The organism is Rossellomorea vietnamensis, from assembly GCF_001305855.1.
GTDB lineage: Bacteria > Bacillota > Bacilli > Bacillales > Bacillaceae_B > Rossellomorea > Rossellomorea vietnamensis_A.
On record NZ_LIXZ01000002.1, the window covers coordinates 115344 to 326379 of the forward strand.

228 protein-coding genes, 2 tRNA genes, 2 pseudogenes, 1 riboswitch and 2 other annotated features (1 of these 235 running past the window's edge) are annotated in these 211036 nt (G+C 43.1%); of the genes and pseudogenes, 33 read left to right on the plus strand and 199 right to left on the minus strand.

Going from position 1 to position 211036, the window contains the following annotated elements; all coding sequences use genetic code 11:
• The 4 genes in view from AM506_RS03605 to hemA are tightly spaced (at most 17 nt apart) and all read right to left on the minus strand, a layout consistent with a single transcriptional unit that may run on beyond the window.
• On the minus strand, nt 1-327 hold the start of the coding sequence (locus tag AM506_RS03605) for a uroporphyrinogen-III synthase (RefSeq protein WP_060670915.1). It extends 456 nt beyond the left edge of the window; 327 of the gene's 783 nt are visible here — the first part of the coding sequence; its start codon is at nt 325-327; its stop codon lies off the left edge, out of view.
• Nucleotides 327-1259 (minus strand): hydroxymethylbilane synthase, encoded by a 933-nt coding sequence (hemC, locus tag AM506_RS03610; protein ID WP_060670917.1) that lies wholly within the window; start codon nt 1257-1259, stop codon nt 327-329. Before hemC ends, AM506_RS03605 begins: the two co-directional genes overlap by 1 nt.
• Nucleotides 1260-1276: 17 nt before the next feature.
• On the minus strand, nt 1277-2110 hold the full coding sequence (gene ccsA / locus AM506_RS03615; RefSeq protein ID WP_060670925.1) for a cytochrome c biogenesis protein: 834 nt from the start codon (nt 2108-2110) through the stop codon (nt 1277-1279).
• 15 nt (nt 2111-2125) lie between these two features.
• Complete coding sequence (gene hemA, locus AM506_RS03620) at nt 2126-3478, minus strand: glutamyl-tRNA reductase (protein ID WP_060670927.1); 1353 nt, start codon at nt 3476-3478, stop codon at nt 2126-2128.
• A 399-nt stretch (nt 3479-3877) separates the two neighbouring features.
• Here hemA and AM506_RS03625 point away from each other — a divergent pair, with 399 nt between their 5' ends.
• Entirely contained in the window at nt 3878-4363 is a 486-nt protein-coding gene (locus tag AM506_RS03625; protein ID WP_060670929.1) for a LiaI-LiaF-like domain-containing protein, read from the plus strand.
• Between the two features lie 54 nt (nt 4364-4417).
• Here AM506_RS03625 and AM506_RS03630 read toward each other — a convergent pair whose 3' ends face one another.
• The 24 genes from AM506_RS03630 to AM506_RS03745 all read right to left on the minus strand — a co-directional run bounded on the left by AM506_RS03630 (nt 4418) and on the right by AM506_RS03745 (nt 28593).
• Entirely contained in the window at nt 4418-5140 is a 723-nt protein-coding gene (locus tag AM506_RS03630) for an amino acid ABC transporter ATP-binding protein (RefSeq protein ID WP_200908412.1), read from the minus strand.
• A 33-nt stretch (nt 5141-5173) separates the two neighbouring features.
• Nucleotides 5174-5821, minus strand: a complete 648-nt coding sequence (locus AM506_RS03635) for an amino acid ABC transporter permease (RefSeq protein ID WP_034757145.1) — start codon at nt 5819-5821, stop codon at nt 5174-5176.
• An 84-nt stretch (nt 5822-5905) separates the two neighbouring features.
• Nucleotides 5906-6688: a transporter substrate-binding domain-containing protein gene (locus tag AM506_RS03640; protein WP_060670933.1), complete on the minus strand. Its 783-nt coding sequence runs from the start codon at nt 6686-6688 to the stop codon at nt 5906-5908.
• A gap of 318 nt (nt 6689-7006) precedes the next feature.
• A complete protein-coding gene (gene yihA / locus AM506_RS03645; protein ID WP_060670935.1) occupies nt 7007-7591 on the minus strand; it encodes a ribosome biogenesis GTP-binding protein YihA/YsxC in 585 nt (194 codons plus the stop codon).
• The gene (gene lon / locus AM506_RS03650) at nt 7588-9891 is read right to left on the minus strand and encodes an endopeptidase La (protein ID WP_440480338.1); all 2304 of its coding nucleotides are present in this window, start codon (nt 9889-9891) and stop codon (nt 7588-7590) included. Before lon ends, yihA begins: the two co-directional genes overlap by 4 nt.
• A 192-nt stretch (nt 9892-10083) precedes the next feature.
• Nucleotides 10084-11736, minus strand: a complete 1653-nt coding sequence (gene lonB / locus AM506_RS03655) for an ATP-dependent protease LonB (RefSeq protein ID WP_060670939.1) — start codon at nt 11734-11736, stop codon at nt 10084-10086.
• 347 nt (nt 11737-12083) lie between these two features.
• Nucleotides 12084-12785: a diphthine--ammonia ligase gene (locus tag AM506_RS03660; protein WP_060670941.1), complete on the minus strand. Its 702-nt coding sequence runs from the start codon at nt 12783-12785 to the stop codon at nt 12084-12086.
• Nucleotides 12786-12863: 78 nt separating this feature from the next.
• Nucleotides 12864-14135: an ATP-dependent protease ATP-binding subunit ClpX gene (gene clpX, locus AM506_RS03665; protein ID WP_060670944.1), complete on the minus strand. Its 1272-nt coding sequence runs from the start codon at nt 14133-14135 to the stop codon at nt 12864-12866.
• 557 nt (nt 14136-14692) lie between these two features.
• Nucleotides 14693-15979 carry a trigger factor gene (gene tig / locus AM506_RS03670; protein WP_060670946.1) on the minus strand — a complete coding sequence of 429 codons (1287 nt, stop codon included), beginning with the start codon at nt 15977-15979 and terminating at the stop codon, nt 14693-14695.
• A 160-nt stretch (nt 15980-16139) separates the two neighbouring features.
• Nucleotides 16140-17144, minus strand: a complete 1005-nt coding sequence (locus tag AM506_RS03675; protein ID WP_060670948.1) for a tetratricopeptide repeat protein — start codon at nt 17142-17144, stop codon at nt 16140-16142.
• A 108-nt stretch (nt 17145-17252) separates the two neighbouring features.
• A tRNA-Arg gene (locus tag AM506_RS03680) sits at nt 17253-17329 on the minus strand.
• A gap of 128 nt (nt 17330-17457) precedes the next feature.
• Nucleotides 17458-17534: transfer RNA gene (locus AM506_RS03685), tRNA-Arg, on the minus strand.
• A 164-nt stretch (nt 17535-17698) separates the two neighbouring features.
• Nucleotides 17699-18208, minus strand: a complete 510-nt coding sequence (locus AM506_RS03690) for a metallophosphoesterase (RefSeq protein WP_060670950.1) — start codon at nt 18206-18208, stop codon at nt 17699-17701.
• 13 nt (nt 18209-18221) lie between these two features.
• Nucleotides 18222-18818: an XTP/dITP diphosphatase gene (locus AM506_RS03695; protein WP_060670953.1), complete on the minus strand. Its 597-nt coding sequence runs from the start codon at nt 18816-18818 to the stop codon at nt 18222-18224.
• Nucleotides 18819-18834: 16 nt separating this feature from the next.
• Nucleotides 18835-19572, minus strand: a complete 738-nt coding sequence (gene rph / locus AM506_RS03700; RefSeq protein ID WP_060670955.1) for a ribonuclease PH — start codon at nt 19570-19572, stop codon at nt 18835-18837.
• A 122-nt stretch (nt 19573-19694) separates the two neighbouring features.
• On the minus strand, nt 19695-20771 hold the full coding sequence (locus AM506_RS03705; protein WP_060670957.1) for a GerMN domain-containing protein: 1077 nt from the start codon (nt 20769-20771) through the stop codon (nt 19695-19697).
• A 118-nt stretch (nt 20772-20889) separates the two neighbouring features.
• Entirely contained in the window at nt 20890-21690 is an 801-nt protein-coding gene (gene racE / locus AM506_RS03710) for a glutamate racemase (protein ID WP_060670959.1), read from the minus strand.
• A 9-nt stretch (nt 21691-21699) separates the two neighbouring features.
• Entirely contained in the window at nt 21700-22158 is a 459-nt protein-coding gene (locus AM506_RS03715) for a MarR family winged helix-turn-helix transcriptional regulator (protein ID WP_060670961.1), read from the minus strand.
• 267 nt (nt 22159-22425) lie between these two features.
• A complete protein-coding gene (locus AM506_RS03720) occupies nt 22426-22650 on the minus strand; it encodes a helix-turn-helix domain-containing protein (protein WP_032087424.1) in 225 nt (74 codons plus the stop codon).
• A 145-nt stretch (nt 22651-22795) separates the two neighbouring features.
• Complete coding sequence (locus AM506_RS03725) at nt 22796-23266, minus strand: acyl-CoA thioesterase (protein WP_060670963.1); 471 nt, start codon at nt 23264-23266, stop codon at nt 22796-22798.
• 136 nt (nt 23267-23402) lie between these two features.
• Entirely contained in the window at nt 23403-24989 is a 1587-nt protein-coding gene (locus tag AM506_RS03730; protein ID WP_060670965.1) for a bifunctional metallophosphatase/5'-nucleotidase, read from the minus strand.
• A 393-nt stretch (nt 24990-25382) separates the two neighbouring features.
• Nucleotides 25383-26150: a succinate dehydrogenase iron-sulfur subunit gene (sdhB, locus tag AM506_RS03735; RefSeq protein WP_060671328.1), complete on the minus strand. Its 768-nt coding sequence runs from the start codon at nt 26148-26150 to the stop codon at nt 25383-25385.
• A complete protein-coding gene (gene sdhA, locus AM506_RS03740) occupies nt 26150-27913 on the minus strand; it encodes a succinate dehydrogenase flavoprotein subunit (RefSeq protein ID WP_060670967.1) in 1764 nt (587 codons plus the stop codon). Before sdhA ends, sdhB begins: the two co-directional genes overlap by 1 nt.
• A 71-nt stretch (nt 27914-27984) precedes the next feature.
• On the minus strand, nt 27985-28593 hold the full coding sequence (locus tag AM506_RS03745; RefSeq protein ID WP_060670969.1) for a succinate dehydrogenase cytochrome b558 subunit: 609 nt from the start codon (nt 28591-28593) through the stop codon (nt 27985-27987).
• 408 nt (nt 28594-29001) lie between these two features.
• On the opposite strand from AM506_RS03745, the gene AM506_RS03750 reads away from it, so the two are divergent.
• Nucleotides 29002-29382 (plus strand): YslB family protein, encoded by a 381-nt coding sequence (locus AM506_RS03750; protein ID WP_082386234.1) that lies wholly within the window; start codon nt 29002-29004, stop codon nt 29380-29382.
• A 63-nt stretch (nt 29383-29445) separates the two neighbouring features.
• Here AM506_RS03750 and AM506_RS03755 read toward each other — a convergent pair whose 3' ends face one another.
• The 21 genes from AM506_RS03755 to zapA all read right to left on the minus strand — a co-directional run bounded on the left by AM506_RS03755 (nt 29446) and on the right by zapA (nt 53496).
• Nucleotides 29446-30684 (minus strand): aspartate kinase, encoded by a 1239-nt coding sequence (locus AM506_RS03755; RefSeq protein ID WP_060671330.1) that lies wholly within the window; start codon nt 30682-30684, stop codon nt 29446-29448.
• Nucleotides 30685-30871: 187 nt separating this feature from the next.
• Nucleotides 30872-31050, minus strand: a riboswitch (Lysine riboswitch).
• Nucleotides 31051-31150: 100 nt separating this feature from the next.
• Complete coding sequence (gene uvrC, locus AM506_RS03760) at nt 31151-32920, minus strand: excinuclease ABC subunit UvrC (RefSeq protein ID WP_060670973.1); 1770 nt, start codon at nt 32918-32920, stop codon at nt 31151-31153.
• Entirely contained in the window at nt 32917-34374 is a 1458-nt protein-coding gene (locus tag AM506_RS03765) for a hypothetical protein (protein ID WP_060670975.1), read from the minus strand. Before AM506_RS03765 ends, uvrC begins: the two co-directional genes overlap by 4 nt.
• Before the next feature lie 157 nt (nt 34375-34531).
• A complete protein-coding gene (locus AM506_RS03770; RefSeq protein WP_060670978.1) occupies nt 34532-35452 on the minus strand; it encodes an FTR1 family iron permease in 921 nt (306 codons plus the stop codon).
• 43 nt (nt 35453-35495) lie between these two features.
• Nucleotides 35496-36245: a hypothetical protein gene (locus AM506_RS03775; RefSeq protein ID WP_060670980.1), complete on the minus strand. Its 750-nt coding sequence runs from the start codon at nt 36243-36245 to the stop codon at nt 35496-35498.
• A 119-nt stretch (nt 36246-36364) separates the two neighbouring features.
• A complete protein-coding gene (locus tag AM506_RS03780) occupies nt 36365-37132 on the minus strand; it encodes a glycosyltransferase family 2 protein (protein WP_060670982.1) in 768 nt (255 codons plus the stop codon).
• Nucleotides 37125-38585 (minus strand): alkaline phosphatase family protein, encoded by a 1461-nt coding sequence (locus tag AM506_RS03785; protein ID WP_060671331.1) that lies wholly within the window; start codon nt 38583-38585, stop codon nt 37125-37127. The genes AM506_RS03780 and AM506_RS03785 overlap by 8 nt, the downstream gene beginning before the upstream one ends.
• A 6-nt stretch (nt 38586-38591) precedes the next feature.
• Entirely contained in the window at nt 38592-39524 is a 933-nt protein-coding gene (locus AM506_RS03790) for a lysylphosphatidylglycerol synthase transmembrane domain-containing protein (protein WP_060670984.1), read from the minus strand.
• Nucleotides 39505-40458 (minus strand): NAD-dependent epimerase/dehydratase family protein, encoded by a 954-nt coding sequence (locus AM506_RS03795; protein ID WP_060670986.1) that lies wholly within the window; start codon nt 40456-40458, stop codon nt 39505-39507. Before AM506_RS03795 ends, AM506_RS03790 begins: the two co-directional genes overlap by 20 nt.
• A gap of 160 nt (nt 40459-40618) precedes the next feature.
• Complete coding sequence (locus AM506_RS03800) at nt 40619-41806, minus strand: hypothetical protein (RefSeq protein ID WP_060670988.1); 1188 nt, start codon at nt 41804-41806, stop codon at nt 40619-40621.
• A gap of 185 nt (nt 41807-41991) precedes the next feature.
• The gene (trxA, locus tag AM506_RS03805) at nt 41992-42306 is read right to left on the minus strand and encodes a thioredoxin (RefSeq protein WP_034757073.1); all 315 of its coding nucleotides are present in this window, start codon (nt 42304-42306) and stop codon (nt 41992-41994) included.
• 213 nt (nt 42307-42519) lie between these two features.
• Nucleotides 42520-43500 (minus strand): electron transfer flavoprotein subunit alpha/FixB family protein, encoded by a 981-nt coding sequence (locus AM506_RS03810; protein WP_060670990.1) that lies wholly within the window; start codon nt 43498-43500, stop codon nt 42520-42522.
• Between the two features lie 43 nt (nt 43501-43543).
• The gene (locus tag AM506_RS03815; RefSeq protein WP_034757067.1) at nt 43544-44317 is read right to left on the minus strand and encodes an electron transfer flavoprotein subunit beta/FixA family protein; all 774 of its coding nucleotides are present in this window, start codon (nt 44315-44317) and stop codon (nt 43544-43546) included.
• A 133-nt stretch (nt 44318-44450) separates the two neighbouring features.
• The gene (locus tag AM506_RS03820) at nt 44451-45221 is read right to left on the minus strand and encodes an enoyl-CoA hydratase (protein ID WP_060670992.1); all 771 of its coding nucleotides are present in this window, start codon (nt 45219-45221) and stop codon (nt 44451-44453) included.
• Between the two features lie 21 nt (nt 45222-45242).
• Complete coding sequence (locus AM506_RS03825; RefSeq protein ID WP_060670994.1) at nt 45243-45830, minus strand: TetR/AcrR family transcriptional regulator; 588 nt, start codon at nt 45828-45830, stop codon at nt 45243-45245.
• A gap of 135 nt (nt 45831-45965) precedes the next feature.
• Complete coding sequence (locus AM506_RS03830; protein ID WP_060670996.1) at nt 45966-47663, minus strand: AMP-binding protein; 1698 nt, start codon at nt 47661-47663, stop codon at nt 45966-45968.
• A gap of 330 nt (nt 47664-47993) precedes the next feature.
• Nucleotides 47994-48401: a DUF350 domain-containing protein gene (locus AM506_RS03835; protein WP_060670998.1), complete on the minus strand. Its 408-nt coding sequence runs from the start codon at nt 48399-48401 to the stop codon at nt 47994-47996.
• Between the two features lie 21 nt (nt 48402-48422).
• The gene (locus tag AM506_RS03840) at nt 48423-50777 is read right to left on the minus strand and encodes an endonuclease MutS2 (RefSeq protein WP_060671000.1); all 2355 of its coding nucleotides are present in this window, start codon (nt 50775-50777) and stop codon (nt 48423-48425) included.
• A gap of 20 nt (nt 50778-50797) precedes the next feature.
• Nucleotides 50798-52507, minus strand: a complete 1710-nt coding sequence (gene polX / locus AM506_RS03845) for a DNA polymerase/3'-5' exonuclease PolX (protein ID WP_082386223.1) — start codon at nt 52505-52507, stop codon at nt 50798-50800.
• A 182-nt stretch (nt 52508-52689) separates the two neighbouring features.
• Nucleotides 52690-53229, minus strand: coding sequence for a CvpA family protein (locus AM506_RS03850; RefSeq protein WP_034757049.1), 540 nt, complete (start codon nt 53227-53229; stop codon nt 52690-52692).
• 6 nt (nt 53230-53235) lie between these two features.
• Entirely contained in the window at nt 53236-53496 is a 261-nt protein-coding gene (zapA, locus tag AM506_RS03855) for a cell division protein ZapA (RefSeq protein WP_060671002.1), read from the minus strand.
• Between the two features lie 132 nt (nt 53497-53628).
• On the opposite strand from zapA, the gene rnhC reads away from it, so the two are divergent.
• Entirely contained in the window at nt 53629-54552 is a 924-nt protein-coding gene (rnhC, locus tag AM506_RS03860) for a ribonuclease HIII (protein WP_060671004.1), read from the plus strand.
• A 116-nt stretch (nt 54553-54668) separates the two neighbouring features.
• Here rnhC and pheT read toward each other — a convergent pair whose 3' ends face one another.
• The 3 genes from pheT to AM506_RS03875 all read right to left on the minus strand — a co-directional run bounded on the left by pheT (nt 54669) and on the right by AM506_RS03875 (nt 59311).
• Nucleotides 54669-57083 carry a phenylalanine--tRNA ligase subunit beta gene (gene pheT, locus AM506_RS03865; protein WP_060671005.1) on the minus strand — a complete coding sequence of 805 codons (2415 nt, stop codon included), beginning with the start codon at nt 57081-57083 and terminating at the stop codon, nt 54669-54671.
• A 27-nt stretch (nt 57084-57110) separates the two neighbouring features.
• Nucleotides 57111-58148, minus strand: coding sequence for a phenylalanine--tRNA ligase subunit alpha (pheS, locus tag AM506_RS03870; protein ID WP_034757039.1), 1038 nt, complete (start codon nt 58146-58148; stop codon nt 57111-57113).
• A gap of 401 nt (nt 58149-58549) precedes the next feature.
• Nucleotides 58550-59311, minus strand: coding sequence for a TrmH family RNA methyltransferase (locus AM506_RS03875; protein WP_060671007.1), 762 nt, complete (start codon nt 59309-59311; stop codon nt 58550-58552).
• Between the two features lie 124 nt (nt 59312-59435).
• Here AM506_RS03875 and sspI point away from each other — a divergent pair, with 124 nt between their 5' ends.
• Nucleotides 59436-59657, plus strand: coding sequence for a small acid-soluble spore protein SspI (gene sspI / locus AM506_RS03880; protein ID WP_060671009.1), 222 nt, complete (start codon nt 59436-59438; stop codon nt 59655-59657).
• A 124-nt stretch (nt 59658-59781) separates the two neighbouring features.
• Nucleotides 59782-60324 (plus strand): isochorismatase family cysteine hydrolase, encoded by a 543-nt coding sequence (locus AM506_RS03885; RefSeq protein ID WP_060671011.1) that lies wholly within the window; start codon nt 59782-59784, stop codon nt 60322-60324.
• Between the two features lie 51 nt (nt 60325-60375).
• Here AM506_RS03885 and AM506_RS03890 read toward each other — a convergent pair whose 3' ends face one another.
• Nucleotides 60376-61461 (minus strand): M42 family metallopeptidase, encoded by a 1086-nt coding sequence (locus tag AM506_RS03890; protein WP_060671013.1) that lies wholly within the window; start codon nt 61459-61461, stop codon nt 60376-60378.
• A gap of 92 nt (nt 61462-61553) precedes the next feature.
• Nucleotides 61554-62042: a dUTP diphosphatase gene (locus tag AM506_RS03895; RefSeq protein WP_060671015.1), complete on the minus strand. Its 489-nt coding sequence runs from the start codon at nt 62040-62042 to the stop codon at nt 61554-61556.
• A 146-nt stretch (nt 62043-62188) separates the two neighbouring features.
• Here AM506_RS03895 and AM506_RS03900 point away from each other — a divergent pair, with 146 nt between their 5' ends.
• On the plus strand, nt 62189-62587 hold the full coding sequence (locus tag AM506_RS03900; RefSeq protein WP_060671017.1) for a hypothetical protein: 399 nt from the start codon (nt 62189-62191) through the stop codon (nt 62585-62587).
• 22 nt (nt 62588-62609) lie between these two features.
• Here the strand turns inward: AM506_RS03900 and AM506_RS03905 are convergent, their stop codons facing one another.
• The 26 genes from AM506_RS03905 to AM506_RS04035 all read right to left on the minus strand — a co-directional run bounded on the left by AM506_RS03905 (nt 62610) and on the right by AM506_RS04035 (nt 89311).
• Entirely contained in the window at nt 62610-63179 is a 570-nt protein-coding gene (locus AM506_RS03905; protein WP_060671019.1) for a TVP38/TMEM64 family protein, read from the minus strand.
• Nucleotides 63180-63276: 97 nt separating this feature from the next.
• A complete protein-coding gene (locus AM506_RS03910; RefSeq protein WP_060671021.1) occupies nt 63277-63555 on the minus strand; it encodes a DUF1294 domain-containing protein in 279 nt (92 codons plus the stop codon).
• A 90-nt stretch (nt 63556-63645) separates the two neighbouring features.
• Entirely contained in the window at nt 63646-64005 is a 360-nt protein-coding gene (rplT, locus tag AM506_RS03915; protein WP_034757014.1) for a 50S ribosomal protein L20, read from the minus strand.
• Between the two features lie 28 nt (nt 64006-64033).
• A complete protein-coding gene (rpmI, locus tag AM506_RS03920; RefSeq protein ID WP_032087387.1) occupies nt 64034-64234 on the minus strand; it encodes a 50S ribosomal protein L35 in 201 nt (66 codons plus the stop codon).
• A 24-nt stretch (nt 64235-64258) separates the two neighbouring features.
• The gene (gene infC / locus AM506_RS03925) at nt 64259-64762 is read right to left on the minus strand and encodes a translation initiation factor IF-3 (protein WP_060671022.1); all 504 of its coding nucleotides are present in this window, start codon (nt 64760-64762) and stop codon (nt 64259-64261) included.
• Between the two features lie 91 nt (nt 64763-64853).
• Nucleotides 64854-64993, minus strand: a sequence feature (ribosomal protein L20 leader region).
• 205 nt (nt 64994-65198) lie between these two features.
• Nucleotides 65199-67130: a threonine--tRNA ligase gene (gene thrS / locus AM506_RS03930; RefSeq protein ID WP_060671024.1), complete on the minus strand. Its 1932-nt coding sequence runs from the start codon at nt 67128-67130 to the stop codon at nt 65199-65201.
• Nucleotides 67131-67493: 363 nt separating this feature from the next.
• The gene (locus tag AM506_RS03935; protein ID WP_060671032.1) at nt 67494-68360 is read right to left on the minus strand and encodes a putative sporulation protein YtxC; all 867 of its coding nucleotides are present in this window, start codon (nt 68358-68360) and stop codon (nt 67494-67496) included.
• A 137-nt stretch (nt 68361-68497) separates the two neighbouring features.
• Nucleotides 68498-69430, minus strand: a complete 933-nt coding sequence (dnaI, locus tag AM506_RS03940; protein WP_060671034.1) for a primosomal protein DnaI — start codon at nt 69428-69430, stop codon at nt 68498-68500.
• 12 nt (nt 69431-69442) lie between these two features.
• Entirely contained in the window at nt 69443-70831 is a 1389-nt protein-coding gene (locus AM506_RS03945) for a replication initiation and membrane attachment family protein (protein ID WP_327205515.1), read from the minus strand.
• A 67-nt stretch (nt 70832-70898) separates the two neighbouring features.
• Nucleotides 70899-71354, minus strand: a complete 456-nt coding sequence (nrdR, locus tag AM506_RS03950; RefSeq protein ID WP_034757001.1) for a transcriptional regulator NrdR — start codon at nt 71352-71354, stop codon at nt 70899-70901.
• 82 nt (nt 71355-71436) lie between these two features.
• The gene (locus AM506_RS03955; protein ID WP_060671036.1) at nt 71437-71817 is read right to left on the minus strand and encodes a hypothetical protein; all 381 of its coding nucleotides are present in this window, start codon (nt 71815-71817) and stop codon (nt 71437-71439) included.
• A 134-nt stretch (nt 71818-71951) separates the two neighbouring features.
• Nucleotides 71952-72332, minus strand: a complete 381-nt coding sequence (speD, locus tag AM506_RS03960) for an adenosylmethionine decarboxylase (protein ID WP_034756998.1) — start codon at nt 72330-72332, stop codon at nt 71952-71954.
• 582 nt (nt 72333-72914) lie between these two features.
• Nucleotides 72915-73943: a glyceraldehyde-3-phosphate dehydrogenase gene (locus AM506_RS03965; RefSeq protein WP_060671038.1), complete on the minus strand. Its 1029-nt coding sequence runs from the start codon at nt 73941-73943 to the stop codon at nt 72915-72917.
• Nucleotides 73944-74389: 446 nt separating this feature from the next.
• Nucleotides 74390-74995, minus strand: coding sequence for a dephospho-CoA kinase (gene coaE, locus AM506_RS03975; protein WP_060671042.1), 606 nt, complete (start codon nt 74993-74995; stop codon nt 74390-74392).
• Between the two features lie 30 nt (nt 74996-75025).
• The gene (gene ytaF, locus AM506_RS03980) at nt 75026-75658 is read right to left on the minus strand and encodes a sporulation membrane protein YtaF (RefSeq protein ID WP_060671043.1); all 633 of its coding nucleotides are present in this window, start codon (nt 75656-75658) and stop codon (nt 75026-75028) included.
• Between the two features lie 68 nt (nt 75659-75726).
• Complete coding sequence (gene mutM / locus AM506_RS03985; RefSeq protein ID WP_060671045.1) at nt 75727-76551, minus strand: DNA-formamidopyrimidine glycosylase; 825 nt, start codon at nt 76549-76551, stop codon at nt 75727-75729.
• A gap of 24 nt (nt 76552-76575) precedes the next feature.
• The gene (gene polA, locus AM506_RS03990; protein ID WP_060671048.1) at nt 76576-79206 is read right to left on the minus strand and encodes a DNA polymerase I; all 2631 of its coding nucleotides are present in this window, start codon (nt 79204-79206) and stop codon (nt 76576-76578) included.
• A gap of 156 nt (nt 79207-79362) precedes the next feature.
• Complete coding sequence (gene hflC / locus AM506_RS03995; protein ID WP_060671051.1) at nt 79363-80298, minus strand: protease modulator HflC; 936 nt, start codon at nt 80296-80298, stop codon at nt 79363-79365.
• Nucleotides 80291-81253, minus strand: a complete 963-nt coding sequence (gene hflK / locus AM506_RS04000) for an FtsH protease activity modulator HflK (protein ID WP_060671053.1) — start codon at nt 81251-81253, stop codon at nt 80291-80293. Before hflK ends, hflC begins: the two co-directional genes overlap by 8 nt.
• Nucleotides 81254-81525: 272 nt before the next feature.
• Entirely contained in the window at nt 81526-83325 is a 1800-nt protein-coding gene (pnpS, locus tag AM506_RS04005) for a two-component system histidine kinase PnpS (protein WP_060671055.1), read from the minus strand.
• Nucleotides 83322-84038 (minus strand): response regulator transcription factor, encoded by a 717-nt coding sequence (locus tag AM506_RS04010; RefSeq protein ID WP_060671057.1) that lies wholly within the window; start codon nt 84036-84038, stop codon nt 83322-83324. Before AM506_RS04010 ends, pnpS begins: the two co-directional genes overlap by 4 nt.
• A gap of 222 nt (nt 84039-84260) precedes the next feature.
• Entirely contained in the window at nt 84261-84737 is a 477-nt protein-coding gene (locus tag AM506_RS04015; RefSeq protein WP_060671058.1) for a MaoC family dehydratase, read from the minus strand.
• Nucleotides 84738-85016: 279 nt separating this feature from the next.
• The gene (mdh, locus tag AM506_RS04020) at nt 85017-85955 is read right to left on the minus strand and encodes a malate dehydrogenase (protein WP_060671060.1); all 939 of its coding nucleotides are present in this window, start codon (nt 85953-85955) and stop codon (nt 85017-85019) included.
• Nucleotides 85956-86033: 78 nt separating this feature from the next.
• A complete protein-coding gene (icd, locus tag AM506_RS04025) occupies nt 86034-87308 on the minus strand; it encodes an NADP-dependent isocitrate dehydrogenase (protein ID WP_060671062.1) in 1275 nt (424 codons plus the stop codon).
• 116 nt (nt 87309-87424) lie between these two features.
• Nucleotides 87425-88543, minus strand: a complete 1119-nt coding sequence (gene citZ, locus AM506_RS04030; protein ID WP_060671064.1) for a citrate synthase — start codon at nt 88541-88543, stop codon at nt 87425-87427.
• A 324-nt stretch (nt 88544-88867) separates the two neighbouring features.
• The gene (locus AM506_RS04035; protein ID WP_060671335.1) at nt 88868-89311 is read right to left on the minus strand and encodes a DUF441 domain-containing protein; all 444 of its coding nucleotides are present in this window, start codon (nt 89309-89311) and stop codon (nt 88868-88870) included.
• A gap of 173 nt (nt 89312-89484) precedes the next feature.
• Between AM506_RS04035 and ytvI the strand changes: the two genes are divergently transcribed.
• On the plus strand, nt 89485-90591 hold the full coding sequence (gene ytvI / locus AM506_RS04040) for a sporulation integral membrane protein YtvI (protein ID WP_060671066.1): 1107 nt from the start codon (nt 89485-89487) through the stop codon (nt 90589-90591).
• Between the two features lie 40 nt (nt 90592-90631).
• On the opposite strand, the gene AM506_RS04045 is transcribed toward ytvI, so the two are convergent.
• From AM506_RS04045 to dnaE, 8 genes are all read right to left on the minus strand, one after another.
• Entirely contained in the window at nt 90632-91018 is a 387-nt protein-coding gene (locus AM506_RS04045) for an FxsA family protein (protein ID WP_060671068.1), read from the minus strand.
• Nucleotides 91019-91194: 176 nt separating this feature from the next.
• Entirely contained in the window at nt 91195-92955 is a 1761-nt protein-coding gene (pyk, locus tag AM506_RS04050; RefSeq protein WP_060671070.1) for a pyruvate kinase, read from the minus strand.
• A gap of 30 nt (nt 92956-92985) precedes the next feature.
• Nucleotides 92986-93945, minus strand: a complete 960-nt coding sequence (gene pfkA, locus AM506_RS04055) for a 6-phosphofructokinase (protein ID WP_060671072.1) — start codon at nt 93943-93945, stop codon at nt 92986-92988.
• A 342-nt stretch (nt 93946-94287) separates the two neighbouring features.
• The gene (gene accA, locus AM506_RS04060; protein WP_060671074.1) at nt 94288-95268 is read right to left on the minus strand and encodes an acetyl-CoA carboxylase carboxyl transferase subunit alpha; all 981 of its coding nucleotides are present in this window, start codon (nt 95266-95268) and stop codon (nt 94288-94290) included.
• Nucleotides 95262-96137 (minus strand): acetyl-CoA carboxylase, carboxyltransferase subunit beta, encoded by an 876-nt coding sequence (accD, locus tag AM506_RS04065; RefSeq protein WP_060671076.1) that lies wholly within the window; start codon nt 96135-96137, stop codon nt 95262-95264. The genes accA and accD overlap by 7 nt, the downstream gene beginning before the upstream one ends.
• 134 nt (nt 96138-96271) lie before the next feature.
• Complete coding sequence (locus AM506_RS23255; RefSeq protein ID WP_268788373.1) at nt 96272-96928, minus strand: FadR/GntR family transcriptional regulator; 657 nt, start codon at nt 96926-96928, stop codon at nt 96272-96274.
• Nucleotides 96928-98166: an NAD(P)-dependent malic enzyme gene (locus tag AM506_RS04075; protein ID WP_060671078.1), complete on the minus strand. Its 1239-nt coding sequence runs from the start codon at nt 98164-98166 to the stop codon at nt 96928-96930. The genes AM506_RS23255 and AM506_RS04075 overlap by 1 nt, the downstream gene beginning before the upstream one ends.
• A gap of 163 nt (nt 98167-98329) precedes the next feature.
• Nucleotides 98330-101680, minus strand: coding sequence for a DNA polymerase III subunit alpha (gene dnaE, locus AM506_RS04080; RefSeq protein ID WP_060671080.1), 3351 nt, complete (start codon nt 101678-101680; stop codon nt 98330-98332).
• Between the two features lie 137 nt (nt 101681-101817).
• Here dnaE and AM506_RS04085 point away from each other — a divergent pair, with 137 nt between their 5' ends.
• The 4 genes from AM506_RS04085 (at nt 101818) to AM506_RS04100 (ending at nt 104622) form a co-directional block, all read left to right on the plus strand.
• On the plus strand, nt 101818-102153 hold the full coding sequence (locus AM506_RS04085) for a YtrH family sporulation protein (RefSeq protein ID WP_034756917.1): 336 nt from the start codon (nt 101818-101820) through the stop codon (nt 102151-102153).
• Nucleotides 102150-102656, plus strand: a complete 507-nt coding sequence (gene ytrI / locus AM506_RS04090) for a sporulation membrane protein YtrI (protein WP_060671082.1) — start codon at nt 102150-102152, stop codon at nt 102654-102656. Before AM506_RS04085 ends, ytrI begins: the two co-directional genes overlap by 4 nt.
• A 389-nt stretch (nt 102657-103045) precedes the next feature.
• Entirely contained in the window at nt 103046-103609 is a 564-nt protein-coding gene (locus tag AM506_RS04095; protein ID WP_060671084.1) for a sigma-70 family RNA polymerase sigma factor, read from the plus strand.
• Nucleotides 103606-104622: a DUF4179 domain-containing protein gene (locus AM506_RS04100; RefSeq protein ID WP_060671086.1), complete on the plus strand. Its 1017-nt coding sequence runs from the start codon at nt 103606-103608 to the stop codon at nt 104620-104622. Before AM506_RS04095 ends, AM506_RS04100 begins: the two co-directional genes overlap by 4 nt.
• Before the next feature lie 47 nt (nt 104623-104669).
• Here AM506_RS04100 and AM506_RS04105 read toward each other — a convergent pair whose 3' ends face one another.
• From AM506_RS04105 to AM506_RS04155, 11 genes are all read right to left on the minus strand, one after another.
• Nucleotides 104670-105521: an alpha/beta fold hydrolase gene (locus tag AM506_RS04105; RefSeq protein WP_060671088.1), complete on the minus strand. Its 852-nt coding sequence runs from the start codon at nt 105519-105521 to the stop codon at nt 104670-104672.
• A 2-nt stretch (nt 105522-105523) separates the two neighbouring features.
• A complete protein-coding gene (locus tag AM506_RS04110; RefSeq protein ID WP_235576034.1) occupies nt 105524-105958 on the minus strand; it encodes a GNAT family N-acetyltransferase in 435 nt (144 codons plus the stop codon).
• Entirely contained in the window at nt 105937-106350 is a 414-nt protein-coding gene (locus AM506_RS04115) for a GNAT family N-acetyltransferase (protein WP_160316844.1), read from the minus strand. Before AM506_RS04115 ends, AM506_RS04110 begins: the two co-directional genes overlap by 22 nt.
• A 50-nt stretch (nt 106351-106400) precedes the next feature.
• Entirely contained in the window at nt 106401-107267 is an 867-nt protein-coding gene (locus AM506_RS04120; protein ID WP_060671092.1) for a phosphotransferase family protein, read from the minus strand.
• Between the two features lie 11 nt (nt 107268-107278).
• Nucleotides 107279-108127: an alpha/beta fold hydrolase gene (locus tag AM506_RS04125; protein WP_060671094.1), complete on the minus strand. Its 849-nt coding sequence runs from the start codon at nt 108125-108127 to the stop codon at nt 107279-107281.
• Nucleotides 108128-108184: 57 nt separating this feature from the next.
• Nucleotides 108185-109399 (minus strand): MFS transporter, encoded by a 1215-nt coding sequence (locus AM506_RS04130; protein WP_060671096.1) that lies wholly within the window; start codon nt 109397-109399, stop codon nt 108185-108187.
• Between the two features lie 246 nt (nt 109400-109645).
• Nucleotides 109646-110278, minus strand: a complete 633-nt coding sequence (locus tag AM506_RS04135) for a DUF7010 family protein (RefSeq protein WP_060671098.1) — start codon at nt 110276-110278, stop codon at nt 109646-109648.
• Nucleotides 110279-110329: 51 nt separating this feature from the next.
• A complete protein-coding gene (locus AM506_RS04140; RefSeq protein WP_060671100.1) occupies nt 110330-111358 on the minus strand; it encodes a DUF4362 domain-containing protein in 1029 nt (342 codons plus the stop codon).
• A gap of 83 nt (nt 111359-111441) precedes the next feature.
• Nucleotides 111442-111861 carry a hypothetical protein gene (locus tag AM506_RS04145; protein WP_060671102.1) on the minus strand — a complete coding sequence of 140 codons (420 nt, stop codon included), beginning with the start codon at nt 111859-111861 and terminating at the stop codon, nt 111442-111444.
• 12 nt (nt 111862-111873) lie between these two features.
• Nucleotides 111874-112695: a lipid II flippase Amj family protein gene (locus AM506_RS04150; RefSeq protein ID WP_060671104.1), complete on the minus strand. Its 822-nt coding sequence runs from the start codon at nt 112693-112695 to the stop codon at nt 111874-111876.
• Nucleotides 112696-112900: 205 nt separating this feature from the next.
• Nucleotides 112901-114109: an MFS transporter gene (locus AM506_RS04155; protein ID WP_060671106.1), complete on the minus strand. Its 1209-nt coding sequence runs from the start codon at nt 114107-114109 to the stop codon at nt 112901-112903.
• A gap of 379 nt (nt 114110-114488) precedes the next feature.
• Here AM506_RS04155 and AM506_RS04160 point away from each other — a divergent pair, with 379 nt between their 5' ends.
• Nucleotides 114489-115454: a quinone oxidoreductase family protein gene (locus AM506_RS04160; RefSeq protein WP_060671108.1), complete on the plus strand. Its 966-nt coding sequence runs from the start codon at nt 114489-114491 to the stop codon at nt 115452-115454.
• Between the two features lie 42 nt (nt 115455-115496).
• Here AM506_RS04160 and AM506_RS04165 read toward each other — a convergent pair whose 3' ends face one another.
• Nucleotides 115497-115949: a GNAT family N-acetyltransferase gene (locus AM506_RS04165; RefSeq protein WP_060671109.1), complete on the minus strand. Its 453-nt coding sequence runs from the start codon at nt 115947-115949 to the stop codon at nt 115497-115499.
• Nucleotides 115950-116633: 684 nt separating this feature from the next.
• On the opposite strand from AM506_RS04165, the gene AM506_RS04175 reads away from it, so the two are divergent.
• On the plus strand, nt 116634-117128 hold the full coding sequence (locus tag AM506_RS04175; RefSeq protein ID WP_060671113.1) for a hypothetical protein: 495 nt from the start codon (nt 116634-116636) through the stop codon (nt 117126-117128).
• Nucleotides 117129-117209: 81 nt separating this feature from the next.
• On the opposite strand, the gene AM506_RS04180 is transcribed toward AM506_RS04175, so the two are convergent.
• From AM506_RS04180 to AM506_RS04260, 17 genes are all read right to left on the minus strand, one after another.
• Nucleotides 117210-117617: a hypothetical protein gene (locus tag AM506_RS04180; RefSeq protein ID WP_060671115.1), complete on the minus strand. Its 408-nt coding sequence runs from the start codon at nt 117615-117617 to the stop codon at nt 117210-117212.
• On the minus strand, nt 117614-117823 hold the full coding sequence (locus AM506_RS04185; RefSeq protein ID WP_060671117.1) for a hypothetical protein: 210 nt from the start codon (nt 117821-117823) through the stop codon (nt 117614-117616). Before AM506_RS04185 ends, AM506_RS04180 begins: the two co-directional genes overlap by 4 nt.
• Before the next feature lie 49 nt (nt 117824-117872).
• On the minus strand, nt 117873-118385 hold the full coding sequence (locus AM506_RS04190; protein ID WP_060671118.1) for a hypothetical protein: 513 nt from the start codon (nt 118383-118385) through the stop codon (nt 117873-117875).
• The gene (locus AM506_RS04195; protein WP_060671120.1) at nt 118369-118914 is read right to left on the minus strand and encodes a GNAT family N-acetyltransferase; all 546 of its coding nucleotides are present in this window, start codon (nt 118912-118914) and stop codon (nt 118369-118371) included. The genes AM506_RS04190 and AM506_RS04195 overlap by 17 nt, the downstream gene beginning before the upstream one ends.
• A 14-nt stretch (nt 118915-118928) precedes the next feature.
• The gene (locus AM506_RS04200) at nt 118929-119690 is read right to left on the minus strand and encodes a hypothetical protein (protein ID WP_060671122.1); all 762 of its coding nucleotides are present in this window, start codon (nt 119688-119690) and stop codon (nt 118929-118931) included.
• Nucleotides 119687-120142: an NUDIX hydrolase gene (locus AM506_RS04205; protein ID WP_060671124.1), complete on the minus strand. Its 456-nt coding sequence runs from the start codon at nt 120140-120142 to the stop codon at nt 119687-119689. Before AM506_RS04205 ends, AM506_RS04200 begins: the two co-directional genes overlap by 4 nt.
• A 46-nt stretch (nt 120143-120188) precedes the next feature.
• The gene (locus AM506_RS04210) at nt 120189-120368 is read right to left on the minus strand and encodes a hypothetical protein (protein ID WP_152968524.1); all 180 of its coding nucleotides are present in this window, start codon (nt 120366-120368) and stop codon (nt 120189-120191) included.
• A 16-nt stretch (nt 120369-120384) separates the two neighbouring features.
• Nucleotides 120385-120759, minus strand: a complete 375-nt coding sequence (locus tag AM506_RS04215; RefSeq protein ID WP_060671128.1) for a membrane lipoprotein lipid attachment site-containing protein — start codon at nt 120757-120759, stop codon at nt 120385-120387.
• Nucleotides 120760-120771: 12 nt separating this feature from the next.
• A complete protein-coding gene (locus AM506_RS04220; RefSeq protein WP_060671130.1) occupies nt 120772-121389 on the minus strand; it encodes a histidine phosphatase family protein in 618 nt (205 codons plus the stop codon).
• A 30-nt stretch (nt 121390-121419) separates the two neighbouring features.
• Nucleotides 121420-122190: a Cof-type HAD-IIB family hydrolase gene (locus tag AM506_RS04225; protein ID WP_060671132.1), complete on the minus strand. Its 771-nt coding sequence runs from the start codon at nt 122188-122190 to the stop codon at nt 121420-121422.
• Nucleotides 122191-122314: 124 nt separating this feature from the next.
• On the minus strand, nt 122315-123160 hold the full coding sequence (locus AM506_RS04230) for a DinB family protein (protein ID WP_060671134.1): 846 nt from the start codon (nt 123158-123160) through the stop codon (nt 122315-122317).
• Between the two features lie 29 nt (nt 123161-123189).
• Nucleotides 123190-123540 carry a nuclear transport factor 2 family protein gene (locus tag AM506_RS04235; RefSeq protein WP_060671136.1) on the minus strand — a complete coding sequence of 117 codons (351 nt, stop codon included), beginning with the start codon at nt 123538-123540 and terminating at the stop codon, nt 123190-123192.
• Nucleotides 123533-124303 (minus strand): HAD family hydrolase, encoded by a 771-nt coding sequence (locus AM506_RS04240; RefSeq protein WP_235576035.1) that lies wholly within the window; start codon nt 124301-124303, stop codon nt 123533-123535. The genes AM506_RS04235 and AM506_RS04240 overlap by 8 nt, the downstream gene beginning before the upstream one ends.
• Before the next feature lie 12 nt (nt 124304-124315).
• Nucleotides 124316-124861 carry a GNAT family N-acetyltransferase gene (locus AM506_RS04245; RefSeq protein ID WP_060671342.1) on the minus strand — a complete coding sequence of 182 codons (546 nt, stop codon included), beginning with the start codon at nt 124859-124861 and terminating at the stop codon, nt 124316-124318.
• 79 nt (nt 124862-124940) lie between these two features.
• A complete protein-coding gene (locus tag AM506_RS04250) occupies nt 124941-125726 on the minus strand; it encodes an ABC transporter permease (protein WP_060671138.1) in 786 nt (261 codons plus the stop codon).
• Between the two features lie 4 nt (nt 125727-125730).
• Nucleotides 125731-126543, minus strand: a complete 813-nt coding sequence (locus AM506_RS04255) for an ABC transporter permease (RefSeq protein WP_060671140.1) — start codon at nt 126541-126543, stop codon at nt 125731-125733.
• Between the two features lie 3 nt (nt 126544-126546).
• Nucleotides 126547-127521, minus strand: coding sequence for an ABC transporter ATP-binding protein (locus tag AM506_RS04260; RefSeq protein ID WP_060671142.1), 975 nt, complete (start codon nt 127519-127521; stop codon nt 126547-126549).
• Between the two features lie 177 nt (nt 127522-127698).
• Here AM506_RS04260 and AM506_RS04265 point away from each other — a divergent pair, with 177 nt between their 5' ends.
• Complete coding sequence (locus tag AM506_RS04265) at nt 127699-128436, plus strand: MerR family transcriptional regulator (protein ID WP_060671144.1); 738 nt, start codon at nt 127699-127701, stop codon at nt 128434-128436.
• Nucleotides 128437-128572: 136 nt separating this feature from the next.
• Here the strand turns inward: AM506_RS04265 and AM506_RS04270 are convergent, their stop codons facing one another.
• The 7 genes and pseudogenes from AM506_RS04270 to AM506_RS04300 form a co-directional block, all read right to left on the minus strand.
• Nucleotides 128573-128911, minus strand: coding sequence for a DUF3147 family protein (locus tag AM506_RS04270; RefSeq protein WP_060671146.1), 339 nt, complete (start codon nt 128909-128911; stop codon nt 128573-128575).
• Nucleotides 128902-129318 carry a MarR family winged helix-turn-helix transcriptional regulator gene (locus AM506_RS04275; protein WP_060671148.1) on the minus strand — a complete coding sequence of 139 codons (417 nt, stop codon included), beginning with the start codon at nt 129316-129318 and terminating at the stop codon, nt 128902-128904. Before AM506_RS04275 ends, AM506_RS04270 begins: the two co-directional genes overlap by 10 nt.
• 134 nt (nt 129319-129452) lie before the next feature.
• Nucleotides 129453-129923: pseudogene (locus AM506_RS04280) on the minus strand (DinB family protein).
• A gap of 114 nt (nt 129924-130037) precedes the next feature.
• Complete coding sequence (locus tag AM506_RS04285; RefSeq protein ID WP_060671150.1) at nt 130038-131285, minus strand: MFS transporter; 1248 nt, start codon at nt 131283-131285, stop codon at nt 130038-130040.
• Entirely contained in the window at nt 131282-131731 is a 450-nt protein-coding gene (locus AM506_RS04290; RefSeq protein WP_060671152.1) for an ArsR/SmtB family transcription factor, read from the minus strand. Before AM506_RS04290 ends, AM506_RS04285 begins: the two co-directional genes overlap by 4 nt.
• 151 nt (nt 131732-131882) lie before the next feature.
• Nucleotides 131883-133403, minus strand: coding sequence for a hypothetical protein (locus tag AM506_RS04295; protein WP_060671154.1), 1521 nt, complete (start codon nt 133401-133403; stop codon nt 131883-131885).
• A complete protein-coding gene (locus AM506_RS04300; RefSeq protein WP_235576036.1) occupies nt 133396-133908 on the minus strand; it encodes a sigma-70 family RNA polymerase sigma factor in 513 nt (170 codons plus the stop codon). The genes AM506_RS04295 and AM506_RS04300 overlap by 8 nt, the downstream gene beginning before the upstream one ends.
• A 222-nt stretch (nt 133909-134130) precedes the next feature.
• On the opposite strand from AM506_RS04300, the gene AM506_RS04305 reads away from it, so the two are divergent.
• The 3 genes from AM506_RS04305 (at nt 134131) to AM506_RS04315 (ending at nt 137617) form a co-directional block, all read left to right on the plus strand.
• Nucleotides 134131-135357 carry a PD40 domain-containing protein gene (locus AM506_RS04305; protein WP_060671156.1) on the plus strand — a complete coding sequence of 409 codons (1227 nt, stop codon included), beginning with the start codon at nt 134131-134133 and terminating at the stop codon, nt 135355-135357.
• Between the two features lie 363 nt (nt 135358-135720).
• On the plus strand, nt 135721-136524 hold the full coding sequence (locus AM506_RS04310) for an alpha/beta fold hydrolase (protein ID WP_060671158.1): 804 nt from the start codon (nt 135721-135723) through the stop codon (nt 136522-136524).
• A gap of 160 nt (nt 136525-136684) precedes the next feature.
• A complete protein-coding gene (locus AM506_RS04315; protein WP_060671160.1) occupies nt 136685-137617 on the plus strand; it encodes an alcohol dehydrogenase catalytic domain-containing protein in 933 nt (310 codons plus the stop codon).
• 174 nt (nt 137618-137791) lie between these two features.
• On the opposite strand, the gene gpmA is transcribed toward AM506_RS04315, so the two are convergent.
• Complete coding sequence (gene gpmA / locus AM506_RS04320) at nt 137792-138559, minus strand: 2,3-diphosphoglycerate-dependent phosphoglycerate mutase (protein ID WP_060671162.1); 768 nt, start codon at nt 138557-138559, stop codon at nt 137792-137794.
• Between the two features lie 115 nt (nt 138560-138674).
• On the opposite strand from gpmA, the gene AM506_RS04325 reads away from it, so the two are divergent.
• Entirely contained in the window at nt 138675-140375 is a 1701-nt protein-coding gene (locus tag AM506_RS04325; RefSeq protein ID WP_060671164.1) for a pyruvate oxidase, read from the plus strand.
• A gap of 40 nt (nt 140376-140415) precedes the next feature.
• On the opposite strand, the gene AM506_RS04330 is transcribed toward AM506_RS04325, so the two are convergent.
• The 8 genes from AM506_RS04330 to AM506_RS23260 all read right to left on the minus strand — a co-directional run bounded on the left by AM506_RS04330 (nt 140416) and on the right by AM506_RS23260 (nt 144666).
• Nucleotides 140416-141036, minus strand: coding sequence for a hypothetical protein (locus AM506_RS04330; protein ID WP_060671166.1), 621 nt, complete (start codon nt 141034-141036; stop codon nt 140416-140418).
• A gap of 176 nt (nt 141037-141212) precedes the next feature.
• Nucleotides 141213-142049 (minus strand): permease prefix domain 1-containing protein, encoded by an 837-nt coding sequence (locus AM506_RS04335; RefSeq protein WP_060671168.1) that lies wholly within the window; start codon nt 142047-142049, stop codon nt 141213-141215.
• Nucleotides 142036-142386 carry a PadR family transcriptional regulator gene (locus AM506_RS04340; RefSeq protein WP_060671169.1) on the minus strand — a complete coding sequence of 117 codons (351 nt, stop codon included), beginning with the start codon at nt 142384-142386 and terminating at the stop codon, nt 142036-142038. Before AM506_RS04340 ends, AM506_RS04335 begins: the two co-directional genes overlap by 14 nt.
• A gap of 263 nt (nt 142387-142649) precedes the next feature.
• Nucleotides 142650-143111 (minus strand): DUF402 domain-containing protein, encoded by a 462-nt coding sequence (locus AM506_RS04345; RefSeq protein WP_235576037.1) that lies wholly within the window; start codon nt 143109-143111, stop codon nt 142650-142652.
• A 17-nt stretch (nt 143112-143128) separates the two neighbouring features.
• Nucleotides 143129-143527, minus strand: coding sequence for a VOC family protein (locus AM506_RS04350; RefSeq protein WP_060671171.1), 399 nt, complete (start codon nt 143525-143527; stop codon nt 143129-143131).
• A gap of 78 nt (nt 143528-143605) precedes the next feature.
• Complete coding sequence (locus AM506_RS04355) at nt 143606-143821, minus strand: hypothetical protein (protein ID WP_060671173.1); 216 nt, start codon at nt 143819-143821, stop codon at nt 143606-143608.
• A 47-nt stretch (nt 143822-143868) separates the two neighbouring features.
• The gene (locus AM506_RS04360; protein ID WP_060671175.1) at nt 143869-144528 is read right to left on the minus strand and encodes a hypothetical protein; all 660 of its coding nucleotides are present in this window, start codon (nt 144526-144528) and stop codon (nt 143869-143871) included.
• Between the two features lie 15 nt (nt 144529-144543).
• A complete protein-coding gene (locus AM506_RS23260) occupies nt 144544-144666 on the minus strand; it encodes a hypothetical protein (RefSeq protein WP_268788374.1) in 123 nt (40 codons plus the stop codon).
• 364 nt (nt 144667-145030) lie between these two features.
• On the opposite strand from AM506_RS23260, the gene AM506_RS04365 reads away from it, so the two are divergent.
• Complete coding sequence (locus tag AM506_RS04365; RefSeq protein ID WP_060671178.1) at nt 145031-148063, plus strand: efflux RND transporter permease subunit; 3033 nt, start codon at nt 145031-145033, stop codon at nt 148061-148063.
• 213 nt (nt 148064-148276) lie between these two features.
• On the opposite strand, the gene AM506_RS04370 is transcribed toward AM506_RS04365, so the two are convergent.
• A complete protein-coding gene (locus tag AM506_RS04370; protein WP_060671180.1) occupies nt 148277-148702 on the minus strand; it encodes a VOC family protein in 426 nt (141 codons plus the stop codon).
• A gap of 234 nt (nt 148703-148936) precedes the next feature.
• Between AM506_RS04370 and mraY the strand changes: the two genes are divergently transcribed.
• Nucleotides 148937-149887, plus strand: a complete 951-nt coding sequence (gene mraY / locus AM506_RS04375) for a phospho-N-acetylmuramoyl-pentapeptide-transferase (protein WP_060671182.1) — start codon at nt 148937-148939, stop codon at nt 149885-149887.
• A 67-nt stretch (nt 149888-149954) separates the two neighbouring features.
• On the opposite strand, the gene AM506_RS04380 is transcribed toward mraY, so the two are convergent.
• Nucleotides 149955-150794, minus strand: a complete 840-nt coding sequence (locus AM506_RS04380) for an alpha/beta fold hydrolase (RefSeq protein ID WP_235576038.1) — start codon at nt 150792-150794, stop codon at nt 149955-149957.
• A 341-nt stretch (nt 150795-151135) separates the two neighbouring features.
• Nucleotides 151136-151528 carry a DUF1259 domain-containing protein gene (locus AM506_RS04385; protein ID WP_060671184.1) on the minus strand — a complete coding sequence of 131 codons (393 nt, stop codon included), beginning with the start codon at nt 151526-151528 and terminating at the stop codon, nt 151136-151138.
• 200 nt (nt 151529-151728) lie between these two features.
• On the opposite strand from AM506_RS04385, the gene AM506_RS04390 reads away from it, so the two are divergent.
• Nucleotides 151729-152085, plus strand: a complete 357-nt coding sequence (locus AM506_RS04390; RefSeq protein WP_060671185.1) for a VOC family protein — start codon at nt 151729-151731, stop codon at nt 152083-152085.
• 25 nt (nt 152086-152110) lie between these two features.
• On the opposite strand, the gene AM506_RS04395 is transcribed toward AM506_RS04390, so the two are convergent.
• Nucleotides 152111-153007, minus strand: a complete 897-nt coding sequence (locus AM506_RS04395) for a LysR family transcriptional regulator (RefSeq protein ID WP_060671187.1) — start codon at nt 153005-153007, stop codon at nt 152111-152113.
• 117 nt (nt 153008-153124) lie between these two features.
• On the opposite strand from AM506_RS04395, the gene AM506_RS04400 reads away from it, so the two are divergent.
• Entirely contained in the window at nt 153125-153760 is a 636-nt protein-coding gene (locus tag AM506_RS04400) for a class I SAM-dependent methyltransferase (protein ID WP_060671189.1), read from the plus strand.
• A 98-nt stretch (nt 153761-153858) separates the two neighbouring features.
• On the opposite strand, the gene AM506_RS04405 is transcribed toward AM506_RS04400, so the two are convergent.
• From AM506_RS04405 to AM506_RS04460, 12 genes are all read right to left on the minus strand, one after another.
• On the minus strand, nt 153859-155751 hold the full coding sequence (locus tag AM506_RS04405) for a S9 family peptidase (RefSeq protein ID WP_060671191.1): 1893 nt from the start codon (nt 155749-155751) through the stop codon (nt 153859-153861).
• 26 nt (nt 155752-155777) lie between these two features.
• Entirely contained in the window at nt 155778-157001 is a 1224-nt protein-coding gene (locus tag AM506_RS04410) for a GNAT family N-acetyltransferase (protein ID WP_060671193.1), read from the minus strand.
• 40 nt (nt 157002-157041) lie between these two features.
• Nucleotides 157042-157512 carry a GNAT family N-acetyltransferase gene (locus AM506_RS04415; protein WP_235576039.1) on the minus strand — a complete coding sequence of 157 codons (471 nt, stop codon included), beginning with the start codon at nt 157510-157512 and terminating at the stop codon, nt 157042-157044.
• A 47-nt stretch (nt 157513-157559) separates the two neighbouring features.
• The gene (locus AM506_RS04420; RefSeq protein ID WP_060671197.1) at nt 157560-157823 is read right to left on the minus strand and encodes a hypothetical protein; all 264 of its coding nucleotides are present in this window, start codon (nt 157821-157823) and stop codon (nt 157560-157562) included.
• A 75-nt stretch (nt 157824-157898) separates the two neighbouring features.
• Nucleotides 157899-158198: a TIGR04104 family putative zinc finger protein gene (locus AM506_RS04425; RefSeq protein WP_060671199.1), complete on the minus strand. Its 300-nt coding sequence runs from the start codon at nt 158196-158198 to the stop codon at nt 157899-157901.
• Between the two features lie 83 nt (nt 158199-158281).
• Nucleotides 158282-158626 (minus strand): hypothetical protein, encoded by a 345-nt coding sequence (locus AM506_RS04430; RefSeq protein WP_060671201.1) that lies wholly within the window; start codon nt 158624-158626, stop codon nt 158282-158284.
• Nucleotides 158627-158900: 274 nt separating this feature from the next.
• Nucleotides 158901-159362, minus strand: coding sequence for a hypothetical protein (locus AM506_RS04435; RefSeq protein ID WP_060671204.1), 462 nt, complete (start codon nt 159360-159362; stop codon nt 158901-158903).
• A gap of 49 nt (nt 159363-159411) precedes the next feature.
• A complete protein-coding gene (locus tag AM506_RS04440; RefSeq protein ID WP_060671206.1) occupies nt 159412-159942 on the minus strand; it encodes a DinB family protein in 531 nt (176 codons plus the stop codon).
• 5 nt (nt 159943-159947) lie between these two features.
• Nucleotides 159948-160712, minus strand: a complete 765-nt coding sequence (locus AM506_RS04445; RefSeq protein WP_200908408.1) for a GNAT family N-acetyltransferase — start codon at nt 160710-160712, stop codon at nt 159948-159950.
• A 196-nt stretch (nt 160713-160908) separates the two neighbouring features.
• Entirely contained in the window at nt 160909-161196 is a 288-nt protein-coding gene (locus AM506_RS04450; RefSeq protein WP_440480337.1) for a hypothetical protein, read from the minus strand.
• Nucleotides 161197-161208: 12 nt separating this feature from the next.
• A complete protein-coding gene (locus AM506_RS04455; RefSeq protein WP_082386228.1) occupies nt 161209-162063 on the minus strand; it encodes a DUF2785 domain-containing protein in 855 nt (284 codons plus the stop codon).
• Nucleotides 162064-162364: 301 nt separating this feature from the next.
• A complete protein-coding gene (locus tag AM506_RS04460) occupies nt 162365-162976 on the minus strand; it encodes a CGNR zinc finger domain-containing protein (RefSeq protein WP_060671208.1) in 612 nt (203 codons plus the stop codon).
• Nucleotides 162977-163096: 120 nt separating this feature from the next.
• On the opposite strand from AM506_RS04460, the gene AM506_RS04465 reads away from it, so the two are divergent.
• The 3 genes from AM506_RS04465 to AM506_RS04475 all read left to right on the plus strand — a co-directional run bounded on the left by AM506_RS04465 (nt 163097) and on the right by AM506_RS04475 (nt 165847).
• Nucleotides 163097-163570 (plus strand): hypothetical protein, encoded by a 474-nt coding sequence (locus AM506_RS04465; RefSeq protein ID WP_060671210.1) that lies wholly within the window; start codon nt 163097-163099, stop codon nt 163568-163570.
• Between the two features lie 375 nt (nt 163571-163945).
• Nucleotides 163946-164368 (plus strand): VOC family protein, encoded by a 423-nt coding sequence (locus tag AM506_RS04470; protein ID WP_060671211.1) that lies wholly within the window; start codon nt 163946-163948, stop codon nt 164366-164368.
• Nucleotides 164369-164977: 609 nt separating this feature from the next.
• A complete protein-coding gene (locus tag AM506_RS04475; RefSeq protein ID WP_060671213.1) occupies nt 164978-165847 on the plus strand; it encodes a DMT family transporter in 870 nt (289 codons plus the stop codon).
• A gap of 164 nt (nt 165848-166011) precedes the next feature.
• Here AM506_RS04475 and AM506_RS04480 read toward each other — a convergent pair whose 3' ends face one another.
• The gene (locus tag AM506_RS04480; protein ID WP_060671215.1) at nt 166012-166551 is read right to left on the minus strand and encodes a GNAT family N-acetyltransferase; all 540 of its coding nucleotides are present in this window, start codon (nt 166549-166551) and stop codon (nt 166012-166014) included.
• Nucleotides 166552-166756: 205 nt separating this feature from the next.
• Between AM506_RS04480 and AM506_RS04485 the strand changes: the two genes are divergently transcribed.
• Nucleotides 166757-167119 carry a hypothetical protein gene (locus tag AM506_RS04485; protein WP_060671217.1) on the plus strand — a complete coding sequence of 121 codons (363 nt, stop codon included), beginning with the start codon at nt 166757-166759 and terminating at the stop codon, nt 167117-167119.
• Between the two features lie 67 nt (nt 167120-167186).
• Here the strand turns inward: AM506_RS04485 and fosB are convergent, their stop codons facing one another.
• From fosB to AM506_RS04560, 15 genes are all read right to left on the minus strand, one after another.
• The gene (gene fosB / locus AM506_RS04490; RefSeq protein ID WP_060671219.1) at nt 167187-167639 is read right to left on the minus strand and encodes a metallothiol transferase FosB; all 453 of its coding nucleotides are present in this window, start codon (nt 167637-167639) and stop codon (nt 167187-167189) included.
• A 204-nt stretch (nt 167640-167843) separates the two neighbouring features.
• The gene (locus AM506_RS04495; protein ID WP_060671221.1) at nt 167844-168329 is read right to left on the minus strand and encodes a GNAT family N-acetyltransferase; all 486 of its coding nucleotides are present in this window, start codon (nt 168327-168329) and stop codon (nt 167844-167846) included.
• Nucleotides 168330-168386: 57 nt separating this feature from the next.
• Entirely contained in the window at nt 168387-169106 is a 720-nt protein-coding gene (locus AM506_RS04500) for an alpha/beta fold hydrolase (protein WP_060671223.1), read from the minus strand.
• Nucleotides 169107-169165: 59 nt separating this feature from the next.
• Nucleotides 169166-169984, minus strand: coding sequence for an SDR family NAD(P)-dependent oxidoreductase (locus tag AM506_RS04505; protein WP_060671225.1), 819 nt, complete (start codon nt 169982-169984; stop codon nt 169166-169168).
• 134 nt (nt 169985-170118) lie between these two features.
• Nucleotides 170119-170892, minus strand: a complete 774-nt coding sequence (locus AM506_RS04510) for a carbon-nitrogen hydrolase family protein (protein ID WP_060671227.1) — start codon at nt 170890-170892, stop codon at nt 170119-170121.
• Nucleotides 170893-171020: 128 nt separating this feature from the next.
• Nucleotides 171021-171506: an NUDIX hydrolase gene (locus tag AM506_RS04515; protein ID WP_060671229.1), complete on the minus strand. Its 486-nt coding sequence runs from the start codon at nt 171504-171506 to the stop codon at nt 171021-171023.
• Between the two features lie 85 nt (nt 171507-171591).
• The gene (locus tag AM506_RS04520; RefSeq protein ID WP_060671230.1) at nt 171592-172089 is read right to left on the minus strand and encodes a hypothetical protein; all 498 of its coding nucleotides are present in this window, start codon (nt 172087-172089) and stop codon (nt 171592-171594) included.
• A gap of 48 nt (nt 172090-172137) precedes the next feature.
• Nucleotides 172138-172614, minus strand: a complete 477-nt coding sequence (locus AM506_RS04525) for a DUF4367 domain-containing protein (RefSeq protein ID WP_060671232.1) — start codon at nt 172612-172614, stop codon at nt 172138-172140.
• Nucleotides 172615-172966: 352 nt separating this feature from the next.
• Complete coding sequence (locus AM506_RS04530; RefSeq protein ID WP_060671235.1) at nt 172967-173533, minus strand: DUF2812 domain-containing protein; 567 nt, start codon at nt 173531-173533, stop codon at nt 172967-172969.
• A complete protein-coding gene (locus AM506_RS04535; protein WP_060671236.1) occupies nt 173520-173837 on the minus strand; it encodes a PadR family transcriptional regulator in 318 nt (105 codons plus the stop codon). Before AM506_RS04535 ends, AM506_RS04530 begins: the two co-directional genes overlap by 14 nt.
• Before the next feature lie 140 nt (nt 173838-173977).
• A complete protein-coding gene (locus tag AM506_RS04540; RefSeq protein WP_060671351.1) occupies nt 173978-174349 on the minus strand; it encodes a VOC family protein in 372 nt (123 codons plus the stop codon).
• Nucleotides 174350-174442: 93 nt separating this feature from the next.
• Nucleotides 174443-174643 carry a hypothetical protein gene (locus AM506_RS04545; RefSeq protein ID WP_060671238.1) on the minus strand — a complete coding sequence of 67 codons (201 nt, stop codon included), beginning with the start codon at nt 174641-174643 and terminating at the stop codon, nt 174443-174445.
• 14 nt (nt 174644-174657) lie between these two features.
• Nucleotides 174658-175002, minus strand: a complete 345-nt coding sequence (locus AM506_RS04550; RefSeq protein ID WP_060671240.1) for a hypothetical protein — start codon at nt 175000-175002, stop codon at nt 174658-174660.
• A 54-nt stretch (nt 175003-175056) separates the two neighbouring features.
• Nucleotides 175057-175257, minus strand: coding sequence for a hypothetical protein (locus tag AM506_RS04555; protein WP_060671242.1), 201 nt, complete (start codon nt 175255-175257; stop codon nt 175057-175059).
• Between the two features lie 13 nt (nt 175258-175270).
• The gene (locus tag AM506_RS04560; protein ID WP_060671244.1) at nt 175271-176161 is read right to left on the minus strand and encodes a hypothetical protein; all 891 of its coding nucleotides are present in this window, start codon (nt 176159-176161) and stop codon (nt 175271-175273) included.
• Between the two features lie 295 nt (nt 176162-176456).
• Here AM506_RS04560 and AM506_RS04565 point away from each other — a divergent pair, with 295 nt between their 5' ends.
• Nucleotides 176457-177095 (plus strand): stage II sporulation protein M, encoded by a 639-nt coding sequence (locus tag AM506_RS04565; protein WP_060671246.1) that lies wholly within the window; start codon nt 176457-176459, stop codon nt 177093-177095.
• Nucleotides 177096-177285: 190 nt separating this feature from the next.
• Here the strand turns inward: AM506_RS04565 and AM506_RS04570 are convergent, their stop codons facing one another.
• The 5 genes from AM506_RS04570 to AM506_RS04590 form a co-directional block, all read right to left on the minus strand.
• On the minus strand, nt 177286-177852 hold the full coding sequence (locus AM506_RS04570) for a hypothetical protein (protein ID WP_060671248.1): 567 nt from the start codon (nt 177850-177852) through the stop codon (nt 177286-177288).
• Between the two features lie 15 nt (nt 177853-177867).
• The gene (locus AM506_RS04575) at nt 177868-178305 is read right to left on the minus strand and encodes a VOC family protein (RefSeq protein WP_060671250.1); all 438 of its coding nucleotides are present in this window, start codon (nt 178303-178305) and stop codon (nt 177868-177870) included.
• A 218-nt stretch (nt 178306-178523) separates the two neighbouring features.
• Entirely contained in the window at nt 178524-178889 is a 366-nt protein-coding gene (locus tag AM506_RS04580) for a RidA family protein (protein ID WP_060671251.1), read from the minus strand.
• Between the two features lie 151 nt (nt 178890-179040).
• Nucleotides 179041-179535 carry an AAA family ATPase gene (locus AM506_RS04585; RefSeq protein WP_060671253.1) on the minus strand — a complete coding sequence of 165 codons (495 nt, stop codon included), beginning with the start codon at nt 179533-179535 and terminating at the stop codon, nt 179041-179043.
• A gap of 62 nt (nt 179536-179597) precedes the next feature.
• On the minus strand, nt 179598-179975 hold the full coding sequence (locus AM506_RS04590) for a hypothetical protein (protein ID WP_060671256.1): 378 nt from the start codon (nt 179973-179975) through the stop codon (nt 179598-179600).
• 310 nt (nt 179976-180285) lie between these two features.
• Between AM506_RS04590 and AM506_RS04595 the strand changes: the two genes are divergently transcribed.
• Nucleotides 180286-180855, plus strand: coding sequence for a dienelactone hydrolase family protein (locus AM506_RS04595; protein ID WP_060671258.1), 570 nt, complete (start codon nt 180286-180288; stop codon nt 180853-180855).
• Nucleotides 180856-180949: 94 nt separating this feature from the next.
• Here AM506_RS04595 and AM506_RS04600 read toward each other — a convergent pair whose 3' ends face one another.
• The 11 genes from AM506_RS04600 to AM506_RS04645 all read right to left on the minus strand — a co-directional run bounded on the left by AM506_RS04600 (nt 180950) and on the right by AM506_RS04645 (nt 188289).
• Complete coding sequence (locus AM506_RS04600) at nt 180950-181237, minus strand: hypothetical protein (protein WP_060671260.1); 288 nt, start codon at nt 181235-181237, stop codon at nt 180950-180952.
• Nucleotides 181238-181355: 118 nt separating this feature from the next.
• Nucleotides 181356-181562: a hypothetical protein gene (locus AM506_RS04605; RefSeq protein WP_060671262.1), complete on the minus strand. Its 207-nt coding sequence runs from the start codon at nt 181560-181562 to the stop codon at nt 181356-181358.
• A 167-nt stretch (nt 181563-181729) separates the two neighbouring features.
• The gene (locus AM506_RS04610) at nt 181730-182197 is read right to left on the minus strand and encodes a GNAT family N-acetyltransferase (RefSeq protein WP_060671264.1); all 468 of its coding nucleotides are present in this window, start codon (nt 182195-182197) and stop codon (nt 181730-181732) included.
• Nucleotides 182198-182269: 72 nt separating this feature from the next.
• Nucleotides 182270-182794: a cysteine hydrolase family protein gene (locus AM506_RS04615; RefSeq protein WP_060671266.1), complete on the minus strand. Its 525-nt coding sequence runs from the start codon at nt 182792-182794 to the stop codon at nt 182270-182272.
• Nucleotides 182795-183142: 348 nt separating this feature from the next.
• A complete protein-coding gene (locus AM506_RS04620; protein ID WP_060671268.1) occupies nt 183143-183571 on the minus strand; it encodes a hypothetical protein in 429 nt (142 codons plus the stop codon).
• A gap of 40 nt (nt 183572-183611) precedes the next feature.
• The gene (locus tag AM506_RS04625) at nt 183612-184376 is read right to left on the minus strand and encodes a serine hydrolase (protein ID WP_060671352.1); all 765 of its coding nucleotides are present in this window, start codon (nt 184374-184376) and stop codon (nt 183612-183614) included.
• A gap of 397 nt (nt 184377-184773) precedes the next feature.
• Nucleotides 184774-184899, minus strand: a complete 126-nt coding sequence (locus tag AM506_RS23265) for a hypothetical protein (protein ID WP_268788376.1) — start codon at nt 184897-184899, stop codon at nt 184774-184776.
• A 141-nt stretch (nt 184900-185040) separates the two neighbouring features.
• On the minus strand, nt 185041-185229 hold the full coding sequence (locus AM506_RS04630) for a hypothetical protein (protein WP_060671270.1): 189 nt from the start codon (nt 185227-185229) through the stop codon (nt 185041-185043).
• Between the two features lie 43 nt (nt 185230-185272).
• Complete coding sequence (locus AM506_RS04635) at nt 185273-185737, minus strand: NUDIX hydrolase (RefSeq protein WP_060671272.1); 465 nt, start codon at nt 185735-185737, stop codon at nt 185273-185275.
• A gap of 121 nt (nt 185738-185858) precedes the next feature.
• Nucleotides 185859-187583 (minus strand): sensor histidine kinase, encoded by a 1725-nt coding sequence (locus AM506_RS04640; RefSeq protein ID WP_060671274.1) that lies wholly within the window; start codon nt 187581-187583, stop codon nt 185859-185861.
• Nucleotides 187570-188289, minus strand: coding sequence for a response regulator transcription factor (locus AM506_RS04645; protein WP_060671276.1), 720 nt, complete (start codon nt 188287-188289; stop codon nt 187570-187572). Before AM506_RS04645 ends, AM506_RS04640 begins: the two co-directional genes overlap by 14 nt.
• A 168-nt stretch (nt 188290-188457) precedes the next feature.
• On the opposite strand from AM506_RS04645, the gene AM506_RS04650 reads away from it, so the two are divergent.
• Together AM506_RS04650 and AM506_RS04655 are read left to right on the plus strand one after the other, a co-directional pair.
• Nucleotides 188458-189144: an ABC transporter permease subunit gene (locus AM506_RS04650; protein WP_060671278.1), complete on the plus strand. Its 687-nt coding sequence runs from the start codon at nt 188458-188460 to the stop codon at nt 189142-189144.
• Entirely contained in the window at nt 189144-190070 is a 927-nt protein-coding gene (locus AM506_RS04655; RefSeq protein WP_060671280.1) for an ABC transporter ATP-binding protein, read from the plus strand. Before AM506_RS04650 ends, AM506_RS04655 begins: the two co-directional genes overlap by 1 nt.
• Before the next feature lie 127 nt (nt 190071-190197).
• Here AM506_RS04655 and AM506_RS22005 read toward each other — a convergent pair whose 3' ends face one another.
• The 4 genes from AM506_RS22005 to bla form a co-directional block, all read right to left on the minus strand.
• Complete coding sequence (locus AM506_RS22005; protein ID WP_200908409.1) at nt 190198-190359, minus strand: hypothetical protein; 162 nt, start codon at nt 190357-190359, stop codon at nt 190198-190200.
• A gap of 127 nt (nt 190360-190486) precedes the next feature.
• Nucleotides 190487-191293 (minus strand): aldo/keto reductase, encoded by an 807-nt coding sequence (locus AM506_RS04660; protein ID WP_060671282.1) that lies wholly within the window; start codon nt 191291-191293, stop codon nt 190487-190489.
• Between the two features lie 175 nt (nt 191294-191468).
• Nucleotides 191469-193049 (minus strand): bifunctional metallophosphatase/5'-nucleotidase, encoded by a 1581-nt coding sequence (locus tag AM506_RS04665; protein WP_060671284.1) that lies wholly within the window; start codon nt 193047-193049, stop codon nt 191469-191471.
• A 472-nt stretch (nt 193050-193521) separates the two neighbouring features.
• Complete coding sequence (bla, locus tag AM506_RS04670; RefSeq protein ID WP_082386230.1) at nt 193522-194445, minus strand: class A beta-lactamase; 924 nt, start codon at nt 194443-194445, stop codon at nt 193522-193524.
• Nucleotides 194446-194523: 78 nt separating this feature from the next.
• Between bla and AM506_RS04675 the strand changes: the two genes are divergently transcribed.
• Together AM506_RS04675 and AM506_RS04680 are read left to right on the plus strand one after the other, a co-directional pair.
• Complete coding sequence (locus AM506_RS04675) at nt 194524-195366, plus strand: sialate O-acetylesterase (RefSeq protein WP_060671288.1); 843 nt, start codon at nt 194524-194526, stop codon at nt 195364-195366.
• Nucleotides 195363-195902, plus strand: coding sequence for a PadR family transcriptional regulator (locus tag AM506_RS04680; RefSeq protein WP_060671290.1), 540 nt, complete (start codon nt 195363-195365; stop codon nt 195900-195902). The genes AM506_RS04675 and AM506_RS04680 overlap by 4 nt, the downstream gene beginning before the upstream one ends.
• A gap of 81 nt (nt 195903-195983) precedes the next feature.
• On the opposite strand, the gene AM506_RS04685 is transcribed toward AM506_RS04680, so the two are convergent.
• The 12 genes and pseudogenes from AM506_RS04685 to AM506_RS04740 all read right to left on the minus strand — a co-directional run bounded on the left by AM506_RS04685 (nt 195984) and on the right by AM506_RS04740 (nt 208499).
• Nucleotides 195984-196796, minus strand: a complete 813-nt coding sequence (locus AM506_RS04685; RefSeq protein WP_060671292.1) for a protein phosphatase 2C domain-containing protein — start codon at nt 196794-196796, stop codon at nt 195984-195986.
• Entirely contained in the window at nt 196797-197186 is a 390-nt protein-coding gene (locus tag AM506_RS04690; protein ID WP_082386239.1) for an HIT family protein, read from the minus strand. It abuts the gene before it with no gap.
• 116 nt (nt 197187-197302) lie between these two features.
• Nucleotides 197303-197521 (minus strand) — a binding site (T-box leader).
• Nucleotides 197522-198283: 762 nt separating this feature from the next.
• Nucleotides 198284-198541, minus strand: coding sequence for a hypothetical protein (locus AM506_RS04700; protein ID WP_060671296.1), 258 nt, complete (start codon nt 198539-198541; stop codon nt 198284-198286).
• Nucleotides 198542-198761: 220 nt separating this feature from the next.
• On the minus strand, nt 198762-199559 hold the full coding sequence (locus AM506_RS04705) for an aminoglycoside phosphotransferase family protein (protein WP_060671298.1): 798 nt from the start codon (nt 199557-199559) through the stop codon (nt 198762-198764).
• Between the two features lie 492 nt (nt 199560-200051).
• A pseudogene (locus AM506_RS04710) lies at nt 200052-200324 on the minus strand (ATP-binding protein); the annotation flags it as partial.
• A 428-nt stretch (nt 200325-200752) separates the two neighbouring features.
• The gene (locus AM506_RS23070; protein ID WP_235576040.1) at nt 200753-201025 is read right to left on the minus strand and encodes a nucleoside 2-deoxyribosyltransferase; all 273 of its coding nucleotides are present in this window, start codon (nt 201023-201025) and stop codon (nt 200753-200755) included.
• A complete protein-coding gene (locus AM506_RS23075; RefSeq protein WP_235576041.1) occupies nt 201007-201213 on the minus strand; it encodes a hypothetical protein in 207 nt (68 codons plus the stop codon). The genes AM506_RS23070 and AM506_RS23075 overlap by 19 nt, the downstream gene beginning before the upstream one ends.
• A 147-nt stretch (nt 201214-201360) precedes the next feature.
• Nucleotides 201361-202932 carry a SagB family peptide dehydrogenase gene (locus tag AM506_RS04720; protein ID WP_060671302.1) on the minus strand — a complete coding sequence of 524 codons (1572 nt, stop codon included), beginning with the start codon at nt 202930-202932 and terminating at the stop codon, nt 201361-201363.
• 20 nt (nt 202933-202952) lie between these two features.
• Nucleotides 202953-204899, minus strand: coding sequence for a TOMM precursor leader peptide-binding protein (locus AM506_RS04725; protein ID WP_060671304.1), 1947 nt, complete (start codon nt 204897-204899; stop codon nt 202953-202955).
• Complete coding sequence (locus tag AM506_RS04730) at nt 204899-206803, minus strand: putative thiazole-containing bacteriocin maturation protein (RefSeq protein ID WP_060671306.1); 1905 nt, start codon at nt 206801-206803, stop codon at nt 204899-204901. The genes AM506_RS04725 and AM506_RS04730 overlap by 1 nt, the downstream gene beginning before the upstream one ends.
• Before the next feature lie 143 nt (nt 206804-206946).
• The gene (locus AM506_RS22010) at nt 206947-207219 is read right to left on the minus strand and encodes a heterocycloanthracin/sonorensin family bacteriocin (RefSeq protein WP_082386231.1); all 273 of its coding nucleotides are present in this window, start codon (nt 207217-207219) and stop codon (nt 206947-206949) included.
• 338 nt (nt 207220-207557) lie between these two features.
• Complete coding sequence (locus tag AM506_RS04740; RefSeq protein ID WP_060671310.1) at nt 207558-208499, minus strand: DHH family phosphoesterase; 942 nt, start codon at nt 208497-208499, stop codon at nt 207558-207560.
• Between the two features lie 93 nt (nt 208500-208592).
• Between AM506_RS04740 and AM506_RS04745 the strand changes: the two genes are divergently transcribed.
• Nucleotides 208593-208898, plus strand: coding sequence for a YtpI family protein (locus AM506_RS04745; RefSeq protein WP_060671312.1), 306 nt, complete (start codon nt 208593-208595; stop codon nt 208896-208898).
• A gap of 40 nt (nt 208899-208938) precedes the next feature.
• On the opposite strand, the gene AM506_RS04750 is transcribed toward AM506_RS04745, so the two are convergent.
• Nucleotides 208939-210258, minus strand: a complete 1320-nt coding sequence (locus tag AM506_RS04750) for a DRTGG domain-containing protein (RefSeq protein ID WP_060671314.1) — start codon at nt 210256-210258, stop codon at nt 208939-208941.
• Nucleotides 210259-210366: 108 nt separating this feature from the next.
• Nucleotides 210367-210609, minus strand: a complete 243-nt coding sequence (locus tag AM506_RS04755) for a hypothetical protein (RefSeq protein WP_060671316.1) — start codon at nt 210607-210609, stop codon at nt 210367-210369.
• Nucleotides 210610-211036: the final 427 nt, after the last annotated feature.

A 211036-nucleotide genomic window follows, 5' to 3' on the forward strand; every position in this document is an offset into this window, starting at 1 on the left:
TATTCCGTATTTTTGGCAGTACTGCTCCGTCTTGGTCCCGACGGCAGCAAATTTGCCGGTATAAGAGGGTAAAGGGATCCCCCGTCTTTCTAATGCTTCCAGGAAGAACTTCACCCCATTTTTACTGGTGAAAATAATCCATTTGTATGTATGCAGGGTAGAATGAAGCGAAACCTCCAACGGATCTATGTGGGGGTGAAAATGAAGGAGCGGTACCAAAATAGGCACCCCTCCCTCGTCTTCAATGAGGGACCCGGTTTCACTGGATCCCTCATTGCCACGAGTAATCAAAACCTTTACTTGTTCTAAAGGCCTCTTACCCTTCATTATTGATTCAGCTCCTCTTTCACCTGATCAATCAAGGCTTTTGCACCTTGCTTCGTTAAACTTTCAGCCACTTTTTCTCCAACTTCTTTCGGATCTTGACCCGTCATGTATTCTTTGTAGATCGTATGACCGTCCGGAGAAGCGACAAGTCCGGTCAATGCAACATCACCATTGTCTTTCAGCTCGGCAAATCCCGCTATCGGCACTTGACAGCCACCTTCCATTTTATGTAGAAAAGCTCGTTCAGCCGTTACGGTAATTGTCGTTTCTTCACACGCGAATTTCTCAAGCAGTTCGAGAACTTCATCGTCATCATTTCTGCACTCGATTGAAAGGGCACCTTGACCGACTGCCGGCAAGCAAAGGTCCGGATCAAGAAATTCCGTGACGACATCCGACGTCCATCCCATGCGTGATAGTCCCGCCGCTGCCAGGATAATGGCATCGTAATCTTCATTTTGAAGTTTAGAGAGACGGGTATCGATATTGCCGCGGATCCATTTGATTTCAAGATCGGGTCTCACAGACAGGATCTGGGCACCTCTCCTGAGACTGCTCGTTCCGACGATCGCTCCACCAGGGAGGTCTTTGAGGGCAACATGATTCTTACTGATAAACGCGTCACGGTGATCCTCACGAACCGGGATGCTTCCGATCGTCAGTCCTTCCGGTAAAACCGCCGGCATATCTTTCATACTGTGAACGGCCATGTCGATTTCTTTATCCAGCATCGCCTGCTCGATTTCTTTTACAAATAAGCCTTTACCGCCCACTTTGGATAAGGTTACATCCAGGATCTGATCCCCTTTCGTCACAATCTCCTTCACTTCAAAATCGTAAGAAGGGTCGAGGGACTTCAACTGATCGATCACCCAATTGGTTTGGGTAAGGGCTAATTTACTTCGTCTTGAACCAACAATGATTTTTCTCATAATGACCTCCTGAAAACTTATGAATACCAGAAATGAAATGAAGACAGCCGACTAGCTAAGAAAAAGTTGATTAATATAATCAAGAAGGCTGCAACATTAAGAAACGCTAATGATTTACCAAAGACATTCTTTTTAATGCGAAGGTATAGATAACTGCTGTATAAAATCAATAGAATGAAAGATCCTATTATCTTTGGATCATACCATAGAAATTCCGGAAGCTTGATATATGCCCACTGCAGCCCTAAGATAAGGCTCAACAGAAGCATCGCTACCCCGATGGAATTAGAGATATAGGATATCTTCTCAAGCTTGGACAAATCACTGATCCTCCATAATCTCTGCCCCCATTTTTTCTCCTTCAATAATTTAAACTGGAGGAGATAGAGAAGGGAAAACACAAAGGAAAGACTGAAGGCCCCGTATGAGAGGATGGCCATCGTAATGTGAATCAGCAACAGTTCGGATACCATCTGCTCCGCCATCGCCTGGGACTCCACCTGAACGGGCGCAAATGTATGGATCGCCATGATGATGAATCCGAGTACATTTGTAAAGAAGACAGTGAAATCCACCCTCAGCAATCGGTTGATGATCAGGGACAGGGTGATGAGGACCCAGGCATAAAAATAAAGTCCCTCAAAGATGGTGAGGACCGGAAACCTGCCTGTATTCATCATGTATAGAAATAAAAAGATTGTTTGAAGGACCCAAACAATCGCAAGTAACCAGAAGGCAAACAGGTTCGCCTTCCGGTTTTTGTTTAAGAAATCTATAAAATAAAAGAGAATACTAATAGCATACAGAACAATCATAAGTTCGTGCAGCCTGGTCATCGTTTGTTCAAACATCGACATTAACCTCACTTATGCTTGAAAAGAGGGTTGTGGTGTAAAGCTATGATCGCTCTCAGTCTTTTCGTTGGCTGCTTTCACTTGTTTCTGCTCTAACACTTGTTGTTCAATGTTAAAAATGTTGATGAATAGATCCAATTTATCTTCTGCATCCGGAAGACCGGCAAATTCCTTCGCCTGGAGGATCGGATCTTTTAATAGCTGGTTGATGATGCTCTTCGTGTGTTTATTGAGTACCTTGCGTTCCCTGTCTGACAGGTCAGGCATTTTCCTTTCGATGCTTTCCATCGTATCTGCCTGTATGGCAAGTGCTTTCTGTCTGAGAGCGGAGATGACAGGTACCACACCGAGCATGTTCAACCATTCTTTAAACGCAACGATTTCTGCTTCGATCATGATCTCGATTTGTTCAGCCGCTTTTTTGCGTTCGGCCAGATTCGCCTGGACGATGCCTTCCAAATCATCGATGTCATAAAGGAATACACTCTCGAGCTGCCCGATCGCCGGATCTAAATCCCTCGGTACGGCTATGTCCACCATGAATAGGGGACGGCCCTTCCTCATGCCTTCCACATGGGACATCATTTCTTTCGTGATGACAAAATCCTTTGCTCCGGTTGAACTGATCATGATATCCGCTTCTACAAGGGCGCATTGAAGCTCCTGCATCGTTTTCGCATTGCCGCTGAAACGCTCTGCAAGGGTTTGGGCTTTCTCATATGTGCGGTTGATCACGGTCACTTTGGTGGCTCCGCTGCCATGGAGATTCTTGATGGCAAGTTCCCCCATTTTCCCGGCCCCAAGAATGAGGACATGCTTACCTTCCAGGCTGCCGAATACCTTTTTAGCCAATTCAACGGCCGCATAGCTGACTGATACCGCATTGGAACCAATCTCTGTTTCCGAGTGGCCCTTTTTGGCAACGGTCACCGCCTGCTTAAACAGGTGATTAAATACGGTACCCGTCGCTCCCGACTCCTGGGCATTCAGGAAGCTTGAACGGATTTGACCAAGGATCTGGGTTTCCCCGAGTACCATTGAGTTCAATCCACAGGCAACCTTAAACAGGTGTTCGACCGCTCCTTCTTGTTCATAAATGAACAGATATGGCGTGAACTCCTCTTTATCTATATCAAACCATTGAGATAAAAAATCTTTAATATAATAACGACCTGTATGAAGCTGATCCACTACCGCATAGACTTCCGTTCTATTACATGTAGAAACAATCACATTCTCAAGGATGCTTTTCTTTTCCTTTAATGTTTTCATTGCTGAAGGAAGATCAGTTTCGTTGAAAGATAAACGCTCACGAATCTCTACAGGGGCCGTTTTATAATTTAAACCAACGACTATTGTATACATGCTATGCACTACACCCCCAAGTAAAATCAATACTGTTATTATAACATGTCCAAATAAGTCCTCAGGCCCTAAAATGTGAACAGAAAATGAAACCTATGCTACATTTAAGGGGTAGAACCTAATGCTTCTTCCGGGACTTGCTAAACATTCATTTCATCATTACATTTAAGTAGAAGAAGGAAAATAAGCTTGAAAGCATTTTCAATTCTTCGTAAATCTTTTAAATTTCGACATTTCCCTACTAATGTAGGGTACCAAAACAAGCCTAAAGAATCAAGTAATGGAAAGGTTTCTCACTATTCAACGGGACATAGGGATTTATTTTTCATATTATGTGTCATTTTCCCTTAAAAAATAGAATTTAAAACCGTCATTTTACTAATATTCAGGAGGAAGAGTATGAAACAGCAGCGGATATTCCCCGGAATCATCTTAATTGGCTTTGGAGCTTACTTTTATTTACAGCAGGCAAACATCGTATTATTTCAGGAATTTTTCACGTGGCCCACTTTGCTTATCATTGTCGGACTGGCTTTTCTCGGTCAGGGATACGGAGGTAAGGATTATGAAGCCATCCTCCCCGGTACGATCCTTGTTGGATTCGGCTTACATTTCCACGTGGTCAATAAACTGGATATTTGGCCGGATCATATGGGAACTTTCATTCTCATCATTGCACTCGGTTTCCTGCTCAGATACCAGAAGACACGTACCGGATTATTTCAAGGAGTGCTTTTTTTGACACTCTCTATCCTTCTTCTATTCTCGGATAAAGTGGTGCGATGGTCCGGTTTCATCGAAGGAAGTGTGGGAAGCGCTTGGGAATTCTGGCCCATCGTCATTATCGGGATCGGTGTCTATTTATTATTTGTAAGAAAAAAGTAAGCCAAACGCGAAAAAGCCCGGAATGGCATCCGGGCTTTTTCATGTTTATTAATATTAAAGAACCGAGTCCAAAAATTCTTTCGTCCTCTGCTCTTTTGGAGAATGGAACAATTCCTGTGGGGGCCCCACTTCGACGATGCGGCCATCATGCATATAGACGACCCAATCGGCCACTTCACGGGCAAATCCCATTTCATGGGTCACGACGACCATCGTCATTCCTTCTAAAGCAAGCTCCTTCATGGTAGCGAGTACTTCACCGACCAATTCAGGATCCAGTGCTGAAGTTGGCTCATCGAACAGCATGATATCCGGTTTCATGGCAAGGGCCCTGGCGATGGCGACACGCTGCTTCTGTCCCCCGGAAAGCTTGGAGGGATAGACATCTTCTTTATCCCCAAGCCCGACCTTCTTTAACAGCGCTTTGGCATCCTTCCTTGCATCCGCCTTAGAGACACCCTTTACGTACACCGGTGCCTCCATCACATTTTCCAATACGGTTTTGTGGGGGAAGAGATAGAAATGCTGGAAGACCATTCCCACCTTTTGACGGATCTTATTCAAATCATGGGTATCTTGATTGACTTCCTCCCCTTCGATGACGACCTTCCCGTTATCTTTCAGTTCGAGGAAGTTTAAGCAGCGAAGCAATGTACTCTTCCCTGATCCACTGGCTCCAATGAGGCAAACCACGTCACTTTCCCTTACGTTGATATCAATGTCCTTTAATACATGTAAATCACCAAAGGATTTATTTAATTTTTCTACTTTAATCATTTCCTGACTCACACTCATCCCTCCCACTTATTCTTAATCACTGATAGACATTCGTTTCTCGATTACATTGACGATCGTTGAGAATAGTAATACGAGAACCAGGTAATAGATCGCTACAACGAGCAGATACGTCATATAATCAAAGTTATTCGAACCGAGTGTCGTCGCCACGCTGAACAATTCAAACATCCCGATGAAGGAAGCAAGGGATGAATCCTTCAATGCAATGATGAATTGATTCCCAAGGGGTGGCAGGGCACGCCTGAATGCCTGTGGAAGGATGATCCTTCTCATGGACAGGCCAAGTGACATTCCAAGGGAACGCCCCGCTTCCATTTGCCCTTTGTCGATGGATTGAATGGCCCCGCGGAAGATCTCTGCGATATACGCTCCATTATGGAATGCAAGACCCATGACGACAGACCAGAAGCCTGAAATATTCAATGAAGTCAATCCGAAGTAGAAAATGAAGATTTGAACGATTAATGGTGTACCCCTTACAACGAAAATGTATAAATCCGCAATCAGGGACAAAGGTTTGATCCCTGAAATCTTAAGGAAAGCGAAAAACAAACCGATCACAATCGCAATCAGGACAGATACAAAGGTTAATTGGAATGTCAGCAACATCCCTTTAAGAAAAACATCATATGTACCGGCAAAGGTTTCTAAAAAGTGCATGGACTTCCCTCCGTTCAATTTATTTCCCATTAAGACAAAAAGCGAATGCGCATAGAAGCACATTCGCTCTGTGTCATGCTGCTCTTACTCTTTCTCAGGATCTGATGTAATGTCTGTTTTGAAATATTTTTCACTGATTTTCTTTAAAGTACCGTCTTCTCTTAATGTTTCAAGAGCTTTATTGACTTCTTTCAATAGTTTTTCATTATCTTTACTCACGGCGATCGCCTGCTCACTGCGGCCGATCAGTTCACGCGCTTCAATGTCGAGACCAGAAGCGATCGCTTCTTTACCAGTGATGAAGTCTGTGATGACGGCATCATGTTTCCCTTTATTTAACGCTTCGAGTGCGACAACGTCACTATCATACGCCTGAATTTTATCCGTTACTTCCTTTGCTGTATCTGAGTACGTGGACCCTTTGGATACGGCAATTTCCTTGTCCTTTAAATCATCCAGGGTTTCAACATCACTGTCTTTGCGGACGAAAATCTGTGGTCCTGAATAATAATAAGGAGTTGAGAAGTCCACTTCCTTCAAACGGTCCTCCGTGATCGTATGACTGGCAACCGCCGCGTCGAAACGTCCGGATTTAACCCCTTCTACAATTCCTGCAAATTTAAATTTCTTCTGTTCGGGTTCAAGACCCATTTCTTTCGCTACGGCTTCTGCCACTTCAATATCGAAACCTGACATGGTTCCATCATTATTCGTCACACTGAAAGGCTTGAATTCACCTGAAGCTGCATAAACGAATTTGCCTTCCTCCACTAACTTCGCACCACTCTTTGTTGTGGCTTTGTCTCCGCAAGCGGATAGAAGAAGTGCAGCAAGTACTAAAATGACTAGGCTTTTCCAATTCTTCACTGTCTAGAGTCCCCCTTATGTAGCTTGTAATATTTTTAATCTTTCATAATTTTATCAACAAAAGAGAAAATTCTCAAAATTCAAATATAGCTTCCACGGCTTATAATTATCCATTTTAGTGGATGAAACCGATTCAGCTTGGTTTCAGATACATATGCGTCCCTATCCTTTCATTTCCTTTCATATGCTTTGACCATATAGGCCAATAAACCTTATACGGACTTCGGTAGACCTTCTTTAATACTACTTTTTAGCTATAAGTTCTGTAGTCAAAAAAAAGAACCGATCTCCATATATGGAAATCGGTTCTTTATAAGATTATTTATAATACGACCTGATGGCGTCCCAGGCTTTGTCTTTTCCAAGGCCTGTTTCGGAAGAGAACATGATAAGGTCGTCTTCGCTGTCCATGTTCAGGGTTTCTCTTGTGACTTTCAGGTGCTTCTGCCATTTGCCTTTGGGGATCTTGTCCGCTTTGGTGGCAATGACGATACACGGCAGGCCGTGATGCTTTAGGAAATCATACATCATGACATCATCGTTGGTAGGGGCATGACGCAGGTCCACGATCAGGATGACCGCCCTTAGCTGCTCCCGGGAAGTGATGTAGGTTTCGATCATCTTTCCCCATGCTTCCCGCTCTGTCTTGGATACTTTGGCAAAACCGTAACCGGGAACATCTACATAATAGAGGGTCTCTTCTATTTTATAAAAATTCAGCGTCTGGGTTTTTCCAGGCTTGGATGAAATCCTCGCCATGCTCTTCCTGCCGATCATTTTATTGATGAATGATGATTTTCCTACGTTCGAGCGTCCGGCTAAGGCAAACTCAGGAAGGATGTCGCCAGGATATTGTTCAGGCCTGACTGCACTGATGACTAGCTCAACTTGATTTACTTTCACTTCTTTTCACCTACTAATGCTTTCTCTAAGACTTCATCGATGTGGGAGACAAGGATGAACGTTAATTCTTCCCTTACACTTTCAGGAATATCATCTATATCCTTTTCATTATCTTTCGGAAGGATAATCGTTTTAATTCCGGCACGATGAGCGCTTAATGTTTTTTCTTTCACTCCGCCGATCGGAAGGACTCTTCCTCTCAGGGTCATTTCACCTGTCATCCCGACTTCACGGTTCACGTATTTCCCTGTCAGGGCTGATACGAGTGCCGTCGTGATCGTGATTCCGGCAGAAGGACCGTCTTTCGGGACTGCTCCTTCGGGAACGTGGATGTGAATATCATGTTTCTCGTGGAAATTCTCATCAATTCCAAGCACCCCTGCCTTTGAACGGACGTAGCTGAAGGCTGTCTGAGCAGACTCCTTCATGACATCTCCCAGTTTCCCGGTCAGTACAAGCTTCCCTTTACCAGGGGCGAGGGATACTTCAATTTGAAGGGTGTCTCCGCCGACCGTCGTATAGGCAAGACCAGTTGATACACCGATTTGATTTTCGATTTCTGCCTGGCCGTAACGGAATTTCTTCTTCCCTAGGAACTCTTCTATATTGCTTGAAGTGATCACGACTCGCTTCTTATCCCCCGAAACGATGATCTTCGCCGTTTTTCTGCAGAGAGCTGCCAGCTGACGCTCCAGGCTCCTCACACCGGCTTCCCTTGTATAATAGCGGACGATATCAACGATTGCCTCATCTCTCACTTGAAGCTTCGATTTGGATAAACCGTGATCTTTGATCTGCTTGTCCAGTAAATGATGCTTCGCGATGTTTAACTTTTCAAGTTCCGTGTAACCGGCAATCGTAATGATTTCCATCCTGTCCCGGAGTGGTCCCGGAATGGTTGAAAGGTCATTTGCCGTTGCAATGAACATCACTTTTGATAAGTCGTATGTCTCTTCAATATAGTGATCACTGAAGTTTGAATTTTGTTCGGGATCGAGTACCTCAAGCATCGCAGAAGAAGGATCTCCCCTGAAATCACTTGACATTTTATCGATTTCATCGAGAAGGAACACAGGGTTGATCGTACCTGCCTTTTTCATTCCCCGGATGATTCTGCCCGGCATGGCTCCTACATAGGTACGTCTGTGCCCCCTGATTTCGGATTCGTCCCGGACGCCTCCAAGGGAGATGCGGACAAAATTCCGTCCCAGAGATTCAGCAACTGAACGGGCCAAGCTCGTTTTCCCGACTCCTGGAGGTCCGGCGAGACACAGGATCGGTCCTTTCAGTGATTGAGTCAATTGTTGAACGGCAAGATATTCGAGCACTCTTTCCTTAACTTTTTCAAGACCATAATGATCCCGGTTTAAAATCTGTTCAGAACGCTTGATGTCCAATTGATCTTCTGTTTCCGTGGACCATGGCAATGAAACAAGCCACTCGATGTAATTACGGATCACAGAGCTTTCAGCAGAACTTGAAGGCACCTTCTCATAGCGTGCAAGCTCCTTTAATGCCGTAAGTTCCACTTCTTCAGGCATATTGGCCTGTTCGATTTTAGCCGTTAAATCTTCAATTTCGCCCGTTTTACCTTCTTTGTCACCCAACTCTTTCTGAATGGCTTTCATTTGCTCACGAAGATAATACTCTTTCTGGGTTCTTTCCATCGAACGTTTGACACGCTGCCCGATTTTTTTCTCTAGGCTGAGCACTTCTTTTTCATTGTTAATCGTTTCGATCACCATTTGAAGCCGCTTCTTAATGTCGAGTGTTTCCAGGACGTTCTGCTTTTCCTTCATTTTCAGGGGCAGATGGGATGCCACGATATCCGCAAGCCTTCCCGGTTCTTCAATATCCGATACGGTTGAATACGTTTCGGCTGAAACTTTCTTTGATAGCTTTATGTATTGTTCGAAATAGTTCAATAACGTCCTCATCAACGCGTCTGTTTCCGATTCCTTACCTTCATCATCATGGAATTCCTTCACACTTACTTCATAGAAATCCTTTTGCCCGGTGAATGAAGTAATCGACGCACGGTTCATTCCCTCGACCAGCACCCTGATGGTCCCGTTAGGCAGTTTGAGCATCTGCTTGACCTTTGTCAGAGTCCCCATCTCGTAGAAATCTTCCTGTGTTGGCTCATCTATATTCATATCTCTTTGAGTCGTTAAGAAAATTAAATGATCATCCATCATGGCTTTTTCTAAAGCCTGAACGGAGCGCTCACGTCCAACATCTAAATGCAAGACCATTGTTGGATACACAAGTAAGCCTCTCAATGGAAGGAGGGGAACCATTAAATTATTTTGTTTTGCCACATATAACACCTCCGAATTTTGCTCTTGAGTCTTTGTACAATTCTAACTTATTTACTAGGTAGTGTCTATTAAATAGGTATTTACAACTTTATTCGATAAAGCTCTCCCTTATTCCATTTTCCATCTATTCAAAAACAAACCGATTCGGATAGACCCGAATCGGTCAACAGTCTATACACTTTTCTTATTTTGTTCAGTAACGCCCTGGGGAACCTGGTCCTTCATCAAGGCGAGGTCAAGCACTTCCTTAAGCTGTTTGACCGGAACCACTTCGATTCCTTCAATCTCTCTTAACATTGCCTGTTGGTTGTCGTACGGAATGATGGCCATGGTAGCACCGGCGAGCTTCGCACCTTTCACTTTAGGATACACCCCGCCGACAGGCTTAACGGATCCATGAATACTGATTTCCCCTGTGACAGCAATCGTATGCTTGATGGGTATCCGGTAAATGGCCGAGTAAATCCCAAGCGCCATGGCAATCCCTGCAGAAGGTCCGTCGACCGGCACTCCGCCTGGAAAATTCACATGTATATCATACTGATCGGCAGGCACCCCCATGGAACGAAGAACGGTGATCACATTTTCGATCGAGCCTTTCGCCATGCTTTTCCTCCTGATGGATTTACTCCGGTCCCCGATGCTTTCTTCTTCTACGATTCCCGTCACATTGATGGTGCCTTTATCCGTTGCGGGAAGGACATTTACTTCAATCTCAAGTAAAGAACCGGTATTTGGCCCTGTCACGGCTAACCCATTGACGAGACCGATTGTTGCCTCTTCATTGATTTTCTTCTGATAGCGCGGGGACAGCTGACTGGATTGAATGATCCATTCGAGCTCATGATCATAAATTTCTTTTCTATTCTCTGTAATGGCGACCCCTGCTGCAATCTGGACCATATTCACTGCTTCACGGCCGTTACGGGCATAAGATGCAAGTGTTTCGAGCCCTTTGTCACTGATCGTCATTTCTACTTTCTCTACGGCTCCTTCCGCTACCTTTTTCACTTCATCATGCTCAAGCTCCCTGAAAAAGACTTCCATGCATCTGGAGCGGATCGCCGGAGGGAGTTCATTCGGTGTACGGGTCGTGGCACCGATCAAGCGGAAATCAGCCGGAAGTCCGTTTTTGAAAATATCATGTATATGCGTGGGAATTTGATGATTTTCTTCATTGTAATAGGCGCTTTCAAGGAATACTCTGCGGTCTTCTAACACTTTTAATAGCTTATTCAATTGAATGGGATGCAATTCCCCGATTTCATCAATGAACAATACGCCTCCATGGGCATTCGTCACAGCACCTTGCTTTGGTTGCGGGATCCCGGCCTGTCCCATGGCTCCTGCCCCTTGATAAATGGGGTCATGGACGGAACCAATCAGCGGATCGGCAATTCCCCGTTCATCGAATCGTGCCGTTGTGGCATCCAATTCAACAAAAACAGCAGAAGATCTGAATGGGGATTTCATATTTTTCTTTGCTTCTTCCAGGACAAGACGGGCTGCTGCCGTTTTTCCGACACCGGGCGGTCCATAAATGATGACATGCTGGGGATTCGGGCTGCATATCGCTGCTTTTAATGCTTTAATTCCATCTTCCTGCCCGACAATATCTTCAAAGCTTGAGGGTCTTACTTTTTCGGCAAGGGGTTCGGTTAATGAAATGGATCTCATCTTTCGGAGTTCTTCCATCTCTTTTTTTGATTCACGGTCAATGGAAACTTTTTGCGTTCGCTGGTTTTTTAACAGGTTCCAGAAGTACAATCCAATGATGATTCCGAAGAATAATTGGATGAATAAAGCGATGCTCGTAAAGCTCATTCGTCTCCCTCCAAGTAGATACAAGTTGTTATCGGTTAGTATCTCCTTGACCTTGTGGGAATAAACAAAAAAATTCGGTGAGTGGATGGTTCAGAAAGGGATAAAAAAATGGATAATGCTTCTAATCCTATATACCTAGGGTGTGCTGGTTGATTTCCGCTGCAGGTGCTCGCTTTCCGCGGGGCGTGAGTTGAGCCTCCTCGGGCAATGCCCTGCGGGGTCTCAACTTTCACGCGTTTCCCGCTGGAGTCGAGCACCTTCCGCTCTAATCAACACAATGGATTTAATTTATTTTTTTTGCTGTTACACTTATATGTATATCCCCACTGTTCTTAAGGTCCACTAATTCAATCCATTTCACCTTTCTTCTCTAATAATTGACAATCCTCTATATCCAAAGACCAGAGTCCTGAGTTTAAGACCACTCCTGATTTCACTAGATGAATTTTTTGGGAGAAGATGGGACCGTCCAGGACGAAGGTGTGGTATTCGCCTGCTTCTCCCATGACGCAGCAGCCTTTTATATGATGGATATCCTTATAAAATTCCCAGTCGAGCATTTTGCTGGCCCAGGATGGATCGAATACTTTGGCGGATGCCCTGCATATGACGGCAGAGAATCCAAGTGTGATGAATTCTTTCAGTAATTGACTGCTTTCCCCCTCCGATATCCACACGGGGAAAGAGGGTTTCAAACCTGCTTTCGTTGCCACTTCTTCATTCCACTTTCGATCTTCTTCTGCATATAAGCTTCCAAAGACTATTTCTTCTACCCCTTTCTCCTCGTTTAACTTCATTAATTCTTGAATGAGGGCTTGTTCATAATCATCTCCGGAATTCACCATTACCAGGGGAATATCCAATGCTTTTGCTTGCTGTTTCACGATTTCCAACCGCAGACCGTGTGCATGATTCCGTTCATATTTTTCAGAAACCATGGAAACCAGGCACACTACTTCTTTTTCGTTTTTTAAAGTACGATACAAAGCCAGACACCCGTCTTTCCCGCCACTCCAGCTAATGGCCACTTTGGTTTTCTTCCTGTCCAATTGTCCCCTCCCCCTTCTGTATCTTCAGTCGTAAAAAAGCCAAGAATGAATGATCATTCTTGGCTTTACGTTAAGCTATTAAGCTGATGTCTTTTCTTCGTTTGGATCGATCATCGTGCCATCCTCAAGCATTAAATGAGGAGCTGCATCTTCAAGGATCGTCTCTTTCGTAATGATACATTTTTTAATATCATCACGGGAAGGAAGATCGAACATCACATCGAGCATCATGGTTTCGATGATGGAACGTAATCCACGTGCACCTGTTTTACGCTCAATCGCTTTTTTAGAGATTTCAAGCAGGGCATCTTCTGTGAACTCAAGCTCGACCTCATCCAATTCAAGCATTTTTTGGTATTGTTTTACCAATGCGTTTTTAGGTTTAGTCAGGATTTCAACCAGTGCTTCTTCATCAAGAGGCTCAAGGCTTGAAATCACTGGTAAACGACCGATGAATTCCGGAATCAATCCGAACTTCAACAAGTCTTCAGGAAGAACTTTAGAAAGTAGCGACTTATCTTCTTTCACTTCAGCGTTTTTAGGATCAGAACCAAATCCGATTATCTTTTGACCTAAACGGCGTTTGATGATTTGTTCAATACCGTCGAATGCTCCACCACAAATGAATAGGACATTGGACGTATCGATTTGAATGAATTCCTGATGAGGATGTTTGCGTCCGCCTTGTGGTGGAACGCTTGCTACCGTACCTTCAAGAATTTTCAAGAGGGCTTGTTGTACCCCTTCACCTGAAACATCTCTTGTGATGGACGGATTTTCGGATTTTCTTGCCACTTTATCGATTTCATCGATGTAGATGATTCCTTTTTCAGCTTTTTCTACATCGTAGTCAGCTGCCTGGATCAGTTTCAGTAGGATATTCTCTACGTCTTCCCCAACGTAACCGGCTTCTGTTAAAGAAGTCGCGTCGGCGATGGCGAAAGGAACGTTAAGAATACGTGCCAGTGTTTGGGCAAGGAGGGTTTTCCCGCTACCAGTCGGTCCAATCATGGCGATATTACTCTTAGACAGTTCAACGTCATCGACTTTACTGCTGGAGTTGATACGCTTGTAGTGGTTGTAGACGGCTACGGCAAGTGATTTCTTCGCCTGATCCTGCCCGATGACGTACTCGTCCAGGATTTCCCGGATTTCGCGTGGTTTCGGTACGTCTTTAAATTCCACTTCTTCTTCTGTCCCCAGCTCTTCTTCTACGATTTCTGTGCAAAGCTCGATGCACTCGTCACAAATATACACACCTGGTCCAGCGACTAGTTTACGAACTTGGTCTTGTGTTTTTCCGCAAAAAGAACATTTTAGCTGCCCTTTTTCATCATTAAATTTAAACAATGATTTTCACCCCTTCGTTAAAACTTCATAAAATCGTGCCTGTTTCATCAAACGAACGATTCCTTACATCCCTATTACCTAAAGTTATGTACTGCATTTTATCATATTATATGTTCGTAAAGAAATTGATACGATTCTTAAGAATCATCTTATTATGTATCGTGCATTTTAGCAAATCTTTTACATTGCCAATGTTTATTTTGTCCAATTGAAGTAAGGAAATGTAAGGAATCTTATTATGTATGTTCATGGTGAAAAAGTAATGCAACCCCGCTTCATAAGCTTTTTCCAAAAATAGTGGTTCTTATTCTTGTTTGATGGAAAAGTTTCTTATTAGATAGAGTATAGTATTTTGGCTCATTTTGCCACAGAAACAAAAAACGCCTGGAGCAAACTCGTTTGCCCATTCGTTTTTTGTTTCTGTGGCAACTTTTCAGCAAAGCTTGAAAAGCGTGTGAAACGTTCGTTTCACACGAATGAGCCAAAATACGGTGTAATATGACCGTTCATTGTACAAAACAAGGCACGAATGATTCGCGCCTTGTTTGCTATTTTTATTATGCTACAGTTTTGCTGTTTTCAACAAGGAATTCTACTGCTTTACGTACTTTAAGGTCAGCTTTAAGTGTGTCAAGGCCGCCTAGTGCTTGTTTGATGTTATCAGCAGTCATATTGTATTGTTCAGCCATTTTGTTTACTTCTTCTTCTGCTTCTTCATCGGTTACTTCAAGGTTTTCCGCTGCAGCGATTGCTTCAAGTGTTAAGTTTGTGCGAACGCGTTTGCCGGCATCCTCTGTCATTTGACCGCGAAGATCTTCTTCTGATTGACCAGAGAATTGGAAGTAAAGATCAAGGTTCATACCTTGCATTTGCAGGCGTTGTTCGAACTCTTGCATCATACGGTCTACTTCAGCTTTAACCATTACTTCCGGAATTTCAACTTCAGCATTATCAGAAGCTTTATTTACAAGAGTTTCACGAACTGCTGTTTCAGCTTCGTTCTTTTTAGACTCTTGAAGGCGTTTTTCGATTTTTTCTTTTAGTTCAGCAAGCGTTTCTACTTCTTCGTCTGCGTCTTTTGCGAACTCATCATCAAGTGCAGGAAGTTCTTTCGCTTTGATTTCGTGAACTTTCACTTTGAAGGTAGCAGGCTTACCAGCTAATTCTGCTGCATGGTATTCCTCAGGGAAGTTTACTTCTACTTCTTTCTCTTCTCCTGATGTAACACCGACTAATTGTTCTTCAAAGCCTGGGATGAATTGACCAGAACCTAATTCAAGTGAGTAGTTCTCAGCCTGGCCGCCTTCGAATGCTTCACCGTCAACGAATCCTTCGAAATCCATTGTCACTGTGTCGCCTTCTTCAGCTTTTCCATCTTCTTTGACAGCAAGCTCAGCTTGTTTCTCTTGAAGTGAAGTAAGTTCCGCTTCAACATCTTCAGCTGTGACTTCTGTTTCCATTTTTTCTACTTCAAGACCTTTGTAGTCGCCAAGCTTCACTTCTGGTTTCACTTGTACTTTAGCAGTGAAGATAAGATCTTTGCCTTTTTCCATTTGCTCAACATCGATTTCAGGACGGTCGATCGGATCGATTCCTGTTTCTTCGATTGCTTTCGCATACGCTTCAGGTAAGATGAAATCTAATGCATCCTGGTAAAGTGATTCTACACCAAAACGTTTTTCGAACATTCCACGAGGCATTTTCCCTTTACGGAATCCTGGTACGTTCACTTGTTTCACAACTTTTTTGAATGCTGCGTCTAAACCTTCGTTTACTTTTGCAGCTTCTACTTCAATTGTTAGTACTCCTTGGTTTCCTTCTTGCTTTTCCCATTTTGCAGACATACTGTTCCCTCCAACAATCTATAGTTGATCTTAAATTTTTTACGCATAGTAGTAGATAGTCCCGTGTGAATCTAGCACTATCATCGTAAATATATGAAAAACTTTTACATTACAACCATTACATTATAACATACAGCCACTGTCTTTCAACAGAGAGGGGTTAAATATTCGGAGAGGAAATTTCCTCTAGTTCCTCAAGTCTTGATAGAATCCCTTTAGCTTGAATCGTATCAACCCGTCCTTTTAACTCTTCCTCAAGGATCGCATCGGCAAACATACCTGCTGTGTAGTAGGCATATACGGCCGCGATTTCTTCCGGATCTTCTTCCAGTGTAAACGGATAGAGAAGAAAGGCATGACGTTTCAGTAATTCCTGGGCATGCTGAAATAGAGTAGGATTCGTTTGGGCCAGGAGATCATCCAGGGCATGCGTTACCCCGGTGAAGAAATCCGACTCAAAAACGTCTTCCAACGCTCCAGGATAAACCCGCTCTTCCATTCCTAACTTCACCACAACTACTTCTTTATCCATTCCATGCTCTTTTAAAACATTTAAAATCATCGTTTGTAAAAATGGATGGGCTTCAGGATCCTGTAAAACCCCTTGCAGCTCTCCTATATAAGGCTGAATATTGCGATGAACGAGCTGAGCCGTGATGAGCGTCTGTTCCTCGAGGCTTTTCCCTGTCAGGATCGACGTTTGATCTTCATGCTGCTCTTCTTTCTCAGGGACTGCCGCTTTCCCGTTCACTACTTTTTCACTGAAATGGAGAAGCTTCCTGAAGTGTTCTTCCTTTTCAAAGGGTACTTCCCTTTCATCAAAAAGGGCATTGATTGTATCGATCACTTCACCGTGCTTGTGAAGCTGTATAAGAATCATTAAGTACATATCAACGACCTCGAAATAGTCACCGATTCCTTCGAGGAGCATCTCTTTGCATATGGATCCGGCCTGATCGTATTGCTTGCTTTCATATAGTGATAATACGAGTGCCGTATTGATGTCCGGATTATCCGGTTCCAATTCATGGGCCTGTGCAAGGAGCTGGGAAGATTCATGGGCTTCCCCTTTTTCCAAAGCCTGCACTCCTTTTTCCAAGAGCCGATCCTTCAATCCTGGAAACTGTACGATCTTTCCTTTACCTTCTTGGTTTCCCTTATTCATAAAACGTACCTGCCTATACTGTTTAGTTGGTATTAGTTTAGCACGATATCATTTGGATAACAAAAAAAGCCTGCCTGATCCAGGCAAGCTTTGCGTATGTAGGGTTTATGGCGTCCCAGAAGAGATTCGAACTCCCGACCTACAGTTTAGGAAACTGTTGCTCTATCCTGCTGAGCTACTGGGACACATTGAATAAGATGACTCAAAAACTATCGCACCATGTATCGGATAAAAAAAGAGATACCCCACAGTTCCCTGTGTCAGTACCCCTTATTAGTCAAAACCCTGATATCAAGGCTCGTATGTAATGATTTGGCGTCCCAGGAGAGATTCGAACTCCCGACCGACGCCTTAGAAGGGCGTTGCTCTATCCAGCTGAGCTACTGGGACGTGTTTTTTTCGTTATTTGTTTTTCAAGGACAATATTTATTATATTCACATAGCATAAATAAGTCAACAGGTTTTCAAAAAAACTTTCATTTTATTTTTCACCTTTGCTTTTTATACCTCAAATTATGATGGGAACCCGTAAGCGACGGGTTCCCACACTGTCATTACAATTTAAATGTTTGAGTCAATTCATCCAGCACAACATGATCGTGGGTCAGGAATGTGAATGTTATGTCTTGATCTTCAGTTTCTACTAATGCGTAGGTACGTTCACTTCTCCCCCGTGGCAGCAGGATGCTTCCGGGATTCAGGAATAATGTGCCGTTGATCATTTCTGCCGCCAGAGTGTGCGAATGACCAAAGAACACAAACTGCGCCCCTACCTCTTCTGCTCTGTATCGGAGTTTCATCAATGACATCTTGATTCCATAATGATGCCCGTGAGTTACCATGATGGTTTGCCCGTCTACCTTCTCTACCAAATCGTCAGGCAATCGTGCATCCATGTCACAGTTACCCCGGACAATCAGATAAGATGACAATGCAGGATCATCTGCACTCAACTCCGAGTCACCACAGTGGATCATGGCGTCTACACTGGACTTGTACTTCTCTGATAGATCCAGCAATTCATCTTTGGATCCATGACTGTCACTTACAACTAATAATTTCATTCAGATTCACCCTTTAAACTAAGTCTGAAATCACATTTCCGAGCTTTTTTAGTGCGTTCCCGCGATGACTGATCTGACTCTTTTCATCTTGTGTTAATTCGGCCATGGTCTTCCCAAGGGAAGGCACGAAGAAAATCGGGTCGTAGCCAAACCCATTCGTCCCCCTCTTATCCCGCAGGATCATCCCTTCACACGTTCCTGTCACCGTTTTCGTTTCCATGTCAGGACCGGCAATGGCCAATACACAGTAAAAACGGGCCGTTCTGTCTGCTTCTTCCACTGACTCAAGCTCACCCAATGCCTTCTCCATGTTCGCTTCATCGCTCTTTTCTTCCCCGGCATAGCGGGCCGAATAGACGCCTGGACGACCTTCCAGGGCATCGATGGAGAGTCCCGAATCGTCAGCAATCACTAGTTCCCCTAATTCTTTGGCTACGGTTTCCGCTTTTAAAATCGCATTCTCTTCAAAGGTTTCGCCTGTTTCTTCCACATCCTCAATATGAGGAAGGTCTAGTAATGTTTGTACCTCATACCCGTATGGTGCAAACATATGTTGGAATTCTTTTGCTTTTCCTCTGTTCTTTGTGGCTATGATCACTCGTTTTGTCATCGGCTCTCTCATCCCTTTATTGAAATCTTTTTACGATATCACCTAATGATTGCTGCTGGATTTGGAATAATTCGCGAATCCCAACTTGTCCAAGCTTCAATAATTGATGTAATTGATCCATTGTAAATGTCGCTTCTTCACCGGTTCCCTGAAGCTCTACAAATTCACCCTCACCCGTCATGATGATGTTCATATCCACCAATGCGCTGCTGTCTTCAATATAATTCAAATCAAGGACCGCTCCGTGTTCTTCTACAATCCCGACACTTGTCGCAGCAAGAAAGCTCTTGAGTGGGAATGAAGAAATCTTTTTACTATCCTGAAGCTTTGCGAGGGCGATTGCCATGGCAACGAATGCCCCTGTGATGGAAGCCGTCCTTGTCCCGCCATCAGCTTGAATGACATCACAATCGATCCAGATCGTGCGCTCTCCCAAAGCATCCAAGTCAACGACCGCTCTCAGGGCACGTCCAATCAAACGTTGAATTTCCATCGTTCTGCCGGATATTTTCCCCTTGGACGATTCACGGATATTTCTCGTTTCAGTCGCTCTCGGAAGCATGGAATATTCCGCCGTGATCCACCCTTTTCCACTGTTTCTCATAAATGGCGGAACCCGCTCCTCGATGCTGGCATTACAAATGACCTTCGTTTCACCAACCGTTATCAATACTGAACCTTCCGGATGCTTGACGTAACCTGTCTCGATTTCAATATGACGCAGTTGATCCTTTTCTCTACCGTCTGTTCTCATATAATTCCCTCCTGTTTGTTCGTACGTTATGTAAAAAGTGGCTTAATCAAAAATAGAAGAGGCGGCAATCTGCCAACCTCTTTTCAAGTGTTTCTATTCATAGTATATCAAAAAAACGTGATTTAAAAACTAATTGCGTTCACATTTTCTGGTCTTGTCACAGGTTCAGTCACCGTTTTCCCGTCTTTTGAGACGGTGGTCGCTTCACCATTTACGAGTACGGAGACCCCTTTGATCCCTTTTTGCTCTGTTAAAGAAAGGACGAGAGAATTCAGCATATGCTCAGAAACCATCTTTTCTTCCAGGCTTCCATACACCGCTTCATTGAAGTTCAGTGTGACGGTTCCATCCTCAAGCTTCGGATCATCCAACAGCTTCGCCCCCGTAAAGTCGCTTGCCAGGGAAGAAGAATAACCCGGTCCTTCGATCAACTCATTCACCACTGCCTTGACTTCATCTACGGACTTGGAACTGACGCGTTTTGTGACAGGAACATAATAGGTTTTATCATCTGATTGCGATACATAATACACCGTAAGCGGTTTTGTGCTCGTCGGATCCACAACGCCTGAAGTATCCACATTGATCCCGACTTTTCTTGTTAATCCATTTTCGTCGATCGGCGTACCGTTCACCGGCATCTCCGTCAGAGGATATCCGTTGACACGAAGTTCGACTTTTTCAACCGAATCAAACTGGGTCAAGGTCCATGTCACGGACTGCAGGATTTTCTGTTCATCTTCAGGCTGATAGTTATTGAATTCCGGAGAAAAATCGGCAATCGCCTTTCCGTCTTTAATATCAACCGTCACTTGCGTATCTGCCGGCAATACTGCCCTGAATCCGTTCGGCAGGATGTTTTCTACCGGACCATTCTTCACCAGGTATTCAATTGCCTGTTTGGCCACGCTTTCCTGATTTGGAAGAGGGATGGACTGGGATACGACGTAGCCGTTTTTATCAATTAAATACAATTCCGTCATGACGGTTTCAGCACCTGCTTCTTCTTTGCTCACCTTTTTCTCTGAATCCTCACCCTTAGCTGTATCGACTTTCTCCCCTTCTTTTAAGTAGGATAAGTCTTGAGGAGGATCGATCTTCTCCTTGTCATCACCGAAACTGAGTAATCCACAACCGGAAAGATATACAGAAGAAGCTAAAACCGTTACAGCAATTGACACCTTCGCTTTTTTTGCCATTGGGAAACCTCCTAAAAGACAGTTTGTACTAACATATATACGAGCCCCTTCCGAAAAATAGACCGAAACTTTTTACAAGAAGGACAACAATATAAAAAAACCACCCGACTACAAGATCCTACTCTTGTAATCGGATGGTTTCTGCTTTTACTTCCCCGAGGTTCAGCCAATCGGAGGCGATCTCAGAAAAAATCGCCGAAGAACCCGTATTGAAAAAGCGGTGTTCCGGCTGAAGGACTCCCCTGTACAGGAGGTTGTAATAATCAAGGATCGTACTGACTTCCCGGGCGGTTTCGTCCCCGGAGCTTATGACACTGATCTCCGGGCCCATATACGCCTGAATCTTCGGCTGCAGCAATGGGTAATGGGTACAACCCAGGATCAACGTATCGATTCCGGTCTCTTTAAGGGGATGAAGTGTCTCTCTTACAATATCAGTCGCCATGGAACTGTCGTACTCCCCACTTTCCACTAACGGAACAAACTTCGGGCAGGCGAGTGACGTGACGTCCAGGCTTCCGTGCAGGGAGTGAAGGGCATCTACATAGGCGCCGCTATTGATCGTCCCCACGGTTCCAAGGACACCGATTCTCTTATTATGGGTATGCTTGATCGCAGCACGGGCTCCAGGATGAATGACCCCTATCACCGGGATATCCAGGTGTGTCTGAATTTCATCCAGTACTACCGCAGTGGCTGTATTGCAGGCAATGATCAGCATTTTAATATCATATTGCATGAGATATTGAGTCATTTCCCACGTGAACGCTTTTACTTCTTGAGCTGATCTGGGTCCGTAGGGACAACGGGCTGTATCACCTAAATAATAGATGGTCTCTTTCGGCAGCTGACGCATCACTTCTCTCGCGACGGTGAGCCCCCCTACCCCAGAATCAATGATGCCGATAGGTTGAATCACATTATTCCCTCATTCTGGTTTGATTTCTTGATGAAGTTTTGCTAAATGATCTTTTAATAATAACACTTCCTGAAAAGAGAAATCCGTTAAGGCACTCTGTAAATAATTCTGCCTTTTCTTGATCACTTCTTCAATAATTCTTTCGCCCTCTTTTAACATATGAATGCGCACGACTCGACGATCATTCTCATCCTTGACCCGCTCGACCAATTGGTTTTTTTCCATACGATCAACAAGATCCGTCGTCGTACTGCATGCAAGGTACATTTTATTCGAAAGATCTCCAATTGTCATATCCCCATACTCGAATAACCATTGCAGCGCGATGAACTGTGGAGGCGTGATCGTATACTGACTTAATATCTCTCTTCCCTTTTGCTTAATGATCGATGATATGTATCGCAGGTCTTTCTCGATATCTGCCACAACTTGTATATCTTCAATGGATTGCTCTTTAGAATTCGTCATTATTTCTCTCCTTTTACATTCAGAAACCGGACATTTACTCCTTATGAAAAACCGGAACGCTTAAGCCTTCCCGTTTTAGCTTCTTATATCCATTATTGGTCAAGCCTATATTCCCCTTACTAGCATTTTCGCCTTTTTCGCGGAAAAATTCAAGACAAGTTCTCAAAAGGGAACAGAACTAAAAGAGACTGACTCTCATTCAAACATTAATAGGCATCATGTTTAGAAACCCGTTAATTGTTCTGCATCAGAATCAGTCCCTTACATTTAAAGCTTGAGTTCCCCCATGCGAAGAAGCTCTACAACAGCTTGAGATCGCCCCTTCACTCCAAGCTTTTGCATGGCGTTGGAAATATGATTTCGAACTGTTTTCTCGCTAATAAATAGATCACTAGCAATTTCTTTAGTTGTTTTGTCTTGAACCAACAGTTCGAATACTTCTTTTTCTCTTTTGGTGAGCAACGGTTTGTGTGTAAAATCATTGTCCTTCAATTATGGTAACCCTCCTTGCCTTCGCCAGCTTTAAACCGCGGGGATGGGTATTGTTGGTCGTCAAAATATCATATGTGAAGGTACGGTTTAGAGTGACATAGAGAAGGAAGTTAAGTGAAAAATAGGCAGCGGTTTCTTTCACAACCTAAACCGGGCTCTGGACCACCTTATTGCTATGGAGCTTTTCCTTCATTTCTTCCGTCCAAGGGACACCTTTTCCAGTTTCCTTCGAAATTTGTACCATGGTTCCTCTGCCCGTAAAGCAAACCTGTTCTTCTTCATTCAGACCCATGTAATGTAAATCCACTGAAGAGCGACCAACACGATCTGCCATCACATATACCTTCAACGTTTCGTCGAAGAATACTTGTTTTACAAAATCACATTGCAAATCTGCCACGACAGGAATCGTATCGTGCTCCGGTTTAACCCAGTTCTGCATAAATCCAATGTGTTTTAAATATTCGATCCTGGCTTCTTCAAAATACGTAAATGGAACGGTGTTATTCATATGTCCAAACATATCAGTCTCAGAAAACCGGACCTTTATATGGATAGAAAATGTAAATTCTTTTTGCCATGTTTCTATATCTTTAATGTATGTAAAATGTTTCAAATTGGCTCCTCCTTTTAGTAAACAGTATTGAAAACGAAAAATGAATGATCATTCATTTTATTATACCCTTTTTCTGAAAAATATGAAACCTATAATCAAAAAAGGAGCCGGCAAGAAAAAAACGGCTCCTCCCTTCCTATTCTTTTCGTTCCAGAATCCTTCCTTCCACTTGCGGGGAAACGGGGGAATGGGTGGTGAGATACTCACTCATCACTTCATATAAATTGAGGTGCAGCTCGGATATCCTGCCCTTTTCCTTCGCTTGTTTCAATACGGAATAACCATCCCCTCCACCTGCAAGGAATGCGTTGACGGCCACCCGGTACATCTTGGAACGGTCAAGAGAAGCCCCTTGTATTTCCACTTCCATTATTCTGTCACCAATAGGCTTAGAGGGATCAAAGTGAAATGTCATGCCCGATACTTGAAGGAACTTACCTGCTTCCCCGTCCAGATCCGACACACTACGTTCCAATGCGAGAAGGATCTCCTCCCCTGTCAGATTCAAGGTGACAAGGGTATTCCCAAAGGGCAGCACCTCCAACACTTCCCCCATGGTAATGTTCCCTGCCCCGATGGAACTCCTGATGCCTCCACCATTTTGAAATGCAATATCAGTCGGGGCATATTGATTTGCTTTTTCCAGCATGGCATCTGTAATAAGGTTGCCTAGATTAGTCTCTTTTGTCCGAACGTCCCGACGATTTCCATTCAATGAAATGTTGGTTGCACCAACATTCATTTCCTTTACCTTTTCAATGGGCTTGCGCAATTGCTCCAATCTCTTTTCTGCTAAAAGGTCAGGAAGATACACGTCATTCCCTTTTTGATCTTTGGCCAACACATTCAGCAGCTCACCATCCCACTCAGTCAATATGCCTCTTTCGGTAAATACAGCCGTTAATTTGCCAAGTGACTTCCCATACTCATCTGCCTGTACGATCAGAGTCGGTTCTGATTTCAAATGGTACACGAGCGGGGTTTCCAGTCTTGTATGGGAATGGCCGCCGACTATGATGTCGATTCCTTTCACTTTTTGAGCCAGCACTTTGTCTTGTCGCACTCCCAGATGAGACAGCAGGATGATGTGGTTCACGCCCCGCTCTTGAAGTTTTGCAACCTCCTCAACCGCTTTCTTTTCGGCATCCCGAAAGACTATTTCCTTATCTGGAGCAGAAAGAAAAGCCGTATCCTCAGTTGTGAGTCCGATGATTCCAACCTTGACTCCCTTGACTGTTAAAATGATGGAAGGGTAGATATTTCCACTTTGTGGATGTTCCGGAATCCAGCTTTGCATTAAAGGAGCAAGAGATGGATCAAGACGGACATCCACATTGCCGCTCACCACTGGAAAGGAAAGTACCCTAATAAAGTTCGCAAGCACCTCACTCCCCTTATCAAATTCATGATTACCCAACGTCATGGCGTCATAGCCAATCTCATTCATGAATTCAGCATCGGCCTGTCCAAGATACTCATTAAAAAACAACGTACCCGAAAACACATCCCCCGCATCCAGCAAAAGAGCTTCCCCATCCTTTTTAAATTCTTCTTTAATCGCAGTGTGTAAATACGGAACGGTCTCCAAATGGGAATGAACATCATTCGTATGCAGAAGCGTCAGACGCAAAGGTTCCACCTTCTCCTTTGCCTCAGCTTCTTCCAAAACAATGACGGGCAGTGTAAATAATAAAATCACTATAATAAATCCAGTCCACTTCAACCTCATCACTCCAGTTTCTTATAGAACCATATATGAGTCTACTATGTACAAAAGCCTATTTTTTTATGAAACTGACCTTGTAAGCTTTGTTGTTTTAAATGAAAGTGCTGGTTGATTTTCACTATGTATAAGTCACTTGAACCCTTACAAACAGAAAAGATGAAGAAGCACAGAGTGGATTGAAGCGGAAGGCATTTGACTCCTGCGGGAAATAGAGGAAAGGTCGAGACCCCGCAGGGCAACGCCCGAGGAGGCTCGACTTCCTCCCCGAGGAAAGCAAATGCTTGGAGCGAAAAGGAACGGTCTATTATTCAAACGACCTTTCATCAAATAGACCTTTTGTGGAAAACAAAAAGCACTCCCCCGAAGGAAAGTGCTTTTCATTAGAAAGTATCAATCAACCATATGGTCGCTTCCGAAGAAGTTCTTGAACATCTGGAACGTGGTTTCACGGTTTAGTGCCGCAATCGAAGTTGTCAAAGGAATTCCTTTTGGACAAGATTGAACACAGTTTTGTGAGTTCCCACAGTTGGCAAGTCCACCGTCGCCCATGATTGACTCTAGGCGCTCATCCTGATTCATGGCACCAGTTGGATGCGCATTGAACAAGCGTACTTGAGATAATGGTGCCGGCCCGATGAAGTCAGACTTACTGTTTACGTTCGGACATGCTTCCAGACATACACCACATGTCATACATTTCGATAATTCATATGCCCACTGACGTTTTTTCTCAGGCATACGCGGTCCAGGACCGAGGTCATATGTTCCATCAATCGGGATCCATGCTTTCACTTTTTTCAAGCTGTCAAACATGCGGCTGCGGTCTACCTGCAGGTCACGGACAACCGGGAAAGTTCGCATAGGCTCAAGACGGATCGGCTGTTCCAATTGATCGACCAAAGCTGTACAAGACTGTCTCGGTTTTCCGTTGATCACCATAGAACATGCTCCACACACTTCTTCCAGACAATTCATATCCCAGTTGATCGGAGTGGTGTGTTCCCCTTTTGCATTGACCGGATTACGACGGATTTCCATCAAGGCGGAAATGACGTTCATATTCGGTCTGTAATCAAGTTCGAACTCTTCTTGGAAAGGGGCAGTTTCCGGACTTTCTTGACGAGTAATGATAAAACGGACTTTTTTATTTTCACTCATCATTTACTTCCCCCTTTACTCTTAGAATAGTCACGCTTACGCGGTGCAATCAGTGATGTATCTACATCTTCGTAATGGAATTCAGGAGTGTTCGTCGCGGCATAGTATTTTGCCATCGTCGTTTTCAGGAATTCCTCATCGTTACGATCCGGGAAGTCAGGTTTGTAATGGGCTCCGCGGCTCTCGTTACGATTTAATGCACCGATTGTTATGACGCGGGCAAGCTGCAGCATATTCCACAATTGACGTGTGAATGTCGCCCCTTGGTTGCTCCATTTAGCCGTGTCATTGATATTGATATTTTGGTAACGTTCCATCAGTTCCTGAATCTTTTCATCCGTTTGTTGAAGCTTGTCATTATGACGTACAACCGTTACGTTATCCGTCATCCATTCCCCAAGCTCCTTATGGATGACATAAGCATTCTCAGTACCATTCAGGGACATGATGTTGTTCCATTTTTCTTCTTCCTGTTTCACATAGCGGTCGAATAGTGAAGTTGGGACAGATTCTACTGTTTTCTCAAGTCCTTCAATATATTTAATCGCATTAGGACCCGCAACCATACCGCCGTAGATAGCGGATAGTAATGAGTTAGCCCCTAAGCGGTTACCACCGTGCTGAGAATAATCACATTCCCCTGCAGCGAATAAACCAGGAATATTCGTCATTTGATCATAATCGACCCATAGTCCACCCATTGAATAGTGAACGGCAGGGAAGATTTTCATTGGTACTTTACGCGGGTCATCTCCCATGAACTTCTCATAGATTTCAATGATTCCGCCAAGCTTGATATCAAGCTCTTTTGAATCTTTATGAGATAGATCGAGGTAAACCATGTTCTCGCCATTGATACCAAGCTTTTGGTTTACGCACACATCAAAGATTTCACGTGTTGCGATATCACGGGGTACAAGGTTACCGTATGCAGGATACTTCTCCTCAAGGAAGTACCATGGCTTACCGTCTTTATACGTCCAGACACGTCCACCTTCACCACGTGCCGACTCACTCATAAGACGAAGCTTATCGTCACCAGGAATGGCTGTCGGGTGGATTTGGATGAACTCACCATTTGCATAATAAGCGCCTTGTTGATAAACAATCGATGCGGCAGAACCTGTATTGATGACAGAGTTCGTAGATTTACCGAAGATGATCCCCGGTCCACCTGATGCCATGATCACGGCGTCTGCTGCAAATGATTTGATTTCCATCGTTTGAAGGTTCTGGGCAACGATCCCTCTTGCCACACCTTCATCGTCAATGACGACTCCAAGGAATTCCCAGCCTTCGAACTTGCTTACTAACCCAGCCACTTCATGACGGCGTACCTGCTCGTCCAAAGCGTATAATAGCTGCTGACCAGTGGTCGCACCAGCGAAAGCGGTTCTGTGATGCTGCGTCCCACCGAAGCGACGGAAATCCAGTAACCCTTCAGGTGTACGATTAAACATGACACCCATACGATCCAGTAAGTGAATGATCCCGGGTGCTGCTTCTGTCATTGCTTTAACAGGCGGTTGATTCGCTAAGAAATCCCCACCATATACCGTATCATCGAAATGTTCCCAAGGAGAATCCCCTTCTCCCTTTGTATTAACGGCTCCGTTAATTCCACCCTGTGCGCATACCGAGTGAGAACGCTTAACGGGTACCAGTGAGAATAAATCGACTTGCGTTCCTTTTTCTGCTGCTTTAATTGTGGCCATCAGGCCGGCTAAACCGCCACCGACAACGATGATTTTACCTTTACTCATCGTGACTCACTCCTTTTCCTACCATACTTCGAGTGCACTTGCTTATCTATCAGACTCGTATATTTTTCTGCTTATACGAAGGCAAAGATTGCACGCATACCGACAATCGATAACGCGACAAAAATCCCGATCGTAACATATGTAGCAATTAATTGAGAACGAGGTGTAACCGTAAGTCCCCAGCTAACGCAGAATGACCATAACCCATTTGCAAAGTGGAAAATCGTTGAAAGAACACCTAGCACGTAAAATCCTAACATAAACGGATTGGATAAAATGTTCTCCATCATCTGGAAGTTCACTTCAGCTCCGAACGCCGCAGCGACTCTTGTTTCCCAAATATGCCATGTAACGAATATAAATGTGATCACTCCGGAAACGCGTTGAAGTAAAAACATCCAGTTACGGAAATAACCAAACCTGCTTGCATTATTCTTGGAAGTGAATGCAATGTAAATTCCGTAAATTGCATGGAAATACAATGGAAGGAAGATGATAAAGATTTCAAGGAAATAACGGAAAGGAAGACTTTCCATAAAATGTGCCGCCTGGTTAAATGATTCTTCCCCACCAGTGGCAAAATGGTTCACGACTAAATGTTGTGTTAAAAATAATCCAACTGGAATAACACCTAGCAATGAATGAAGCCTGCGATAATTAAATTCTCGATTTCCAGCCATGATTTACCCCCCTTAATGATAAAATATGAATTCGTTTTCTAATGTCTTTCACGGATGATTAGACAACGATACATATTTTATATTGTAACAATAATGTGACATGTTCATTTTACTCCCAAGGAGTGGAAGCGTCAAGAAAACGTATACATAAATTCGACAATATCGCAAAAATATTTTCAATAGATCAACAACGGAAAACATGAGGTTTTGCCCGGTTAAATGTTCGAAAATTCTAATAAATAATCAATAAATATTATAGCACCAAAATATCCCAAGGTCATTTTTTCAAGGTATGGGATGATAATTACCTCTTTCATGTATATAATAGTTTTATAGAAAGAGGGGATTTACTTGGAACAGAAAAGAGAAGAAACACATCAGCCGTCCGTTCCAATCTTCGGATACGAAATGTTACGCGACATCTTGATTCCAGACATACTAGGGAAGCACACCCCCGATATCCTATACTGGGGAGGAAAGCAGCTCGCGAGGAAATTCCCCCTTCAGTCAATGGAAGAAATATCTTCCTTTTTCAATGAAGCAGGATGGGGCACCCTTACACTTCTGGAACAAAAGAGAAATGAGATGACATTTGAATTGAACGGACCTGTGATCGAACGGCGTCTGTCTCTGAAAACAGATGTGAACTTCAAACTGGAAACGGGCTTTATTGCCGAACAAGTTCAGCTTCAAAGAAAATGTGTGGCAGAAGCTGCTGACGAATTACATAAACGGAGTCAATCGGTCAAAGTGGTTGTAAGATGGGACGACAAAGACCGGATTGAGTAGTCAAGCTCCAAGTAAAGGATTGCCCTGAATATTTTAGGGCAAACCTTTACTATGTTGTTGATCCTACAGGGTGATTTCTTCCATCTTCACTGCATCCAGGTGAAAGGCCGTATGTAAGACCCCTGCTGCCTTTTGCATATTCTCCCCATCCACTACTGTAGACACTTTAATTTCAGAAGTGCTGACCATTTTCACCACAATATCATTTTGAGCCAGTACTTCAAACATTTCCGCAGCCACACCCGGGTTTGAAATCATACCCGAGCCGACGATGGAGACTTTCGCAAGCCCGCTCTCATGCTCGACATGGGTGAAATTCAACCATTCTTTATTTCGTTCAAGAACTGCGAGGGTTTCATCGAGATCGTGTTCCTTGATCGAGAAAGATAGATTGGTCGTATTCTGATCCGTCTGGGTCTGAATGATGATATCAACGTTCAAATGATTCTCCGCCAACGTAGTGAACACAGATGATAGGCCCGTTAAAGCATTTCCCAGTCCAAATACAGTGACGCGTGTAATTTCATTCTCAAAGGCTACTCCTCTTACAATTAAGTTTTGTTCCATGCTTGCTTCCTCCTCAATATACGTTCCTTCCACTCTTTCAATGCTGGATCTGACTTCTAAAGGAATTTGATAATTCTTGGCAAACTCCACCGCCCTTGGATGCAGGACCCCGGCCCCGAGGTTAGCAAGTTCAAGCATTTCATCGTAGGAAATCGACGGTAACTTCCTTGCTCCTTTTATATAGCGGGGGTCTGTCGTGTAAACCCCGTCTACGTCTGTATAGATGTCACAGCGTTCCGCTTTCAGGGCGGCTGCAATCGCAACAGCCGTCGTATCTGACCCTCCGCGGCCGAGTGTGGTGATTTCCCCCGAATTTGTCATGCCCTGGAATCCCGCCACGATGACCACTCTTCCCTCCTGAAGGTGAGCCGCCATTTTATCGGTATGAATATTAGTGATCCTTGCATTGCTATGGACAGATTCCGTTTCGATGCCTGCCTGCCAGCCCGTGAATGAAATGGCATCATGCCCCGATTGGATAAGGGCCATTGTCAGGAGTGAAATGGTCACCTGTTCCCCGGTTGAGAGCAGCATATCCATTTCTCTTTTGCTCGGTTGAGACGTGATCTCCCTTGCAAGACCAACCAGTGTATCCGTCGTTTTCCCCATGGCCGATACGACGACGACCACATCATTCCCTCTTTCTTTCTCTTCAATGATCCTTGACGCAACATTTTGAATTCTTTCCACTGACCCTACTGAAGTCCCACCGAATTTTTGAACAATAATACTCACGACTTCTCCCTCTTTCTGAGCGTCGCCGCTCTTTTTGATGATGAAGAGTACAATCACAATCATCCTAAACGTTCATAGGACAGGATCTTTATGACAAAATCCTGCGCTGATAATAAAAAAAGCAATGAGAATAATATCTCATTGCTTTATGAACATACAGCAGAACATACAAATAGGTTCATCGGCATTGTGAGATAGCTCTCCAAGATTGAATCATCTTGACAATCCTGCATTTCTTAAACGCAGGACCAGCGGATATAGCATGAGACTATAACCACTTCGGCGATTCTCCCCTTTCCAGGCATGTCAATGGAGCCCATACTCCTCTTTACCTGTACTCTTGAAGTTCGCACCTCTATCACCACTTAAAAAGTGATAATGTTATAAATTTCTGTTTATTATAGCACATAAAAAATTGTGATTCAATGCACAATTTTCAATTAAATTGACTAATTTCATTCAGCTGCTATTTCAATTTCTCCACCAATTCCTTCGCCACGGCTTCAGGCATTCCTATTTCGATGAATTCCTCCACACTGGCTTCTTTCATCTTTTTCATGGAACCAAAGTGCTTAAGAAGTTGTTTCTTCCGTTTTGGTCCGATGCCGTCGATGTCGTCGAGGATGGATTGGAAGGCGCTTTTGCCTCTTAATTGACGGTGGAAGGTGATGGCGAACCGGTGAACTTCATCCTGGATCCGCTGCAGGAGATAAAATTCCTGGCTGCGCTTTTCAAGGGGGACGATTTGCAGCGGGTTTCCGTACAACAGCTCCGACGTCTGGTGCTTGTCGTCTTTCGCAAGTCCTCCAATCGGGATGTCGAGACCCAATTCATTCTCGATTACATCCCTTGCCGCTTCGATCTGACCTTTTCCTCCATCGATGATGATGAGGTCCGGTAAAGGAAGTCCGTCTTTCAACACTCTCGTATATCTCCTCCGGACAACCTCCCTCATGGAATCATAATCATCCGGTCCCTTCACGGTCTTGATCTTGTACTTTCGGTATTCTTTCTTGGCAGGTTTCCCGTCTAAGAAGACGATCATCGCCGATACGGGATCACTTCCTTGAATATTTGAGTTATCAAAGGCTTCAATCCGGAAAGGCGTATAAATGCCCATATGATCCCCGAGGCGTTCAATGGCTTTAATCGTCCGGTCTTCGTCTCTCTCGATCAGGGCGAATTTTTCCCCGAGTGCCTGCTTGGCATTTTTCTCGGCAAGCTTCACAAGCTCTTTCTTCTTCCCACGTTTCGGCTGGGTCATTTTTACCTCGAGAAGTTTTTCTGCGAGATCGATATCAATCTCTTCAGGCAAAAAGATCTCCTTCGGCTTAAAATGGTTGGACTTTGAGTAGAACTGACCTAAGAATGTCAGGAACTCATCTTCAGGTTCATTATAAAGAGGGAACAAAGACACATCCCGCTCAATGAGTTTCCCCTGCCGGACGAAGAATACCTGGACACACATCCAGCCCTTATCAACGGAATATCCGAACACATCACGGTCGGTGAAGTCGGTCATCGTCATCTTCTGTTTTTCCATGGTCGCTTCGATATGGAGAATCTGATCGCGGAACTCCTTCGCTCTTTCAAATTCCAGATTTTCCGCGGCTTCATTCATTTTCACCGTAAGCTGGTTCTTGATTTCCTTGTATCCACCGTTCAAGAATCTGGCTATCTGATCTGTCATGTCACGGTACGTGTCTTTGCTCACTTCTTTAATACAGGGAGCGAGACATTGGCCCATATGATAGTAAAGGCAGGCACGGTCGGGAAGCGTCGAGCATTTCCGTAAAGGATACAAGCGGTCGAGAAGTTTTTTCGTTTCATTTGCCGCTCCGACATTTGGGTAAGGGCCGAAATACTTCCCCTTTCCCCGCTGGACCTTCCTTGTCGTAATGAGCCTCGGGTGCCGTTCATTCGTTAACTTAATGAACGGATAGCTTTTATCATCCTTTAACATGACATTGTATTTAGGGTCATACTTTTTGATCAGATTCATTTCAAGGACAAGAGCCTCAAGGTCAGATGACGTCATGATGTACTCGAAGTCCTCGATCTCCCCTACCAGCCGCTGGGTTTTCGCATCATGGGAGCCTGTGAAATACGAACGCACCCGATTTTTCAATACTTTGGCCTTTCCCACATAGATGATCGTTCCCTGCCTGTCCTTCATTAGATAACAACCCGGTTGGTCAGGCAGCAGCGCTAATTTATTCGTGATATTCTGATTCATCCATCTTCCTCCTCCCTCTGTTTCTCCCATTTATATAGTGTCAGGTCGTGGTAGATCGGGTCGATGAGCTCACTCGAATGAAAATGCTTCTCGACTTTAATGAACGCGTCCACCGGAACTCCCTGTTTTTTAAACCCTTCGACGACTTTATCCGTCAGATAAATATCCCGTTCAGGGTAATATCCTGCGTCATTGGTAAATACTTTGTACGTCTGTACTTTCTTATGAATAAAAGGAGCGTCAAGATACTCGAGTACCCTGGACTCTTCCCATGTATATACGACGAGAGGCTTTTCTTCCTCTTCACTTTCTAAATAATCGGCCATTTGATAAACAGCCGGAATGTCCGATGCATGTTTATATAATAACGTACTTGTATGGTAAACCTGAAGCAGAAGGAATGAGAGGACAAGAATGGAACCTGTCCGGGTAAGTCGTTGTGAAAGCATCCTGCCCGCTGCAAGGAACAAAGCGATCCCAATTAACGGCAGAGCATGACGGGGCTTCATCACATTCTGGGCAAATAGAGCCCAAAGAAAATAACTGCCCAGAATCATCAGCATCAGGCTTGTCATATAACGATTCCCGTTTGAGCCCTTCCTTCCTGCAGCAGCCAAACCGACAAGCAGAAGGATGAGAAGGGGAAGGGACTCACCGACAGCCCCAACCCAAATCGTGTTTACAAAGATCAGTTTCACGACTCTGTCCCAGAGGCTGAGATCCGAGGCACCGATCGTTCCCCCCCATTCCTGGAAATGTCCGTTCGTGAAGGAGAGGGCCAATCGGAGGAAACTTTCATATCCCCCTTCTGATATGCTGATCCCCGATACCCAGAGGAGCTGAAACAGGATCGCAATGAGCAGGTAAACGAAGGTATCCAGGAATGTCACCATGCCACCCTTCCACTTTCTGTACAGGACAATCAGGATGCCTATTCCGAGGACCAGATAAGATAATCTGATTCCAAGAAGCAGGCTGAATAGAAACAGGGGGAGGATGAGGAAACCGTTATGGGGTTTCTCATCGCTCAGGACTAAACTCCATATGTACCACCACATCATCCCGACTGCTGCTCCCTCGGACATCGGCTGATTCACCATCAGGATCGTAAAGCTGCTCGTATAAACCATCGCAGTCGCCATCACGGCATAAGTCGGACGCACGATTCGTTTCATTAACAGAAAAAGAGGGATGATGGCACTCCCATACACGATGATATTAAAAAGTGTCAGGGCCTGGACGGGGTCCCCCACCACCAGATGAAGGAGTTTCCCGCCCAAAATGAAATAAGGATACCCTGGAAAATGGGGCTGCATCTGATACATATCAAAATGCAGGACCGCCAGTGCAAAATCCACCATATCCCAGGTAGCCGCGTAGGATGGGATCCATATCATCTGAAGGATAAAAACAGCCATCACGGCAAATGCCCCTGCCACATTCGACCAACTCATAAACTCCCCACTCTTCAATCTCAACGACTTCACCCTCATACTTTGTTAGACTTTCAACCATTAAAAAAGTACCAAACATACATTCCTTTAAAGAGTGTACACCTTTCGAAAAGGCTGTTCAATCTTTAAGGGCAATGAGGTTTGGTACTGATACAATTTATTTAGCTTGCGGACTCAAATCCTTCATTTCGGATTTAACCTCTTCCTTTGCTTTCACACTCTCCCGCTTCGGTGAAGTGAGGAAGTAAATCGCTACGAAATAACCGATATACGAAATCACTTCTTCAATGGACGGCATGGAAGAGTATCCGAACAACGCTTTAAGGAAAATGCCGACATCACCGGATAGCAATGGGGCGGTTCCCGTATCACGGAGGAAATGGGCGTAATCGATCGGATGCTCAGGCAGTAACCAGGTCAGATCGTAAAGATGTGGAATCACGCTGCCGATCAGCCCTATATCCTGCATCATGGAAATCGCCTGTACAAGAAGTCCTGCAGAAATAAGGATGATGAATGCGCCGGTCACTTTAAAGAAGCTCTTCAATGAAATTCTCATTGTGCCTTTAAAGAAGAAGTAAGCTACGACACAACCGATGACGACTCCCGTAATCGCTCCCCAGCCCTGCATGGCCGCTCCGATATCTCCACCTGTAATGGCGGCGAAGAAGAATACAGTCTCCACACCTTCGCGGAGAACAACGAGGAACGAGTGGATCACCATCCCGACAATATTACCTGTCGAAATAAAATGCTTCATTTTCCCTTCCATGTTTCCTTTAAGGTCACGGCTGTGCTTCGCCATCCAGAAGACCATCTGGGTAAGAAGGACGGAGGAGACCAGCATGATGCCGATCTTCAGATACATCTCGCTTCCCATGGCGGCAAATCCCGTAAAGACGACCTGAAAGAGCATCGCTACGCCGACACTGGCGATTATCGCTAATCCGGCTCCCAGCCAGACAAACTTCGTAAATCGGCCATGATTCGTTTTCTTTAAATAGGTAGTGATGATCCCGATGATCAGTAACGCTTCCAGGACTTCACGAAAGGTAATCAGTAAAGCTTGTAATTCCACATTAGTTCCCCCTTACTTGCTTAAAGACTTTTCTGTAGTGACCTTATTTACGTTTTCTGACGGCATACACAATCGCTGCAGCAAGAACCCCCACGATAATGATGATGGGTAACCAGTTCTTCAGGTTTGAAATATCCGTCCACTCCTGTTTCCCGCTTGATTCCTCAGTGGCACTTTCAGAAAAATGTCCCACTTCAAGACTTTTAATGTCGAATTCTTTTTGCAGCGAATCCACTATGAATGTTTTACTTTCTTTAAACGCGTCCTGATTGGATTTCTTTGTCCCGACTCCGAACAATCCCGGGTTCCCGAGGGATTCCAACGCCTGATCGAATTCAGTCCTGATCTTTTGATCCAATTCAGGATTTTCCCCTTCTACTTTCGGGGATAACGTTTTATATGTAGCAAATCCTTTTGCGAGCAATCGCTTACTCGTATCATATTCCGAGAAGTTTTTATCAATGCTTTCAAGTCTTCTGGCAATATTGAGGACAAGGAGTTCATCCAGGTTTTCAATTGCCTCTTGTTTTTCTTTATTATCAAGGTTCTGAAGGATGACCTTGGAAGGTTCTTCACCCATATGCTGGTCCACTTCTTCTTGAACTGTTTCATAAATCTTTTTGGACTCTGAATAATTCGGAGGGTCTTCATCAAGCTTGATCATGATTTCTTTATACGCTTCTGCTATTTTCTCCTCACTCGGGTCGCCGTATGAATAGGCGGATGCCTGTGAAGACAGCATGATGTTTCCTAATAAAAACAATAGTACGGTGGTTATGAACGATTTTTTCATGTATGATTCCCTCCTGTTTTCAATGATAATGATTATCATTCGTATTGTCAATAAAAAATAAGTACTCCATCATAGAAGCCGGAGTACTTATTTTTCGCGAAAGAGAGGGTTTTATGTTGTTATTTTGCAAAATGGTTCGTTCCTTCCTCTGAAGGAATGGAATGGGCCTGCTCTTCCACGTATACTTTCTCCACCGGTTTCTTCATCTCTCGTACAATGGCGGGAAGAACGGAAGACATATACGATTTGAACTTAATGAAGGATCTGCCCGTCGTTCTCACATAATATAAAATCGGGATTTCCTTCACCCGAAATCCTTTACGGACCAGGTTCAGCGTAAGCACTTGAGCATAATTGTAATCATGTATGATTTCGGCATGTTCCATTGCCTGTCTCGAGAACGCCCTCATACCGGACTGCCCATCGTAGATCCACTTTCTGAGCAGAATGCATTGAAGAAGCGTAAAACAATAGTTCCCCAACCGGCGGTGAACCTTCATTCCATTGATGGTTCCCAAAAATCTCGACCCCATGGTATAATCCGCTTCCCCTTTAAAGATCGGCTGCAATAGCTCCGGTATTTGTTCTGGCGGGTACTCTCCATCCGCATCAATCATGACCCCGATATGAGCATTAAGGTCAAAGGATGCGCGCAGTCCTTCTCTCACCGCAGCACCCAGGCCCCGGTTATTCTCAAATGTAATGATATGATCGGCACCTGCCCTTTTGGCCACTTCAACCGTTCGATCCGTTGACCCATCATTGATGACCAATACTTCCACATCTACGGAGGAGTGGAAGGAGCGGGGCACCCGCTTAATGACATCCCCTATCGACTCTTCTTCATTATGGGCCGGCATAAACACGATGACTTTCTGTTTATTCATGTTGCTTCCAACGCTCCTTTAACGCCTCGTTGAGGACAGGTCCCCTGCTGTGACTCGGAAATGGCGCCCCTAATAGATGGGCGATGGTCGGTGCCATGGAAACGAGACTGTGCTTTTCCTGAATCTTTTCGCCAGGTTTGATCCCAGGGCCGACCATAAAGAATGGAACGTATCTTTCCCCTTCATCGAGATGACCATGTCCGCCGATTCCATCTGCCTGTCCATGATCCGCACATACCATAAGGGTCGTGTTCTCCATCTTACCTTCCGTTTCCAGCCACTCGACGTACTCTTGTATCAGGCGATCTGCCTCTTCAATTTTTTCAATGTATTCATCATAAAGGACTCCCCTGCTGTGCCCGATTTGATCTGTACCGATCAACTGGACAATGAATAGATCAGGGTCCTGTTCTTCCATGATAACTTTCGCTTTATTGATAATATTTCGATCTGCTTTGTCTTTATGCATCACGGCAGTGACCGTTTCAACATCTTTGCCGAAGGAATCCACCAGATGGACAATCCCAAGCATCTTCCCTTTTTTCCCTACTTTCCGTAGAGAATCAAAGATGCTCTCCACCTTGATTCCAAGCTTCCAGACCATATTTGATTTCATGCCGTGTTCCTTCGGATAAGTGCCTGTGAACATGGACGAAAAGCAGACAACCGTTCTAGCAGGATAGACGGTTTCCATATTCAAATACTCTGTCCCCCGTTCCATCAATGAATCAAGATACGGCGTATTCGCTTCATAGAAGCGTTCTTTTCTCATCCCGTCGATCACAATGACAACCACTTTTTCATTCGTCATCTCCTCATCAATCGCTCCACCGGGTGTAAAGGAGTCATATTGCTTCGGCTTCCAGTCAAAAAGAAAATGGTGAAGAATGAACGCTATGGCGTATACAGCACCGCAGAAAACGAAATAATGAGTGGCCGGAAGCAGTTCTCCCGTGGCCAGATTCGTCATCATTCCATCCCACACCGCCAATAGCAGCAGGAATTTCGGAAGTTGCTCCTGGGCATTCCCGCTCGTCGAGTCACTGTTCTTCAACACCAGTTTCCAAAACCGGGTGAAATTCAGCCAATCCGTTCCGATCCGGAGATGATAATAAAATGTTCCCCAGAAGAAGACGGTGAAAAAGAAATAAAGACCAATCCCGAAGCCCCACAGAGCTAAATTGGGTGATTCAAAGAATAACAGATATCCAATGACCGGGATCCATAAATAGTTTCTCAGGAACAATGGAAAATCATAATAGAAATACAATATAAATAGGGGGAGTGTAAACAGCAAGCTTATGAGGAATGGGAACCATTCCCCTTGCAGCAACCCTTGAAGATGAAAGAGTGTCATCGTCCCTATGACGAAAATAGGGGTGAATGGTTTCCCTTCATTCAGCAGGTTCCAGCATCTGGCCGCCGTTTTTTCAAATTTTGATGCGCTCTTCAATTTCATTCATCCTTTCATCCTGCTCCACTGTTTCACATTTTTGATGGAAACCGGAGAGACAGTGATTACGATTCCTCCTGCTATAAAGGAGAATATAAACTTTAAACCATGACTCAATATCGCCATAGAAAGACCAATGCCAAGTGGGATGCCTGCAGAGAGCAATGTATAGCTCATGACGGATTCATACGTACCCAGGCCTCCAGGGGCAAATTGAAATAATTGGCCGATGATGGTCACACTATTGACCCAAACGGCTTTTCCCATGGAGAGAGGCTCCAGCATGATCATGGAAACTCCATAAAGAACGGCCCCTTCCAATACCCAGCTCATGAATACGAGGGTGATGACTATAAACCCCCTTTCGCCTGATAAGGCAGATTTCAGCATACTGAGTTGCCCCGAGAGAAAGTCGGAAGCGAAGTACCTCAGTAGAAGTACCCCTATCAATACGGAACACCCGACCAATCCAATCGAGTAAAAAGGTGGCAGTTTTAGTGGAAGAGGAAAATATAGCAGGCCGATTCCTGCCAGAATCATGAGTAATAAAATGTCCATCACTCTCAACACGAAGACAGAATGAAACGAACGTGCTACACTGATTTGCTTTTCACGCTGATTCATCACCATTACCCTGAGTCCGTCTCCCACCTTTAAAGGAAACAAATGATTAAACAACAAACTGTAAAACAATCCGATTAAACAGCTTGATAACCGCACATGTTCATTCAGGTAGATTTTCCACGCCATCCCCTTCAGTAAAAAGGATAAAAAATAGATTCCCAAAACACTGAATAGGATAAAAGGGTGATCTAGCATCTGCTCGATGGCTTCCATCATATACTCCTTGTCAAAATAGAAGGTGACCAAGACGAAAAACAGACCCAATAATACTAATCTAACAGCATTCTTAGCGTACTTAAAGGCTGTTTTGTTCATGTTCTTTCATCCATCGAACCGTCCTGTTGATTCCTTCTTCAAAGGAAACGGAAGGAGAATAGCCGAGGATCTCTTTTGCTTTCATACTGTCTGCAAAGGTTGATGTGACATCCCCAACTCTTCTTTCCGTCACCCGGAGCTCAAGTGCCGGAAAGTGTGTTCTCAGTTCACATATCAGGCCATCCATTGAAACGGGCGAACCATTCCCCAGATTAAACGTTCCCGACTCTTCACTTTTGATCGCCTTGTATGTACCATCCACGATATCATCTATGTACGTATAATCCCTCTTATTTTCCAGTCCATATATCGGGATTTCCTGACCATCCATGAGCTTTTTGATAAATGAATAAATGGCCATGTCGGGTCTGCCCCATGGCCCATAAACCGTAAAGAAACGAAGGATCGTCAAGTCCATTCCATAAATGGACGCATAGGCTTTACAGAACGATTCGGCACTGTATTTTGCAGCGGCATATGGAGACACCACCGCACCGGTAGCGTCCTCTTCTTTTGATGGTTTGTGACTTGTATTTCCATAAACGGATGAAGAAGAAGCAAAGATAAATTTCCTGATGCCGCTCTCCCCCGCCATCCTAAGCGTGTTGATCGTCGCTTTGATGTCGTAATCGACATATTCATTCGGCACACGCAAGGAATGGGAAACGCCTGGAATCGCCGCCAAGTGGACAACGCAATCGGCTTTAAAATCGTGGAACACGTCTTGTAAATCTTCTTCATCCATTAGTAAATCCTTTTGGACGAAGCGGAATGATCCCATTTCCCGTACAAAAGACAATTGCCTCTTTTTTCTTTCAGGTGAATAGTAGGGATGAAAGCTGTCTATGATCAACAGCTCGTGTTTCTCTTCAATGAGTTTTCTGGATAGATGGGAACCGATGAACCCGGCACCGCCTGTAACAATAATCTTCAATTCCTTACACCTCGTACATTACGATTTAATCATTTCTATATTGTACCTCACCTAAGAGAGAAAGTGAAAAAGGGTTGACCCCAATGTGCAAAAAAGCGCCATCCCCCAAGCAGAACTTGAAGGATGGACTTTACACACTATTCAGGGTCAACCCAATAGACTATTTATTCGCTTTCGCCACCACATCATTCAACACATTTTGAATGTCCGTTCTTAGCGTTTCTGCTTTCTCTTTATCCTGTGACTTAACAGCTTCTAAGTAGCTTTGAGCATCGCTTGATAGAGATTGATAGGCGTCTTCACCCATAAGACTCTTTATATCTGATGAGATGAGATCAATGAACAGTGCACCTTCCAAGCCCGTGATTGCCGCCTTATCTTCGCCCCAGTTCTCTCCACTTTCCTCATATTCATGTATGGCGATTTTCGAGAAACCGCGGATAAATGCATGGTTCACGGCTTCAGGATCGATGGATGTCACATCCGTTTGCAGATCAAATTGTTTGTTGATCATTTCTGCTTCTTCCGGAGCATTCCCTGATAGATAACTATCAAGAGATTGATAGAATGCCCAACCTTCTGCCTGCTCTGCTTTTGCAGCTTCAGCATTTTCCTTCGCTTCTTCAGAGGCCTTCATTGCATAACCGTTCGGAAGGGCCCCTGCTGCAAGATAAAATGTCTTCATGAGCGTCTTATCCACGACTTGTTTCCCCAATTGGAAGCCGAGCTCATTGTCCTCTTCAACTGCCTTTTCCATTTCACTGAATCCACCATTTATCGCATCAATCATTTTCGTATCATAAGCCTGGTCACGCTTTTCGACAGTCGGCTCAAGGATCGCATAGAACTCTTTCGCTTCTTCTATTTCTTCGTTCACTTCTTCTTTATTTCCCCAGTTTTCCGCTACTTCCGTAAATTCATGCTTCATCGAAGTATAGAATACTTTTTGCATTAATTTATCAAAAATCTGCGCTACCACCACATGATCAAGGGAACCATCCTTCCCTGCTTCAAGGGCTGTGGAAATATGTTCATCCACTGTACCTTCCGATTCCTGATCACGTTTTTGAACAAGCTCCTGTAAGTCATCATTATAAATGGACGTCACTTTATCATAATCGACTTCTTTGTCTTCTTTCGCTTTTGAAAGTTCAGCCTTTGCTTCTTCAAATGAGGCAGAGAAATCAATCTGCTCTTGTTCAGCTTCGTCTTCTTTTTCAACCTGTTTTGAATCATTTGAAGCAGACGTCTTATCTTCACTGCTCTTCTCATCTGTTCCACAACCCGCCAAAACAGAACCTGTTAATAAAAATGCTGCAAAAATCTTCGTTAAATCTCTCTTTCTCATATGTATTAACCTCCGACTGTTTAAATGATAATGATTTTCAATTCCGTTTAAATTATATCGAGAATGATTCTCATAGTCAACGAGTTTTTGAAAAATTTATGGCGGTAATACTTTAGAGGGTTTGTTGCGGGAGAACAACAAAAAAACCGGGGCTGAAGACAGCCCCGGTTTTTCGTCAATATTTCTTATACGTGTTTGTTTAATAATTCAGCAAGTGCTTCCTTAGGTTGGAAACCGATTACTTTGTCAACTACTTCGCCGTCTTTAAGGACAACTAAAGTAGGGATACTCATAACTCCGTATTTACCTGCTGTTTCCTGGTTTTCATCAACGTCGACTTTGACGATTTTCACTTTGTCGCCCATTTCGCTATCAAGTTCTTCCAATACTGGAGCGATCATTTTACAAGGTCCACACCAAGGAGCCCAGAAATCTGCAAGTACCAGTCCAGAGTTTGTATCAGTTGTGAATGATTGATCAGTAGCATGTGTTATAGCCATATATATGCGCCTCCTAAAATCTTTGAATGTAACGTAAGTATATCACCGTTTTTTTATGGATGCTATCTTTCTGCTCGTAGGTAATATTCCCGTTTGAATATGGAATATACCCCGGTAGAAAAAATAAGGCGCAGCCCGTGATTCAGCTACGTCCTTATTTATATTCATATTATTCTCATACCCTTTAATCGTTCCTGTAAACGTATGAACAGATTAAGAAGAGGATACTTTTAATTTCTTGAATTCTTCCGTCAGCATCGGTACCACTTCAAACAGGTCTCCAACGATTCCGTAATCCGCTACGTTAAAGATATTCGCTTCAGGATCTTTATTGATCGCAACGATGACCTTGGAATTGGACATACCTGCCAGATGCTGGATAGCCCCTGAAATACCACATGCAATATACAGATCAGGCGTTACGACTTTCCCTGTTTGACCGATCTGTAAAGAGTAGTCACAGTAGTCAGCGTCACATGCTCCACGGGAAGCTCCGACAGCTCCGCCAAGTACGTCGGCAAGTTCCTTAAGAGGATTGAATCCATCTTCACTCTTCACTCCGCGTCCGCCGGCGATGATCACTTTCGCTTCAGAAAGGTCTACCCCTTCGCTCGCTTTACGTACAACATCTTTAATGATGGTACGCAAGTCTTTAATATCGACAGAAAGGGATGTAACCTCTCCAGTACGTGACTCATCCTTCGCCAAAGGCTCAATGTTGTTTGGACGGATCGTCGCAAAGATCACTCCGTCAGTCACGATTTTCTTCTCAAATGCTTTACCAGAGTAGATCGGTCTTGTGAAGACGAGGTTTCCGCCTGCTTCCTCAAGATCCGTTGCATCTGAAATCAATCCTGTGCTGAGTTTGCTTGCCACTTTAGGAGACAGGTCTTTTCCAAGTGCCGTATGACCGAAGATGATTCCTTCAGGCTTCTCTTCATCAATGACGGATAGGATCGCCTGTGAATATCCATCTGACGTATACTGTTCCAATTTATCATTTTCCACAACCACTACTTTATCGGCACCGTACTGGATCATTTCATCACCTAAAGCGCTTACACTTTTGCCGATTAAAACGCCGACGACTTCTCCGCCTTCCGATACTGTCTTACCTGCCGCAATCGCTTCAAAGGAAACATTACGTAATGATCCGTCCCGAACTTCTCCAAGTACTAATACTTTTCTCGCCATGTTAAAATACCCCCTGAATGTTAGTTATTCCTGTGATTCTCGCTTATATAACTTTCGCTTCATTGCGAAGAAGGGAAACAAGCTCTGATACTTGAGCGTCCAATTCGCCTTCTAATACTTTACCGGCTTCCTTCTTCGGTGGAAGGTAGATTTCAATTGTCTTTGTCTTCGCTTCTACATCATCTTCGTCTAAATCGATATCGTCCAATTCCACTTCGTCCAAAGGCTTCTTCTTTGCCTTCATGATTCCTGGAAGGGATGGGTAACGAGGTTCGTTCAATCCTTGTTGAGCTGTCACCAACAGTGGAAGAGACGTTTCGATGACTTCTGAATCCCCTTCAACGTCACGTGTGACCGTTACCGTTTCACCATCGATTTCCAGTTTCGTGATCGTCGTTACATAAGGGATATCAAGCTGTTCTGCGACACGTGGTCCGACTTGTCCAGATCCGCCGTCTATGGCTACATTACCTGCAAGGATCAAATCTACTTCCTGCTCTTTTAAATAGTGAGCAAGGATCTTCGCCGTAGTGAATTGATCTCCATGATCAAGATCGTCCTCTGTATTGATTAGCACTGCTTTATCAGCACCCATTGCTAAAGCTGTTCTCAATTGCTTTTCGCTTTCTTCCCCGCCGACAGTTACCACTGTCACTTCGCCGCCATGTGCATCACGGACTTGGATTGCTTCTTCGACTGCATATTCATCGTAAGGATTTATGATAAATTCAGCTCCGTCTTCGGCAATTTGACCGTTTTGGATCGAAATTTTCTCCTCAGTATCAAACGTTCTTTTCAAAAGTACATAGATGTTCATTCGTAAGTCCCTCCTAATAATGTAAACATTCTTTCCCTTAAAAAGATTTCGACAATTTAACCCCTTTGAATGGGCAGCATTGAAATTCAACACTGCCCCTCAATAAGAGTTTACTATATTACTAGAATGTATTCTAGCCTTTAAAGTGTGGTTCTCTCTTTTCAACGAACGCCGAAATTCCTTCTTTGGCATCAGCGGACACAAATACTTCACCAAAAAGATCCGATTCTCTCATTACACCTTCATAGAAACGGTCATCTTTCGTATAACTTAACAGCTCAATAGCAGCCTTCATCGCGCCCGGGCTCTTCTTCGCAATCTTATCGGCCATTTCTTTCGCCTTATCGAAAAGCTCGTCCTCAGGATACGCCTTATTGGCCAGACCCCATTGAACCGCTTCTGTTCCGCTGATCGGCTCACTCGTCAACAGCATTTCTGCCGCTTTCGCCCGTCCGACCAGTTTCGGTAGGCGCTGGGACCCTGCAAATCCGGGAACCAGCCCGAGTTGAAGCTCAGGTAAGCCAAGTTTGGCATTCTCGCTCACCAATCGGATGTGACAGCCCATTGCGAGTTCCAGTCCGCCACCTAAAGCAGCTCCATGAATGGCTGCAATGATCGGTTTCGGGAAGTTCTCCAACCGTTCAAAGACGTCCTGGCCTTTTTTCGCAAGCTTGGAGAATTCTTCACCACTTTCGATCGTCGTGAATTCCTTGATGTCGGCACCGGCCGAGAAGAAGCGACCCTCACCTTTCAGTAAGATCACCCGGACATCCGAATTTGTTTCAAGTTCATCAAGAACCGCGTCGATTTCCTTGATGAGTCCACTTGCGAGTGCATTTGCGGGAGGTCTTTGAATCAGGACCGTTGCAACCTGTCCCTCTAAGACCCATGATAAACTTTCCATCTTTTATCCCCCTAAACTAGTTTAATTACTGCCTCCGCATCCATGAAGCAATAGCTTGTGAATGGCAGGCACTTGTTCGACTAAATCGTATTTTTGATCGTTCATCACCCACGTTGTCGCCATTTCATCCAGTGTACCAAAGATCATTTGGCGGGCGAGGCGAACATTCAGGTCACTTGAGAACTCGCCTGATTCGATCCCGCTGATCAGGATCTTATCGACCAGTTCCAGATAGCCCTTTAAAACATCATTGATTTTCAATCGGATATCTTTATTTGATTGTCTAAGCTCCAATTGTGTGACGATGGCGAGATGATGATCATCCGACAGTATCCTACAATGATTTTCAATCATCACTAATAATTTCTCTGAAACTGTCTGTTTTCCTGCAATAACTTCTTCAATTTTTTCGACAAAGAGAACCATTTTTTCTTTAAACAACGAAATCAGGATATCTTCTTTGTTTTTAAAATAAAGATAGATGGTTCCGTCAGCCACTCCTGCCTGTTTGGCAATCTTTGACACCTGTGCCTGATGGTACCCGTTCTCTGCTATCACAATAACAGCAGCATCGATTATTTGCATGTATTTTGGTTTATTTCGTTTCATAAGTTTTGACCTGCCTTAACAAAATATGAATGACCATTCATTCATATTTCAATAATAAAAGGTTTCTCTTTGAATGTCAAGAAGGGATCCTTGTCCCACTTTCAATCAAAAAGAAAAAGCTCAAAGGGTAACGATCTAACTTGTTTTCTGCTCATCCTCGATCTTTTTCCGCTCCTCATCCACGAGGGCCCTTCTAAGGATTTTCCCGACAGCTGTTTTAGGCAGTTCCTTCCTGAACTCATAAATCCTCGGCACTTTATAGGCAGCCAGGTATTTGCGGGAGTATTCATTCAGTTCTTCCTCGGTCAGGGACTCGCCTTCTTTCAAGACGACGTATGCCTTGACGGTTTCCCCTCTATAAGGATCCGGGACCCCTGCTGCGACAACTTCCTGAATGGCAGGATGTTCGTACAGGACTTCTTCGATTTCACGGGGATAAATATTAAAGCCGCCGGCAATGATCATATCTTTCTTACGATCCACTACGTAAAAGTAGCCCTTTTCATCCATATACCCTATATCTCCCGTCAACAGCCATCCGTCCTTTAATGTTTGTTCCGTTTCCTCAGGCCGGTTCCAGTATCCTTTCATCACCTGTGGACCTTTGACGACGATCTCACCCATCTCATTTGGAGGCAGAGGTTCACCCGTTTCCATTGAAAACACGGCACTGTCCGTACCCGGCCATGGAACACCGATGCTTCCCTTTATCCTCTCTTTATCCCAAAGGAAATTGGAATGAGTGACCGGGGATGATTCGGTCAGTCCGTATCCTTCGACGAGCTTCCCGCCCGTTACTTCCTCGAATTGCTGCTGCACCTCAACCGGTAATGGTGCACTTCCACTAAGACATGAATCGATGGATGATAAATCATATTTCTTTAAATTCGGGTGATTCAAGAGTCCGATATAGATCGTCGGTGCTCCTGGAAACAGGGTAGGCTTCAGTTTCTGTATCGTCTTCAATGTTGTTTCTGCATCAAACTTCGGAAGCAGGATCATCTTATATCCCTGCATCACCGAGAGAATCAGCACGGCAGTCATGCCATACACATGAAAGAATGGAAGGATCCCGAGCATTCTTTCTTCCCCTTTTGTACACTTATACAGCCAGGCATCGCACATGGAGGCATTCGCCACCAGATTCTTATGGGTCAGCATGACGCCTTTAGGAAAACCTGTCGTACCGCCTGTGTATTGAAGAAGGGCAAGATCATTTTCAAAATCGAATTCTTCATGTGGTAGAGCCACGGCCACCGCCGTTTTCATGATTTCCGTGAATAAATGATTCTGACCACTATGATCCACTTTCACGACGATACCATATTGTTTCTTCTGGATGAATGGGTAAATGAGATTCTTAGGGAAAGGAAGATAGTCTTTGATAGCGGTTACAATGATGTGCTCAAGGTCGGTGTTTTTCATCACTTTTGATACCCTCGGGTAAAGAATGTCCAATGTGAGGATTACCTTGGCTCCGGAGTCCTTCATTTGATATTCGATTTCTCTTTCCATATATAATGGATTGGTTTGTACCACCACTCCGCCTGCATACAGGATACCGTAATAGGCGATGACGGATTGGGGAGTATTGGGAAGCATGATCGCCACCCGATCGCCTTTGTTGATCCCGAGTGTCTTAAGGTAGCCGGCGAATTTGAGGGCCGATTCGTATAGTTCCTTGTAGCCTATCTCCTTGCCCATGAAATGAATCGCTGATTTGTCTCCATAGAGAGAAGCGGCTTCGGTCAAATAGGACTGCAAAGGTTTTTCAACAAGGTTGAGCTCCTTTGGAATTTCCGCCGGGTATTCAGCAAGCCATGGTTGGTTCATTGTAATCCCTCCTTCTGAATAGTTAGAAAATTTATTCTATTCATTATTATAATATAAGGGGACTTCAGTTACAATTTGAAAAAATCGCTGACCATACTTTCTTCCTATCCATAAAGCTTGACCTTTCTTACAGAACTTTTTTCAAAAGAAAAAAGACTGCCTATTCCACCATATGACAGTCTGTTTGTACACTATTATTATTTTGGGATTGTGTTTTTCCCCTGAGTGCTCCCAATCAAGTAAAGAACAGCATATAGATGATGCCAACGACTATAAAGCCGCCGCACAGGGTGAGCAGAACTTTCGCCAATGTTTCCATATTCCCTCTCCTTACGATATACCGGCTCCTATGACATAGGATAATCCGACTGAAATGACCAGTGAAATGAAGCCTACCGCCCGGTTATCATTTTCAATTTCCTCATCGATCCTGAATTTCGGGGTCAGGAATTCATAAATGAAATACCCGATCAACAGTAGAATAAAGCCAAACACACCCCATCCAATCGTCGTAAGGATGGTATCGTTATGACTGATGGAGTGCCGGAAAATATTCGCGATCCCGAATATTTTCCCTCCCGTTGCCATGGCCACGGCCATATTTCCTTTTTTGATTTCTTCCCAGTTCCGATATTTCGTCACCAGTTCAAAGATGGCTAAGAACAGCACCAGACAAAGGATGACCACACTGTAATTCCCCGCCGTCTGAACAAATTCATTTTCCCAAAAGTTCTCCATCGTAAAGCTCCCTTTACCTTGTTATTTAAATTGAACGACCGTTACGCCCGTTCCACCTTCACCTGCATCCCCGAAACGGATGTTCTTGACCGACCGGTGATTCTTCAAGTACTCCTGTACCCCCTGTCTTAAAGCTCCCGTCCCTTTCCCGTGGATGATGGAAACGCGCGGGTAGCCTGCAAGCAGAGCGTCATCAATGTACTTCTCAACCCTCGATAATGCATTTTCAAAACGCTCTCCGCGCAAGTCAAGTTCCAGGCTGACATGAAAGTCTTTCCCTTTCACCGTAGCGAGGGGCTTCGTTTCGACCTTTTGTTGAGATTGAATGAATTCCAGATCTGATTCCTTCACTTTCATCTTCATGATGCCCATCTGAACCTGCCATTCCTTCGCCGATACCCTCTCGACCAAATGACCCTTTTGATCAAAGCTCAACACTTTGACTTCGTCCCCAGCCTTCAATTCATGCTTGGATCCGGCCGCTTTCTTCTTTTGACCCGTCTTCAGCTTAGGAGTCGCATCTTCAAGCTGCTTTTTCGCCTGGATCAATTCATGTTCTTTGATCTGGGCTGACTTTTCCTGCTGCATTTTCCTGAGATCCTTGATGACCTGCTCAGCTTCAGCCTTCGCTTTTTCAACGACCTCACTGGCTTTTTGCTGTGCCTTTTCGTAAAGGGTATCCTTCTTCTCGTAATACTCCATCATTTGCTTCTGCATATCTTTATGCATCTTCTCAGCCTGTCTTAATAGCTCATGTGCTTCCTCGAGCTCCCGTTCACCCTGGCGCCTGCTGTCTTCAAGTGAAGCGATCATATTCTCGACTTCTTTGCTATCGGTACCGATATGGGACTTCGCCCGTTGGATGACACCATCTGACAATCCAAGACGTTTGGAAATATCGAAGGCATTACTTCTCCCCGGGACCCCAAGCAGCAGCTTATACGTAGGACTTAATGTCTCTACATCAAATTCCACACTGGCATTCACGACTCCTTCGCGATTGTAACCATACGCCTTCAGCTCGGGATAATGAGTGGTCGCGACCACCCTCGCCCCTGTAGCATGGACTTCATCAAGGATGGAAATCGCCAATGCCGCCCCCTCCTGAGGATCCGTGCCGGCACCAAGCTCATCGAACAGCACAAGACTCTCATGATCGACCTTTTTCAGGATGTCGACAATATTGACCATATGGGAAGAGAAAGTACTCAAACTTTGTTCGATCGACTGCTCATCCCCTATATCAGCGTAAATCGTGCGGAAAACACCGACTTCGGAACCATCAAGTGCCGGGATTGGAAGACCTGCCTGTGCCATCAGGCTTGTTAAGCCCAGCGTTTTTAATGTGACGGTTTTACCCCCGGTATTCGGACCGGTGATGACGATGGAAGAAAATTCATTGCCGAGTTCGATATCATTCGCCACTGCCTCATCCATGGGCAAGAGCGGATGACGTGCTTTATTCAGCTTCACCCGGCGTTCATTATTGATCGTCGGTTTAGATCCTTTGATAGATCGTCCGAATTTCGCTTTCGTAAACATGAAATCCACGTCTGACAGGACGTTAACAATCAGGAGCAGTTCTTCTCCCGATTCCTGTACACTTTCAGACAGTTCCTGAAGGATCTTCTCGATCTCCGACTGCTCTTTTAACCGTAGCTCACGCAGCTGGTTATTCAGCTGTACAATCGCTTCAGGCTCGATGAATAACGTCTGTCCCGAAGAAGATTGGTCATGGATGATCCCGCCATATTGACCTCTGTACTCCTGTTTGACCGGGATGACGTATCGATCATTCCGGATGGTGATGATTGCATCGGATAACATCTTCTGAGCGTTGGATGAACGGATCATCCGCTCCAGCTTTTCCCGAATCCGTCCTTCGTTGGCACGGAGCTGCGAACGGATCGTACGGAGCGTTTCACTCGCTGTATCGAGTATTTCACCGTTGTCATCCACCACTTTACGTATATCCTGCTCTAAATGAGGAAGCGGGATGACCGTACCCATCTTTCCTTGTAAGAGGGGAATCTCCACCTCTTCCTCCAGGAGCTCCTCTACAAAAAGGGTCAGCTTCCTGCTTGCCCTGATCGTACTTGCCACCTGGACGAATTCAGACGGCGAAAGCATACCACCGATTTGGGCACGCTTCACGTGAGGCCGTATATCAAAAATCCCGCCAAGCGGGGCATGACCTTTCAATCTGAGAATCGTCATGGCTTCATCCGTCTCTTCATGAAGAGAAGTGATCTCTTCATAATCGACCGACGGCATGAGGGAGGAAACCCTTGCATGACCAAGGGCAGATGCAGCAAATTGCTTTAATAATTCTTTGATTTTATCAAACTCTAATGTTTTTAATACTTTAGAATTCACGGAATGTATTCCACCTTTTATCAGTTTCGCTTAATGTATTGTATGAACTCATTTTTATCCCATGTATTGATGACCGTATCTTTCTTGATCCATCCTTTACGTGCCGTACCGACACCCACTTCCATGAACTCCAGGTGATCGATACTGTGTGCATCCGTGTTGATGACGAGCTTCACACCCTGTTCCTGTGCTTTCCGGATGTTTTCAGCAGACAGATCCAGACGATTCGGATTTGCATTCAGTTCAAGAGCCGTACCGGTTTCTTTCGCCAATTGGATAAGAAGATCCATATCGACGTCATAACCTTCCCGTCTGCCGATGATCCTTCCCGTAGGATGGGCGATGATATCCACATGGGCACTTTCCAATGCCGTCTTCAGTCTCTCCATGATTTTTTCACGGGGCTGAGAGAAGCTTGAATGAATGGACGCAATGACGAGATCCACTCTTTCCAGAAGGTCATCATCATAGTCGAGGGTACCGTCAGGAAGGATATCCATCTCGATCCCTGAAAGGACTTCTATATCATCATACTTCTTATTCAGTTCCTTTATTTCATCGATCTGTTTCACTAACCGCTCAGGAGTGAGGCCGTTCGCCACCCGTAAATACTGGGAATGGTCAGTGATGGCCATATAGTGATACCCCTTGGCACGGCACGCCTCCACCATTTCTTCTATGGAATAGGCACCGTCGGACCATGTGGAGTGCATGTGAAGGTCGCCTTTTATATCTTTCAGGTCAAGGAGCGGATAATCCCTGCTGAACTCCTCCACTTCTTTTCCATCTTCCCGGAGCTCAGGCGGGATCAGGGGAAGGTCGAAGTGATGATAAAATGCTTCTTCGGAATCGAAGGTTTTCACTTCACCTGTTTCACTGTTCTCCACGCCATATTCACTGATTTTCTCTCCGCGTTCTTTGGCAAGCTGGCGCATACGGACGTTATGATCCTTCGATCCCGTGAAGTGATGCAGGGTCGTCGCGAACTCTTCAGGCTTCACGATGCGAAAATCGATGCTCACATCCCATTGGTAAGAAAGGGTTAATGACACCTTCGTCCCCCCGGCAGCAATCGTCTCAACGATATTCGGCAACTTCAGAAGTTCTTCCTTCACCTTTTCTGGATGCTCTGTCGAGACGATGAAATCCAGATCTTTAATGGTCTCTCTCATCCTTCGTAAGCTTCCGGCTCTAGAATACGTTCCAATGCTGTCGATTTCAGAAAGGAAGCCTTCTATTTCTTCTGCTATGCCCATCATAAATCCGATTGGGAGTCGGTCCGGTCTCTTCCCAACCTGTTCGATGGAAGCAAGGATCTTTACTTCTGTCTTTTTCCCGAAGCCTGCAAGTGCCTGTACTCTGCTCTCTTTACACGCTTCTTCCAGGTCTTCTATACTTTCGACCCCAAGCTCACTGTATAGCTTCGCGATTTTCTTCCCTCCAAGACCCGGCAATTGCAAAAGAGGGATCAACCCCGTCGGAACTTCTTCCTTCAGCTCTTCCAGAACAGAAGATGTTCCTTCGTTTATGTACTCTTCAATAACGGAGGCAGTCCCTTTGCCGATCCCGGCGAGCTTCGTAAAGTCGCTGATTTCCTGCAGGCTCCGGTCATCATTCTCAAGGGCCGCTGCCGCTTTTCGGTAGGCGGATGTTTTAAATGAATTCTCGCCTTTCAATTCCATATATATCGCAATTTCTTCTAATAATTTTATAATATCTTTTTTATTCAAGGGATTCACCTACAATCATAGAATTAACCTTCAAGACTCACGTTCATCTAGAAATCCAGAACGTCTCCAATTATATAGTAGCAAAACTGGCAGAAAAAGAAAAAAGACTGACTTATAAGATGAACAAATCGTTAATGGCTTCCCTAACGAATTTGAGTTGCATACTTATAGTCAGCCCTTTATCAGGCTACATATTCAATCCACCAGGATTTCACCATATCGGAGAAAACAGGAGTATGTTTCACCATCGCCTGTGCAATGAATGAGTTATTGATGAATGTCTGAACCGACTCGATCGGCAATAATACCGCTATATACAAAAGAATGAAGATCATTAAATAGGATTCTACAAAACCGAGTATCCCGCCGCCAAGAACATTCAGCTGCTTCAAAAGAGGAAGATGGGCGACAAAGTCAAGCATCGATCCGATGATTTGAAGAATGATGCGCACTGCGAAGAAAATCATCGCAAATGCGATTACACGGTAATATGCCTGATCCAGATGGGTCGATTCAAAAATCATATTCAACGTGGATTGCTCGTCCAATACAGGATAAGGAATCCATAAAGTTAATTTCGGTGCGAGCTGATCATAATATATGTATGCTACAATGAAAGAAACGATAAATCCGAAAATGTGGATCACCTGTAGTATGAACCCACGTTTTAAACCTATTAAAAACCCTATCACAAGGATGACCAACAAAGCTAAGTCCAACATCTTATTTCAATCCTTTAATCGTTTATTTTCCCGTTCAAGCTCTTCAAACTTTTCCTGAAGTTTGAGATAATCATTCACGGCATTGACAGCTGTCAAGACCGCAAGTCTGCTTGTGTCGAGAGATGGATTCATGGAGTTGATTTCTCTCATTTTGTCATCCACTTTAGAACAAACGTATCGGATTTGACTAGTTGATTCAGTCCCAACAATCGTATATTGTTGACCATATATGTCCACCGTGGTGCGATTTTTTTGTTCATCAGACAACCTGAAAGCCCCCCATTCATAAGAATCCTACACATAATCATACCATGAAGTCTTTTGATTATGGAAGGAATTTGTCATATACGCTCACATTTTTTATTAAATTCAAGATATTTGTCATAAGGAGAGAGAAACTTGGCCAATACCGTCATACAAACAACGAAAGAGACAATAGAGAAAATGAAAAGCCATTACAATCATGCATTGATTGAAAAACTTCCACCGGGGGCAGTCTTTGTGGCAAAACCATCAGGATGTACGATCACAGCCTATAAATCCGGTAAAGTGATGTTTCAGGGAACAAACGGTGAAGGAGAAGCAAGCCAGTGGGGAAGCAGCGCCCCAACCAAGGTGAAATCCCCTTCCAAAGGGACTGCCAACCTTCCCGAAAATTTCGCGAATTGGTCCGTCATCGGTTCTGACGAAGTAGGGACAGGAGACTTCTTCGGCCCGATCACCGTGGTGAGCGCTTATGTAAAGAAAGAGCAGATCCCACTCATGAAAGAGCTTGGGGTCAAGGATTCCAAAAACTTATCCGATCCTCAAATCATCAGTATTGCAAGGGATCTGATTTCCACCATTCCCTATTCACTGCTCATCCTGCACAACCCGAAATACAATGAGATGCAGGCGAAAGGAATGACCCAGGGGAAAATGAAGGCACTCCTCCATAACAAAGCCATACTGAACCTGTTGGAAAAGATGGCACCGGAACAACCCGAAGGCATCTTGATCGATCAGTTCGTCGAAAAGAATACATATTTCAAACACGTCGCTGCCCAAACGAAAATCCAGCGGGAACGCGTATACTTCAGCACAAAAGGAGAAAGCATCCATCTGGCCGTCGCAGCGGCATCGATCATTGCCCGCTACGCATTCTTAAAAGAAATGGACAAGCTGAGTGCGAAAGCCGGGGTGGAAATACCGAAAGGCGCCGGAAAACACGTGGATGTGGCCGCCGCGAAGATCATCAAACGAATAGGAATCGAAGAATTGAAATCGATGACGAAATGGCATTTCGCGAATAGTGAGAAGGCGATGAGGCTGGCGAGGAAATGAGGAATACCCCACTGGTTATGCCGGTGGGTTTTTATGTTGGTTTGAAAATCTCCTCCTTTTTAACAGGCAAAAAAAGATGCCAGACCAATGTCTGACATCTCTCTCCAAGAATCGGATTATCCTCTTAATTCCGCTCCTGCTTTTTCTTTTACGGCTGCAAGTACTCCATCATGCACTTTCACTACTTCTTCATCGGTCAATGTTTTTGCCGGATCGAAGTATTTCAGGGAGAATGCAAGTGATTTCTTGCCAGCTTCCATATGCTCGCCTTCATACAGATCAAAGACGGACACTTCTTTCAGAAGTTTTCCTCCTGCTTCCTTGATGATGGATGCAAGGTCCCCGGCTTTCACATCCGTGTTCACTACAAGGGCGATATCCCTTGTGATCGATGGATGTCGAGGGATCGGCGTGTAGCTTAGGCCTGGCTTTTCATATTGGAAGACAGGTGATGCCTTCAACTCGAATACATACGTTTCGTTTAGATCCAATTCTTTTTCCGCTTCCGGATGGATCGCTCCGACGAAACCGATCACTTCATTGTCCAGCAGGATCTCGGCCGTACGTCCAGGGTGCATGCCATCTACGGTTGCCTGGCGGAATGAGACGGCTTCTGATACACCGATTTCTTCGAACATTCCTTCAAGGATCCCTTTGGCTACATAGAAGTCGACAGGCTTCTTCTCGCCTTGCCAAGGGTGCTGGTGCCACAGGCCGGTAAGCGCTCCTGCAATATGCTCTTCTTCCCGTGGAAGTTCTTCTCCTGTTTCTGTTAGAAATACAGATCCCACTTCGTAAAAGGCAAGAGAATCATTCTGACGGGCCTTGTTATATGAAACCACTTCTAGAAGCTGCGGGATGATGCTTAAACGAAGGTTGCTGCGTTCTTCACTCATCGGCATCAATAAGTGGACAGGCTCCCTGACGTCCAGTGCATATTGTGCTGCTTTCTTGTCGTTTGTTAATGAATACGTGATCGCCTGGAGGAGTCCTGCTCCTTCCAGATAACGGCGAACCGTACGGCGCTTCAACTGGTGATTCGAAAGGCCGCCAGGTGTTGCCTCTCCTTCCGGAAGTGTCATCGGAAGATTATCATAGCCGTAAAGGCGGGCCACTTCTTCCAGTAAATCTTCAGGGATCGTGATATCCCCTCTTCTTGTAGGAGCTGTTACGACAAATGTTTCGCCATTTACTTCTGCATCAAATTGAAGTCGGCGGAAGATATCTTCCACTGTTTCAACGGAAATGGCCGTTCCAAGAGAAGAATTGATTTTTTCTAGCGTAATCTCCACTTTTACTGGCTCTACATCCAATTCATTGAATAAAACAGTTCCCTCGAGAACTTCTCCACCGGCATATTCAGCCATCAGTTCAGCCGCTCTTTCCCCGGCTTTCAGGACACGATTCGGATCCACACCTTTTTCATATCGGGTGCTTGCTTCGCTTCTGAGTCCGTGGTCTTTCGATGCACCTCTGACAATGGCACCGGTGAAGTAAGCTGCTTCAAGAAGGACAGTCGTCGTATCGTTCTGGACTTCTGAATTTGCTCCACCCATCACTCCGGCAAGGGCAACGGGTTCAGTTCCGTTCGTAATCACAAGCTGGCTACTTGATAACGTTCTTTCCGCATCATCCAGGGTCACGAATGTTTCGCCGTCGTGTGCCCGGCGAACAAGGATCTCCTTTGAACCGAGACGGTCATAGTCGAAAGCGTGAAGGGGCTGACCGTATTCCAATAGCACGTAGTTCGTAATGTCGACTACGTTATTATGTGGACGGATCCCGGCTGAAATCAGTCTATTCTGCATCCAGAGTGGAGACGGACCGATTTTGACATTCTTGATGATTTTAGCCCCGTAAAGAGGGTTATCTTCTTTTGCTTCCACTTTTACCGATACATAATCCGATGCTTTTCCGTTGGCTTCGCTGGCTCCGGTTGAAGGAAGCTTTACATCACGATCGAGGATCGCTGCGACTTCATACGCCACTCCCAGCATGCTTAGACAATCAGAACGGTTTGGCGTTAAGCCCAATTCCAGGATCGCATCATCAAGATTCAATAATTCAACGGCATTTCTGCCTACTTCAGCATCATCACTGAACACATAAATTCCCTCAGCATGCTCTTTCGGTACGAGCTTCCCTTCGACTCCAAGCTCCTGCAGGGAACAGATCATTCCGTGGGATGCTTCGCCGCGAAGTTTGGCTTTTTTGATTTTGAAGTTACCAGGAAGGACCGCCCCTACTTTCGCGACAGCCACTTTCTGGCCTTTCGCCACGTTTGGTGCACCGCAAATGATTTGCACAGGTTCTTCTTCGCATACGTCCACCAGGCATTTATTCAATTTATCCGCATCGGGATGGGGCTCACATTGCAGGACATGCCCGACGACCACATTTTTGATTTCTTCGCCGATTCGTTCGACACCTTCGACTTCAATCCCGCTTCTTGTAATCTTCTCCCCCAACTCTTCAGGCGTGACACCTGACAGGTCAACATAATTTTCTAACCATTTATATGAAACAAACATGTGTTAGTACCTCCCTATCGTTTTTCTTTACTCTTGTGTTCCGAACTGTGTCACAAAACGGGTATCGTTTGTGTAGAAATGACGGATATCATCGATGCCGTATTTCAGCATGGCGATACGCTCCGGTCCCATACCGAAGGCGAAACCAGTATATTTCTTCGAATCGAATCCAGCCATTTCAAGGACATTCGGATGAACCATCCCTGCTCCAAGGATTTCAATCCAGCCGGTCCCTTTACATACGCGGCAGCCTTTTCCTCCACAGATTTTACATGAAATATCCATCTCGACAGATGGCTCTGTGAATGGGAAGAAGCTCGGGCGCAGGCGGATTTCACGGTCTTCACCGAACATTTTCTTGGCAAATACATTGAGCGTCCCTTTCAGATCACTCATACGGATGTTTTCGTCGATGACAAGGCCCTCGATCTGAGTGAATTGATGTGAATGTGTCGCATCATCCGTATCACGTCGGTACACTTTCCCGGGGCAGATGATCTTGATGGGACCTTTTCCTTTGGCCAGTTCCATCGTTCTTGCCTGAACAGGTGACGTGTGGGTACGCAGAAGGGTTTCTTCCGTAATATAGAAAGAATCCTGCATATCACGTGCCGGATGTCCTTTAGGGAGATTCAAGGCTTCGAAGTTATAGTAGTCCTTCTCCACTTCCGGCCCTTCAGCAACCGTGTAGCCCATTCCGATGAAGAGGTCTTCGATTTCTTCCACGATCATCGTCAAGGGATGATGATTCCCTTTTTTCACAGGGCGGCCAGGTAATGTGACATCGATCGTTTCTGATTGAAGTTTCTTTTCGACCGCTTCTTTTTCGAGAACGGCCTGCTTCGCTTCGATTGTTTCAGTGATCGCTCCGCGGACTTCATTGGCAAGTGCCCCCATTTTAGGACGCTCTTCAGCTGAAAGTTTCCCCATTCCTTTTAAGGCTTCGGTGACAGGTCCTTTTTTTCCTAAGTAGGCAACTCGGATGTTGTTCAGTTCTTTCAGGTCTTGTGCTTCGTTCACTTTTTCGATGGCTTCTTGTTGAAGGGATCGTAATTTGTCCTCCATTGTTCTTCCTCCTTTAATGTATATCGTCCGAATAGTCGTACTGGATGGATTTTTAAACAAATAAAAAAACCCCATCCCAGAAAGGGACGAGGTTTAGATCGCGGTACCACCCTTATAAGCATATCCCATGGTTATTTTGCTTTCGCAAAAAACCCAGATATACTCACTTCATTCGGATAACGGCTTATGCCGGAGCATCTTTACATTCGCGGATGGAATGGTCCCGATGCCAACTCGAGAGGTGAAATGTTCACATCATGTTTTCTTAAGAATGCTTGCAGTCCAGGGCATTCTCTCCCTTGAAGAAGGTCATGTGTTACTTTCCTCTTTCAACGTTTTTTAAGTTATATGTGCATTATTATAGTGAATTTCACGGCATAATTCAAACCTTTTCACGAAATTCACTGACCATTTTTAAAATAGTACAATAAAACGCCTGCCGCAATGGCCACATTCAATGATTCACTCTTACCGTAAATGGGGATGTAGAGGTTCTGGTCTGTTTCCTTTAACAGGTCCTTCGACATGCCGTTCCCCTCATTTCCGACGATGAGGGAATAAGAAGATTGCGGGCTGATCGATGTGTACTCCACTCCATTTTCAAGAGCCGTCCCGTAAACGGGGATACTGCGCTCTTTCAAGGCTGAAATGGTTTCAGGCAGTTCTCTTCTGACGATGGGAATATGAAAATGACTTCCTTGTGCCGAGCGTAACACTTTGGGATTATAAGGATCCACCGTCCCTTTACCCAACACGACCATATCGATTCCGGCTGCATCGGCTGTGCGGATGATCGTGCCGATATTCCCCGGATCCTGGAGACCGTCGAGGAGCATGAATGTTTTTGCCTTTTCCAGGTCATGCTCATCTTCTTTTTGCTTACAAATTGCAAAAATCCCTTGAGAAGTCTCGGTGTCAGCCAGGAGTTTCCCGACTTCATCCGATACCATCGTTACGGGAACCGAGTCCACCGTCCATTTCCGGGGAAGATCGATTCCTTCCACCACGATCAGCTCAAGGACCGTATCCTCCTGCTTTAATGCTTCTTCCACAAGGTGAAAGCCTTCAATGATATATGTACGGGTTAGATCCCGTTCTTTTTTTGTCAATAATTTCTTCCACTGCTTTACTACAGGATTTTTCGAGGATTGAATATACTTCAATCGTATCCGCTCCTTTTGATTACTATTCAAGGTCTCATTATACATGAACTTTCATACATAATAAATTCAATTTGAGACAAGATAACAATGAATTCCTCATCCTAGCAAAAAGGAGAAATGCATGATGAATCTTAACTTACGAAAAGCGATCATACACAACGTATCTGGAAACAACCAGGATGAATTGAGGGACACCATTGTCGATGCCATCCAGGGTGGAGAAGAAAAAACCCTTCCAGGTCTCGGTGTACTCCTTGAAGTCTTCTGGCAAAATGCAGATCCACAGGAACAGAAAATGGTCCTTGAAACATTAGAGGAATCATTGCAGCAGCAACAAATGCAGTAAAGGCATGGGCAATCCTGTACAGGGGTTGCCCTTGTTTTATGGACATTTTGAAAACGAGTGTTTTAGTCTGACTCTTTCAGTGGTAATACAACATACATAAGGAAACGAAGGGAGAGACGCATGTATGGGTCAAGAGAAGAGCGCTTTATTGATCATAGATATGATTAATACGTTCGATTTCCAGGGTGGCGAGGAATTGTACGAAAACACAATGAAGATCGTTGAGAACATTCGGGATTTGAAGAAGAAAGCGAAGGAAGCCGGACTGCCGGTCATATATGTGAATGACAACTACGGCCTTTGGCAGGACAATATGAATGACATCATCAAGGAATGCAAAAAAGGGAAAGGCAAAGACGTGATCGAAAAACTCCATCCCGATACAGACGATTACTTTATCATCAAACCGAAGCACTCCTGTTTCTTCGGGACACAGCTTGATATCCTGCTTCATCAATTGGATGTGAAGCATCTGATTCTAACAGGGATCGCAGGTGACATCTGCGTGCTGTATACCGCCAATGATGCCTATATGAGGGAGTATGACATGTCGATTCCACAGGACTGCATGGCTTCGGAAACCGAAGAGGACAATGAAAGTGCGATCCGCATCATCCGGAAGACGATTGACGCCGATATGACCTCTGCGAAAGAAATGACTTTCTAAATATAGACAAAATAAAGAGACCCTGATTCAAAAGGGTCTCTTTCTCTGCAATCAATCAAACGTAATCTTCGCAACAGCATCTTTATCAAGCTTCTTGATCACTTCTGTAATCAATTTAACGGCGTTTTCGTAATCATCACGATGCAACATCGCGGCATGTGAGTGGATATAGCGTGTCGCAATGGTGATGGATAAGGCAGGAACTCCATTGGCGGTCAAATGGATTGCACCTGAATCCGTTCCCCCTCCTGCGATGGCATCGAATTGATACGGAATGTTATGCTCATCCGCTGTATCCGTCACAAAGTCGCGAAGTCCCTTGTGGGAAACCATGGATGCATCGTATAAAATGATCTGTGGACCTTCACCCATCTTACTTGATGCTTCCTTATCAGAAACACCCGGTGTGTCCCCAGCGATTCCAACATCCACACCAAAGCCGATATCAGGCTGAATCTTGGCGGCAGCGGTTCTCGCGCCACGGAGACCCACTTCTTCCTGTACGGTACCGACTCCATACACGACGTTCGGATGACTTTCATCCTTCAGGTTTCTCAGTACATCGATGGCAATCGCACATCCGATGCGGTTATCCCAAGCCTTGGCTAGGAGCATCTTCTCGTTGTTCATCACCGTGAATTCGAAATGAGGGACCACCATATCTCCAGGCTTCACTCCCCATTCCAGTACTTCTTCGCGGCTTGACGCACCGATATCAATGAACATATCTTTGATGTCGACCGGTTTTTTGCGTGCTTCCGGAGGCAGGATATGCGGCGGCTTGGAACCGATCACACCTGTCACTTCCCCCTGGCTCGTCACGATCGTCACGCGCTGGGCAAGCATAACTTGAGACCACCAGCCACCTACGGTTTGAAAGCGAAGGAACCCTTTGCTGTCGATCTGGGTGATCATGAATCCGACTTCATCAAGATGTCCAGCCACCATGATCTTAGGACCGTTCTCATCGCCTACTTTTTTCGCGATCAGACTCCCCAGATTATCTGTCGTCACTTCATCTGCAAACGGCTCTATGTATTTTTTCATGACTTCCCGTACTTCTCTCTCGTTGCCCGGTACCCCTTTGGCATCGGTTAAATCTTTGAGCATTGTCAATGTTTCATCTAATTTTGCCATTATTTCGACCCCCTAAATTGTTTTACCCTTTCATTATACTAAAACATGTGTGATTCATCAAAATTTCCTGAATCTTCTTTAGACTCATCCTTTTAATATCCTTCTTTTTGACGGTTATAATTCACTTCATTCTTCTTCACATACGCCTCGAACACCTCTTCATGGGAGAATCCGAGCAGTTCGCCAAGATACACATAGTGCGTGAATAATTCCTGAAAATGTTCAACCGAACGCTCTTCAGCAAAGTGGTTGGCATATTTGAACACTTCCATGAATTGCTTTGTCACATCTTCATTCGTATAATTCGTCTCACCTATATCGAATTGTTGGATGCCGATTTCGATTGCCAGTGACAGGATGAAATGGACCCCGTCTACGAATTCTTCGAGGATGACTTCCTTTGATGAAGAAGGTTTCGTACTCCAGAACTTGAAACTTCTCGTTTCATTGGCCAGTTCCCCTACCTCAACGAGCAGGGAAAGGATTTTTTTTTCGATCAGATCTTCTTGTTCCAGGCCGTGTTCCTCTTCGATATGTTGATCAAGTTTCTTCTGCATGTCCAATAATTTTTCAATATTCATGTGAAATCTCCCCTTACGATTGCCTTTATTTCTTACACACCCTCTTAGTATGACAAATTTTTAAACAAATTTATAATAATATGAAACCTTTTTCTGTTTAGACCGTAAATAATAGTGGAAGAAATATGCCTATGGAGGTAATGGTTATGCTTTGGCTTATTCGGTTAGTGCTTTTTATCCTTATTCTTTATCTTTTATACAGCAGCGTGAAATATATTATCAACCCAAAGCGAAAACTGGAGCTTGCCCAGGAGCAGAAACGATTCTATTTTCTCGATGATCAGGATAATGTCCGGAAGAATTTTCACATAACATACAAGGGCGTACGATTCGAAGGGGAAAAATATCTTGGGGCAACGGAGAAGTCATTCGACGTGGTTTCCATATTCGTGTGGACCAAACATGTTTCCTCATTAAAAGGTCTTACCCGGGAAGATTTCGAATACCTCCAGAACGAAATCAAAGAAAGATATCCGAATGCCAAACTCGATTGGAAAAGCCCGATCCACGAATTCCTTCAAAAATCCCAACAAAAAAACGACTAGCCGAGCTGGTCGTTTTTCATTTTTATTTACCCGGAAAAAACTCTCTCCATTGAATGACTCTGACTTTTTCTCTTAAAAGGTAAAATAGGACGATGAGTGCGATGAAGATCATGACAAGAATGGGCGGGGAAAATTGTTTGATGTATTGGCCGAAAACCGTGTAAAAGAAAGCCAGGGGAATGTTAGATAGGACAGAAGCGCGAATGAAGGGCTTGAGCTCCTTCTTCCGCTCGAGCAGGCAAAGATTCAAAAGCTGATAGTGGACAAAGGGAATCAGCCTGAGAACCGCAATCTGGCCCGTGGTGAGGGTGGCATTCCGGCCGAACCACTTTTCTTTCAGCCTCAGGAGCTTTTCATAAAACGATTTGAAGCTTTTAATGACAAAATAAAAAGTGACAGATAAGAGCGTTAATCCGATCAATGAATACAGAGTGCCAAAGAGACTTCCGAACAGAACCCCTCCCGCCATGCAGACAAGGGCGACAGGAATGAACAGAAACTGCCTCAGAACGTGAAATAAGATAAACAGAACAGGAGCCATATATCCGCTTGCTTCCATCAGGGCGAATGCAGCAACCAACCGTTCGTCCATGGCTAACGCGACCTCCTTCTGCTATTCTAAGCTGTTTCTACAAACTCTCTTTATATAGTATGTAATAGAGACGGGTTAAAGAATGAAAACTTTGTTGTCACAGATTCCAGTTCAGCCAGATGAATAACAGACAATGAACGATGACAAGCAGTGGAAAGCCGGTGGCAAACGCTTTGTGCTTCGTTTTATGCCTGAACACCTTCATACCCATATACGCTCCGACACTTCCCCCGACAATCGCCACCTGCCACAGCACCCGCTCGCTGATGCGGTATTCATGCCGCTCTGCTTTCTTTTTATCTCTTCCCATAATGGTAAAGCCGATGATGTTGATGATGACGGCATATAGATATAAGATCCCGGTTAATGCATCCATGATTTCTACCTGCTTTCTAAAGTGAGTGATATAAGAAAGGACCGGCCAGGGGCCAGTCCTTTTTTGTCCGCTGACAGAGTCAGCAGTTTATTATTTGTTTAGTTGAGCTTTAGCAGCGTCAGCTAATTGGTTGAATGCTTTTTCGTCAGAAATCGCAAGCTCAGCAAGCATTTTGCGGTTTACTTCGATACCAGCAAGCTTCAATCCGTGCATTAAACGGCTGTAAGAAAGACCGTTCATACGTGCAGCCGCATTGATACGTGTGATCCATAGTTTACGGAAATCACGTTTCTTTTGGCGACGGTCACGATAAGCATACATGTATGATTTCATGACTTGTTGATTTGCTACTTTATATAAAGTATGTTTTGAACCGAAATAACCTTTGGCTAATTTAAGAACTTTTTTACGACGTCTGCGTGTTACTGTTCCGCCTTTTACGCGTGGCATAATAATTCCCTCCTGTTTCTAGTACTTCTTATTTTAGGTTGTCAAGCATATGACGAATGCGTTTGAAATCTCCTTTAGAGACAACAGCCGCTTTACGTAGCTTACGCTTTGCTTTAGTAGATTTGTTTGCGAATAAGTGGCTTGTGTAAGCGTGTGAACGTTTAAGTTTACCAGAACCTGTTTTCTTGAAACGCTTAGCTGAGCCGCGGTGAGTTTTCATTTTTGGCATGATGCTTTTCCTCCTCGGGTCCTCTTATTTTTCGTTAACTGGTGCAAGCACCAAGAACATACTGCGACCATCCATTTTCGGTTTTGATTCAACGGTTGCTACATCTTTACACTCATCACTGAAGCGATCCAGAACGCGTTGACCAATTTCTTTGTGCGTAATCGCACGACCTTTAAATCGGATTGACGCTTTAACTTTGTCTCCTTTTTCAAGGAACTTACGAGCGTTACGAAGCTTAGTGTTGAAATCATGCTCATCAATCGTCGGGCTTAAACGCACCTCTTTAAGATTGATGATCTTCTGATTTTTACGCGCTTCTTTGTCTTTCTTCTGTTGTTCAAATTTAAACTTACCGTAGTCCATAATACGAGCAACGGGTGGTTTTGCATTTGGAGCAACAAGAACAAGATCAAGATTTACACGTTCTGCAATTTCAAGAGCTTCATTCTTGGTTTTAATCCCAAGTTGCTCACCGTTTTGATCGATAAGACGTACTTCACGGGCACGAATCGTTTCGTTTAAGATCATGTCTTTGCTAATAATTAGCCACCTCCAAGGTTTATTAAAAGAATACACGGTTTTGGTCGATGCACTCGCTTCCCTTTTTTTGCGTGCAACACACAAAAAAAAGATGCGAGTGTCGAAACACCCGCACCTGATTATTAAGCATATATAAATGGCTTTAATAGTCAATCACATACCTGGTAACAGCTTTAACGCGTTATTCAGGTGAGAAGCGGGTAGCTCCTACTTGTACCAAACTGTATTCAATTCACCTTAGATAATATATCACATGACAATACCGCTGTCAAATAATCATTTAATATCACAACGTATTTCATAATATCAGACATCTAAGGAGAGTGCAACAGTTTTTTGAAATTCATTGGGGAGGGACGGACCTCCCACGGAAACATTATGGTAAACTGCAATGACCATTTGGAGGTCCGTCCCTCTTCTTTTTTTAGCGATTTGCTTCTTTTGTGATGTGGTTGATGAATTCGTCAAGGGAGATGGTTTCGGATTTCTGTTCTCCGTATTTACGGACGTTGACGGCCGTTTCCTTGATTTCATTATCTCCCACTACAAGCATGAAAGGGACTTTGCTCATCTGCGCTTCACGGATCTTGTAGCCGATTTTCTCATTACGGTCATCGATATCGACACGAAGCCCTTCAGCCTGAAGCTTTTCCTTCACTTCTTTCGCGTAGTCGAAGTGGACATCCGGAGAAACCGGGATCACTTGAACCTGCGTTGGAGCAAGCCATGTTGGGAATGCCCCTTTGTATTCCTCGATCAGGAAGGCAACGAAGCGTTCCATAGTGGATACGACCCCACGGTGGATCACGACAGGGCGGTGCTGCTTCCCGTCTTCCCCTACGTATGTTAAGTCAAAGCGCTCAGGCAATAAGAAGTCCAGTTGAACAGTGGATAATGTTTCTTCCTTGCCAAGGGCAGTTTTCACTTGAACATCCAGTTTAGGGCCGTAGAATGCCGCTTCTCCTTCTGCTTCGAAATACTCGACATCCAGTTCATCCATCGCTTCCTTGATCATGCCTTGTGCACGGTTCCACATCTCATCATCATCAAAGTACTTCTCGGTATCTTCAGGATCACGATAAGAAAGACGGAACGAATAGTCATTCAGATCAAAGTCTTTGTATACTTCCTGCACGAGGCGCACGACACGCTTGAATTCTTCCTTGATTTGATCCGGTCGCACGAAGATATGGGCATCATTCAGAGTCATCCCGCGGACACGCTGAAGTCCTGACAGGGCACCTGATAGCTCGTAACGGTGCATCGTACCAAGCTCGGCGATACGGATCGGAAGCTCACGGTAGCTGTGGATGCCGTTTTTGTAAATCATCATATGATGCGGACAGTTCATCGGGCGAAGGACAAGATCTTCATTATCCATTTCCATGACCGGGAACATGTTATCCTGATAGTGATCCCAGTGACCGCTTGTTTTGTACAGCTCAACGCTTCCCATGATCGGAGTGTAGACATGGTCATAACCTAAGCGCTCTTCTTTATCGACGATATATCGCTCGATGATGCGTCGGATCGTCGCACCTTTCGGCAGCCACATCGGAAGACCCTGTCCAACTTTTTGCGAGTTCATGAATAAATTCAATTCTTTCCCGATCTTACGGTGATCACGCTCTTTCGCTTCTTCTAAAAGGCGAAGATGCTCCTCAAGGTCTTCCTTCTTGAAGAACGCAGTACCATAAATCCGTTGAAGCATTTTGTTGTCGCTGTTTCCACGCCAGTAGGCACCGGCAATGCTTAACAGCTTGAATTCCTTGATCTTATTTGTTGAGGGGATGTGGACCCCGCGGCAAAGGTCGAAGAATTCCCCTTGCTCGTAAATGGAAACCTGTTCCCCTTCAGGAATGGCTTCAAGCAGTTCAAGCTTGTACTCGTCACCGATTTCTTCATACATTTTCTGCGCTTCATCGCGGCTTACTTCTTTACGTACCACTTCCAGGTTTTCTCCTGTGATCTTCTTCATTTCCTTCTCGATCACCGCAAGATCCTCCGGAGTGAATGTATGCTCTGAATCGATATCGTAATAGAATCCGCCTTCGATGACCGGACCGATCCCCAGCTTCGTTTCAGGATATAAACGTTTGATGGCCTGTGCCATCAAGTGGGCCGTACTGTGACGAAGGACTTCAAGGGCATCCGCTGAAGGTGCCGTAACAATTTCAATCGCTCCATCTTCCTGAATCCCTGTCCGCAGGTCGATCATTCCTCCATTTATTTTTCCAGCGAGCGCCTTCTTCTTCAGTCCGGGACTGATGGACGCTGCGATTTCTTCTGTCGTCGTCCCTTTAGGAAACTCCTTGACATTTCCATCCGGGAACTGCATCTTCACTACTTCTGACATGTGATTTCACTCCTTAAAATATCTTTATAAAACATAAAAAACCCCGCCCCTTCACGTTTGAAGGGACGAGGTTAATAAATACACTCGTGGTTCCACCCAACTTCTCATCGTCTCAGTTTCTGACAATGACTTCATTGAAAACGAATAACGACATTTAGCCGTCAATCAATACTGTGAACCGTCATAAGGTTCCGTTCATGATTGAAGTTCCGAGGTGGTAAATATCACTACCGAATTAGGAAGCTTGCAGCCAAATGACTTCCCTCTCTGTGAATGAATAGGAATATTGTTGTCCTCATCATAACCTTTATTTATTGACTTATTATGTAGGTATTATAATCGGTTATGTTTTGAAAAGCAAGCCTATTCATTCGCAATATCCCATGAAGGATAAAGGAGCGTATCGGGAAAATAACTCAACGGCAGGAGATCGATCCGTTCTTCAAAAATATTCTGAAGCGTCCTGATCAATTGATGATCACCATTTCCATAGATGAGGATCTTTTCAGGGGCCAGTGACAATAACGGGGCAATGGTGAGTGAATCCACATATAAGGGGTGATTGGTGAGCAGCCGTTTATCGATCGCCTTCGTCAACTCCTGCCGTGTCACTTCTTTCATGTCTTCATCAAAGAAACGAAAGCCGTAACCCGTCGAGTAAAGATGAACCGTGCGCATTTTCTGTTCCCTTGATGAGAGATATTCCCTGAGCATATGCAGAAACATCTGATATTCCTGTTCCATCTTATATTCATCTATAGCCAGATCCAGCATCAGCAAGAGCCTCTCCTGAAGCTTTTTCAACCTGAACTTACTGAACGAGTCGAATGAAATGGGGGCCTTCCCTTCCACCAGCAGCTCAAGGCCCGCATGTACGTATTCAGCCTCGTCCCATTCACCGATCAGCTCCATCAACTCCGGCCGTTCCCCCATCCTCATCTCTGATACGATTTCTAATATTTGATTGATCTCATCACTATCTTCATACAAATAATTTTCTCTCAAGGCTGATTCGGACCAGTCCATGCATTTATCATTCATGACGAATTTGGAAACCCCGTTGAAAAGCTTTTCCCGCTCCTTGAAGAAGGGGGAAACCTCTATCGTCAGATTATAGTGAGTTGTATGTTGAAAGAGCGTTTCATGAAACCATGATTGGATGAACTCTTTATTGAGGTATTCTTGAAGCTTTACCGCATCATTTTTTTGCTTGAAAATAAATTCAATCAAACTTTCTCGCCTCCTTAAACCCAATTCCCTGATTTATATATATGGGAGGCTTGTATAAATTAGAAGTTGCTGATGGAAATTCTTTTGGATGATCAAAAAAAAGAAAGGGAACCGCAAGCGATTCCCTTTCCATCAAACTATTCCCTTCGATTCCGCCCGTCAATCAACACAGGCTTGGATAAATATTTAATCCGCTCCATGATCCGGGCTGCCTTCAATTTCTCTTCTTCTCCCCGCTGACTGTACGTCAAATGGTGGGTCAGTTCGTTGAAGTTGAAGTTGGAGGTGAAGAATGTCGGCAGATTCTCAAGCATCCGGTACTGGAGGATCGTGCCGAGGATTTCGTCCCTTCCCCAGCTCGACATCGTTTCTGCTCCGATGTCATCAAGCATGAGGATCGGCGCCGATTTCACCATCTCCAGCTTTTCATTAACCGAATTATCGCCGAGTGACTGCTTGATTTCCCTGAAGAACTCCGGTACATACACAATCAAAGAGCCGATTTTTTTCTCAGCAAGTTCATTGGCCATGGCCCCTAACAGATAGGACTTTCCGACCCCGAACTTCCCGTAAAAATAGAGGCCTTTCATTTTGGTTCCTTCTGTATAGGTCTCTACGAAATTCTTCGCAAGACGCACTGCTTCAAGACGGCTCTTCGAATCAAGATCCAGCGTCTGGAACGAGGCCTGTAAAATATCCTTTGGTACGTAAAGACTTTTGATGAGACGCTGGGCACTCGTTCTTTCATCATGGATGACCTTCCGCGGGCAGCGGTGATAATCGATATCGATGGTGTTACCCCTGATGACTAAATGGGGATCATACCCTTCCATCATATTCTTACATTCCTGCAGTGATGGGCAGTAACGGCATTCCTTGCTTTGAGAAATGTACTCATACAGCTTCATCAGGCTCTCGTTGACCATTTCACCTGTTACACGGCCTTCATTCCTGCGGATAAAATCTTTTACATCATTGTTTTCGAGGATCTCTTTTTTCATTTGTTCATATCGCTGTTGAAATGACCCGGAAGTCGCAAGTCTTTTTAGGGTGTTATTGATTTTCTCCACGGTTTTGTTCACCTACTTCCGAAAATTTTTAAGCTCTTCTTCGAGTTTCTTCTTTTCTGCTTCGAAGTCGTATCCTTCCACGGTGGTTTCGGATTCTTCCGCCGTCTCGTCTTCCTTGAACCAGTCCGGAAGCTTCTCTGTGCGGATCGGTTTTCTCCGCCTGTTCGATTTCGTATCCTTCTTGCCTTCAGCCCACTCAAGATACTGCTTGTGTTCATTCTTCGCAAGAATCATCGCTTCACTTGCCGACGTCACTTTTTTCCTGGACCAGTGTGAGGCGATCTTCTCCATATAACCCTTCGTGAGCTTCATGTCTGTTTTTAACAGCACATATTGGATCAGCACATTCATCACGCCGATCGGCAGCTTCTGTGACATGAGCACTTCCTCAACGGCTTGAAGATCAGCCTTGGAAGGAGAACCTCCATTGGATATATCTGATAATACGTCCTTCGGTGAGGTCGTTTCCAGGTATTCGATGAGCTCTTCCTCCTGTGAAAGTGGTTTGTCTCGTTCTACAGGCTTCTTCGTTTCCACTCTCGTCGTCAAGTCAGGCAGTTGATCGCCCGTTTGCATACCATACCAGTCACGAGCCGTTTTACGCAGCAATTCGATATCAATCGTATCATCCGCATCCAGTGAGCTTAAGACAATATTCTTCATTTGAAGAGGATCGATCCCGTACAGATAGCTCAGCTTCAATACCGTTTCCTTCACTTTCGGAGTAAAGGCTTTACGCGGGACCATGGATTCCGATAACCCGGCCAGCAGCAGAGAAAAATCAAAATCGATTTCGTCCAGTGCCAGTCCATCATTCTTGCCGTATTTCATATATTGTTCACCTGAACCGGTTTCCGAATCCACATTCGCGTCATGATGAAGGAAATTAATTGGTTCAGACGTGAAGACATCCTGAAACGAACGGGTAATGTCGGTGTACTGACTTTTATCAGCTGACACGTCCGTAAAGAATTTCTTCAAACGCAAATAGTGGGTCCGGCCGATCTTACGGTACAAATACACATTCAGCATTCCATCATGAAAGAATTCCTGAGGGGAGAGGGGCGGCTGCAGTTCATAAAGAAAACGGCGGTCTTCATCATCCCTTTTTTCATAAACCTTCAATAATCCGATTCCTTCAAGCTTCATCCTTGCCTCGTATACGTCCTGAAGATTGACGGACAGGACGTTCATCAAATGATAATGGGTCGAATCCGTCGACCAGAGCCGATTTTCCTCCACTTCTCCCCATAGACTCATATAAAGACTGTAGCAAACGGAACCGATTAAAGGCTGGTATAGAAACGTAATGATTTTCCGGTCATATTCCTGAAGCATCCCATGTGTCCCTACCGTGTAGTGATCGATTGGCTGTATTTCATTCCAATGCTTCTTCATCATAGTTGGATTCTACCTTTCAATAAATAAAGAGAAAAGAGCCAAAGAATTCCATCTTCAGCTCATTCTTCTACTCTTTTTTTATTAATTCTTTTAATTCGTCTATAAATACATTAATATCCTTAAATTGTCGATATACGGATGCAAAACGGACATATGCCACTTCATCAACTTTCGCAAGGTGATCCATGACCATCTCACCGATCTTCACAGATTCCACTTCAGAGGCACCTTGATTCCGCAGGTCCTTTTCAATATCTGTTGAGATCTTTTCTAATCTTTCAAGAGGTACCGGGCGCTTCTCACAGGCCTTGATCAGTCCCCTCAGAATCTTCTCTCGACTAAACTCTTCTCTAACCCCTTCTTTTTTCACCACAATTAAAGGAAGCTCTTCAACCTTCTCAAAGGTCGTGAAGCGAAACGTACATTCTTCACATTCTCTTCTTCTCCTGATGGATCGTCCTTCATCAGCAGGTCGTGAGTCCACCACTCGGGTACCATTATGCTGGCAAGACGGGCATTTCATAATATCAGCTCCGTTATTACATACTATTACCTTCATCATATAAAAAAGCTGTGACTTACACAAGCTTCTCTCGGATTTACCGTTATTTCACTTTTTTCAATTCGCTATCAAGTTGGTGATAATAATGATTGATCTGGGCTTTTAAAACGGTATATGTACCAAAGATCTTTCCTTTATCCGCACTGATCTTGAAATCGACTGCCGTTTCAAGCGGGCGCACCGTAATGACCGTGGCAACGATAAACAATTGAGGCGTCCCGTTTTTACGGACCGTGATTTCCCCTCTGTCCTTGGACTGGGAGATGACCTCATATTCTGACGATGAGAATAATCCAAGCACTGCACTAAATGTACCTTGATGCATGGATTTATAATAGCGGGATTGCAGTTCCTTATCTTCATGCTGATCGGATGTCTCACACTCCGATTGAAATCGCTTTAACAGGGTACGTATTCCACTCATATAAAGTTCCTCCCTTTAGTTACCCTTATTTTACACGAAAAGGCACGATTGAAAAACCCATAAGTAGTACACGTCGGAAAGCACGAAAAAAAAGAGATGCATGAAACACGCATCTCTTCTCTAGTTATTATCGATTAAAGGGCTTGAGCCTGGGACTTCTTCACTTGCACAGGACCCATTCCACGCGGCAATTCAATTGTTTCGCGTGTGTCAGCACCAAGAGCATCTGCAATATATTCAGCAGCGATATTAGGATCTAAATCACCGCAAGTATATACATCAATACTGGCATAACCATGTTCAGGAAAGCTGTGGATGGTTAAATGTGATTCTGAGATGATCACTACACCACTCACACCTTGAGGAGCAAATTTATGAAAAGCCACCTCACGCACTTCTGCACCTGACTTAAGCGCAGCATCTACGAATGTTTTCTCAATTCCAACTACATCGTTTAATTTTTCAAAATCGCAACCCCATAATTCAGAGATTACATGACGTCCCATTGTTTCCATTTTCGTATTTCCCCCTTTGACATGATTTTTGTCGTCAAAATGAACGAATCCTTTGGCAAAATCTTAACTACCACGGGGGAAAGTTAGTCCGAAGAGGTCCTAACCCTTTAAGTAGTTAAATCAGTATTCATTTGCTAATAAGAAGTTCACGAAAAATAGTATACTTTGTTTAAAACTCTTTTGCAATAAATTTTTATAATGTTTTTTAACCGTACAAAAAGGAATATCGTTTTCACCTTTTTAATAAAGTGCCTAGTAGATCCCGTTTTCTTCGTTGACCGTTCCTTTTCGCTGCAGGCACTTGCTTTCCGGCGGGGCGTGAGTTGAGCCTCCTCGGGCTTTGCCCTGTGGGGTCTCAACTTTCCCGCTATTCCCGCAGGAGTCAAGTGCCTTCCGCTACAATCCACTCTGTGGTACTACATTAGTTAAACGCGTAAACACATAGTTTTTTGAAAGAACAATTTGTCTAAAAAGACTTTTCATGGTAGCAACTAAATTCATACACTTGGAGTAATAAAAGAAAAGAACGCACCTGAAAAAGGTACGTTCTAATTATTCGCTTTATGATTTATGTTGGTTCTTTCAAACGTTGACTTCTTGTTTGGCGTTCATTTTGGTGGCGACGAATTTGGCCAGGTCGACGACGCGGCATGAGTAGCCCCATTCGTTGTCGTACCAGGCAAGGACTTTCACTTTTCGGTTGCCCATGACCATGGTGGACAGGCCGTCGATGATGGCAGAATGAGGGTTTGTGTTAAAATCGATTGAGACTAGTGGCTCTGTCGTGTATTCCAGGACTCCGTGCAGGGAACCAAGGGATGCTGTGACGAATGCTTCGTTGATTTCTTCAACGGTTACGTCTCTTTTTACATCCACGACCAGGTCCACTAATGAAACATTCGGAGTCGGTACACGTAAGGCCATGCCATGAAGCTTCCCGTTTAGTTGAGGAAGCACTAATGATAATGCTTTCGCTGCGCCAGTAGTCGTCGGGATGATCGATTGTCCGCACGCTCTTGCTCTTCTCAGATCTTTATGTGGATTATCGATATTCTTCTGATCATTCGTGTATGCATGCACCGTCGTCATGAGACCGTTTTCAATTCCAAACTGCTCATCCAACACTTTCGCTACTGGGGCTAAACAGTTCGTTGTGCAGGAAGCGTTGGAGATGACGTTGTGTTCTTCTATATTTAATGCGCTTTCATTTACACCCATCACAATGGTAACGTCTTCATTTTTACCAGGGGCCGTCAGGATGACTTTTTTCGCTCCAGCTTCTAAGTGAAGGCTCGCTTTATCCTTTGAATTGAATTTCCCCGTCGCTTCGATTACGATATCGATGTTCAGTTCATTCCAAGGTAACGCTTTAGGATCACGATTGCTTAATAGTAGGACACGTTTCCCGTTGACGATGAGTGCATGATCTTCCACCACTACATCTGCCTGGAATGTACCATGATTTGTGTCATACTTTATTAAATGGGCTAATGTTTCAGCCGGGTAGCTTGCATTAATGGCTACAACCTCTAAGTTATCCTCTAATATCGCTTTTCTGAAAACCATTCTTCCGATACGTCCAAAACCATTGATTGCAATTTTCGCCTTCATAAATCCGGCTCCCCTCTATATTAATGTTATACTTATATGTTTATTTGCTAAAAATAGTATAACATATTTGGAGAATTAGTTAATAAGTATTTTGCGGATTTTAAATGTTTTATTATTCTGACAAATAGGCTTATTGTATGTATATTTTTTTGGTTTGGATTCATACGTGATTTGAAGGTTCAATTCACATATTATCTCGAAGCATGTGCTGGTTGAGTTCCGCTCCAGGTTGCTCGCTTTCCGCGGGGCTGGCGATGAGCCTCCTCGGCTTTGCCTGCGGGGTCTCATCTGTCCAGCTTTTCCCGTCGGAGTCGAGCAACCTTCCGCTACACTCAACATGGATATCTTAATCGTATCATTAAAAAATATTAGATCCTTCCATTTCCATATCTCTCTTAGACAAAATAAAAAACCGACAAGAATTTTCTTGTCGGTCATTTGTGATGCTATGGTTGTAAGTCCCATTCTGATAATAGGGCTTCTAGTTGTTCTTTTGTTTCATGGAGTGAGCCATTGTTGTCAATGACTGCGTCGGCCAGGTTCACTTTGTCTTTGAGCGGGAATTGGGACGCGATTCGGGATGCTGCGTCTTCCCGGTTGTAGTGATTGCGTTCCATTAAGCGTGACAGCTGTGTTTCTTCGTTCACGTATACGACTAAGGTACGCTCCACCATCCACGTGAGGTCGCTTTCGAATAGCAATGGGATATCCATGAATATGGTGTTCTTGCCAGAAGCAATGGCTTCGTCTTTATGCTGGAGCATCATGCTTCTTACGGCAGGGTGCACGATGCTGTTCAGCACTTTTCTTTTTTCTTCAGAGTTAAAGATGATTTGACCGAGTTTTTCGCGGTTTATGGCCGCATCGTTTTCGTGTAGGATGCCGTCACCGAATTCCTCCACAATCGCCAGATAAGCAGGCTGACCCACCTCGACCACCATACGGGCTGCGAGGTCTGCATCGATTATCGTATATCCTTTTTCATGTAACATGGTTGAGATTGTACTTTTACCACTTGCGATTCCACCTGTTAATCCTATAATACGTGCCATAATCGTGTCCTTTCCAATACTCGCCGGGCACTAAAACCTCAGGATCCCGATCAGGATGAGCAGAACGCCCGGAAGAAATGAAACGCGGTGAATCCAGCGCAGGTGAGAGAAGAATTCCCCCATCTTTAATCCGGAAAATAAGAACGCAAAGCTCATCACAAAGATCGCCAGGGTCAGTAGTAGTGGCGAGAAGTGTAATAACGCGGCACCGATTCCGGCACCGAAGGCATCCAGTGACAAGGCGATTCCAAGCATGAATGCCTCGATACCTGTAATCGTACCCGATTTATCAAAGTCCGCTGTGAGCGGTCTTCTTAATATTTGGATCACTAAACCTATGGATTTGATTTCAAAATTGATCAATGTTTTTTCATGTGACAGTACCGTTTCTTTTTCCGGTCTGAAGAACTGATAAAGAACAGCCGCGCCTATCACGACAAGGATCAGTCCGCCGATCCTTCCTGCCCAGACCGGGGTGATGATGGACCCGATGGTTTGACCGAGTAACATCGCCAGCAATAAAGAGCTCGCTGAACAGACCGATATGATGCTGATTGATTTTGTAGGGATTTTCACTTTTCGCAATCCATAAGTTAAACCGGTGCTGAAATTATCGAGACTCACAGCAAACGCCAGCAGTAATAAGGAGATTGTTTCACTCATCTAATAGCCCTCCCGAAAATCATTACAATACTATATGGTAAGGGCTTATCAAATGTTAAACGTTCTTTTTACTTCTGACAGCGCGGGCAGTAATGGGTTCCTCTTCCGGCAGATACTTTCTTTTCGATGGGCGTACCGCAGTTTCGGCACGGCTCTTCTTTCCTGCTGTATACATAGAGGTTCTGTTGAAACATCCCCATCTGCCCCTGGGAATTCACGTAAGACCGGATCGTGCTTCCACCCATTTCCACCGCTTCGGTCAAGGTGTGGATGATTTCACTGTGGAGCCGATCGATTTCTTCCCGGGACAGGGACTTTGATTTCCGGTCGGGATGAATGCCTGCACGGAATAGGGCTTCATCCACGTATATATTCCCAAGGCCCACCAGGACCGTCTGATCCAATAATGTGGCTTTCACGATTCTTTCGGTCCTGCCAAGTTTTTCAGTCAGATAGTCTGGTGTAAACTCTGACAGGAACGGCTCCGGCCCCAACTGGAGGAGGGGAAGGTGGAGTAGTTCTTCCCCCTTCTTGAACAGATGCATCGTTCCAAACTTCCGGACATCCCGGTATCTCAGTTCCGTTCCATCCGTAAAGTGAAAGATGACATGGGTGTGTTTTTCAATGGGATCCCCTTGATCAGCCAGATTATACTTCCCTTCCATTCTCAAATGGGAAACGAGGGCCACATCATTGCAATCGAAAATCAAGAACTTCCCTCTTCTTCTCATTTCAAGAATTTCCTGCCCTCGCAAGCTATGAATGAATTCATCCGCTTCAGGGGGATTCTTGATCATTTTTGGCCAAAAGACACTGACATCCTTTATTTTCTTACCTGATACCAGGAGCTCCAATGTTCTTCTGACTGTTTCCACTTCAGGCAGCTCAGGCATTGCGCCACCTCCTTCTGCTTAGAACTACTTCGCGTCGTACCATGTTTGTCCGTAAGAGTAATCAACCTTTAATGGAACTTCGAGCTCCATTGCGTTTTCCATCACTTCGGGAACAATTTTCTTTAATGTTTCGATTTCGTCTTCAGGTGCTTCAAAGATCAATTCATCGTGAACCTGTAAGAGCATCCGTGTTTGAAGATTCTCTTCCTTCAAACGGGCCGCCATATCGATCATGGCTTTCTTGATGATATCTGCTGCACTTCCCTGGATCGGTGTGTTCATCGCCGTACGTTCTGCAAAGCTTCGCAGATTGAAATTACGGCTCGTGATTTCAGGAAGGTAACGGCGTCGATTCATCAGTGTCGTCACATATCCCTTCTGTTTCGCATCCTGTACGATATCATCCATATATTCTTTCACGCCCGGGAAGCTTTCTAAGTACTTCTTAATGAATTCCCCTGCTTCTTTCCGTGTAATATCAAGGCTTTGTGACAGTCCGTAGTCACTGATTCCATATACGATCCCGAAGTTAACGGCTTTCGCATGCCTTCTCATATTGGATGTGACCTCGTCCTTCTTCACACCAAAGACGTCCATGGCCGTTTTCGTATGAATGTCCATATCGTTACGGAAGGCTTCAACCAATTTCTCATCTCCGGCTATATGGGCAAGTACCCGCAGTTCGATCTGTGAATAATCGGCAGCGAACATGACCCATCCCTTTTCAGAAGGAATGAATGCCTGACGGATCTTCCGCCCTTCTTCCAGTCGGATCGGAATATTTTGCAGGTTCGGATCCGTTGAGCTTAGCCGGCCTGTTTGGGTAAGGGCCTGGTTGAAACGGGTATGGATCTTGCTTGAATCTTTATGAACGACCTTCAGTAACCCTTCCAGATAAGTGGATTGCAGCTTTCCTAACTGACGGTAGTGTAGGATGTGGTCAATGATTTCATGCTTGGACTGCAGTTTTTCCAATACGTCTGCTGAAGTGGAGTAACCAGTCTTCGTTTTCTTCACAACCGGCAGACCCAGTTTGTCAAAAAGGATCACGCCGAGCTGCTTCGGAGAATTGATATTGAAACTCTCCCCCGCCAGTTCATGAATATTCTTTTCTAATTCTTCCAGTCGGAGAGCAAGCTCTTCCTTCATGGTCATCAGACGATCCTGATCCACTTTTACACCGGTGAATTCCATCTCAACCAGGATAAGGGCAAGAGGTAATTCCAGCTCCATATATAAATGATAGAGATCATTTTCTTCCAACTCTTTTATGCATGTGTCCTTTAAGTCTTGAAGGATGAAGGCCTTTCTCGCAAGATGCTCGGATAATACGTCCGCAGAAGGCACTTTCTGCTTGGCCCCTTTTCCATAAACCGCTTCATCCGACTCGATGGATGGCTGACCATGCCCCTTGGAAATGGAGGCGAAGTCTTCACTCGATTCAGAAGGATTGATGATATATGACGCGAGCAGCAGGTCAAATTCGATCCCTTTGATGTCGATCCCCTGGCGTTTCAGTGCAACGACGGTCTCTTTCGAGTTGTAGACGTTCTTCGACTTCGATTCATCTTCTGCCCATTTTTTAAAGGCTTCTGATTTCAGTGCCGTTTCAAGGGTAAAGAAAATCGTCCCATTTTCGTTATGAAGACTCATACCGATGACTTCACCAAGATGATAATTCTCTTCAAGCATTTCGATGTAGAGGGAGCTCTCAATTGTAAGGTGTTCGTCTGTAATGGTTTCCACCACTTCAAAGGAGATATCGTCCAGCTCCTGAGGCTCCTCTTGAACGGATTCACCCATTTTCTCAAGAAGGGAGTTGAATCCAAGGTCCCGGTACACTTCCTTCAGCTTCACTTCATCCCAGCCATCATAATTCAGTTCTTCTACCGTGACTTCGATGGGAGCTTCTCTCAGGATCGTGGCCAGTTCTTTACTCATGATCGCCTGGTCTTTATTTTCTTCAAGCTTCTCTTTCAGTTTCTTTCCGCTCACTTTGTCGATGGACTCCAGCAATTTTTCAAGGGAATCGAATTCCTTCAAGAGCTTGATCGCCGTTTTCTCACCAACCCCGGGTACACCAGGGATATTATCAGAGCTGTCCCCCATCAAGCCTTTCATATCAATGATCCGGTCAGGGGTGATTTCCCATTTTTCTTTAATGTGCTCGGGTGTATACACTTCGATATCCGTGATTCCTTTTCTCGTGATGCACACCGTTGTATCTTTGGAACTCAACTGGGTTAAATCCTTATCCCCGGAGTACACTTTCACTTCGAAGCCGTCGGACTCTGCCTGAAGGGAAAGGGTCCCGATGATATCATCCGCTTCATAGTTTTCTTTTTCATACCGTTTGATCCCGTAAGCATCCAACAGTTCCCGGATATAAGGGAATTGCTCGGACAATTCCGGCGGAGTCTTCTGCCTACCGCCTTTGTATTCCGTGAATGTCTTATGGCGGAACGTCGTTTTCCCCGCATCAAAAGCCACCAGGATATGAGACGGCTTTTCATCTTCAAGTATCTTCTGCAGCATGGTGGTGAAACCATATACCGCGTTTGTATGTACACCCTTGTCGTTATTCAATAAAGGAAGGGCAAAGAATGCACGGTAAGCAATACTGTTACCGTCAATCAGGACTAATTTTTTGGACATATAAGTACCTCCTGTAAAGGCTTCTGTTTCTATATAGTTATTCTATCATGTTGGGGAATGAAAGGAAAAACGGGGACCTTATTGAGGACGAATCCTTCTATAACAAAAAGAACTCTTAAGGAATGGTCAAGACCACTCCCGAAGAGTTCCTTCCTGTTACTCCGTATACCCCATCAACAGCCTCGCATACGGCGAATCCGATGGTAAAATGATGACGGTTTTATCATCCACGGTTTTCTTATACGTTTCGAGCGTTTTATAGAGGTCATAGAAGCTCGGATCCTTCGAGAAGGATTTGTTGTAAATTTGCGCGGCTTCGGCTTCTCCTTCGGCCCGGATCACATTGGCATCAGCCCCCGCTTTCGCAAGGAGCTCTTTCACTTCACGATCGGTCTCAGCCGTCACCCTTTGCTTCTCGGCATCCCCCATGGACAGGTATTCCTGTGCTTTGGAGTCACGTTCCGAGATCATTCGGGTATAAACGGAGTTTTCATTCGCTTCAGGCAGATCCGTGCGCTTCATGCGAACATCCTGAACGACGATTCCATAGTTATCCCGCTGCAACAGCTCATTCACCTTGTCTGTTACTTTATCGTTTAAGCTTCCTCTTGAAGACTTCTCATCATTGATGATTTCATCATATTCCAGTCTCCCAAGCTCTGAGCGGACAACAGAATAGATGAATTCTTCCATCTTGGTCTCGGCATTGATCACCGTTCTTGCATTTTTGATCATTTTAAGAGGATCTTCAATGCGCCACACGGCATAATTGTCGATGAGCATCCGCTTTTTATCTTTAGTATTGATCTCGGCTTCGGTCACGTCATATGTCATTTGGTGTTTCGGTAGAGTCGTGACGGATTGGATGAACGGAATCTTATATTTCATACCGGGTTCTTTATCGATTCGGACGACTTCCCCAAATTGACGGACGACTTTGTATTCTCCTTCTTTGACAATGAAGAGACTCGTGAACAGGAGAAGGAGGACAGCGATGAGAATCACGAAAAAGATACCCAATTTCGTATAACGTTTCCACTCGATCGGTTCTTTTTTCTTTGCATTGATATCAAATACGTTCTGATCACTCATTCTCATCACTTCCTTCCTGCTCCGCTTTAGGTGTTTGATTTTCCATTTGACGGATCGGGAAATATTTCAACGTTTCCCCGCTGTCTTTCATAATATAGATTTCCGCATTCGGCAGGACATTTTCAAGTGTCTCCAATACGAGACGCTTTCTTGTAATCTCAGGATTTAATTTATACTCATTGTACAATTTGTCAAATACCGCTACATCCCCGCGCGCCTGCTCCACACGTGCGATTTTATCCCCTTTGGCCCTTGATATGACGGCATCCTTTTCACCTTTGGCTTCATTGGTCCGCTGATTTCGATATTTCTTCGCTTCATTGATTTTCGTATTCATCGTTTCCCTTGCATCGGTTACGGCCGTAAACGCCGAGCGGACCTCTGCATTCGGAAGTTCAACATCCTGCAGCTTCACCGCAAGAATGGAGATCCCGATATCGTAATCATCGATCAACTCAGTCAATAAATCCCTTACATCTGCCTCGATTTCGGCTTTCCCCGAGGTTAAGGCATCATCGATCAATGAGCTTCCGATAATGCTTCTTAACGATGATGAAGTCGCATCATAGAGGATTTCCTTCGGTTTATCCGAGTTGAATAAATAGCTCTCAGGATCGGTGATTTTCCACTGTACCACAAGATCGGCAAGTACAATGTACTCATCTCCGGTGATCATCTTTGTTTCTTTAGGAAAGTCCTTGATCTTCCCGTCTTTTTCTTCATATCCAAATTGAAGGCTGAATGTTTCTTTCGACAGGACTTCCACTGACTGCACCGGCCACGGCATCTTGAAATGCAGCCCAGGCTCCACCACCGGTTCACCTGCTTCACCGAACGTCAACACCAGTGCCTGCTCTGATTCGTCAACGGTATACCAGGATGTCAGTAGGACAACAATTAAAATAATGGCTGCGAGCACCATTCCTGCTAGAGTATAAACACGCTTCAAGCTCATATGCACCCTCCCTTTTCCATCTCTATATCTTATTTTCTGCTTACTAAGATATACGGACATAAAACAAAAAGGTTTCAAGAATATTAAGAGAGTATGACAAAAAGAGGGTTTGGTAGCGTTTTCATCATTAAATAGCGAAAAGACGAGAACGGGGTTGGTTCTCGTCTTTTCTTAACACCTTGGATGAAGGGGTTTCACTTAGTATCGTAACACCCTATTGTTAATTAGATTTAAAGCTAATGTAAAAACAATGTAAATGATGTGAAAAACGACTAAGGTTTTCCATGATTTCCACCGTGAGCGATGGCTGAAGATTGTTTATTCAATGTGACAGTGAAAGTCGTTCCTTTATCCAGTTCGCTTTCCACTTCAATATCACCTTCATGAGCTTCAATGATGTGCTTGACAATCGCCAAGCCCAAACCGGTTCCTCCTGAATTGCGGCTTCTCGCTTTATCCACCCGGTAAAAACGTTCAAAGATGCGTGGGAGCTCTTCCTGACTGATCCCCATACCGTTATCCTTTACCTGAACATATACCTTATCACGATCCTCCGTTACAGTGACCGAGACATTCCCGCCTTTAGGAGTATAAGCGATCGCATTGCTGATCAGGTTGATAAAGACCTGCTTTAACCTGTAGGAATCCACTTCGGCAATTCCCTTTGATTCGAAATCGGCTTGAAGGGAAATGTCCTTTGGCTTCGCTTTTTCTTTTAAAATCGGGAGCACATCTTCTATCAGCCCTGTCACTTCAACTTCCTCGATGAATAGCTGGAATCCCTGCTTCTCTATTTTAGACAACTCCAGCAAATCCTGAATAAGGGATTGCAGCCGGTCACTTTCCTTCAGAATGATGTCTAAGAATGATTTCATTGTTTCAGGGTCATCCATCGCCCCGTCCAATAACGTTTCTGAGAATCCTTTGATCGAGGTGATCGGCGTTTTCAGTTCGTGTGACACGTTCGCCACAAAATCTTTCCGCATCTGTTCAAGCTTTTTAAGCTCCGTTATGTCATGGAACACGACGACGATCCCTTTCCATACATCATTGTTGCCGATAATCGGGGCACCGTACACTTCATAGTGCTTTCGATCAAGCTTGTGCGGAAGGAGAATCTGCTTTCGCAACCGCTCCTCCGTCATAAAGATTTCCTCCACAAGTTTATTCACTTCAGAATAGTGAATCACCTCATGATACCGTACTTTCTTCAGTTGGCTTTCCTCCAGGTTGAAGAAGTCCCTGAACGTCCTGTTCGTTAACACGACAAAACCCCGATGATCGATCAATAAAAGGGCACTCCCCATATTTTCAATCAATGTTGTCAAGCGGTCCTGCTGCATTTCCTGGGCATTCACCATCTCTTGAAGGTTTCTCGCTAATATATTGATGGAGGTACTGAGCATACTTGTTTCATCCAGTCGATCCTCGTAAGTCCTGGCACGATAATTACCTTTGGCAAGCTCCATGGCCACATTGGTCGCTGATTCGATGGGCTTTGTGTATCTCACCGTAATCCTTGAACCGAGAATGATGATGAGGACCAGGGCAAGTCCCAATGAAATGGACAATACGAACCAGATTTGCTGCGTGCCTCTTTCCAGGGCATCCACCTCTGCACTCATAATGAGAAGTCCCATCATTTCACCGTTAGTGTTTTTAAGTGGATACCAGTAATAGCGATATTCGTTTCCGGAAGCGACGAGTTTTTTATGCTTCTGTTTTACATCCCAATTTTCCTGGATTTCCTGTACGATTTTCTTCTGCTGGGGACCAACCACTGAATCTGACGTGTCCGTATCGTGGACCACATCCCCGGCCTTATCAAGAACCGTAATCCGGACATCCAATATGTCGCTCAAACCTTTAATCATATCCGGGTTGATCTCTTTCGGTGTCCCGTTCTCCTCTATGGAGCTTGCCAAAAGCCTAGTCTCCTTTTGAATCCTGGAGTTAAACGTATCTAAATAGAAGTTCTTGAAAATCTGGCCCAAAAGCAGGCCAAGCCCTATTAAGACAGCGATGATCAGAGTAATTAGAGCAAATAGGAGCTTTGTTCTAAATTTGGTCATCGATTTTTTGGCTCCTCCAATTTGTACCCGAGACCACGGATGGTTTTAATATAGGTAGGTTTCTTCGTATTGGATTCGATTTTTTCCCGCAAGTGGCTGATATGGACATCCACAATTCTTGTATCTCCGGCAAAGTCGTAGTTCCATACGGCACTCAGGAGCTGATCTCTCGTCAGAACTCTTCCTTTGTTATCCGTCAAATATAATAAAAGCTCGAATTCCTTCGGTGTCAGTTCAAGTAATTCTCCTTGGAAATATGCCTCATATTGTTCAGGATATACCTTTAATTCCCCGACTTCCTTATAATCGGTCGGTTCCGCGGCAGCGGGTTCCGTTTCCCGAACGGCCTGGCTGCGTCTAAGGATTGCCTTCACCCGTGCTACCACTTCACGTGGGCTGAACGGCTTTGTCATATAGTCATCGGCTCCAAGCTCCAAACCAAGGACTTTATCAAATTCATCATCCTTAGCCGTTAACATCAGTATAGGGATATTAATCTTTCTCTGCCGCAGTTCTTTACATACTTCGATGCCATCCATGGACGGCAGCATCAGGTCAAGAACGATCAAATCCGGGGACTGTTCAATCGCCAGATCCCTTCCCTCTGCACCGTCATGTGCCGTTGTCACCGAATAACCGGATTGCTCCAGATTATACTTTAAGAGTGTTGCAATGGATTGTTCATCATCGACTACCAAGATTTTTTTGCTCATTTTGTTATGCCTCCATACCAAAGAAAATTAACCCCAACATCCAAACTGTTTATGTAATTGTACTTTTATTATAATATAATTCTCTGTGCTTACCATCATTTAGAGAGATTTAATCCTTTTTAGTTTTTCACTCCACTTTTTTATAGGATGCACTTCGATCTATTTCTTTATCATTTTCATGCATAAGAAAAAGAGCTATGATGACACAGCTCCTTTCCGGCATTAGAAGTTTTCCAATGCATGACTATTCATTTTTTCCAGGCGGTGAGGCGGACAAACCTTGATGGTGCCGTTGATCACCTTTTCATCTTCTTCGTTCGTGGCCGACACCTGGATGGTAACCAGATGATTATGTGGATTTACTTCTGTCACTTCGAAAAGAAATTGAACCGTTGCGTAGTGGTAGACCGGCTTTGGAAATTCAATGGTTTGCTCCACGATATGGGAGCCGGGTCCCGGCAAATATTTGGATACAGCCGATGTAATGATTCCCGTCAACATAATGGAAGGAACGATCGGCTTTTTAAATGGTGTCTGTGAAGCATAGTCGTGCTGGATATATAGTGGATTGGCATCATTTGTGAGCCCTAGATATAGAAGCAGTTCATTGTCTTCAATTTTTTCCGTCAGGGTCAGTTTTTCACCGACCGTCATTTCGTCGATTTTTCTTCCCAGTTTTCTTTTTTTTCCTAGTAACATAAGAAGCACCTCCAAGTATGTAAACGATTACAATTTTAAATAATAAAAATTGTTTTTATTGTCTGTCTATTATTATTTTATCATTTTTAGGGTTACCATACAAAGAGTTTTTACGCGTGACTGGGAAATCTTCCAGTTTGATACTTCTTGAATGAAGTGCTAATTCTTTAGAAGAGATTGCAGATCCATGGATCCCTAAAAACCCATGGCTTTGAAATAAGACGTAATATCAAAAAAACTGACCTCCTTTACGGAAGCCAGTTTTTTATGGTTGTGTCGTTACGCCAATGAAGCCATCACATTCTTAACTGCGTCAGCTGAATTGGAGAGTGCTGCTTTTTCGTCTTCTGTCAGTTCGAGTTCGATGATTTTTTCTAGGCCGTTTCCGCCGAGGATTGTCGGGACGCCGAGGTAGATGCCTTCGAATCCGTATTCGCCTTCGAGGTAGGCGATGGCGGGGATTACGCGGCGCTGGTCTTTAAGGATGGCTTCGACCATTTGGACCAGTGAAGCGGCCGGTGCGTAGTAGGCACTTCCGTTACCGAGCAGTCCTACGATTTCGCCTCCGCCTTTTCGTGTGCGCTCGACGATGGCGTCCAGGCGGTCCTTAGGGATCAATGTTTCTAAAGGAATGCCTCCAGCGTATGAGTAACGAATAAGAGGAACCATGTCATCGCCGTGGCCGCCGAGGACGAATCCAGTAATATCCTTCACGGACAGGTTTAATTCCTGTGCGACAAACGTGCGGAAACGGGCTGTATCCAATACGCCGGATTGACCGATCACGCGCTCTTTCGGGAAACCGGATTCCTTGAACACTGTATAGGTCATGGCATCCACAGGATTGGTCAGGACGATGATGTAGCAGTCAGGTGAATGCTTCACGATTTGCTGCGTCACGGATTTCATGACCTTTTGATTGGTCTGAACCAGATCATCGCGGCTCATACCCGGTTTGCGAGCAATCCCAGCCGTGATGACAACGATATCCGAATCCTTTGTATCTTCATAATTGGACGTACCGATAATGGTTGAATCGAACCCCTGTACAGGACTTGCTTCAAGCATATCCAGTGCCTTCCCTTTCGTTGGATCCTCGTTTTGCGGAATATCAACCAATACAACATCTCCAAGCTCTTTCTGGGCGAGCATCAATGCCGTTGTCGCCCCGGTGAAACCCCCACCGATCACAGATACTTTTCTACGTTTAATTGCCATCATGATTCCTCCTATTCGTCTCATTATGTAAAGGAAGGAGTGCTCCTATACGAAGCACCCCAACCTTATGTCTCATTATTATGCTTCCATGTTATCGATTAATGCAGTACCGAACTCAGAGCATTTCACTTCTGTCGCTCCATCCATCAGACGGGCGAAGTCATACGTTACGACTTTAGAAGCGATTGTTTTTTCCATTGATTTTGTGATCAGGTTAGCAGCTTCTGTCCAACCAAGGTGTTCAAGCATAAGTACACCTGAAAGGATGACAGATGAAGGATTCACTTTATCCATACCTGCATATTTAGGAGCCGTTCCGTGAGTTGCCTCAAAGATCGCATGTCCTGATTCGTAGTTGATATTTGCTCCAGGAGCAATACCGATTCCACCTACTTGAGCAGCTAGTGCATCAGAGATGTAATCCCCGTTCAAGTTCATTGTTGCGACAACATCGAACTCAGCAGGTCGAGTAAGGATTTGCTGTAAGAAGATATCAGCGATTGAATCCTTCACGATGATCTTACCAGCTGCTTCAGCGTCAGATTGAGCTTTGTTCGCTGCTTCCAATCCGTCTGCTTCTTTGATCTTGTCATATTGAGCCCAAGTGAATACTTTATCGCCGAATTCTTTCTCAGCAAGCTCGTAACCCCAGTTTTTGAAAGCTCCTTCAGTGAACTTCATGATGTTCCCTTTGTGAACAAGCGTTACTGATTTACGGCCTTCTGTGATCGCGTAATTGATTGCTGCACGAACAAGACGGTTTGTCCCTTCTTCAGAAACAGGCTTGATTCCAATACCGGATGTTTCTGGGAAACGGATTTTGTTAGCACCCATTTCATCTTGAAGGAAAGTGATTAATTTTTTCACTTCGTCAGAACCTTTTGCGTACTCGATACCTGCATAGATATCTTCAGTGTTTTCACGGAAGATCACCATGTCAGTATCTTCAGGACGCTTAACCGGTGAAGGAACACCTTCGAAGTAGCGTACTGGACGCAGGCATGTGAATAGATCCAATTCCTGGCGAAGCGCAACGTTCAATGAACGGATTCCGCCGCCGACAGGAGTCGTAAGTGGACCTTTGATCGCGATGAAATATTCACGGATTGCTTCTAATGTATCGTTTGGAAGCCATTCACCCGTTTTATTGAATGCCTTTTCCCCTGCATATACTTCTTTCCAAGAAATCTTGCGCTCACCTTTGTATGCTTTTTCAACAGAAGCATCTAGGACGCGCTTGGCTGCTGCCCAAATATCTGGACCTGTTCCGTCACCTTCAATGAATGGAACGATTGGGTTGTTAGGCACATTAAGCTGGCCATTCTGGTTTGTAATTTTTTCACCTTGTGTCATTATGTAACCTCCATTTATTCATTATCAAAGGGGATGACCCATAAGTTACCCATGCAGAGTCATTCCCCTTCTCCTATTATTACACCAATATTTTTACTATTTGTAAATATTGATGATTAACCTCTTTGTTCAACCGGCACGTATTCTTGCTTGCCAGGCCCTACATAATCAGCACGAGGGCGGATCAGACGATTATTTGAATATTGTTCAAGGATGTGTGCCAACCAGCCGGATACACGGCTTACAGCAAAGATCGGGGTGAATAAGTCATGATCGATGCCTAAGCTGTGGTAAACAGATGCTGAGTAGAAATCAACATTTGGCGGTAAGCCTTTATTGGATGTGAATACATCTTCAACCTTAACGGACATTTCGTAGTATTTACTTTGTCCTGTCAATTCAGTTAATTTTTTGGACATTTCTTTCAGATGCTTCGCACGTGGGTCTCCCTGACGGTAAACGCGGTGACCGAAGCCCATGATTTTTTCTTTCTTCTCTAATTTATCAAGGATATACTCTTCTGCTTTATCGACAGATCCAATTTCAGTAAGCATCTTCATAACCTGCTCATTTGCTCCACCGTGAAGCGGTCCTTTTAAGGCACCGATCGCAGCTGTAACACCTGAATAGACGTCAGATAGAGTTGCGACACATACACGTGCTGTGAACGTGGAAGCGTTTAACTCATGGTCGGCATGAAGGACAAGCGCTTTATTGAATGCTTCGACTTCAACAGGCTCAGGATCTTTCCCTGTGAGCATGTATAGGAAGTTAGCTGCAAAACCTAAGTCCTGACGTGGTGCAATCGGTTCCTGACCGTTGCGGATACGGGCAAAGCTCGTGACGATCGTCGGGATCTTCGCTTGAAGGCGGACGGCTTTCAGATAGTTTTCCTTCTCTTCCATTACGTCTGCTTTATCATCATACAATCCTAGTAAGGATACAGCTGAACGTAAAGCGGCCATCGGATGGACTTCCTTGGTGTTGTACATCTTGAAATGCTCGATGACTTCCTTAGGCAATTCAGCGTTAGCTGCTAACAGCTCTGTAAATTCCTTAAGTTCTGATGCATTAGGTAGTTTCAGATGCCATAATAAGTAGATAACCTCTTCGAAGCTTGCATTATTTGCTAAATCATCAATGTTGTAGCCAACATATGTAAGGGTATCGTCAATGATGGAACTAATGGACGATGTAGTCGCTACAACTCCTTCTAATCCGCGAGTTGCTGTCATAATAACCTCTCCTTTTGTTATATGATTGTCTTTTACCCATTTTCATATGAGTATAAAACCCTACAGAACGATCTATAAAGTCTAGTAGGCTTGTTTAAATAGAACGTAAAAAAACGCTGAGCGATTGCTCAATTCCTATACAAAAAATGATTCCCGGCTCTTCCTATTCTATCATGAGAGCTTGGGATGCGCTTACATTTCCTATTATAAACAATTATCTGACTTTTGTGAATGAAAACGCATCAATTTCTATAAAAATTATTTTTCTAGAAAAATAAACCATCAGAAAAAAGAGGATCGAAACAGATGCACACCAGAGCAGGTTTACAAAAATAATTCATACAGTTTCATAGCAAGATATGCGATCCCCGCTCCGATCAATGGACCGACGGCAACCCCTTTAAAAAGAGCGACGGCTAACACCGTACCAAGGACGAGGGCTGTCGTCAGGTGGGGATCATCTTCCAGGAGAATCAACCCGTTCTTTGCAATCAATGCCACTGCCATCCCTGAGGCGAGTGCAATCCAGGCATAGGGGGACTTCAACGAATCAAAGAGATCTTTAAAGCCGATTTCTCCTGTTGCAATCGGTGCGAGTACGGCAATCGTAATAATCGTCACTCCCCAGTTAATGCCTTTCGACTGAATCGCCGCGAAAATCTTCTCATCGAGCCCAAGCAGCTTCAGTACAATTAGAAATGCTACGGCTATAATAATGGATTGATTTTTCGCCAAAAGCCCGATTCCCAATAAAAGCAGTAAAAACATGAATGGCTGAGTCAAATGAATCCCCTGCCTCTCCTTTATGTACTCCAATCATTATCCTACCATATCAACTTTCCACATCATTTATAAAATGCTCCCACCACTGCAAATATATCTTCCTTTCATTTCCTGTCTCCTATAAAATAGAAGTACTAGACAGGGTAGGAGGGAAACTCTTGAATTTAGATTATGTTTATCGAACGATCCGCTTTCTGATCGTTTTAGCAATCATCATTCTATCATTGATTTCACTCTATTACATATGGAAACTTGCTTATCCATTCATCATCGCCGTCGCCATCGCTTTGTTGATCAATCCCCTGGTGAATGGGCTGGAGAAATGGCTGCCGAGGATATGGGCCGTCACCGTGTCCCTTATCTTGATCGTCGCCATTTTTGCAGGACTCATCACATTGTTGATCGCCGAAATCGTCTCAGGGGCCAATTATTTAGCGGAAGAGCTGCCTAAGCACGTTCAAACTCTTGTTACATATGCAGAAGATTTCATCGTCAGTCAAGTCATCCCTCTTTACAATCAGCTTGCCGGATTATTTAAAAATCTTGAAGCCGGCCAGCAGGATACGATCCTCGAAAATGTCCAGACAGCCGGGACGAAAATCGCGACGTCAGCAGGGGATTTCCTGCAAAACTTTTTCACGAAACTGCCTCAGCTGATCTCGTGGATCCCAAATGCCGCCTCGGTCCTGATCTTCGCGGCACTCGCCACATTTTTCATCAGTAAGGATTGGTATACATTATCCGCCAAAGCGGAGAAAATCATTCCTGGTAAGGCAATGAGCAGCGGAAGGAAAGTGTTCGTCGACTTAAAACGGGCACTGTTCGGCTTCATCCGTGCCCAATTTACGCTCATTTCCATCACGGCTATCATCGTACTGATAGGATTGATCATCCTCAGAGTAGATTACGCAATCACCATCGCACTCGTGACAGGTCTCGTGGATATCCTGCCTTATCTCGGGACAGGGGCCGTGTTCGTGCCGTGGATCATTTATGAATTCATTACGGGCAATACAGGCTTAGGGATCGGCCTGTCGGTCCTGTACCTGGTCGTTGTAGTCCAGCGGCAGATCATGGAACCGAAAGTATTGTCTTCAAGCATCGGCCTCGATCCCTTGGCCACCCTCATTGCATTATTTGTCGGGTTTAAACTGATCGGGTTTCTCGGACTGATCGTCGGTCCTGTTGTACTCGTGATTCTCTCCACTTTAAAAAGAGCCGGGGTATTTGAAGATACGTGGAAATTCATTATGGGTGTAAAATAAGAAAACGCACTGCTCTAATGACTGAGCAGTGCGTTTTTTGTTATCTGTATATAATGACGTTCCCTTTGTTGATCCAGCGCTTGAATAAACGATAGAAGAATGGCTTGAACATTCTTCTTGTGGCCGGGAGTAATAATAGAAACCCAAGGGCATCCGTAATGAATCCCGGTGTCAGCAGGACGACTCCGCCCACAAGTATACAAATACCATCCATGATGGCATCACCGGGCATCTGGCCATACTGCATGTCCCGCTGCGCTTTTCTTATCGTCTCGATTCCCTGCTTCTTAGCTAAATAAGCACCCAAAATTCCCGTCGTGATGATCAACAGGACCGTCGGCACAAGACCAATCGCCTGGCCGGATAGAACCAATAACCCGATTTCAAGGGCAGGTATGATAATCAATAGTAATAACATATATCTCATGATGGATTCCTCCATTTGGTTTAGTACTTGCTTGGTATTTATTATAGCATATTAGGGAAGTAGTGTTTTATGCGGTGGAGTGGGGACGGTTTTTTCTGTTGTTGCGGTATTTTGAACGACCAATACAAAAAAAACCAGAGCCCTCAAAAAGACTCTGGTTTCCCACAACTATTTACTTACAATACGCTCGCATACCCATTATAGATCACGCCATGAGTCGCATCCACCGTGATTTCCTGGCCATTCTTGAATAATGAAGTGGCATGGTCCACTCCGACCACGACAGGAATTCCAAGGTTGATACCGACTACAGCTGCATGACTGGTCAGGCCGCCTTCTTCAACGATCAATGCCGAACATTTCTCAAGGGCCGGCATCATTTCTTTATCCGTGCCGATTGTGACAAGGACAGCTCCTTCAGTCATATTTTTCACGGCTTCTTCAGCAGAAGTTGCAACGACTGCTTTACCGTATGCAGATTTACGACCAATTCCTTGACCTTTTGCAACGACATCGCCCACTACGTGGATCTTCATCAGGTTCGTCGTTCCGGATTCACCAATCGGAACACCCGCTGTGATGACGATGCGGTCTCCGTGCTTCGTCATACCTGAGTTGACGCTCTCTTCTACTGCCATATCAAGCATTTCATCAGTAGTCGTTACTTTACGGCCGACTGTAGGGTATACGCCCCATACAAGTGCCAGACGGCGTGATACAGAGTCTGTACCAGTCACAGCTACGATTGGTGCTTTCGGACGGTATTTTGAGATCATGCGTGCCGTGTGACCACTCTCAGTCGGAGCGACAATGGCATTCACATCAAGATTAAGAGCTGTATAAGCAACGGATTGACCGATGGCATCCGTCATATTGTGCTCGCTGTCTTTGCTGCGTGAAGATAGGATCGCGTTATAATCAAGGGCCGTTTCAGCTCTAGACGCGATATTATGCATCGTTTGAACGGCTTCTACAGGGTAAGAACCTGCAGCTGTCTCACCAGAAAGCATGATGGCATCTGTACCGTCAAAAATGGCGTTGGCTACGTCACTTGCTTCCGCTCTTGTCGGTCTTGGGTTACGCTGCATAGAATCAAGCATTTGAGTCGCCGTGATGACAGGCTTACCAAGTGAGTTACATTTCTTGATCAGCATCTTCTGCACAAGTGGTACTTCCTCAGCAGGGATCTCAACACCAAGGTCTCCACGTGCAACCATCAATCCGTCAGATACTTCAAGGATTTCATCGATGTTGTCGACACCCTCTTGGTTCTCAATCTTAGGGATGATTTGAATATGAGAAGCATTGTGTTCTTCCAATAATTGACGGATTTCAAGTACATCGGATGCACGACGTACGAATGATGCCGCGATAAAGTCAACGCCTTGTCCGATACCGAATACGATATCGCTGGCATCTTTATCAGTGATCCCAGGAAGGTTCACTGATACGCCCGGTACGTTTACACCTTTTTTATTTTTAAGTGTTCCGCTGTTGGCAACGTATGTGTGGATTTCACCGTTCGCTTTGTCGATTTCCGTTACTTCCAACCCGATCAACCCGTCATCAAGAAGGATTTTAGAACCGACATGAACATCATCGATCAATCCTTCGTATGTAACGGAGAATTTCTCAGTTGTTCCCAGTATTTCTTTCATGGAAACGATGATGTTAGATCCTTGAGTTAATTCGATCGCTCCGTCCTGCATATTGTTCGTGCGGATTTCCGGACCTTTTGTATCAAGCAGGATCCCGACTGTCTTACCTGCTTTTTCAGCTGCTTCACGGATATTGATGATACGTTGTCCGTGCTCATCGTGGTCACCATGTGAAAAGTTCAAGCGGGAAACATTCATTCCGGCTTCGATCAGTTCTGATAACTTCTCTACACTTTCACTGGCAGGACCGATCGTACATACTATTTTCGTTTTTCTCATTTTCTTTACCTCCTGAAATCTTACAACAATTTAGATTGAAAGCTCTTTGGAAAGTCTGTACATGTTTAAATCAATTTGATGTGGCTTGGCAAGTGCTTCAATGATATCGTAATCAACTAATTGATTTTTCTCAATTCCTACCGCTCTTCCGCCTTTACCCTCTGCCAACAGCTCAACGGCATGAGCCCCTAAGCGGCTTGCAAGGACACGGTCTGCAGCTGTCGGCGTTCCACCGCGCTGAATATGACCAAGGACGGAGACACGTGTATCCATTCCTGTTGCTTCTGTAAAGCGGTTCGCGAATTCATTTGCAGACATGACACCTTCTGCTACTATGATGACACTATGTTTCTTACCGCGTTCCTGACCTTTTTTCAAACGGCCGACAACATCATCAAGGTCGAATTTCTCCTCAGGGATCAGGACCGTTTCAGCTCCACCGGCAAGACCTGCCCATAAAGCGATGTCCCCTGCGTTGCGTCCCATTACTTCAATGATGAACGTCCGCTCATGGGATGTAGCCGTATCACGGATTTTATCGATTGCATCGATGACCGTGTTCAGTGCTGTATCGAAACCGATTGTATATTCAGTTCCGGGAATATCATTATCAATCGTCCCCGGTACACCGACACATGGGTACCCCCATTCCGTCAAAGCTTTTGCTCCTTGGTAAGAACCGTCCCCACCAATGACAACAAGTCCTTCGATGCCGTGTTTCTCTAATTGCTCGATTCCTTTTTTCTGGCCTTCTTTTGTTTTGAATTCTTCACAGCGGGCTGTATAAAGCATTGTTCCCCCGCGATGGATAATATCCCCGACAGAACCAAGCTCAAGCTTCTTGATGTTCCCGTTGATTAATCCATTATACCCTTGATAAATACCGTAAACCTCTATATCCATGAAAATGGCTTTACGTACAACTGCACGTACGGCTGCATTCATACCGGGTGAATCTCCACCACTCGTCAATACACCAATCTTTTTCACTACGATCACCTCATTAAGAAATATGCCTTTTTATGTAATTGAATGGGACTACTTGTTAATCGTTTCACATAAATCAAAGAACAGGAAAATTTCAGGTTTCATTCATTACATTATTATGGACCAATAGACTTTGGATTATTTCTAAAATAACACGAAGGTTCAAGGTTCTCAACAAGTTACTAGGAGTAAAAGCAAAAGACGAAATAATCTATTAAATGGAAGCGTTTTAATTGTTAAAACCTTCAAAATATCGTCACAAAGCCCTTTATCCGGGTAGGAGTAAGGAAGATTGAATGAAAAAGACTGACAAATGGTATCTCCTATTTGTCAGTCCATCGTTTGTTATGATTTTACCCCGATAAGATCATTTAAAACCGAATATTCACCCATCGCCTTGAATTTTTCATAACGATGTTGAATGAGCTCGTCCTTTTTCATCGGAACCAACTCTTTCAGTGAGTTCTTAAGGACGTCGTTGATATATTTCGCCTGTTCCTCGACATCTTTATGGGCTCCGCCTTTTACTTCCGTGATGATTTCATCGATGATGCCAAGCTCCTTAAGGTCAGGAGCCGTGATCTTCATGGATTCAGCCGCACGTTTCGCCTGGGTGGAATCCTTCCAGAGGATCGCCGCTGCCCCTTCAGGTGAGATGACGGAGTAGGTGGAGTTTTCAAGCATATGGATATGATTTCCGACTCCAAGTGCCAGGGCTCCGCCACTACCGCCTTCACCGATGACGATGCAGACGACGGGAACGGTTAGGCCGGCCATCTCCACAAGGTTCCGTGCAATGGCTTCACTCTGACCGCGTTCTTCTGCCGCTTTCCCGGGATATGCACCCTTTGTATCGATAAAGCAGATGATCGGACGATTGAACTTGTCCGCCTGCTTCATCAAGCGCAAAGCTTTACGGTACCCTTCCGGATGAGGCATCCCGAAGTTCCGGCGGATGTTTTCTTTCGTATCTTTCCCTCTTTGGTGACCGATGATGGTCACAGGGACATTGTGAAACTTCCCGACTCCTGAAACGATCGCTTCGTCATCCCCATACAGACGGTCTCCGTGCATTTCAATGAAGTCCGTAAAGAGATATTTGATATAATCCAGAGTCGTCGGACGCTCCGGATGACGGGCCACCTGCACCCTTTCCCACGGCTTCATGTTTTCGTAAATATCATTTTGAAGCTTTGTAAGCCGGTTCTCGAGTTTCTCGATTTCCTTTGATAGATCGACGTCTGAATTCTGAGTGAATTCCCTAAGTTCGGCAATTTTCTTCTTGAGTTCATGTACAGGCTTTTCGAATTCCATCTCATTTACCATGGCAGATCACCGTCCCACTGATGTATATCAAGTACTGTCCCGATCTTTTCTTTCAACTCGAGTCTCGAGATGACTCCGTCAAGTTGTCCATGCTTCAATAAAAATTCGGATGTCTGGAAGTCCTCAGGCAGGTCTTCACGGATCGTCTGCTCGATGATCCTTCTCCCTGCAAATCCGATCAGTGCTCCCGGCTCCGCAAAGTTATAATCCCCTACGGATGCGAAACTTGCGGATACTCCGCCTGTTGTCGGGTGAGTCATGATCGAGATGAAGAGTCCCCCGTTATCGCTCAGACGTTTCAACGCTACACTGGTTTTCGCCATCTGCATCAGGGAAAGGACACCTTCCTGCATCCTCGCTCCGCCTGAAGCGGTGAAGATGATGAATGGTACCTTTCGTTTATCGGCTTCTTCGATGGCTCTCGTGATTTTTTCTCCTACCACCGACCCCATGCTTCCCATCCGGAAACGGGAATCCATGATGGCTGTCACGACTTCGACTCCATTTACCTTACCCGATCCCGTCAGCACGGCTTCGTTCATCCCCGTCTTTTTACGGTCTTTTTCCACCTTACTTTCATAGTCAGGGAAGTTCAGCGGGTTACCCGAAGTCAGGTCATGATCAAGTTCCTTGAATGTGCCCTCATCTATAAAACTATCGACTCTCTCTGGTGAACTCATGCCATGATGATATCCACAATGGATGCACACCTTTAAGTTCTTTTGAAGTTCTTTCGTGTACATGATTTTTTTGCAATCAGGACATTTTGTCATGATGCCTTCCGGAACGTCATGTTTGGCCGCTTCAGAAGGAATCGTTGCATATTTTTTCTTTTCCTTTTTTGATTTGTTAAAAAGTTCCTTTAGCAAGGTGAAACCTCCTTACCGAATGACACTAGCTTACTTCAGCGGGGAAATATTCCCTTACATGACAGCTGCCCATTCGCTTCTCTATAGTAAATGCATGATATATAACTGCTTGACTATCAGTTTAATGGAAGTGTTTAAAAAAAGATGTTGGAAATTGTCGCGTCTTCATCGACAATTTTCCTAACCCTTCTATACGTCTCTTGCACAGTCTCTTTCTCCTGTTGATCGATGCCGTGAAGCATCCTGATCAACTCTTCCCTCATATCTTCAGTGAGCTTCTTCTCACCGCAGATCAACGTTTCAAAATCATTCAGGATATACCAGATCCGTTGAGACAAATAATTCGAACTCATCATGACGATCTCCCTGAACACGTCGTCCAGATTCTCTGATTCTGAAACTTTCACATGCAGGGAATCTGTTTTCTTTTTATCTATATACAGAGCTTTCAGTGCCTCTTTTTCAATCAACATCTTGGTTTGAAGAATGTCTTCCTGAGCCATGTCGTCCTGGAGGATAAACATGCCAAGAAGATCGATCAGATGGTGATCCCTGAAATCCCGAAGAAAGGTACCTTCTCCTCTCCGGGTTTCAATGAGCCCTAACAGTTCAAGGGCCCGGAGTGCTTCCCTGACAGAGGAGCGTCCGACGTTCAGACGCTCGGACAACTCCCTTTCTGACGGGATCTTATCTCCAGGCTTCAGACAGTCCTTTGATATCATTTCTCTCAGCTGGTGAACAATTCCAATATATACCTTAGCATGAGTTTGGAGAGAGTTCACTTCTGTCATCATTCACTCTTCCCGATGACTGCTAAATCTTCCGTTTTTTTACGGATTTCTTCCGGATCGACCTTTAAGCGGGCAACCCCCGTTTCCATAGCTGTCTTGGCCACGGCAGCCGCTACAGCCGGTGCGACGCGCTTATCAAACGGTGCGGGAATCACGTAGTCCGCGTTCAGTTCGTCTTCCGTGATCAGAGAAGCAATCGCTTCAACAGCAGCCTGCTTCATTTTTTCATTGATGTGAGTTGCACGTACGTCCAGTGCACCCCTGAAGATCCCCGGGAAGGCAAGGACATTGTTCACCTGGTTAGGGAAATCTGAGCGTCCTGTTCCGATTACTTTGGCTCCGGCTGCTTTCGCAAGCTCCGGCATGATTTCAGGTACAGGGTTCGCCATGGCAAAGATGATCGGATCCTGTTTCATGGAAGAAACCATTTCTTCCGTTAAGGCTCCTGCAACAGATACACCGATGAATACGTCTGCATCCTTCAATACTTCAGCTAAGCCGCCCTTGATATGATCACGATTCGTAAATTTCGCCACTTCGTCTTTCGTAGAGTTCATCCCTTCAGGACGTCCTTCATAAATCGCACCCTTGGAATCACACATGATGATGTCCCTTACGCCATAACGGTAGAGAAGCTTAATGATGGCCATACCGGCAGCACCTGCACCATTCGCCACGACTTTGATTTCGGACATTTTCTTCCCGACAATTTTGAGAGCGTTCACAAGTCCCGCCACAGTTACGATCGCCGTACCATGCTGATCATCATGGAAAATAGGGATATTCGTTTCTTTCTTCAGGCGCTCTTCAATTTCAAAGCAATTCGGAGCGGCGATATCTTCAAGGTTCACCCCACCGAACGTTGGCTCAAGGAGCTTGACTGTTTCTACGATCTTGTCCACATCCGTTGTGTTCAAACAGATCGGGAATGCGTCGACTCCTGCAAAACTCTTGAATAGTACCGCTTTTCCTTCCATGACGGGAAGAGCCGCTTCAGGTCCGATATTCCCAAGACCCAGAACAGCCGTACCGTCAGAAACAACTGCGACCATATTCCCTTTCATCGTGTAATCATAGACGGTTTCAGGCTTGTCATAGATCACCTTACAAGGTTCCGCCACCCCAGGGGAGTAAGCCAGGCTCAAGTCATCCGCATTCCGGACTTCCACCTTGGATTTTGTTTCTAATTTCCCTTTATTCACTCGATGCATATGCAGAGCTTCTTCACGTAATGACAAATTGGCTCACTCCTTCTGATTCTTTTACATACTATGGATCGAATCGTGCGAAAGACGAATCTTCTAAATGTAAAAATGGATAAATAAAATAATAAGTTCAGAGGTGGTCAGACCACCTTTTTCTATTAAACAATAATATAAATTGTGGTTTTAGTAAAGTGTGTTATTGCAATACCACATTCGACTCACCAAGAATTCGGTATAATTCCCTAAGTGCCTCCTGTGAAGGACGGATGCGGAGATGGTCCGGAAGCCTCACACTCTTTTTGGCTTGCTCGTAGTAGACGATGACCGGATTCTTCCCTTTGAACCGGTTAATGGCTCGATGGATCCCCTCCATACAAGCTTCTTCATCCTGACCTGCGGCGATTTTTAAATAGAGCTTCTGGCTGCTCTCTTTCACCCTTGCCTGAACGTCTTCCATCGTTTCGAGCTGGTTTACGATGAACTGCAGCTTATCATTGCGATCTTCCACATTTCCTCCGAATAGGAGAATATTCCCTTCTTTGAGCAATGGCATGTTATGTTTGTACACATTTGGAAACACGACGGCTTCCATCTCACCGCTTTCGTCCCCGATTTCAAGAAAAGCCATCACTTCCCCTTTTTTGGTCCGGATCGATTTCATCCCGGTAATATAACCGCCGAGTGACATTTTCGATCCTTTTTGAAGATCGGCTATTTGCTGCAATCCGAGGTTTTCAAATAAAGGCCGGTAAGAAGAAACCGGGTGATCCGATAAGTATAGTCCAAGTACCTGTTTCTCAAACTGAAGCTTCGTATCGATCGTCATGTCATCCACTTCCACATATTTAGGCTTTAACATAAACGCCTCTTCCTCATGGAACAAGTCAGGATCGTCATCAGGATTCACAAGCTCCGCATGCTGTGCTGCCACATCGAGGCTTGCAAGCAAGGTAGCGCGGTCGATCCCGAATTCATCAAACGCCCCGGAGAGCACAAGATTCTCTAAGATCTTCCGGTTGATCGTCTTCGAAGACACCCTCATGCAGAAATCGAAAAGATCCTGAAACGGCTTTTCCTTTCTCGCACGGGTGATTTCCTTTAGAGCCGCAGCCCCGATACCTTTAATCGCCCCTATGCTGTAGCGGATCACATTCTTTCCTTCCACTGTAAAAACAAACTGACTGCGATTGATGGACGGGGAAAGGATCTCAATGTCATACTGCGTCGCCTCCCGTATATACTGAGCCACCTTCGTTTCATTCCCAACGACAGACGTCAGGAGAGATGAAAGGAAGAACGCAGGGTAATGTGCTTTCAGGTAAGCGAGCTGATAGGCGATCATACTGTACGCAACAGCATGCGACCGGTTGAAACCGTAATCGGCGAAGCGGACGATCAAATCATAAATCGTATGGGCGACCTCTTCCCTGTAGCCTTTGCGTATCGAACCGGAAACGAAATGCTCCCGCTCCTGATCGAGGACATCCTTTTTCTTCTTGGAAACGGCCCGCCTGAGGAGATCCGCTTCTCCGAGGGAAAACCCGGCCATTTTCGATGCGATCTGCATGATCTGCTCCTGATACACAATGACCCCATACGTCATTTCAAGAATCGGTTTCAAATCGGGATGAGGATATTCCACCTGTTCTTTCCCATGTTTCCGATTGATATACATCGGGATATTCTCCATCGGACCCGGACGGTATAAGGCGTTCACCGCCACGATGTCTTCAAATGAATTGGGTTTGAGCCCTTTCAGCACATTCCGCATCCCCTCCGATTCCAGCTGGAAGATCCCATTCGTCTGCCCTTTAGTGAGCAGCTCGAACGTTTTGGCATCATTCATTGGGATCGACTCGATGGCAAACGGTTTTCCCGTCCCGATTTCAACGTTCTTCACGATTCTTTCCAATATACTCAGATTGCGAAGTCCGAGGAAATCCATCTTCAACAATCCGATTTCCTCTAAAATATCCATAGAATACTGTGTCAGATGAATACCAGATGAACTCCCCTGGATCGGCACCCACTGCACTAAAGGTGCTTCACTCATCACGACCCCCGCCGCATGGGTGGAGGTGTGTCTCGGAAGTCCTTCCAGTTTAAGAGCCGTCTGAAATAACTTTTTATAATGATCAGAGCCCGTCACAAATTCTCGGAAGCCCTTCGACTTTTCATACGCTTCCTGCAGCGTGATCCCAAGCTGATTCGGCACAAGCTTCGAAACCTGCTCCTGTTCCTTCATATTCAACCCGAACACGCGTCCCGTATCACGGAGCGCCGCTTTCGCTGCAAAAGTTCCGTAGGTAATGATCTGGGCGACATGCAGGCTGCCGTACTTCCCTTCCACATATTCGATCACTTCATCTCGCCTGTGATCCGGGAAATCGATGTCGATATCCGGCATGGACACCCTTTCAGGATTCAGGAATCGTTCAAACAGCAGATGATGCTCTAAGGGATCCACGTCCGTAATCCGGAGGGCGTAGGATACGAGGGAACCCGCTGCCGACCCCCGCCCCGGTCCTGTGAGGATCTTTTTTTCCTTCGCGTACTTCATGAAATCCCACACAATCAGGAAGTAGTCGCTGAACCCCATCCTGCCGATGACTTCAAGCTCATAATCCAAGCGTTCGATATACTCATCGGAAATCGTTTCCACCCGCTCACTTAACCCTTTTTCACAAAGATGGGTCAATTCCTCGAGGGCGGTGACCCCATCAGGCAGAGGATATTTCGGAAGGAGCTGTTGATGGAAAGGAATGGTGAGATGGCAGCTGTCGGCGATCTTCATCGTATTTTCCAGTGCCTCCACATGATCAGAGAAGAGCTCCACCATCTGATCCTTGCTCTTGAAATAATACTCCTGTGATTCGAGTACGTCCCGGTCATCCTCTGACAGCTTAACCCCGTCACGGATCGCAGCCATGCACTCATGGGCAAAATGATCTTCCTGCTCGAGGTACTGCACATCATTGGTGGCGACCATTTCCGTCCCGGTCTCTTCAGCCGCCTGCTGCAATAAAGGGATAAGCGCATCCTCTGTGGCAATGCCATGCTTTTGAATGCTTAAGTAAAAGGAGTCCCGTCCGAATATCTGCTGATACGTTCGGATGCATTCCTTCGCTTTTTCAGTGTGATCATTCAATAGCAGACTCTCAATCTCACCCGAGACGCCTGGAGTGATGGCGATCAATCCCTTACTGTAGGATGAAAGCCACTTCAGCGGTAGCCCTTCTTTCGATTTCGCCCCGATGGCACTCGAGATTTTTAATAGATTCTGATAGCCCGTCTGATTTTTCACAAGGAGAATAAGGGGATGGGAGCCTTCCTCTGAGGCAATATCTGCGGTCAATCCGATGATCGGCTTGATATCTTCTTTTATACACGCCTTATAAAAAGGGATCGCGGCATACATCATATTCTTATCGGTCAAGGCAAGCGCCTTATACCCTGACTTCTTCGCTTTATGTACAAGTCCATTTATCGAAATCGTGCTAGACAAGAGACTATAGGCACTCGCTATTTGTAAATGAACAAATGACATGTTATGCACAACCTTTTTCTCAATATACCTTTATTATAGGTAAGAAACCGCAAAAAAGAAAATATGTTCTCCCTCATATCTTGTCCCCGAATCCCATATAGTTATCGTAAAGACACGTAATAGATGGAGATGATGAAATGGCGGAAGCTTTCTTTCCGGAATTATTCAAAAGCTTCTTTATCGCTATGGGAGTATTGCTCGGCGGATCACTGCTCGGCGGATTGGCCTCGTTTGCCATGGGGCAGCCCCTATTCATTGAAATGAGACGACTATCCGATTTCCTGCGCATTTGGGCCATCATCGCAGCGATCGGCGGCACATTCGATACAGTGTACAGCTTTGAAAAAGGCTTCCTGAATGGGGAGACAAAAGAACTCTTCAAACAATTCCTGTGGATACTCTCAGCCCTTGGAGGAGCCAACACGGCTGCCATGATCATCACGTGGCTCACCCAGGAACATATGCCGTCATGAGGATCCCTCCTTTCTACCGGCTCCCCTCCTGGCAGCGTTTCTTCGCCGGAATGGTCGTAGGAGGCATCATCAGCTGGATGATCTTCCTCTTCATGTTCGGCACCATGCATGAAAAACAGGCCCTTAAAATAGAAGAACAAAAAAACGACATCAGCAAACTCAAACACACCCTCTCCTACTTGCAAGAAGAATATAAGCAGCTGAATCAGGAAAACGAAAACGAACTGGTCATCCAGGAAGTCAAAATAAAGATCATCAACACGACCAAAACAAAAGTGGAGCTCCTCAGCATTCATGAAACCGAGGACAAACTGAGCGAAGATTTGCGGAGCCTCTTGACCAAGGACTTAGAAACGGTGTACGGGAATAAGGAACTCATAAAAAAAATCATTGAAAATAAAACCGTCAAGCTGAATGACAAGAACTTCCGGCTGAAAGTGAAGGAAATGTACTTTTATACGACCACACAGATTACATTGGAGTTGAAGTATGAGGATGATTAAGAGTTGTTGGCTGTGAACCTGCCGGGTGGCGGGTTTTTTTTGTTTGATTTGCTCTTGATGGTTATAAAATGGCCGTTTGATTCCCTCTTTCATAGGCATTATAGGGGGCATGGTCTTCACATTTAGTCGTGATTGCGTCATTTCCGACCGTAATTGCGTCAAAATTCAATTTATTGCGTCTTTATTTTGATAATTGCGTCAAAAGTGACCTTGATTGCGTCATTCCCATCGATCATTGCGTCAAATGACAAAATCACCCATCCCTGACCCCAGTCTTAATTGTATACTGAAATAAGTCAAAAAAAGTTCAAACATACATGAGAATAACGACCACATCCATTCGTTGTATATAATGTAAAGGCCTTTCAACCATATAAGGAGCGAATGAAATGAAAAGTGCACCGACCAATTTCATAAAAAGGTTAAAAAAGAAAAAAGAGGATGCATTGGAGTATATTATCGATGCATACATGCCGCTTGTGAAAACAATCGCTACAAAAATCCTACACAATCAAAATCGTCTGGACGTCGAAGAATGTGTCAACGATGTATTCCTGACCGTCTGGCAAAACGCCCATCAGTTTAAAGGAGAGCCAGAAGACTTCAAAAAGTGGATCGGGATGATCACGAAATACAAGGCAATCGACCGATACCGCCAGGCAGAAAAACGGAATGCCCGTGAACATTGTGACGAATCCCTTCTTCAAAGCTCGAGCACACCGGGAACGGAACCTTCCGTATTGCGACGGGAAGAAAAAAATGAATTATTCGCAGCGATCAGTCAGCTGGAGGAATTGGACCGGGATATTTTTATGATGAAGTATTATTTAGATTTATCCAATATGGAAATTGCTGATGTATTAAACCTTTCGAAAGCGGCTGTGGATAATCGTCTATACCGCGGGAAGAGAAAATTGGCCTCGAATGTAAAGTTAAAGGAGCGACTGGTATGAGCATGAAGGAATGGAAGGAATTAGATATCGACTCTCTTGAACTCGAAGAAGTGACCGACCTGGAAACAAAGCGCGTCAAACAATATGTATTAAACAATCGGAAAAAGACAAATGTTTGGAGGAATATGGCCGTCGCATCCGTTATGCTGATCGGCGTCTCCGCAGCGGCAAGCTATGCGTATCCCTCGTTTGCCACACAGCTCCCGTTCATGGACGATGTCATACGCTATTTTACTGATGAGCCATATAAAGAGTTTGAAGACTACTCGACTGATATCGGACTTTCCCAGACAAGTAATGGTGTGACCATCCTGATTGATAACGCCGTTTATGACGGCACGAATATCAAAATATCCTATGCCATCGAAACGGACAAAGATTTCGGTGAAGACATCCACAGCGGTGGACAATGGTTTGATATCAAGGGTGCGAACGGAAGCGGCGGGAGCAGTCAACTCACCAAAATCAGCCCTACCCGCTATGTCGGATTGTCCTCCATCACCCCTAGCTTTAAAGGCGGGGATTTTCCGGAAAAGGTGGACATCACGTGGGAACCAGAGACTCTTTATAGCACGTCCAATGATACAGAAGTAAAAGGAGACTGGTCATTCGCCTTCTCATTAAAACGGCTTGAAGGCGATCTGCAGCTAATCAATGAAACGGTTCAGAGTAAAGATGTAACCTTCACATTGAAGTCTGTTGAGTATACCGATGTATCAACCGTCATTGCTTACAAACAGGTGGCGACGGACAATCTGCTCGAGGAGTGGCCAGAGGTTTCACCCGTCTTCAAAGTGACGGACGACCTGGGTCATGTATATATGGACGGAACGGGTGGTGGCGGTTTTTCAACAGATAACGGAAAAACATATGAAGGGACCACAGAATTCGGAACCATCCAGGATGGTGCCAGCCGACTCATCATCCAACCCATTGAAATTGCCAGTCTCGGGTCGGGGAAAGGTCATACAGAAATTGAGCTCGAACCGATCGTCATTGATTTAGAAAAATAAATGATCACTCCCCTATTTAAGTTGAGGTTCGGACTTTTATAGGGGATTTATTCATTGTATTTATTCATCCACTCACGAATTTCTCCCGCCACTCGTTCTGGACAATCCCAGTGCACATTATGTTTCGTATTCTCGATCCCGACAATTTTCACCCTCCTGACCGAACGCAGCAGTTTCTCGATGGCTTTCTGCCTTGAAGGGTCTGAGAAGGGAATCGTAGCATGAAAGAATAAAACAGAGCACTCAATCCCTTGATAAGTTGTAGAGCACGGTTCATGATAAAAAGATTTGATCGTCGCCAAAAGACTGTTCCGATCCGCTCTCAACTGGTAATGGCCATCCACAATGACAAAATTTGAAGAAATAATTCCTTCAAGCTGAGGGTCCCAAGTTCTTGTCGTGTACTCCTGATATATGTTCACTACATCTGTCCAGGACTCATACCGACTGGAATCTATGTATTCCGCCCAATCTGAAAGGGCTTTTCCCTTCTTGTATCCCTCAACCATTTCAGGGAACACATACCCTCCGTCTATTAAAATAAGTCCCTTTATTTGATGCGGGTATTGCTTGGCCATATGCAGTGACAGATCTGCTCCCCAGGAATGTCCCAATACATATATGGGTTCAGACGTCATTCTCATAATGACGCCAATGATCCGTTTCGCAAGTGATGAAAAAAGGTAGTCTTCTTCGCTTTCCAAAGGCTCGGTTTCTCCGTGTCCCGGAAGATCCAATAGAATGAGATGAAAATCGTTGCGGAGATATCCTGCGAGTTCAATAAAGCTTTTGGAGTCCCCTGTCATTCCGTGGAGACATACAAGTGTGGGTAGGTGTTTGTCACCTATTTCATATATTGTAAAGGTGTGGTGGTCAATCGTTATTGTAACTTCCTTCATGCTCATCCCTCCAGAATCCTTACACATTTAAATCGCTCTACCCCAGGAAATTTCTCCCCCAAACTCTCAATCTCAAACCCTATCTTCGTATAAAACAACACGGCATCCCGATCCGTTTCAGCAACCATGCTTGAGATGAAATAATGCTCGAGGATAAATTCAACCATCCTGCTTCCAATACCCTCGTCACGGCGGTCCGGCATCACGGCCACATGTTTGATTTCACACCTGTCACCATCCAGAAATTCAATTCCGATGCATCCAATAATGGTCTCTCCCACTTTTAATCCAAATAGCTTCCGCCTGTTGGAGTAAAGATAAGAAGCATATTCCCCGTTTACTTTGTCAAGGGAGGTTGCGTAGGACAATAACGTCTGAATGTCATGATGAATACAACTCGAAACGATTTCCTCTATTACAAAAGCTTCTCCAAACACCAGTGCAGCCTCCCCTCATACACCACTTCTTTAAACTGTTCATAGCCAAGCTTATTCCAAAACTTGATTCCTTGATCATTCTCTTTATCTACCGCCAAACGCAATTTGGTGTGACTTTCTCTCCTGATTGAGTCTTCAAGCAGTTCATGAGCTGACATGGAATACCCTGCCCCCTGAAACCTTTGATGAATGACAAATAAACTGATCCATGGGGTCTGATCTTTTGGATTGTTTAATGTGTAATCGACGAGTCCAATGTATCGACTGTCTTCTTTGATGAAAAGCCGGATGATACCCAGCCGTTCAGATTCTTCATACTCAGCACAAATATCCCCGTAATCGATGATCTCTTTATTTTTGGATAGACTATTATAAGCTGGATTTGAATTCATAATCTCCTGCTCTATTTTCCATTGACCAATATGATTTTTTTCGAAACTAATCATCTGTAGCCCCTTATCCCGGTCTCAAAGGCTTCCTTGTCATCATTTTCAATGCCGTGGAGTGCTTCTTGCAAGGCGAAAGTCCCCCGATAAAAGCTCATCCTCTCAAATATTTGATCTCTACCTGTATATAATGCCAGGCAATCTCTGACAAACACTTCCCCGTAGCTGGATAATAATCCTGCAAAGTCATAGGCTGGATCTCCAACCTCCGTTTCACCAAAATCGATGATACCGGAAACCTCATGTCGTGCTGGATCCCACAAAATATTCGATGCACCGAAGTCTCCGTGAATCAGTACAGGTTGAAAGTCCAGAAGATGTTCATTGGATAAAAACGAGTCGAAATGCTTGCGTACTTCCACCTTTGCTTTTTCATTTATATGTGGAAAAAGCTTTTCCTGGCAACGCTCGTAAAGATTTTCAATCGAACCCCTTATCTCCTGGATACTTTTTTTCTCAATCTCTACTTCATCTACAGACTGGGAGTGCAATTCGGTCAAAAAACCCACCAATTGGGAAGCGATTTTTTGACTATATTCTTCATTATCCTTAAACACAGCTGGCCACAGGGGTTCACCCTCTATCATTTTGTATCCCGTAAATACTTTCCCCACGTCCTCAGGCTCCATGGATTGATAAAGGGGGAATGGAACCTGTATTGAGAGATTCCCCTCGACACCTTCCAACACTCTGATTTCTTTCTTTAGTTTCCTGATTCCTTCTATGTATTTTGGAAACCTGAACACAAGGGACCGGTTTACGATAAGAACATCATTATTCTGACCAATTTCATTCATTTCGCTGTGGGTGATCGTGAACTCCGGATACACCTCTCTTATTCTATTTTCATAAGTTGAAACCATATCTGCTCCTCCTACTTCCTTTCATTCAAAAACAATTCATACTCATCCTTAAACCGGTCTGCTTCCTCAAGAAACGGATAGTGATTACTCCTCTCGAAGATGACCAGTCTGGAATCCGGTATCCCTTCAGCCATTTCAATCGAGTACTTCAACGGGCATTGCACGTCGAAACGTCCACACATAATCAGAGAAGGGACTGATATGTGCTCCAATTTTCTCGTTACATCAAATACTTGCAGCTCACGGATAAAAAAATTCATGCGTGCTGCTGACATCCCCTTATGTATATTTAAGGAAAAAAGTTCATGATATGCCTCAGGTTTATGTAACGATAATTTCGTTCTCTCCACTGAAAGCTCTTTCCTCTTATCAAGAGATAAACCCGATTGCTTCAACGCTTCAATGTGTTCCTGCATCCTGCCAAAGTCATGATGCGCTTCGTTGTAAATGCAGTCCTTCGAGAAGGTCATATACTCTCTTGCCGCCGCACCGACAATCACCGTGTAATCCAGACTTCTTGAAAAATGAATGCCATATAGTACACCTAACATTCCACCCGTTGAATGACCGGCAAATCCCCACTGCCGAAACCCTAATGCTTCCCTGATCGCCTCCAGGTCAAATATGGTTTCCAGCATACTCAACTCATATGATTCATTTGCTTTGTCAGAATTCCCGGCTTCACGTAAATTGATAAGGAAAACCTGGTTGGTTCCTGTGAACGTCTCTGCGAAATAGTCGCCTGTCTCATTGAACTCGGAATAATGGTGGGTGACACATAGCGGGTCTCCCACTCCTTTCATAAATACTTCAAATACTCCTCGTGCTGTATGCAGTAACTTTCTTTCCCATGCCTCCATCCTTTCACCCCTTTTCCACTTTTAAAAAAGGCTTCCCGAATTGGGAAACCTGATAAATCACGATTCTTCAAATCGAATGCTTAAAGGCTTGTTCAAATTCTTTAACCTGGGATTCACCCAAAAGTATAGAGAAAAAGCCAGGTAACCGACGCCTGATAATACTAAAAGGAATCTTCCCGAAGTGAACTCTCCGATCACACCGCCGAGCAGATATCCTAAAGGACTCAGTGACCCGAGCAGTGATGAAATGAAAGCAAAACCGATTCCTATATAACCTTTTGGCAGATTGACCTGAATCAACGTTTGCACATAAATACCTATGATACCGATTCCTATCCAGGATAAAGCAAATAATAGATAAGGCATAATCGACAAGTCTTTTAATACAAACGCCAACATCCAACACAAGCCGGACCAAAGAGACAGCAGCGGTAGAATGCGATTTAGCGCGATTTTCTCTACCTTACTGGATAGTACGGTCCCTGTCAGAGTGCCTAAAGACATGGCCGTCAGCCAGAATCCATAATCCGCAGATGATTCCGAAATAACCGGCAGCATGCTAATCCCCATGGTCGCCATCACGTTCATCCCAATGATGCCGAATACGACGCTTAGAAGGGTATAGCGTTTTTTCACGACCTGGAATCCATCTTTGAAATCATCCTTGTACTGTTTGATAAAATGAACCGTTCTCAGTTCCGTTTCCTTTGTCGATCTAGGAACGTTTAAATAGAATAAAAACAGCAGTCCAGTCCCCAGCAATAATATACTGTTCGTCACATATATCAAACCCAATCCAACAAAGGCGATCAAAATCCCCGAGACAGCATCACATATAATATCAAGAGTTTGATACGAAAATGCGAAGATGGAGTTCACCCTTGTTAGCTGTTCACGTGGAGTCAGGCTCTCAATCAGTGCACTTTCAGTCGGGTATGTACATTCTGATAACGAAAGCGCCACAAACATCAAAGTCAATAACAGGGGCAGCCATAAGAGATTCGTATAATACAAGATAGAGATCACGCTGACCAGTGCCCCTTGGCCGAGCATGGCGACAAATAGAATTTTCTTTTTCGAAAACCGGTCAATGATCGGACCGTATAGAAATTGAATCGTGACGGGCAGGATGGCCACTGCACTTGTCAATCCGATTAATAAGGGCGAAGACGTAGCCGATTTCACGTACCAGATCGTCGCAATCATGTAAAAGCTGTCAGCAAAATTCGTGATGATTCTGCCTGTCAACAGAATCATTAATTGTTTATTCATATATGAAAATCCTCCTTTAATCATCAGCAAATAACCCGTGGTCATTCGCTAACCTTAAGGCGGTTTCCACACAATAAATGAGTTCTAATGATCGAATGGATTTTGAAAACGTATTAGAATCATAGCTTCCTTCCTCTCTTATACTGGTATTGGTAATTATTTCATAAATATTTTGAATCTTCAACCTGAAATAAATAAACATCCCTGCAGGCAGAGGGTCTTCTCCGCTTGCAGAGATGTTATACTTTAGCGTGTCAGATCATCTGTCAACTGATCAGGTACAAGTCCCATCAATCTTTTCCCTGTCATCCATATGGCAAGGCTCGTCACCCATAGAATCAACGCCGACGCTAATCCAACGACTGACATATAGGTATTCAGCTCATGACCGCTCACCATCAAAGTCTCAGGAATGAAAAGCCAGGTGACAACAGGAACCACACATAGTAAAATGCCCGTGTAATAATAAATCTTGACCCGGAATAGTCGAGCCAATGGGAGAAAATGAAGTCCGACGATGATTGCAATGACGATCGGAATATTTTCCGTGTGTCCAACAGCATTGCACACTGCAATGGCAATCCCGATCGCTATCCCCTCCCCGGCGAAAATGATGTTAAACCATTTTCTCATTTTCCTGCTGTTATTCCATTCTGGACTGGATACTCCATCCGGAAATTTCTTAGAAGCGTGAATCAGCGAGAAACCGGAAAGGACCAACAAGAAACCAATCGCCAACGCAACCGTCAACAACCAGGGGCTCCCCCAGCCCTGCAATCCCATGATGCCTGTATACGCCCAGAGTGTACCGAAAAACGCCATGAATAGTACACCAGAAGCCGTCCCACGCAAGTCCCTTTTCGTAACTGTATGTACCATAAAGTACACTCCCTTTCACCAACACTTGTTGGAAGTGATTATTAACCATATCTATTCACTTATCTTTTTAATATCACTCGCCTTGACTCTTCCAGGAGAACCTTCCTTCAACACCTCATCAACCTTCATGAAAATTTTGTCTCCCTCTGAAAATTCTTCGGCGTCTTCCGTTTCCACATATAAAAAGGTACCGTTTAAATTCGCTAAATCTTCCCCTTTTACTTTTTCCAGGGACACTAAATCAGCAGCCGTCAAATCTTCTCCAATCAGGATCTGATTCTCCTTCACCTCCAAAATGTAACCGTAGACGACATTTTCACTGGTTTTTGTGGGATGTTTGGATGCATAAATAATGTACTCAGCAATATCAGTGAACGGTTTAGAAATTTCATGAGAACCGCAGGCATTCCAGTTAAGTGTGTGGTTTCCTCCATTTATCTTCACTTTCATCAAATAGTTGTCTGCCTGTTTTCCTTTAGGGCACTCATCACTCGTAGGCTTGGAGTTTAAATAATTCGCCAACACCAACTGCTTATAGACCTCTTGTTTATCTTCATCGTTCAGTTCGATCGTTTGTTTTTCTCCCTCTTTGGCACCGTACCTTAACTCCACTTCAAACACATCCTGGCGATTGACGTCATAAGAAGTCTCGAGAACCCCCCAGGTTTCACCCGTTACACCCTCACAACCTGTCAGATAATAAGACAGATTGGTAGGATTCTCTTCCCGTTTCAGCTTTCCGCATTGAAAGGTGTCCACCCCGCCACTACCATATTGGTCTCTCGTTGTGTCATGCTTCACCTCTATTTGCTTCCCATTGTAAGATAAATCCGTGAGTATTGGATCCCCTTCAATCGTGTAGGATACGATTCTCAAATCACCTTTTTTCTGCTTTTCTACCTTTTGAAAGTAGTTCTCCATCTTATCCAATCCTGAAATCCCACCATGCATGTCCACTACATCCGCATTCAGTTCAGAATCGTTTCCGTCAGTAGGCTGTGCGGCTTGATCGGATTCCTGACACCCGGTGAGAAGAAAGAAAATAATCCCAAGCATCCACCACCATTTTTGATTCCTCATCTATTTCCCCCCTAATAAACTCTTTATATCTAGTACTTCTTTTCCTGAAAACACGCTCTAAGTTTTTTTGCAAACATCCATCGTTAAAACAGAACCATGAAAATCTGGTAAAATCGAAATAACGACCCTATGAATAATGCACCCACAGCAGCCATCAAAAGGTACCTCACTTTGAAAAGCCACTGATGTTTATATTCTTTAGGATCCTTCCACTTCTTAAGATCACTTTTCAAAGTGTAAAAGAATAGTAGGATAAGCGGGAAAACAATCAGTATGATGATTCCAAGAAAAAACACCTGATTGTAATACGTCATAAAAGAATTAGACAGAAAGGCTTTCAGGACTTCTCCTAATGCTACAAAGAGCAAAATCAACAACATGACCTGGGAGGTGAATATGGCAGTGAGTCTTCTTCCTTCCCTCATGTCCCTAATAATTAGATAAGGAATCAAAAAAAGAAGAATAAGCACTGCCAATGCATAAAAATATGTACTTTCTGACAAAAAAACTCCTCCTTACTTCATAACAAAAAACTGTGTCATCCAGGCAATATAGTATGAACCAGGGATAAAGATCAGCTGAGCGAGCAGTGTCCCGAACAGCCTGGAGATGACCATCATGATGGAAAGTCCTTTCAACTCTTGATAATTCCCCTTCCCATTCGCCACATCATCGGCCAATACGGATATCTTCGGGTCAATAAACAGCGTCAATAAGATGGTTGCGATACCATTGATCAATCCCGAAGCCATGGTCGCACTGCTATGTCGATCAGGTACGAGAAGCGCAGCATAAAGCGCTGAAAGAACGCCAATTGTATAAACCGCTGTAATGACCATATTGATAAAAAACAGCCTCTTCGGAATCGTCTTGAAACTGATTCCTTCCAAATACCTTCTGCCCGGCTTGGCAATATGGTTAATCCCCCTTTTATATAGGTCATTCTTAAAGCCCAGCCTGATTAATCTCGGTAATGAACCTCCCTGCTCTGAAAGATGGATAATCCCCCTTGAAAACAAAGCAACAAAGGTGGGAAGTAACACGATCCCAAGGAGCGTCCCTAAAGTCGAGGCACCGATTAGGACCCTGAACTGCTCTTCCACCACTTCTAATTTCCGACCATCAGGCGCAGCATCGGTGAGACCCCCTGTAAATGGCTGCTGCATCATATTCGACATTCGTGACACAATGACCATCATATTGAACAGGGAAAGACCTGAGGCAATCAATTTCACCCTTGCGCCGGATAACCTGACCGCATAAGCAAGTGTTTCGATGCTATGTATGATTAAAATAAAAAGTGCAATTGAAATGACCGGTAACGATATAAATTCCACGATGACATCTCCCTTATTTATCCAATTATATTATAGCATTAAAAAAAGGAACATTTCGTATTTTTGAAATGTTCCTTTAAATTTACTATCTATAGGCTTCATACCAATGAAAGAGCTGTATTTCTTTTAACGACTTATATTGAAGATTGCCTTCTAAATGGTTAATTTCATTTATCTGGGAACCCCCTAAAAATAAGGAATCGCCTCAACCGACTGTCTTCCGTTCAATTCCTCGTAGCCATGCGGTCAACACAACCGCTCCTGCCACCATGATGGCACCGATCCACGGCGTATGAATCAAACCGATTCCATCCACGATGAGTCCGCCGACGAAGGAACCAATGGCAATCCCGACGTTAAATGCAGCGATATTGAGTGCAGATGCGACATTGACTGCTGATGGGACATATTTTTCCGCCAGATTCACTACAAGGATCTGAAGTCCAGGCACGTTCATGAATGCGAACAATCCCATTAGGAAGATTGCGATGAGACCTGCCACTTTAAATGGTGCTGCGAATGTAAGAACTACGAGAATGATTGCCTGCATAACAAACATCCAGAATAAAGCTTTTAACGGATTTTTGTTGGATGCTTTCCCTCCGGCGACATTTCCGATGGCAACGGCAATTCCGTACACAAGAAGGATAATGCTCACCCATTTGGCGCTGAATCCTGTTACATCTTGCAATAAAGGTGTTAAATAAGTGAACGCAACAAACGTTCCGCCATACCCAAGGGCTGTGATGGCAAAGGCTAATAGTAATCGACCGTTCGTTAGAATCTTTAGCTGTTCGCTAAACTTAGCCGGCGGTGCTTCTTTCAAATTTTTTGGGACAAGAATAGAGCTTGCAATGATCCCGACTACACCAAGAACGGCAACTCCCCAGAATGTGGCTCTCCATCCGAATGCATGTCCGATGAAGGTTCCGAGTGGTACCCCTGTTACGGTCGCAACCGTCAATCCTGTGAACATAAAGGCAATCGCACTGGCCCGCTTATGGGCAGGCACGAGATCGGCGGCAATCGTCGATCCGATCGAGAAGAAAATCCCGTGTGAAAATGCTGTAATAAATCGTGCAACGAGTAATAGTCCAAAGCTTGTGGACATGGCCGCAACCGAGTTTCCTACAATGAATAAGAGCATTAATGACATAAGCAGTGATTTCCGGCTCATCTTACTGGTCAATGCCGTCAACACCGGTGCTCCGATGGCAACTCCAATGGCGTATCCTGAAATCAATAATCCTGCAAGTGTGATCGATATCGATAAATCATCGGCAATCGATGATAATAATCCAACGGGTACAAACTCTGTCGTTCCGATTCCAAAGGCACTGATGGCAAGCGCAAGTAACGCCGGTGTGCCGCCTTTCGATGTTGACTGATGTATAGTAGCTGAAGTTGAACTCATAGCGTAACTTCCTCCTTAATTGGTTGTATGATTTAGTGAATGAAGAAACGAAGGCGCCTTTCGTTTCTCTGTACACATCATGATAATGGGTACAAAGATTATTGGGAAGTACGCACTTTAAAGTCATGTAGGTACTTTTTTATAACCTAGGGACCCTTAAGTGCCTATATACCTTTCAAACCCCTTCTGCGAAATCCAGTAGGTACTATTTGAAAAGCTAAATTGAATTATGAGGGCTAGCTAACCTTTTGGGAAGAACGCACTTTGAAGTGGCATAGGCACCTGGAAGTACCCTAATAAACTACAAGCTCTTTCCTAGTCAAACAGCAGTGAAGTGGGTACACTGAAAAAGAAATGATTTTATAGAGGAGAGTACATAATGAAAGCACTTGTATTTGAAAAATTCGGCGGACCGGATGTCCTCCACTATCAGGAGATTGATTCTCCCCAAATGGAATCGGATGATGTATTAGTTGAAATGAAGGCGATCGGGCTGAATTTCGCAGATGTATATAGAAGAAAAGGGAATTATCATTTAGCAGGAGATCCACCGTACATATGTGGATATGAAGGAGCAGGAGTCGTCAAACAGGTAGGAACGAACGTGACAGGAATCAATGTTGGAGACCGCATTGCTTTTGCCGATGTCCCTTATGCGAATGCTGAACTTGTGGCTGTGCCTAAGGAAAAAGCCATTCCCCTGCCGGATGAAATATCGTATGAAACAGCTGCATCCCTCTTGTTACAAGGTCTGACTGCACATTACTTAACGAAAGACAGCTATAGCATCAAGAGAGGGGATACCGTTTTAGTCCATGCCGCTGCGGGCGGAGTGGGACAACTCCTCGTCCAAATCATCAAGATATTTGGCGGCACAGTCATCGGGTTAACCTCTTCAGAAGAAAAAAGGCAGGCGGCACTCGCGGTTGGGGCCGACCATATGTTTTTATACAGTGAAGACTGGAAACAAAAAGTTCAGGATGTGACAAGTGGAAACGGCGTGGACGTGGTATATGAATCCGTTGGTTCGACTTTGATGGACAGTTTCGAATCAACTCGCATCGGGGGGACCGTCGTCTTCTTCGGTATGGCGGGAGGCGATCCTGTTTCGGTTGATCCACGGATGCTGATGGATACCTCGAAGACCCTGACAGGCGGCGATTTGTGGAATGTCTTGACGTCTCGCGAAGAACGGGTGACCCGCTCACATGAGTTGTTCGGATGGATTCAAGAAGGAAAGTTGAAGGTTTCTGAACCAACGGTCTTTCCTTTAAGTGAAGGCGCAAAAGCTCATGAGTATTTGGAAAGCAGAAAGAGTACAGGGAAGTTATTATTGATTCCTTAAGCATGCAGAAAGAGCCCCGTTCCTCCTGGAAAGGGGCTCTTTCTATAAACCTTGAGTCAACCGGATCATATCCCTGACTTGGATTCCATTTTCAAAAATGTCTTCAGAATAGTGCCGGGTGAAAAAATCCAAATCCACCCCAATGATCCTAAAACCACACTTCTGATAAAGGGCAAGCTGGCCGACGCCTGAATTACCGGTACCCACCTCAATGGTCTTGTAACCTTTCTCTTTAGCCACCTTTACGGCATCCATCACCAGCTGTTTACCAATCCCTTTTCCGTGCAGTTCTTCTTCAACGGCCACATTCACTAGCTCGACGGTTTCCGGACGGGTTGGCAGTAACACATACACACCAACGATGTTGTCCTCAAGCTCCGCTACAAAGCATTCTCCCCTGGCGGCATATTCCTTCACGATTTTCTCTGAAGGATCTGCCAGGAGAAGCAGTTTCATCGGAAGTTCTTCATCCTTGTGTTGTTTTCTAATAATCATTTCCTACCTCCACTGAATCCCTAAAGATTTTCAAACATAACTTATTCTGAACAACAAATTAAGAAAAAAATATTCATCTAGGCATATCACCTTTACTAACCTGAAATAAATAGTATACTGAAATTATTCTTCATCTTGAAGATAGTGGTTTAAGGCAGGACCCCTTATTGTAAATCGAAAAATTCCTTATTTGTAGCGGCTTACCAGTGTTGTTGGTAAGCTATTTTTTTGTACCGTAAAATATAATGAATGCTATACCTAATGCCGTTTTTCATAGAACTATCTATACTTTTCTATTTTATTTCCTTCTTATTAGATTCCTGAATGAATCTAATAAGAAACGCAGTCCCTGCACAGTTTAGAATAATACTCGCACTAAGGATGACAGCCCATAACGGGGTCGGTAGCGGGAGAATAAATGATAATAATAAGAATAAAATTCCTGTTAAAACAAATACGATACCCTTTGTAACATGATTCATGAATCTTCCTCCAGGAAAAAATTAAGATGTTATATATTTTAACATATATATCCAATGTCAACGATATAAACTATTTCACTATCTCCCACACACGGCCATCTTCCACCGGTATGATCTTTCCTAGAAAGCCAAAAGTTCTCAAAGTAAATTGAAAAATTCCCCATTAAGATCCGTATAGATTAATAAGGGGGCGATTTAGCAGATGAGAAAACTAATAATAAAATTGTTCATGTTAACGGCACTTGTAGCATTAGCTGCAGGATGCAGTGCACCTAAGGAAAAGGATGAGAATGCTGAAACCATCCAATCCTTTTTAAAAAACGAATTCACCGGACCTGGTGATGAACTCAAAGCAGCTTTTAAACAAAATGGTCCCTTTCCACCTGAGCTAAAGGAGTATGTAGTTGAGAACTATGCGCCTCTTGTGATGGATTGGCAAGATATGATGAATAAGAATCTTATCTTGTTTTATCAGCGCGTGGCTTTTGAAAATGACTATCTGATGAAGGCAACAAATATTGAAATTATAAAGGATTCAGACCTTGCTTATGATTATAAAGTGGATGTGGAATACAGTAAGAATGGTGAAACGAGCACGGCGACCGTCGCGGCAAGAATAAATTTAAATGAAGAAGGGAAGATTGTCTCCATTCGAAATATGGATGTTGGTGGATTACTGGAAAAAATGAATCAGTAAACTCTTTTGCACCATCATGGGAACTTCTCATCTAAGAAGTTCCCATTTGTTTATTTAATAAAATAATAAGAGCCTGCTAAATTAATATCTTTCCACCTTCAATACATCCTCAGAAGGAGACAGATACTCTTTCCCATCCATTGTAAAATCGGCTTTTTCACGATTTATTTCAGCATACTGCACCACTTTACCTTCATGCAGAAAAACGAGTAAGTAGATATCATCCCTGCTGCTGATGTGGCTGGGATCTTCGAATTCAATCCCGAGCTTTTTTTCTATACTCTCTTGAGGGGTATAGGGTGGAAACAAGTACGCTTTGTCCCATCTGAAGTCAGTTATGGAATGAATCTCAATTTCCTTGTTTTGTTGATTTTTCACCGTGGAAGATAGTGCGTTCTCGAATGTTTCATTACGCTTTATATCATTGTTACTACAGCCCGTGATCACCATTGCCATGAGGAAGAGAGTGAGACACTTCAACAGATTCATGCAGAAGGTCCACCCCCGCCACCCGTTTGATTATTCGCATTCGTGGCTTGTTGGGAATGCTGTGCTGACTTTTGATAAGCTTCTGCTCTTGGGTCTGGTCTATTCTTTTTAATGCTGTCACCATAAAATTCCATTTTCCTTGAACCGATGAAAATACGGATGGCAAAATAGAAAATAACTATTCCCAGAAAAATCAAGAAATACATTCTTACACACCTCCAGAATTTGGCTTATATTCACTGTAACATATATGGTTTATGCGTTTGTTTCTTTATGAAAGTGTACTTGTTTCAAATACTCGATCTTCCCCAAGTCCTTATGATTATTCTGATTTGCCCGATAGCTGTCTTTAGAGGAAGCCTCGTAAACACGTAAGTACTGCTCTGGATTCAGTAAATAATAGTTCACATCCCCTGCTCTATGTGTCTCGAGATTTTCTAATTTTACTCCGGAAAATCCTGGAAGCGTATCAATAATACCGAACTCCACGGATAATCCATCTTTCGAAAATTCATGCTCATGCAAATCGATCAGCGTATAGTCCATGGAATTCATGATCCCTACAATCTCACTCCAGTTATGTATAGATGTTTCAGCTGGCACTTCCCAACCCCTTTTATCACCAGGCACATGAATGTCGAGATCCTGTGCATCCCAGCTCCTGCCCGTGACCTCTTCCAATCCGACCGATCCCATCAGCAGTGGCCTAATGCCAATACCATTTAACTTCCGGGCAATATCAATAAACTCATTAAATTTTTGATTCATAGACAAACTCCTCCCTGAGAATACTCATTCGTAATCGATCCACGAACTCTCCGCTTCTCAATCTGTCCTGCCTTAAAATGCCTTCTTCCACATATCCCATTTTTCTATATGATTTGATGGCTTTTTCATTATCGATCTCAACTCTGAGCCAAATCTTGTTCAACCCGAGTTCCTCGAATCCCCAATGAAGCATTTCACGCATGGCAGCTAATCCGTAGCCTTTGCTCCAGTAGGCTTTATCACCGATCGCGATCCCCAGTTCTGCATGTTTATTTAGGTGGTCAATATTTTTCAAATCGATCCAGCCGATGTGCTTGCCTTCTCCTGTCAAGATCGCTTTCTGTTCATATCCATTCGTTTTGTTGATGCACATGTCAATCCAGGCACGGGTTTCTTCCAGACTGAAAGGAGGATATTTCTCCGGCATGTTCAGGTGTTTGGTTACTTCCTTATCCAAGCACCATTTGTATCGTTCTTCTGCATCGTCCAACGTCAATTCTCTTAGTGTCACTTCTGGGGTTGTTTTCATAGTCATGATTCCTTTCACCCTCGAATGCTTTTGTAATGCTCTAATATCCCGATTAGAATGGCTTTGTTGTATCCCGTTTTCCCATGAATTCTTTCAGCCCATTCTTCCACTGTTGCCAGCTTTTTGTCCTTCATCAGCCCTTCTGTTGTACTTAGAAAACTCTCCCAATTATAAAACTCCCAATGGGCGATTTCAGATTGGCACGGGATTCTGCACTCCAATAATGGATGATTCTTGATCATATGTTGAGATTGCTCAGCAGCCTTTAGGAATGTATCCATATCAATTCGTTCAGTCTGGAAAACTTGTTTTGATACTTTTCCATTCGGTCGATGATAGTGGATTTCGATACCTGATGGGTGCTCCTGAACTTGCACCTTTGCAGCAGGAAAGAATCCACTTAATTTTTCGTTGGTGTAATCTGTACTCTTCGTATCTATTAGAATAGGATTCAACCACTGATCGCCCAGGTCACATAGAAACCGTTCCCCTTTTTCATTCAGTGCGATGACAGCTGCATGAGCTTCGTCGGAATTCAGATCATGACCAACGGGATACGCCTCGACACCTTCTCTTTTAAACTCATCCAGTAACCAGAGGGCAAGATCAAAACAATTCCCGGACATACCGAACTGTTCCCGATGCTCCCTCATAAGAGAGACATCCCGCTGTTTCTTCACGCTCCCCTGTTGATAAAACCAGACTTTCGTTAACGTCTCCATTGGGAAATCATTAAACTTGTTCCATGTGTTTAAAATGCTATCTGAAGCAATCATGCTTCCACCCCTGAATTTATGTATGACATGATATATCTTTTATATTCATCGGTCAGCCCATCCGGCAGTTCATCCAGTTTGAAAAATTGGACGTCAACCGATTCGGTTTCATCGACGCTTATTTTCCCGCTCACGTCCTTTGTGACGTAGACAGCCGTGACAGAATACAGTTCATCTCCATTTGATACTTTGAAGTAATAGTCAGTACCTGAGAAGATATTTACAAGAGTAAGCTCCCCAATCTCAAGACCGGTTTCTTCCTTCACTTCTCTCCTTGCCGTCTCTTCTAAACTCTCACCCAGTTCCATCAATCCACCAGGGAGTCCCCATCCACCGTCTGTTCGGTGCTGGAGAAGCAGTTCATGATGGTCGTTTAAGATGATGACGACAGCACCGGGGAGAATTAAGGGTCTGGTGCCCACGAGTTTACGCAGATTTTTGACGTAGTTCATCGATTTCCCCTCCTAGTTTTGCTCAATTTCACATTTCCCGCCATACCTAAGCCCTCAAATTTCTGATTTTCGAGATAAAAAAATTCATTAGGAACCCAACTAGTAAATATACCAGTAATAGTACATTATTGGCTTCTTCCCATATATATTTCGTCACAACAAACAGAGCAATCGAGCCCAGTACGGCCATCAGCCACAACTTCATTTGAAACGTTTTCTCTGACATACGATCCAACCTTTATTTAATCTTTTGCTAGAGTGAATGTCTCCTCCTGATCATCCCACTTCACCGTTACCTTAACCTCAGTATCTTCACTCATTTTGGCATTCGTGGGATTTGATTCACTACTGTCCCGGATGACTCCATTCTCTTCTAGGGTCACACCCGTTCTACCAAATCCGCCAACTTCTTCTACGTCATAGGCCACGTCACCAACAGAATCAATGTCCTTCCCTTTATACTTCAGGACAAAATCCTTTTTTTCAAAATCACTGGACTGGTTGACGTTTAGTTCGGCATGCCAGTGATCGGAATTTCCGGAGAAAGAGAAATCTTTGGTGTTGCAGCCTGCTAATAGAAGCATAATTCCAACTAAGAAAAGTATTTTCTTCAGCATGTACTCATCCCCTTAACTTGATTTTGCCCGATGTGATAAATCCCCTTCCATTACAATCCTGCATCCCTCTTCCCGTAACTCAACAACGGTAAGACTGGTATCATGTATGAATGGAGGTTCCCATAATTTCTCTAAGGGAAGGTTTTTGAAATAGGCTAGCAATGTCTTGATGACAACAGAGTGAGTAACGACTAAGATATTCCCTGTATCGTGGATCTCACGAATCGAGCTTATACATTTCAATACTCTGTCCTTCACTTCATCAAAATGTTCTCCACCGAGTGGTTGATAAAGATGAGGCGTATTCCAAAAAGAGTGAAACTCTTCGGGATGGTTCGCCTTAATATGTGAAACCGTTTCTCCCTCCCAAATCCCCATATTGATCTCTCTCAGTCTTTCATCGAGGATGATCGGAGTTTCGCGGTTACCGCTTATTAAGCCTGCCGTCATTTCGGTTCTTTTACTTAAACTTGAATAGATGGCCTCGAACTCAACCTCTTTCAGTCTGTTTCCTAAAAGCGTTGCATGTTCTTTCCCTTTATTTGTGAGGCTTGAATCTCTCCAGCCCTGCATTCTTTTCTCAGTATTCCATTCCGTTTCTCCGTGCCTTGTAATATATAAGGTTAGCAAAACAATCCTCTCCATTTAAGCGGGTATGAACTAAATAACACTAAATTTCTCCAACGCAAACGCAATACCATCTTCCCCGGATGTTTTCGTGACGTAATCCGCAACGAATTTCAATCTGTCACTGCCATTTTCCATTGCAATCCCAAGGCCCGCCATTTCTAGCATATCCACATCATTATCCCCATCACCGAAAGCGATGGCTTCAGATGGATGCAAATCATAGTAATCTAATACTTTCTGGATGGCTAATGACTTTGACACATCTTCTTGTAGCACATTTAACACGTATGGATGCCATCTTCTGAAGGTAAGATGAGGAAACCTCTGTTGATATGATTTCACCACTTCATCCGTTGCAAATAAACACATCAAGTAGACATCCTGTTCACCAATAAGACTCTCCCTCACAGGATATTCATCCAACGATAACGTTTCCTTCAATGCACGGGCTATTTCTTCTTTCTCCACTCCATTCATACAGAAGCTTTCGGTATAGAAAGAAAGGCCATGCTTGCCATGGGCGAAATCCACAATCTCTTTTACCAGATTCCGGTCCATGGGAACTTTATGAATCACTTTTTCGTTATGTTTGACATAGCCGCCATTTGCTGTAATGAACGTATCGATTCCTAACTCTTTTATATCGTCGCACATCGATAAGGGCCTGCCAGTTGCCGCCACCAGTTTATACCCTTTGTTCTTTAGAGTACGTATGGCATCTTTCGTTTTATCTGATATTTTTCCAGTTTCGTGATGTGTAATTGTTCCATCAATGTCAAAGAAAACGATTTTGTACTTCATTTCTTTCCTCCCTGATACAATAGCCTTATTACTGACAATTCCAATTATTCCAGTTTATTGACAACAACTCAATATATAGTTATAAAAAAGAAGCTTATCATTAGAGATTGATAAGCTTCTCGCCTCACACATGATGAGTTTCTCTTGTTTCTTCAATCTGTTCAAGATGCCCTTTTGCATGTCCCGCTACCATCTTGATCATTTTTCTAACGGTCAGCTCACCCTGGTCTTCCGTTTGAATTTTTCTATCGAGGGAGTCCGGTAAGCTCTCACAAAGATTTAGTACGTGCTCCCGTATTAATTTAAAAAGGGATACCTCGGTTTCGATTGATCGACCTTTGTAATTCGTTCCCGTTTCCCATAGATTGGGGTCGTATGGGTTATTCTTATAATTTCTACCGTCTTCAGCCAACGCAAACTTAATACGATGGAACATGGTTAAGTCCGAATCAATGAAATGTAGCACGGTTTGCCGAATGGACCATTTGCCTTCAGCTCTAACCAAGTCCAAATCATCGTTAGATAACCCTTTTAGCACGGTATCTATTCGATCGATCCCACTTTTATATAGCGATAATATCTCTTCGTCTGACATAAACAACTCTTCCCAATGTGAAACGATGAACCCATCTGGATCCTTCACCATAATTAACTGGCCAAACCCTGGATCTACTTCCAGTTCATAATCAACTTGTTCTTCCTCAAACTTTCGCTTCAGGTTCTCAATTTTCTCTCCCATAATATAAAACCGCTGGCCCGTATCAGGTTTGACAAAAGCGTCATCGGTATACTCCTTAAAATTCTCTTGGTTTCCTTCCGTGAATAAAACCGCCCCACCACTAGGAAGCCTCCACTGTGCAACCGCATCTTTTCTCCATTCCTCACTCCCACCAAATACTTTACGATAGAATGAAAGAGATCGTTCAAGATCATCCACCCTTAAAACCAATCTAGGCTTTGCATTTTGCATATTTTCACCCTCCGAAAAAATGTGTTTTCCTAACTAACCCTGGTCCCTTGATGAAAAACCATCTGCCATCTTTCATCTATCCATTTCCAAATGGAACTCCTCAACGAGTGCTGTTGCGTTTCTTCATTAAAAATTCTATATGTACTCAATATGATTTCATCGGATAAAGGATGAATTTCGAACTGGTCCATTGTCATCTGGACTGTTCCTATTCCTCCATCACTGATTTCCTCATCTTGATAAAGAATCTTACCCGAACTCCCAATTTCAAAAAATCCCTCTGCGAGAATCCGGCTGAGTTCTGTTTTGGATGAACGAGTTTCTGGTTTTAATAATTTTTCTTCTAGGTGTTGGAGTTGTTCTTTTAAAGTATTATTCATAACTTTCTTCTTCCCCTTTTGAACTGCTCAAACTGCTACTCACCAAAATATCTCTTATTTCCATAATAGAAGTCACCATTGCGTACGGAGTATGATCCGTTGGCTTTTCTTCCCCTCTGAAATTAACCCATATCGCTTCCATCCCTGCTTCCATGGGGCCAACTACATCATGCGTCCACGAGTCACCTATGAATATCGTCTCCTCGGGTTTCTTATTAAATGCTTCTAGAGCAATAGTATAGATTCTAGAATCAGGCTTTCTAATACCTAATGGTTCTGCATGAATGATCTTATCTTGGCCGAATACATCCCCTAAACCCATATTGATTATCTTTTGTTGAGGGTCATAAAGTCCGTTCGTAACAATTCCAACTTCATAATGCTTAGTCAGTTCATTCATTAAATTTAATACGTATTCGTCAACCGTTATAAAGTTCATACTTGCGTTAAGAAAGAGTGATTCAAGCTGATTTATTTCCTCAATCTTTGCTTTCACGTCAAAGGAATCAAGGGCACTCTTCCATCTTTCTCTTTTAAATTCAGATGTAGTTAGTTCACCCCTTACAAGTTTATCTATTAGAAATCTTGGAGGTTGTTTTATTTTCTTCAAAAATTGTTGTTCGTCCATTCCCTTTGTCAATGGATGTTCGGCAAGAGTCTGAGCCAGCCCATCGTCAAACCATGTTGAATTTTCAAGCAGTGTGTCATCCAGGTCAAATAAAAGAAGGCTATACTTTTTCATTGGCTTATATGTCAGATTCACCATAACCACTCCTTACGAATGAAACCGTCCCATCACCACGGTATTGTAGTAACGTCCATCCGATAAAAATTTGTCTCTTTTCAATACTCCCTCCACTTCAAACCCGTTGTTTTTATAGAGCTTGATGGCTTTTTCATTTGTTTCGAGCACATTCAACGTGATCTTCTTAATGTCGCTGTCGTCAGCCCAACGTATGCTCTCTTTTAATAGATTTTTTCCGATGCCGTATCCCCAGAATTCCTGTAAGACGCATACCCCAAACTCTACTTTATGAGCGATCCGCTTTAATGATGTCCCCTCACATCTGGAGAAACCGGCGATCCTGTCCTCGACTTCACAAACCAGGAAGAGATTTCTCGGACTCTCTGAATCTTCTTTGATGATTTGAATGAAGCCTTCTTCATCTATATACGCCTCTCCTCTTTCCCTGTCGAGGTTTTCCGTTTCTCCGTCTGCCTGGAGCCGTACTTCTGACAGTTTCTGAGCATCAACTTCTCTTGCTGACCTTATGGTATAGGTTAGATTACGAATATGAAATTCTATTGGATGAATAATGATATCGATCCACTCCTTGAACTTGCTCATTACACTCTGAAACCATTATCCATTAATTTCTAATTCCTAACAATAGTTAACTTCAAGAAGTAGCACTTGAATACCTACTTAACCCCTTCCACCATAAAAATTTCGTGAAAAGTGAGATCATAAAAGTCACCAACAACAATCCCACCATCTGAATGAATGAAATCCCCTGAAACAGAGCATACGTCGGAGTCGCAGCTACAATACCAACAGGAACGAGTGTATAAAGGAGCCATTTTATCATCGGAGGATACAAATCAACCGGGTACTTTCCCATCGTCCATATACTTGAAAACAGGATAAAGCCTCCCCCTGTTCTGCCAAGCCAAAATGACAACGTGCCGATCCACATTCTGAAGGAGTAACTGATGATGAGAGAACATGCTAGTAGAATGATAAACTGAATGAAATGAAGAGAAACCATTCCTTTTTGAAAAAAGGCTGCCCCCGTTATTATGGTAAATCCAAGTATGATGTCAGTGAGTGCCCATACATTGCAACTCCCGAAGCTAGCAAGGAACTGGGCATCTTCAGGAAGTAAGAGTGTTTCATCTAAATGACCGTCAACTACCTTATCTGGAAGTGCTTCAATGTTCCCCATGACAAATAGCGAAAGGACTCCTGCCACCAACTGATAGACTCCTAATAACGTGACGATTTCTAAAAGCGTCCACCCTGCCAGGGAATCTGTAAACTGAAATACAATCCTGAGGCCGAATACCCCGCTTGCAAAATAGAATAGTGTAGATAGAGCCTGTGTAAGAAAATTAACCCGGTAAGGCAGCTGCGTCATGAGTGACGTTCTAAAGAACAGGAATACTAAAGCCAGCTTTTTTCTCATCTTACTAACCTCCTAGAGCAGAATATCTTTTAATACCTTTTTTATAAACCAGGTTACACAAGAACAGCAGAATCATGATCCATCCTGCCTGCAGAAGAAGTCCGTGAGTAAGAGAGACACCTTTAGTCCCGGTCAGTATTTCAGCCGGGAAGCCTAACATCCCGTAAAAGGGGGTGTAGTACAACCAATCACTGAACGCTCCATTTATAAGAAACAGCGGTGCCACTTCTCCCCCGATAAAAAAGAACGCCACTTCCCCTGCGTTTACTAATGATTGTGTTTTCTCTGTCCAGAAGGCAGCGAGGGTCAACAAATAAAGCCATAGAAAACGAAGGACGCATGCATTGATGACTGTAAGGATAAAGAGTGAAATCCGTGTAACCGATGCTGTACTTTCCGGGCTTAGCCAAATCCAGAGACCGATGACCAAGGGGACCGAAACGGTATATGACACCACTTTCACAGCGAGGTTTTCCCCTATGACGACATAAAGCAAATGATGGGGCTTCAAGAGAAGATTGGTTAATTCACCATTGTAGATTTGCATCCCCAGCATATGGTGTTCATACGAAACCGTCAGCTGCCGCACCATGACAATCGCTAAATAGTAGATCAGGAACTGACTGGAACCCCAACCCCCAACAACCTGTCCTTCTGCCGTGACCGTTTGCCAAACAAATAACGAAACCAAGGGGGTGATCAAATGAGAAAAGACGAGCAGGTAAATAAACGACCTCCAGCTAAACACATCCATCGTCTTCCACACCGTATAACCTTTAAGCAGACGGTAACCGTTAAGAACAGCGACTCTACTCATCCTTTACACCACCTCAGCTGCGTATAATTGTTGGAGCGTATTGTCAAATGGCGGTTGTTCAACGGTTAAGTCAAGAATGGAAAAGTTCGACAGTAAGCGGGCGGTCACGGAAGGAACGTGTTGATTCGAAACGCGCATGGTGTACTTCCCATCCTGTGTATCTATTACCAATTTAGATAAGTCAGCAGGCAGGACGCTTGACTCTTCAAGGGTAAAAACAATGAATTTATAGGGAGTCAACTGATTGACCATGTGATTGATACCTCCATCAAAACGTAATCTTCCTTTATCAATGACCATCACTCTCTTGCACAGCTGAGTCACATCCTCCATGTAGTGGGAGGTTAACAGAATCGTCGCATTCGTTTCCCGATTGTATTCTTTCAAGAAATGCCGAATGCGTTGCTGGGCATTGGAATCAAGACCAATTGTCGGTTCATCTAAAAACAGGACCTCCGGGTTGTACACCAGTGAACAGGCTAACCCACAACGCATCCTTTCTCCTAAAGAAAGAGTTCTAAGCGGCTTTTTATAATATGGCTCGATCTGCAGCCAATCGACGATTTTACCTAGATCCCTGGTGAAATCCTTATAATCGATGTCATATATTATCCTCTGCATGTGAAGTGCATCCAGTGCCGTCAAGTCAGCCGGTGCAAAGAGAGGTTTGCTTCCCCGAATCAAGGCGATTTTCTTCAAATAAACATGTTGGCGTTGATGGGGTTTAAATCCGAGAACCGTTACGTCTCCTCTTGAAGGATGCAAGATGCCACTAAGCATTTTTAAAGTGGTGCTCTTTCCTGCCCCGTTCGATCCGATAAACCCAACCATCTCCCCTTTCCTGATTTCAAAAGAAAGATCCGTTACAGCACATATCTCCTTTTTCTTACGTTTAATAAAACTTGATAAAGCCCCTTTGAGCCCCGATTCCCTGACAGGGACTTCATAGGTCTTCCCTAAATTTCGAACCTGCAGCATGTTACCTCTCCCTTTCTCTCGATTGAAAATTTGAAATATTTTACTTATACTTTAATCGTAGCACTCTGTTGCAAGGTTCGAGGGTTATTCAGAATGGATATGGTAATCGTAGTGAAAAACCATTAAAAGCCGGAATGAGAGTTCCATGTTTTATTTCAATGTTTGGAGAGATACTCGATGAGTTCACGTTATTACAGGGGAATTGAAATCACCAGGTCATTTAACTTAAGTGCAGACCTGCTCAGAAAATACGAAGCATGGGGATTCATTCCCCATGCCCCAAGAGGAAAAAACAACTATCGCCAATACACCGACATCCATAAAAAATTTTTCGAAGCATCACGTCAGATGATGGCTGGATATTCATGGACAGAAGTAGCGAAAATGATGAGGCACCTCGTGAATAAAGAACGGGAAGCGGCTATTATTCTGGCAGTTGAGTTTCAGGCAGAACTGGTTAACAACTATGAAGAAAGCACGTTGGTCATAGAGCAATTGCAATCAACTTTAAGCAGCCAGGATATCACACCACAGGTTCAAATGGATGGACCCGTCACGTACAAAGAAGTGTCCAAGCGATTAAGCCTGCCAATTTCCACTTTGAGAGTGTGGGAACAGCAAGAGCTATTTGAAGCAAGCAGAGGAGAAAATAATTACCGGTATTTCGATGGGGCATTAATAAACAAGCTGTTCATTATAAAACTACTGCGATTATCCGGTATGGGATTCGAGCAATGCAGAGAGATCCTTAAAGGAATTGAGAAGAAAAACTACCGAGACATCCTGCCCATCCTTCAAAGCCGGATCGTGGATATGAGGGAACAAATGAGTAAGGGATTGAAGTCATTGGGGACGTTGAATGAGTTGGTCACTTATTTAGAAGGGGTAGATTATTTTAGTGAAGAGGAATGTTAAAGTTTTTATACAGTGGTTTCATTGTTAAGTCTTTCAATTCAATCTAATACTTGGCCACAACCCTAAACAAGGGAAAAACCGACAAATTTGCCTCTAAACAAAGATCTGGCCGTCCCTTTGGTTTAGTATCACTGGTTTAGAAGATTTTTTTCAACACAAGGTCTTGTAAAAATAAAATCATCCCCCACCCAAATACTCCGATTCCAATAGATAAAAATAAGTTAATCGAGTGTTGAATCCCAAGATAAACGATGGCTAAAAGAATCGCAGTCGCCGGGAATCCCCAAAGGACCCCTAATGCAAATTTGCTTATTTCAGTGGATTGTTCTCCTTGAATGTACAGCCAGATAATACTTAGTAAACTTACTAAAGGCAGTGCTGCAATTATGCCTCCGTATGAAGGAAATCTTCTTGAAATCTCAGTCACCACACCTATAATAATTGCCGATACAATAATTTTTGCCATCATGTACATTCTTTTGCCCTCTTACTTAGTATTTTGAGGGCTTGTTCAACCAGTTCCCCTTCATTTTCGTTCAGTTGCTCCAGAACCTTTCCAAGTTTTTCTTCATCCAAGCTTGTATTCCTATACAGAACCTCTTCCCCTGATTCTGTTAAACTCAAGATTACTTTTCGTTCATCATGGGGATCTCTCACCTTCACTAAATACCCTTTTTCAATCGTTCTTTTTACATGCTCTGATGCAGTATTATGAGAAACTTGTAAGTATGAAGCAATTTCATTTACCCCAACCCCTGACTTCTTGTCTACAAGTTGAAGAATACGCACCACCTGGTGAGAAATTTTTTCTCTATGGAGATAATGCAAATGAAAATAAATATCCGTCCAATACTGATTTAACAACTTAAGTTTATCTTTCAAAAAAACACCCCTTTACATCGTTAATAAAGATTATATCGTAATTAACGATATAAAAGAAAGGTTTTTTATTTTTTATATAGAAAAAAGCTGAAGATCATTTATGATCCCAGCTTTTTAATTTCACTTCCCACCATTCACCTCTGCGACGGCCATGACCCCTGCATCTTCCTCAATTGAATGATCTGACCCGTATGATAAGCATCGTGCAGCATGATGTCCAACAATTTCTCTTCTAAAGAATTTTCTTCAAGCATTTCACTCGTTGTTTTACTAAGCGCTTCCCTTAAGTGTCGTTGGGACGATTCAACACGCTTAACGACTGCTTTCCATTCCTTATCCTCATTTATTTGTTCCGTAAGATAGAAAGTATCATTGCCATCGAGAGTTTGAGTCCATTCACGGCCTTCCAATTGTGCCGTCAGTCTTTCTTTGTAATAAGTAAGGTGATTCACATTCTCCCATATGGTTTTCGTCGATTCTCCATCCGGTCTCCAACAAGCCTGTTCTGCCGTGAGTCCTTCGATTGCAGGTTTTAACGGAGCATACTAGCTTTCCTGGTCGAATGTGGTATCGAGCATTCTTAAGAGTAGATCAGTACGATTCATTTTCGTCTTCCTCCTACAAATTAATATATCTACTAAGTATTTCATCAAAGATTAGATAATTCCTTTTAAAAATACAAAATAGAAACCCCTTCTCCAACATCCCAGCATTCTTATTCAAATCTCTCCTTTGACAGAACCAGCTGAAGGTATACTTCTTTTTTGCTTAAAGTGTGAACTTGTTGTTAACAAACAAAGGGAAAAGGCAGAAAGTGCAATAATGAGTGTAGTACCAATGACTAGATATTTCACACCAAATACTTCACTCAATAATCCAGCCAGTAGGATCGTTATAATTAACAACGAACTCTGGAATAAACTCAATGTCGTCCCAATCCGCCCCATTTGTTGGGATGGAATGCTTTGTTGGAAAAACGTTTGAAATCCAGTATTAGCGAACGAGGAGAAGAAACCCAATATGATAAATCCTAAGCTTGCAACAAGAAAGGTAGTTGAAAATGAGTAGATAACATATCCTGCACTGAACAAGATTGAGCCGAACCCTATCAAATATGGGATAGTCATTTTTTTCGCAAACACTGACATGAGTAAGGATCCTGCCAAATAGCCGAGCCCTGTGATGCTCATGAGTAAACTGAACTGACTTTCTGTTAATCCAATTACCTTCTGAGTGAAAATCACTTCTTGAGAATCCAATGCTATCGCTAAGGTCATGATAAATTGAAATAGTACATATACAACCAAGAAGTGTTGGTTTTTCTTTAAAAATGTTAGTACCATTTTTAAATCATTTATGATGACATTAAGGTACTTTATTTTGCCTTCACCAGAATCGGACTTTAAGTGGAGGTTTGGTAAAAAGAAAATCAAGAAACCTGAAATCAAGAAAGAAAAGGCGTTACACCATATCGCAACCTGGTAAGAACTAAACTGAACCAATGCACCTGCTATGGCTGGACCCAATACTAGTGAACCTGTTATAAGAATCGAGCTGATCGAATTATACCGTAACAATTTTTCCTTTGGTACAAGTTGTACGGTGTAAGCAGTTGAAGCCGGTTTAAAAAAGGAGCTACACAAGCTAATAACAAATAGGACAAGGTAGATTGACCATAACTCAGACAACAAGGGAATGATGGCTACTAAACATCCCCTTATCACATCCGTTAAGATCATAATATGTTTTTTGTATAGACGATCTATCATACTGCCTGACCAGAATCCTGTAATGATTCCAGCTATCGGTCCAATGATCCAAAGACCAGCAACTGCAGCTACTGAATCCGTTTTAGCAAATACAAATAAATTTAACGCTACCAGATAAATAAAGTCCCCAATATATGATATACCAACAGCACTCAACAGTAATCCAGGTGCTTTCCACTCTCTAAATGATTCCTTCATGAACCCTTTACCTCTTCAAATGAACAGGACACTTTGTATTCCTGTCTATTCTCATCTTGTGATAGTTGACTTTCCCATCTAACAAAAAGCTGCTCTAGCTCCAAAAGGAATTGTTGCTTTTCTTCTTGATTTAAAGTTAAGTTTGTCGAAAGTGAGGAAGAAGTCTCAGAGTCTTTTTCTTCTAAAACAAATCTGGTCGCTTTTGACCTGTAATACTTCTCTAGGATGCCTCCTTTCTTCTTCTCTTTCACAAGTTCCAATATCCCTCCTTTATAGAGAAGCTGAATATGGTAATGGACACTCCCTACTGATTTTTCTAATCTGTTCGCCACTTCCATCGCAGTTAGTTCCTCATGTTTTAGCAGATGGATGATTTTAATTCGAGTAGCATTTGAAATTAACTTCTGTTGCTCCATTGATATGGATATCGACGATTCGTTTTTCATGATTACTCCCCCTCATTCTAATATTATAGATTATTCTATTTTTTTAGAACATCTCCTTCTTTTTTGAAAATATTTTTTATTTTTCAAGGGGAAGCGTTTCTAAACCTAAAGAAAAGACGCATACCTTAACTCATGATATGCGCCAGTAAATTTATTCTACTTTCTTAAATGAACCCAACAATCTTTTCAATTCACTTCTGGATACTTTCTGCGTGACGATTTCAATCAAATAGTCACCGCTCTCTCCTTTTACGTGAACCTCATCTGTGCCATCCACTTTGAACATATGCCATTGAATTCCGTTCATTTTCATTGAATCGATTTCTTCGCCTAGTGGCCTAACAAAATCGCCTGTTTTTCTGAGGTATGTGTCCTTAGGATGTATCCTTGTGTAAAGCAAACGAGATCCGGATCCAACTTCATTTACAGGCTTGTCATAACTGTAGACGACATAAGCGTGAAGATCCTTGCGGTATTTTTCAATACTTGCAGAAAAAGGGGAGAGTTTCGGATCGTTAAACTCATAAAACAAAGGCATAGTCTCCCTTTGAATGGACATTACTTCTTCTACTTCACTTCGTTTTGTATCAGCATGTTCAATGACTTGGAGTTCCCTATCCCTCTCATCCCTAAAAGAGTGAAATCCGTCAAGATCAGGTTCCAACTCATTTTCATGAAATGTTTTATTAATCACCAAGCTTTTTGGATGTAAATAACTGACTAGTTCCCCGGTATCACTATATATTTCATTTTTTACCATGATTCCAGTATCTTTATCCACCCATATCCTAAATTCTTTTTCATCTGGTTGCATGGTATCGACTAGGCTATCGTCCAGCGTACCTGCAATGACCAGCGTATTATGTCCCAATAGTTTCTCATTTTGCTTTTCGATTGACCATTCATTTTCAGGTCTCAAGTATTTGGCGATGTATGTATAATTATAAAGCGAAATTCCCGCTAACATGTTAGGAGGGGTTTCCCTGAAAATGTTCATTGTATCATATTCAAGAATACCGTCTGGATTCATTTTGAAGATGTCATCTGCCTTTACAATGGGTATATTCTTTTCCGGCATTATGCCGAATTTCACATATTCCATTGAGTCTAAATCAAGGTGCCAAACATGATTTTTGTTATAATACGTTTTACTTACCATCTCTTTCGATCGAGGATTCTTTGGATCTGGATAATCGATTACCTTCTCGTATCCACCAACCACACCCTTATTTCTCACCTTATACTTAACCGTTGATTTGCTTAAATAGTATACTTCGAATTCGCCGGCCGCTGTTTCAAAGTAATCGACTGAATTAAATAACTTATGGAGAACTTCCTCTTTTGTCATTATCTCATCGCTCTCTTTTGGCTGAGGGTGAGTAGGCTCTTTATGTTCTTGAATCTCATTCGTTTTTTCATTCTTTTGAGAAAGGCTTTCGTCTTGTGTTATACCCAAATGATTCAAGATAAAAAAGCCGGCGACTCCCAAAAATAAGGCTGTAAAACAGAAGCTTAAAATTAACCCTATTCCAAAGTGCTTCTTTACTCTACTCGGCTCACGATTACTCTTAAAGTGGTTTCTTACCACCAATTTGTTTTTCTCCTTGAAATCTAAATCTTTCAGAACCCGTTCATCCAATTCTTCTTTCAATTTTTCCAACATATCAGTCATTTCCCTCCCCTCCTTTAAGCTTCTTCCGTAACATGTTTCTTCCTCTATGTAATCTGGACTTGATTGTTTGGCTGCTGACCCCCAACAAATCTTCAATCTCCTTATACGTAAGTTCTTCATAGTAAAACAGAATCATTATTTCACGATATTTGATGGGAAGACCCAATACACTTTGGGATAATTCTGTTTTTGCTTCGAGGTGAAGTACACTGCTCTCTGGGGTGTGATGACTAATCCCCTTTGAAGAAAAAAAATCACTAAACACAAGATTCCTAAAGCTCCAACTTTTCAACCGATCCTTACACAGATTTACCGTTATGGAGTAAATCCATGTTTGATAGGATGATTCTTGACGAAACGTATCAAACTTTTGATAACACCTGATAAACACTTCCTGTGCCACATCCTCGGCAAGCTGCTCTTGTTTTAAATAGGTATAAGCAAGTCGCACAACCTTCTTCCCATACTCATCCATTAACCATTCAACCGTCTCTTCTCTGCTCATTTCATTTTGCTCCATAAACAACTTCTAATCCCCTATCATCATGTACTCCTTTTCAACCTTTAGACGACGCTCCTACCAGAATGGTTGCAAAAAATTAAAAGGATAGCCTTTGGTGCTTTTAATAATATTAGCACTGAAATCAATTCTTCTACTGACTCTTCTACATAAAGTAGCCGACTCAAGAAAATAGTAAGACCATAAACAAAAAAGGAGACTTACCCAATGAAAAAAGCAATCCTCCTGACCATCATCCTTTTTCTACTATTTCCATTAACCACATCCGCAGTTCCAGTAAACCAAGTGAAAGCTGCTTTTATCAGGGACGGGGACTTGTGGACCTTCGTTCACGGCAAGGAAAAACAAATCACCACTACCGGCAATGTCCACTTTAAGCCTAAATGGTCGACCGACGGCACCATTCTCGCCTATCAAGTAGAGACATCATCAGAAGGAGAATCCGAGCTATGGGCCTACAATCTCAAAACCGGTAATAAGAAGAAAATTGCTTATAACGGGCACTCTCCAAAATGGGCTCACCATAAAAACCATATTGCCTATATAAATAATGGAATTTTAGATATTTCAGATCTCAACCGATTCTACAACATTGCAACCGGGGTCAGTGACTTCACGTGGCTCCCCGACGACAGTGGATTTCTTTTGTCTTCATCTGGAACCCTAAACCCCGATGGATGGTCAAGTGCCACCTTGTTTATTAAAAAAGTCGGCGACAACTATGAGGATATTGTCCTTTTTGGCGGGGTGGAGCCTTTCTTTACACTTCCCCGGGAAATCGGGACCAATGATAAAAACAAGTTGATAGCCGTCAATGCTGAGCAGCTTACCTATTCCCCGAGTGGCAAGTGGATTTCATTTGTTGTGTCTCCCACCGCTTCCTGGTCCATGGACAGCGATATGGTGTGTGTGATTGATAAGGAAGGTGCAAATTTCGAGGTATTGGACGAAATGATTTTGCAGGTAGGACAGCCCAAATGGTCACCTTCAACCGATACATTAGCCTATATCGCTGGCGGCGGGAGAATCGTATTCGGCTTCAAAAACAAGGACCTTAAGGTAAAAGAAATGCCTGCCTCAGGAACATATACACCTGCCAATTACGCTGATCTTGATTTTGATTGGATGACTGACAAATCACTGGTCGTGTCGAGGATCAAGGAACAGGAATGGACAAACGACTTCAGCAAGCACCCGCTACCTGCCCTTTACACCTTGAATATCGATTCAATAAAACAAATGAAGATAACGAGCCCTCCTAAAGGGTATGGAGACTATGCCCCTCAGTATCTCCCGTCCCTTGAAAAACTCGCTTGGTTAAGGGGAAAATCCCTTACTGATAGGAAAAGGGATCTGTGGATTGGAAACGCGGATGGGACTGAAGCTAAAGAGTGGCTTCGGGATATTGAGGAGATCGTATTTTATCCCGGATGATTGAGTCAACTGATTTGTGAGATTATGACCGGGATATCGTTGCTTTTTCTTCTTCAAAAGGAAAGTCGACATCCCGGCACGATTTCTCTTATACTCGCATGATAAATCCTGTTCCTGCATGAATAAACCAGATCCCGCTCGTTAATTTTCCATCCGGCATGATCCATCCCAAAAGCCGCATGACTCCCACGCAAGTGATTCCCGACGAGAAATTATCCTGATGCTAACATGAAACATCTTTATATGGTTTCATTTTTTCAAAAAAACTACCTTTAACTGCATTCAACAAGTCCAGCGATGTATCCTTTGATTAATCCAGAAAATAACATATACTTTTAATAGATTAAAAGGAGGGGATTACGCATGGCTATTTACCATAAAATTATCGGAGAAGGATTTCCCATCGTGATGGTCCATGGGTGGACTCTCGATCATCAGGCAATGATGCATGCAATGGAACCGAATTTCAAGGACAGAAGCGGCTGGAAAAGGATCTACATAGATTTGCCTGGAATGGGAAAGTCGGACGCAAAGCCTTCCATCAAGAATTCCGACGACATGCTGGAAGCTGTTCTTGAATTGCTGGACGAGCTGATTCCCGATCAACCCTTTATCGTTTGCGGATATTCGTATGGGGGATATATGGCGAGGGGAATCGTAGAGGAGCGCCATGATAGAGTACGAGGCTTGATGCTCTTGGCACCTATGGTCATACCTGATACTGATAAAAGAGAACTGCCGCAGCAAATCGTTTTGAAAAAGGATCCTGATTTACTATCGAACCTCACTTCACTGGAATCCGAAGCTTTTGCCTCCATGGGTGTGGTTCAAGGAAAAAAGGAATGGGAAAGGTTCCGGGATGACATCCTGATACCATCCACTCAAACAAATGAGGAGTTCGTAAACAGGATCCGGGAGAATGGATATGGCTTCACTTTCGAGCTCTCACAGAAATTTGACTATCCAACATTGATTGTGACAGGACGGCAAGACCATGTAGTCGGGTATCAGGATGCGTGGCGATTGATTGAGGATTATCCAAGGGCAACCTTCGCCGTGCTTGATATGGGTGGTCATAATGTGCAGATCGAGCAGGAGAATGTGTTCAATTCTCTCGTGCAGAACTGGCTGGACAAGTTGGAATCGGAGAGGTTGGAACGGTTGTAAGATGTAAAAAAAGGAGCATGCAATATGGTGAGGATGTTCCATTAACGAGCAGGTTAATGGAACATTCCGAGTGCTGAAAAAGCAGCCACCAATGTTCAAATAGTGGCAATGCAAGATTATCAAAGAAGAATTTAAAAGCAAATTTAAAAGGATGTTATATATGAAACAAAATTCACTTGTATTGTATAGAAAAAAGAATTTGAAATGGACTCAAAAAAAATTACCCCCTCTTGAAAGAGATGAAATTTTAGTAAAAACGATTGCAGGAGCAATTAGTATTGGAGCAGAACTTCCGCAGTATATGGAAAGTGACAAAACTGAATTGTCGCCACATTATCCTAAAGAAACTGGATATGAAAGTTATGGAGAAATTGTAGAAGTAGGGAGTGATGTTAAGACACTAAAAATAGGTGACAGAGTAGTATCATTTTTCGGACATAAAGATTACGGGATAATTAAAGAGCAAAAGGCAATACCAGTTCCCAAGGATATTCACTACTCAATTGCCTTACTTACCATCTTGTCCTGTGACTCTGCAAAAGGTGTTTTTAAAATTAATCCCAAAGAAACAGATAAAGTATTAGTTACAGGTGCAGGAACAATGGGTCTTTTAACCGTTCACTTTCTAAAAGAATATATGAATGTTCATCAAGTAGACATGTTAGAGCCAAATCCCTCAAGAGAACCCTTTGCTAAACTGTTAGGAGTAAGTAATGTCTTTAGAAATATCTCTGAATGCCCAATTGACTTTTATGACTATGGATTTGAATGTTCTTCATATGCCGAAGCATTTAATTCACTTCAAAAATCACTACATAAGGATGCAGAGATTTGCATTCTATCAGATGGAAATAAAGACAAGTTTGAACTACAACCGGAATTTTATGAAAAGGAATTAAAGATCGTTGGTTCAGGTGATGGTTGGGATTATAAAAAGCATTCAGAATGGTATTTTGAGAATATAAAACAGACAGGTTCTCATTTAAATAGAATTTTTGAATATAAGATTGGAAAACAAAAACTAATCGAATGCTTTGAAGATCTGAGTAAAGGAAAAATTAATCCAATAAAAGTCTTAGTTGAATACATATAGGCAATAACTGAAGATCAGCAAATAGATCCAGTTAGTGCAAGCGTACAAAAAATAGCCCTTTGAGAGTCTATGGGGCAAATAGAAGATAAAATTTTTGTTGGAAGAGAAGTTTTATAATGTGGATTATCCTTCAAAGGATAGTCCAACCAAGCCACTGCCCGTTTCTCATTCCCCTCACCCCATCCAATCCCAATTCTCCCTATCCTCCAAATCCATATGCCGCGGAATTCGATCATGAGGAACCTCTCCCTCATCATCCAAATAATAATGCCTGATGGGCTTCAAGTCGTCATCCAATTCATATACGAGGGGGATGCCATTCGGTATGTTGAGACTGACAACCCCGTCATCCGGGATATGGTCAAGGAATTTCACGAGGGCCCTGAGTGTGTTTCCATGTGCCGAGATGATGACACGTTTATTGTCCCGGATGCTCGGGACAATCACCTCATGCCAATAGACGAGAGCCCTCTTTTCTGTATCTAGGAGACTTTCAGATAATGGCATATTCTCCTTGCCAACGGTGGCGTACTTCGGATCGGACAGGTTCCCTCGATGTCCCTCTTCTGAAATCGCCGGTGGACGGACATCGGCGGAGCGTCTCCATTCATGGACCTGCTCTTCCCCGAATTGCTCCGTCACTTCATTTTTATCCAGTCCCTGCAGACCCCCGTAGTGCCGCTCATTTAATCTCCACGATTTATACACAGGGATCCAGACCATGTCCATTTCGTGCAGAGCGATCCATAAGGTCCGGATGGCGCGTTTCAAGACCGATGTATGGGCAACATCGAATATGAACCCGTGTTTCTTCAGGACCGCCCCTGCTTTTCTTGCTTCGGTATAGCCGTCATCGGTTAGATCCACATCCGTCCAGCCGGTAAACCGGTTTTCAAGATTATAGAGGCTCTCACCGTGTCGAAGGAACACAAGCTTCTTCATTTTCATCACTCCAGGTCGTTTTTTTCAGTATGTGCATCTCGGAATAGAAATATTGAGTAATTTAGGAAGTATTGTACCAAAATAGGAATAACCAATTTCGAGAGGAGACGTTGTAATGTTCAAACAAAACGCTGGTGAAAAATTGATTGATCTATTGATTGAATGGGGAGTTGATCATATATACGGTATGCCGGGTGACTCCATTAATTCGATTATTGAGCCACTGAGAAAAAAGCAGGACAAAATCAAGTTCATTCAAGTCAGGCATGAGGAGGCAGGGGCATTGGCTGCTGCCGCGTATGCGAAATTGACGGGAAAACTGGGTGTGTGTACAGCGATTGCAGGTCCAGGGGCGATCCATCTCCTGAACGGCTTATATGATGCAAAGCTTGATAAAGCCCCTGTATTGGCCATCACTGGTCAAGTGGAGACGGACCTTTTAGGGACGGACTCCTTCCAAGAAGTGAATCTTGAGCGGATGTTCGACGATGTGGCCGTGTATAATCAGCGCATCATGTCCGCCGACCAGCTCCCTGCCGTGGTCAATCAGGCAATCCGGACCGCCTATGCGAAAAAAGGGGTATCCGTCCTGACCATCCCGGATGATATACCCCGCTTTGAAGTCGGTAAAGAGGCTCGTGTCACATCCCATTTTTCAGTGAAGCAAAGCATTGCACCTCTTCCTGAAGATCTACAAAAAGCAAAAGAAATTATCGAGGGTGCGGAACGACCGATCATCCTTGCCGGAAAAGGCGTTCATGGACATCGGGAAACGCTCCTGTCTTTTGCTGAAAAGGTAGGAGCACCTATTGTGTTGACCCTCCCTGGTAAAGGGGTCATCCCTGATAAACATCCGTATTGTTTAGGGGGGCTCGGCCTGATCGGGACAAAGCCTTCCTATGAAGCGATGCAGGAAGCCGATATGCTCATGATGATCGGGACTTCGTTTCCTTTCACAGGATTTCTGCCTGACAATGCAAAGACGATTCATATTGATATCGACCCTACCCAAATCGGGAAGCGCTACCCTGTCGATGTCGGTCTTGCCGGAGATGCCGGCACGTCCCTTAAGTGGCTGACCGAATATATTTCAAGGAAAGAAGATCGAACATTCCTTGAGAAAAATCAGGAGCGTACGGTCAAATGGTGGGATAACTTAGAATCACAAGAAGAGGATGGATCGGTCCCTCTCAAACCGCAGCGACTGATTCATGCCCTTAAGGAAGTCGCGTCCGACGACGCCATCCTGTCCGTGGACGTCGGAAACGTAACGGTGTGGATGGCCAGGCATTTTCCGATTACCAATCAGTCTTTCGTTATTTCTAGCTGGCTCGCCACCCTCGGCTGCGGTCTGCCTGGTGCCATTGCCGGTCAAATCGCCTATCCGGATCGTCAGGTGTTCGCGATATGCGGGGACGGAGGATTCGCCATGACCATGGCGGACTTTGTCACAGCAGTCAAATATGACTTACCCATCATCGTCGTGATCCTAAACAATCATAAAATCGCCATGATCAAGTTCGAGCAGGAAGTGATGGGGAATATCGAATTCGGCACGAACCTGCAGAACCCGGACTTCGCCAAATACGCCGAAGCCTGCGGTGGAGTCGGATACCGGGTAGAACGCCCCGAGGACATCCTGCCTTCACTCCAAAAGGCAATCCAACAAAAGAAACCATGCATCATCGACGTCGTAGTCGACGCCGACGAAGCACCGATGCCGGCCAAAATCCAGTTCTCCCAAGCCGCCGGCTACACCAAACACATGCTCAAACAACTATTCGAAGAAGGAAAATTTGACCTTCCACCGTTGTAAAAGAAGAGGGACGGACCTTGAAATGCAAGGTCCGTCCCTCTTATTGTTCGTCCAAGTAATCGAAGGCGACAAGATTAAGTTTTGCCATAAATCCATCGGGTTCTTCTCTCTTCATGATGTTGGCATATTTTTTTATGGTGGTGACATTTTCTGATTCGTCGGTGAGAGTAACACTACCGCTACTATTAGACAGGTTTTCACCAAGTGAACCTAAGATTTTTTTTACGTCCTCTTTTTGTTTTCTCGGATCAAGAACGATTTCCAGCCTATATCGCTTGTTTTCACTGGGTCTCGGAATGGTAATCGACTCCATCGTTCCATCCTTCTTCACTATGACTGTGCCTGAAGATGCGACAGTATCCAACGGTTCGACAGCGGTTCGGATGATTTGAAGGGACGTTGCATCATCTGGATATGGTTTTAAGTGAACATCTACGATTGATCCTTTCGGGAAAGTGGTCTCCCCCCGTATGAGGAGAGATTTCTTGAATAACTGCACCTTTGCGTCCAACTTCCAATTTCCACTTGGCCTTTGTACAACCTTCTCAACTTTTTGTTCATCTTTACTTTCATCAAAAACAATGACACGACATCCATTCAACAGAGGGAATAAGCAAAGAATTAGAATAAGAATAAATCGTTTATAACGCCAACCTGTCATTTTCTCACCTCAAATACTTCTACATATCTATAAAGATTAGTTTATCTATTTCATACATTTATGTAAATAAATGTTATTAATAATTCATAAAAAAAAGCACCTAGACTTTGAATCTAAGTACCTCTGTTGATGTTTGAAACTCTAATTATATCCCACTTTAACAGTCTGAGATATATTTATGCTTCACTTACCCTTAATTTCCGGTTTCTATTTTTCCACAGCATATAATAAACCAGATACCCCAAAACATTAAACAAAGCAAACACAACGATCCACCCAATGTTTAATCGTCTATGATGATAAGCATTAATCGTTGCCCAAATCGTAAACAACGTGATATAAATCGCCATTCCTGAGAACAAAATGATCGACAACCAATCACCTATATGTCTTGTATCCATTTCAACGTACCACTGTTTCCCATCCCCGTTTCCGTATGGGAAGAAATCAGCTTGAAGCCATTTTGGATTCCACACCTTTTGTTCGAAACGGTATTCCGGCTTTGCATCCCTTACATAATCAAATACCATATTGGTATTCTCAACACTGCTTACATCGTATATCTCAACATTTGCGATTTGATCCGTACTTTCTATTAAGCTATTTATTTTGATTTTCATGTCATCAGAAACGTTTGTTTTATCTTTTAAAATAGTTGAAATTTGTGTAGCTACTTCAGAATTTCCATTCGCGTTTTCTTCTTCCAGTGACCATATATACCCGAATCCAGAAACGGTAAAAAGAAGGACAGCCAGTGCAAGATAAAGCACCCATTTAGCAAATGATTTCTGAGCTTTGAATAGTTGCCCTACAATCGAACGCATCTCCTGTTCGCCGCCAAAGCGCTCAATGGCCGTATCAATGGCTTCTTGCTCACGCATTCCTTCAGCTTTAAGTTCGTGAACGGCCTCCATCAAGTGACTTTTCATCTCAGCTTTCAATTCCTGAATTTCTTTTCGATTACCCCCGATATTTTCATAAACAGAATCTACATATGCATCAATCTGTCTCAAGGTTCTCTCCCCCTTCAATAAAGGTATCAATGATTTTCTTTACGAATTGCCACTCCCTGCGCTTTTCTTCAAAACCATCTTGGCCAATTGGGGTAAGAGTGTAATACTTTCTTCTTCCCCCAGGTCCCTGTTCATCACCCCAGTAAGAAGAGATCCACTGGTTCTTTTCTAACCTTTTCAATGATAAATAGAGCGTACCTTCTTTTAATTCGAATTGATCTCCGCTTTTTTCACGGACCGTTTTCGCCAGCTCATAGCCATACATATCCCGGCTATTCAGAAGTGAAAGGATCAACGTGTCGATATGCCCTTTTAAGACCTCTTTATTAATTTCCAAATTTTACACCCCCTTACATATTTATATAATATATTACCTAATAATGCAAGGTATTCATTTATATAAAAATCATCCTTCATTGGAAGGATGATTTTTGTAAAACGGGCTATCATTCAGATTTATTTAACAACATAAAACGGGAGTCCGAATCAACTTGTTGAGGTTCAGACACCTTTACTCTGTTTACTTAAGTTCGTGCTCCAACATGCTCTTATGTTCTTGAGCCAGTGTCATTAATCTAAACTCGCCATTACCTAACTGTCTCAGAATTTCTTTGACTTCAAACCTTGCAATATCATATTGCTCATTAGAGAGAGTCCGCTTTTATACGCCTGCTCCAACTCATCCTCATCCAGTAAATAGATCTCACCAGATGGCAGCACCACTATATCCAAGTAGAGATCATCCATCCACGGAACACCGTCCTCCACTCCATTTTCCAGGCATATATCTATGTACCACTGAACAATCTCTCCATTTGCATCAAACATGGTAGTCACGGAATGATGTTTCCCAAAAGGAAAGTGCTGGAGCCACATGTATCCGTTATCAACGATGCATATTTCTTTGTCTCCATATTGGGTGATTAATGGTTCCTTCACTTTCACTGTCTTCAACAGCGTCATATACCCTTGAAATTCCTTAGTGGTTAGATGGGCTTGAGCATATTTCCTTTGGGTTACCCGCTTCCAATCGGTCCGGTTTCCGTATTTTCTTTTGAGCATACATTCACTCCATTACTTCATTTAGGTAGATTCAGCTGCCACGATACTCCAAAGCGGTCACTCAGCCAGCCAAATTTCTTGCTGAATCCGTAATCTCCCAGTGGCATAAGCGCTTGACCACCTTCACTCAGCTTCCCATAGATAGATTCAAGTTCTTCTTCTGTATCGCATGTTAGAAAGATGGAGAAAGAAGGTGTGAAATCAAACTGATGCTTCACATTGCTATCAATGCACATAAATTCCTGCCCCTTCAAGGTGAACGTTGCCTGCATCACCGTTCCTTCATCTCCACTTTCGTTTGCACCATATCGAACAATATTGGTAATGGCTGAATCCTCAATCAAAGATGTGTAAAAATTCATTGCTTCCTCAGCATCACCGTTTTGAAACATTAAGAATGGTGTAACCTTTTTCATGGTGGATCTCCTCCTTTTATCTATTTTCTAAAGTATAATTCAACTCGTATGACCATATCCAACCTTAAATTCCCTTATCTATTCAGGTTTGTTAGTCATCCCTAAAAGGTCAGCCACAATATCAGCACTTCCCGGAGTGAACATGAAAATAGATACGCCAATTAATACCGCACCCATAACACCAAACAACCATACCCCCGGCTTTAAAAAAGAACCTTGCCTAAACGCCTGTAAACCTGCACGAAAAACTAGAAAAACTCCGATAAAAAGAATGGCAAAATAATAAACACCCACTACATCACCCCGTTCATTTTTTTAAAAAGTATCGTTAAAATGAATCCTTAATTACGCCGACAATCCTCAATCATGTCAAAATACTGAGTATCCCCTAACCCATACTCCCTAAAATTCTCAAATAGAAGCAATACCAACTTCTCTGCCGGAACGGCCCGATGCTTTTGAATATACAATATAAGCTCGCTGTCCTTTTTAAGGTATTCCAAATAAAGTGCAATACCTCTATTTAAAGGTTTTAGCTCAATCGCTTCAGGCCTTTCATGATGAATCATCACTTGTTCGTAAAGAGCTGCATACCCTCTCGCTCCAAGGGAATATTCGTTCACAGGCTTATATTGCTCATCCACAAGATGAAGATCGATCGTTCCCTTATACTCCCTCTGCTCCAACCAGGCGAGGTTCGTCAGCACATTCATTTGGCAGAACATATCTTCATCAAACCATAAAGAAACATGTTCAACAGTCCCTTTAAAGAGTGGCTGCAACGGCTTGAGCGTAATATCAGCATATTGATCTGGCGTTACATGATGAACCCTTGCACGCATCCCGATAAACTCTTCTGAAAATATATCTTCGCACGTCTCTCCATAGCACATGGCCTCGTTAAACGGGATCATTTCTTCTGTTTTAAGAAACCCAGTCTCTTTGAAGTGTTTGTACATCTCCGTACCATTTAGAATATGGATCGTTTGATTTTGAATCACTTGGATCCTCCCCTTTCAAATGGACGATTTCATTTCATACGTTGTGTTATTCAATAGCAAAGTCAAACGGCAACCAACTGAAATCAAACCGTTGTCCTTAGCAGCATAACTAAGGTCATGTCCCACAAGCCACTTCACACTTTCCCTCTTCAATCCTCGATTCAATCCAATCTATTCCAATTATTCCAAAAACTCTTATAATAGACAATCGGTTTGTAAAACTTTTATTGAATTGAGAATTTACCATTCCCACATCTTGCCATCCATACTATAATACTATATTGTGCCAGGAATATTTTTACATAGAGGAGGATCTTTCATAAATTTAACACGTATGTAAGAATACCTCGCCATGCTCCACCGTAAAATGAATTTTGCGACTAAATGAATTACGCCTCAAGACCTAGGCGAATATTAGCCTGGAGGTGGCTGTGATGCAATCAGTATTACAGTATCTTTAAAAAGAAGGTTAAAAGCCAAATCAGTATTAGGGGGGAAACACATGCAAGCTTTAACCAATTGGGTATTCCGCAATAAGGCAGCCATGACACTATTTATCATCATCACGTTGCTTCTCGGCATCATCAGTTACTTCCGTCTGCCAATGGAATTCCTGCCTGAAGCGGATAATCCACAAGTGACAGTCGTCACCCTGGGACAGGGGTATGACGCGGGCTCCATGACAACGAACATCACAGAGCCTGTAGAACAGGCAGTGACATCAATTTCAGGGAAGACATCGATCCTGTCCACGACCGGGGAAGGATATTCCCAGGTGACCATCAACTTTGATTCAAAAAGCGACATGAAGGAAGCCAAGAATAAGGTCGAAGAGGCCATCAAAGGAATCCAGCTCCCAGAAGGAGTCGGACAACCGCAGATTTCTCAGTTGAACACCTCGATGATTCCCATCAGTCAGGTATCGGTGACATTTAAAGACGGACTAACGAAAAAGAACATCAACCTCGTCAATGATGAATTTAAACCGTTATTTGAAAATCGAGACTCCTTATCTCAAGCAAGCATCGCCGGGGAAAACAGCCCACGGGTTCAAATCAACCTGGATCACGACAAACTGGAGAAGTTACATATCCCGGTCAACGCGGTGATGGGAGTGCTCCAAGGGCAAAATGTTTCCGCCTCTGCGGGAAGCACGACGATAGATGGCCAGAAAAGTACAATCAATGTCACGGACAATCTGACCTCCGTTGACGCCCTGAAGAACTTGCCGGTACCACTGCAAGTCCCGAATGCTCCTGCAGTCAAATTGAAAGACATCGCAACCGTTGAAAAAGTAAAAGCGGAAAACACCATCACCCGTGTCAATGGGAAAGAAGCTTTGGCATTCGTCCTGTTCAAGGAGAGTGATGCCAGTGCCGTTACCGCTGGAGAAGACGTAAAAGATACGGTCGATCAAATCAACAAGGACTATGACGGTGTGGAAGCAACCGCACTGTTTACCACAGGTGATATGGTGGAGAACTCTGTCAACACCATGGTTCGTGAAGTGGCACTGGGTGCTCTTTTCGCAACGCTTGTCATTCTCTTATTCCTAAGAAAATTCAAGCCGACCCTGATAACCGTTGTGTCCATTCCACTATCACTCGGTATTACGCTATTCCTGCTCTGGTTATCCGGAGTCACCTTGAACATCCTGACACTGGGAGGGGTCGCGGTGGCCGTCGGTCGACTGGTCGATGACAGTATCGTCGTCGTCGAGAATATTTTCCGGCGCAGTCAGAATGAGAAGCTGTCCAAACAGAATGTTCTGCTCGCAACAAAGGAAGTTTCCCGTGCGATCACGTCGTCCACACTCATCACAGTGGCCGTATTCCTGCCGATGGGACTCGTAAACGGTTCGTTAAAAGCGTTCCTGCTTCCTTTCGGATTGACCGTTACGTATTCATTGCTTGCATCCCTGCTTGTAGCCGTTACGGTCGTGCCATTGTTAAGCCTTGGCATGTTGAAAAATACGACTTTGCCAAAACACAACACGCCGCATCGCTATGTGAATGTCCTGCGCTGGTCACTCAACCATAAATGGGTTCCCATCCTGTTGGCCATTCTTGTATTCGGGGGATCCATCGCGCTTTATGTCGCTTTACCGAAAGCGGCAACAAGTGCGAATGACGCCTCTTTTGTAGCTGTCACCATGGAGTTCCCGAGTGATACACCGGAAAACACGATCAAAGAGCGCACGACGGAATTCGAAGACACATTATCAGAATTTGAAGGATACGATTACTTGATCACTCAGTACGGATCAAGTGAAGAAAATGCCGAATACGGAGCCGTAAGCGATCCAGATACGGCGGTGTACACCGTCATCTTGGAAGAAGGAGCCAATGCCGAATCCTTCATCAAAAAAGTGAATGAAACGAAGAAGAATGAAGAAGGTGTGACCATTACAGCATCACCATCTTCCATCTTCGGAGGCTCCTCCAACTCAAGTATCACCTATGACGTCGTTGGAAATGACACGAATGAACTTCTGTCTACTTCCAAAACAATCATGGATAAAATCGAGAATGTAGACGGAGTGAAAAAAGTCTCAAGCAACCAGGAGAAAACGTCACCTGTCTTCACCGTGAATGTCAACACGGAGAAAGCGAATGCCCAGCAAACGGCTATGCAAATCCGTTCCTTGCTGAATCCACAGCCGATCGGAGCCATCAATTTGGATAACGAAACGACACCAGTCTTTCTGGACGCAGGGGTTGATCCTAAGTCGAAGTCCGATTTGAATGACTTGACGATTGCAACAAACTCAGGCATCCAGCCTCTTACAGAAGTGGCTTCCATAACGGAAGAGGAAAAACCAAGTACCGTCCTGCATAAAGATGGTGACTTATATGTCCGGATCACGGCAGAAGTAAAACCTGAAGAGCTTTCGGTCATTTCTAAGAATATCGGTACTGAAATCAAGGAGATCGACCTGCCAAAAGGCGTTACTCTTGATACCGGAGGTGCTGCTGCCCAGCAGGCTGACGACTTCAAGGATCTAGGTATGACGATGCTTGCTTCCATCATGATTGTCTACCTGATTATGGTCCTGACCTTTAAGACGTTGAAAGCACCACTGGCAATTCTCATTACGCTGCCACTCGCCTCAATCGGCGCAGTCCTCGGACTGCTCATTGCCCGGGTCCCGGCAGACGCAACGGCTCTTATTGGAGCGTTAATGCTGATCGGAATTGTTGTGACAAACGCCATCGTCTTAATCGACCGCGTGAAGCAGAATGAGGAAACAATGATCATTCGTGACGCCATCCTGGAAGCGTGTGGAACCCGTCTCCGTCCGGTTGTCATGACAGCGATTGCCACCATTTGTGCCATGCTTCCCCTTCTCTTCGGTCACACGGAAGATGGAAGTCTCGTCTCGAAATCACTTGCCGTTGTGGTCATCGGTGGTCTTGCCGGTGCCACGGTGCTGACGCTTGTTGTTGTTCCTGTGTTTTATGAATTGCTGTATTTCAGGAAGTCGATACGTCAACGTGCTCAGCAGTTGGAAGGTGAGGAGAAGGTTGCTCAGTAATTTTTAACCGAAAATAATAATATAAAAGGTGCTTATCCTGTTTTGGATAAGCACCTTTTTTGGTGGGAGACCAACTCCTGCAGGTTTTGTATCAGGTACGAAGTAGGTTTGGGATCATTCAGCTGTTGATTATTTTCATATATTCAGCAGCTGAACCTAGAAACTACTTCATAAAGAAAACCACACCCCTTAGATGTGGCCGACCCATCTATACTATTTTGTCTTCGAAATCAAATACTTCTCCCTGAACGTCGGACTCAGTTCACTCCACACATCAAACTTATTGCCATCCACATCATAAAAAACAAAATTCCTCCCTGAGTGACCTCTGACCTCAATCTCCCCTACCTTCATCCCACGGCTTATAAAATTCCCTCGCACATTTTCCAGAGCCTTTAACCCATCCACTTCAAATGTTAAAGAAAAACGTTCCTCACCATGGACATCTATAAAGTTGGCACTCTCGTTTTCTTTTGACTTAACAAGGAAGATACTTTGGTTGGCAAGGTTCAGAATGGCTTTATCTTCATCTTTGTAGTTTAACTCTGCCTCCAAATTCGTTACATACCATTCCGATGAAAGTTCCACATCAGCCACTGGAATATATGTCGTTCCGACCCTTAACAATTTTTCGTTCATCGATAATCCCTCCTATTTTGATTTCCACTAGTCTTTGATTTTCCACTTTTCATCTACTTATTTGACGTTCGTGATGTAAAAACCTTCCAACCCCTTCCTCTTTCGGAAAAGAAAATAGATTTCACACCCTACAGACTGGGGATCGAGATAACTTTTTTGTAAGTAATTGGAGGATATCCACAATCCCCCTAGAATTTATGTATAGATGGTAATGAGAAAAGGGGAAGAGATGAAATGTCTGATCAACTGATTCCTGCTATTATTGCGTTTCTATTAGTCTCTGTTTTATCGCCGCTGTTCATAGCACTCCTACGGAAATTAAAGCTCCTGCAACCGATACGAAAAGAACTTCCTTCCAATCACCAAATCAAAAAAGGGACTCCGCTAATGTTTGGCATCATTCTCTTCATAGGTATTATCGTATCCTTGTTTTTTTCACCTACGCCCCTGATGTATTTCCTGGCGATTACGTATATATTATTCAGCTTTATTGGTTTCCTCGATGATTTTTGGAAAGCGTCCCGGCAGGATCCCGGCGGTGTTTCAAGTCGAACGAAGCTTATTTTCCAATTTCTATTTACGGGTACCCTGCTATTCTACTTGATGAATGAGCAAGGTATAGATACGACCATTGGCATCTATCAAGATTTCTCTATTAATCTTCCAATGGCCTTATATCTCGTTGTGATCACCTTATTTGTGGTCGGCTCTGCCAATGCGATTAATTTTACAGACGGTTTGGACGGCCTTTTAGGAGTGGTCGCGATTCCGACCTATTTTTTCTTTTTTATGATTTCTGAAAGTAGTGAGGTGCAGCTTTTTTGTTTAGTCATGATCGGCTGTTTACTTGGCTTTCTCATTTATAATATCTTTCCTGCCCGGGCTTTTATGGGGGATACAGGGTCATTGGCGATAGGAGGCTCCCTTTCATTTCTTGCGGTTATTGAAAAAGTGGAGATTCTCATTCCCCTATTGTTCTTTATCTATTTTGCGGAACAGCTTTCGGTCATTCTGCAGGTTGCTTCATTTAAATCGAGAGGGAAACGCATCTTCAGGATGACTCCGATTCATTATCACTACGGCTTAAAATACGGATGGGGTGAAACGACCATTGTGACAGCCTTTGGGTTTGTTTCGTGGATTTGTACGTTTATCTGTTTTGCTTATTGGAAGTTTCTTCTCTAGCCATATGATAAAAGGACAAAGGAGCTTCAGTAGTTTGAAGCTCCTTTGTCCTTTAGATTTATTCACTTCAGACCAAATGAAAAGAGTCCTTCACCATTCCGCTGAATTTTTCTTTTTCCTCTATATGAGGGGAATGGTTACTATTTTCAAAGATATAAAAGGTTGAATTGGGAACTAGATTGAAGATTTCCTCTGAATACACAAATGGGCATTGAGAGTCGTGTTTCCCGCAAAAAACGATTGTCGGGGTTTGTATGTTCGAAATGTCCTCTCTGATATCATACGTTGGCAGTTCGTTTGAAGCATAATACTCTAACCGTTTCTGCACCACTTTTCCACTGCTTGGCTTAGAAAAGTATTCATCATATCTGCCAGGGTCATTCAGGGACATTTTCGTCCATTCCCTGCGTGCCCGCTTCCGTTCTTCTTTGGTTGCATCATCGGATTGAAGGATGGAAAATACCTCTTTCAATCGGTCGTTATTCGGATTTTCATCGCAGTAAATACTTTCCTGATCATTCACATACTCATTGGTAGCTGAGGCCCCACCTACAATTAATCGGTTTAAAGAATCCGGATAATCAGCAGCATAAACCAGCCCCAACATTCCTCCTGTGGAATGGCCCGCAAAGTTCCAGCTGTCATATCCTAAAGCTGATCGGATCGCTTCCAGATCCTTGCTGGTTTCACTCATACTCAACTCGTCTTCATCTTGAATCTCAGTGCTATTCCCCGTTTCTTTCAAGTTGACAAGGTACACTTTATAGTCGTCCACAAATCGATCGGCAAAGTGATACCCGCGCTCGTTAAACTCGCTATATAGATGCGTCACACATAACGGTTCACCATTCCCTGCTTCAAAGATTTCAAAATCCCCTCGATCTGTTTGGACCATTTTTTTTGCCACATACTTTTTCCCCCATTCTGTTTTGTCTGTATCATCATTTGGGATTAACTGGGTATTTTATCTTGAACACTACTACCTATTAGACGGGAGCCAAAATGGAATAGTTTCAATTATTCTGTTAACTTCGCTTTTATTTTTATAGGATCTGGATAAATACAGATCGTCATCTCCTCCAGAACCTTTACAACAGCTATTTGAGCCGACTCAGCAAGCGGTTTTTCTAGTATGATATACGTCTTAGGAAAGATAAAAGTTTCGAAAAATTAGGATGATTTTACAAAAGAGGGAGTGAATAAGTAACCGTCTGGAAATCATAAGCATCCCCGGAACGGAATGAATCTTTATTTCTTTAGGACAGCAAGAGCCTCAGCAGCCTTATGGGCAAAACTCAGTGGAGGTTCCACGGATTGAAAATGGATGTACATAATGTCAGGTTGGGTAAAGAGCCAATGATTGTGAAGAGCGCTGATAATTAATCCCTTTTGGATAAGCAGTTTCGAGAATTCGGGGATTTCTTCTTCCAACAAGACCACCTCCCCGAGATTCAATGCGTGTCCCTCTGTATCCAGTGCCTCAAATGAAAATCCTGCCTTCAGCTCCCCTCTGCTTGGTCTTCCTTGTATCGTTACATATAAATGTCGGTCGATTGATACGGAACAAACACCATTTTCCACCTTGGCTTTTCCCTGCAGAATTCTTCCGTACTCCGTGCACAATTCATGAAAATGGTTCATAAACCTATTCACCCTTTTTATTTCACTCTATTCTTAAAAAGATAGGAACATGCAATGTTTTGGGAAACGATGGGAGGAGAATGGATCTTTGAATTGAATGTAATATAGTAGAAGAAGGTGTTTTGTATGACACGTTTTAATACAGTCTTTCACTCTTCCGATAACATTTAACGTAAGTAAGTATAGAAGGAGGTAATAGAATGAGTACACATATTGGAGTCACATTTCAGGTTCGAGTCACAGATTATGAAGAAGGACTTAGTTGGTATAAAGAGCTATTCAATCGGGATCCTGACTTTATCCCTCATGAGGATTTTGCCGAGTGGGAGATTGTAAAAAATACGTGGCTGCAAGTGGCAAAAGGAGAGCCGGCAGTCGGGAATGGTCCGTTGCGTTTAGGAGTTCACGATATCTATTCTGAACGTGAGAGATTGATGAAATCATTGAATACGACAATAGAGGAAGTACAAACCAGGGAAGGTGTACCAGCTGCCTGGTGTACGTTTAGCGATCCGTATGGTAATTCAGTTGGGCTATTTGAGGAATTAGATGCATAACAATGGAGCGGGGAAGTTACCCGCTCTATCCTCTTCCCCATGACCCGGACCTCAACGTGTCCAAAAAACGCCTTGCAGCTGGAGGCAGGGACTGTTCACTTTCCAGGCTTACTACAGCAATTTCCCTGTAGAGAGCCGGCATATCAACGGGTTCAAGCTTAACCAATGTTCCTTCTTCTAAGTAGGCAGAAGCCATTGATTCTGTAAGAAGTGCTGTGCCACTATAGTTAAGGACAAATTCCATTGCGGTTGCAGGCGGCAATTCGATGGTGTCACTCCCGAATGACATATGGGTTCGTTGCCAATGCTTACTCTCCTCGCTCCAATCCGTCATGATGTATGGTTTGCTCGTTTCAAAAATGTCCTCTACCCTATAACTCCCATCCTTCATCCCGCTTAAAGGCTGATCACGGCGGGCAACGAGAATCAGGGGTTCTCTTATACTATAAAGCTTTTTCAAATCTTTATTAAAGTAGGGAGAAGTGATCATTCCCAGCTTGACGCTTCCTTCATAAAGCATGTCGATGATTTGTTGATTATGGCCGGTATGGATGGCTATCTGGATATCTGGAAATGAGGTGTACATTTCCTTCACAATCGAGGTGAAATGTCCGGATGTAAATGTCGGAAGGGTTCCGATCGTGATCTCCCCTCTTTTGCCTTCTTTGATGGATAATGCCCTTTCTCGTCCTTTATGCAGCACATCAAGAGCCTGCCTGGCATAGGGAAGGAACCCTTTCCCCAAATCCGTCAGCTCCATCTGTTTTCCTGCCCTGACAAACAGATATCCCCCAACATCTTTCTCTAACTCTTTTATCCGCAAACTGACCGTAGGCTGCGATACATCCAAATGTCTCGAAGCCTTGCTGTATGAACCAAGCCTCGCCACAAGCTCAAATGCAATCAGCTGATTGATTTCCATCCCGACTCCCCCTAACTATAAAAATATTTTATAGTAACTATAAATAATATAGGATTGTTTAATAGTTATAAGAAAATTATAGTGGAAATACACAAAGAATAAAAGGAGGGCACATCAATGAGTGTAAAAGCAAAATTCCAGAACCTCATGGACACCCAGTACAGCCGTCCCGCTGGAGTTCTTGGATGGTTCATCGGGGAGAAGATGATTCGTCAGCATAAACCTGAAACCCTATGGACCATTGAACAACTCAAGCTTGAGGATAGTGAACAGGTCCTTGAGATTGGATGCGGGGCAGGATATGCGATGAAACAGATCGCTTCATTGAATGGAAGTCACAATGTCACCGGATTGGATTTGTCAGAAACCCTTCTCCAATCAGCAGCTGTGCGAAACAAAAAAGCTATCAGACAAAAGCAGATGTCTCTAGTTCACGGAAGGGTTGAAGAAATGCCCTTCCCTGATGAAAAATTCACAGCCGTGTTCAGCATCCATTCTGTATACTTCTGGGAGGACCTGTTCAAATCGTTAAAAGAAATCGAGAGGGTGCTGACTCCTGGAGGAACCGTATTGATTACTCTTTGCGATGGCAAGGACGGAGAAGACTGGGATACAATCAAGAAAATGATCCGAAGTGAATTGCTCCCGATGATGGAACAATTGAAGTTTATGGATCTTCGCGTGTTGGAAGGGCCCGTGTCACGTGGGTATCATACTGTGGCAGTAGTTGGGGTTAAATCATCATCTCGATGACTTGATTTTCAGAAAAAGAATACCATGGGGCGGGTACGTTGATTACAGCGTACCTGTCCCATGGCTTTTTTAGATAAATGGTTAATTCGGATCCGTCCCTAATCAACCAACCACCGTAAAAACCAACTCAAATTCTGCTCCATAATAGCCCGGTGTATCCCTGGTTTGTCAGAGCTGTATCCCATGCCTTCAAATACGACTAATTCTGTCTCGACTCCCATATCCTTGAGTCCTTTATAGAGTTCATATGCATTGGGAATGGGGACTCTTGAATCCATTTCACCATGTTGGATCAAAGTGGGAGTAGTGGCAGATTGGATATAGGTCATTGGTGAGGCTTTGGCATAGATCTCAGGGTCGTTCCACGGTGTATCTCCTACATGCATCCTGATAAAGGAAGGCAGATCGGTATTCACGTAATTCGTGACCCAGTTACTTATTCCGCCTCCAACTGAGGCAACCTTGAATCGATCACTATAGTTAGAGCAGAATGCTGAGATGAATCCACCCTGGCTCCAGCCCATCACACCGACTCGATCAATATCTGCAATCCCCCGGTTGACAAGTGCATCGACACCGGATATCACATCCTCGCAATCACCGATGCCCAGATTTCGATAGTTTGCCTTTAAGAAGTCATTCCCATATCCCGAACTTCCTCTGTAGTTTGGTTCCAAAACGATGAAGCCCTTTTCAATAAACGACTCAATTGGATATTTTTCATTGAAGCAGCTTGAGTGGATGGGGAAAGATGCCCAGTCCGGACCGCCATGGATGAAGACCAATAAAGGGTGTTTTTTATTCCAATCCACGTCTTTCGGGGTTGTTAGAACACCTTCTATTTCAAGGCCATCACTGCTGTTCCATGAGATGACCTCCCTATTACTTGTAAGTCTCCCTTCAAGCAGACCATTCTCATTGGTTATTTTTTCACCATCAGCATAGACTTCGAATGTTTCATTGGGTAAAGCCTTACGATAGGCCAGATGGTTTCCATCCCCTGTTATAGAGGCCTCCATGATGCAGCAATCCGCAGTTCCCCCCAATATGTTCAACTTCCCATCTTCACATAATAACCCGATCCGATAATTCGTTTTATCCTGCCACATCAGTAGAATCCCTTTAGCTGTCCAGCGTATGGGAACAACCGCATGGTCAAAATCTATCAATGGTTGAGTCCGCTCACCATTCGTAAGATCATAGATTTCTAGTGTACTGTCCATGATATTAGTTTTATAGTGATCCTTCTCACGTAAGCTTGCCGTGTAACAGATTTTCGTAGCATGATGAGAAAAGCATACGCTACCTCCCACTACCTTATCTCCACCCAGCTTCTGCAATTCCCCACTTGGGCAATCGAGTAGGTAGAGCTCTCCCCTCTGACCATCCTCTCCATCTGGGCTTGGCGTAGCCATGAAAATCACCTTTTCCCCATCGGAAGAAACATCGAATTCTTGGATGTGAAAATCCCTGCCGTCTGTCAGTTGATGCGGGACATGTTCAATTAAATCCATGTACCATAAACAGTGATTTCGATAATCCTTGCCTACATAGTGGAAATCTCCATACTTCTCCCTGCGTATCCTGATTTCCTTAGATTCCGGTGACGGTGCAACATAGTAAAATCCCTTGCTAGAAGGATGCCATTTGAATTGAATGATTCCTTCATTCTGATCCGTGACTTGAACCCTGCCATCTCCATCGAACGACTCCACAAAGATTTGATTTCCCGAGTTCCCTTCACCAGCTGAAAGATAGGCTAAACGGTTGGAATTCGGAGACCATAGTGGGGATGTGCCCTCTGTGAATGGGGTGCATTCTCCCTTATTTTTTTCATAAATCACGATGGAATTCCTATATGTATTCTCTTCCCATTCAGCTATGTTTTTGACATATGCAACGTGATGGCCATCCTCACTTATGTGTAAGTCTGATATGGCAGGTATGGAAAGAAGCTCTTTAATACTTAAATATGTATCACTCTTATTCATTCAGATCCCCCTTCATCGTAATTTACTTAAAACGCTTTCGTACATACCGGCCTTTCATGCGTGCGGAAAAGGTCATTGACTTGATTCACACATGCTGGATTCGATATTTCTGCTTTGCCCCATTTATTTAAAGAGCGGAAACTCACTGCCCCCATGATCATCGAAGAAAAGTCAGAGATATCCATTTGCACGACAGTATCGACTGATTGCTCATGAAAATGTTGAATTTCTCCATGTGAAAACGTCACGGTGAAGTTCTTTGACTCGTCATCTTGCAGATCGTCCTTTATGTCAAACATAATCGTTAATGAAACGCTGCCGAATCGGTGTTTCTTCTCGTACAGCTCCACTAATAACCCTTTACAATCGATCACCCTGTACATCACACCAACCCCAAGGTTCACCATATGCTTATTATCAACAGACGGCGCCGTATCAAGCATCGTGTTCAACCCGCTTTCAGGTGAGCGGACAAAATGAATGAGGTCATCATGATTAGCATTGATGATGATTCGTTTAAATTGATCGGTCTGTTGATGTAAGAAAGTAGATAATTCTTCAATCGCTTCCCTTGTTTCAAAAAATAACTCGTGGATATAAAGGTCCTTCCCCTTGCCTTCATACAGTGCGTAGCCAAGTATTTGATCACCACGTTTAAACCCAACCACTTTTCCAAAATTAAATGGTCGATTCAATTCCCGTTCAGTGGAAGATCGTTTCGTCATCCCATGCGTTTTTTGATAGACACGGTTGTAACAATCCAAGATGAGTTCTCTGTCCTCATAGTTTAAGTGTTCAAGATGCTCTTTACGGGAAAAATCCTGAAAAGAGGATGGGCTTACATAGTATTGATAAACCTGCGTCCCCATTCCAAACCCCATTCTTTTATAGAATGCAACGTTGAACGGATATAACATCACAAGATGATGCCCGTTGGACTTATTAAGCTCATAAAAATACTTGATTAGTTGATACGCATTTCCCTCTTTCTTATGTAACAAATCAACAGCAAGCATCCCGACTCCACCCACGGCTATGGTCGTTTGGTTCAAGTTCATTTCAAACAGAAATGTCCTCATGCCTGCCACCAAATCATTCCCTTTGAACAAACCATATAAGCTTTCGCTCGGTGTTTCTTCGATATGCCCCTGCAGCCATTGGTCGGCATTTAAACCAGGGAATGCCCCATTGGCAAGTGAACAAAATGAAGCGTATGCAGCAGAATGATTGATTTCCCTTATTTCCTTCAACGTGAAACCCCTCCCCTAATTCTGAAAGCTTGTGAGAATCTTATAAACGGATTTCCATCATCCTTGATTTAGTCTTTAAATTCATGGATTCATAGAATTTAATAGCATCTTCATTAAACTCCCACACGCCTAATTCCAGTGAATCTGCACCAATCGTCTTAGCGTATTCTACTATCTCCCCAAAGAACCTTTTCCCCAAGCCTTTCCCTCTGAACGTCTGATCCACACCGAAGTCGTCCATATAGACCACTTTCTTAGGAATGAGGATCGGCCTTTCTACGGTATTCTTGATTGTAAGAATGGTATAGGCGATGGGTTGGTCTTGTTCCAACAAAAATACCTTCGTGTTTTCTCCATCAATTAAGTTGTTAAAATACTGTTGGTCTAACGTAGTGTCTGCCATCTGGTAATGGTCCGGTCTTTCCTTTGTATGCATTTCGTGCACTTGTCTTTGTATTTGATGAACCTCATCGTAATCGTTTTTTGTGGCTTCTCGGATATGTAAATTCAATCTATTCTCCCCCATGATGGCACCCGCTCTTGGTTTATTTTTCGTATTTATAAGAATATAAAAAGAATATTCCCAATGAAATACAATGCCGGTAAAGCACTGATGAGTAAGCCCAATAATGCTGATTTTCTACTAAAAGAGAGCACAGAACCGATGAGCCATACTCCTATAATGAAAAGGAATCCGGGGTAAACAAATGTGTGCCCTGTATAATTCTCTCCTAATCCTCCACTTGCTAAAAAAAGAGTAATAGGTATCGTGATTACTCCGGTTATGACTAGATGAATAATCCGATATATTCTAAGATTCATAGGATTCCTCCTCCACTAATCTTCCACCTTTGTAATAACAAAATAACTTTTTAATAGTAAATTTTCGCATCAAATTTATGATTGATTAGTATGATCAAGTTTAAACCTCACTACGAATGGACTCAGCAGGGAACCTATAAGTAGTAATAGCATACCAATTCCTAGATTCAATAATATGCTTTGAAAAGGAGTAAGGAACAGCATAAAGAGTGTCACCGGTAAATACAACAGACTAAGCATGACCCTTCCCTTCATCGTAATCAAGTGCTCTTGTTTGCATGCATGACATCGGATCGGTTTTATGATCGGCCCCCATAAATATCTGTAGACCTTTTTCCATTTGAATTGGGCATGACAGTTCTTGCAGTGCTGCAAAATCTCACTCCCCCCTTTAAAAATGTGAACAGCTGAAGGTCATTGACATAACCTTCAGCTGATTAATGACTTCAGTATTCCTATCACTGAAAGGTTTTCCCTTCCGTCTCCTCTAACCATCGATCGATCGCTTTAACAGGAAAGTAGTATTCATATCCCATTTTTATGTATGGAATTTCACTGATAATAACATCATCTTCTTTTCTGGGATATAACATTTCTAATTGCTCCTTGCTTATGCCTAAATAATCTTTTAACTCCATAGAACTCAATAATTGAGGTCCTTCTGTTGAGTTCATATTTACTGTAACTTGATCATCTGTAATGTGAGAATTACTGTTTTGTAGGGCATTCGAAATCATCCATGCCCCAATTAAAATACATACTCCTAAAATGATGAGTGAAATGTTGGTTGATAATTGTTTCATCGAATCCGCCTTTCAGTAAATAATCACCTGCCACAAATACCCATTATTTCAAACTTTTTTACTTCTGGCAATATTCATTTTCTTTCGAATATAACTTATTTAAAGAAAAAATATAAAGGGGAGGCTTGGCTGGCGATGATTAGGTATGGCGGACTATTACTAGCTCTGCAAGTACCTCTATTAACCCCTCTGCTGTATCCTATTATAGACTCTTCAAGAGCCCGAAGTGGCAAGAATCGGACTGCTCATCCTGAACTAAGTAAGATTTATGAGCTCAATGATCATTTTGCCAATACTCATTCACAAAATCATCCCAAGACCCATCAAATTCTTCCCACTGTCCGTCCTCGAACACCTCTAAAACTTCACCTTTCCCAGAGATGAATTCAATTGTCTTATCACCATCTTCGTATTTGGTGATGGGAAGGTTAATTTTTAAGGACTCGATTTGTTTGTTTTGGTCTAAAAAGATCTCGTATACGGAAGCCTCATCAGCACCTTTTCTCACTTCATCCCCAATCAATGAATAGATGATTGAGTCTTCTAACTCTCTGGCCACTTCTCTTTGCTCATACAAAGTCTCGAATATTTCCCGAAACGTTACCACTTTTGTTTCAGTTGTAACGCTTTTATTCTGTTCAAATCCATAAAGTTTTGCGTGGGCTATTATATCCGAGATATTTGCCAAAATGACGATGAGAATAATGACACCCAGTATGATACTTATTTTTCTCAAAGACCCTTTGCCTCCCCCCTCATAACCGAATTGAATCATGTGTTTCAATTCATTGTTTAGCGTCCGAATTCAAATACCGCTCTATAATCAACCTTCGATGGTGATTTTCATGCCCCGCAATAATGTACGCAATCGCTCGGGCTGTCACTTCGGAACCATTTGCATTTCCGCGCTGGAGCAACGCTTCTTCATCCACGCTGCTTAGAAGAAGAATGGTGTTTTGGCGGACAAGAGCTTGATGATGTAAAAGGTCCGTTAGTGAAAAGTGATTGAAATTCCCTCTTTTCACATATTCATCATCATTATATCCAGGCAGCATTCCCTGTTCTCCTCTGGCAATACTGAGAAGACGGTAGCACATAATACGCTCCGTGTCGGTTATGTGGCCGACGACTTCCTTGATTGTCCATTTTCCCGGAGCATACTGATATTCTGCCGTTTCCTCACTTAAGTCTTTCAACAGTTTCTTGGTTTCCTTTTGTTGATCTTCAAGAATCTGAAGCAGATCTCCACCCGGGACATTGTTTACGTACTCTTTATAATACGGTGGATATTCGTTTGTTTCTGGTTTCCTCAACATAGCTTCTACTCCCTTTCACATGCTAAATACATATCAATGATCGATTTACTTCTAAGAAAACCAAGATCTTCATAAAGCTTAATTGCGGCATTATCCTTAATGACAGATAAGCGTGTAGCCGGGTACCTTTCACTCGAAGAATGGATCGAGTGGGTTAACAAGTACCGTCCAAGCCCCCTCTTCTGATGATCTGGGTCCACGACTAAACTCATGATCAGCGGATACTCTTCAAATTCCATGTGCAGACAGACGCCAACAATGTTGTTTGAGTGAGTATCGATCACAACTCTCGAACACTCATCCATGATTTTATGATGTTTATGTTGATCGATAAATTCGTTTACGTGAAGAAGGTAATCCTCTTTCGTTCCGATTTGTTTATACGCTGGATTGGCTTTGTAGGCTTTCATGAGTAAACATGCGATATCATTCGTATCTTCACTCCAAACAGCCCTTGAGCTATACCCTTCAGGTAGAATTGCCTTCATCTGTTCTGTCGGACGAATCATCCATATATTCACTTCTTGAATCTTGCATCCAAGTTGTTCATACGCTGCCACATGTTCTTCTACCACTTCTCTTATAATGATGTTTTCTTCAGTCCCAGATATCTTTTTGACATAGTTTAATAGCTTATGAGCCAACCCTTCGTAGTCCCTATAGGGTGGCACTACAAATAAATCCGATATTAAATTGGGTTTCAGAAGTACACCGCCAATGATCGTTTCGCCTTCCATGATGAAATATCCGCAGTCAAAAATGGTTGCCACTTCCACTAACGTCTCCGGGGACCTTCTAAAATAGGAATCTGCATATTTTTGTCCATGGTAAATCGAATAATAGCGGGTGTATTCTTTGGGTTCTTGATAGATCAGCCGTAATCCGTCTTATATGTCGATAGGTTCATACTTATTCATATTTTTTTACCCCTTTGTTAAAAAAAGCATGTCGTCTTACTAGTTTGATCTAAGATCTTTTAAATAGATCCCTTTGCTTCATATACTCGATGGCCTTGGTTTTATTCTTTTGTTTAGAAACATATTCTGCTTCGTTTTTATCTTTATAAAAAGCGTTAAATCTTTCTTCTGAAAGAGCGCCTTCATCGATGGCTCTTTGAACCGCACAGCCTTCCTCGGTTATATGTGTGCAGTTCGAATACTTACACGCCCGGGATAATGCTAGAATATCTTCATATCCCTCTTCTACTTTGAATTCGGGATCAACGAATTCTCTGACCATTTTATTCTTTTTCATCCCCTGCCTCCTCTACAATTCAGATAAGCACAACTCAATATTCCGACGAAGAGATATCAAATTTTCACGGGAACTTATCTTTACGTAAAAGCTTTTTAAAAAGTTCTTACAGTTCGCTTCTAAAAACCAATAATTTTCTTCATTCACTTGCTCTTTCCTTCGTTTCAGTTCGGCTGGTATTCCTTTTAGTAAGTGCTCTATTTCCACTAGGTCCAATCCCTTTTCTAACATGGCGAGTATCGGTGTTGCCATTCTCTCGTCTTCACCATGAACATAGACACTGTCAGATACAAGGATCTTCTCCCAAAGTGGGGGCAGCATGTCTAAAAGGTCTTTCTGTTCAATTTTTTTATTGAGGATTAATTCGTCAAAGGCGTCTGCCACATGAGCTATACTATGTGCCCATCCTTTTACAGGAACAAAGCCCCTCAGGTCATTTTCCGAGTTAATGTAGTTGATTAAGAGATCTTTTGTTTTATATACAGCGTCTCGAGGTAGAAAATCATCCTCATTATCCTTGTATAAAATAACGGCGATGACAAGTGAACTAAACGCCCTTGTAAACACAGTATCCGTGCCATTTTCTCCAATCCCTTTAAATAACATGTCGTCACTTAAACTGTAATCCAGCAGATCACTCAATAAATCATCTTCCAATTGATTGTCTATGGCTAAGTGAAAAAAGGTGCTGTAGATCAATTTATCCCTAAGCTCACTATCCGTAGATCCGATAAAATGCATCATGGATTTTACAAGACCCACATGATTCTTTATGTCCCATGGTTTATCTCCGCTTTTATATTCTTGTAGGTATTTTTTCAGTTCATGTTCTTCCATTATTAACTCGGTTGATCGAAAATCCACCATCTACAATTCCTCCTATTGAAGTTCATTCAATTGCTTTTTTCCGGATAAAAAAAGAGACCATCAAAAACGATAGTCCCCACTTACTAATAAGATTTAAGAAATCTCAGGATTAACTATATGCGATAAGAAGGTTTGGATATCGTAAATGTAATTGTTCTTGTATGAAGTTTCATTGAACGCACGATTTACAACCTCCTTCACTAAGCAATTTCATAACATATTCAATTATAACAAACTGGGTTATTTTAGCAATTATAGATTTGAATTTTCAGAAAAAAACATAAGAAGTGACCGAATCTGGTCACTTCTCTTTCTGATAAAACCTCCGCACCTTCGCACGATTCCCACAATCGGCCATGGAACACCATCGGCGACTTTTATTCCTGCTCGTATCAAAGAAGAGCCAGCCACATGGGTCCCCTTCACATTGCTTGACCCGTTCCAATTCATTTTTTAAAACGAGTAAATCCACTGCGGATTGCAAAATCGGAGGCAGCATTGAATCAAGGTTTTTCTCAGGTTGGTTGAACTTCAATGTGAATTGATCCTCATCTTGGATGACTTGCAACGATCTATAGAAATGACTCACATAGTCATTGAAGCTTGCAAGATCTCGCTCGTTCGGAGAGGTTTTCTTGGAAATGCTCTTGAACATTCGATACATCACTTCACGCAGTTCAATTGCATGCTTGAGTGTTTCTTCTGCTTGAGAAGGGTTTTTCCCAGCTTCTGCAAGAAGTATCTGTGCCTGTGAGGCTGTCAGCAATTCGGAATGGATCGACCAGTCTACCAACTTAGAATAACTCGTAAACCAGTCCCGCCTTTTCTCCGTACTTTCCCGCCAGCTGACGGTATTGATGAAATCCATACACAGTCGTTCTCCGACCATCATATAAGAGTTTATTTCCGACATAATCATGACTCCTTTTCTCTAACCATCATAATACATATTGACAGTTAGAAACAACCGAAGTAAACTTATAACCATCTAAAGTCTTTTAGATGGTTAAATACAATAACAGGAGGTACTATGATGGAGAATCCAATGTTGGCAGCTGTTAAGACGTTGTTAAAGGAAACATTCGAAGGACCTGAAGGAAACGGAAGCTGGTACACAGAATCGAAGCCGGGAACTGGTTTATTTGGGACGCTCGAGGGATTATCGGCAGAAGAAGCGTCGATACCGGTCAACGGCACGACCATCGCTGCCCAAACCGATCACACCCGCTATTATGTATGGGTTGCAAGATCCTATCTGAATGGAGAAGAACCCGACAAGGACTGGGAAGCATCCTGGAAAATAACTGGCGTAGACACAAACACTTGGACACAATTCACCTCTGAACTTCTACAAGAATACACCACACTTCTTACATTGATAGATTCCCTTACCTCTTTAGATGAACAAACATACACGGGTCTGCTCGGGGCGATCGCCCACTCCGCCTATCACCTTGGTTCTATACGACAAATGATCAAAGCGATTAAAGTTCCGAGTCAGCCGTAAATTTGCAAAGAGCTTCTGGCCACCATTTTAAGCTTTTTCAAATAGAAGAACTCGAGGTATTTGGCAAGTTTCTTTATTAGAGGAATACTTAATAAGCGGAGATTTTCCGGTTACATTTAAGATGTAACATGTTTTTGGGTTAAGTAAGCGGAGGTTTTCCGCTTATGCACAGAAAAATCGCCTATCATTGGAACTATTGGAGTAAATAGGCGGAATTCTTCCGTCTATTTCACTCTTTTTTAATAGAAATCTCTAATTAAGCGGAATTTTTCCGGCTATTTATCACCTCTAAGTGCTTAACCTGTTCTCTCAACCGACATAAGTCAATAAAAAAGGTATTCTAGAGAAGAAGCCATAAACATGGAGGAACGAACAATGAAACCAAGAATTACCGTACTGACTCTCGGAGTAGATAACCTGGAAAAATCACTAGAATTTTATCAAAACGGCCTGCACCTCCCAACTGAAGGGATAATGGGGCAGGAATTTGAGAATGGTGCAGTGGCTTTCTTCGATCTGCAAAGTGGATTGAAACTGGCCTTATGGGAACGAAAAAGCTTAGCAGCAGAAGCCAATGTACCACTCTCTCCCAGAAGTCCCTCTGAATTCACGATCGGCCACAATGTAGGCAGTAAAGAAGAAGTGGATCAGGTGATGCTGGAAGCAGAAACAGCCGGGGCAAAAATCACCGATCCAGCAAAAGATACATTCTGGGGAGGATATTCTGGTCACTTCCTGGATTTAGACGGTCATTTATGGGAAGTAGTATGGAATCCTGAGTGGGAAGTAGAAGACTAAAAAGGTGGCAGCAACCAGCTCATTTTTATTGTGCTGGTTACGGCCACCTTTTCTGAAGATCAGTAACTTTGCTTCACCCATCCAGCGTCTGTTTAAAAAGTCTTCTCTTGTTAGTTTTTCGCCTCTATAAAGGAAAAGCTGAACTGATTGACCTTCAGCTTTTTATCCTAATCTTCTTTAGTATGTACTAGTAAAAACTCTTCTCAATTTGGAGCATTTAAAATAAAAGTTTTCTAATCACATATCCCCCCCTGCAAAATATTCAATTATTCTACTAACCTGCTCCGTTACTGAGCATAAACCTCTAACAATCATTTTCGGGATAATGAAATGAATACCTGCTTCTTCATAACTTTCTATAAAAAGATCCTCTCTTCTCCAATTGTGAAATGATCCTAATTAAGACAACTTCTATATCCCCGTTGGTACTATTATCCCTATTGCAACCCTTTATTTTTGTTTCATTTATCCCATTTAATAGAATTCATCCTTTCATAGGTTTAGGTATGGAAAATAAAAGGAATTACCGTTAACAACTTTATTAATCTACTTTTAATTAAGTTGGATTTACTTAAGTTATTCGTATTAAATTTTTTTAGGAGGCACACGATGAAATTTATGGGTTTAGGTTTAGTAATTCTTGCCGCTATATGTTGGGGCATTAGCGGGGGAATTGCAGATATTTTAATGGATAAGGGGTGGGATCCTATTGTGATTTCACTCTACCGAGGGGCTGTTGGGTTTATCTGTTTTTTCGTGTGGTTTCTCCTTAGCTTTAGACAAAACAGAGACATCTCTACTCGTACTTGGATATGGTCTCTAGTAGCGGGTGTTGGCGTTGCTGGAAACTTCACTTTTTATTTTCTAAGTATCGAGGCTTCAAGTGTTGCCATTGCCGCTACTTTAATGTACACCGCACCTGTATTCGTTCTATTCATCTCATTTTTATTACGATTAGAACAATCTACTTGGTTTAAATGGTGTTGTATTGCCGGTGTTCTTTTGGGGATTATCCTGCTTACAGGTGCCTATAATACTGAATCGATTTCAGTGAGTTTTTTAGGAATCCTAGCAGGGCTTGCTGCCGGTCTTTCCTACGCTTTGTTTATATTCGGATTTAAAAATGCGTCTTCTCATGGAACCCCCCCCACCACGTTAACCATTGCATTTTTTTCATTTTGTCTCATCCTTATTTTCTTAACAGACAAGGGTGAAGCAGCAGCCGTCCTAACGTCTAAGGATTTAGGGCTGTTTATACTACTAGGGATTCTCGGCGCTGGGCTGTCATTTTTACTGTATGTGAATGGAATTCGAAAGACTACTCCGGCAAATGCTTCGATGGTTGCTATGGTAGAGCCGGTGACAGCTTCATTATTTGGTGTTCTGGTAATCGGGGATCACCTGAACATCATTCAAATGTTGGGAATGGCGGTCATCCTGGTGACGATCACCACACTTAGCGTGAAACAGGCAAACTGAGAAAATTTATCCACTTTACCTCATTGAAGTGATTGAGCTGATGTATTTTTGTGAGGTGAATTTTCTTAAGAAAACAATTAGTTGCCAAAGGAAACTGTTTCCCCTTTCCTTTGGTCTATGATTGTCGACACAATTGATAACGTATAGTTTGAGTATTTTAAATACTAATGTGTCAGCGAATGATAAATCGAATAATCCACTTCACCTGAGATAGTTTCTAAACCATTTTCACACAATTCCATAGCCATTAAATTCTCATCAGAAGGCGGGAGATTTTTCTCAGACGCATAGATTCCGTATTTAGTTGATGTCTTAAATCCAAAACGTTGATAGTAACGAGGATCTCCTTCAACAATGATTCCTTTATAGTCCATGTTAGCAGCTAATGTGATACCTTCCTGCAGCATAAACGTGCCAACGCCGTGACGTTGTTTATTAATGGCCACTGAGACTGGGGATAACATCAAGATTTCATGTTCATGACCATGACTAATTGGTAGTTTTGAAAGGATGCAGTGACCGATAATCGTTCCTTCCTCCTCAACAACCAGATCCAGTTGCGGAATATAATAGGGTTTCTCCCGGATCTCCCTTACCAGAGCTTTTTCAATGACTCCATCTGAAAAAGTCGTGTTCCTGAATATCTCATAGACAAAGTCTTCAATGGAACGATATTCTTCTTTTTTTACTGGTCTTATCTTCATATTAAGCCTCCAAATGTAGATGGTATCTATGTTTTACATATTCTTCAATTATTCCAGAACTCCTTTATAAAACCTTTAGTACTCGAGATAACCTCGAATCATAGCATCCTGCATTCAGGGTTCTTAAGATCAAAAGTCCATGTTTGGGATTCATTTTTGGTACACTACCTATAGTACAATTTTACAGAATGGAGGTATTGGGTTCATGGAAAAATTCACACAGGAAGAACAGCAGCAGTCGATTGAAGCGTTTCGGTCCGTCATCCGTAAATCGGAAAATGCACTTGCCCGCATGAAACCAGGTACGCCGCAGACGAATCTTCTTGAGAAGAGATTAAACGCAGCCCGGATTGGCGAAGACGTTCTTCATGCAAGATGGGGAGGCAAGGAGTTGGTTGTCAGCCAAGATGAATTAATTGCTGCTAAAGAGGTGCTGGAGGCATTGCTCTTGATGCTGCCTTCTTTTCTAGAGAAAACTAAACCCGGGAGTGGGCAGCGGACGTATATTGCGAGAAGGATAAAGGCGTTTCAGATAGTTGTTTCCTATTTGAGTGATGAGGTCAATTAAGAGAGCTGGCATGCCGGCTCTTTTAATATTGAATCCTGCCTTCATTACTTTGCTTTCTTCCAGTGAATTATTTGGAGCTCTTACCTGGCATAGCCTCCTCCTCATAAAACTCCATATAAGGCTTAGCTTCCTTATAATAATCTATCCGATCTTGTAAGGTTCCACTATAAAACTCAAATTTATGACCATCAGGATCAGTGAAATAAATCGATTTCTTATCACGACTGTCTCTCTTTCGACCTGGCAGAATATTTACATTTAAATCAGTTAATTCTTTATAGGCCTGTTCAAAATTTTCTTCTTCAATAGAAAAGGCTATGTGAGTATAAGACTGTGAGATTTCACTCCTCGGGATATCGTTTTCCTCATTTAAGGCAAGCCAATGGCCCTGAAGATCAAAGTAGGCTGTTGTTTTCCCCTTTACGAGTAACGTAGCATTGAACACTTGCTGATAAAAGCGAATGGATCTATTCAAGTCTGATACAGAGAATAGAAAATGATTAAGTTCTTTTATATTCATGGAATTCACCTCTGCTTCATTTTATTAATCTTTCACTCAACTCAATACCAATTATTTCAAATCAGATTGACTTCCTAAAGAAAAGTCCGAAAACAAAAAGGTGCTCATTCTCCTCTGTAGATTTCCCCTCAGTTTGTTGTTTGCCAAGATTACTTCAACGAAAGATAAATTGAATAATTCTCATCAGAAGGGGGGAGATTTTTCTCAGAGAGGTAATGCCATTCTTAACATTTTAGTTATATGTCCCTCAAGATTATCATCAAATTCTGAAAGAACTTTGAATCCTTTTGCATGGTAAAAGTTCGTTCCTGACTTATTCTCTTTCTCAACACTTATATTAACTGACTTTGCTCCATTTACGTTCTTGATACCTTCTTGAAGCAATGCAGTTCCTATACCTTTACCCTGATATTCCGGAAGAAGGTATATGGCCCCTAATTCAACTTCTCCGTTTTCTCTTACAGGAGAGAAATTAGCGAATCCAACAATCTTTCCTCCTATTTCAGCTACATATAGCGACGAGCCATTTAAACGTTTTATCATCATCTCATCATTATAGGCTGTGTTTAAAAAACGTTCTTGGATTTCAAGAGGAATGATACCCTCGTATGTAGAATTCCAACTTGTTTTAGCCACTGTCTGAACCTGGTTTATATCCTCTTTATTCATATTACGAATTTTACATTTCATCTTTAACACCCCTTAAAATTTGTAATGCTGCTCTACTGAGTCCTTTCTAAAGACAAATCAGTTTTTAACTTGTACTTCATTTAAAAATTCTAATAGTACTTCCGTATACATATCAGGTTTTTCCACATGAACTAAATGGGACGCAAATGGAATGACGCATACATGTATATGACTGTGTATGCTCTGGTATTTGGCGGCAGTTGTGACTTCCGCTTTGTTCCCTTCGCCCACCATAAAGAGAATCGGAGCACTGATGTTATTTAAATAAGATGTATATTCAAATGGGTACCAGTCTTCGTCTCTGGCCATATAAATAAACTGTCTCCAGTCCGATTCGTGCTGTAGATCCAATTGACTGGTGAATTCGCTATTTTCCAATAATTCTCTTTGAAATTGAACATCTTGAGCATGCATTTCCGCCCAATTGTCCGGCTTGTCAGAAGTAATACCAGACAACGTTAAGCTTCGTAATCGATCAGGGTACTTCTTTGCAAATAATAAACCCACTAATCCGCCCAGCGAGCACCCTACTAAATGCACTTGATCTACTTGTATATGATCCAATGTTTCTCTCAAATCCTCTGCAGCGTCTTCAAAGTAATGGCTAAAGTCATCACTTACTGACTTTCCATGTCCTCTTAAATCCGGCACTATGACTTTCATGCTTTCTTGAAGTATCTCTCTTTGTTTCTCAAAATCAGTAGTTCCTGTTTGTAATCCTGTATGGAGAAAAACTATGGGTTCTCCTTCTCCATATACTTCTGTATGTAAAATCATTTAGTCGTCCTCCAATCATTCGAAACTTAAGCACTAATCTTTAAATGGCTAGTTGCTAGTTATCCTCCAAACGGCAATGGTTGAGTTCCATCCACATCTGTAAAACCATATAATTTTGCTAGATCAGCGACCACCAAGGCGTCGCCTGAAAACCTTGATACCGTTGGGTCTGTGGCTAATGCCACTACAGCACGCCCTACATATGCTGTTGTTTCCGTTGCTCCATCTTCGGGTCCAAATCCTGAATCAATCACTCTTTCGGTCCTCATCCATCCTGGACAAACTGCTACGGCTGAAATATTGAAGTCTTTTAATTCTTTTGCCATTCCCATTGTCATTCGATTGATAGCATTCATAGCTAAATCATAATATAAATTACCTGAAATCTTGTCTTTGATAAAAAATGTCATATTTACAATCAACCCTCTTTTCTGTTGCTGCATCAAAGGCACAGCGTAGCGACTGGTCAGTAAATAAGCCTGCGGGCCAGCAACCATCATCGCGTCCCAGTGTTCCTGTGGACGTTCCCAAAAATGTCTTCCTTCTCCTGAAGGTAAAGAACTTTCAGAACCACCAAATACACTATTGACTAACATATCAATCCTGCCATGTTCCCTTTCAATTCGCTCAAACAGGTTTCTGACATCATTGTCATTTGTATGGTCACATCTTACGGCGATACCATTCCCTCCACGTGATGTGACACCATCGGCCGTGTCCTCAATCGTTTCTGGCCGATCATCGGTTGTAGCTCCCCTTACACTGCGACCCGTCACATACACAGTTGCTCCGGCAGTGCCTAGTTCGAAGGCGATCCCTCTACCCGCTCCACGGGATGCACCTGTGACAAGAGCAATTTTTCCTTGTAGTGGTTTCATAGCATTTTAACTCCCTTGCAAACTTCTATTTTAAAGCAGAAAAATATTTATACATGTATGTTAATAAGGTCGTGTGCTTTTATAGAGACAATACTTTAGTCAACCAACTCTCTATCATATCGAATTAAGTAAGATCATATTTTTGCAATTTTGACCAAGTCTGATCGACTTTGGTTTAAATACCAATCAGAATTTTCTTCCAAATTCAGTTGAATTCTTTCTATTGCTTCGATGTTAGAAGGAATAGTCTTAATAATACTTCCATTAGGGGAAACAATCATTGATGAACACCCTTGAACATCGCTAGTAATATTAGAGGATATGACATAACGCTGGTTTTCTGCTGCCCTGCTTATTAAGTGAGCATCCCAAACTTGCCGCTTCTCAGCCCCGAGAGTATTGGTCAGATAAAAAATAATTTCTGTTCCTTGTAAAGATAATAATTTCCATTGTTCAGGAAATCTTATTTCTCTGCATAATTGAATGGCACATTTAATTTTTTCACCATTTAAATCAATGTAAAAATGTGATAGTTCATCTCCCGCTTTAAATGTCTCTCTTTCGTGAAATGCTAAATTGACCTTTTTGTATATATGTTTATTGCCTTTGGGAGATAGGTAAAAACCCGCATTATACCAATTATTATCCTCTACAATACAAGAACCAAATACTATATGAACTTCTTTTTCTTTTGAGATCATTCGTAATTCTGCAATAGCTTTCTCAAGATCTTTCATATTTACTTTGTGTAGAAATTCAAGGTTGTCTGAATAACCCGATAAACATCCTTCAGGAAAGACTACAATATCCCCACTTGATGATTGAGCAATAAAATTAATCATTTTATTAAGATTTTCAAACACCCTAAAGGATGGTTCAAATTGTGCTAATACAATATTTACGTCCAAATAATCACCAACCCCAAATTCTTATCGTCCTATATATATATCATTTTCAAGACTCAATTCTAATGAGCGACAGCAGCATAAATTACAGTTTTTAAGCGACTGGCATAATTTCCACAATTAAAAACCCCTCATTTCAAAACTTCCCACTCTTCATAAACCTCTGCGTCCAACCCCAACTCATTGGTTTTCACCCACTCAAAAGCTTTCATCACTAAAGGGGAAGCATTTTCCCTGGACACCTCATGTTCGGCTATCCAGACAGCTCCCAATGAGTCTTGCCCTTCAAACTGTTCCGGTATGCCTATTTCCCCACCAATCTTTCTTACAGAATAATAGACGGCAATATGATGAACATTGGTGAAATCTCTCCACATTGAGGGGAATTTGAAATCAATCACCCCGATTTGATTCTCAATTTCAATCTCTATACCTGTTTCTTCAAGAAACTCTCTCCTCATCGCTTCTGCTAAACTCTCACCTTCTTCCAAACTTCCTCCTGGTAAGTCAAAACGATTAATATAAGGGCCACCATTTTTATGTATAACTAAGAGTTTTCCATCTTCTATATAGATACCGTAAACTCCAAAAGCTCTATGATACTTTTTATCTGACATACTTATTTGTCCTCCTCCAGAAGTGTTGCTTCTCACATATCATTGATAACCCTTTCTTTGTGGCAGGGTTAGCTCCCTTTTCCCACTATGGTTCAACTATTGAGCCATCGGGCTTTCCGATCACAAACTGCTTGATGGTATAGGAGGATATCACTTCACCATCTAATTCAGTAACGGATACCTTTAGATCCTCTTGAGTTATCATGTTTTCTAATTCGTCTTGAGCCACTTCTTTAGTCAGTGGCAAAGTAATTCCAGTGCAAAAGGATTTCCCATCAGGTGGTAGACTTGAAATGTCTTCCTTACTTCCTTTAAGCAAATTTCGACTATCAATTGTAACGTTAGAATCCTTTTCCACTATAGACTTTAACTCACCGGTTACTTCGAATGTCACTAAAAACGGTTCATTTGATTTTGCTTCCTTATGATTTTCTAAACATACCCTAGGTGCTAATACATTTTGACTATCAGAATAAGCTACATACGTTTCCTTTTCGAGGATTTTTATCCGTTCTTTTTGCTCCATGTCATTGCTACAACCAAATAATAAAAGAATAAATAATACACACACTATCTTCTTCAAGTCATCCCTCTTGTCTACGTTTTATTCACGAACTACTTATCCAATAATCTATTTATATGATTCTGCTATTGCCATCATTGTTTCTTTGTTCACTTCTGTATCTAAGCCAATCGATTGATATTCTAAAATGTAATGAAAACCTTCATCTGTCCAATGTACTGATGGACCAGTTACATCATTTTCAGCATAGAAACCTTCATTTCCGTTTATTTTCACTTCTTCTTGATTTTCCAATTCTCCATCGTAAGTTACTGGGGAGGTGTGGACGACCAGATTGAATATTTCACCATTTTTACCAGTTAGTTGTATCTCGTGTCTGGACGATTCGTGCGGAGGTTTCACTATCTCATATTCTGCAATGTCTACCGGAAACTCCGTCGGTAATTTAGGTTCAATTCCTTCGTTTTCTAAATCTCCAGCAAGTTGACTATTATCATATGTCACTAAACTCTCACCACTTCCCATCTCGCCGCAGCCTATTAGGAGAAGTGACGCTGCAATTAGCAATAAGAAAAACTTCCTCATAATGACCCCCCTCATAAATAATTACGTAACAGTGTTTTGGCTTATTTACTGTCATCATCTTTAAGATCGTTAACTTTACCATCTAGAATATCGTTTACAGGAGTTTAAGTATTATTAGTGAGCATCTTTCTTCTAATATAATCGCTGGCATGGCAATATAAACAACAAAAGCAAGTCCACTCGTTAATAGTTCTTGCATTCTATTCCCATTAAGAACAACAAGGTACAATGAGTGACAGAATAGATAAGCAAAAACTATGTAACTTACTACCAATTATTTCAAAATCGAGCAGCTTACTCAAGGAAAACTTAGATAAAAAGGGCTTATCCTACCCGGATAAGCCCTTTCCACCTATTGTTCTTTCAACACTGTATACTTCCGATAAGCCTTATAATAACTCCCTGCCAATAAAACCACCATAAAAGCAGGAAACAGTTTCAATAGGGCAAATGGCGTTTCAAAGAGAAACGCTTTCCAGAATAAATCATTTTCCATATTCCAAAGGCCTTCATGATATATTTGTGGATCCCTGTAGTAGCCAAAAGAATAGATGAGAAATATCATGCCAAACCAAAAAGAATAGCCCATGATCCGTTTATAATAATGTCTCCTGGACTCCCGGTCAGAAAAGATTTCATCCTGGTCATCGCTTTCTTTCTGCCAATACCGTATTCCACTCAGCCAGTACCCCTTCAGGTAGCTCCAACCGAAATCTTCATAGATCCCTCTGTATTCCTCCAACTTTTTCTTGGATAGATAATCCTGATAGTCCAGGCGCATCACATAGCTCTTATCGGTTTTTTCAAAGGTGTATACTCCCAGTCCACTGATGTTCGTGCACCGATAGCCTTTTTGCAATTGTTCATTCAGCCAACGTTCTTCTTTTTCAATACTGATGAACCATTTAACCTTCTTCATTCGCTTCACTTCCTTCATACAAGGATAAAATATGCACAAGCCTTTCTTGCTCCATTTTCAAAATGGCGCTTCCTTCTGAAGTTATACTGTAAATCTTTCTCCTGCCCGAATGTCCAACAGGTTCGATCCAACCATGTTTATTCAGATTCTCAATCGCACCGTATAATGTACCGGCCGCTAACACAACGGTCCCATTACTCATTTCTTCAATCTTCTGCATAGCCGCATACCCGTGAAGTGGCTCACGCAGTGCCAGTAAAATGTAATGCATCGTTTCAGACAACGGCAATAATTTATGTTTCATGTTCTCACCCTTTTATTCAGTTCAACTATATAGTTCAGCTTACTAACAAGATAATACAGTTCAACTGAATAGTCAACCATATTTTTGAAATTACATTAAAAAAAGCCAATTTCCGGTACATTCGGAAATTGGCTTATCTATTACCAGTGGGCTTGCAGCTTATTGCCATCTGGATCGTAAAAATGGAAAAAGGCATGACCACTATCTTCTTTTATCTCATCGACCTTCACCCCGTAATCCGATAAGTGTTGATGAAATTCACCCAGCTTCGGGCTTGTAAAGCCAATGCTGAATTCCTGTTCTTGATTCACTGTGAAATGGGCAAAGGTTTCATCTTCCGTTGGGATGAGGATCAGCAAGAACGGTCCTTCATTTACCTTGATGGCGGCCAGTTCCTCGTTAACGTTTAATAGCTCTAGACCCAACATATCTCTGTACCAATGTGCTGACTGTTCGACATTCTTGACTGGAATTCTAATATAATGCACCTGCTCAACAAATGATTTATTCAAATCCTTCTCTCCTTTATACTGGTCTATCAAGTAGTTCGCTTTTTGTATTCCCTTCTCCTCTAATTTTCTATAAAATTCCAGATTATTCATCTCTTAGTCCATCCTTTTGCCATCATTCTCTTCCTCAGGATCTCTCACTTTCCCGTCCAGGATATCGTCTAGAGGGGTGTATTGATTATTGGGGAGTTTCTTTTTTCGGATGGCTCTAATGATAATAAACGCCGGTATGACAAGATAAACAACAAATGCAAGTCCCGTTGATAAAATTTCTTGAATGCGATTAATGAATTCCATCTACCCTTCCCTCCTTAAAGAATGAGAACATGAACCGCTCCCACCATATGCATATACAATCCTGTGAGAGATAGAACCGTGCCCAGGAAAAACGTCCATGGGTTGTCTTCTGTTTCTTGATCAAAGGTCCAAATTGTAAAGGAGGCTACCGCCAAAGTGATGATTGGGAAAATGACATACCGTGGTCCGAATGCGAAGGATATCCCGCCAAAAATCAGGACAAAAATGCCATAAGGATTGGCATTCTTGATACGATCAATGTATTCTTTTTCAGCGGTCGAGAAACCTTCATCATCATAGGAGTAAAATACTTGCTTCAATCGATTAAGGAGATTGATGATCTTTTTAAATACTTCCATTTTCCCCTTCACTTCCTTCCTAACTGCTGGAATCCAAGAAGCTCCATATCCATTTTATGTATCAGCTTTCCCTCTACCATCAAGTTTTCTTGAACTGTAAAAACACAACAGATCAGCAGCTACAAAAAGAAGGAACGGCATGATGACATACTCAGGCATAATGATCGTCCAATAAAGGAGATACGTACTTATGGCAAACAGAAACCAGCTGATGATCAGCAAAAAGCTTGAGGTCAGTTCTTTGAATGTAGTCATGGCACGCTCCTCCCTAGGATTGTTTCCGGAAGCACTTCATATGATAGAGACCCCAATCTTCTTTAAGATCATCATAATGCAGGATACTCCAAGCATTAAAAAAAGTTTGGCCGCGTTTGTTAAAGAAAAACTGACCGTCTATGCAGTAAGAGGCGTGTTGAATGATTCCGTCTGCATTTTCCCATGTAAGCACATCACCTGCTCTCATATCTTCGGGAAAGATCAAGTGATAATCCTCATTTTTCAAACTTTGAAGAAACGTCTGAGGATGTACCCATTCATGTATGATCCATTCCTGTTTAGTTATGGCGAACAGGGTGGCCGATAAACAATTACTACCTGCTCTGGATGGAAATGTGTTGGCAAATGGCAGTAAGTGCTGAGGAGTTTGGGGTGGAACATGATAGCAAGTCCAATCCTCCCATTGTTGGGCAATATCTGTTATGATTTCTTCTTTACTAGTATAATAGGGGTCTTCCCACATGGCTTTATGAAGGACTAGGTACTTCTCTCCATTCACTTCAACAACATTGTTATGAAGGAATGATGCGTCTCCAGTAAAGTCAGAGATGGGATGAATTAGTCCCCTTCCCACTTCTACTTGAATGTGAAAAAGATCGTCTTTCTTCTCAACTGGTAGATGATTCACCCATCCTGGAGGTGTCACAAGTACATACTTAACTTCCTTTGATAGATTCCAATACTCATAGCTGTTTGCAAGTTGAATCTGCTTATAAGTTGAATGGTTTTTGAACTCTTCGTGGGGAACCACTAGGACATTACTTAGATATTCTTTAAAACTGGCAAGGTTGTTCTCTGGGAGGAAAAAGAGGTCTTTGTCTGGTACGTAAGCCTTTATCCATTCTTTTATAGCATCTGGTGTTGGTTGGAACTTTCTTTTCATTAACACTCACCCCTGTAGAAACTCTTGTTGATTCAAAATATTAATCAAATTAGTTTGAGGACTTAGAATTCGATGTCTCAAGTATATTTTAACATAATTACCCAATTTTAGGTTAGGAGTTAACTAATTGAATGCCGTACTAAGCAATTAATTGGCTCTATTAGAAAATAATTTTTCTTCTATAGTAAAAAGAACAATTTACTTTTTATGGTATTATTGAAAATGAAGATCATTTAACAAGTAAATTCACAATAAGAGAATCTGATAGTAATCTAATTGGAGGAATGTTTCASAAATGAGTGTGAGTATCATTAGAGAAAAGTTTAATATAGAGTGGCAGGTATATAAAGATTATTACAGAAAAACAATATTTACTGTTCTGATTACAGGGATAATAACAGCCTTGCTTCTCTTTTTCACATCATTATATTTTGAAGGTTTCATTATTGAACAATCTAGAAATATTGCTGAACAGACGGTAGATGGAAACAACAGAGAAGCGTTGACGAATGTACATAAGTTCTTTTCAATACTAGTAAATAATTTGTTCGTAGGGGGAATAATCATTTTATTAGGATTTATTCCTGTTTATGGACTTCCATTTATTATTGGTTTACTTTCCTTTGCTGCCGTCGGAATACTCGCTGGTTACGGTCTCATTTTGGAGCATAACGTCGTAAAAACGTTGATTATCGCATTTGTACCTCACGCAGTTATTGAAATTATCCCCATTCTTTATAGTGTAGCAATAGGAATGTATGTGAATAAAAATATCGTTAAAAAGGTATTTCTCAGGAAGCGGAAAACTTACAAAATCAAAGAAATAATAACAAATGGTATCAAGAGTTACATATTGATTATCCTTCCTTTATTTTTTCTTGCTGCATTGGTTGAAGCATTTATTACTTCCTACCTTATTAAAATTTATTTATAGCTATTTATTAAATCATCTTCTTGGAGGTAAGAGATGGAGAAATGATGAAGATAGACCCATCGCTCTTCCTTTCATTTGAAAATTAAACTTCTCTATAAAAGGTCATCCTCTACGAAATTCCAGGACAAGCCCATCTCCAATCTGAGAAGACTGTTTCAGCAGCTCCTTGTTGACTGGATCAATCCAATAGTTATTGAAGGGTTTCTCCAAAATACGTTTTCACCTTCCAAGCATCAACATATTCGTCAAACCCTCTTTTGACAAGCTCTGACTCGACTACTTGAATGTGAATATCAACTTCTGACTCAATCGTTGCATTGAAACCATTCATTTGCAGGGAGAAACCGGGCTTCAAAGGAAGCACACGCAATATAAGCTCTACAGAAAATGTGTCAACATAGTATCCATTTAGGTTGATGGTTTTTTCACTATCTTTAATCGCGATATGTACTTCTTCATCACTATATTCGGCTTTCACATGTTGACTGCCATTTAAGTAATCAGTGAATGAAATAGGTTTACACGTTACTTTTTCAATTACAGTGATACTTCTTCTATTGCCTATAATGTCGGAATTCAATGTTTGCACTCTCTCAATCGCTTCCCGGCCGTTGATACGAACAAACTTTACCTTCTCCGTGGTGGAACCAACCTTTTTTTCTTTTCCGTTTTCAATAAGATAAGTGTCCTTTACATCTTCAGTCTCAACTAGTGCCTCTGCACTTATTTTCATCGATTGTGCTCTACTCTTTTCCATATCTACATCCCTTTATTATTTGATTTCCTCCGCCAGCTCTAAAATAATCCCCTCCGGACCACGTACGTAGCACAGTTTATAATGATCTTCATACTGCTGTATCTCACTAAAGGTTTCCGTACCCTTCCTTTTCAAATGGGCAACCATGGTTTCAAGATCGTCAACAGCAAAGCAAATATGTCGGATGCCCAATGTGTTGGGGAAGGTTTGCTGAATACCGTTTTCATCTGGCGGTGTACGGTACTTGACGAGTTCTATCCATGTCTGACCGTCCGGCAATCCCATTCCTACGCATGACGTTTGCACATCTTTCATGCCGACGACCTTGTCCAGCAGTTCTCCATCCATCTCCCATTCGGCTTTTACCTCAAGTCCTAAATCAATAAAGAACTCTCTAGCCTTTGAAAGGTCGTTTACGTTGATACTAATATGATCCATTCTGGTGATTTTCATATTTCACCTCTTTATTTCCCGGCGGGTGTAACACCTGTAATGTGTTGCTAGATTATTTCATATCACTAAAAGTATTTATTTTCTCCCATAGTAATGGCAAAGGGAACTGGTCTGTGATGCTATTAATATTCACCGATTACCCTCGATCACTTATGCTTAGCAAATAAACTCCATCATACAGCTAGAGGTACATGATGTTTCTTTCTAATTTTACGACCCTACCCTTTAAAAGCAATAGCATCAAGTTGGAATTGAAGTCCATCTTCTCCGCCGCGATGTGCAAATTCCGTTTGGAGTGACTTGCGTGCAGGGTATTTACCATTAAATCTTTCCTTAATTACCTTTTCCAACACAGGTATATTCCAAATATCTCTAAACATACAATCAATCTTAACCACTGATTCCAGAGTTAATCCAATTGATTCCAGTCGCTTCTCTAAGTGGTCAAAAGCACCCTGGATCTGATGTTCAATAGATTGGCCAATGTCGCCTACACAATAGTTTACAAAAGCAAATTCCCCAGCCTCAACAATTCCAGAATGCCCCCAATCCTCATTAACATCACTTCTTATAATTTCTCTCATTAAGATGCCCCTCCTTTATAGAAATTAAATTCTCTTGATACCGAACAAGCAGAGTATTTAGTTGTCCCTGCGTAAGTTCATAGAAGGACAATAGCCGAATTCATATTTGATCTCAAACTACCGCCTACATTCACTTCACTCCTTTATCCAGCTAATTTATTTCACTTTGACGAACAATCTCATCCACTACTTGCTCAGTCGGTCCAGTCGCGTCAATGATCTTTCCGTTCTTAGGAATGTCTTCTTTCGTCTCATGCAAACGAACTATTAGCTCCCGTTCTGACTTCTTCCCACCAAATTCATCTTCCGGCCGCTCGTCCAGTCGTTGGTTCAATGTCTCAATATCGACCTCTAGAATAATAACCCCATCAAATAGATCAATAAATTTCGAGAAGTTACGGGACCCGCCGCAGAAAAATGTTACTGGCTCATTCTTGTTATCGACCAACGCTTTTACCTTATCCACATCCCATATATGGTTCTCGTGAGAGGCAGTATCGGTCTTTTCACCAGTTTCCGGATCGCCCTGATAAGCCAATTCCCGGTCACCATGGATGGCTTGATAACCGCGCCGCTGCAATTCATTACAGACGGTAGTTTTACCGGTGCAGGAAACCCCTTCAATTAGATAATTCTTGACGCCCATTGTTAAAGCCTCCTTTCAAAAACATATTCTTCAGATTTGGTATGCGCCTTCAGTAGAACATCTTATGTAATTGATAACCCTAATAAATGGTCCGAAAACAAGATAAACTCTTCTAGATACATAGGTGAATTCGGTGATGCAAAGGGTGTTAGTTTCACATTCGTTAGGTAAATACAAGCAGAAGAATTTACGATTGTTTTGTCTGTAATGTCTATTTCTGGACTAAGCTCGTATTCTTGCAGAGCACGCCCCAGAATAGGTTCCTCTTCTACATTTTCTGCTAGTTGCATCTGGAAATCAGCCTCGATGGTGGCAGATTGGGTAAGAAAGATCATCTTCTTTTCTGGGTATTTATCTTTTAGTTCCTCAAATTTAATTTGTAATTCTACGATCGTCAGTTTTTTAAAATCTACCGCTTCCACTAATTCTTTTCCTTTCATCATGGCGCCTCCTAGTGTTCTGGTTAAGTAAAAACACATAATAGTTTCTCATTCCATTAAACTTCGATCATTAGAAATAAACCGTGGAAATCCAATTTGGACCCTACTCTTTCGTATACATTTATTGCTCTTATGTCAAAATTCACAACTACTAATCCCAATTATTTCAAATGGAGCTTATAAAACGCAAGAAAAATTTAACAGTTCTTTTTAAATCTATGATCCCGGGGAAGAAGTTAAGGTTCTAGCAGGTCAAACAGTATCATTGTCGAAATTTATACTGAAGACATATTTGAATGGGGTGAAAATGATGGCAGAAATTTTATTGTTCCACCATGTTTTAGGCAAAACAAAGGGAATTGAAGCATTCGCCGATCAATTGAGAGATGCGGGGCATATTGTACATGTGCCGGATCTATTTGATGGCCGTACGTTTTCCTCACTGGAGGAAGGCTTAGGATTTGTTAAAGAAATCGGGTTTGGAGAAGTGACGGCGCGTGGCATTCAGGCGGCAGGAGACCTTTCACGAGATGTCGTTTATGCCGGTTTTTCACTCGGGGTTCCAGCAGCACAGCAGCTCGCTCAAACACGTGAAGGATCAAAAGGCGCTCTGTTTTTTCATGCCTGCCTCCCGACCTCGGAGTTCGAATCTCCATGGCCAGCCGACTTACCTGTTCAGATTCATGCTATGAATGAAGATCCCTTCTTCGTTGAAGACGGTGACATAGACGCAGCACGTGAACTTGTGAAATCTACTACTTACGCTGAGCTTTTTCTGTACGAAGGCAAGGAACATCTCTTCAGCGACAGCAGCATACCTTCCTACGATCCTGATGCGACTAAACTAGTAATCAAAAGGGTTCTCGAGTTTCTCGGATAGTCCACCAGGAAGCACAGAGACGGTTCTTGTGCTTCCTTTTTTGATTAAAAGGAAGCAGCAAGCCGTCCCAAGATGGCATGTTCAACTAATAATTTCAAACTGATGACTTGATTAGCGATATTAAATGATTTCTTTCTTGCTCATTGTTCTTTACCTTTACAACAATATTATCCTGAAGTAAGTATTCTCGTACTGCTTCATTATGAAATATCCGTTCATAATACAAACCATTATCGCTAAGTTCCTTGAACCAACCCTCTTTTTTTAACTTCCGTATATTTCTTTGAAATCTTATATCGTCTAAGTCTAATCCTCCGCCCATAAATAGTAAGCCTAGAATTACACTTCCAATAGTCCCGAATATTATTTTTACTATTCTCAAGCAATCGCCTCTTAATTATTATTTATAGAAGATGCTCTGACGTACAGCAAACGCCTCTGATAGTTTAAGGAGTTCTGAATAAATTAGTGTTTCCCAATAAAGCCCAATTAACAGAATGTTATACTTTATCATTCTCCTTATTTGATAGTAGCTTATCTAATTTTTCTTCAACACGTCTTAGCCTGTTATTCCTCTTTCTAAGAACAACGACAAATATAATAATGCACACTGGAATGGCAAGAAGAAATAATAAAGAGATTAACTGAAAAATAATATCACCAGTATTTACTGATGTTGTTGATTGTGCTGATGCTAGTAAGAACAAAGAACCATCCCCTTAAAATATTTATTTAGCAAAGTAACGTTATGTATTTATATATTGACCTTGAGTTGGAAGAAAAGAGAAATGATCTTAACGTTTTTTTAAGTACCCAGGTGCGAGGAAGCATGAGGACGGTTCTTCAGCCTTCTCCCCAGTTACATTAAGTAGAGTTAATAACATTTATATTCCATCTTCAGAAACTCAAATGTGCTACCATTTGTATCTTGCATAAAAGTCTCTACATCTTTAAATCCAATCTTTCTGTACAGTGTAATCGCCCTCTGATTAAAGGTTGCTACTGATAATGTGATTTTTTCAGACTTAAATTCTGATTGTACATAGTTAATACCTGCCCTTAAAAATTCGATCCCTTTACCCTTTCCAGTTAAATCTGGTCTCATCCCTAACCCAATATCAAAAATTTTATCAGCTATTTTACTAACACTAAAGAATGCAACCAGTTCCTTATCTTTTGTAACAGCAAACGTTGTATTCCCTCGTTCTTCTGGGTTTAAAAATTCAGCTAAATCTTCTGCATCAGCTTCCATATCGTAAAATGAATAATCACCATCATAGTGCCATTTAAATGCAATATTTTCTGCCTGTTCTTGTGTCATAACATTAAATTCATAAGTCATTTTATACCCCTTCATATAATCAATATTTTAATTTGATTCTTCCATTAAACACGGGAACTACTTAGACTTCTTTCAACTATCAAATGTAATATCTTTACTCAGATAAACATCTGCAAACCAACGCAACACTCCATTATGATGGTTTATAATTTGTTGGGCAGTAATATCTTGTGAATCCCACGTGCTGTGTGCATCTGAAGCTAAAGTGACCTTGTAATCCAAACTAAAGGCTCTTCTACACGTTGTATCAACACACGCTTCTGTTTGAATTCCCGCAATGACTACATGTTCAATCCCTTGTTTTTTTAGTTCATCATCTAAAGAAGTATTATAAAATGAATCTGGAGTCGTTTTTTGAATGATTAGATCTTGAGGGTTTGGAGTGATTTCACGATGAATCTCCCAACCCTTTGTACCATACTCTAATGGTTTGCCAATAGGTGCATTATGTTGTATATAATAAATGGGTGTCTCAGTAGAGCGTGCTTTTTCGATTAAATCTTTTAAAGTTTGTAGCAACTTATCTCCTTTATAAACAACATTACCTTCTTGAAACATCCCATTTTGAACGTCTATAATTAGTAGTGCATTCTTCATTATTCTCCCCCTTGAATAAAACGTAGGTTCATTGAACACTATTCGTAGCCTTCTTTATAATTATCGGCTAATCTTCAATGTATGTTCCGTTTGCCACATAAGAAACTTTTACATTCAACCTTCACTTATCCATCTCCAAATACGGTAGCTACCACTAGAAGCAGTAAAACCATAAATATAATGTAAATGGCTAATCTATTAATTTCTGTAATCCCTTAAGATTAGCCGCTACCCATATTGACAATCCAATCAGCATGAAGTAACAAAATACATTAGGAATAATCCAAACGATTCTTAACTTTGCGTTTTTTAAAAATATCCTCCCAGAAGCAAGTACTAAGTTTCCACTTATTCACACTGATTAAGTTCAAAATGTTCCCCTTCCTTCGGCAAACTCCCCTCTGGAGGTGTCCAAGTGTTTTGACAAATATTCGTTTCATCTACCACTGAGTATGTATAGGTCCACCCTTTTTCGTTTTCAAACTGAACCCTTAAATGATAAGGATTGTATTGCCTCCCTGTTTGATGACCAATTTCCCACTCTTGATTGGGGTATTTCTTCTTAAGAAAATGGTCTAGTTGTTCTGTCTTAATGGATACTTGATAATCAATCCAAAAGGGTCGAATCAGTAAGAAGGAAAGAACGATAATAGTTATTGAGGACACGGTAATGAAACCCAGTTTTCTATTCTTTTTAGGTACTAAAAATGCGATTGCAAAGAGGATCATGATAAATGCAGCACACGTGGTCGTTTCTAGTACTGTTATTGGATGCATGAAAACTCCCCCGTCAATTCCGCTAGCTGAATAAAACTGATTATTGTTCTAAATATTCCCCATAAAGCAACTCCATCGCTTCAATAATCTTACCGTCAGGAACCTGATTGTTTAATTTTAATCGATTAGGTAAGTTAATTGCCCCTAACGCAAAGATATAAGGATTGTCATTGAAGTCACCCATAATACCGATATCAATAGCTGCATTTTCCAGTCCACCTGTCATATGGTTTAAATGGTGTGCTGGAATTTGTTTGATATCTCCCTTTTGTCTAACCAATCCATTTATGATCGGTGTCCATAAGAGAGGATGCGTTTTGTACCCTAGATAAATATGTATCATCATATCAAGCATTTCGTTCAGCCGAGCCTTATTATCAACAGCCCTTGGGTTTTCAGTAACATATATTGAAGGATAATATGACTGGATGGACTCATTCACCTTTTCCCACCCGCCACAAAATTCCACAATACTTCTAGCAATATAGCTATCGTGGCAAGCAATCATTACTTCAACCGCCTCCCTCAAAGGAAGGGTTTGTCTATTTTGCAGATGAGGATAAAGTTCTTTGCTATCTTCTTCTGGATTAAAGGATACTTCTTCAACAATGGCACCCCAATTAAGCAAACCAGCCTCTACCCATTTCGCTACACAAAATGCGATTGCTACTTTTGCTGCTGATGCAAGGGGGATTGTGAGGTTACTATTTAGAGAGGTGTGTTCTTTATTTTCTTTAGTGGAATAGATAGCTATGCCTACTTCTCCAATATCTATTTCTTTAAGCTTTTCTATTACGTTATTCACTTTTTTCACCTGCTTAGATTTTCTTGATCTTGGAAGAGTTTTAAGCAATGGAAAAATTCCAATTTTCAGTGACAGGCTTTCCCCTTTTACTTCCAGTTAGTAAAACAATACAATAGCCAAATCAATTAGCCGATCTTTAGGTCTATTGTACTTAAACCTATAATTAGTTAATCAAGCCATTTTACGATTATTATTGTTAAGAAAATAATAGCTATAATTATGATTTCAAATTTATCATTACTTTCTCTTATTCTCCTGATATTTTGTCTATACTTATTTTGAATCTTAAATGAATCCTTTTTCTTATGCTTCTCCATTTTAGACCTCCACATAAATAAATATATTTTTCGGAAGGCATATCTGGTGGTTCTGCAAACGCCCATTAAATAGAAGAGTATTACTTCAGAGCTATATCGTATAGATAATTAACTACATCACCCATTCGCCAAGCAATTACAGCCAAACTAATTGCAATAACTGCTAAACTTCCAACCTTAATCAGTTCTAAATTATCCTTCTCCAATATTTCTCTCCCCTTAATCTTAATGTTAATTCCGCTATCCTGCCCATAGAGAAGATAAATAGCAGGTGATTAATTAGTTGGTCTTCAGTTGTTGCCCCTTAAACTGTATAGACGAAAAACAATTTATAAATATATTGCTGATTAACTAAATTTTTCAGGATTTAAAGCGTAAAGTTCTATAAAGCCACAGTTAGAACAAACATAACAAGGAGAGACCTCACTCATAGTATTCGAGTTTGCCTTCTCTGTTGTTTTATAAACCCTGATTGGGTAGCTGTCTAACCTAGCTTCCACCATTGCTGATTCACATTTAATACAAATTTCACTCATATACTCAACCCCCTATTATTTACTTACTCACTCGATCGGTAGCTTAATTTCCCTTAAAAAGCTGCTCATTTATTACGCCAATTGAATATATGTTTTCTTCTAATAAGTTATTAATTATTTGTCTTAATACATGTGGTTCTCTTAGATCCTCTTTTTCAAATGCTAAAAGGTCATTCGTTTTTATCCACCTGCTGTCTGTAATTTCATCTTCTTCGAGCTTTAATGAACCTCCAGTTACCTCACCAATAAAATGAAACATAATGACTTGATTGTTTGTATTACTGGTGAAATTATATACTCCCGTCGTGCCAATCAGTTTGACGTCTAAGCCCGTTTCCTCTATAACTTCCCGACGAGCTGAATAAAGAATGTCTTCACCATATTCTATATGTCCACTCGGAAAGTTCCACTTATGGACGGCACTGGGTTTGTTTTCTTTTATAATTAAGACTTTATCATGATTAAAGATTGATACACTTGCTACTAATACAATTCCATCTTGAGACATTCATTTCTCCTCAATTCTATTTGAAATTATATAGATAAATAACATCTGTTTTCATTAAACTGCTCCTTTAGCCGATGAAAGTACGTTTGTTGACATAAGTCCGAAGCCTGGCCCATTTTGATTACACCGGCATCAAAATCCGAATCGATGTCCCTTCCCCAGGAGTGCTTTTCACATTGATACTTCCCTGGTGAAGCTGAATGAGCTGCTTTGTGATGGCCATCCCCAAGCCGGTTCCGCTTCCTGAGTCGCTTGTGTTGGTGCCGCGGTAGTAGCGCTGGAAGATGCTGTTGACGGTTTTTTGGTCCATGCCGACTCCGTCATCCGAGATGGTGAGCTGGCACAGGTGCTGTTCGATCCCAGCAAGTGTGACGGTGATCGTCGTTCCTGCCGGGTTGTATTTCAGGGCGTTTTCGACGATGTTGTCGATGATCCGTTGAAACCATTTGGGGTCGACAGATGCTGTGACGTTATCGTCTTCTGCCTGGAAATCGATGTTCATTTCTGCGTAGTCCGGGTTGTTCATATAGCTGATGATAGTCCGGCGTATGAGCTCGGTGATATTCATTTTTTCACGGACGATCGGCAATGCGCCGTTTTTGATGCGGTAGGTCAGAGTCAGGTCATCGAGCAGATCCTTCATATACGCCGATTTGCTGCCGATGATTTCGGCGAATTCCCTCACTTCTTCCTGGGACCAGTGATACTCCTTTGACTCGAGCATTTTAGAATAACCCGCAATGGAGGAGAGGGGTGTTTTTAAATCATGAGAGATGCCGCTGATCCATTCCTCGCGGGTCACCTTGATCTTTTCGCGTTGATCCTGGTTGTCCCTCAGGGTGTCAGTTAACTGTGAAAGGTTCGTGATCAGTTCTTGATACAGCTTGTATTTTCGTTTGATCTTTCCGTTCTTTTTAAAAAGGAGGGGCTGTTCGACGTGATTGACGGGCTGCTCATAGACGCCGCTTCCTAGCTTCTCGATCCACTGCATCATGGTCATCAGGGGTTTGCCGAATTTGCGGGCATACCAGAAGGTGATGAGCAGGAGCAATAGAATGAGCAGGACGGAGACGATGATGATGCTGTTCCCAACCTTGCTGTCGATTTTCTCTTCCAATGTAGCCGCCATGTCTTTGAGCGGCATCCCCATCAAAATGGTCTGCTGTGTCCCCTCATCATAATAGGAAGAAACGGATTCTTCCTTGGATTGCGTCATGGAAAGGATCTCTTGATGAGAGTATGTCTTGGGCTTGTTCCCGGCATTGAAGCCGTCTACCACTTTCCCCGAGCGGTCCACAAGCTGAACCCAGGTCTTATTGTTCTGCAGATTCGAAATGACACCTCTCTGAAAGTCCAGCTTTCCCTGCTTCCAATCGACGTGCTGTTTTACTGAATCGAGGAGAAGGGATTCGCCATTTTCTTCCCTGAAGAAGACTAATGGAGAGTCAGTATCGGTTTCATCCAGCCGCCAATAAGAGTAGTCGAGCGTTGGGTCATTTTCCAGCAAAATTCCGGCAAGTTCTCCTTCATTAAAAGAGGAAGGGGACTCTTCCAACTCTGGAAATTCACCGAGCAGGTCTCCATCCTTAGACACGACCAGCAGGCGGCCGTGCTGTTCTCCCACGAGCTTTTTCAAACGGTCGGAAATGTCTGCATTTCCATCTTCGACCGTAATATTTTGCGAAATGAAATAGTCTTCCGCCAAGGACAGATCCGTTTCCGCTTCACTGTCGGAAAGGAAGTAGCCGATGATGCCAAAGAGGAAGAACAGCAGCACGCCGCTTAGGAAGAAGATGAGCATGAGCTGCAGAAAGAGCTGGACGACAAACCGTTTATGGATGTTCATGCTGCCCTCCTTGAGGGATAAACTTGTATCCCAGCCCTCTGACCGTCAGGATATACCGGGGATCGCTTGGGTCTTCTTCGACTTTTTCCCGAAGCTTCCGAATATGCACCATCACCGTATTGTCCTCGCCAAGGAATTCCTCTCCCCACACTTGTTCATACAACTGAGATTTGCTGAAAAGCTGGTTGGGGTGTTTACAAAAGAAAATGAACAGCTGATAGACCTGTGCCGGCAGCTCGACTATCCTGCCTTTTAACGTTACTTCCCCGGAAGAGGTATTGACGATGAGTTCCCCAAATTGATACGTTTGTACTTTAGGTTCTATTAAAGTGGTGCCGTTTTTCCGACGCAAATGCGCCTTGATCCGGGCGACGACTTCCAACGGGTTGAATGGCTTGGTGATATAGTCATCCGCCCCTAAAGCAAAGCCTGACAGCTTATCCAAATCAGTGGTGCGGGCAGTCAGGAAAAAGATGGGGGCATCGGTAGTTTCCCTGATCAGCGGACAGATCTCAAAGCCGCTTCGGTCCGGCAGCATGACGTCCAGTAAGATCAAATCATATTTTTTATCACGGCAGCGAGCCAATGCGTCTTCAGCGTTGTGAGCGGAATCTATGTATGTGAACTTTTCTTTTTTTAAAATGGTCTTGAGCATCTGGACAATTGATACTTCATCATCCACAATTAGAATCTTGCTGTCATGCATCTTGTACTCTCCTATACTTGCTGAATTTATAGCTCCATCATATCAATTATTTTTAAGAAAAAGTAGGAATTAAGGGAAAATTAAGGAAGAGGTTCACTTCCCTTAAGATACCCGATGTATGATCAGGATATCACAGAAATGAATGTTCATATTGAAGGGAGATAAGGTATGTTTGCCATTGGAAAGAGAGAATTTCTGAAACTATTCAAAGGAATCAAATCGATTATTATCATTCTGATTTTGGTTGCCACGTCCTACTATTCTGCGAAGTTTTCAAATTTGCTGCTCTCGCTGGAAGAGTTCTCGGCTGAGGATTCTGATAAGATCGAATATGCAGGGTTATTGGCCCTGCTGCTTTTTCTGGGACAGCTATTTGTGATGGGGCTGTCGCATGATGCGATGAACAGGGAAACCCATGACCGGACGATCCGGTTTCTGGTGACAAGGACGTCGAGGCTGTCGATCCTGCTCGGAAAGTTTTCCGGTATCGTGCTGTTTTGGCTGGTATGTGTCACAGCATCCTTCCTGATCATCTTTTTCATGACAGGGACCATGGATCCTCTGAGCTTTTTCCAGACGATGAGTTTGTTAATCTATCAAATTGCGTTGACGATCCTGCTGTCGACTGTGATCCCCAAGCCGGCATTCACGATGTTTCTCAGCGTTGTCCTCGGCCTGGCGTTTCCGATTGTTAGCCTGTGGTTAGCATTCACCAGCAACGTGTACGTGAGCTGGCTGAAATATTTGACGCCATTCTATTATTTGGAAGAGGATTATATGTTCTTGATAATCTTGCCGCTTGCCGCCGTCATGGTCGTGATATCCCATCTTGTGTTTAAAAGGAGAGAGTGCTGATGGCCGCGATTGAAACCAAACAGCTGGTTAAAACGTATGGAAGAGTAAAGGTGGTAAAAGGAATTGATCTGTCTGTTCAAAGAGGGGAAATCTTTGGGTTCCTCGGCAGGAATGGCGCAGGGAAATCAACCTTCATCAATATGCTGACAGGGATCATCCATCCCAGCGCCGGTTCGTTCTCATTGCTGGGAATGGCTGGAGTCACAGACGAAGTCAAAAAACGGATAGGGGTTATGCCGGACTATACAAGCTTTGACAGCTCGATGACCGGTATCAGTTATTTAAAATTTTTATCAGAGGTGTCGGGGAAAAAGGCGTCCACTGAAAGGTGCCTTGATGTCCTGAAAATAGTGGGACTGGAAACCGATGTGAATAAAAAGGTTGCAAAATATTCGTTCGGGATGAAAAAGAAGCTTGGCATTGCCCAGGCCATCATCCATGATCCCGAATTAATCTTCCTGGATGAGCCGACATCCGGACTCGATGCAGAATCGATCGTCCATATACATACCTTAATCCGCGAACTGCATCAGCAGGGAAAAACGCTGTTCATGACGTCCCACAATTTAGATGAAGTGGAAAAGCTCTGCTCCCGGATCGCCATCATGAAAGAGGGTCAGATCGTAAAAATAGGCTCGATGGATGAACTGAGGTCCTTTTATCAATCGAGAATCGTCGTAAAAATTAAGCATGGAAGCATCCCGGCAGCAGAAGAAGCCAGGTTAACACAATGGCTTGAAGGCGCTGGGAAAGACGTGGAAATTGAGGATAGGTATCTCCACATCACCGTCGAACAGGAGAAGAAGATTGCGGAAATCATCCGGGCCTGCCATGAGTGCAAGGTGGATGTGTACCGCGTAGAGGTTGAGGAACCGTCACTGGAGGAAATCTTCCTGGATGAACAACAAAATACCCATCAAGGTTAGGAGTAAATATATATTCGGAAATGCCGCAGAAGAAATTAGTGAAAGAGGTTCTCCAGGTTTGGCTGGCCCGCAATATCATTTCAAGTGTTGTCGGGCTTGTCGTTCTTGGGGTGTAGTTTTACCTGGACTACCGGTTCCAGTGGACAAAGAATGTATGACATTCCCTTTCAAACTCTTCATTGGGCTCGTTAGGCTCGTTTTTTTTGCTCTGATCAAATTCAATGGTATTATCCCATCTCATTTTTATTAACTGAGTACTGTCTTTTCTTTCAGCAAGTCTAATATTCATTAACTTCACCTCCATCTAAAAGAAAGAACGTTTTATTAAAAAAGCTGTACTACGCCACACTCATCGCTTTTAATAAATCAAAATCCTAGCGATACTATCAATATCACTAGGATGAAGGACAAACGAATTATAAGTTTTCAATTTTTTTCATATCTTCTGCAGATAATTCGAAATCAAAAAGATCTAGATTAGCTGCTTGATTTTCACGGTTGTGAGATTTAGGAATAACGACCACACCACGTTGGATTTGGTATTTTAATAAGACTTGTGCGCCTGATTTTTTATAGGATTCACCAATTTCATCCAACACTTCTTTATGATGGGTTTCGGCTTTCATAGGCCCCCATGCAACAGGTGTAATCCCCTCTTCTTTTAATACGGCAAGGAGATCTTTGTTAGGTTCTTTTAGGTTAATTTGAATTTGATTAACTGCTGGCTTCACTTTGGCGAATTCTTTCAATTCTTCCAGATGCTCTTTTCCGAAGTTTGAAACGCCGATTGCTTTTAGTTTGCCCGCTTCGTAATATTCTTCAAAGACTTCCCACGTGTTTTGAAGTTGTACTTTGTCTTCGATAGGAAAGTGAATAAGAAGCAGGTCAAGATAGTCGGTTTGAAAGTTTTTCAGACTGTTATCGATTGCTGCCCGAGTAGCTTCCTTTGAAGAGATATATTCTTCATTGGCTGGAACTTTTGTCGTAATAAATAACTCTTCTCGAGGCACCGTGCTTTCTGCTAAAACTCTTCCGACAAGTTCTTCGTTTCGATACATGATGGCTGCATCTATTGAACGGTACCCCAACTCAAGTGCTGATAGAAGTTCAGGAATTTCATTTGTTAACGCCGCGTTATAGTCATTGTTTTCTTTCCCATACGTATTAGTTCCTGTACCCACAATTGGCATTTCCAACCCATTATTAAGTGTTATGTTTTCCATATGTTTAAGCACTCCCTCTGTATACTCGAATTTTTTTGCTTTCAGAATACATCATATCAAATTATAGAATTTTCAAAAAGTAATATGAAAGAAGGTACCCCATATAGTCTCCCATCTCATTCTAATAACTATAAAACAGTAGAGCGGGAACTGTCCCCAATCTACTGTTCTTCATTTACTGTACCTGGATCCGTCCTGTCTCAGGCGGTGCTACGCTTCCGCCTGATTCAATGATATAGGTAATGAATGAGTCCAATGTGGGCGGACCTTCCACAGGATCATGGCCTTTTTTAAAAGCAGTGAACCCGTCTCCGCCGGTTGCAAGATAATTTGTGAGGGCTACGGTATATGTCTGGGCCGGCTGAATGGTGTTTCCGTCTCTATCGGTCATCTCTACGACTTTATGGCCAGGTGGTGCGTCTTTATCGTAGGTGTAGTCGAGCCCAGATGTTTGCATGATGGTTTGGAAATTCCCTGTCCACTGCTGTTCAAGTGCTTCTTTCAGCTCGGCGCCGGTCAATGATAGTTTGACCAGGTTGGTGCCGAACGGGAGCATGGTGTACAGGTCTCCCCAAGTAAGTTCACCTTCACCCAGGTTCGCCCGGATTCCACCAGGATTCATGAATGCAATGTCGGTGTCCATGTTCTCCCGGTGGGAATCTGCGACAAGATTTCCAATCGGCCGCTCCCCGCTGGCGGTTTTCTCCTTCGTGATGGAGGCTTCGGCCTGACCCATTTTCTGCTCCAGCATCATCTGTTTATCTGCAGAGTAAGAATCAATCATCTTTTTGATTTTTTTGTCGGGCAGGGTTCCATCGTGATAGGTGGATATGATGGCTGCTTGCTTATTGACGATTTCCTTCGTCTCACGGTCGATTAGGAGATCTACGTCTGAAAAGGCTGTTCCATATGAGTACGATTGAACAATCATTTTCCCGTCAACTGACGTATTGGCAAAGCCGTGACTGTGGCCGCCAAAGATGATATCTACTTCATCATCGATGCGGGGGGCAAATGCAGCGGCGTCTTGACCAGGATTTGTTCCGTCTTCGCTTGAAGAAGCGGAAACATGCCCGAGAACGACGATGGACTGAACTCCTTTTGCCTTCAAATCTTTTACGCTTTCATTGATGGCAGTGACTTCATCCGTGAATTCAACATCTTCAATCTCGCTTGGCAGGACGATATCTTTCGTTTCTGTCGTGACAACCCCGATAAACCCGATGGGCACCCCATCGACTTCTTTGATTAAATATGGTGGTAAAATGGTTTTCCCTGTCTTTTTATTGATGACATTGGCAGCTGTGTATGGAAAAGCCGCCCCTTCAAAGGTACCCGTTTTCTCATGTTTGCCGCCATCAAGGAGCCTGAACATCTCCTCCGTTCCTTCATCGAACTCATGATTCCCTAACGTCCCGATGTCGAATTCGACCTCGTTCATCCATTCGACGGCAGGTTCATCCTGCATAAGAGATGACACAGGTGAGCTTGCACCTACCATGTCCCCGGAATGGACCAACAAGGTATTATCGTTTTCCTGCCGGTGCTTTTTTAAATAGGCAGCCAAGTATTCAGCACCGCCTACCTTCTTTCCATCCCTCGTTCGAACCGTTTCCAGCTGTCCATGAAAATCATTGACTCCCAGAAGCTGCACAGAAATATACTCTCCAGGGTCGGCGGAAGATGAAGCAAATGATGATCCAATGAAGAAAACTCCAGTTGCGATTGCTGCCAACATCAATTTACTTAAAGACATGGAAAACCTCCCTGTGCTTTTGTCATCTTCAAGGTAGCACAGTAGTTTTGACCCATTTTTAATAGAAAGTTATTGTTTTGTAAAGACGTGATCATACAACCCCCAAACAGACCATCAACTAAACGCTAAGTATAAGCCGTTTTGCAAAGATAAAATAAGCGGAGATTTTCCGCTTACATTCAGAATGAAAGGTGTATTTGAGGTAATTAAGCGGAGGATTTCCGCTTAAGCACAAAAAAATCATCTGTTATTGTATTTTTCGAGTTAATAGGCGGAATTCTTCCTTCTATTTCAAGCCTTTTTAAATAGTAATGTTGAGTTAAGCGGAATTTTTCCGTGTATCTGTCAGTTCTGGTAAGTAAGCGCCACGGGGACAGGCACCACGGCTCCTACTAAAAGAGCCAATGGACCTGTCCCCGCGGCTGAAGGAATAGCAATGCCAAAGAATGCAGTTGCTATTCCTCTTGGAAAATCACTTAAAAGAACTCAGTGCAACCTTGGCTGCCTTTGCTATAAGTTCATTATTATAGGTGGCATCCTTAGTATCACGGCTGGATAAGATCGCGATGATAATGGGGTCTCTATTCGGCGGCCAAATGATAGCAATATCGTTTCGCGTTCCGTAGTCTCCTGCTCCGGATTTATCGCCTACCTCCCACCCTTTAGGTGCAGCCGCACGGATCAGTTCGTCGCCAGTAGTATTCCCCCGCATCCAGTCTGTTAGGAGTGTACGCTTACCATTCGGGAGAATACCGTCGACTGTGAAAGCCTTCAGGCTGGTGGCAAGTGCTCTTGCTGTACTTGTATCTCGGATGTCTCCTGGGATGGCACTGTTCAAATCAGTCTCATAGCGATCAGCCTCTGTGACATGGTCGCCGTTCTGCCTCAGTGCATTTTCGAAGCCGTTGGGTCCGCCGAGTTCCTGTAATAAAAGATTCCCTGCGGTATTATCGCTGTACCGGATAGCAGCATCACCAATTTCCTTAAGGGTCATCCCGGTATCCACATGTTGCTCAGTAATGGGCGAATACGTGACCAGGTCATCTTTCGTGTAGGTGATTACCTCGTCAAGTTCGCCAATCGAGTTTTGCTGTAGCACTGCCCCTGCAGCCAAAGCCTTATAGGTGGATGTGTAGGCGAACCGTTCATCAGGTCGATAGACCACCGTGCGATTTGTACCGGTGTCAATAGCATAGATGCCTAGCCGGGCATCAAACTTTTTCTCAAGCTGCATGAACTTATTGACAGTCCTGTGACTTGTCCTTTGTGTTTGGTCTACATTTTCTTTTGCCTCGGTCTGCTTTAATCCGTCTCCAAAGAGGCTTAAACTTAGTAGTCCCACACTCATCCATATTTTTAACACGCTTACACTTTTCAAGACAACCAGTCCTCTCATATTATATTGACAATAGTCTAATTAGACTTTATACTAGCTTAGTCTAATTAGACTATCGTGTAAAGGGATGAAAATGAAATGATAAAATCTTTTTTAATGTTAGGGCAATCAAATATGGCAGGTCGTGGATTCTTGCACGAGGTTGATCCTATTTATAATGAAAAAATAAAAATGCTTCGCAACGGACAGTGGCAAATGATGACAGAGCCAATTAATTATGACCGTCCTGTTGCCGGCGTAAGTCTGGCAGCATCCTTTGCAGATGCGTGGACGAAAGCCAACCCGGATGATGAAATTGGTTTGATTCCTTGTGCTGAAGGTGGTAGTTCCTTGAACGATTGGCACCCGCAAGGCAATCTTTTCCGACATGCTTTGTCTGAAGCTCGATTTGCACTTGAAACCAGTCAAATTTGTGGCATCCTTTGGCATCAAGGTGAAAGTGACAGCAATCAATCTCTACATGAAACGTATTACGAAAAGTTATCTCTTATCATTGAAACGTTACGTAACGAATTAAACCTTCAAGATGTCCCATTGATCATTGGTGAGCTTGGTCATTTCTTAGGGAAAGAAGGTTTCGGAAAGTATTCAACAGAGTATCAAGAAATCAACGAAGAATTGCGTCGTTTTGCCCATGAGCAGCCAAATTGTTATTTTGTATCGGCAGAAGGTCTAACTTCCAATCAGGATGGTATTCATTTGAACGCTGTTTCCCAACGAAAATTCGGTTTTCGCTACTTCGAGGCTTTTTCGCAAAAGCGTCATGTCTCAGGGCCTCTTTCAAATGAAAATCAATCACTGAAGATCAACCACAACTATACGAAAACTGAACAAATGTATATTCACAGTATGAATTTGGCTCTGGGGAAAATCACATACGCTGAATTTGAAGCACAGATGGCGAAGGTGATGCAACCTTGATTCCCTTACTAATCCTTGGCTTACTTATTCAAAACCCCGGCGCTCATGGATACGAACTATTAAGTTTAATGGAAAAACGACATTACAAGTATATCGTTAACTTTACTAAGGGATCATTCTATTACAATTTGCAACAACTTGAAGAAAAAGGGTTGATTGAAGAAACACAACAAGTCCGTCCAAACAACGGCCGTGAAATTCACACCTTTAGAGTAACGTCTTCAGGAATAGAAGAATTTGAAAAATTAATGGCCAAATACGGCACGAAATCCGAGTATGTAAACTTACCAGTCTATGGCGCATTACTCTTTGCCAATGTATTCGATAAAAACAAATTAGTAGAATTAATCCAATCCCAAATTGATCAAACTGAAGCCAGAATTGCTCTTCTCGATGAATACTTAGCTACCCTTCAGGAATTACCTGGTGAAATAGATTATTTTGGTCGTATGAACGAAAATTCTCGTTCTCACCATTTAGTGAACTTAAAGTGGTTTAAAGAATTGAAGGCAGATATAGAAAAGGCTAGTGATTAAATAAATACTAAAATCGCCTATCAAAAAAAACGTCCACCATTACCCAGGGGACGTTTTTTTAATATGTCTTCCATTGATTTTCTATTTTTCATCACTTGGATTTGTCACCTCACATGATATATTCACGTCCCAAGAAATGATTGTTGTACTATCTCTTACCTTTTTTTCTTTAATAGTCTTCAGTAAAACCATTATTCCCTCGTTAAGTGGTAGGCCCTTCAATTCGTTATAAATATCTTGAGGATTAGTATAGGGTTCATTTGGACATTCAACTAATCCATCCGTTGTTAACAAGATGCGATTCAACCCCTGCCTTAGTTCTCTTATTCCTCTACTATAACAAGGGACTTTTTGATCAAACGTGTTGACTTGTCCGACCCATTCATAGAATTGTCTCTGGTTTACTTGATATTGACCGAGCTTGGCGAGTTCCGGATGAAACAAAAAGGAAATACAATCTCCAATTGATAACCACCAAAGATATTTTTGTATTCTTAAAGCGATGAAACAAGCTGTTTCTCCTTTAACTTTTCGACAATCATCAATAAACTTTTCGTTCTGGAACATCCTTAAAATTGTTTCTTCCAGTCTTTTTAGCGTTTGTTCATATGGAAGAGATAACATCTTTTGTATTTCTTCTTTGTAAATTATGAATTGGTTCATGACTAATTCAGCACTTTCCGCTGAATGATGCGCATCCAATAGAACAACAAACTCCCAACCCTGTTCATCATCCACCCATATTAAGCAACCATCTTCGTTCTTATACTGTCCCGCAATGGAGTTCCCACCAAATCTTCCTAAAGTTATGTGCTTGAGCGTTTGGATGTGTAGTTGGTCTACAAAATTTCTTTCACTGCCAACCCAGCTGAATTCACTAATAGGAGCGGCCATCTATGAATTATTCTCTAAATGTATTTTTATCCGATCACACAGTTCCACAACTTGATCGTTGTCTCCCATTGGGGCATCTTGCCAATCATAGACTTCCATCGGACCCCAATGTTCTTTTGGGGTATTTGGATAACGAGCCACGATATGCATATGAAGATGCGGAACAGAGTTTCCTGAAACAAGTGAATAGATATGTTCGGCGTTTTCTGATTCCATAAGAGCCTTACTTATTCTCGCCATAATCACTCCAAATGCTTTTGCTTCTTCTACTGTCAAATCGGCTAGAGAGGGAGTATGTCTCTTTAGATCAATCATAATATGACCTAAATAGTTCGGCTTCCCCTCCCTATCGATATGACCCACATATACATAATCGTCTTCATAAATCATTATTCCCGAAGTTGCAATATGGCCAGTATGCTTATTACAGATAAAACAACTTTCACTCACCCTAATTCCCCCCTAAAGAATATTAATATTAAAAATAAAAAATCCTACCAGCCTCATAAAGAGACGATAGGATTTTATCGTGGTACCACTCTTCTTGTTTCAATTCTTTTGAAAATGAAACATCTCAGAACTCTTTTACGGAAGTTAACCGTATAGATCTACATCTCAATCTATCCACTCATAGGCGAGTTGGGGACGCTACCCACTGTCTTGCACCTTCCGACAGCTCTCTTAACAATAACTCATCCTTAATACTCCCGAATCAAAGCGTTTGGTATATTTACTTTTCTTTTTAAAAATTCTATATATTTCCACTTTAATTGTCAATAACTAGTTTACTATCTTATATAAAATTTCGCTTCTTTAATGGCGGCTGCTTGTTCAGCGAACGCCCGTTAGTTGAATACCCTTATTGATTTTCCTGATCATCAAGTCTTGATTTTATTTGCTCTAATAGCTCGGTCTGCTTGTTTTGGTTTGTTATAATTTTGTCTGTGAGTTTTTCCAACGTCTTAGTAATCGACCATAAGGATATAATTAGTACGACAATTATCGCTAATGCATCCAATTGATTTCACCTCTTTTAATCTCTCCATTAAGCTGCTCCGATGAATGGTTGAACACATAAAAAACTAACCAACATAATGGAGAATCAGCTGGTAAATTGCTACGCAAAGCCCTAAAATACAGGCTTTCATTTTGGAAGGATGTTTTCTTTTACTAAAAAGGAAGTAAAGGAAAACAATTATAAATCCAAAAGGAGCCCATAGCTCGAAGGTACCTTCATTTGTATCTCGAGAAAAAACTGGACCAACGTGTGTGCTTATCAAAAAATATATAAATACTGTATAACGACGTGTTTCTAATTGCATACTCCACCTTACTAAAAAGTAAATAATTATTATTGATATGATTGCCATGATCGTAATGTGGAAAGGTGGTGTGAGAACATTAGAAAAGTTACTAAGATTGAAGGCCACCCTTTCTAACCCCCTTCTGATATATGAAGTCATTTCTTCCTCAGTGAAAATAGGGACTTATAGACCTCCGTTCATCATAATACCTACAATTAGGATAATAAATCCACCTACAAGTACTCCTAATACTGAAAGTGAAGCTGTCTTGGATTTCCCTTTTTTACTCAATAGTGCAGTTACCAAAGCTAATATTGCTCCAATAATTAAAACGTTGGTTCCTACATACCCACTAACTTTCCCGCTCATACTCATAAGAGCAAATAATGTAAAAGTAAACCCTAAAATACCCAGGGAAACCCAACCAAGGTACTTTCTCATCCGAAATCCCCTCCCGAAATATTCTATTCTGAATTCAAGTCTGGATTTTTAATTAGACTGCAAAAAAGGAATTTCAGTTTCATATTATCCCACTAACCTGCCCTTTAACTTAAAAAAAGCTGAAAACCAGCATGGTCTTTCAGCTATCTCTACCTATATCACTCCTGAAATCAGTTGTTTCACAAAATAAATCAACCATTAGTTCAAGAAAACCTTAACGTCAAATCCACTCATTCCCATGTTTTCGGATGAATTTCAGTTCCTTTTGGTAATGATCATAATGGCCTTCATCAATCATTTTTTGAAAAGCTTTGTCTCCCTCTTTGGCTTTTCTTTGCATGGTTTTACACAACCCTTCAACTCGGAGGATAACCATGTCTAGAAATCCCTTTTCCATTCCTTCAACACCATATGATTCGAAGAATAGTTTGACTCTCTGTTTAATACGATCGCTATCCTTTATTGAGTCATAATGGACTGCCTCACCTGTTTCTAAATGATAATGTCTACTCAAAGGAACGCATGTGTAGAGTGTATAGGCTATATCCCAAAGTCTTGGACCTGGAGCTGCTACGTCAAAGTCAATAATCCCCACTGGCTTTCCTTGATTAAAAATGATATTGTAAACGGCAAAATCATTGTGACATAATACCTCAATTGGTTGAGGGGTATTATCGAGAGGTTCCCAACTTTCTTCAATAGGAAAATCACTTACAACGTCATGATAGAGACGAAGCATTTTCGCTACCTCTTTTAAAACGTCATTAGACCACATATAACTTTTCAATGGATAATTCCCTGCTTCTCCTTCAATAAATGATAATATTTCTCTATTCTTATCATCAATTCCCAAAAACTTTGGTGCACGACTGAAACCTTTGCTTTCCAAATGCTTTAACACTCTATGAATTTTGAAGCTCTCGTCCTTTAGGTCTCTTCGAACAGTATCTCCCACACGATATACATGAGAGACATTTCCACCTGATAATATTTCTTCTTTTTCGTACTTACTGCTCATTTACTATTCCCCCAATAAATAGGGACTCTATGAATGTGTCAATAGAGATGTATGTTTACCCAAAAATAAAAGCAGATATACCAAGGTATCTGCTAGGCAATGGGAATATTGTCCACAACATGTATCCCTTGAATGATTTTTACGATAGACAAATAAACGTATCCTTTAGAATATCAAGAATCGCTATCACCTCTATCTAATTAGATAATCATTTCAAGGCATTCCACATTGTGTATAAATTCCCCTCTCTTTACATCTCTAAGTAATATATTACCAAATTCATCTAAATATGTATATTGTTTTCAATTAACCTGTTAATTATTGCCCTTTACCTCAACAAGACTCTTTGAAAATCCGATACTTTTTTCCTTATACCCCATATTAAGATAAAATTGATGTGCACTTTTTCTTTCTTCTCGATTCCCACCATTTAATCCGATCAGCAAACGCCCTCTTTAAAGTTTAAAACGTTTTGGGACCTCTTAGTTACTATTAGGATGAAGATGAATCAAAACAGCCTGCAATATGAACGATTTCTTTAATTACAGAATCAACATCCTTATTATCTCTAACCACAAATAAATAATCTGCTTCCCCTTCTTCTGGATCCACAACATTTTTATTCATAGAACCACTCTGTTGACTGAAAAGTACTTCCTCAAAATTAGAATAAGCTCCTCTAAGTATATTGGTACTTCTTTTACTCTTAATTACTCTTTCATAAAGAACTTCTTCAGGAATATCAAAATGGACCAAGATACTCACATCATCACTAACATTTACACCAACAAACACAATTGCACTAGTTAATCGCTCTAAAGAATAAATGACTCCACTGGTAAGAATACTTAGCCATCCTAACAACATATAAGTTTGTGAATTCATTACAATTCCCCTTTTCTTAAAACTCTTTAATATTTAGACGATTATAGTGTATGATGGGACTCCGATAGTAAGCATTAATATTATGGATAAATCGATTTTATTATTATTGTTCTCTTTCATTATTCTCTCCTTTTATAAATTGTCATTATTTAAAAAAACAATATAATCCCAATTATTTCAAATACTTTCCTTTTGAGCAATACTTTCTTCCATTAACTGGACCTATAACAAAATAACCATCAAATTAAAAAAACATCACCCCATCCATCCTGAAAGAGGCGATGTCTCCTTGTTCCTTTGCAAACACATCATATCACCGTACCCTCATACGTAACTTTTGGCATCCGATGAAAATCGTATGTTGCCAGATCTTCCACTTTTGTGAAATAAGCATGTAAACTGTTAGCCATCATGTGATTCATGATTGAGTTTTTTTCATTAATCAATAGGATGGGCTTTCTCATGGAGTATGCATACCCGATTTCAAATGCCGTTCCGCTGTCTACGTACTTGCTTTCGTAATCGCGGATTCCCACCAGCACATCGGAACGCCTTAAATGTCTCAGATCATTTTGGAACACTTTCCGCCTCCACTCTTTGATCCAAATTCAAGGTGTTCGAATTGATGAAATCGTGCGGAGAAGATTTCTGACACATAAGGGTTCCTCATGAGGGATTGTTCAAGTCTTTGTACCCGGTCGACTTGTTCCTCACAGAAGAAGGGACTTGCGATAAATACTCTGATGTTTCTTTTGATTGTGCTCTCCATGTGACCTCCCCCTGAGATGTACTTATAATGTGCCTTATTAGAGGCAATCAGGTTCATATATGAGAGATTTGTTTGAAAGCACTACAGGTCCAGGTACCGCTTCCTATTTCAGAGTGCCAACAGACCTGTACCCGCGGCTCCCCCTCCTCAGCTCAACAAACTCCCCCTCATCCAAGCCTTCTCCCTGAACGGTCCAACCGGTATCTGAATCAAGGTCGTCAGGTTCTCAGAATCTAGTTTGTAAATCCCATCCGTCACCGTCGTATCAAACCCAAGCAGCGGATGCCCCCCAAACCCTGCCGCTGCAGAAGACAAGAGAAGGCGCTGGACGAGCATTCCCGCTTCCATTTGCATGATCCTGTAACCCCTGTAGCCAAGGGTATCTTTGAAGTAATCTTTTCTCCCAATGATATGAAGGCACAGCGGCACCTGCAGCAAGTTGACGTTATCAAGTGACAGTCCGGATTGCAGCTGGAGACGATAATCCCCGGTACCGATTTCCCTTAGTGAATGGCGGCCGCTGTCATAAGCGTATGCGCCATTTGGGATGCCTTCTACATTATACAAACAGCCGTAAATGGAAACACGGGGTTCTTGACCGTCAAAAACGTTGTCCAGGTCACTTCTAAACGAGTATGAATGGGTGGCACTTTTCAATAAAGTCGCAAACTGCTCTTGACTGACCTTTCCCATTACAAAATCCATTTCCGGGGAGTGGCGTTTGTTGCATGCTTCCACAAAATCATACGTGCCTGATTCGATCTCCGGAAGCTGGATTTCTTTTTCTTCTGTTCTCCTAACCGGTTGTTTCACCAATGTCTGAAAATCACCTGTGCAATTAAATTTAGAAGCCTCGTTTACCTCTAGTAACCTTGGAAACTCTCGAACCTTTCCAGACCTTTCATAGTGTCCAAGAGAAATAGCGGGCAGCTCCCGGCATAATTCTTCAGCGGTCACTGCGCTATTCTTCCCCCTCCCAGCCCAATTCGTTGCACCAGCTGAAAGCGGAATGACGGAATAGACGCTTTCCTCTTCTTTAGTAAGTCCAAGCAAATGATTGATAGGGGAATCGAGAAATTGAGCATACACCCCTGTCTCGAATCCGAACCGTTTGGATGTTTCCAAGAACTGTCCCATTAGGACGCCGGCATCAAGCCCCTGCAACCGGTAGGAGAAGTTATTGTATTTAAAAAAGTTCTTCCAGTATCTCACTGAAATGAAGGCGGTGGCAAAACACGTCGAGATGTCACAGCGATTGCCAAGTGCCCGTTCTACGTACGAATCGACATTCCCGTCCCTGAGTAGGACAAGTCGGTGGTGGGCGGCATCATAATGATAGATTCCATGGGGAAGATCATCCAGTTTTAAATAAAGATAGAGTTCATTCGGATACAGAGCCCCTCCCGATGGAGCAAACCGCCGATAGGAGTGGATGGGGTAAGACCCATCCTCCCCGAAATCTTCAGGATGCACCGACTGGCTTACTCCGGATATGCCGTAGACATACCAGAGAAAATGACCAATTCTTTCTACATCAGGTTTTAACGGCTGCTGCTCGTCGGTGAGTGACAATGGAATCTCTAAATTCAACGGGACAACAGGCAATCCCCGGTACAGCTTATAGGGAAGAGGCCCATCCTCCCAGTCCACTTCCCAGTTAGGCTGATTCGCCCGGTTGATATCATATTGAAGATTGTGCAAAAATGCTTCCAGACTCATCCTCCTTACCTCCTCACACCTTAAGGGAACGGATGCGGTTTTTGATTGAGCTCATCAACTGTCAATGGCCGGTCCCTATATCCCCGTTCTGCCGGGACGTTCAGGACCCTTTCAAGGCCAGTCAGTCGGGTGAGATGATGCCCGAACGTCATGGGAAGCATGCCGGGGATCAGGACTTTCACGCAGTGTAGTCCGTTCTTTTCAAGTTCCGGTGCAGTTTGGTCCACGACTATGACGTCAAGGTTCCGGCTTCGGAATCTTTCTAGGATCTCCTTCAGGTCATCCGCCAGATCGGTGTGTTCCGATCGCCAATTGAATTCCTGCTGGAAACTCTGTAAGCCTCGGCTCGCGTCCTTCAAAAAGGCAAAACGTTCTTCAGCCTGTGGCAATCCATACAACATGCCGTGATCATCCATCTGCCTGACGAGGGAATCATCGTACAGCATCTTTTCATATTTCTCCCTGTTCTTCTCCAGCTTTTCATCTAGATTCAGCATCATCCCGGCGATCTCCTGAATTGCGCTTTTGGCTGCTCTTACAGGATCGAGATGGGCACCTGCTGCGAGGATCAGATTCAATCCCGTATCCTTCCTGTTTTTGGCCATGGCAAAAACGCTTGGAATTCCGTGTTCCATGGTGGAGTTATACAAGTAGAGATCATACCCTGCGACCGCACGCACCCGTTCGATCATTAGCTGCAGCTCCTCGTCTTCTGCTGTCACGGGATCGAGACGAGGCAGCCCCAGTTCTGCGTACCAGGTCATAAGGAACGAGTCCCGCTCAACGACCTCCATGATTCCGTAGAAAATCGCTTCCTCCCGGCTTCCTCCAAGGGCACAGCCGTTGGACGTTTCATAGACAAACCCGGATGATTCGCAGCCGAGACTGTAGTAGGCAAGGAGCTCAGGGACGAGAATCGGCCGCTCTTCGATGAGTGAGTATCCCCACACCCAGTCGATGGCCCTGTCAGGGTCGAACTTTTCAAATGGGAATCCCGGCATGCTGTACTGTTCGTCGGTGTGCACGCCGACCTCTAAAGGATTCAGTGCACGTTCCTCCACGTTCCGGTAGCTGTCATGAACAACCGTCCGTTTACCACGAGGCTCCAATCCGCAGTGACGCTCCAACCCTTCAAGGATGGCTGTCAGCTCGCTGTCTGAATAGACTTGAGTCCGGCCTGCTGTCCCTTCATCACCGGAGAGCATCGGCATATTGACGCTCGCATCGGCAAACGGCGTCACCAGGTCATACATCTTGCTGTTAAAAAGTCCGGTCCGGTTATCCAGATAATCGTTGACAAGAACAGGTTTTATTTCATCCAGGGACTTACATCGGAAACTGTCGGCACGGATTTTCGGACTGGACTTGAGGGTCACACGGGCTAATTCCGCTGAATCCTCCGGAACCTTGCTGCAGATCGGGCATAACGAGTCGGGAACGAATGAATGCCAGGAACTGTTCAATGTTTTCAATTCGGTCAAACATACCCTTCCCTGAAAATGTGGCTTTGCACCTTCCAGTATCCTGACAGCTTCTGCTGTGATGATGTGAGACATTTGCGCCAATCCGGTATTCGAAGCCCACGGATCCTTCGTCATTCCACCAATTTCAGCGAGTTTCCCTTGTACCGCCCGCATCTCATGTCGTTCTTTTCCGCCAAGGAGACGGCGCAGATCGGCACATTGGGAGCAACCCGGTGAGTCCGGCTGAACCAGTGGTCCGATGATTCCTTCTCCAAACGAAACGAAGCCTCTCAGCCAGGGAACCTGGGTCCCCCTCATGACTTCTTCTGCCATCTGGTGAGCGCTTGGATTCCATGTATCATCCAACACCAGCACCAAATCTGTATTTGCCGGAAGTCCCGTTTCAACGCTTTTTTGCCTGAAAACGGGGTACCGGGCTGACAGTTCGGCACAAACACGGTCCGACAACATTCCCTCCCCCACGATCACTAAGAAAGAATTCATCAGTCTTCCTCCTCTCTCAGCAGCACACCAAACACGCCTGCGAGCTCCTGTTTTAGAGCAGGTTCAATACCCAGTTCATATACCACTATCTGTTTCTGATTCCATTTCAAAGTGGTAAGAGCTTCTTTCAGATTATCAGGCTCGATCCTCTCTTCACCCGGCGGAATGTTGATACTCTGCACATTCTCTTCCTCCAAAGCAACGGCAACAGGATTTGCGTCTAAAGCATCCTCCCCGTTCTGAGCTTGATAGAGTGCCTGCTGCAGAGAGTTCCTCAGCGCCATGGTGATCGTGAAACCGGTATTTCCGTACCAGCCATTCTTTCCACGAATATACACGACCGGAAATCCAGACAAATCTTCCCCTATCCCGATGGCAGGTTCCTTTTGCATCGTGGTCAGTGCCTTTAGATAAAAACGGCATGTTTCATCTTCAACCACTTCTAATTCACATCGGGAAATGCTATTCCTTTGAACGGATTCTCTTTTTCTCAGCTCATCCGTCAAACACTTCTGCAGGCCTCGGCCAATGCATTCTGTGAACGTCGCCCCTGTGCTGACCGCCATGTGATCACCTGCCTCATGAGGGATGATCAATTCACCAAACTTTGAGGCATATTTCTCAATTCCCCTTAACCCTGCTTCCCGGCGTGCCTCTGCATGGGTCAAAGCACAGCAGACCACCTCATCCAGCAGTTCTGCGGGACCTTCAGACCGTGCGTCGACTGGCTGAACGCGGCATTGAGCGAGTGGCAGCTGCTTCGTGTCCCCTTCCTCCCATACGTGAAAGATTCCTGTCTCTTTTGATGTCAGCAGGCTGAAGAAATACAGCAGTTTTTCAGGATCCGACCTTTCTGATCCCTGTTCCAACCGGGTTTCAAGATTCAGCACAGGTTCAGCCCCAAGTCCCCTTTCGAGTGGGTGGGGTAAAAAAGAATGCCAGCTTCCTTCAAGGGTTTCTGTATCCAGCAGAAAGACCCGGTTGCGCTGATCAGGTTTTGATACCCCGGTTATTTCTTTGAATAATTCAAAGACGATCATGTTCGCAATCATCGCTCCAGAAACCGCCGATTCAGCAGGAAATTCATCTTCTGTTCCCAAGGCAGTCGTGTGGAGACGCCTCCATGCAGATTCCCACCCCGCCTCTGAATCAGGATGGATGATCGGTCCTGCGATCCCTTTCTGCCTGTGACAAACCGCAGGGATCAACAGCTTTTGATCGGCCCTGCAAATGGCCTGAAGAAGGTCGAGTTCCTCGAGGTTTTCGCTTTGAGTCACATATAAAATCGAATCGTATGGCTCTAGAGTCTCCCGCCAGCCCTCCTCACTGAACCGGACTTCCATCAGCTCTACCTCCGGATCTGTCTTCCGGGCATGGTCGACAAGTTCCACGAGCCTTTTTCTGTTCGTCGGTACCTCATTCGTCACGAGAACCCGCAATTTTGCCAACCCTGATTCAAGCAATGAGGATACCATTGACATCAGAAAAGGACCAGATCCCACTGACAGGACATTGGCGTGACGATAGGTTTCAAACCGTGAAGCACCTGAATCTGCCAAACTATCAACGAACTCAATCTGTGATGCGAATTTTTCCACTGCATGTTGGGGCAGTTCGTGTGGCAAGTCCCTGCTTACATCCCTAACGAATCCATTCTTAAGCAACACCTCAGCTATTTCCATGACCCTGTTTCGATAAGGATCAGGCAGTCCACTCGTCAAATCCTCAAGGGAGTACTCCCCGTTGAACATCGGCAGCATCTTCTCAACCCATTGATCAATTCCACTGCCTTCCATACGGAATGAACATAGGTTATTCCTTAAGTAAACTCCGCTGTTTGGTTCAGGGAGGTAAAACGTATCCCTCTTCACTTTTAAACGCATCGAAGGGTCCAATTTTCCCATAATGCTCCTCCTTACCCCCACTTATCTCTTGTATTTTGGCTGTCATTACCATAGTATGAGTCTCACTTTGTCCCTTATGTATAAAAAGACCCCTGCACGAACTCATACAGGAGTCATTCCGAACACGATATTCTAAAAGCCGATTAACGACCGCAGCGTCCACATCTTCCGCAGCCGCCACAACGGCCACCTCCGCCACACCTTCCGCACCCGCCGCAACGGAAGCATCCTCCACAACCACCGCACCCAAAACAACTAAAGAAACATGAGAATCCAAAACCAAAGCAGCCTCCAAATCCTCCTAGGAAAAGCCGTTCGTCATTCGGATCGTACATATTCTGGTCCCAGGAAACGGGCTGTGTTGCCTGGAAATCACCTACATTCAAACTTTGAAGTTCATTATAAAAATTATTCATATCTTCATTACCTCCCAAAAAAGTATCATATGGCTCTCGAAACGTGTAGTCATGAGTCTTTTTATAAAGAGTTACCGGCATTTAGGGCAATGCACTATAAAGGTGAATCATCCTCAACAATTTATGTAAAGTCGCTGGGTATTGTTACTGATGCATAAGCCTATTTTCGAGGGACATGGCGTAAGGGAGAACACAAAAAGACCCCAGTCGATGGACCGGAGTTGATTGTCAAATTTGAAAAAGCTCCTGCTCATCTTAAAGCTGTGGTGCCTTTTCCCTTTCCTATCTGAATGATTCAGTCAACAAAAAAGCCGGCATCCGCCGACTCTTCGTTAATATTATTGATGATTCCTGCACACTTCCCGTAAATCCTTCATCACTTCTTCTTTCTCATCCCATGAATAAATGGACGCACCAGCTGCCAGGGGATGTCCGCCACCGTTGTATTTCTTGGCGATGGTGTTGATGACGGGACCCTTCGAACGAAGGCGAACCCTGATTTGATCATGTTCTTCAATAAAGAAGACCCATGCTTTCATGCCTTTCACATTCCCTAACGTACTGACGAGAAGGGACGCTTCTGATGGCACGACGGCGTGCTCTTCGAGGATATCCTTCGTCATGACCATCATGCCGCAGCCATCTCCATCCATCTCGAAATTCTGCAGCACATATCCGTTAAGCTTCGTGACATTGGAATCGACTTCATACATTTTATTGAACAATTCATTCCGGTCGAAATCATAGCGGATCAATTCACCCGCAATGTCAAATGTCTTCTGGGTCGTACTTGGATACAGGAATCTTCCTGTATCACCGACGATCCCGGCGAACAGAAGTCGTGCTCCTGAATCAGGAAGGGTCAATCCCTTGTCTTTTCCGAACTGGTAAAATTCATAGATCATTTCACTGACGGAGCTCGCCGTCGTATCGATCCACAGGTGATCCCCGTAAGCATCCTCATTTGGATGGTGATCAATTTTCACAAGCTTGTCTCCTAGTTTATAGCGACGGTCACAGATTCGTTCTTCGTTGGCCGTATCACACACAATAATCAGGGCCCCTTCGAATACGGAATCTTCAATGTCATCAAGACGTTTTAAGTAATGAAGGGTTTCTTCTTCTTTTCCAACAGCGTAAATGTTCTTATCGGGGAATGAGGCTTTCAGCATTTCCACGAGTCCACCCTGTGATCCGTATGCATCCGGATCCGGTCGGACATGTCTATGTACAATGATCGTTTCATATTGTTTGATAAGATTCAGGATTTGTTCTTTCATGGGAATCTCCTTTGTGGTGGAATTTTTATTTGGCATTCTGCTCGGTTATCTGTAAAATAGTAGCGAGAGATGTCAACGATGGAGGACAAAACTATGTATTTTCTCGCATTACTGATCGTCGTCACGTTCACCTTCTATGTCTTTTATAAAATTAGACAGGTGCGAACACGACGACCGATGGAAAAGAAATGGTTATCGGCGAAAGCAAGCATTGCCCTTGGGCTGTTCGTTGCCCTGTTCGGGATCAATCAGCTGTTTTTATTCCCTGGTACACTGACGTATGTCATCTGCGCGCTTTTCATCCTTATTGGACTCGGAAGCTGCTGGGCTGGATATAAAATGTACAAGCATGTGCTCCCTTTTGCACAGAGGGAAGCGAAAGAACTGGATAACCAATAAGGTACGAAAGACTAGATTTCAATCTAGTCTTTTTTATTGATTAACGCCGGTCAATTAGCTGACAAATCATCAGCGATTTCCCCATTAACACGCCTTCGTTATATACTTCTACATCCACTTTACCAAATTTTCTTCCGACGTCGAGTACTTTCGGATGGATCTCCAGTATGCTTTCCATCTGGACCGGTTTGATGAAGTAGATGGTCATATTTTCGATGACGAGGTCGCCTTTCTTATAGGGCTTTAGTGCACGATTAGCCGCTTCGGTCATCAAGGTCGTGAATACACCATAAGAGAGCGTTCCGATTCCCGTCGTCATCTGCGGTGTGACGGCAAATTGGTAGATTTCTTTGTTATCTTTTTTCTCGCCTATTACTTCCACTGCATTCGAAATGAGGTCATCGATTGTTTCTCCAACCTGTGGCTGACGTTGAATCATTTGCAGGGCTTTCAGTACGTCCTGACGGCTGATGATCCCCTGCAGTTTGTTCTGTTCATTGACGACAGGGAGTAATTCGATCCCTTCCCAAATCATGATATGGGCGGCGGATGCGACACTCGTGTTCGGGCTGACGGTGATCGGCTGCTTCGTCATGATCTTATCGATGCCAGCATACTTTTCCTGTCCCATGACGTCTTTTGAAGTCACCATACCATGGACTTTCAAGTTGCGGTCCACGACCGGGAAACGGCTGTGGAAGGTGTACTGATTCTTTTCGAACCATTCTTCCAACGTGTCATCCAGATGCAGATAAATCGTATCATCGACTTTCGTTAAAATGTCTTCCACTAACACGATCTCTTTTTTGATGAGCTGATCGTAAATGGCCCGGTTGATCATGGTGGCGACAGTGAAGGTGTCATAGGAAGTGGAGATGATCGGGAGTTCGAGTTCATCCGCGAGCTTCTTGACGTCTTCATCTGCATCGAATCCACCTGTGATCAGGACGGCTGCCCCTGCTCGCAAGGCATGTTCCTGGGCCTGGGTCCGGTTTCCGATGATCAAGAGGTTCCCTGCTTCCGTGTATCTCATCATGGCTTCAAGCTTCATGGCTCCAATGACAAACTTGTTGAGCATCTTATGCAGGCCGGATCGTCCACCGAGTACTTGTCCATCGATGATATTGACCACTTCTGCGTAGGTGAGCTTTTCGATGTTTTCTTTTTTCTTCTGTTCGATGCGGATCGTGCCGACGCGTTCGATGGTGCTGACGTAGCCTTTCGTTTCGGCATCCTTGATCGCCCGGTATGCCGTTCCTTCACTGACGGTCAGTGCTTTTGCGATTTGGCGGACGGAGATTTTTTCTCCGACAGGCAAGGTGTCTATGTACTCCAGTATTTGTTCGTGTTTTGTAGCCAAGCTTTTCACCCTTCTTTGTAACGTCCTACTTAATATGTTTATTATAATGTGAAAAGCGCGGTGTTTCAATTTAATCGGGGCTTTGAGTGATACAAGCCCCGTTTTTCTTTAGCCAAATGATCGTGATTTCACCTTACGAACAGACTTCGATTTCAACTTCTTACCCTTATCTGTTCCTTTTGGTGTGTAAAGCAGGGCGGCGAGGTTTCCGGCTATGACACAGGTGGCGAGGATGAGCCAGCCGATGGCGAAGTACCCTTTTAGGCCTTCTGCAAAAATAGACATTCGTGGGGCTCCGTAGTAGATGAGTGCCCCTGTGATGAGTAAACAGAGTATATAACGTTGTTTCAAACATTCCCCTCCTCTCTAGGCTTGTATCATGTATATGCGAGTGAGTGGAGGATGTTGTGTAAACATGGTAAAAAGCGTGATGCATTTGCATTTAGTAGTTCAGTTTTGTGGAGGAGGATTTTAATTGGTATGTGAATGAGCATACTTTTAGCACGTTGAATGAAATGATTGTTTTTTTGATACCTCAAGGATTTTTAACATTATGTGGTAATATAAATATAAAAACTATATATATTCAGTTCTTTCATTAACAGGCAGGAAAGTGGAATAAGAAACTATTAATTAGTTTAAGGGGAGAGAACTATTGGAGAAGGATACGTTAGAACTAATTAAGGTTGGAAGTTTAACAGTTATAGCAATTAGTTTGGCTATTATAGCTTGGCGAATGGGCGATGTAGTTAATTATCTATACGATATAGCTCTGAAG

Bases quoted from the DNA above. Each gene is read 5' to 3' on its own strand.
- hflK (WP_060671053.1), bottom strand. From the start codon at position 81,253: ATGAGCTTGAAGCGTGTTTATACTCTAGCAGGAATGGTGCTCGCAGCC.
- AM506_RS03910 (WP_060671021.1), bottom strand. From the start codon at position 63,555: ATGGATGCATTAACCGGGATCTTATATCTATATGCCGTCATCATCAAC.
- AM506_RS04730 (WP_060671306.1), bottom strand. From the start codon at position 206,803: ATGGGAAAATTGGACCCTTCGATGCGTTTAAAAGTGAAGAGGGATACG.
- AM506_RS04405 (WP_060671191.1), bottom strand. From the start codon at position 155,751: ATGAATAAGAGTGATACATATTTAAGTATTAAAGAGCTTCTTTCCATA.
- thrS (WP_060671024.1), bottom strand. From the start codon at position 67,130: ATGTCAGAAGTAGTGAAGATGCAGTTCCCGGATGGAAATGTCAAGGAG.
- AM506_RS04470 (WP_060671211.1), top strand. From the start codon at position 163,946: ATGAAACCAAGAATTACCGTACTGACTCTCGGAGTAGATAACCTGGAA.
- AM506_RS04345 (WP_235576037.1), bottom strand. From the start codon at position 143,111: ATGCTCAAAAGAAAATACGGAAACCGGACCGATTGGAAGCGGGTAACC.
- gpmA (WP_060671162.1), bottom strand. From the start codon at position 138,559: ATGAAGAAGCTTGTGTTCCTTCGACACGGTGAGAGCCTCTATAATCTT.
- AM506_RS04645 (WP_060671276.1), bottom strand. From the start codon at position 188,289: ATGCATGACAGCAAGATTCTAATTGTGGATGATGAAGTATCAATTGTC.
- AM506_RS04700 (WP_060671296.1), bottom strand. From the start codon at position 198,541: ATGAGAAAGTACCTTGGTTGGGTTTCCCTGGGTATTTTAGGGTTTACT.
- AM506_RS03820 (WP_060670992.1), bottom strand. From the start codon at position 45,221: ATGGAAAGTTTATCATGGGTCTTAGAGGGACAGGTTGCAACGGTCCTG.
- sdhA (WP_060670967.1), bottom strand. From the start codon at position 27,913: ATGAGTAAAGGTAAAATCATCGTTGTCGGTGGCGGTTTAGCCGGCCTG.
- AM506_RS04385 (WP_060671184.1), bottom strand. From the start codon at position 151,528: ATGAACCATTTTCATGAATTGTGCACGGAGTACGGAAGAATTCTGCAG.
- AM506_RS04215 (WP_060671128.1), bottom strand. From the start codon at position 120,759: ATGCTGAAGAAAATACTTTTCTTAGTTGGAATTATGCTTCTATTAGCA.
- AM506_RS04655 (WP_060671280.1), top strand. From the start codon at position 189,144: ATGGCCGCGATTGAAACCAAACAGCTGGTTAAAACGTATGGAAGAGTA.
- AM506_RS22010 (WP_082386231.1), bottom strand. From the start codon at position 207,219: ATGAATAATTTTTATAATGAACTTCAAAGTTTGAATGTAGGTGATTTC.
- nrdR (WP_034757001.1), bottom strand. From the start codon at position 71,354: ATGAAATGCCCGTCTTGCCAGCATAATGGTACCCGAGTGGTGGACTCA.
- AM506_RS04350 (WP_060671171.1), bottom strand. From the start codon at position 143,527: ATGAAAAAGGTTACACCATTCTTAATGTTTCAAAACGGTGATGCTGAG.
- AM506_RS04135 (WP_060671098.1), bottom strand. From the start codon at position 110,278: ATGGTACATACAGTTACGAAAAGGGACTTGCGTGGGACGGCTTCTGGT.
- AM506_RS03750 (WP_082386234.1), top strand. From the start codon at position 29,002: ATGTTACGCGACATCTTGATTCCAGACATACTAGGGAAGCACACCCCC.
- AM506_RS04370 (WP_060671180.1), bottom strand. From the start codon at position 148,702: ATGAACGAAAAATTGTTAAGGGTCGGAACGACATATATTCCAGTGGCT.
- AM506_RS04365 (WP_060671178.1), top strand. From the start codon at position 145,031: ATGCAAGCTTTAACCAATTGGGTATTCCGCAATAAGGCAGCCATGACA.
- AM506_RS03965 (WP_060671038.1), bottom strand. From the start codon at position 73,943: ATGAAGGCGAAAATTGCAATCAATGGTTTTGGACGTATCGGAAGAATG.
- AM506_RS04295 (WP_060671154.1), bottom strand. From the start codon at position 133,403: ATGACTGATATGTTGGAAAAATTGAAAGAAGAATTGGATGAACGGGTT.
- AM506_RS04035 (WP_060671335.1), bottom strand. From the start codon at position 89,311: ATGTTTTTACTGCTTTTATTGGGAATCGGGCTTTTGGCGAAAAATCAA.
- AM506_RS04160 (WP_060671108.1), top strand. From the start codon at position 114,489: ATGAAAGCACTTGTATTTGAAAAATTCGGCGGACCGGATGTCCTCCAC.
- AM506_RS03900 (WP_060671017.1), top strand. From the start codon at position 62,189: ATGCTTTGGCTTATTCGGTTAGTGCTTTTTATCCTTATTCTTTATCTT.
- AM506_RS04190 (WP_060671118.1), bottom strand. From the start codon at position 118,385: ATGAATCAAAAATTTAATGAGTTTATTGATATTGCCCGGAAGTTAAAT.
- AM506_RS04330 (WP_060671166.1), bottom strand. From the start codon at position 141,036: ATGACAGGTTGGCGTTATAAACGATTTATTCTTATTCTAATTCTTTGC.
- AM506_RS04575 (WP_060671250.1), bottom strand. From the start codon at position 178,305: ATGAAAATCACCAGAATGGATCATATTAGTATCAACGTAAACGACCTT.
- pheS (WP_034757039.1), bottom strand. From the start codon at position 58,148: ATGGAGGACAAATTACGATCCCTTCAACAAGAAGCCATCGAAAAAGTG.
- AM506_RS03890 (WP_060671013.1), bottom strand. From the start codon at position 61,461: ATGGCAAAATTAGATGAAACATTGACAATGCTCAAAGATTTAACCGAT.
- AM506_RS04395 (WP_060671187.1), bottom strand. From the start codon at position 153,007: ATGGAAATCAATCAGCTGATTGCATTTGAGCTTGTGGCGAGGCTTGGT.
- uvrC (WP_060670973.1), bottom strand. From the start codon at position 32,920: ATGAATCAGAATATCACGAATAAATTAGCGCTGCTGCCTGACCAACCG.
- AM506_RS04325 (WP_060671164.1), top strand. From the start codon at position 138,675: ATGTTCAAACAAAACGCTGGTGAAAAATTGATTGATCTATTGATTGAA.
- AM506_RS04495 (WP_060671221.1), bottom strand. From the start codon at position 168,329: ATGAAATGTAAAATTCGTAATATGAATAAAGAGGATATAAACCAGGTT.
- AM506_RS04560 (WP_060671244.1), bottom strand. From the start codon at position 176,161: ATGAAAAGAAAGTTCCAACCAACACCAGATGCTATAAAAGAATGGATA.
- AM506_RS04390 (WP_060671185.1), top strand. From the start codon at position 151,729: ATGAGTACACATATTGGAGTCACATTTCAGGTTCGAGTCACAGATTAT.
- AM506_RS03695 (WP_060670953.1), bottom strand. From the start codon at position 18,818: ATGACAAAACGAGTGATCATAGCCACAAAGAACAGAGGAAAAGCAAAA.
- AM506_RS04515 (WP_060671229.1), bottom strand. From the start codon at position 171,506: ATGTCAGATAAAAAGTATCATAGAGCTTTTGGAGTTTACGGTATCTAT.
- AM506_RS04630 (WP_060671270.1), bottom strand. From the start codon at position 185,229: ATGAGTGAAATTTGTATTAAATGTGAATCAGCAATGGTGGAAGCTAGG.
- AM506_RS04095 (WP_060671084.1), top strand. From the start codon at position 103,046: ATGAAAAGTGCACCGACCAATTTCATAAAAAGGTTAAAAAAGAAAAAA.
- AM506_RS04185 (WP_060671117.1), bottom strand. From the start codon at position 117,823: ATGTATTTCTTGATTTTTCTGGGAATAGTTATTTTCTATTTTGCCATC.
- AM506_RS04270 (WP_060671146.1), bottom strand. From the start codon at position 128,911: ATGTACATGATGGCAAAAATTATTGTATCGGCAATTATTATAGGTGTG.
- AM506_RS04125 (WP_060671094.1), bottom strand. From the start codon at position 108,127: ATGGAGGCATGGGAAAGAAAGTTACTGCATACAGCACGAGGAGTATTT.
- AM506_RS04475 (WP_060671213.1), top strand. From the start codon at position 164,978: ATGAAATTTATGGGTTTAGGTTTAGTAATTCTTGCCGCTATATGTTGG.
- AM506_RS04720 (WP_060671302.1), bottom strand. From the start codon at position 202,932: ATGAGTCTGGAAGCATTTTTGCACAATCTTCAATATGATATCAACCGG.
- AM506_RS03800 (WP_060670988.1), bottom strand. From the start codon at position 41,806: ATGAGAAAGAGAGATTTAACGAAGATTTTTGCAGCATTTTTATTAACA.
- AM506_RS03690 (WP_060670950.1), bottom strand. From the start codon at position 18,208: ATGAAATTATTAGTTGTAAGTGACAGTCATGGATCCAAAGATGAATTG.
- ytaF (WP_060671043.1), bottom strand. From the start codon at position 75,658: ATGAGTGAAACAATCTCCTTATTACTGCTGGCGTTTGCTGTGAGTCTC.
- AM506_RS04100 (WP_060671086.1), top strand. From the start codon at position 103,606: ATGAGCATGAAGGAATGGAAGGAATTAGATATCGACTCTCTTGAACTC.
- speD (WP_034756998.1), bottom strand. From the start codon at position 72,332: ATGGAAACAATGGGACGTCATGTAATCTCTGAATTATGGGGTTGCGAT.
- pyk (WP_060671070.1), bottom strand. From the start codon at position 92,955: ATGAGAAAAACGAAAATAGTATGTACGATCGGTCCTGCCAGTGAAAGT.
- AM506_RS03775 (WP_060670980.1), bottom strand. From the start codon at position 36,245: ATGAAAAAATCGTTCATAACCACCGTACTATTGTTTTTATTAGGAAAC.
- AM506_RS04175 (WP_060671113.1), top strand. From the start codon at position 116,634: ATGAGAAAACTAATAATAAAATTGTTCATGTTAACGGCACTTGTAGCA.
- mdh (WP_060671060.1), bottom strand. From the start codon at position 85,955: ATGGCAATTAAACGTAGAAAAGTATCTGTGATCGGTGGGGGTTTCACC.
- AM506_RS04085 (WP_034756917.1), top strand. From the start codon at position 101,818: ATGGCGGAAGCTTTCTTTCCGGAATTATTCAAAAGCTTCTTTATCGCT.
- coaE (WP_060671042.1), bottom strand. From the start codon at position 74,995: ATGGCACGTATTATAGGATTAACAGGTGGAATCGCAAGTGGTAAAAGT.
- AM506_RS04440 (WP_060671206.1), bottom strand. From the start codon at position 159,942: ATGTTGAGGAAACCAGAAACAAACGAATATCCACCGTATTATAAAGAG.
- AM506_RS04550 (WP_060671240.1), bottom strand. From the start codon at position 175,002: ATGGAAGTATTTAAAAAGATCATCAATCTCCTTAATCGATTGAAGCAA.
- AM506_RS04045 (WP_060671068.1), bottom strand. From the start codon at position 91,018: ATGAGATATATGTTATTACTATTGATTATCATACCTGCCCTTGAAATC.
- AM506_RS04450 (WP_440480337.1), bottom strand. From the start codon at position 161,196: ATGAAAAAGAATAAAATGGTCAGAGAATTCGTTGATCCCGAATTCAAA.
- AM506_RS04535 (WP_060671236.1), bottom strand. From the start codon at position 173,837: ATGAAACATAAATTATTGCCGTTGTCTGAAACGATGCATTACATTTTA.
- sdhB (WP_060671328.1), bottom strand. From the start codon at position 26,150: ATGAGTGAAAATAAAAAAGTCCGTTTTATCATTACTCGTCAAGAAAGT.
- AM506_RS04640 (WP_060671274.1), bottom strand. From the start codon at position 187,583: ATGAACATCCATAAACGGTTTGTCGTCCAGCTCTTTCTGCAGCTCATG.
- AM506_RS04685 (WP_060671292.1), bottom strand. From the start codon at position 196,796: ATGGCCGCTCCTATTAGTGAATTCAGCTGGGTTGGCAGTGAAAGAAAT.
- hemA (WP_060670927.1), bottom strand. From the start codon at position 3,478: ATGTATACAATAGTCGTTGGTTTAAATTATAAAACGGCCCCTGTAGAG.
- AM506_RS04305 (WP_060671156.1), top strand. From the start codon at position 134,131: ATGAAAAAAGCAATCCTCCTGACCATCATCCTTTTTCTACTATTTCCA.
- AM506_RS04610 (WP_060671264.1), bottom strand. From the start codon at position 182,197: ATGACTTATGAATTTAATGTTATGACACAAGAACAGGCAGAAAATATT.
- AM506_RS04400 (WP_060671189.1), top strand. From the start codon at position 153,125: ATGAGTGTAAAAGCAAAATTCCAGAACCTCATGGACACCCAGTACAGC.
- AM506_RS04155 (WP_060671106.1), bottom strand. From the start codon at position 114,109: ATGAGTTCAACTTCAGCTACTATACATCAGTCAACATCGAAAGGCGGC.
- AM506_RS04140 (WP_060671100.1), bottom strand. From the start codon at position 111,358: ATGAGGAATCAAAAATGGTGGTGGATGCTTGGGATTATTTTCTTTCTT.
- AM506_RS04635 (WP_060671272.1), bottom strand. From the start codon at position 185,737: ATGTCTCAAGATGGAATTGTATTAGTAGCAAGTGTATCAATCTTTAAT.
- AM506_RS03635 (WP_034757145.1), bottom strand. From the start codon at position 5,821: ATGCACTTTTTAGAAACCTTTGCCGGTACATATGATGTTTTTCTTAAA.
- AM506_RS04250 (WP_060671138.1), bottom strand. From the start codon at position 125,726: ATGAGAAAAAAGCTGGCTTTAGTATTCCTGTTCTTTAGAACGTCACTC.
- rpmI (WP_032087387.1), bottom strand. From the start codon at position 64,234: ATGCCAAAAATGAAAACTCACCGCGGCTCAGCTAAGCGTTTCAAGAAA.
- AM506_RS03715 (WP_060670961.1), bottom strand. From the start codon at position 22,158: ATGACGAATTCTAAAGAGCAATCCATTGAAGATATACAAGTTGTGGCA.
- AM506_RS04525 (WP_060671232.1), bottom strand. From the start codon at position 172,614: ATGAGGAAGTTTTTCTTATTGCTAATTGCAGCGTCACTTCTCCTAATA.
- AM506_RS03905 (WP_060671019.1), bottom strand. From the start codon at position 63,179: ATGGACGAACGGTTGGTTGCTGCATTCGCCCTGATGGAAGCAAGCGGA.
- AM506_RS22005 (WP_200908409.1), bottom strand. From the start codon at position 190,359: ATGAATATTAGACTTGCTGAAAGAAAAGACAGTACTCAGTTAATAAAA.
- AM506_RS04595 (WP_060671258.1), top strand. From the start codon at position 180,286: ATGGCAGAAATTTTATTGTTCCACCATGTTTTAGGCAAAACAAAGGGA.
- AM506_RS04200 (WP_060671122.1), bottom strand. From the start codon at position 119,690: ATGATTGCTTCAGATAGCATTTTAAACACATGGAACAAGTTTAATGAT.
- AM506_RS04165 (WP_060671109.1), bottom strand. From the start codon at position 115,949: ATGATTATTAGAAAACAACACAAGGATGAAGAACTTCCGATGAAACTG.
- AM506_RS03675 (WP_060670948.1), bottom strand. From the start codon at position 17,144: ATGAATAAGGGAAACCAAGAAGGTAAAGGAAAGATCGTACAGTTTCCA.
- sspI (WP_060671009.1), top strand. From the start codon at position 59,436: ATGAATCTTAACTTACGAAAAGCGATCATACACAACGTATCTGGAAAC.
- AM506_RS03790 (WP_060670984.1), bottom strand. From the start codon at position 39,524: ATGAACAAAACAGCCTTTAAGTACGCTAAGAATGCTGTTAGATTAGTA.
- AM506_RS04580 (WP_060671251.1), bottom strand. From the start codon at position 178,889: ATGAGAGAAATTATAAGAAGTGATGTTAATGAGGATTGGGGGCATTCT.
- trxA (WP_034757073.1), bottom strand. From the start codon at position 42,306: ATGGCTATAACACATGCTACTGATCAATCATTCACAACTGATACAAAC.
- polA (WP_060671048.1), bottom strand. From the start codon at position 79,206: ATGTCCAAAAAATTAGTCCTGATTGACGGTAACAGTATTGCTTACCGT.
- AM506_RS04105 (WP_060671088.1), bottom strand. From the start codon at position 105,521: ATGAAGGAAGTTACAATAACGATTGACCACCACACCTTTACAATATAT.
- AM506_RS04455 (WP_082386228.1), bottom strand. From the start codon at position 162,063: ATGGTGGATTTTCGATCAACCGAGTTAATAATGGAAGAACATGAACTG.
- AM506_RS04615 (WP_060671266.1), bottom strand. From the start codon at position 182,794: ATGAAGAATGCACTACTAATTATAGACGTTCAAAATGGGATGTTTCAA.
- AM506_RS04195 (WP_060671120.1), bottom strand. From the start codon at position 118,914: ATGAAAACAACCCCAGAAGTGACACTAAGAGAATTGACGTTGGACGAT.
- AM506_RS03765 (WP_060670975.1), bottom strand. From the start codon at position 34,374: ATGAGTTGGTCGAATGTGGCAGGGGCATTTGCCGTGATGGCTGTTTTT.
- dnaE (WP_060671080.1), bottom strand. From the start codon at position 101,680: ATGTCATTTGTTCATTTACAAATAGCGAGTGCCTATAGTCTCTTGTCT.
- AM506_RS04290 (WP_060671152.1), bottom strand. From the start codon at position 131,731: ATGAAAAACGAATCGTCGATATCCATATCAATGGAGCAACAGAAGTTA.
- AM506_RS04725 (WP_060671304.1), bottom strand. From the start codon at position 204,899: ATGAATTCTTTCTTAGTGATCGTGGGGGAGGGAATGTTGTCGGACCGT.
- AM506_RS04225 (WP_060671132.1), bottom strand. From the start codon at position 122,190: ATGAAGTACAAAATCGTTTTCTTTGACATTGATGGAACAATTACACAT.
- citZ (WP_060671064.1), bottom strand. From the start codon at position 88,543: ATGACAGCAACTCGCGGATTAGAAGGAGTTGTAGCGACTACATCGTCC.
- AM506_RS04230 (WP_060671134.1), bottom strand. From the start codon at position 123,160: ATGCAAAATGCAAAGCCTAGATTGGTTTTAAGGGTGGATGATCTTGAA.
- AM506_RS04650 (WP_060671278.1), top strand. From the start codon at position 188,458: ATGTTTGCCATTGGAAAGAGAGAATTTCTGAAACTATTCAAAGGAATC.
- ytrI (WP_060671082.1), top strand. From the start codon at position 102,150: ATGAGGATCCCTCCTTTCTACCGGCTCCCCTCCTGGCAGCGTTTCTTC.
- AM506_RS04705 (WP_060671298.1), bottom strand. From the start codon at position 199,559: ATGAGCAGTAAGTACGAAAAAGAAGAAATATTATCAGGTGGAAATGTC.
- lonB (WP_060670939.1), bottom strand. From the start codon at position 11,736: ATGAGCTTTACGAGCATCGCTTTATTCATCCAATTATTCTTCGGAATC.
- AM506_RS04665 (WP_060671284.1), bottom strand. From the start codon at position 193,049: ATGTCTTTAAGTAAATTGATGTTGGCAGCAATCGCAACTGGAGTTTTC.
- AM506_RS03745 (WP_060670969.1), bottom strand. From the start codon at position 28,593: ATGGCTGGAAATCGAGAATTTAATTATCGCAGGCTTCATTCATTGCTA.
- AM506_RS03630 (WP_200908412.1), bottom strand. From the start codon at position 5,140: ATGATTAAAGTAGAAAAATTAAATAAATCCTTTGGTGATTTACATGTA.
- hemC (WP_060670917.1), bottom strand. From the start codon at position 1,259: ATGAGAAAAATCATTGTTGGTTCAAGACGAAGTAAATTAGCCCTTACC.
- AM506_RS04740 (WP_060671310.1), bottom strand. From the start codon at position 208,499: ATGAAAGAACAAATCCTGAATCTTATCAAACAATATGAAACGATCATT.
- AM506_RS03705 (WP_060670957.1), bottom strand. From the start codon at position 20,771: ATGGCAAAAAAAGCGAAGGTGTCAATTGCTGTAACGGTTTTAGCTTCT.
- AM506_RS04130 (WP_060671096.1), bottom strand. From the start codon at position 109,399: ATGAATAAACAATTAATGATTCTGTTGACAGGCAGAATCATCACGAAT.
- AM506_RS04420 (WP_060671197.1), bottom strand. From the start codon at position 157,823: ATGAATCTTAGAATATATCGGATTATTCATCTAGTCATAACCGGAGTA.
- AM506_RS03625 (WP_060670929.1), top strand. From the start codon at position 3,878: ATGAAACAGCAGCGGATATTCCCCGGAATCATCTTAATTGGCTTTGGA.
- AM506_RS04010 (WP_060671057.1), bottom strand. From the start codon at position 84,038: ATGAGCAAAAAAATCTTGGTAGTCGATGATGAACAATCCATTGCAACA.
- mutM (WP_060671045.1), bottom strand. From the start codon at position 76,551: ATGCCTGAGCTGCCTGAAGTGGAAACAGTCAGAAGAACATTGGAGCTC.
- AM506_RS04265 (WP_060671144.1), top strand. From the start codon at position 127,699: ATGAGTTCACGTTATTACAGGGGAATTGAAATCACCAGGTCATTTAAC.
- AM506_RS04545 (WP_060671238.1), bottom strand. From the start codon at position 174,643: ATGGAATTCATTAATCGCATTCAAGAAATTTTATCAACGGGACTTGCA.
- rplT (WP_034757014.1), bottom strand. From the start codon at position 64,005: ATGCCACGCGTAAAAGGCGGAACAGTAACACGCAGACGTCGTAAAAAA.
- AM506_RS04205 (WP_060671124.1), bottom strand. From the start codon at position 120,142: ATGAACTACGTCAAAAATCTGCGTAAACTCGTGGGCACCAGACCCTTA.
- lon (WP_440480338.1), bottom strand. From the start codon at position 9,891: ATGGTTCCCCTCCTTCCATTGAGAGGCTTACTTGTGTATCCAACAATG.
- AM506_RS04310 (WP_060671158.1), top strand. From the start codon at position 135,721: ATGGCTATTTACCATAAAATTATCGGAGAAGGATTTCCCATCGTGATG.
- AM506_RS04530 (WP_060671235.1), bottom strand. From the start codon at position 173,533: ATGAAGAAGGTTAAATGGTTCATCAGTATTGAAAAAGAAGAACGTTGG.
- ccsA (WP_060670925.1), bottom strand. From the start codon at position 2,110: ATGTTTGAACAAACGATGACCAGGCTGCACGAACTTATGATTGTTCTG.
- AM506_RS04465 (WP_060671210.1), top strand. From the start codon at position 163,097: ATGGAGAATCCAATGTTGGCAGCTGTTAAGACGTTGTTAAAGGAAACA.
- fosB (WP_060671219.1), bottom strand. From the start codon at position 167,639: ATGAATATAAAAGAACTTAATCATTTTCTATTCTCTGTATCAGACTTG.
- AM506_RS04120 (WP_060671092.1), bottom strand. From the start codon at position 107,267: ATGGTTTCAACTTATGAAAATAGAATAAGAGAGGTGTATCCGGAGTTC.
- AM506_RS03895 (WP_060671015.1), bottom strand. From the start codon at position 62,042: ATGAATATTGAAAAATTATTGGACATGCAGAAGAAACTTGATCAACAT.
- icd (WP_060671062.1), bottom strand. From the start codon at position 87,308: ATGACACAAGGTGAAAAAATTACAAACCAGAATGGCCAGCTTAATGTG.
- AM506_RS03850 (WP_034757049.1), bottom strand. From the start codon at position 53,229: ATGTTGGACTTAGCTTTGTTGGTCATCCTTGTGATAGGGTTTTTAATA.
- AM506_RS04180 (WP_060671115.1), bottom strand. From the start codon at position 117,617: ATGAATCTGTTGAAGTGTCTCACTCTCTTCCTCATGGCAATGGTGATC.
- AM506_RS04505 (WP_060671225.1), bottom strand. From the start codon at position 169,984: ATGAAACCACTACAAGGAAAAATTGCTCTTGTCACAGGTGCATCCCGT.
- AM506_RS04430 (WP_060671201.1), bottom strand. From the start codon at position 158,626: ATGAAACAATTATCAACCAACATTTCACTCATCATTTTAGGAGTATGT.
- AM506_RS03815 (WP_034757067.1), bottom strand. From the start codon at position 44,317: ATGAACATCTATGTACTTTTGAAAAGAACGTTTGATACTGAGGAGAAA.
- AM506_RS03945 (WP_327205515.1), bottom strand. From the start codon at position 70,831: ATGATGAAGAAGCATTGGAATGAAATACAGCCAATCGATCACTACACG.
- tig (WP_060670946.1), bottom strand. From the start codon at position 15,979: ATGTCTGCAAAATGGGAAAAGCAAGAAGGAAACCAAGGAGTACTAACA.
- AM506_RS03780 (WP_060670982.1), bottom strand. From the start codon at position 37,132: ATGAATAAACAGAAAGTCATCGTGTTTATGCCGGCCCATAATGAAGAA.
- AM506_RS04570 (WP_060671248.1), bottom strand. From the start codon at position 177,852: ATGGAAAAGAGTAGAGCACAATCGATGAAAATAAGTGCAGAGGCACTA.
- AM506_RS03830 (WP_060670996.1), bottom strand. From the start codon at position 47,663: ATGAACCAACCATGGCTTGCTGAATACCCGGCGGAAATTCCAAAGGAG.
- AM506_RS04300 (WP_235576036.1), bottom strand. From the start codon at position 133,908: ATGAGCAGAGAAGAGACGGTTGAATGGTTAATGGATGAGTATGGGAAG.
- AM506_RS03825 (WP_060670994.1), bottom strand. From the start codon at position 45,830: ATGAAACGAAATAAACCAAAATACATGCAAATAATCGATGCTGCTGTT.
- AM506_RS03810 (WP_060670990.1), bottom strand. From the start codon at position 43,500: ATGGCGAGAAAAGTATTAGTACTTGGAGAAGTTCGGGACGGATCATTA.
- AM506_RS04260 (WP_060671142.1), bottom strand. From the start codon at position 127,521: ATGCTGCAGGTTCGAAATTTAGGGAAGACCTATGAAGTCCCTGTCAGG.
- AM506_RS04690 (WP_082386239.1), bottom strand. From the start codon at position 197,186: ATGATTTATGAAGACGATTATGTATATGTGGGTCATATCGATAGGGAG.
- AM506_RS04115 (WP_160316844.1), bottom strand. From the start codon at position 106,350: ATGAATTCAAATCCAGCTTATAATAGTCTATCCAAAAATAAAGAGATC.
- pnpS (WP_060671055.1), bottom strand. From the start codon at position 83,325: ATGACCAAATTTAGAACAAAGCTCCTATTTGCTCTAATTACTCTGATC.
- AM506_RS04675 (WP_060671288.1), top strand. From the start codon at position 194,524: ATGATAAAATCTTTTTTAATGTTAGGGCAATCAAATATGGCAGGTCGT.
- AM506_RS23075 (WP_235576041.1), bottom strand. From the start codon at position 201,213: ATGGAGAGCACAATCAAAAGAAACATCAGAGTATTTATCGCAAGTCCC.
- AM506_RS04235 (WP_060671136.1), bottom strand. From the start codon at position 123,540: ATGAATAATACTTTAAAAGAACAACTCCAACACCTAGAAGAAAAATTA.
- AM506_RS04565 (WP_060671246.1), top strand. From the start codon at position 176,457: ATGAGTGTGAGTATCATTAGAGAAAAGTTTAATATAGAGTGGCAGGTA.
- AM506_RS04255 (WP_060671140.1), bottom strand. From the start codon at position 126,543: ATGAGTAGAGTCGCTGTTCTTAACGGTTACCGTCTGCTTAAAGGTTAT.
- AM506_RS04745 (WP_060671312.1), top strand. From the start codon at position 208,593: ATGTATTTTCTCGCATTACTGATCGTCGTCACGTTCACCTTCTATGTC.
- accA (WP_060671074.1), bottom strand. From the start codon at position 95,268: ATGGTAAATGAGATGGAATTCGAAAAGCCTGTACATGAACTCAAGAAG.
- AM506_RS04210 (WP_152968524.1), bottom strand. From the start codon at position 120,368: ATGTCAGAGAAAACGTTTCAAATGAAGTTGTGGCTGATGGCCGTACTG.
- AM506_RS23255 (WP_268788373.1), bottom strand. From the start codon at position 96,928: ATGACAGAAGTGAACTCTCTCCAAACTCATGCTAAGGTATATATTGGA.
- AM506_RS04315 (WP_060671160.1), top strand. From the start codon at position 136,685: ATGAAACAAAATTCACTTGTATTGTATAGAAAAAAGAATTTGAAATGG.
- AM506_RS04555 (WP_060671242.1), bottom strand. From the start codon at position 175,257: ATGACTACATTCAAAGAACTGACCTCAAGCTTTTTGCTGATCATCAGC.
- infC (WP_060671022.1), bottom strand. From the start codon at position 64,762: ATGATCTTAAACGAAACGATTCGTGCCCGTGAAGTACGTCTTATCGAT.
- AM506_RS04485 (WP_060671217.1), top strand. From the start codon at position 166,757: ATGGAAAAATTCACACAGGAAGAACAGCAGCAGTCGATTGAAGCGTTT.
- AM506_RS04460 (WP_060671208.1), bottom strand. From the start codon at position 162,976: ATGTCGGAAATAAACTCTTATATGATGGTCGGAGAACGACTGTGTATG.
- AM506_RS03885 (WP_060671011.1), top strand. From the start codon at position 59,782: ATGGGTCAAGAGAAGAGCGCTTTATTGATCATAGATATGATTAATACG.
- hflC (WP_060671051.1), bottom strand. From the start codon at position 80,298: ATGAGTGATCAGAACGTATTTGATATCAATGCAAAGAAAAAAGAACCG.
- AM506_RS04500 (WP_060671223.1), bottom strand. From the start codon at position 169,106: ATGATTTTACATACAGAAGTATATGGAGAAGGAGAACCCATAGTTTTT.
- AM506_RS04585 (WP_060671253.1), bottom strand. From the start codon at position 179,535: ATGGGCGTCAAGAATTATCTAATTGAAGGGGTTTCCTGCACCGGTAAA.
- AM506_RS04590 (WP_060671256.1), bottom strand. From the start codon at position 179,975: ATGAAAGGAAAAGAATTAGTGGAAGCGGTAGATTTTAAAAAACTGACG.
- AM506_RS04620 (WP_060671268.1), bottom strand. From the start codon at position 183,571: ATGCATCCAATAACAGTACTAGAAACGACCACGTGTGCTGCATTTATC.
- AM506_RS03955 (WP_060671036.1), bottom strand. From the start codon at position 71,817: ATGAGTGGAATACGTACCCTGTTAAAGCGATTTCAATCGGAGTGTGAG.
- bla (WP_082386230.1), bottom strand. From the start codon at position 194,445: ATGAGAGGACTGGTTGTCTTGAAAAGTGTAAGCGTGTTAAAAATATGG.
- rph (WP_060670955.1), bottom strand. From the start codon at position 19,572: ATGAGAACAGACGGTAGAGAAAAGGATCAACTGCGTCATATTGAAATC.
- AM506_RS04660 (WP_060671282.1), bottom strand. From the start codon at position 191,293: ATGGAAAACATAACACTTAATAATGGGTTGGAAATGCCAATTGTGGGT.
- AM506_RS04480 (WP_060671215.1), bottom strand. From the start codon at position 166,551: ATGAAGATAAGACCAGTAAAAAAAGAAGAATATCGTTCCATTGAAGAC.
- AM506_RS03835 (WP_060670998.1), bottom strand. From the start codon at position 48,401: ATGGAGAACTTTTGGGAAAATGAATTTGTTCAGACGGCGGGGAATTAC.
- pheT (WP_060671005.1), bottom strand. From the start codon at position 57,083: ATGTTTGTTTCATATAAATGGTTAGAAAATTATGTTGACCTGTCAGGT.
- AM506_RS04285 (WP_060671150.1), bottom strand. From the start codon at position 131,285: ATGAAGGAATCATTTAGAGAGTGGAAAGCACCTGGATTACTGTTGAGT.
- AM506_RS04015 (WP_060671058.1), bottom strand. From the start codon at position 84,737: ATGTTACTAGGAAAAAAAAGAAAACTGGGAAGAAAAATCGACGAAATG.
- mraY (WP_060671182.1), top strand. From the start codon at position 148,937: ATGTCTGATCAACTGATTCCTGCTATTATTGCGTTTCTATTAGTCTCT.